Source organism: Escherichia sp. 93.1518 (assembly GCF_013368915.2).
In the GTDB taxonomy this organism is placed as follows: domain Bacteria; phylum Pseudomonadota; class Gammaproteobacteria; order Enterobacterales; family Enterobacteriaceae; genus Escherichia; species Escherichia ruysiae.
Map to the genome: position 1 here is coordinate 1 of NZ_JABWMT020000005.1, position 197,021 is coordinate 197,021.

General features: G+C 51.6%; 187 protein-coding genes and 1 pseudogene. 114 read left to right on the top strand and 74 right to left on the bottom strand.

All coding sequences use genetic code 11. The annotated features are described in order from the left end of the window. The 3 genes from HEN21_RS22965 to gadW all read left to right on the top strand — a co-directional run. Positions 1–80 (top strand): hypothetical protein (locus HEN21_RS22965; protein WP_286135164.1); only part of this gene is annotated, 80 nt, incomplete at its 5' end. A 367-nt stretch (positions 81–447) separates the two neighbouring features. Then, positions 448–1,248, top strand: a complete 801-nt coding sequence (gadX, locus tag HEN21_RS05015) for a DNA-binding transcriptional regulator GadX (protein WP_176251711.1) — start codon at positions 448–450, stop codon at positions 1,246–1,248. Between the two features lie 382 nt (positions 1,249–1,630). Beyond that, a complete protein-coding gene (gene gadW / locus HEN21_RS05020) occupies positions 1,631–2,359 on the top strand; it encodes an acid resistance transcriptional activator GadW (RefSeq protein WP_000951546.1) in 729 nt (242 codons plus the stop codon). A gap of 353 nt (positions 2,360–2,712) precedes the next feature. Here the strand turns inward: gadW and mdtF are convergent, their stop codons facing one another. The 4 genes from mdtF to hdeD all read right to left on the bottom strand — a co-directional run bounded on the left by mdtF (position 2,713) and on the right by hdeD (position 9,201). After that, positions 2,713–5,826, bottom strand: a complete 3,114-nt coding sequence (mdtF, locus tag HEN21_RS05025) for a multidrug efflux pump RND permease MdtF (protein WP_105285992.1) — start codon at positions 5,824–5,826, stop codon at positions 2,713–2,715. 24 nt (positions 5,827–5,850) lie between these two features. Beyond that, positions 5,851–6,960 (bottom strand): multidrug transporter subunit MdtE, encoded by a 1,110-nt coding sequence (gene mdtE, locus HEN21_RS05030; protein ID WP_309246982.1) that lies wholly within the window; start codon positions 6,958–6,960, stop codon positions 5,851–5,853. 411 nt (positions 6,961–7,371) lie between these two features. Continuing rightward, positions 7,372–7,899, bottom strand: a complete 528-nt coding sequence (gene gadE, locus HEN21_RS05035; protein WP_000576683.1) for an acid resistance transcriptional activator GadE — start codon at positions 7,897–7,899, stop codon at positions 7,372–7,374. Positions 7,900–8,631: 732 nt separating this feature from the next. Next, positions 8,632–9,201, bottom strand: coding sequence for an acid-resistance protein HdeD (gene hdeD, locus HEN21_RS05040; RefSeq protein ID WP_000965661.1), 570 nt, complete (start codon positions 9,199–9,201; stop codon positions 8,632–8,634). A 254-nt stretch (positions 9,202–9,455) separates the two neighbouring features. Here hdeD and hdeA point away from each other — a divergent pair, with 254 nt between their 5' ends. The 3 genes from hdeA to HEN21_RS05055 all read left to right on the top strand — a co-directional run bounded on the left by hdeA (position 9,456) and on the right by HEN21_RS05055 (position 10,942). Continuing rightward, positions 9,456–9,788 carry an acid-activated periplasmic chaperone HdeA gene (hdeA, locus tag HEN21_RS05045; RefSeq protein ID WP_000756548.1) on the top strand — a complete coding sequence of 111 codons (333 nt, stop codon included), beginning with the start codon at positions 9,456–9,458 and terminating at the stop codon, positions 9,786–9,788. Between the two features lie 116 nt (positions 9,789–9,904). After that, on the top strand, positions 9,905–10,231 hold the full coding sequence (gene hdeB / locus HEN21_RS05050) for an acid-activated periplasmic chaperone HdeB (RefSeq protein WP_016158878.1): 327 nt from the start codon (positions 9,905–9,907) through the stop codon (positions 10,229–10,231). Positions 10,232–10,294: 63 nt separating this feature from the next. Then, a complete protein-coding gene (locus HEN21_RS05055) occupies positions 10,295–10,942 on the top strand; it encodes an MgtC/SapB family protein (RefSeq protein ID WP_016231541.1) in 648 nt (215 codons plus the stop codon). A gap of 52 nt (positions 10,943–10,994) precedes the next feature. Here the strand turns inward: HEN21_RS05055 and HEN21_RS05060 are convergent, their stop codons facing one another. The 6 genes from HEN21_RS05060 to shuT are packed head-to-tail and all read right to left on the bottom strand — an operon-like array spanning position 10,995 to position 16,216. Beyond that, complete coding sequence (locus tag HEN21_RS05060) at positions 10,995–11,765, bottom strand: heme ABC transporter ATP-binding protein (protein WP_000622219.1); 771 nt, start codon at positions 11,763–11,765, stop codon at positions 10,995–10,997. Continuing rightward, positions 11,762–12,754 carry a heme ABC transporter permease ShuU/ChuU gene (gene shuU, locus HEN21_RS05065; RefSeq protein WP_000910395.1) on the bottom strand — a complete coding sequence of 331 codons (993 nt, stop codon included), beginning with the start codon at positions 12,752–12,754 and terminating at the stop codon, positions 11,762–11,764. Before shuU ends, HEN21_RS05060 begins: the two co-directional genes overlap by 4 nt. A gap of 51 nt (positions 12,755–12,805) precedes the next feature. Continuing rightward, positions 12,806–13,429, bottom strand: coding sequence for an anaerobilin reductase (gene chuY / locus HEN21_RS05070; RefSeq protein WP_000189340.1), 624 nt, complete (start codon positions 13,427–13,429; stop codon positions 12,806–12,808). Next, on the bottom strand, positions 13,429–13,923 hold the full coding sequence (gene hutX / locus HEN21_RS05075) for a heme utilization cystosolic carrier protein HutX (RefSeq protein WP_000020032.1): 495 nt from the start codon (positions 13,921–13,923) through the stop codon (positions 13,429–13,431). Before hutX ends, chuY begins: the two co-directional genes overlap by 1 nt. A gap of 12 nt (positions 13,924–13,935) precedes the next feature. Further along, the gene (gene hutW / locus HEN21_RS05080; RefSeq protein ID WP_001056418.1) at positions 13,936–15,273 is read right to left on the bottom strand and encodes a heme anaerobic degradation radical SAM methyltransferase ChuW/HutW; all 1,338 of its coding nucleotides are present in this window, start codon (positions 15,271–15,273) and stop codon (positions 13,936–13,938) included. A gap of 19 nt (positions 15,274–15,292) precedes the next feature. Next, entirely contained in the window at positions 15,293–16,216 is a 924-nt protein-coding gene (gene shuT, locus HEN21_RS05085) for a heme ABC transporter substrate-binding protein ShuT (protein ID WP_024191052.1), read from the bottom strand. Positions 16,217–16,991: 775 nt separating this feature from the next. Between shuT and chuA the strand changes: the two genes are divergently transcribed. Next, on the top strand, positions 16,992–18,881 hold the full coding sequence (chuA, locus tag HEN21_RS05090) for a TonB-dependent heme/hemoglobin receptor ChuA/ShuA (protein WP_309245441.1): 1,890 nt from the start codon (positions 16,992–16,994) through the stop codon (positions 18,879–18,881). Positions 18,882–18,929: 48 nt separating this feature from the next. After that, complete coding sequence (gene chuS / locus HEN21_RS05095; RefSeq protein WP_176251713.1) at positions 18,930–19,958, top strand: hematinate-forming heme oxygenase ChuS; 1,029 nt, start codon at positions 18,930–18,932, stop codon at positions 19,956–19,958. A gap of 61 nt (positions 19,959–20,019) precedes the next feature. Here the strand turns inward: chuS and HEN21_RS05100 are convergent, their stop codons facing one another. The 5 genes from HEN21_RS05100 to arsR all read right to left on the bottom strand — a co-directional run bounded on the left by HEN21_RS05100 (position 20,020) and on the right by arsR (position 23,780). After that, positions 20,020–20,550 (bottom strand): helix-turn-helix domain-containing protein, encoded by a 531-nt coding sequence (locus tag HEN21_RS05100; protein ID WP_000478613.1) that lies wholly within the window; start codon positions 20,548–20,550, stop codon positions 20,020–20,022. Between the two features lie 141 nt (positions 20,551–20,691). Continuing rightward, positions 20,692–21,258, bottom strand: a complete 567-nt coding sequence (gene slp, locus HEN21_RS05105) for an outer membrane lipoprotein Slp (protein ID WP_001044202.1) — start codon at positions 21,256–21,258, stop codon at positions 20,692–20,694. A 386-nt stretch (positions 21,259–21,644) separates the two neighbouring features. Next, positions 21,645–22,070 (bottom strand): glutaredoxin-dependent arsenate reductase, encoded by a 426-nt coding sequence (gene arsC / locus HEN21_RS05110; protein ID WP_000065770.1) that lies wholly within the window; start codon positions 22,068–22,070, stop codon positions 21,645–21,647. Positions 22,071–22,082: 12 nt separating this feature from the next. Further along, positions 22,083–23,372, bottom strand: coding sequence for an arsenite/antimonite:H(+) antiporter ArsB (arsB, locus tag HEN21_RS05115; RefSeq protein ID WP_176251714.1), 1,290 nt, complete (start codon positions 23,370–23,372; stop codon positions 22,083–22,085). A 54-nt stretch (positions 23,373–23,426) separates the two neighbouring features. Further along, positions 23,427–23,780 (bottom strand): As(III)-sensing metalloregulatory transcriptional repressor ArsR, encoded by a 354-nt coding sequence (gene arsR / locus HEN21_RS05120; protein WP_000008959.1) that lies wholly within the window; start codon positions 23,778–23,780, stop codon positions 23,427–23,429. Between the two features lie 743 nt (positions 23,781–24,523). Between arsR and dinQ the strand changes: the two genes are divergently transcribed. Next, on the top strand, positions 24,524–24,607 hold the full coding sequence (gene dinQ / locus HEN21_RS05125; protein ID WP_001295215.1) for a damage-inducible type I toxin DinQ: 84 nt from the start codon (positions 24,524–24,526) through the stop codon (positions 24,605–24,607). 53 nt (positions 24,608–24,660) lie between these two features. Here dinQ and gorA read toward each other — a convergent pair whose 3' ends face one another. Together gorA and rlmJ are read right to left on the bottom strand one after the other, a co-directional pair. Then, positions 24,661–26,013 (bottom strand): glutathione-disulfide reductase, encoded by a 1,353-nt coding sequence (gorA, locus tag HEN21_RS05130; RefSeq protein ID WP_000160819.1) that lies wholly within the window; start codon positions 26,011–26,013, stop codon positions 24,661–24,663. 71 nt (positions 26,014–26,084) lie between these two features. Then, positions 26,085–26,927: a 23S rRNA (adenine(2030)-N(6))-methyltransferase gene (gene rlmJ / locus HEN21_RS05135; RefSeq protein WP_010349921.1), complete on the bottom strand. Its 843-nt coding sequence runs from the start codon at positions 26,925–26,927 to the stop codon at positions 26,085–26,087. Between the two features lie 262 nt (positions 26,928–27,189). Between rlmJ and prlC the strand changes: the two genes are divergently transcribed. Further along, positions 27,190–29,232, top strand: a complete 2,043-nt coding sequence (gene prlC / locus HEN21_RS05140) for an oligopeptidase A (protein WP_176251715.1) — start codon at positions 27,190–27,192, stop codon at positions 29,230–29,232. Positions 29,233–29,239: 7 nt separating this feature from the next. After that, entirely contained in the window at positions 29,240–29,992 is a 753-nt protein-coding gene (gene rsmJ, locus HEN21_RS05145; protein ID WP_000686600.1) for a 16S rRNA (guanine(1516)-N(2))-methyltransferase RsmJ, read from the top strand. Between the two features lie 46 nt (positions 29,993–30,038). On the opposite strand, the gene dtpB is transcribed toward rsmJ, so the two are convergent. Both dtpB and uspA read right to left on the bottom strand, forming a co-directional pair. Beyond that, entirely contained in the window at positions 30,039–31,508 is a 1,470-nt protein-coding gene (gene dtpB / locus HEN21_RS05150) for a dipeptide/tripeptide permease DtpB (RefSeq protein ID WP_176251716.1), read from the bottom strand. 299 nt (positions 31,509–31,807) lie between these two features. Next, entirely contained in the window at positions 31,808–32,242 is a 435-nt protein-coding gene (gene uspA / locus HEN21_RS05155; protein ID WP_000323571.1) for a universal stress protein UspA, read from the bottom strand. Positions 32,243–32,632: 390 nt separating this feature from the next. On the opposite strand from uspA, the gene uspB reads away from it, so the two are divergent. Then, entirely contained in the window at positions 32,633–32,968 is a 336-nt protein-coding gene (gene uspB / locus HEN21_RS05160) for a universal stress protein UspB (protein WP_000626187.1), read from the top strand. 67 nt (positions 32,969–33,035) lie between these two features. Here uspB and pitA read toward each other — a convergent pair whose 3' ends face one another. Beyond that, a complete protein-coding gene (pitA, locus tag HEN21_RS05165; protein ID WP_000902772.1) occupies positions 33,036–34,535 on the bottom strand; it encodes an inorganic phosphate transporter PitA in 1,500 nt (499 codons plus the stop codon). Between the two features lie 230 nt (positions 34,536–34,765). On the opposite strand from pitA, the gene HEN21_RS05170 reads away from it, so the two are divergent. Continuing rightward, on the top strand, positions 34,766–35,965 hold the full coding sequence (locus tag HEN21_RS05170) for a BaiN/RdsA family NAD(P)/FAD-dependent oxidoreductase (protein ID WP_021550039.1): 1,200 nt from the start codon (positions 34,766–34,768) through the stop codon (positions 35,963–35,965). A 67-nt stretch (positions 35,966–36,032) separates the two neighbouring features. On the opposite strand, the gene HEN21_RS05175 is transcribed toward HEN21_RS05170, so the two are convergent. Then, positions 36,033–36,920 carry a LysR substrate-binding domain-containing protein gene (locus tag HEN21_RS05175; RefSeq protein WP_000566329.1) on the bottom strand — a complete coding sequence of 296 codons (888 nt, stop codon included), beginning with the start codon at positions 36,918–36,920 and terminating at the stop codon, positions 36,033–36,035. A gap of 133 nt (positions 36,921–37,053) precedes the next feature. Between HEN21_RS05175 and HEN21_RS05180 the strand changes: the two genes are divergently transcribed. From HEN21_RS05180 to HEN21_RS05200, 5 genes are all read left to right on the top strand, one after another. Beyond that, positions 37,054–38,064 (top strand): aldo/keto reductase, encoded by a 1,011-nt coding sequence (locus HEN21_RS05180; protein WP_000023622.1) that lies wholly within the window; start codon positions 37,054–37,056, stop codon positions 38,062–38,064. Between the two features lie 19 nt (positions 38,065–38,083). Continuing rightward, positions 38,084–38,881, top strand: a complete 798-nt coding sequence (locus HEN21_RS05185) for an SDR family NAD(P)-dependent oxidoreductase (RefSeq protein ID WP_176251717.1) — start codon at positions 38,084–38,086, stop codon at positions 38,879–38,881. Between the two features lie 25 nt (positions 38,882–38,906). Further along, positions 38,907–39,323, top strand: coding sequence for an SRPBCC family protein (locus HEN21_RS05190; protein ID WP_001140838.1), 417 nt, complete (start codon positions 38,907–38,909; stop codon positions 39,321–39,323). Between the two features lie 157 nt (positions 39,324–39,480). Further along, a complete protein-coding gene (locus tag HEN21_RS05195) occupies positions 39,481–39,693 on the top strand; it encodes a YdgH/BhsA/McbA family protein (RefSeq protein ID WP_000848792.1) in 213 nt (70 codons plus the stop codon). Positions 39,694–39,711: 18 nt separating this feature from the next. Beyond that, a complete protein-coding gene (locus tag HEN21_RS05200) occupies positions 39,712–40,809 on the top strand; it encodes an alkene reductase (RefSeq protein ID WP_105285998.1) in 1,098 nt (365 codons plus the stop codon). A 103-nt stretch (positions 40,810–40,912) separates the two neighbouring features. Here the strand turns inward: HEN21_RS05200 and HEN21_RS05205 are convergent, their stop codons facing one another. Continuing rightward, positions 40,913–41,911: a permease gene (locus tag HEN21_RS05205; RefSeq protein ID WP_176251718.1), complete on the bottom strand. Its 999-nt coding sequence runs from the start codon at positions 41,909–41,911 to the stop codon at positions 40,913–40,915. A gap of 105 nt (positions 41,912–42,016) precedes the next feature. On the opposite strand from HEN21_RS05205, the gene HEN21_RS05210 reads away from it, so the two are divergent. Then, positions 42,017–42,313 carry an ArsR/SmtB family transcription factor gene (locus tag HEN21_RS05210; RefSeq protein WP_000418114.1) on the top strand — a complete coding sequence of 99 codons (297 nt, stop codon included), beginning with the start codon at positions 42,017–42,019 and terminating at the stop codon, positions 42,311–42,313. A 42-nt stretch (positions 42,314–42,355) separates the two neighbouring features. On the opposite strand, the gene HEN21_RS05215 is transcribed toward HEN21_RS05210, so the two are convergent. Next, positions 42,356–43,408: a DUF2776 family protein gene (locus tag HEN21_RS05215; RefSeq protein WP_176251761.1), complete on the bottom strand. Its 1,053-nt coding sequence runs from the start codon at positions 43,406–43,408 to the stop codon at positions 42,356–42,358. A 495-nt stretch (positions 43,409–43,903) separates the two neighbouring features. Here HEN21_RS05215 and HEN21_RS22970 point away from each other — a divergent pair, with 495 nt between their 5' ends. From HEN21_RS22970 to HEN21_RS05230, 4 genes are all read left to right on the top strand, one after another. Continuing rightward, positions 43,904–44,017, top strand: a complete 114-nt coding sequence (locus HEN21_RS22970) for a hypothetical protein (protein WP_212976463.1) — start codon at positions 43,904–43,906, stop codon at positions 44,015–44,017. A 62-nt stretch (positions 44,018–44,079) separates the two neighbouring features. Continuing rightward, positions 44,080–45,147: an HlyD family secretion protein gene (locus tag HEN21_RS05220; RefSeq protein ID WP_000357900.1), complete on the top strand. Its 1,068-nt coding sequence runs from the start codon at positions 44,080–44,082 to the stop codon at positions 45,145–45,147. Beyond that, entirely contained in the window at positions 45,144–47,879 is a 2,736-nt protein-coding gene (gene rbbA / locus HEN21_RS05225; RefSeq protein WP_000149102.1) for a ribosome-associated ATPase/putative transporter RbbA, read from the top strand. The genes HEN21_RS05220 and rbbA overlap by 4 nt, the downstream gene beginning before the upstream one ends. Further along, the gene (locus tag HEN21_RS05230; protein WP_105285314.1) at positions 47,879–49,003 is read left to right on the top strand and encodes an ABC transporter permease; all 1,125 of its coding nucleotides are present in this window, start codon (positions 47,879–47,881) and stop codon (positions 49,001–49,003) included. The genes rbbA and HEN21_RS05230 overlap by 1 nt, the downstream gene beginning before the upstream one ends. Positions 49,004–49,011: 8 nt before the next feature. Here HEN21_RS05230 and nikR read toward each other — a convergent pair whose 3' ends face one another. The 8 genes from nikR to HEN21_RS05270 all read right to left on the bottom strand — a co-directional run bounded on the left by nikR (position 49,012) and on the right by HEN21_RS05270 (position 56,136). After that, positions 49,012–49,413 (bottom strand): nickel-responsive transcriptional regulator NikR, encoded by a 402-nt coding sequence (gene nikR / locus HEN21_RS05235; RefSeq protein ID WP_001190062.1) that lies wholly within the window; start codon positions 49,411–49,413, stop codon positions 49,012–49,014. A 5-nt stretch (positions 49,414–49,418) separates the two neighbouring features. Further along, positions 49,419–50,225 (bottom strand): nickel import ATP-binding protein NikE, encoded by an 807-nt coding sequence (gene nikE, locus HEN21_RS05240; RefSeq protein ID WP_176251719.1) that lies wholly within the window; start codon positions 50,223–50,225, stop codon positions 49,419–49,421. Next, on the bottom strand, positions 50,222–50,986 hold the full coding sequence (nikD, locus tag HEN21_RS05245) for a nickel import ATP-binding protein NikD (RefSeq protein WP_105285316.1): 765 nt from the start codon (positions 50,984–50,986) through the stop codon (positions 50,222–50,224). The genes nikE and nikD overlap by 4 nt, the downstream gene beginning before the upstream one ends. Next, positions 50,986–51,819 carry a nickel ABC transporter permease subunit NikC gene (gene nikC / locus HEN21_RS05250; RefSeq protein WP_136752917.1) on the bottom strand — a complete coding sequence of 278 codons (834 nt, stop codon included), beginning with the start codon at positions 51,817–51,819 and terminating at the stop codon, positions 50,986–50,988. Before nikC ends, nikD begins: the two co-directional genes overlap by 1 nt. Next, entirely contained in the window at positions 51,816–52,760 is a 945-nt protein-coding gene (gene nikB, locus HEN21_RS05255; protein WP_000947068.1) for a nickel ABC transporter permease subunit NikB, read from the bottom strand. The genes nikC and nikB overlap by 4 nt, the downstream gene beginning before the upstream one ends. Beyond that, positions 52,760–54,334, bottom strand: coding sequence for a nickel ABC transporter substrate-binding protein (gene nikA / locus HEN21_RS05260; protein WP_176251720.1), 1,575 nt, complete (start codon positions 54,332–54,334; stop codon positions 52,760–52,762). Before nikA ends, nikB begins: the two co-directional genes overlap by 1 nt. 110 nt (positions 54,335–54,444) lie before the next feature. Further along, the gene (acpT, locus tag HEN21_RS05265; protein WP_176251721.1) at positions 54,445–55,032 is read right to left on the bottom strand and encodes a 4'-phosphopantetheinyl transferase AcpT; all 588 of its coding nucleotides are present in this window, start codon (positions 55,030–55,032) and stop codon (positions 54,445–54,447) included. A 54-nt stretch (positions 55,033–55,086) separates the two neighbouring features. After that, on the bottom strand, positions 55,087–56,136 hold the full coding sequence (locus tag HEN21_RS05270; RefSeq protein WP_016158904.1) for an AI-2E family transporter: 1,050 nt from the start codon (positions 56,134–56,136) through the stop codon (positions 55,087–55,089). A 98-nt stretch (positions 56,137–56,234) separates the two neighbouring features. Between HEN21_RS05270 and HEN21_RS05275 the strand changes: the two genes are divergently transcribed. Then, positions 56,235–57,473: an MFS transporter gene (locus tag HEN21_RS05275; protein ID WP_105285319.1), complete on the top strand. Its 1,239-nt coding sequence runs from the start codon at positions 56,235–56,237 to the stop codon at positions 57,471–57,473. 3 nt (positions 57,474–57,476) lie between these two features. Here HEN21_RS05275 and dcrB read toward each other — a convergent pair whose 3' ends face one another. Further along, positions 57,477–58,034 carry a phage sensitivity protein DcrB gene (gene dcrB, locus HEN21_RS05280; RefSeq protein ID WP_001245301.1) on the bottom strand — a complete coding sequence of 186 codons (558 nt, stop codon included), beginning with the start codon at positions 58,032–58,034 and terminating at the stop codon, positions 57,477–57,479. 72 nt (positions 58,035–58,106) lie between these two features. Further along, positions 58,107–58,772, bottom strand: a complete 666-nt coding sequence (locus HEN21_RS05285) for a 7-cyano-7-deazaguanine/7-aminomethyl-7-deazaguanine transporter (RefSeq protein WP_000991080.1) — start codon at positions 58,770–58,772, stop codon at positions 58,107–58,109. Between the two features lie 221 nt (positions 58,773–58,993). On the opposite strand from HEN21_RS05285, the gene tusA reads away from it, so the two are divergent. Then, positions 58,994–59,239, top strand: a complete 246-nt coding sequence (gene tusA / locus HEN21_RS05290) for a sulfurtransferase TusA (protein WP_000130621.1) — start codon at positions 58,994–58,996, stop codon at positions 59,237–59,239. Between the two features lie 197 nt (positions 59,240–59,436). Continuing rightward, positions 59,437–59,745: a hypothetical protein gene (locus tag HEN21_RS05295; RefSeq protein ID WP_000323736.1), complete on the top strand. Its 309-nt coding sequence runs from the start codon at positions 59,437–59,439 to the stop codon at positions 59,743–59,745. Between the two features lie 32 nt (positions 59,746–59,777). On the opposite strand, the gene zntA is transcribed toward HEN21_RS05295, so the two are convergent. Then, positions 59,778–61,976, bottom strand: coding sequence for a Zn(II)/Cd(II)/Pb(II) translocating P-type ATPase ZntA (zntA, locus tag HEN21_RS05300; RefSeq protein ID WP_176251722.1), 2,199 nt, complete (start codon positions 61,974–61,976; stop codon positions 59,778–59,780). 73 nt (positions 61,977–62,049) lie between these two features. Next, the gene (locus tag HEN21_RS05305; RefSeq protein WP_105285322.1) at positions 62,050–62,676 is read right to left on the bottom strand and encodes a lysoplasmalogenase; all 627 of its coding nucleotides are present in this window, start codon (positions 62,674–62,676) and stop codon (positions 62,050–62,052) included. 141 nt (positions 62,677–62,817) lie between these two features. Between HEN21_RS05305 and HEN21_RS05310 the strand changes: the two genes are divergently transcribed. Continuing rightward, positions 62,818–63,177 carry a DUF2500 domain-containing protein gene (locus HEN21_RS05310; protein ID WP_105287192.1) on the top strand — a complete coding sequence of 120 codons (360 nt, stop codon included), beginning with the start codon at positions 62,818–62,820 and terminating at the stop codon, positions 63,175–63,177. A 2-nt stretch (positions 63,178–63,179) separates the two neighbouring features. Here the strand turns inward: HEN21_RS05310 and HEN21_RS05315 are convergent, their stop codons facing one another. Both HEN21_RS05315 and rsmD read right to left on the bottom strand, forming a co-directional pair. Then, entirely contained in the window at positions 63,180–63,449 is a 270-nt protein-coding gene (locus HEN21_RS05315) for a DUF1145 family protein (protein ID WP_010353117.1), read from the bottom strand. Further along, on the bottom strand, positions 63,439–64,035 hold the full coding sequence (gene rsmD, locus HEN21_RS05320) for a 16S rRNA (guanine(966)-N(2))-methyltransferase (protein WP_105285324.1): 597 nt from the start codon (positions 64,033–64,035) through the stop codon (positions 63,439–63,441). Before rsmD ends, HEN21_RS05315 begins: the two co-directional genes overlap by 11 nt. Before the next feature lie 149 nt (positions 64,036–64,184). On the opposite strand from rsmD, the gene ftsY reads away from it, so the two are divergent. The 7 genes from ftsY (at position 64,185) to HEN21_RS05355 (ending at position 70,854) form a co-directional block, all read left to right on the top strand. After that, entirely contained in the window at positions 64,185–65,723 is a 1,539-nt protein-coding gene (ftsY, locus tag HEN21_RS05325; RefSeq protein ID WP_176251723.1) for a signal recognition particle-docking protein FtsY, read from the top strand. Between the two features lie 2 nt (positions 65,724–65,725). Beyond that, positions 65,726–66,394 (top strand): cell division ATP-binding protein FtsE, encoded by a 669-nt coding sequence (gene ftsE, locus HEN21_RS05330; protein ID WP_000617723.1) that lies wholly within the window; start codon positions 65,726–65,728, stop codon positions 66,392–66,394. Continuing rightward, positions 66,387–67,445, top strand: a complete 1,059-nt coding sequence (gene ftsX / locus HEN21_RS05335; protein WP_176251724.1) for a permease-like cell division protein FtsX — start codon at positions 66,387–66,389, stop codon at positions 67,443–67,445. Before ftsE ends, ftsX begins: the two co-directional genes overlap by 8 nt. Before the next feature lie 244 nt (positions 67,446–67,689). Continuing rightward, complete coding sequence (gene rpoH / locus HEN21_RS05340) at positions 67,690–68,544, top strand: RNA polymerase sigma factor RpoH (protein ID WP_000130222.1); 855 nt, start codon at positions 67,690–67,692, stop codon at positions 68,542–68,544. A 270-nt stretch (positions 68,545–68,814) separates the two neighbouring features. Continuing rightward, positions 68,815–69,918: a branched chain amino acid ABC transporter substrate-binding protein LivJ gene (livJ, locus tag HEN21_RS05345; protein WP_010350765.1), complete on the top strand. Its 1,104-nt coding sequence runs from the start codon at positions 68,815–68,817 to the stop codon at positions 69,916–69,918. Between the two features lie 150 nt (positions 69,919–70,068). Then, on the top strand, positions 70,069–70,335 hold the full coding sequence (ataR, locus tag HEN21_RS05350; protein ID WP_001277103.1) for a type II toxin-antitoxin system antitoxin AtaR: 267 nt from the start codon (positions 70,069–70,071) through the stop codon (positions 70,333–70,335). A gap of 6 nt (positions 70,336–70,341) precedes the next feature. Beyond that, positions 70,342–70,854 carry a GNAT family N-acetyltransferase gene (locus HEN21_RS05355; RefSeq protein ID WP_176251725.1) on the top strand — a complete coding sequence of 171 codons (513 nt, stop codon included), beginning with the start codon at positions 70,342–70,344 and terminating at the stop codon, positions 70,852–70,854. On the opposite strand, the gene panM is transcribed toward HEN21_RS05355, so the two are convergent. Next, the gene (panM, locus tag HEN21_RS05360; protein ID WP_000778812.1) at positions 70,851–71,234 is read right to left on the bottom strand and encodes an aspartate 1-decarboxylase autocleavage activator PanM; all 384 of its coding nucleotides are present in this window, start codon (positions 71,232–71,234) and stop codon (positions 70,851–70,853) included. The genes HEN21_RS05355 and panM overlap by 4 nt on opposite strands. A gap of 423 nt (positions 71,235–71,657) precedes the next feature. Between panM and livK the strand changes: the two genes are divergently transcribed. The 10 genes from livK (at position 71,658) to ugpQ (ending at position 81,899) form a co-directional block, all read left to right on the top strand. Continuing rightward, complete coding sequence (gene livK / locus HEN21_RS05365) at positions 71,658–72,767, top strand: high-affinity branched-chain amino acid ABC transporter substrate-binding protein LivK (protein ID WP_105287195.1); 1,110 nt, start codon at positions 71,658–71,660, stop codon at positions 72,765–72,767. 47 nt (positions 72,768–72,814) lie between these two features. Next, a complete protein-coding gene (gene livH, locus HEN21_RS05370) occupies positions 72,815–73,741 on the top strand; it encodes a high-affinity branched-chain amino acid ABC transporter permease LivH (RefSeq protein WP_001295111.1) in 927 nt (308 codons plus the stop codon). Further along, positions 73,738–75,015, top strand: coding sequence for a branched chain amino acid ABC transporter permease LivM (livM, locus tag HEN21_RS05375; RefSeq protein ID WP_000803775.1), 1,278 nt, complete (start codon positions 73,738–73,740; stop codon positions 75,013–75,015). The genes livH and livM overlap by 4 nt, the downstream gene beginning before the upstream one ends. Further along, complete coding sequence (gene livG / locus HEN21_RS05380; protein WP_001075510.1) at positions 75,012–75,779, top strand: high-affinity branched-chain amino acid ABC transporter ATP-binding protein LivG; 768 nt, start codon at positions 75,012–75,014, stop codon at positions 75,777–75,779. Before livM ends, livG begins: the two co-directional genes overlap by 4 nt. Position 75,780: 1 nt before the next feature. After that, complete coding sequence (gene livF, locus HEN21_RS05385; protein ID WP_000416895.1) at positions 75,781–76,494, top strand: high-affinity branched-chain amino acid ABC transporter ATP-binding protein LivF; 714 nt, start codon at positions 75,781–75,783, stop codon at positions 76,492–76,494. Between the two features lie 407 nt (positions 76,495–76,901). Then, the gene (gene ugpB, locus HEN21_RS05390) at positions 76,902–78,218 is read left to right on the top strand and encodes a sn-glycerol-3-phosphate ABC transporter substrate-binding protein UgpB (RefSeq protein WP_000803191.1); all 1,317 of its coding nucleotides are present in this window, start codon (positions 76,902–76,904) and stop codon (positions 78,216–78,218) included. 139 nt (positions 78,219–78,357) lie between these two features. Then, a complete protein-coding gene (gene ugpA / locus HEN21_RS05395) occupies positions 78,358–79,245 on the top strand; it encodes a sn-glycerol-3-phosphate ABC transporter permease UgpA (RefSeq protein WP_000099289.1) in 888 nt (295 codons plus the stop codon). Further along, positions 79,242–80,087, top strand: coding sequence for a sn-glycerol-3-phosphate ABC transporter permease UgpE (gene ugpE / locus HEN21_RS05400; RefSeq protein WP_000572164.1), 846 nt, complete (start codon positions 79,242–79,244; stop codon positions 80,085–80,087). Before ugpA ends, ugpE begins: the two co-directional genes overlap by 4 nt. Before the next feature lies 1 nt (position 80,088). Beyond that, on the top strand, positions 80,089–81,159 hold the full coding sequence (ugpC, locus tag HEN21_RS05405; protein WP_176251726.1) for a sn-glycerol 3-phosphate ABC transporter ATP binding protein UgpC: 1,071 nt from the start codon (positions 80,089–80,091) through the stop codon (positions 81,157–81,159). Continuing rightward, the gene (gene ugpQ, locus HEN21_RS05410; RefSeq protein ID WP_176251727.1) at positions 81,156–81,899 is read left to right on the top strand and encodes a glycerophosphodiester phosphodiesterase; all 744 of its coding nucleotides are present in this window, start codon (positions 81,156–81,158) and stop codon (positions 81,897–81,899) included. The genes ugpC and ugpQ overlap by 4 nt, the downstream gene beginning before the upstream one ends. Here the strand turns inward: ugpQ and HEN21_RS05415 are convergent. Beyond that, the gene (locus HEN21_RS05415) at positions 81,886–82,326 is read right to left on the bottom strand and encodes a DUF2756 family protein (RefSeq protein WP_176251728.1); all 441 of its coding nucleotides are present in this window, start codon (positions 82,324–82,326) and stop codon (positions 81,886–81,888) included. The genes ugpQ and HEN21_RS05415 overlap by 14 nt on opposite strands. A gap of 120 nt (positions 82,327–82,446) precedes the next feature. On the opposite strand from HEN21_RS05415, the gene ggt reads away from it, so the two are divergent. Next, positions 82,447–84,192 carry a gamma-glutamyltransferase gene (gene ggt, locus HEN21_RS05420; RefSeq protein WP_176251729.1) on the top strand — a complete coding sequence of 582 codons (1,746 nt, stop codon included), beginning with the start codon at positions 82,447–82,449 and terminating at the stop codon, positions 84,190–84,192. A gap of 60 nt (positions 84,193–84,252) precedes the next feature. Here ggt and yhhY read toward each other — a convergent pair whose 3' ends face one another. Beyond that, positions 84,253–84,741 carry an N-acetyltransferase gene (gene yhhY, locus HEN21_RS05425; RefSeq protein WP_010349190.1) on the bottom strand — a complete coding sequence of 163 codons (489 nt, stop codon included), beginning with the start codon at positions 84,739–84,741 and terminating at the stop codon, positions 84,253–84,255. A gap of 457 nt (positions 84,742–85,198) precedes the next feature. On the opposite strand from yhhY, the gene HEN21_RS05430 reads away from it, so the two are divergent. The 7 genes from HEN21_RS05430 (at position 85,199) to HEN21_RS05460 (ending at position 93,592) form a co-directional block, all read left to right on the top strand. Then, positions 85,199–86,236, top strand: coding sequence for an oxidoreductase (locus tag HEN21_RS05430; RefSeq protein ID WP_000996651.1), 1,038 nt, complete (start codon positions 85,199–85,201; stop codon positions 86,234–86,236). 122 nt (positions 86,237–86,358) lie between these two features. Further along, positions 86,359–87,054, top strand: a complete 696-nt coding sequence (gene yhhW / locus HEN21_RS05435) for a quercetin 2,3-dioxygenase (RefSeq protein WP_000639809.1) — start codon at positions 86,359–86,361, stop codon at positions 87,052–87,054. Positions 87,055–87,147: 93 nt separating this feature from the next. Then, positions 87,148–88,143 carry a gluconate operon transcriptional repressor GntR gene (gene gntR / locus HEN21_RS05440; protein ID WP_000730250.1) on the top strand — a complete coding sequence of 332 codons (996 nt, stop codon included), beginning with the start codon at positions 87,148–87,150 and terminating at the stop codon, positions 88,141–88,143. A 138-nt stretch (positions 88,144–88,281) separates the two neighbouring features. After that, complete coding sequence (gene gntK, locus HEN21_RS05445) at positions 88,282–88,809, top strand: gluconokinase (protein ID WP_000108328.1); 528 nt, start codon at positions 88,282–88,284, stop codon at positions 88,807–88,809. A gap of 3 nt (positions 88,810–88,812) precedes the next feature. Next, on the top strand, positions 88,813–90,153 hold the full coding sequence (gntU, locus tag HEN21_RS05450) for a gluconate transporter (protein WP_000105942.1): 1,341 nt from the start codon (positions 88,813–88,815) through the stop codon (positions 90,151–90,153). Between the two features lie 140 nt (positions 90,154–90,293). After that, positions 90,294–92,390, top strand: coding sequence for a RecQ family ATP-dependent DNA helicase (locus tag HEN21_RS05455; protein ID WP_105287198.1), 2,097 nt, complete (start codon positions 90,294–90,296; stop codon positions 92,388–92,390). Then, positions 92,297–93,592 (top strand): DNA-processing protein DprA, encoded by a 1,296-nt coding sequence (locus tag HEN21_RS05460; protein ID WP_176251730.1) that lies wholly within the window; start codon positions 92,297–92,299, stop codon positions 93,590–93,592. Before HEN21_RS05455 ends, HEN21_RS05460 begins: the two co-directional genes overlap by 94 nt. 45 nt (positions 93,593–93,637) lie before the next feature. Here HEN21_RS05460 and yhgN read toward each other — a convergent pair whose 3' ends face one another. Further along, positions 93,638–94,231: an NAAT family transporter YhgN gene (gene yhgN, locus HEN21_RS05465; RefSeq protein ID WP_176251731.1), complete on the bottom strand. Its 594-nt coding sequence runs from the start codon at positions 94,229–94,231 to the stop codon at positions 93,638–93,640. Between the two features lie 192 nt (positions 94,232–94,423). Here yhgN and asd point away from each other — a divergent pair, with 192 nt between their 5' ends. From asd to HEN21_RS05515, 10 genes and pseudogenes are all read left to right on the top strand, one after another. Further along, positions 94,424–95,527, top strand: coding sequence for an aspartate-semialdehyde dehydrogenase (gene asd, locus HEN21_RS05470; protein WP_000799967.1), 1,104 nt, complete (start codon positions 94,424–94,426; stop codon positions 95,525–95,527). Positions 95,528–95,798: 271 nt separating this feature from the next. Next, positions 95,799–97,982 carry a 1,4-alpha-glucan branching enzyme gene (gene glgB / locus HEN21_RS05475; protein WP_000116223.1) on the top strand — a complete coding sequence of 728 codons (2,184 nt, stop codon included), beginning with the start codon at positions 95,799–95,801 and terminating at the stop codon, positions 97,980–97,982. Further along, positions 97,982–99,955, top strand: coding sequence for a glycogen debranching protein GlgX (gene glgX, locus HEN21_RS05480; RefSeq protein WP_000192584.1), 1,974 nt, complete (start codon positions 97,982–97,984; stop codon positions 99,953–99,955). Before glgB ends, glgX begins: the two co-directional genes overlap by 1 nt. A gap of 17 nt (positions 99,956–99,972) precedes the next feature. Next, on the top strand, positions 99,973–101,268 hold the full coding sequence (gene glgC / locus HEN21_RS05485) for a glucose-1-phosphate adenylyltransferase (RefSeq protein WP_000624234.1): 1,296 nt from the start codon (positions 99,973–99,975) through the stop codon (positions 101,266–101,268). Then, a complete protein-coding gene (gene glgA / locus HEN21_RS05490; RefSeq protein ID WP_001197629.1) occupies positions 101,268–102,701 on the top strand; it encodes a glycogen synthase GlgA in 1,434 nt (477 codons plus the stop codon). Before glgC ends, glgA begins: the two co-directional genes overlap by 1 nt. A gap of 18 nt (positions 102,702–102,719) precedes the next feature. Next, entirely contained in the window at positions 102,720–105,167 is a 2,448-nt protein-coding gene (gene glgP / locus HEN21_RS05495) for a glycogen phosphorylase (RefSeq protein ID WP_000993436.1), read from the top strand. A 230-nt stretch (positions 105,168–105,397) separates the two neighbouring features. Then, positions 105,398–105,973, top strand: a pseudogene (locus HEN21_RS05500) (PstS family phosphate ABC transporter substrate-binding protein); the annotation flags it as partial. A 14-nt stretch (positions 105,974–105,987) separates the two neighbouring features. Next, positions 105,988–106,698, top strand: a complete 711-nt coding sequence (locus tag HEN21_RS05505) for a hypothetical protein (protein ID WP_176251732.1) — start codon at positions 105,988–105,990, stop codon at positions 106,696–106,698. Between the two features lie 2 nt (positions 106,699–106,700). Further along, complete coding sequence (locus HEN21_RS05510) at positions 106,701–107,477, top strand: hypothetical protein (RefSeq protein WP_176251733.1); 777 nt, start codon at positions 106,701–106,703, stop codon at positions 107,475–107,477. Positions 107,478–107,479: 2 nt separating this feature from the next. After that, positions 107,480–108,079, top strand: coding sequence for a hypothetical protein (locus HEN21_RS05515; protein ID WP_176251734.1), 600 nt, complete (start codon positions 107,480–107,482; stop codon positions 108,077–108,079). A gap of 231 nt (positions 108,080–108,310) precedes the next feature. Here HEN21_RS05515 and glpD read toward each other — a convergent pair whose 3' ends face one another. Further along, a complete protein-coding gene (gene glpD / locus HEN21_RS05520) occupies positions 108,311–109,816 on the bottom strand; it encodes a glycerol-3-phosphate dehydrogenase (RefSeq protein WP_176251735.1) in 1,506 nt (501 codons plus the stop codon). 189 nt (positions 109,817–110,005) lie between these two features. Between glpD and glpE the strand changes: the two genes are divergently transcribed. From glpE to HEN21_RS05535, 3 genes are read left to right on the top strand one after another with little or no spacing between them, the layout of a single operon-like run. Next, positions 110,006–110,332 carry a thiosulfate sulfurtransferase GlpE gene (gene glpE / locus HEN21_RS05525; RefSeq protein ID WP_000371926.1) on the top strand — a complete coding sequence of 109 codons (327 nt, stop codon included), beginning with the start codon at positions 110,006–110,008 and terminating at the stop codon, positions 110,330–110,332. Between the two features lie 44 nt (positions 110,333–110,376). Continuing rightward, positions 110,377–111,207 carry a rhomboid family intramembrane serine protease GlpG gene (gene glpG, locus HEN21_RS05530; RefSeq protein ID WP_021550070.1) on the top strand — a complete coding sequence of 277 codons (831 nt, stop codon included), beginning with the start codon at positions 110,377–110,379 and terminating at the stop codon, positions 111,205–111,207. A gap of 16 nt (positions 111,208–111,223) precedes the next feature. Continuing rightward, positions 111,224–111,982, top strand: a complete 759-nt coding sequence (locus HEN21_RS05535) for a DeoR/GlpR family transcriptional regulator (RefSeq protein ID WP_000815097.1) — start codon at positions 111,224–111,226, stop codon at positions 111,980–111,982. Here HEN21_RS05535 and rtcR read toward each other — a convergent pair. Beyond that, positions 111,964–113,562 carry a DNA-binding transcriptional regulator RtcR gene (gene rtcR / locus HEN21_RS05540; protein WP_176251736.1) on the bottom strand — a complete coding sequence of 533 codons (1,599 nt, stop codon included), beginning with the start codon at positions 113,560–113,562 and terminating at the stop codon, positions 111,964–111,966. The genes HEN21_RS05535 and rtcR overlap by 19 nt on opposite strands. Positions 113,563–113,748: 186 nt before the next feature. On the opposite strand from rtcR, the gene rtcB reads away from it, so the two are divergent. Further along, positions 113,749–114,975, top strand: coding sequence for an RNA-splicing ligase RtcB (gene rtcB / locus HEN21_RS05545; protein WP_176251737.1), 1,227 nt, complete (start codon positions 113,749–113,751; stop codon positions 114,973–114,975). Between the two features lie 3 nt (positions 114,976–114,978). Continuing rightward, positions 114,979–115,995, top strand: a complete 1,017-nt coding sequence (gene rtcA, locus HEN21_RS05550) for an RNA 3'-terminal phosphate cyclase (protein ID WP_176251738.1) — start codon at positions 114,979–114,981, stop codon at positions 115,993–115,995. A gap of 42 nt (positions 115,996–116,037) precedes the next feature. Here rtcA and malT read toward each other — a convergent pair whose 3' ends face one another. After that, entirely contained in the window at positions 116,038–118,743 is a 2,706-nt protein-coding gene (malT, locus tag HEN21_RS05555) for an HTH-type transcriptional regulator MalT (RefSeq protein ID WP_176251739.1), read from the bottom strand. Positions 118,744–119,366: 623 nt separating this feature from the next. Between malT and malP the strand changes: the two genes are divergently transcribed. Genes malP through HEN21_RS05570 form a run of 3 tightly spaced genes read left to right on the top strand, consistent with a single transcriptional unit; the run spans position 119,367 to position 124,257 of the window. Beyond that, positions 119,367–121,760 carry a maltodextrin phosphorylase gene (gene malP, locus HEN21_RS05560; protein ID WP_176251740.1) on the top strand — a complete coding sequence of 798 codons (2,394 nt, stop codon included), beginning with the start codon at positions 119,367–119,369 and terminating at the stop codon, positions 121,758–121,760. Between the two features lie 9 nt (positions 121,761–121,769). Next, positions 121,770–123,851 (top strand): 4-alpha-glucanotransferase, encoded by a 2,082-nt coding sequence (gene malQ / locus HEN21_RS05565; protein ID WP_176251741.1) that lies wholly within the window; start codon positions 121,770–121,772, stop codon positions 123,849–123,851. 52 nt (positions 123,852–123,903) lie between these two features. After that, positions 123,904–124,257, top strand: coding sequence for a hypothetical protein (locus HEN21_RS05570; RefSeq protein ID WP_000367402.1), 354 nt, complete (start codon positions 123,904–123,906; stop codon positions 124,255–124,257). Between the two features lie 75 nt (positions 124,258–124,332). Here HEN21_RS05570 and gntT read toward each other — a convergent pair whose 3' ends face one another. The 3 genes from gntT to gntX form a co-directional block, all read right to left on the bottom strand. Beyond that, positions 124,333–125,649 carry a gluconate transporter gene (gene gntT / locus HEN21_RS05575; RefSeq protein WP_001131743.1) on the bottom strand — a complete coding sequence of 439 codons (1,317 nt, stop codon included), beginning with the start codon at positions 125,647–125,649 and terminating at the stop codon, positions 124,333–124,335. A 343-nt stretch (positions 125,650–125,992) separates the two neighbouring features. Further along, positions 125,993–126,568 carry a Fe-S biogenesis protein NfuA gene (nfuA, locus tag HEN21_RS05580; RefSeq protein ID WP_000619389.1) on the bottom strand — a complete coding sequence of 192 codons (576 nt, stop codon included), beginning with the start codon at positions 126,566–126,568 and terminating at the stop codon, positions 125,993–125,995. A gap of 58 nt (positions 126,569–126,626) precedes the next feature. After that, positions 126,627–127,310 carry a DNA utilization protein GntX gene (gene gntX, locus HEN21_RS05585; protein ID WP_010352788.1) on the bottom strand — a complete coding sequence of 228 codons (684 nt, stop codon included), beginning with the start codon at positions 127,308–127,310 and terminating at the stop codon, positions 126,627–126,629. 37 nt (positions 127,311–127,347) lie between these two features. Between gntX and bioH the strand changes: the two genes are divergently transcribed. Beyond that, entirely contained in the window at positions 127,348–128,118 is a 771-nt protein-coding gene (gene bioH / locus HEN21_RS05590) for a pimeloyl-ACP methyl ester esterase BioH (RefSeq protein WP_176251742.1), read from the top strand. A gap of 219 nt (positions 128,119–128,337) precedes the next feature. Here bioH and rpnA read toward each other — a convergent pair whose 3' ends face one another. From rpnA to greB, 6 genes are all read right to left on the bottom strand, one after another. Continuing rightward, positions 128,338–129,219, bottom strand: a complete 882-nt coding sequence (gene rpnA / locus HEN21_RS05595) for a recombination-promoting nuclease RpnA (protein WP_176251743.1) — start codon at positions 129,217–129,219, stop codon at positions 128,338–128,340. A gap of 203 nt (positions 129,220–129,422) precedes the next feature. Continuing rightward, positions 129,423–129,659 carry a [Fe-S]-dependent transcriptional repressor FeoC gene (gene feoC, locus HEN21_RS05600; protein WP_000157593.1) on the bottom strand — a complete coding sequence of 79 codons (237 nt, stop codon included), beginning with the start codon at positions 129,657–129,659 and terminating at the stop codon, positions 129,423–129,425. A 10-nt stretch (positions 129,660–129,669) separates the two neighbouring features. Beyond that, complete coding sequence (feoB, locus tag HEN21_RS05605) at positions 129,670–131,991, bottom strand: Fe(2+) transporter permease subunit FeoB (protein ID WP_000737001.1); 2,322 nt, start codon at positions 131,989–131,991, stop codon at positions 129,670–129,672. Between the two features lie 16 nt (positions 131,992–132,007). Further along, complete coding sequence (feoA, locus tag HEN21_RS05610) at positions 132,008–132,235, bottom strand: ferrous iron transporter A (protein WP_001200455.1); 228 nt, start codon at positions 132,233–132,235, stop codon at positions 132,008–132,010. A gap of 464 nt (positions 132,236–132,699) precedes the next feature. After that, positions 132,700–135,021 (bottom strand): Tex family protein, encoded by a 2,322-nt coding sequence (locus HEN21_RS05615; RefSeq protein ID WP_176251744.1) that lies wholly within the window; start codon positions 135,019–135,021, stop codon positions 132,700–132,702. A gap of 96 nt (positions 135,022–135,117) precedes the next feature. Continuing rightward, a complete protein-coding gene (gene greB / locus HEN21_RS05620) occupies positions 135,118–135,594 on the bottom strand; it encodes a transcription elongation factor GreB (RefSeq protein ID WP_000856744.1) in 477 nt (158 codons plus the stop codon). A gap of 227 nt (positions 135,595–135,821) precedes the next feature. Here greB and ompR point away from each other — a divergent pair, with 227 nt between their 5' ends. After that, positions 135,822–136,541: an osmolarity response regulator transcription factor OmpR gene (ompR, locus tag HEN21_RS05625; RefSeq protein WP_001157751.1), complete on the top strand. Its 720-nt coding sequence runs from the start codon at positions 135,822–135,824 to the stop codon at positions 136,539–136,541. Continuing rightward, positions 136,538–137,890, top strand: a complete 1,353-nt coding sequence (gene envZ, locus HEN21_RS05630; RefSeq protein WP_001253710.1) for a two-component system sensor histidine kinase EnvZ — start codon at positions 136,538–136,540, stop codon at positions 137,888–137,890. The genes ompR and envZ overlap by 4 nt, the downstream gene beginning before the upstream one ends. 92 nt (positions 137,891–137,982) lie before the next feature. Here the strand turns inward: envZ and HEN21_RS05635 are convergent, their stop codons facing one another. Both HEN21_RS05635 and pckA read right to left on the bottom strand, forming a co-directional pair. Further along, a complete protein-coding gene (locus tag HEN21_RS05635; RefSeq protein ID WP_286192433.1) occupies positions 137,983–138,189 on the bottom strand; it encodes a hypothetical protein in 207 nt (68 codons plus the stop codon). 182 nt (positions 138,190–138,371) lie between these two features. Next, on the bottom strand, positions 138,372–139,994 hold the full coding sequence (gene pckA / locus HEN21_RS05640) for a phosphoenolpyruvate carboxykinase (ATP) (protein WP_001309803.1): 1,623 nt from the start codon (positions 139,992–139,994) through the stop codon (positions 138,372–138,374). A gap of 376 nt (positions 139,995–140,370) precedes the next feature. Here pckA and HEN21_RS05645 point away from each other — a divergent pair, with 376 nt between their 5' ends. Further along, positions 140,371–142,092 carry a DUF4153 domain-containing protein gene (locus tag HEN21_RS05645; protein ID WP_176251745.1) on the top strand — a complete coding sequence of 574 codons (1,722 nt, stop codon included), beginning with the start codon at positions 140,371–140,373 and terminating at the stop codon, positions 142,090–142,092. A gap of 143 nt (positions 142,093–142,235) precedes the next feature. Here the strand turns inward: HEN21_RS05645 and hslO are convergent, their stop codons facing one another. The 4 genes from hslO to igaA all read right to left on the bottom strand — a co-directional run bounded on the left by hslO (position 142,236) and on the right by igaA (position 146,419). Continuing rightward, the gene (hslO, locus tag HEN21_RS05650) at positions 142,236–143,114 is read right to left on the bottom strand and encodes an Hsp33 family molecular chaperone HslO (protein WP_096944142.1); all 879 of its coding nucleotides are present in this window, start codon (positions 143,112–143,114) and stop codon (positions 142,236–142,238) included. A gap of 24 nt (positions 143,115–143,138) precedes the next feature. Beyond that, positions 143,139–143,540 (bottom strand): ribosome-associated heat shock protein Hsp15, encoded by a 402-nt coding sequence (gene hslR / locus HEN21_RS05655; protein ID WP_000660491.1) that lies wholly within the window; start codon positions 143,538–143,540, stop codon positions 143,139–143,141. Between the two features lie 10 nt (positions 143,541–143,550). Continuing rightward, entirely contained in the window at positions 143,551–144,219 is a 669-nt protein-coding gene (yrfG, locus tag HEN21_RS05660) for a GMP/IMP nucleotidase (protein WP_010351080.1), read from the bottom strand. 64 nt (positions 144,220–144,283) lie between these two features. Next, a complete protein-coding gene (igaA, locus tag HEN21_RS05665; protein ID WP_016159536.1) occupies positions 144,284–146,419 on the bottom strand; it encodes an intracellular growth attenuator protein IgaA in 2,136 nt (711 codons plus the stop codon). 321 nt (positions 146,420–146,740) lie between these two features. On the opposite strand from igaA, the gene nudE reads away from it, so the two are divergent. Then, complete coding sequence (gene nudE, locus HEN21_RS05670; protein WP_176251746.1) at positions 146,741–147,301, top strand: ADP compounds hydrolase NudE; 561 nt, start codon at positions 146,741–146,743, stop codon at positions 147,299–147,301. 9 nt (positions 147,302–147,310) lie between these two features. On the opposite strand, the gene HEN21_RS05675 is transcribed toward nudE, so the two are convergent. Both HEN21_RS05675 and mrcA read right to left on the bottom strand, forming a co-directional pair. Next, positions 147,311–147,961 (bottom strand): hypothetical protein, encoded by a 651-nt coding sequence (locus HEN21_RS05675; protein ID WP_000781536.1) that lies wholly within the window; start codon positions 147,959–147,961, stop codon positions 147,311–147,313. Positions 147,962–148,014: 53 nt separating this feature from the next. Further along, entirely contained in the window at positions 148,015–150,567 is a 2,553-nt protein-coding gene (mrcA, locus tag HEN21_RS05680) for a peptidoglycan glycosyltransferase/peptidoglycan DD-transpeptidase MrcA (protein ID WP_016159535.1), read from the bottom strand. A gap of 119 nt (positions 150,568–150,686) precedes the next feature. On the opposite strand from mrcA, the gene hofM reads away from it, so the two are divergent. The 20 genes from hofM to HEN21_RS05780 all read left to right on the top strand — a co-directional run bounded on the left by hofM (position 150,687) and on the right by HEN21_RS05780 (position 168,388). Continuing rightward, positions 150,687–151,466, top strand: coding sequence for a DNA utilization protein HofM (hofM, locus tag HEN21_RS05685; protein WP_176251747.1), 780 nt, complete (start codon positions 150,687–150,689; stop codon positions 151,464–151,466). Continuing rightward, positions 151,466–152,005 carry a PilN domain-containing protein gene (locus HEN21_RS05690; protein WP_176251748.1) on the top strand — a complete coding sequence of 180 codons (540 nt, stop codon included), beginning with the start codon at positions 151,466–151,468 and terminating at the stop codon, positions 152,003–152,005. Before hofM ends, HEN21_RS05690 begins: the two co-directional genes overlap by 1 nt. Next, on the top strand, positions 151,989–152,429 hold the full coding sequence (gene hofO / locus HEN21_RS05695; RefSeq protein ID WP_176251749.1) for a DNA utilization protein HofO: 441 nt from the start codon (positions 151,989–151,991) through the stop codon (positions 152,427–152,429). The genes HEN21_RS05690 and hofO overlap by 17 nt, the downstream gene beginning before the upstream one ends. Further along, entirely contained in the window at positions 152,419–152,823 is a 405-nt protein-coding gene (locus tag HEN21_RS05700) for a DUF2531 family protein (RefSeq protein ID WP_176251750.1), read from the top strand. Before hofO ends, HEN21_RS05700 begins: the two co-directional genes overlap by 11 nt. Continuing rightward, entirely contained in the window at positions 152,735–153,973 is a 1,239-nt protein-coding gene (gene hofQ / locus HEN21_RS05705) for a DNA uptake porin HofQ (protein WP_071599064.1), read from the top strand. The genes HEN21_RS05700 and hofQ overlap by 89 nt, the downstream gene beginning before the upstream one ends. A gap of 400 nt (positions 153,974–154,373) precedes the next feature. Further along, entirely contained in the window at positions 154,374–154,895 is a 522-nt protein-coding gene (aroK, locus tag HEN21_RS05710) for a shikimate kinase AroK (protein ID WP_000818618.1), read from the top strand. Positions 154,896–154,951: 56 nt separating this feature from the next. Continuing rightward, positions 154,952–156,040, top strand: coding sequence for a 3-dehydroquinate synthase (aroB, locus tag HEN21_RS05715; RefSeq protein WP_016159530.1), 1,089 nt, complete (start codon positions 154,952–154,954; stop codon positions 156,038–156,040). Positions 156,041–156,131: 91 nt separating this feature from the next. Continuing rightward, positions 156,132–157,430, top strand: a complete 1,299-nt coding sequence (gene damX, locus HEN21_RS05720; protein ID WP_000343127.1) for a cell division protein DamX — start codon at positions 156,132–156,134, stop codon at positions 157,428–157,430. A 106-nt stretch (positions 157,431–157,536) separates the two neighbouring features. Next, positions 157,537–158,373, top strand: a complete 837-nt coding sequence (gene dam, locus HEN21_RS05725; protein ID WP_000742146.1) for an adenine-specific DNA-methyltransferase — start codon at positions 157,537–157,539, stop codon at positions 158,371–158,373. 17 nt (positions 158,374–158,390) lie between these two features. Then, entirely contained in the window at positions 158,391–159,068 is a 678-nt protein-coding gene (gene rpe, locus HEN21_RS05730; RefSeq protein ID WP_000816280.1) for a ribulose-phosphate 3-epimerase, read from the top strand. Then, a complete protein-coding gene (gene gph, locus HEN21_RS05735) occupies positions 159,061–159,819 on the top strand; it encodes a phosphoglycolate phosphatase (RefSeq protein WP_176251751.1) in 759 nt (252 codons plus the stop codon). Before rpe ends, gph begins: the two co-directional genes overlap by 8 nt. Beyond that, the gene (trpS, locus tag HEN21_RS05740) at positions 159,812–160,816 is read left to right on the top strand and encodes a tryptophan--tRNA ligase (protein WP_000165546.1); all 1,005 of its coding nucleotides are present in this window, start codon (positions 159,812–159,814) and stop codon (positions 160,814–160,816) included. Before gph ends, trpS begins: the two co-directional genes overlap by 8 nt. Before the next feature lie 161 nt (positions 160,817–160,977). Beyond that, on the top strand, positions 160,978–161,883 hold the full coding sequence (gene yhfZ, locus HEN21_RS05745; RefSeq protein WP_001254800.1) for a GntR family transcriptional regulator YhfZ: 906 nt from the start codon (positions 160,978–160,980) through the stop codon (positions 161,881–161,883). Between the two features lie 16 nt (positions 161,884–161,899). Then, on the top strand, positions 161,900–162,262 hold the full coding sequence (locus HEN21_RS05750) for a hypothetical protein (RefSeq protein ID WP_010349551.1): 363 nt from the start codon (positions 161,900–161,902) through the stop codon (positions 162,260–162,262). 83 nt (positions 162,263–162,345) lie between these two features. Continuing rightward, positions 162,346–163,509, top strand: coding sequence for a YhfX family PLP-dependent enzyme (locus HEN21_RS05755; RefSeq protein WP_176251752.1), 1,164 nt, complete (start codon positions 162,346–162,348; stop codon positions 163,507–163,509). Beyond that, complete coding sequence (locus HEN21_RS05760) at positions 163,510–164,736, top strand: phosphopentomutase (RefSeq protein WP_000090585.1); 1,227 nt, start codon at positions 163,510–163,512, stop codon at positions 164,734–164,736. Beyond that, a complete protein-coding gene (locus tag HEN21_RS05765; protein ID WP_176251753.1) occupies positions 164,733–165,611 on the top strand; it encodes a phosphotriesterase-related protein in 879 nt (292 codons plus the stop codon). The genes HEN21_RS05760 and HEN21_RS05765 overlap by 4 nt, the downstream gene beginning before the upstream one ends. A gap of 10 nt (positions 165,612–165,621) precedes the next feature. After that, positions 165,622–165,975 (top strand): DUF2620 domain-containing protein, encoded by a 354-nt coding sequence (locus HEN21_RS05770; protein ID WP_010349555.1) that lies wholly within the window; start codon positions 165,622–165,624, stop codon positions 165,973–165,975. 11 nt (positions 165,976–165,986) lie between these two features. Continuing rightward, on the top strand, positions 165,987–167,291 hold the full coding sequence (locus HEN21_RS05775; RefSeq protein ID WP_105287215.1) for a YhfT family protein: 1,305 nt from the start codon (positions 165,987–165,989) through the stop codon (positions 167,289–167,291). An 11-nt stretch (positions 167,292–167,302) separates the two neighbouring features. Further along, positions 167,303–168,388 carry an aminotransferase class I/II-fold pyridoxal phosphate-dependent enzyme gene (locus HEN21_RS05780; protein ID WP_176251754.1) on the top strand — a complete coding sequence of 362 codons (1,086 nt, stop codon included), beginning with the start codon at positions 167,303–167,305 and terminating at the stop codon, positions 168,386–168,388. A gap of 107 nt (positions 168,389–168,495) precedes the next feature. Here HEN21_RS05780 and HEN21_RS05785 read toward each other — a convergent pair whose 3' ends face one another. From HEN21_RS05785 to tsgA, 6 genes are all read right to left on the bottom strand, one after another. Further along, the gene (locus HEN21_RS05785) at positions 168,496–168,663 is read right to left on the bottom strand and encodes a YhfL family protein (RefSeq protein ID WP_176251755.1); all 168 of its coding nucleotides are present in this window, start codon (positions 168,661–168,663) and stop codon (positions 168,496–168,498) included. Positions 168,664–168,942: 279 nt separating this feature from the next. After that, on the bottom strand, positions 168,943–170,316 hold the full coding sequence (gene cysG / locus HEN21_RS05790; RefSeq protein WP_176251756.1) for a siroheme synthase CysG: 1,374 nt from the start codon (positions 170,314–170,316) through the stop codon (positions 168,943–168,945). A gap of 18 nt (positions 170,317–170,334) precedes the next feature. Then, positions 170,335–171,141 (bottom strand): nitrite transporter NirC, encoded by an 807-nt coding sequence (nirC, locus tag HEN21_RS05795; protein WP_176251757.1) that lies wholly within the window; start codon positions 171,139–171,141, stop codon positions 170,335–170,337. Between the two features lie 125 nt (positions 171,142–171,266). Continuing rightward, positions 171,267–171,593, bottom strand: coding sequence for a nitrite reductase small subunit NirD (gene nirD / locus HEN21_RS05800; protein ID WP_000084764.1), 327 nt, complete (start codon positions 171,591–171,593; stop codon positions 171,267–171,269). Then, positions 171,590–174,133: an NADPH-nitrite reductase large subunit gene (gene nirB / locus HEN21_RS05805; RefSeq protein ID WP_000049233.1), complete on the bottom strand. Its 2,544-nt coding sequence runs from the start codon at positions 174,131–174,133 to the stop codon at positions 171,590–171,592. The genes nirD and nirB overlap by 4 nt, the downstream gene beginning before the upstream one ends. A gap of 260 nt (positions 174,134–174,393) precedes the next feature. Further along, positions 174,394–175,575 carry an MFS transporter TsgA gene (gene tsgA, locus HEN21_RS05810; protein ID WP_000185241.1) on the bottom strand — a complete coding sequence of 394 codons (1,182 nt, stop codon included), beginning with the start codon at positions 175,573–175,575 and terminating at the stop codon, positions 174,394–174,396. A 264-nt stretch (positions 175,576–175,839) separates the two neighbouring features. On the opposite strand from tsgA, the gene ppiA reads away from it, so the two are divergent. From ppiA to argD, 5 genes are all read left to right on the top strand, one after another. Continuing rightward, the gene (ppiA, locus tag HEN21_RS05815) at positions 175,840–176,412 is read left to right on the top strand and encodes a peptidylprolyl isomerase A (protein ID WP_000477213.1); all 573 of its coding nucleotides are present in this window, start codon (positions 175,840–175,842) and stop codon (positions 176,410–176,412) included. 104 nt (positions 176,413–176,516) lie between these two features. Beyond that, entirely contained in the window at positions 176,517–176,684 is a 168-nt protein-coding gene (locus HEN21_RS05820; protein ID WP_000736855.1) for a YhfG family protein, read from the top strand. Then, positions 176,674–177,276: a putative adenosine monophosphate-protein transferase Fic gene (locus tag HEN21_RS05825; protein WP_001280620.1), complete on the top strand. Its 603-nt coding sequence runs from the start codon at positions 176,674–176,676 to the stop codon at positions 177,274–177,276. Before HEN21_RS05820 ends, HEN21_RS05825 begins: the two co-directional genes overlap by 11 nt. 31 nt (positions 177,277–177,307) lie before the next feature. Further along, the gene (gene pabA, locus HEN21_RS05830; RefSeq protein ID WP_176251758.1) at positions 177,308–177,871 is read left to right on the top strand and encodes an aminodeoxychorismate synthase component 2; all 564 of its coding nucleotides are present in this window, start codon (positions 177,308–177,310) and stop codon (positions 177,869–177,871) included. 85 nt (positions 177,872–177,956) lie between these two features. After that, positions 177,957–179,177: a bifunctional acetylornithine/succinyldiaminopimelate transaminase gene (gene argD / locus HEN21_RS05835; RefSeq protein ID WP_176251759.1), complete on the top strand. Its 1,221-nt coding sequence runs from the start codon at positions 177,957–177,959 to the stop codon at positions 179,175–179,177. Between the two features lie 91 nt (positions 179,178–179,268). Here the strand turns inward: argD and HEN21_RS05840 are convergent, their stop codons facing one another. Continuing rightward, positions 179,269–181,359, bottom strand: coding sequence for a YccS/YhfK family putative transporter (locus HEN21_RS05840; protein ID WP_123058464.1), 2,091 nt, complete (start codon positions 181,357–181,359; stop codon positions 179,269–179,271). Between the two features lie 50 nt (positions 181,360–181,409). Beyond that, entirely contained in the window at positions 181,410–182,042 is a 633-nt protein-coding gene (gene crp / locus HEN21_RS05845) for a cAMP-activated global transcriptional regulator CRP (RefSeq protein ID WP_000242755.1), read from the bottom strand. A 301-nt stretch (positions 182,043–182,343) separates the two neighbouring features. On the opposite strand from crp, the gene HEN21_RS05850 reads away from it, so the two are divergent. Next, positions 182,344–182,748 (top strand): OsmC family protein, encoded by a 405-nt coding sequence (locus HEN21_RS05850; protein WP_001590807.1) that lies wholly within the window; start codon positions 182,344–182,346, stop codon positions 182,746–182,748. Positions 182,749–182,802: 54 nt separating this feature from the next. Here HEN21_RS05850 and HEN21_RS05855 read toward each other — a convergent pair whose 3' ends face one another. The 4 genes from HEN21_RS05855 to HEN21_RS05870 are packed head-to-tail and all read right to left on the bottom strand — an operon-like array spanning position 182,803 to position 186,873. Next, entirely contained in the window at positions 182,803–183,672 is an 870-nt protein-coding gene (locus HEN21_RS05855) for a phosphoribulokinase (RefSeq protein WP_001274700.1), read from the bottom strand. Positions 183,673–183,725: 53 nt separating this feature from the next. Further along, positions 183,726–183,944: a YheU family protein gene (locus HEN21_RS05860; RefSeq protein WP_000907085.1), complete on the bottom strand. Its 219-nt coding sequence runs from the start codon at positions 183,942–183,944 to the stop codon at positions 183,726–183,728. Further along, positions 183,938–184,960: a hydrolase gene (locus HEN21_RS05865; protein WP_105285368.1), complete on the bottom strand. Its 1,023-nt coding sequence runs from the start codon at positions 184,958–184,960 to the stop codon at positions 183,938–183,940. Before HEN21_RS05865 ends, HEN21_RS05860 begins: the two co-directional genes overlap by 7 nt. Beyond that, positions 184,960–186,873: an ABC transporter ATP-binding protein gene (locus tag HEN21_RS05870; RefSeq protein WP_137659741.1), complete on the bottom strand. Its 1,914-nt coding sequence runs from the start codon at positions 186,871–186,873 to the stop codon at positions 184,960–184,962. The genes HEN21_RS05865 and HEN21_RS05870 overlap by 1 nt, the downstream gene beginning before the upstream one ends. 130 nt (positions 186,874–187,003) lie before the next feature. Between HEN21_RS05870 and kefG the strand changes: the two genes are divergently transcribed. The 4 genes from kefG (at position 187,004) to slyD (ending at position 190,255) form a co-directional block, all read left to right on the top strand. Continuing rightward, entirely contained in the window at positions 187,004–187,555 is a 552-nt protein-coding gene (kefG, locus tag HEN21_RS05875; protein ID WP_010357561.1) for a glutathione-regulated potassium-efflux system ancillary protein KefG, read from the top strand. Then, on the top strand, positions 187,555–189,360 hold the full coding sequence (gene kefB, locus HEN21_RS05880; protein WP_000399149.1) for a glutathione-regulated potassium-efflux system protein KefB: 1,806 nt from the start codon (positions 187,555–187,557) through the stop codon (positions 189,358–189,360). The genes kefG and kefB overlap by 1 nt, the downstream gene beginning before the upstream one ends. Positions 189,361–189,369: 9 nt before the next feature. Beyond that, positions 189,370–189,570, top strand: a complete 201-nt coding sequence (locus HEN21_RS05885; RefSeq protein ID WP_001007730.1) for a YheV family putative zinc ribbon protein — start codon at positions 189,370–189,372, stop codon at positions 189,568–189,570. Positions 189,571–189,664: 94 nt separating this feature from the next. Next, positions 189,665–190,255 (top strand): peptidylprolyl isomerase, encoded by a 591-nt coding sequence (gene slyD / locus HEN21_RS05890; protein WP_000861334.1) that lies wholly within the window; start codon positions 189,665–189,667, stop codon positions 190,253–190,255. Positions 190,256–190,303: 48 nt separating this feature from the next. Here slyD and HEN21_RS05895 read toward each other — a convergent pair whose 3' ends face one another. Beyond that, entirely contained in the window at positions 190,304–190,522 is a 219-nt protein-coding gene (locus HEN21_RS05895) for a protein SlyX (protein WP_001153620.1), read from the bottom strand. Between the two features lie 219 nt (positions 190,523–190,741). On the opposite strand from HEN21_RS05895, the gene fkpA reads away from it, so the two are divergent. From fkpA to HEN21_RS05940, 9 genes are all read left to right on the top strand, one after another. After that, the gene (gene fkpA / locus HEN21_RS05900; RefSeq protein WP_000838278.1) at positions 190,742–191,554 is read left to right on the top strand and encodes an FKBP-type peptidyl-prolyl cis-trans isomerase; all 813 of its coding nucleotides are present in this window, start codon (positions 190,742–190,744) and stop codon (positions 191,552–191,554) included. A gap of 166 nt (positions 191,555–191,720) precedes the next feature. Then, positions 191,721–192,443 (top strand): helix-turn-helix transcriptional regulator, encoded by a 723-nt coding sequence (locus HEN21_RS05905; RefSeq protein WP_010357572.1) that lies wholly within the window; start codon positions 191,721–191,723, stop codon positions 192,441–192,443. Continuing rightward, positions 192,443–192,829: a sulfurtransferase complex subunit TusD gene (gene tusD, locus HEN21_RS05910; RefSeq protein WP_001209682.1), complete on the top strand. Its 387-nt coding sequence runs from the start codon at positions 192,443–192,445 to the stop codon at positions 192,827–192,829. Before HEN21_RS05905 ends, tusD begins: the two co-directional genes overlap by 1 nt. Continuing rightward, complete coding sequence (tusC, locus tag HEN21_RS05915) at positions 192,829–193,188, top strand: sulfurtransferase complex subunit TusC (RefSeq protein ID WP_000820726.1); 360 nt, start codon at positions 192,829–192,831, stop codon at positions 193,186–193,188. The genes tusD and tusC overlap by 1 nt, the downstream gene beginning before the upstream one ends. Positions 193,189–193,195: 7 nt before the next feature. After that, positions 193,196–193,483, top strand: coding sequence for a sulfurtransferase complex subunit TusB (tusB, locus tag HEN21_RS05920; protein ID WP_176251760.1), 288 nt, complete (start codon positions 193,196–193,198; stop codon positions 193,481–193,483). A gap of 125 nt (positions 193,484–193,608) precedes the next feature. Next, positions 193,609–193,983, top strand: coding sequence for a 30S ribosomal protein S12 (gene rpsL, locus HEN21_RS05925; RefSeq protein WP_000246815.1), 375 nt, complete (start codon positions 193,609–193,611; stop codon positions 193,981–193,983). Between the two features lie 96 nt (positions 193,984–194,079). Beyond that, a complete protein-coding gene (rpsG, locus tag HEN21_RS05930) occupies positions 194,080–194,550 on the top strand; it encodes a 30S ribosomal protein S7 (protein WP_001138043.1) in 471 nt (156 codons plus the stop codon). Positions 194,551–194,646: 96 nt separating this feature from the next. Then, a complete protein-coding gene (fusA, locus tag HEN21_RS05935; RefSeq protein WP_000124700.1) occupies positions 194,647–196,761 on the top strand; it encodes an elongation factor G in 2,115 nt (704 codons plus the stop codon). 70 nt (positions 196,762–196,831) lie between these two features. Further along, on the top strand, positions 196,832–197,021 hold a 190-nt coding region (locus HEN21_RS05940), incomplete at its 3' end, for a GTP-binding protein (RefSeq protein ID WP_021498352.1).

Genomic DNA, 197,021 nt, shown 5'->3' on the forward strand with positions numbered 1-197,021 from the left:
ACAAAGCCTCCCTGAAATATCTCAGCGATCACCCGAAATTGCAGGGTATTGCTCATCAAAATAGCTTTAAACATACCTGATAACAGGATGCTATAAGGGACCTCAGCCCCGGCTGGCAAGTCGGGGCTGAGAGTTCGCCCAGAAAATAACCCGGAAATATTGGTTTATATTCATATTGTTATTAAGTTGTATAAAGTATGAATGTTTATAAATTATAATGGTATAAGTGAAATATCACCTTAAGGTATTATTCGCCTGGTATTCATTATCTTGCATTTTTATCTATGCATTTTTGTATTATAAATACCATAATACTGCGCAATTTATTCCACTCATTATCCTTTTTCTTACCGCTTCGTTTAAATTTATACGCCAGTAAATTTGACTTAGATATAATGCGTGCTACATTAATAAACAGTAATATGTTTATGTTATATTAAGTCAACTATGCAATCACAACATGGCACTTGTCTCATTGCGTACGCAACACATAAATATATTCTCACCGTGGCTAATGGTGAATATCGCTATTTGAATGGCGGTGATTTGGTCTGCGCGGATGCAAGTCAGGTTTTAGTTTCTAACTCCTTAGAAAATTTGGTATTTGTCACGAAGGAAACGCTTTCATTATTTCTCCAGATGCTCAAGGAGGAGGCATTAATTTTCCATACTCATAAAAAAGCACCTTCGTTAATTATTCACCACTGCGCCAAAGAAATTCCAGTTTTTCAGGAAGTTGCACAACTCTCGCAGCAACATAATCTCCGCTATGGTGAGGTATTGCGCAAAAGAGCATTAATATTTGCATTATTGTCAGTTTTTCTTGAGGATGAGCAGTTTATACCGCTACTTGTGAACATATTACATCCCAATATGCGCACGCGAGTTTGTACAGTTATCAACAATAATATCGCTCATCAATGGACATTATCACAGATCGCCAACGAGTTACTGATGAGTCAGAGTCTGTTAAAGAAAAAATTGCGTGAAGAAGATACGTCTTATTCACAACTGCTCACCGAATGTAGAATGCAGCGTGCATTACAACTTGTTGTAATGCCTGGTATTCCAATAAAACGTGTAGCAATGTCCTGTGGCTATAACAGCATGTCATATTTTATTTACGTTTTTCGAAATTATTATGGGATGACACCCACAGAGTATCAGGAACAAATAGCACAAGGAAGGTTCAATGGCGACTCAATGACAAGGCTTGTTACAGAGGAAAATTTTATAGTTCGGCTGTAAGAATAAGATTACAAAGTCTGCCCGAACATAAAAAAAACCCGGCATAGGGAACCGGGAAGAGGATAGTCTGCCGTCTCCAGACTAATAAACCGTTATAACACTCCCTGTTGGCACGGGAAACTTTTGTGCTCTCAGTAAGTTAAATATAACGTTTGCTGGAGATAAGATCAGCCAAATTTTTATAAACATAGGCTATACGATTTTTAAAAATATAGTTTTATTGTATTTACTTACTTCCAATTAACTGTTATGCAAATTTGCGTAATAGGTAAATTATGATCCTACTAAATATGGCAGTTTTAGCCCTGAGGAACAGTCAGGCATCATTTCATCAGTATACTGAAATTGAAATAATCGCAGTAATGGAATATAAGGGATAGTCATGGCTCATGTTTGCTCGGTGATCCTCGCCTGCCGTTCGTTCGATATTTATCATGAACAGCAAAAAATATCGTTGAACAAAGAGAGTATTCTACTACTCGAGAAAAATTTGGCAGACGATTTTTCGTTTTGTTCACATGATACGCGACGTCTGGATATCGATGAGCTGACGGTTTGTCATTACTTACAAAATATTCGTCAGGCACCACATAATTTGGGGCTACATAACAAAAATCGTTTATTAATTAACCCAGAGCCGCCCATGCCTCTGGTGATAGCGATTTTTGATAGTTTTGCTAAATCCGCTGTAAATTCTCCGATATTGAGCAATATGCTCTATCTTTCCTGCTTATCAATGTTTTCTCATAAGAAAGAGCTTATACCTTTACTTTTTAACAGTATCAGCACTGTCTCGGGGAAAGTTGAACGTATTATTAGCTTTGATATAGCCAGGCGTTGGTATCTGCGTGATATCGCAGAAACAATGTATACCAGTGAGAGCTTAATCAAAAAAAAGTTGCAGGAAGAAAATACTTGCTTCAGTAAAATATTACTCGCCTCGAGGATGTCGATGGCCAGAAGACTACTTGAGTTACGGCAAGTTCCTCTACATACCATTGCTGAAAAATGTGGGTATAGCAGTACGTCGTACTTTATAAATACATTTCGACAATATTATGGTATCACACCACATCAGTTTGCACAGCATTCGCCGGGAACCTTCTCCTGATTTTGGGTATTGGTCAGGATCTCACACTCGCTGCATGTAAAACTCTTTCCTGATTATCTCTGCCGGAACCAACGGCAAGTTCTCTTTGGCAGTTCGCAAACGGGTATTAGTATTTTCAGGAGGAAAAGACGCAGCATGTTTGGGATTATTAAGCTAACAATTCATATAATTACGGGAATGCTGGTCTGTATTGTGCTGTTCAAATTGATGACCAATGGCTGGAGTGGTTTCTACTTTCACTGCTGTTTGTTAAGTCTGGTATTCCTCACGATTAGCTGGTTGTTGAGTAGTGAGTGGTTGCGAGGAAAGAGTAAGGCCGAACGCTCATGTTCAACCTTACTCTCATTCATACGTTACACTTTTTTAATGCGGGCAAAGAGATGTTCCACAACGACAAAAAAGACGGGAACGAAGTAAATTGCCAGCACAGTTGCTGCAAACATCCCCCCCATAACGCCTGTACCTACCGCGTTTTGTGCGCCGGAACCTGCGCCATGACTGATAACCAGCGGCAGCACGCCAAGAATAAAGGCCAGAGAGGTCATGAGGATTGGGCGTAAACGCATCCGCGCCGCTTCGATAATCGCTTCTACCGGCGTCTTCCCTTCTTTCTGCATCATCTCAACCGCAAATTCGACGATCAGGATGGCGTTCTTGGCGGAAAGCCCGATGGTGGTCAGCAACCCGACCTGGAAGTAGACGTCATTGCTTAATCCGCGCAGGTCAGTTGCCAGTAATGCACCAATGACACCCAACGGTACAACTAACATCACCGAGAACGGAATTGACCAGCTTTCATAAAGCGCGGCGAGGGCGAGGAACACCACGACCAGTGAAATGGCATACAGTGCGGGAGCCTGGTTGGATGATAACGCTTCCTGATATGACAGCCCGGTCCAGGAGTAGCCGACGCCCGCCGGAAGTTTAGCAACCAGATCCGCCATAAATTTCATCGCGTCACCGGTACTTTTCCCGGCAGCGGCTTCCCCTAAAATCTCCATCGACGGAATGCCGTTGTAACGTTCCAGTCGCGGCGAACCGTAGGTCCATTCTGTTGAAGAATATGCAGAAAGCGGAGCCATCGTGCCAGAGGCGTTGCGTACATACCATTGGTTGATGTTGTCTGGCAGCATACGGAAGGGCGTTCCAGCCTGGACATACACTTTTTTCACACGCCCCTGATTGAGGAAGTCGTTGACGTAGCTACTGCCGAAGGCGGTAGAGAGGGTCTGGTTGATATCAGACAGTTCCACGCCCATCGCTTCGGCTTTCGCGGCGTTGACGTTCACTTTGAACATCGGCGTATCTTCCAGGCCGTTCGGGCGAACCGCTGTTACCTGATCGGGTGATTGTGCTGCCAGCGACAACAACTCGTTTCTCGCCTGGGTCAGCTTTTCGTGCCCCAGGTTGCCGTTGTCCAGTAGTTCCATATCAAAACCTGATGCTGTACCCAGCTCCGCTACCGCAGGTAAGTTGAACGGGAAAATCATCGCTTTATTGATACTGCTCAGAGCCACCATTGCCCGCTGAATGATTGCGGTCACCGAGTTTTCTTCGCCGACGCGTTCAGACCACGGCTTGAGGCTGATAAACGCCAGACCGTTGTTTTGCCCCTGACCGCTGAAGCCAAAGCCGCCAACGGTAAACACCGACTGGACATTATTTTTCTCTTTGGTCAGATAGTAATCAGTCACCTGTTGCAGCACTTTCGTGGTGTTAACCATGGTGGAACCTGACGGTAACTGCGCGGTGGTCATAAAGACCCCCTGATCCTCTTCCGGTAAGAAAGAGGTCGGTGTCCGCAGGAACAGTACCGCCATCCCGGCACAAATCAGTAGGTAAACCACCATATAGCGACCAGTGCAACGCAGCAGTGAGCGGGTGCTGTCGGTATAGTGCTGAGTCGATTTTTCAAACAGATGGTTGAAGCGTTCGAACAAGGCGTTCGGTTTGTGACCACCTTCCGGTGCGGCTTTCAGAATGGTGGCGCAAAGTGCCGGGGTCAGGCTCATCGCCACAAACACCGAAAGCAACATGGAGGAAATCAGCGTAATGGAGAACTGGCGATAAATTTCCCCGGTCGCGCCGCTCATAAAGGCCATTGGCATAAACACGGCGGACAGAACAACGGCAATCCCGACCAACGCACGCTGGATTTGCCCCATCGATTTATGCGTCGCTTCCTGCGGCGGCAGTTTATCTTCCGCTATCACGCGCTCGACGTTTTCCACCACCACGATGGCGTCATCCACCAGAAGCCCTATAGCTAACACCATCCCGAACATGGTGAGGGTGTTGATGGTAAAACCGACCGCCGACAAAATCGCGAACGTACCGAGAATAACCACCGGCACGGCGATAGTCGGGATAATCGTAGCGCGAATGTTTTGTAAAAACAGATACATGACCAGGAAGACGAGGATGATCGCCTCAACCAGCGTTTTGAAAACTTCCTGAATTGAAATTTGGATAAACGGCGTAGTGTCGTAAGGATAAACCGTCTTCAGGCTGGCGGGGAAATAGGCTGATAAGCGGTTGAGTTCTGCTTTTACTGCCCGCGAGGTATCGAGCGCGTTTGCCCCGGTAGCCAGTTTGATGGCGATACCGGCGGCAGGTTTGCCGTTATAGCGCGCCACGGTGGAATAATCTTCCGCCCCCAGCTCGACGCGAGCAACGTCGCGCAGCAATACTTGCGAACCATCTTGCTGAACTTTCAGCAGGATTTTGCCAAATTCTTCCGGCGTTTGTAGGCGCGTCTGCACAATGATTGAGGCATTCAGTTGCTGGTCTGCCGCCTGTGGCATTCCCCCCAGTTGACCGCCGGAAATCTGGTTGTTTTGTACTTTGATTTGGGAAATAACATCAGAAGGAACGAGATTGTATTTATTGAGTTTTTGCGGGTCCAGCCAGATACGCATGGCGTACTCTGAACCAAAGAGCTGTACGCTACCGACACCTGCGGTACGGCTGAGTGGATCTTTAATATTAGAAGCCACATAGTCCGCGATGTCGTACTGGTTGAGGCTGCCGTTATCAGAGATAAACGCCGCCACCATCAGGATATTGCTGCTCGATTTATTGACGCTAATTCCTTGTTGCTGTACCGCTTCGGGGAGCGATGGCATGGCGAGTTGCAGTTTATTTTGTACCTGAACCTGCGCGATATCGGGCGATGTTCCCGTCTCAAAGGTCAGGGTAATGGATGCATTACCTGCTGCATCGCTGGTTGATGACATATACATCAGGCCATCAAGCCCATTCATATTTTGCTCAATCACCTGAGTGACTGAGTCTTCTACCGTTTGCGCATCAGCGCCCGGATAGGTGGCGCTGACGGTGATGGTCGGCGGCGCAATCTGCGGATACTGCGCAACCGGTAAGTTCATGATCGCCAGACCGCCTGCGAGCATCAAAATAATGGCAAGTACCCAGGCAAAAACCGGGCGATCAATAAAATAGTTAGCCATGAAAGTCCCCTTAAGCCTGCAACGTTATTGTTTCGATTCGGTGCTGGCGTTTTCCTGGCTGGAGGAAATTGCGCGTGCCTTGATACCCGGATGTATGCGTTGCAAACCGGAAACGATCACCCGATCGCCAGCCTGCAAACCAGAGGTAACAACCCACTGGTTTCCGATAGCTTTGGTCGCGTCAATTTCACGTAACTGCACGACATCGTCTTTATCCAGAATGAGCGCCGTCGCTTTACCCTGAGCGTTGTGGGTAACACCTTCCTGCGGCACCAGTAACACATTCTGGCGGCTACCTTCATCCACTAATGCTGTGACGTACATGCCTGGCAGTAAGTCACCATTTGGATTGGGGAAAATCGCACGCAACGTGACGGAACCCGTGGTTTCATCTACCGTCGGGTCGGAAAATTTCAGCGTGCCGGTCTGGCTGTAACGTTTGCCATTTTCCAGATTAAGCTGCACAGGCGTACTGCCCTGAACCTGTTTGATCTGCCCACTGGCGACTTCCTCTTTCATGCGCAAAAAGTCTTGCACTGACTGGGTGAGATCGACATAAATCGGGTCAAGACGCTGCACGGTAACCAGGGAATCAGCTTGATTAGCGGTAACTAATGCGCCGACGGTCACCGACGATTTTCCGCTGACGCCCGTAATCGGCGAGGTGACATTTGCGTATTGCAGATTGATCGTCGCCTGCTCAACAGCCGCTTTGGCGACGGTGACGTTGGCTTCTGCTTCATTCAGTTGGGTGCGCGCGGTGTCGTAATCCTGACGGCTAACGTAGTTGGTCTTCAGCAACGATGCCTGGCGGTTAAAGGTGATGCGGGCATTGCTGGCGGTGGAGAGAGCTTTCGCCAGCGAACCTTTGGCGGAGTTCAGCTCTGCCTGTAAAGGTGCAGGATCAATCTGATACAGCGAGTCGCCCTGGTTAACTTTATCGCCTTCGATAAAGTTGCGTTTAATGATAATGCCGCCTACCTGGGGGCGTATCTCAGCAACTTCATAAGGAACAGTTCTGCCGGGCAGTTCGCTCATCACATTGACCGAACCGGGAGAGAGTGTCACCACACCCACTTCAGGTGTCATCGCGGCGGCATTTTCCGTCGATTTGTCATCGCAGGCGGTGAGTATCGAGCCGCAGAATAACAACGGTATTAACAGTATTCTTTTTCTGTTCATTTTAGTCCCTGAAAACTCGTGAGAAATAACGGTTCTTTGAATTGCGTGCGGGGAGAGGTATGAGGGATTTACAGACCAGCGGCATAATGCAAGTCATGAGCTTGTAAGCCTGTGAGAGAGCATGTAGGCAGAGCGACCAATATCGTGATGTTAATGGCAAAAAAAATGTTGCCGTTCTGCCGACAGTCTCTGTCTGCATCCGGGCAACGAAGGTTTCTACTGGTGGATACACAAACCAGGGGAATAAATTCGTTTTCGCTTCTCCTTGGGTTATCACCGGGAGTAATGGAGTCAGCATTTGCATCCCTCGTCATGCCAGCCATTAATTTCAAACAATTATCGCTGGGTCACTTCGGCGCCTTATTAAAAATAAGAAGAAATTCCCAGAGTCACGATGTCGCTCATACGTCTCAGTTTCAGCTTGTACATGATATTGAATTTCTGGATCTTTAACGTTTGCTGCGAAATATTTAGTGTTGATGTGATATTACTTTCATTTTTGTTTTTCAGAATCAGTTGCATAATTTTGAATTGATTATGCGAGAAACATAATTGAGAATTCTTATGGGGTAAGTGTTTTCCATAAGTAATATCAATCAGGTTTTTAATACTTTCTTTGCGGCTGATAAAATAAATAGGCGACTGACTTTTCAGTTTACTGATGTGATAAGGTGCCAGAACAATGATTCTTTCGGCATCTAATTTCTCAAGAAACTTAATAGCTTCTTCATCAAGGATATGATTATGATAGGTATCAATGATCACCTTGAATGGTTTGTTGCCTATGCTTTTGAGCTCTGACAGGGAATTGATTTTTATCATTTCGTGATTATCTTTCAACTGCAAAAAGCCCTGTAAAAGAAAAGAATCCTTCGTCATGAGAAAAATCATAACTTGCTCCTTAGCCGTTATCGTTTCGAACATGCTGTCCTTTTCATTATTTACATCCATGTCCGAATATGGTGTTCAATATAGTAAACGCCTATAAGAACCTTGCCCTTCGTGAACTAATACGTCTATTAACACTAATCAAAACTTCAGATTTAGCCATCATCTGGTCCATATATTGATCCTAGGTAAGATTCCTGGTTGTTATTGATTTGTAATTAATAAACAAAACATTAACACGCTGCGGACTTCTACCCAAGAATAAGTTATAAATAATCCATTTGTGATCTCTGAAGAATATTACTAAAGTTAAAGCGTAATCCGATTTAAATATTGAGTCTCCTTGTTTCTATTTAAGCTGGCAATTGGATTGCCAGCTTTCTTTTAGTGCATTGATAGTGAAAAAATAAACTCTGTAATATTTGTTTATCTACCTATAGCATCGATGTTTATGGAACCTTCAGTTCACTTTCTCACAGCACTTCTAAAACATTAAACCTGACAACGAAAAATATCAGCCATGATAATGTTTGAAATGGCTAATTCGCCGTGAAATAAATAAAAAATACAAAAATTTCAGATAGTTGATTTAATCGCTGTGCGCGATTTATTTCAACGATAGTACGTGTTTTATCAAAGTAGCTATGCGGTGGTGTGGGTATTAGCCACCTCATAATCATTGTGCGTGACTATGAGGCAGGCTAAAAAATAGAGCGGAGATACGTCGGCTAGTTATTATTTTTTAACGAACAAACTAGCAAAACTGAACAGGCTGGCGGCGCTAAATATGAGTTCGATCCCTACCAGGGTAGATACCAATGTCACAGAAACCATCGGTGTTGCGCCAAGGAATATCCAGGCAATGACGATATCCAGCACACCAATAACGAGTTGTAGCCAGCTACCTTTCATTGAACGCTGACGATACCAGCTCATCAGGCGAATAACCCCTGCGACGCAGAACAGACCCGCAATAAACGCTGCAATAGCGAAAATCCCTAGCTCCGGTGCGCGGATAAAGAAATAGCCGATCAATAAATAGGCTACTGCCACGAGGAACCCCGATAATACAGGCCAGAAATTATGACTGCGGTTGCTGAATAATCCAACAATAAGTGCAATGCCCGAGCAGATTAATAATACGCCAACTACCGTGCTTAGAATATCACCAGAAACAAACGGGAAACTGATACACAGTAAACCGACGATGAACAGCAGTACTGCAATAAACTGGATCGCTCTGCGATGCTTCTTAAGCATATCCAGATCAAACTTCAAAATTGTTGCCTTATCTATATATAACATAGAACCACCCTATAAATTTAAGAAGGAAAACCCCTGCTATCAATCTATGCCAAAAATGCATCTGAGAATGCAGTTGATTTAATAAAAATTTCCTAATTACCGTGCTTGATGACCGTGTAACTTGTTGTATTAGAATAAAAATATCTGATTTTGATATTTTGTCTCAACATGACATACCCAGAAAACCAGGTTATAACCTCAATGTCGAAATTGATTCGTGACGGCTCTTTCACTTTATAGTTGAGGATATTACGATGAAAAAAGTATTAGGCGTTATTCTTGGTGGGCTGCTTCTTCTACCTGTAGTGAGCAATGCAGCAGATGCGCAAAAAGCAGCTGACAATAAAAAACCTGTCAACTCCTGGACCTGTGAAGACTTCCTGGCTGTAGACGAATCCTTCCAGCCGACTGCTGTCGGTTTTGCTGAAGCTCTGAATAATAAAGACAAACCGGAAGATGCGGTTTTAGATGTTCAGGGTATTGCAACCGTAACCCCTGCGATCGTTCAGGCTTGTACCCAGGATAAAAAAGCCAGCTTTAAAGATAAAGTTAAAGGCGAATGGGACAAAATTAAGAAAGATATGTAATTACGGGAATGCGTTACATCGTATTTCCTTAAATATTGAACAGGCCGGAATATCTTGCTTATAAAGCAGGTAATCCTCCTGTTCATATATCAATTATTTATTGAATGGGTTGTAAAATGAATATTGCATCTCTACGTAAAGCCATTGTTTTCGTTGGCGCTGTAGCGGCACTGTCACTGGTTAATGCGCAATCTGCACTGGCAGCTAATGAATCGGCTAAAGATATGACTTGTCAGGAATTTATTGACCTGAATCCGAAAGCGATGACACCTGTTGCATGGTGGATGCTGCATGAAGAAACGGTTTATAAAGGTGGCGATACTGTAACCTTAAATGAAACCGACCTGACTCAGATTCCTAAAGTGATTGAATATTGTAAGAAAAATCCGCAGAAAAATTTGTATACCTTTAAAGATAAATTGGCAAATGTCCTGCCGAATTAACAGGAATAAAGTAAAAAGGAGTAGCAAGCCGAGCCATCTTGCTGCTCCTTTTTGCGTTTTTATATGACTACCGAATTTATTATTCGTTTGATCCTGGCCGCAATTGTTTGTGGTGCTATTGGCATAGAAAGGCAAATACGCGGCAAGGGTGCTGGTTTACGTACTCATGTCTTGATTGGCATGGGCAGTGCGCTGTTCATGATTGTGTCGAAATATGGTTTTGCTGATGTGCTGGCGTTGGATCATGTCGGGCTTGATCCCAGCCGTATTGCCGCTCAGGTCGTCACTGGCGTCGGATTTATCGGTGCGGGGAACATCCTCGTTCGCAATCAAAATATTGTCGGTTTAACGACCGCTGCGGATATTTGGGTAACGGCAGCCATTGGTATGGTGATTGGTAGCGGCATGTATGAACTGGGGATTTACGGTTCCGTGATGACCTTGCTGGTGCTGGAAGTCTTCCATCAATTAACCTTCCGCCTGATGAACAAAAATTACCATTTACAGCTGACGTTAGTGAACGGTAATACGGTATCAATGCTCGACTGGTTTAAGCAGCAGAAAATAAAAACAGATTTAGTTTCGTTGCAGGAAAATGAAGATCATGACGTGGTTTCCATTGATATCCAGCTTCATGCCACGACGTCGATAGAAGACCTGTTGCGATTATTAAAAGGCATGGCAGGGGTGAAAGGCGTTTCAATTAGCTAATCTGTATCGTTATTTATTCGGCAGGAGTACCAGAGCGGTACTCCTGTTGGTTTTAATGATCGAGGACGATCAGTGGTGAGTGGTTGGCAGGATCTTTTAACACGGTAATATCCGCGCCATAGAGCATTGTCAGCGCCTGTTGTGTCAATACGTCCTGCGGTTTGCCATTTGCGACAACCTTTCCTTTTTGCATCAAAACAACACGGTCAGCATAACGGGCTGCAAGATTAAGATCGTGCAATACGCAGCAGACGTTAAATTGCCGTTCGCGAACTAACTGGCGTAATAAACGAAACAGATGTTGTTGATGGTGAATATCCAGCGCCGACGTCGGTTCATCAAGAAATAACCATTTCGGTGAGGGGACAGGTTCCCAGAGTTGCACCAGCAGGCGAGCCAATTGCACACGCTGTTGTTCACCGCCGGATAATTGCCGGTAGTCGCGGTTAGCGAGTGCCTGACAGTCGCATAACGCCATAATCTGCACCGTTTCACCACTCTGATGGCCGGTACGATGCGGATGCCGCCCCATCTGGATAACTTCCTGTACGCTGAATGGAAATGCCATGTGGCTATTTTGACGCATCACGGCCCGGTGTTTCGCCAGTTCGGTGATTGACCATTCATTTAATGGCTTATTAAACAACCGGCATTCGCCGCTATCAGGTTGAAGGTAGCCGGTTAGCTGGCGAAGCAGCGTGGATTTTCCCGCGCCATTAGGGCCGAGAATGGCAACAATTTCTCCGCCGGGAAAAGTCAGCGAGACATTATCAGTCAGACGCCGTCCATGAAGGCTATAAACCAGGTTTTTGGCGCTGATCATGTGATCCTCCGGTTACGCAGAATCAACCACATAAAATAAGGGCCGCCAAGCAGACTGGTTAATAATCCCACGGGCATTTCTGCTGGCTGTACCAGCGTACGGGCAAGCGTGTCTGCCATCAGCAATAAACAGGCGCCGGCGAGGGCAGAGCAAGGGATTAACCAGCGGTGATTTGCCCCGGTCGTCATGCGAATCAGATGCGGGATCACCAGGCCAATAAAGCCGATAATGCCGCTTACCGATACGGCAGCGCCAACCAGCAGTGAGCTAATCAACAGTAATTGCTGGCGTTTACGCTTTACGTTGACGCCGAGGTAATGGGCTTCTTCATCACCAAGCTGGAGTAAATTTAGCGTTCCGGCGAGACAGGTTGTTGCCATAATGGCTGGCAGAATGAATGAACTGGCGACCAATAACGTCGGCCATTGCGCCTGACCGAGATTACCCATCATCCATAATGTCAGTTGTCGTAGCTGCTGTTCATCGCCGATATAGCTCAGTATGCCGATCGCCGCACCGCACAGGGCATTGATGGCGATCCCGGCTAGTAACAATTGCATCATGCTGCCATCGCGATGGCGCTGTGTGATGAGAAAAATGACGGTACAGACCACTAAACTGCCGGCGATGGCAAACACCATTTGCTCATAGAGCACCAGCACCACTGGGAAGGAGAAGGGCAGCACAATAGCAACGCCAACCATTAATGCAGAACCGCTACTGACGCCAAGTAATCCAGGGTCAGCCATTGGGTTGCGAAAAAGCCCCTGCATAATCACCCCGGCGGTTGCCAACGCTGCGCCTACCAGCACTGCCAGTAAAACGCGAGGCAGGCGAATATTCAGCCAGATATCGCGGTATTCCTCATCAAAAAGGGCATCAAAACTGATCTTTAACGCTCCCTGACTGGCACCGAACAGCACCAGAGCAAGCAATAATAGTGATAGCCCCATAAAGACACTGGCGGAAGAAAATGAATCCTTGAGCACGCAAAACTCCATTACGACATTACGGCGCGGATATTCCGCGCCGGGAGGGGATTACGCTGGTTTCAGATCTGGTTCAATCAGACTGTAGATCTGCTTGTTGAGTGTCGGCTGACTGGCCAGTTCAGCAATATGTGCAGCGACATCGGCACGGCGGACAAAACCATGGCATTCCTGATTTTGTATCCGTAACGCTTTACCCGTTGCTGCGCCATCAAGCAGACCGCCTGGACGGAGAATGGCGTAATCCAGTTGGCTGGTTTGCAGCCAGCTTTCCGCCAGCGTTTTTTCCCGTACCGCCTGACCAAACGCGGCTTTGGCGCGATCCGATAAAAACGGCCAGCTATCGCCGCATCCCAAAGAGGTCACCAGAATCATGCGCTTGATACCGGCCTTTTCGGCCTCATCAATCACTGTTCTGTGCGCCAGATAATCCTGTGCGCCACCCATTGTTGAGATTACAAGCGCATCCGGGCCAGCCGCGCGGCAGGCCGCTGCGACCACGCTGGCATCACAGGCGTCGCCTGTAAAAACCTGCACACCTTGTTGTGCCAGTTTAGCCGCAGCGTCTGTACGGCGAACGACAGCAACGACCGGACGTTGTTCCGCCAGCGCCAGTGCAAGCGTTCTGGCTCCAACTCCCTTTCCGCCTGCGCCAAAGAGTAGCCACGGCGTCATCAGGCATGTTCCTTCAGAGATGCCGCCAGAGCATGGAAGGCGCTGACTTGTTCGCTCAGGAGTTGACGATGGTCATCCCTGCCGAGGAAGATTTTCAGCATGGCGCTGCCTTCCTTATTGAAAAAGAGAATAGAGGCGGTGTCCATGCCCATGAATTTACGTTCGATTAAGGCAATATGTGTGCAGTTTTCTGCTTTGATATGCCCGGACATGCCGTGCTTTCCGCGTAGGTTGAAATAGCCGTGACGATGGAAACCCGAAGGCAGTTCTCCGCTAAATTCAAGGATCACATCGGCAGTATGCACCAGCGTGGTGACGTTGCCCCATTCGCAGACGGTATCCCAGACAGTATCGAATTTATCGCCTGACACGACCGTCGGAGAGGGCAGATTTTTCACTACCTCCAGCAGTGTGGTGTTGTATTGTTCGGCGATCGCTTCCAGCGTACCGTCTGGCTCCGTTTTCAAAAATTCCTGTAACGAGACATGGCTCATAAATCACTCCTGTTATGGTTTTCCAAGCGCAATCGCTGGCGCATTAAGTACCTGAATCAGTTCATTAAGAGACTGCAAAATATTGCTTGCCCAGAAACGACCTTCATTGGTCAGCCGCAGGCAAGTTGAAGCATCGCGGCTTAAGCCTTTTTGGTGCCACTGAGCCAGTAACGGCGCGAGTTTTTCGGCATGTGGCGTAAGTTCGTCCAGTGGTACACGCGCCGTTTCAATGCCCGACTGCAAGGTATGACGCCACTGCGCGTTACGTTCGGCGTTACGCATGATCATCATCAGCGGTTTTTTGCCTGCCGCGACGGATTCATGCCAGGTCTGAAGATTACGTTCGTTCATCCAGGAGTAACCATTAACCGAACCGCCAGCACCGGAACCAAAGGCCAGACAATCGGCACCCTGTTTAATCAGCAGGTTATAGAGATTACGTTCGCGTGTGGTGCGACCCCAGTGGCTGTTACTGATGCAGCGCCAACCGGCATCGTCCATGAAGTCACACCCTTGCAGATAGAGATCGCGACGTTCTGCCGGAGAGGGCACGGTAGTGCGCCCGTTTTCCACGGCTTTGCCCAGCGGCGTGTTGGGCAGGACATTGAGCGCATAGAGATCGACACCATCGAGACCGATATCGCGGGCAATAGCCAGATCTTCTCCCCAGGTTTGCGCATCCTGACCTGGCAGGCCGAACAGCAGGTCGCACACCACCGCAGCCCGGTCGCGTTTGACCAGGCTTTCCATAAACGCAATGGCGGTCGGACCATCAGAGGTGCGTGCCATTTTCTTGCGGATTTTGCTGTTAAATGACTGAATACCAATCGAGAAACGATTTGCTCCTGCGTCAAGGCAAGCATCGATTCGATCAGCATCAAAATTCAGTACCCGGCCTTCAATGGTGATTTCACAATCGGGTGCCAGCGGTAATTTCTCTCGTAGTGTGGTGATGATTCTGGACAAATCGCGCGCCGAGAGCGCGGAAGGTGTGCCGCCACCGAAATAGACCGCGTGGATGGGTGCGGACTGATGCAATACGCTGTCTGCCTCCAGCTCGATTTCTCGAATCAGGGCATCGGTGTAACGAGCGCACGCATCTTCGTTAAAACGATTCTGATAAAAACCACAAAACGTGCAGTGTGTCGCGCAAAAAGGAATATGCAGATAAACCAGTCGTTTACGAGGTGAAGTCGTTTGACCAATCATCTCTTGCCAGGTTTGTGCCAGTTGTTCTTTGGCGACCGGAATGGCCCCACGAAACGGCATCATGGCGCGCCTGTCTTTAAATGGCTGGTCTCCGTCTAAAGCAAAATGTGGCGTGAGATCCAGGGTATTTTTCATGTTCATACGTCTGATTTAAATCCGTTTATTGCGGCCAAAGCTGCTGGTGTAAAGATTCAACGACATCAGCAATACGCGGGCCCATTCCCAGAATCAGGTTTTGATCAACGGTGATAATGCGCTGGTTCTTCCAGGCGGCGGTGTGGGTAATTCCGGCAATAGAACGCAGCCGATTAATATCGCCATCGACCATTTGTGAGGTGACGACAATCACTTCAGGGTTAGCCGCAATCAGCGATTCCGCGCTGTAGCTTTTGTACTGCTGGTGGGTAGCGACGTTTTCTGCACCGGCAAGCGACAGAATGGCGTCTGCGACGCTGCCTTTACCGGCAACCTGTGGCGCACTGCCGCCTGCGGAGAGAATAAACATCGCTTTAACTGGAGCTTTTTTGGCCGCCACGCTTTGCTGTACCCGCTCCAGGCGTTGGTTGATCTGTGTCACCAGCGCGTCGCCTTGTTCAGGAACCTGTAACGTTTTCGCCAGTTGGCGAATGTTGGCGTACATCTGCTCAAGGGTGGCGGGCACACGCGGTAGGGTGACGACGTTGACCTTCTGCGCCCGTAGCTGGTCGAGCACAATTTGCGGCCCGGCATCCTGCCAGGTAATTACGCTATCCGGGCGAAGTGACAAAATGCCTTCACTGCTCAGTTGCTTCCAGTAGCCAATATGCGGCAGTTTGGCGGTTTCTGGTGGATAAGATGTCGTTTCATCGACACCAACCACGCGGTTGCCAGCACCCATCGCGTAGATCAGTTCCGTCAGTGACCCTCCAGCAACCACGATACGTTCGGTCGCCGTTGCGCTAAAAGCCCAGCTAAGAGCCAGTACTGCCGTAAACAGTTTTTTCATGGGGATATGATTTACCGTGGTCTTCGCGGCAGAGGCCACGGCTGAAATACATAACGTTAGTGGGGAAAAAAGACACGGCCTGGTGGTGATCCTTGGCATCATATGAGAACTCTTATCAAATTGAGAATGATCATGATTATCATTTGAGTTATATATGAAATACCACCATCGATTCAATACGCAAGGCGTTACAAGCGTATTTATTTTTGATTTTTATCAAGATGATTCGTCAGCTAACGTTCTTTGCAACGGCTGAATTTCGGGGCGAGAAAAAGGTGCAACTCCAGCAATGTCGCGGGTTGTAGGGCAAAAAAATAGAAAAATTATTGCAGTTAACGACAAAGATTCGTTACGGCACGGTGGGGCGAATTGTGACAAGGAGGCTGTGGTTGATGAGACATAAACAGATTTTATAACCCCCTGTTTAGTGTGTTAATAGCGGTTAAAAAAAGCTTGATCATAAAAAATTGATCGATAATAATTCTCATTATCAAGTTGGTATTTAACAACACATGATCATATGGATAATGAAACTATAACTTTTGTAAGGGATAACGCACTGCACTCTTCACTCCAGACGTGGTGTACCACCAGACCTGATAAAGAGGGCGTGTATTTGCGCAATTGTCAGAAATACCAGGTAATTTCACGGGATATAAACGCCAATTAACTCACCTGGCTAATACTATCGCCTTGAATCGTAAATAAATTTATTTTCGCCAGCCACCCCGGTTTTTACCCAGGCAGCCAGCATTTTTTATTTTCCTCATGGAGAATCGCTATGTCACGTCCGCAATTTACCTCGTTGCGCTTGAGTTTGTTGGCTTTGGCTGTTTCCGCCAGCTTGCCGACGATTGCTTTTGCTACTGAAACCATGACTGTTACTGCAACGGGGAATGCCCGCAGTTCCTTCGAAGCGCCAATGATGGTCAGCGTTATCGACACTTCCGCCCCTGAAAACCAAACGGCCACTTCAGCCACCGATCTGCTGCGCCATGTTCCTGGGATTACTCTTGATGGTACGGGACGCACAAATGGTCAGGATGTGAATATGCGTGGCTATGATCATCGCGGCGTGCTGGTTCTTGTCGATGGTGTTCGTCAGGGAACTGATACCGGACACCTGAATGGTACTTTTCTCGATCCGGCGCTGATCAAACGTGTTGAGATTGTCCGTGGGCCTTCGGCATTACTGTATGGCAGTGGCGCGCTGGGAGGGGTTATCTCCTACGATACGGTCGATGCAAAAGATTTATTGCAGGAAGGACAAAGCAGTGGTTTTCGTGTCTTTGGCACTGGCGGCACGGGAGACCATAGCCTGGGGCTGGGCGCCAGTGCTTTTGGGCGAACTGAAAATCTGGATGGTATTGTGGCCTGGTCCAGTCGCGATCGTGGTGATTTACGCCAGAGCAATGGTGAAACCGCGCCGAATGACGAGGCTATCAACAACATGCTGGCGAAAGGAACCTGGCAAATTGATTCTGCCCAGTCTCTGAGCGGGTTAGTGCGTTATTACAATAACGACGCGCGTGAACCCAAAAATCCGCAGACCGTTGAGGCTTCTGATAGCAGCAACCCGATGGTTGATCGCTCAACGATTCAACGTGATGCGCAGCTTGCTTATAAACTCGCTCCGTTGGGCAACGACTGGTTAAATGCCGATGCAAAAGTTTACTGGTCGGAAGTTCGTATTAATGCGCAGAACACGGGGAGTTCCGGCGAGTATCGTGAACAGACAACAAAAGGTGCCAAACTGGAGAACCGTTCCACTCTGTTTGCCGACAGTTTTGCCTCTCATCTGCTGACATATGGCGGTGAGTATTATCGTCAGGAACAACATCCTGGCGGTGCGACGACGGGCTTCCCGCAAGCGAAAATCGATTTCAGCTCTGGCTGGCTGCAAGATGAGATAACCTTACGCGATCTGCCGATTACCTTGCTTGGCGGAACCCGCTATGACAGCTATCGCGGTAGCAGCGACGGCTACAAAGATGTGGATGCCGACAAATGGTCGTCTCGTGCAGGTATGACTATCAACCCGACCAACTGGCTAATGTTATTTGGCTCGTATGCGCAGGCATTCCGCGCCCCGACGATGGGCGAAATGTATAACGATTCTAAGCACTTCTCGATTGGTCGCTTCTATACCAACTATTGGGTGCCGAACCCGAATTTGCGTCCGGAAACCAACGAAACTCAGGAGTACGGCTTTGGGCTGCGTTTTGATGACCTGATGTTGTCCAATGATGCCCTGGAATTTAAAGCCAGCTACTTTGATACCAAAGCGAAGGACTACATCTCCACCACCGTCGATTTCGCAGCGGCGACGACCATGTCGTATAACGTCCCGAACGCCAAAATCTGGGGTTGGGATGTGATGACGAAATATACCACTGATTTGTTTAGCCTTGATGTGGCCTATAACCGTACCCGTGGCAAAGACACTGATACCGGTGAATATATCTCCAGCATTAACCCGGATACTGTTACCAGCACCCTGAATATTCCCATTGCCCACAGCGGCTTCTCTGTCGGTTGGGTCGGTACGTTTGCCGATCGCTCAACACATGTCAGCAGCAGTTACAGTAAACAACCGGGCTACGGCGTGAATGATTTCTACGTTAGTTATCAAGGACAGCAGGCGCTCAAAGGCATGACCACCACTCTGGTACTGGGCAACGCCTTCGATAAAGAGTACTGGTCGCCGCAGGGTATCCCGCAGGATGGTCGTAACGGAAAAATTTTCGTGAGTTATCAATGGTAATCATCTGCCCCGATATTTCGGGGCGTTTATCTGGAAGGAAGAGAGACAATGAACCACTACACACGCTGGCTTGAGTTAAAAGAACAAAATCCCGGAAAGTACGCGCGTGACATCGTAGGTTTAATGAATATTAGCGAAGCAGAGCTGGCATTTGCCCGTGTCACGCACGATGCGTGGCGGATGCGTGGCAATATTCGTGAAATTCTGGCGGCACTGGAAAGCGTTGGCGAAACCAAATGTATTTGCCGGAACGAGTATGCTGTTCATGAGCAGATTGGTGCTTTCACGAACCAGCATTTGAACGGTCATGCCGGATTAATACTCAACCCGCGCGCGCTGGATTTGCGACTGTTTCTCAATCAGTGGGACAGTGTTTTCCATATAAAAGAAACCACGGCTCGCGGCGAACGCCAGAGTATTCAGTTCTTTGATCATCAGGGCGATGCGTTACTGAAAGTTTATGCCACCGACAATACTGACATGGCGGCATGGAACGAGCTTCTGGGGCGTTTTATCGTCGAAGAGAATACGCAGCTTGAGTTAAAAGCCGCTGATGCGACTGCCGCACAAACCGACGTAGATGCCAGTGTGGTCGAGCAAGAGTGGCGGGCGATGACCGACGTTCATCAGTTTTTTACGTTGCTCAAGCGCCACAACCTGACTCGTCAGCAGGCGTTTAATCTGGTGGCAGACGATTTGGCCTGCAAAGTGCCCAACAGTGCGCTGGCGCAGATACTGGAATCCGCCCAGCAAGACGCTAATGAGATCATGGTATTTGTTGGCAACCGTGGTTGCGTACAGATCTTCACCGGTGTGGTTGAAAAAGTTGTGCCGATGAAAGGCTGGCTGAATATTTTCAACCCAACGTTTACTCTTCACCTTTTAGAGGAGTGCATTGCTGAAACCTGGGTTACTCGTAAACCCGCCAGTGACGGTTATGTGACCAGTCTGGAATTGTTTGCCCATGATGGTACGCAGATTGCGCAGCTCTATGGTCAACGTACAGAAGGCGAACAGGAGCAAGCGCAATGGCGTAAACAGATTGCGGCATTGACGCAGGAAGGTGTTACTGCGTAAAGCGTAATTGTGCGGAGGTCTGGCGGTCGCCGGGTCTCTTTATAAATATCAGCTGGCGAGTTCAGACCAGATAATCAATATGTTGATGACGTACCAGTTCGTTGATCCGCTTAAGGTTAAGAATCATCATAATATTGTGTTTATGGCAATAGAATGTTTTCAGCGAAATTTTTAATTTCCCCAGAATATCTTCCGTCGTCATTTGATTAGCAATGCAGGTCAGAACCTGATGTTGTTTGCATGAGAGTGACACATCCGCTTCTGGCACAGAACAGTAACTGCCATTAAGCAGCGCGACAAAGTCAATAATCGTAATATTTCTCTGGACAAAGGTTACCGGGACTTTTCCCAGACAACGTTTAATATTAAACGGTGAGAAAACAATGACATGAACAGGCTTCAGATGTTCAATTTTGTTGAGTATTGAAGAATGAAAGACATTATTCATTAACGTGTCAATAATCACTAAGGCATTCTGATGCAATGTTAAGTCGATCTCTTCTTCGTTCTGTATATGAACGACATTACCCTTACTTAAAATATTTTTCATGGCGGTGAAAAACATTGTATCCCTGGTAATTATAAGAAACATAACCGACTCCTGTTGCGGACATTAACTTTATAATCAGGTGCCAAAGGTAATAAATAGAGAGGATATTATAATTATAGTTATATATAAATATTCATACTAAAGATGCAGATATTTGAAAAATATCTGCATCTTTAAACTAAATCATTTCACCAGTTCTGGTGTTACCTGGCTAACCGCATTAGTGTAGTAAGGTGCGCCCCAGCCTGGTTCAGGCCAGAATGCGCCGTAGCCGTAATCCCACAGGTTGTAGGTGGTGTTGACCACTTCTCTCAAATGCCACACCTGAATACCTTGTACATTCACGTCAACGAAGTTATACGGGACTTTATTGATAAATCCAGGTTGTTCGCCCTGAATTGTGCCGAGAACGGTAACAAAGTGATTGCGGTAGTTCACTGGGTCAAGGAAGCCATTTTGTCTGGCGAGCAGGCGACCCTGATAGTTGGCTTCAATTTCAGGTTTGGCATAGCTATCCAGCGGTAATACGGCGATTTCTAACAACGTATCTGTTTTGCCGTTAATAACGTTGATAACCTTACCGCCAAAGCGTGCCTGTTGACCAACATACAAATTTGGTTGGTTATGAACAGCAACAAAACTTTTTTGAATATCAGGTTGGTTATTGCCTTTGATATTTTGCGGAATCGAACTACATGCGGCAAGAAAAAATGAAAGGCTGAAGATGAGTGCACCTTTTGTCTTGTTCATGTTACTATCCTTATCAACAAATGTTAAAACCATAATAGATATTTCTTTATAGTTTTCATCCGATTCTTAGGCGATATGCCTGATAGTAACGTAAACCTGTCTGATATTTATATCCTTGAACATTAGTCCCGGATAGCATTGACATATGAAGTTATTATCCGCCTCCTTGTAATATTAGTTCTTTATTTAATTATTATAATGAGTTTATTTTTTCTCTCATGTTACATGGAGTACTAATTATTAGCATTATGGTGATAACCATTTATTAAAATGGAAACTATTTATCCGCGAGGGCAGGAAGCGCAATTTACTGAAATTGCGCGATCATGCATCCGGTAAGAAATGATACGCGTTCGTCAGAGATTGGGGGCACAGCCCCCCTTTGTTTATTTTAATCGTTTACCCGAATCATCAACCACTTTCTCGCCATCTTCCTTGCTGAACGCGCCTTTTTGCGCATCTGGCAGGATCTCCAGCACCACTTCCGAAGGACGGCAAAGACGGGTTCCCAGCCGCGTTACCACGATTGGACGGTTAATCAGAATCGGGTGTTGCAACATAAAGTCGATTAACCGATCGTCAGTAAATTTATCTTCTGCCAGACCCAGTTCCTCATACGGTTCAACGTTTTTACGCAGCAGAGCGCGAACAGAAATCCCCATATCAGCAATGAGTTTTACCAGCTCATCACGAGTCGGCGGGGTTTCCAGATAGTGGATAATGGTCGGTTCTGTACCGCTGTTGCGGATCATCTCCAGCGTGTTACGCGACGTGCCGCAGGCCGGGTTGTGATAAATGGTAATGTTGCTCATATCAGTATCTCATTACAAAGTGAAAGAGAGGCGTAGCGCCAGCGCCACCAGCGTTACAAACAGTACCGGCAGGGTCATGATAATTCCTGTGCGGAAGTAATATCCCCAGGTAATCGTCATATTCTTCTGCGAAAGTACGTGCAGCCAGAGCAGCGTTGCCAGGCTACCAATAGGTGTAATTTTCGGCCCCAGATCGCAGCCAATAACGTTGGCGTAAACCATCGCTTCTTTGATCACACCAGACGCCGTGCTGCTATCAATAGACAACGCACCAACCAGTACCGTAGGCATATTGTTCATGATCGAAGAGAGGAAGGCGGTGAGGAATCCGGTGCCCAGCGTCGCCGCCCACAGACCGTTATCTGCCAGTACGTTGAGTACGCCAGAAAGGTAATCTGTCAGTCCCGCATTGCGCAGGCCATAAACCACCAGATACATACCGAGCGAGAAGATGACAATCTGCCAGGGCGCACTGCGCAGCACTTTACCCGTATTGATAGCATGACCGCGTTTAGCGACGACAAACAAAATCAGCGCACCCACCGCCGCAATGGCGCTTACCGGAATGCCGAGTGGTTCCAGGACGAAAAATCCCACCAGCAGAAGCAGTAAAACAACCCAGCCAGTTTTGAAGGTGGCAGGATCTTTAATCGCTTCTGCCGGTTCTTTCAGCAGTGCCATATCGTAGTTCAGCGGAATATCTTTGCGGAAATAGAGATGCAGCATCACCAGCGTGGCCAGTATCGCGGCGATATCCACCGGCACCATCACCGAAGCATATTCGCGAAAGCCAAGACCAAAGAAATCTGCCGAAACGATATTCACCAGGTTCGAGACGATAAGCGGCAGGCTGGCGGTATCGGCAATGAACCCCGCCGCCATAACGAACGCCAGCGTAGTGCCTTTACTGAACCCTAATGCCAGCAGCATGGCGATGACAATCGGTGTCAAAATAAGCGCCGCGCCATCATTGGCAAACAGAGCTGCAACGGCGGCGCCGAGCAGGACAATCCAGGTAAACAACAGGCGACCACGACCATTGCCCCAGCGTGAAACGTGCAGCGCCGCCCATTCGAAAAAGCCGGACTCATCCAGCAGCAGACTGATGATAATAACGGCAATAAATGCGGCAGTTGCATTCCAGACGATATTCCACACTACAGGAATATCGCCAGGATGAACCACACCTGTAACTAACGCCAGCATTGCGCCCAGCGTTGCACTCCAGCCGATGCCTAAACCTTTCGGTTGCCAGATAACCAATACGATGGTCAGGACAAAGATAGCGCCTGCCAGTAACATAATGCCTCCAGGATAAAACACATACGAAAATCCATATGTGTTTAGCTAAAATTTTTAACTGCAAATGTTCTTACTGTCTACGGAACAATTTTGTCGAGCCAGGTTGCGGACAATCGCCTGAACCTTTTCCTGTTCACATCGCCAGGCCTCATCAATAATTTTCGCCGCCCATGCTGGAATATGCGGCGATAGGCGGTAATGAACCCACTTACCTTGCTTGCGGTCCAGCAATAGCCCGCTTTCACGCAGCAATGCCAGATGGCGGGATATCTTGGGCTGCGACTGATCGAGGGCAGTGCAGAGATCGCAGACGCATAACTCTCCCAGTTCGCTAAGCAGTAAAACGATGCCCAGACGGGTTTCATCAGCAAGAATTTTGAACAATTGGATGGGTAACAGAAATGACATATTGCGCTCCTGATTGTTGCAGGTAGTGTCTCTCTTCGAAGCGGATAAGTCAAAAACATATATGACTTAACGAATGTGTAAGTGCAGAAGATGGTAATAGGTGTGAATTTTGAGTTGGCTATTCATTTGAAAGGAGGTCTGAATCAGGACGTAAAAAAACCGACTTTGCGTCGGTTTTTTACTTTCCAGCCCTGAGTTGGTGGCTCTGGCCGGAGTGAGAATGCCCACATCTAACGGTTCAATACTATTAGCCAGTGGCTAACATTGCAAGCGTTAGCGATTTCTTCAGCTGGCGAAGGGACAGTTTGCTATACATGTTGGTGAAAGAGGATTTATATACTTTCATCGGGTCGCTGCCGTACCAAGCCTTGTCCGAAGCCGGACGTAAAAAAACCGACTTCGCGTCGGTTTTTTTACTTTGCAGCCCAGAGTTGGTGGCTCTGGCTGGAGTGAGAATGCCATCATCTAACGCATCAATGCTAATACCATACTGAAACTATTGCAAGGACATGCTGGTTTTATAACCTGCATGTACTGTATGATTATCCAGTTAGTTCTGAGGCATTTTCACTCTGGTAATGCGCATAAACGCTTTCAAAGTCCTGGTCAGAAGTACGGGTGGTGCCGTTAACTGATGCTCTGGCCGGAGTGAGAATGCCCACATCTAACAATGGGACATGCGCCGTGACAGGCAGTGGATGAGTAAGCGGATGCATTCTCACTCCATCGCATGGAGAAAACGGGTGATTGATAAAGCAATCATCGTTCTTGGGGCGTTAATTGCGCTGCTGGAACTGATCCGCTTTCTGCTTCAGCTTCTGAACTGATAGCGGAAACGTAGCTAAGGGCAAAGAGCACACTACTCTTTGCCCTTTAACATTTAACGCATGGTCACGAACTCTTCTGCCGCCGTCGGGTGAATGGCAACCGTGTTGTCGAAGTCTTTTTTGGTTGCGCCCATCTTCAGCGCCACCGCGAAGCCCTGCAACATTTCGTCCATGCCAAAACCAATGCCGTGAATACCGACAATTTTCTCTTCCGGTCCAACGCACACCAGCTTCATGCGGCACGGCTGGCGGTGAGTGGTGACGGCGGTATACATCGCGGTGAAAGACGATTTATACACTTTCACCTGATCATCGCCGTACTGCTCACGCGCCTGCGGTTCCGTTAAACCAACAGTACCAATCGGCGGATGGCTGAAGACCACGGTCGGAATGTTGCTGTAATCCAGATGCTCATCCGGCTTGTTGTTAAACAGCCGTTCAGAGAGACGGCGACCCGCCGCCACCGCGACCGGCGTCAGTTCCACTGCACCTGTGTTATCGCCCACCGCGTAAATACCTTCAACGTTAGTATTTTGATATTTATCGACGACGATATAGCCTTTTTCGTTGGTTTTAACGCCAGCGGCTTCGAGGTTGATGTTGTCATTGGCAGGTTCACGTCCAATCGCCCAAATCAGGCAATCCACCGTTTCACTGCGACCATCTTCCAGCTCCAGCGTCAGGCTGCCATCGGCATTTTTCACCACCGCTTTCGGGATTGCATTGGTGTGCAGCTGCGGGCCTTCAGCGTTCATCACTTCGACCAGTGTTTCAGTGATCATCGGGTCAAAGCTGCGCAGCGGCGCGTGTTTACGCACAAACAGATGCGTCTTCGCGCCGAGGCCGTTAATAACGCCAGCCAGTTCAACGGCGATGTAACCCGCACCAACAACTGCCACGCGCTCTGGCAAAGCGGGTAGGGCAAAGAAACCATCGGAATCAATGCCATATTCCACGCCCGGAATATCCGGGTGGCTTGGACGACCACCGGTGGCGATCAGAATATGATCGGCCGTAATGGTTTCACCGTTTACCTCCAGCGTTTTGGCATCAACGAAGCGGGCAAAGCCCTTGATTACATCAACGTTATTTTTACCGAGCACGTTTTCATAGGAAGTATGAATACGGTCGATATAGGCGGTACGGCTGGCGATCAACGTTTCCCAGTTGAACTTATTTATGGTGGTATCAAAGCCATAATCCGGGCCGTACATGTGGATCGCTTCGCGGATTTGCGCCGCGTGCCACATCACTTTTTTCGGCACGCAGCCAACATTCACGCAGGTGCCGCCCAGTTCTTTGGCTTCAATCAGCGCGCATTTCTGACCGTACATAGCCGCGCGGTTGATGGAGGCGATACCGCCGCTGCCGCCGCCGATGGCGATGTAATCATAGTGTTTAGTCATGACATATTGTCCTTATCGTTGATTACCGCGATTGTAGCGCGAGACGTAATAGGTGCCAGCGATGGTTGCAATTACTCCGGCACGATCCAGCTTACGGTGGCGTGCCCGGTGCCTGCCGGAACCAGTTTGCTGTGCAGCCACGGCAGCACGTTGTTCATTTGCTGCTCCAGCTTCCAAGGTGGATTAATCACAATCATGCCGGAAGCGGTCATACCACGGCGGTCGCTGTCTGGCAGCACCGCTAGTTCAATTTGCAGAATTTTGCGAATGCCGGTCGCTTCCAGGTCGTGGATCATGCGCTTGATCTGCTGGCGCAGCACCACCGGATACCATAATGCGTAAGTGCCGGTAGCGAAACGTTTGTAGCCTTCTGCTATTCCGCTGACCACCGCCTGATAGTCGGTTTTCATTTCATACGGTGGGTCGATAAGTATCAAACCACGGCGGGAAACTGGCGGCAGTTTTGCTTTCAGTTGCAGGAAACCGTCGGCTTTTTCTACGCGCGCACGGCTGTCTTTCTGAAATTCAGAACGCAGCAACGGGTAATCGCTCGGGTGTAGCTCGGTCAGTTGCAGGCTGTCTTGTTCACGCAGTAACTGACGGGCAATCAACGGCGAACCGGGGTAGTAACGCAACTGTCCGCTACGGTTGAAGTGTTTTACCACATTGATGTACGGCTCCAGTTCTGCGGGCAAATCGTCCTGCTGCCAGATACGGGCGATGCCTTCGAGATATTCGCCAGTACGCTCGGCATGTTCGCTGCTTAACTGATAACGCCCGGCACCCGCATGGGTATCGAGATAGAGAAACGGTTTATCTTTCTCTTTCAGCGACTCGATGATCAGGCTCTGAACGGTGTGTTTAAGGACGTCGGCGTGGTTGCCAGCGTGAAAGCTGTGGCGATAACTGAGCATGGGTAAAGGTGTTCCGGTAAGTAAAAATCGGCCCGTATTCGGGGCGCACAAAAGCATATCAGGACAGTATACCGAAAAGAGGACGTCGCCGCGAAAGCGTAACGTTTCTCATTGAAATTCACTACACTTAACCCCATGCTATTACCCATTACGCGTCGGATGGCATCGGCCTATTAACGTAGGCCGGATAAGACGTCAGCGTCGCCTCCGGCGAAAGCGCCTGTGAGCGTTTCGTTCCCTCTATTTAACCAGGACTGTACCTATGACGAATCCGTTACTGACTCCCTTTGAATTGCCTCCGTTTTCTAAAATTCTCCCGGAACATGTCGTTCCTGCTGTCACTAAGGCGCTGAACGACTGCCGCGAAAATGTGGAGCGCGTGGTAGCGCAGGGGGCACCGTACACCTGGGAAAATCTCTGCCAACCGCTGGCGGAAGTGGACGATGTGCTGGGACGTATTTTCTCCCCGGTCAGCCACCTGAACTCGGTGAAAAATAGCCCGGAGCTGCGCGAAGCCTACGAACAAACGCTGCCGCTGCTGTCGGAATACAGCACCTGGGTAGGGCAACACGAAGGGCTGTACAAAGCGTACCGCGATCTGCGCGATGGCGATTACTACGCCACGCTGAACACGGCACAGAAGAAAGCGGTTGATAACGCACTGCGTGATTTTGAACTCTCTGGCATCGGTCTGCCGAAAGAGAAACAGCAGCGTTACGGCGAAATTGCCACCCGTCTTTCTGAGCTGGGCAACCAGTACAGCAACAACGTCCTCGATGCGACGATGGGCTGGACCAAACTCGTCACCGACGAAGCGGAGCTGGCGGGGATGCCAGAAAGCGCGCTGGCTGCAGCAAAAGCCCAGGCCGAAGCGAAAGAACTGGAAGGCTATCTGCTGACGCTGGATATCCCAAGCTACCTGCCGGTAATGACTTACTGCGACAACCAGTCTCTGCGCGAAGAGATGTATCGCGCTTACAGCACCCGCGCCTCCGATCAAGGCCCGAACGCCGGTAAGTGGGACAACAGCAAGGTGATGGAAGAGATCCTCACCCTGCGTCACGAACTGGCGCAACTGCTGGGCTTTGAAAACTACGCCTTTAAATCCCTTGCCACTAAAATGGCAGAAAACCCGCAGCAGGTGCTTGATTTCTTAACCGATCTGGCAAAACGCGCGCGTCCGCAAGGTGAAAAAGAGCTGGCGCAGCTGCGCGCCTTCGCCAAAGCCGAATTTGGCGTCGATGAGTTGCAGCCGTGGGATATCGCTTACTACAGCGAAAAACAGAAACAGCACCTCTACAGCATCAGCGACGAACAACTGCGTCCGTACTTCCCGGAAAACAAAGCGGTTAACGGGCTGTTTGAAGTTGTGAAACGTATTTACGGCATCACCGCGAAAGAGCGTAAAGATGTTGATGTCTGGCACCCGGATGTACGTTTCTTCGAACTGTATGACGAGAACAACGAACTGCGCGGCAGCTTCTACCTCGACCTGTATGCCCGTGAAAACAAGCGCGGCGGGGCGTGGATGGATGACTGCGTAGGCCAGATGCGTAAAGCCGACGGTTCGTTGCAAAAACCGGTCGCTTATCTGACCTGTAACTTCAACCGCCCGGTGAACGGTAAACCGGCACTGTTTACCCATGACGAAGTGATCACCCTGTTCCACGAGTTCGGTCACGGTCTGCATCATATGCTGACCCGCATCGAAACTGCCGGTGTTTCCGGGATCAGCGGGGTGCCGTGGGATGCGGTCGAACTGCCGAGCCAGTTTATGGAAAACTGGTGCTGGGAGCCGGAGGCGCTGGCGTTTATCTCCGGTCACTATGAAACCGGCGAACCGCTGCCGAAAGAGCTGCTGGATAAAATGCTGGCGGCGAAGAACTACCAGGCGGCGCTGTTTATTCTGCGCCAATTAGAGTTCGGTCTGTTCGATTTCCGCCTCCACGCAGAGTTCCGCCCGGATCAGGGAGCGAAAATCCTCGAAACCCTGGCAGAAATCAAGAAACTGGTTGCTGTGGTGCCGTCTCCGTCATGGGGTCGTTTCCCACATGCATTTAGCCATATCTTTGCCGGTGGTTATGCAGCAGGTTACTACAGCTACCTGTGGGCTGATGTGCTGGCGGCGGATGCCTTTTCGCGCTTTGAGGAAGAGGGGATTTTCAACCGTGATACTGGACAGTCGTTCCTCGACAACATTCTGAGCCGTGGCGGTTCAGAAGAGCCGATGGAGCTGTTCAAACGTTTCCGTGGTCGTGAACCGCAACTGGATGCGATGCTGGAGCATTACGGCATTAAGGGCTGATCATTCAGTGAAAATCTGCTTAATTGATGAATCGGGCGCCGGAGACGGCGCCTTATCTGTTCTGGCGACCCGCTGGGGGCTGGAACATGATGAAGACAACCTGATGGCGCTGGTATTAACGCCGGAGCATCTGGAACTGCGTAAGCGTGATGAGCCGAAACTTGGCGGCATTTTCGTTGATTTTGTCGGCGGGGCAATGGCGCACCGACGCAAATTCGGCGGTGGTCGCGGTGAGGCGGTAGCAAAAGCGGTGGGCATTAAAGGCGATTATCTGCCGGATGTCGTCGACGCCACCGCAGGGCTGGGGCGCGATGCCTTTGTGCTGGCTTCGGTCGGCTGCCGCGTGCGGATGCTGGAACGTAATCCAGTGGTTGCCGCATTGCTCGATGACGGCCTGGCGCGTGGCTATGCCGATGCGGAAATCGGCGGCTGGTTGCAGGAGCGTTTGCAGTTAATTCACGCCTCCAGCCTGACGGCGCTGACCGATATTACTCCGCGCCCGCAGGTGGTCTATCTTGACCCGATGTTCCCACATAAGCAGAAAAGCGCGCTGGTGAAAAAAGAGATGCGTGTGTTTCAGTCGCTGGTGGGGCCGGATCTCGATGCCGATGGGTTGCTGGAGCCTGCGCGGTTGCTGGCGACCAAACGCGTGGTGGTGAAGCGCCCGGACTATGCGCCGCCGCTGGCGAATGTCGCCACACCGAACGCGGTTGTTACCAAAGGGCATCGCTTTGATATTTATGCGGGTACGCCGGAGTAAAAGTAAAACGGGTAGCGTTATAGCTACCCGTTTTTCTGCAAAAAAATTAATGGCTTTCCGGTGTCTCAATCATTCGTTTCAGCCAGGGCACCATCATCAACATCACTACTGCAACGCCCAGCGTGACCAGACCAATCTTACCAAACACGTTGGTGTAGACAGGTAACGTCTCAAGCGGATCGGTAATATTGTCTGGCACTGCGGTAAATGTTGCCACATAGCCGCCGAGCAAGAACGCGGCAGCCTGCGTCAGAAACCACATCCCCAGAATAAAACCCATCAAATGCTGCGGCACCAGAGCAGCAACCATTGCCAGCCCCAGGGCGCTAATAAACAGTTCACCCAGGCTCTGGAACAAGTAAACCAGCACGATAAACCACGGTGATGTCAGCCCCTGCGCATCAGCAAACCACATCCCCGCAGCAGCGGCAGTCAGAAAACCCAGCGAGCACATAAACATGCCGAGAGTAAATTTCATCGGCATCGAGAGGTCTTTGCCTTTGTTACCCAGATGAGTGTAAATGCCCGCCAGTATTGGGCTGGCGAGTACCACCCAGAACGGGTTAAGCGCCTGGAAGCTGACCGGGTTGATGGAAAAACCGAGAATTTCATGATGCACGTTGTTGATGGCAAAGAAGTTCAGCGACGTTGGCATCTGGGCGTAGAGGATGTAAAACACCACCGCTTCGAGCATCAGCACAAAGGCGACAAACATTTTATTGCGCCCGGTTTTATCCAGCTTGAATGCCTGGCGGAAGAAGATAATGGTGACAACGATGGAGAGGACGATCAGTACCAGATTGGCGACTTCTACGTTGTGCATCAGCCATGCACAGACGAAGATCATCACTACGCTGCCAATCAACACGTACAACAGTTTGCCGAAGTTCAGTGGTCGGAAGTCTGGATCTGAACCAATATTTTGCACCATCCCGCGACAGGCGATGTAGACCAGTAGCGCGATAATCAAACCTACCCCGCACAGGTTATAGGTAACGGAATAACCAAATCTATCGGCAATCACTGGTGCCAGCGACAGCGCCACCAATGAACCAATATTGATCGACATGTAAAACAGAGTGAAAGCACCATCCAGACGCGGGTCTTTCGGTGGATAGCATTTAGAAAGCAGGCTTGCCGGGTTGGCTTTAAACAAGCCGTTGCCGACGGCAATAGTGCCCAGGGCGATGAAAATCAGATCAGGCTTAAGTAGCGACATTCCGGTCATGAAGTAACCAATCGCCAGCACAATAGCCCCAAGAACAATGGTGCGTTTAGTCCCAAGTAGGTGGTCGCCGACATAGCCACCAATGGAGATAAGTCCATAGACTAGCGCAGCAAAAGCGCCAAAGGTGACAAAGGCCTGCTCTTGTGAGAATCCGAGCTGTTTAACGAAGAAAACTGCCAGCACGCCTTGCACGCCGTAGTAGCCGAATCGCTCCCATAATTCGACAAAAAAGATCATGAAAAATGGGCGAGGTTGTTGCAGCATCCCGGTGGGTGTTGTTGTATTCATATTTATTAACCTTCCAATACCATCCTGAAAAGTATGAATGCGTAATTGATTGCGCGCGAAAGATTTTACAGATGTCTAAGATTTTTAATATTGATGTGGTAAATAGTTATATGCACTATTTCTACAGAAAATAACCAGCTAATCATGCTGGTTGTTTGAAGTAAGGTGGTTTTAGATTCTGATTTTTGAGGTGCTGAAAATTTGGATAGCTCTATGTATCTATGAGCCTGCAGGCCAGGAGTGCGCAAAAGCAGAACGCCCGCATAAGCGGGCGTCGGGAGCAAGTCGGGAGGGGATGATTATTCTTCTTCGTCGCGCAGCGGAACAATCAGCATATCAACGTGAACGGTGTTGATCAGTTGACGCGCGGAAGACATCAGTTTGCTCCAGAAGTCCTGGTGATGACCACAAACAACCAGATCCATATCGTATTTCTTGATTGCATCCACCAGAACCTGACCCAGATCGCCGCTGCCGCTTAGGGTTTCAGTGATTGGGTAACCTGCGTTGGTGGAGAGCTCGGTCAGCGCGTGATGAGTCTCTTCGGAGATGCGTTTCTGCATATCACCCAGATTCACATCAATAAGCCCGGTGTATAGGTCAGAGTAGTTTACATCTACGTGGATCAGAGAAACCTTCGCATTGTAGGGGCGAGCCATAGAGACTGCTTTCTCTACCAGAACTTTGCTTTCCGGGGAGAGATCGACCGCGATGAGAATGTGTTTATAAGCCATAGTGTTACTCCTTCCATAAAGTTGTCGATGACTGGCCAGCTAGCGTTTCTTGTGCCGTTACGTCACCCGCGTCCTGCGAACTACGTGCGCGGGGCTAACCCAGCCGTAAAGATTCAGTGTTAAGACCATCCTTACCTTATAGCGACCCGGATGATCCGTCAATCCGCCTTGCTTACCAATCAGATAATCAAATTTTCGAGATGAATATATTGATAGTGGTTAACCTTATGGAAAAAAAACAAGCTGATCTCCTACACTATCTATAGAGCCGCTCGGATGTGCGTCACGACAAAAGCGGTTTCTCCAGGACCTGGTGTTAACTGATTGGCAGCGTATCGGGAGCGGTAGCCCCGGAGTGGAACTCCGTGGGCCGGTCGCCGGGGAGGAGGTATGATAAGCACCGTCGCATTATTTTGGGCTTTATGTGTCGTTTGCATTGTTAACATGGCGCGCTATTTCTCATCACTACGCGCGTTGTTAGTGGTACTGCGTAATTGCGATCCATTGCTCTATCAATATGTAGATGGAGGGGGCTTTTTTACCTCACATGGCCAACCTAACAAACAGGTGCGTCTCGTTTGGTATATCTATGCTCAGAGGTATCGCGATCATCACGATGATGAGTTTATTCGTCGCTGCGAGCGTGTGCGTCGGCAGTTTATTCTGACCAGCGCCTTGTGTGGTCTGGTCGTGGTAAGCCTGATTGCATTGATGATCTGGCATTAAGTACCACAGCAATAACGCATAAAAAAAGCGGGTCAGAAAACTGACCCGCTCATTTTTATGCGTGCGATTACAGGAACTGCAAGGAGATCCAGTACAGCCCGCCGGAGAGCAGTATCGCAGCCGGGAGAGTAAACACCCACGCCATCAGAATGCTGGTTACTGTTTTACGCTGTAAGCCGCCACCATCAACAACCATCGTCCCCGCTACGGAAGAGGAGAGTACGTGAGTGGTGGAAACCGGCATCCCGGTATAACTCGCCAGGCCGATAGACACCGCAGCCGTCATCTGGGCAGACATCCCCTGAGCGTAGGTCATGCCTTTCTTACCGATTTTCTCACCGATAGTCGTTGCCACGCGACGCCAGCCAATCATCGTACCGATACCTAACGCCAGCGCGACCGCCATGATGATCCACACCGGAGCGTACTCGATGGTACTCAGCATATCGGACTTCAGTTTCTTCAATAGACGCTGATCATCTGCTGTGACGCCAGGCATTTTCACCACTTTGTCGATGGTGTCAGAAACGCACAGCATAATGCGGCGCATCTGGCTACGTTGGTCAAGCGACAGCTTGTCGTAGCTTTCCACGTCAGCAGTCAACATGCCTTTCAGGCGATTGAGCGCGTTAATGGTATTCGACGGATGGCAATGGAACTCCGCAGGTTGTGTTGCGCCTGCTTCCGGAGTCGGTACTAACTGATCATCACCGGTCGCCTGTTTCAGCAGTGCAGGGTGTTGCTCAAAATAAGCTTCCACGTTGTTGATTGCATCACGGGTACGAGTGATTTCGTAGCCAGAGGCATTCATATTAACCACGAAGCCCGCTGGTGCGACGCCAATCAGCACCAGCATAACCAGACCAATGCCTTTCTGACCATCGTTCGCACCGTGAGAAAACGCCACGCCGACAGCGGAAAGGATCAGCGCGATACGCGTCCAGAACGGCGGCTTTTTCTTGCCGTCTTTCTTTTCACGCTCCGCTGGGGTCAGGTGGATACGGGCGCGTTTCTTAGTGCCGCTCCAGTAGCGACGCAGCAAGAAAATCAGACCGCCAGCAAACACCAGGCCGACAATAGGGGAAACGATCAGAGATGCGAAAATACTTAATACTTTCGGGATATTGAGTGCATCCACCACTGACGTACCGGTCATCAACGCATTGGTTAAACCAATACCGATGATTGCGCCGATCAGCGTATGAGAGCTGGATGCAGGCAAACCAAAGTACCAGGTACCCAGGTTCCAGATAATCGCTGCCAGCAACATAGAGAACACCATGGCGAGACCATGGGACGATCCCATATTAAGCAGCAAGTCTGTCGGTAGCATATGCACAATGGCATAGGCAACACTAAGACCACCCAGCAAAACACCCAGGAAGTTGAACACTGCCGCCATAACCACTGCGAGCTGAGAACGCATCGCGCGGGTATAGATGACAGTTGCCACAGCGTTGGCTGTGTCATGGAAACCATTAATGGCTTCGTAGAACAGCACAAAAGCCAGTGCAAGCAATAATAACAGCCCGGTATGCAAATCCAGGCCAGCAAACAAATGTAGCATAGGACGTTACGCCATTTTGAGGACATGAACGCGGCGCATTATCAGTGACTTTCGCGGCGCGGGCAAAGTGAAATATAGATTTTTTTGATTTGCCTCCTGTATGATTTTTACCCAAAAAATAATTATCTTATATAATTCAGGTAAATACTTCCCCTAAGTAATATTGATGCTGGTGCGACCACTGAGGAATCTTTACAATTCACGCCCGTTTTTTCTAAGAGGAGCGCAACGTGGAAAGGTTTGATGCCATTATTATAGGCGCTGGTGCGGCTGGTATGTTCTGTTCTGCGCTGGCAGGTCAGGCGGGACGCAGAGTTTTGCTGATTGATAATGGTAAAAAACCGGGGCGCAAAATCCTCATGTCTGGCGGTGGGCGCTGCAACTTTACCAACCTTTATGTCGAACCTGGCGCCTATCTGAGCCAGAATCCGCATTTTTGTAAGTCAGCTCTCGCCCGCTTTACCCAGTGGGATTTCATTGATCTGGTCAATAAACACGGCATCGCCTGGCACGAGAAAACGTTAGGACAACTCTTCTGTGATGACTCTGCACAGCAGATTGTCGACATGCTGGTGGATGAGTGTGAAAAGGGTAATGTGACCTTCCGATTGCGCAGCGAAGTGCTGAGTGTGGCAAAGGATGAAACGGGGTTTACGCTTGAACTGAACGGTATGACCGTCGGCTGCGATAAACTGGTCATTGCCACCGGAGGCCTCTCGATGCCTGGTCTGGGCGCATCGCCGTTCGGTTATAAAATTGCCGAACAATTTGGCCTCAACGTGTTGCCAACCCGCGCTGGCCTGGTGCCATTCACCCTGCATAAACCGTTGCTGGAAGAGTTACAGGTGCTGGCGGGCGTGGCGGTGCCTTCGGTGATCACCGCTGAAAACGGCACCGTATTTCGCGAGAACTTACTCTTCACTCATCGTGGCTTATCCGGCCCTGCGGTATTACAGATTTCCAGCTACTGGCAGCCGGGCGAATTTGTCAGCATCAATCTGCTACCGGATGTGGATCTCGAAACCTTCCTTAATGAGCAGCGTAACGCACATCCAAACCAGAGCCTGAAGAACACCCTGGCGGTTCATCTGCCGAAACGGTTGGTTGAACGGTTACAACAACTGGGGCAAATCCCGGATGTCTCGCTAAAACAGCTCAACGTGCGTGATCAACAGGCGCTGATTACCACATTGACCGAATGGCGTGTGCAGCCCAACGGCACCGAAGGCTATCGCACCGCCGAAGTGACGCTCGGCGGTGTGGACACCAACGAACTCTCTTCACGGACAATGGAAGCGCGCAAAGTGCCGGGGCTGTACTTCATCGGTGAAGTGATGGACGTCACCGGCTGGCTGGGGGGCTATAACTTCCAGTGGGCGTGGTCGAGCGCATGGGCTTGTGCACAGGATTTGGCGGCTGTGAATAAATAATAAAAATTCGGCGCCGTTATCAACATCAAGGCCGGGAAGCGGGAACTAATGGTTCCCGCTTAACGTTTTATTCACCGCGCAAAATCTGGCGGAAATGGGAAACCAGCGGACGTTGGTTGGCTTTATGCCATGCTGCCCATAATTGCGTTGAATAATTCATCCACGGCAATTCACGTAATACCACCCCTTCCGGCGCATTATGACGCAGACTATGTTGAATTAAGGCCAGACCTAATCCCGCAGCGACCAGACCTAATGCCGTGAGTGGTTCACCCGCTTCCAGGCGAATATCAGGATTAAACCCAGCGTTAACACAGGCGGCGACAAAATGATCGCGAGAATGCGCATCGTCGTTATGAATCACCGCAATCCACTGCTCATCGCCAAGTTGTGACGCAACAAGGTTTTCCTCCTGCGCCAGAGGATGATTTTGCGGTAAGGCCAACAACATTCGATCATCCAGAACCTGAATATATTCCAGATCCTGCTCGCTGTCGGCGGGCGGCGTATCGACCAGAGAAAAATCGAGACTGCGCTGGCGCAGGCCTTCAATCTGAGTGGCTGGTGGTTGGCTGTAAAGTGCGATATGCACATTCGGACGCGATACACGTAACGTACGTAGCGCCGTAGAAAGCACACCGGAATGCATGGCGTTTTCAATATAGCCAATACACAAGCCACCATCTTCCCCCCGTCCCAGGCGTTTGCCTAACGACTCCAGACGGTTGGCGTGTGTCAGCAACGAACGTGTTTCGGCAAGGAATGTCTGTCCATCAGCGGTCAGGCGAATGCGCTGCTGATTACGCTCAAACAGCATCAGCCCCAGCCGTTCTTCCAGTTGTGCAATCTGGCGGCTCAGCGGTGATTGCGAGATATGTAATCGCTCGGCTGCGCGTCCCACGTGCTCTTCTTCTGCGACCACCACGAAGTACTTCAGTTGGCGTAAATCAATCATGTTAGACCTCAAAGGACTTAAGTCAGACGAATTATGTCCTATCAAGTCACAACCTCGCAAGGTAATGTGATCCACGTCACAGGGCGATAGCAAAAAAACGCCCGAACCCAAACCGAATAATTGAGGACATCTTATGAGTATCAAAAATTTACTTCCCGGCAAAATTGGCTTAGGCGGCGCACCGCTCGGCAACATGTTCCGTGCCATTCCGGAAGAAGAGGCCCACGCCACCGTGAGCGAAGCCTGGAACCTGGGCGTGCGTTACTTCGATACCGCGCCGCTGTACGGCTCTGGCCTTTCTGAAATCCGCATGGGTGAAGCGCTGTCTCAGTATCCACGCGATGAATACGTTCTGAGCAGCAAAGTCGGCCGCATCATGCTGGACGAAATGGAAGATCCGGCAAAACGTGATTTCGGTGAAAAAGGTGGCCTGTTCGAACACGGCCTGAAAAACAAAATTCTGAATGACTACTCTGCTGACGCCACGCTGCGCTCGATTGAAGACAGCCTGAAACGCCTGAAAACAGACCGTCTGGATATTGTCTGGATCCACGACCCGGCGCAGGACTTCTACGGTGACAGCTGGCTGGAGCAGTTCAACATTGCTCGTACCGGTGCGTTTCGTGCGCTGACGCGTTTGCGTGACGAAGGTGTGATTAAAGCCTGGGGACTGGGTGTGAACCGCGTCGAACCTTGCGAACTGACGCTGGCGCTGGACGAACCGAAGCCAGATGCGTTCCTGCTGGCGGGGCGTTATTCCCTGCTGGATCACGAACGTGCGCTGCAACGCCTGATGCCAGAAGCACTGGAACAGAATGTGGATATCGTTGTCGGTGGTCCGTACAGCTCTGGCGTACTGGCAGGCGGCGAGCACTTTGAATATCAGAAAGCCTCTGCGGCCATCCAGCAGAAAGTGGCGCAAATTAACGCCATTGCCACACGTTTCAATGTGAACGTTAAAGCAGCTGCGCTGCAGTTTGCGCTGGCAAACCCGGCCGTTGCGGCGGTTATTCCTGGCTCCAGCCGTCCTGGCCGTATGGCAGAAGATCTGGCTGCACTGAATGCGCCTGTTCCGGCTGAATTCTGGGCAGAAATGCGCCGTCAAAATCTGGTTGCGGAAAACGCTCCGCTGCCGACCCGTTAAGCAACCTGGTGAGAAAACGATGAAACTGGATCTGACAGGTAAAGTCGCGGTGGTCAGCGGCTCAACCTCCGGCATTGGGCAGGGTATCGCCGCCGGACTGGCAAAAGCAGGCGCAACGGTGGTTGTCGTCGGCCGTAAACAGAGCGGCGTTGATGACGCCATGGCTGCGATTGCGGCACAAACTCCCACAGCGTCACTGCGCGGCGTGGTGGCCGATCTCAGCACCGAAGACGGCGTGGCTGCGCTGATCGCTGCAGTCCCAACGGCTGATGTGCTGGTCAATAATCTGGGTATTTTCAACGATAAAGATTTCTTTAGCGTGCCGGATGATGAGTGGATGCACTTCTATAACGTCAACGTCCTCTCCGGCGTTCGTCTGGCGCGTCACTATGCGCCAGGCATGACGGAACAGGGCTGGGGGCGGATTATCTTTGTCTCGTCTGAATCCGGCGTGGCAATCCCTGGCGACATGATCAACTACGGCGTCACCAAAGCCGCGAATCTGGCGGTCTCTCATGGTCTGGCGAAACGACTGGCGGGGACCGGTGTGACCGTCAACGCCATTCTGCCAGGGCCAACCTTTACCGATGGCCTGAAAGAGATGCTGGCGAATGCCGCTGCACAGTCGGGACGCAGTGCGCGTGAACAGGCCGATGAGTTTGTTAAAACCTCGCGTCCGAGCTCCATCATCCAGCGTGCGGCGGATGTGGAAGAAGTGGCGAATCTGGCGGTTTATCTCGCGTCACCGCTTTCCTCGGCAACCACAGGGGCAGCCCTGCGCGTCGATGGCGGCGTCGTCGACACCCTGACTATGTAACCCTATAAATTAAGAGAAAATTATCATGGCTAAAACAACTGTATCAATCGAAATCCCGGCTTCTGCCGACGCCGTATGGCAATTGATGGGCGGCTTTGATGCGCTGCCAGACTGGCTGCCATTCATCCCGAAAAGTGTGGTGACAGAAGGTGGTCGCGTTCGTTCGCTGACAACCTCTGACGGTGGCACTGTGGTTGAACGTCTGGAAGCGTTTGATAACCGTCAACGCAGTTATACCTATTCCATTATTCAGGCACCGTTCCCGGTGGTGGATTACCTCTCCACCATTACCGTTCATGAAACCGCCGACAGCCAGGTTTCCCGTGTGGAATGGTTCGGTGAATTCACCCCGGTGAATGTGACGAACGAAGAGGCCGAGGCGCTGTTTACCGGCATCTATCGGGATGGTCTCAAGGCGCTGAAGGACAACTTTGTTGCCTGATGCGATCGACAGGCGTCGGAATGTCCGGCGTCTGATTATTAACAAAAACAGAATAGTCTATTGTCATTTGTATCATTTATGTTATCAGACGGCAGGCGTATTCTCTCCCCATCGCGTTAATAAATGCCAAACAATCAAGACACTCTGGAATATAAACATGAAAACGATCATCGCAATTTTTACGGCTTCTCTTTTCTCTGTCGCGGCGTTTAACGCATCGGCGCAAAGCGTGACAGCAACCGGTACAACACTGGATTCTGCGGAAGCGGTTATTGCGCAGAAAGCGAAAGAGATGAACGCCTCTGAATACAAAATTACCAGCGCTCGCATGGGCAATACCGTCACCATGAGTGCCGAACTGTATAAATAATCGCGCGAGGAACCCATTATGTTATTTGCTAAATATGCGCTGAATGCGTTGCCATTAAAAAACCGTATTGTAATGCCACCGATGACGCGTTCCCGCGCCGGTGCGGGTGACGTTGCGACTGACATGATGGCGGACTATTACGCGCAGCGTGCCAGTGCTGGACTTATCATCAGCGAAGGTACGCAAATCAGCCAGCAGGGGCAGGGTTATGCCTGGACGCCGGGTATTTATTCTGAGGCGCAGATTGCTGGCTGGAAAAAAGTGACCGATGCGGTACATCACGCAGGTGGTAAAATTTTTGCTCAGCTGTGGCACGTCGGTCGCGTGTCTCATACCGTGCTGCAACCGAACGGCGCCGCACCGGTGTCCTCTTCGGCGATTCAGGCCGAAGGGGTAAAAGTGTTTGTCGATGTGGAAGGCCGTGGTCCGGAGAACGGCGTTGGCGAGATGGTTCAGCATGACATGCCACGTGCACTGACGCTGGAAGAGATCCCGTCAATCGTTGATGACTATGCACAGGCGGCGCGTAATGCGATTGCCGCTGGCTTTGACGGTATTGAGTTGCACGGCGCGAACGGCTATCTCATTAACCAGTTCATTGACTCGCAGGCCAACCTGCGTGATGACGAATACGGCGGCTCGCTGCAAAATCGTCTGCGCTTTATGAAAGAGGTGGTGGAAGCTGTCTCTTCGGCGATTGGTAAAGAGCGTGTAGGAATTCGTCTCGCGCCGCTGACTACGCTGATGGGCTCCAGAGACGATACGCCGGAAGCGACCTACCTCGCGGCGGCAAGCGTACTGAACGAGCTGGGGATTGCCTATATCCATATTGCCGAAGCCGACTGGGAAGATGCGCCGGTGATGCCTGCGGCCTTTAAAGAAGCGCTGCGCATAATTTTCCACGGCACGCTGATTTACTCCGGTAAATACACCAAAGCGCGCGCCGAAGAGGCGCTGGCTAACGGCTGGGCTGATCTGATTGGTTTTGGTCGTCCGTTTATTGCCAACCCGGATCTTCCGCATCGTCTGGAAAACGATTTACCGCTGAATGCGCCCATCAAAGAGAAATTCTTTGGCGGCGGTAAAGATGGATATCTGGATTATCCGGTTCTCTGAATTTGTTTTTTGTCACATGTAGATATCGTTACATATCAATTTGTTGTGTTTTTAGTGGCATTATTTTCATGTCAAATATTGAAACTTTTTTAACGCTACAGCCTCAGAATAACGCTTGCGTTACATATCCCATGACCACTGCCATTCCTAAAATTACCATCAGAAAGGCAATAATCATCGGCGTGCGAAATATCGATTTCAGCAAAATAACTTCTGTTAAGCTGGCACCCGCGCTACCGATGATGAGTGCCATTACAGCTCCCATCCCCATGCCTTTGGTCATTAATACCGAGGCGAGGGGAATTACGGCCTCTGCACGTATATAGAGCGGGATACCTATAACCGCGCTCAAGGGGATGGCCAGTGGATTATCCGTTCCGGCATGTGCTGCAATCCATTGCGCTGGAATAAAGCCGTAAATAAATGAGCCAATTAGCACCCCAATTAACAGATAGGGTAGCACTTCTTTAAATTGCAGCCATGCATCCTTTATTGCCTGATTCAGCAGGCTGGGGGGAGCCGTTTTGGCTGCACTACAGCAATTAACAGCAGGTTTTGCGGTACAGCAAGATGTGGTTTGCGGCGTAAACGTCGAGGAGCGCAAGTTAATAACGGGTTTATCGGACACCGGTTTGCAGCAGCTCGCGTTGCTCCCCTTCGCCGGTATGACGTATCGTTCGAAGCCAACAAAATCCAGTAACAAACTGGCGCTCAGCGAAACACCGCACGCAATAACGGCGTACAGCAACGTTACCTTCCAGCCAAATGTTGCCCACATTAGCCCGACGATAATCGGGTTGAGTAATGGTGAAACAAACAAAAAGGTGAGCGTTGGGCCAAATCCCGCTTTTGCAGAAAGAAGACCGCGAAGCATGGGAATGGTTGAGCAACTGCAAAACGGAGTCACTGCACCTAACATTGCTGCCAGCAAATAACCGCGCCCTTTACGCGCACCCATCATTTTCTGGATCTTATGATCCGGGATTTTCTGACGGATTACGCTGACACCAGCACTGATAAGAAGAAAAAGTAACGATAGCTCTACGGCTAAGAACAGGAACATCCCGGCGGCGTCGCGCAGCCCTGGTAACCATTCAAACATTTTATACCCTCTATAAAACTATATTTCTAAAATTATCGAAATAATGAGCGATGAGCAAGATATTTCTGGTATTATCGAAATATCAATTAACCGGAGAAACTACTTATGGAACTGGAAGATGTCGCTAAGGCACTGAAAGAATTAGGTCATCCGACCCGTTTGTTTATTTTTCGTCATCTGGTCAAAGCGGGAGAGCGCGGGATGCCGGTAGGCGAGTTACAGAAGGAACTTGCGATCCCCGCATCGACCTTAAGCCACCATATCTCGGCGCTGGTATCCGTTGGTCTGGTTAAGCAAAACCGCGAAAGTCGCACGTTGATGTGTGTCTCGCAATATGATGTTCTGGAAGGAATTATTAGTTTTCTGCGTGAAGAGTGCTGCGTGAATAACGGGAAGTATTAATATTCGCCGGGCTGTAGCATAACCACAACCCGGCGAGAGCCATTATTTTTTCGCAGAACCCGCTTCTAATATAGAAACGATTGAAAACAGCGTAAAACATACTGCACCCAAGCCTACCAGAACCCGCGAGGGAATAAAGTAAGCCATATCGATTTGCGCAATTTCAGCAAGGAACGCCGCGAGGAACAGGCAAAACAGACAGGTAAATACCGGTATCATTGGTATTCTGTTGGTTAACGAACAGGTGCGTCTCCAGACCAACGCCAGCAACCACACTTTGGAGAAAATACTGTAGCAGATCATTCCCAGACAAATGAGAATAATGCCGGGTGCCAGACGGGCGCTTGCATCTGAACTGATTAATACGTAGATGCCCTGAATAACGGTAAGTGAGCCGAGCAAAATAACCCAATAACACCAGAGCCAATGTTCTTTCTCTGAGAATGTATTCCGCGTTTGATGAACAATGGTGGCGACCAGACCAATAAGACAAGCGCAAATTGCCGTTAGCCCCAGGAGTACATGGCCTGCAACATAATGCGCTGTAATATCTGCACTACGCAAAAGAGTAACTGACCAGAGGAAACCAAAGAGAGTCAGAAGTAGTGGCACGGCAATTAAGCAATTACCAATAAACGAAGAATAAGCCTGAAGCGGAGTTCCATCGCTTTTACTACCTGCTGAGTTTTTCGGGATGAGCAGAAAATGCCCGGAAGATGCCGCGACGGTTGATACGCAGGCGGCAATCATCCCAACACCAAAAATAACGTGCCCGGCTACAAATTCATCCGCCATCACATTATCGCTTGCCAGCAGAGACCATCCCCAAATCATCGTTGCAACGGAACCTGCATAACCAATAATAGGAAATAGCGTGTTGTAGAATTTATTCACACCATGATTTAACTGAGAGATGATAATAAATGCTGTAGTGAACAACGCCAGGCATATTGCAGAAAGAGAAATTAAAACATGTCCTGCAACGAAATATTCACTTTGCCCTGAACCTGCTAATACAAAATCACCTAACGCGATGCATATTATACCCATTATCAAAGGGATTAATTTAAACAACCATCCGATATATATGTTCATTTCAATCTCCATATACGTTTCCGCTAATGTCAGAAAGCGTGTAAGTAGTATTTTTAGTCACTTAAATATAACAATGAGATACCACTAATTGTAAAAAGTAACTTTACTATAACCGGATTTATTGTTCTGAGTATTGAATTTTATAGGCGAGTTAATGCTGGCAAATAAATATTTATCCTACAGCTAATTCTGAATTAATATCTTTTCCTTATTTTTCATCGTCGCTTAAAATGCTGCTTTTTCTCATCCACCCTCTTTTCGCAAAAATACCCTATTACCTTTCGTTAAGATATTTGTACACAAGAGAATAATAACGCTGTGTGATAGTCACCGTTCCTGTTAAGGATATTTTGGGTTAAAAACGTAATCTAAATGTAGAACATCGTGATGTATCACAAGCTGATTGTAATCAAATAGACAACATGAATATAACTGTTAGTATTTAATTGATTTCAATTATGAGTATGCGTGTTTCATTTACGGCCAGGAATGCTGATGATGACAACATTACTACCCGTTTTCACTAAGCCTTCCCCGTTGGCGCTCATCTTGCGGCGCCCTGGTCGTATATGCCGTTTCCTTCTCATCCCGGATGGAAGAATTCGCTGAACATCGTTCGGCGGCTGCTGTAACACGCGTCGTTTAATTACAGGGATTATGGCGGGTCGATTATGGATAAGATTAAGCGCCATCTGGCGTGGTGGGTTGTCGGGTTACTGGCGGTTGCGGCCGTCCTGGCGTGGTGGTTATTGCGTCCGGCAGGTGTACCGGAGGGCTTTGCCGTCAGTAATGGTCGCATTGAAGCGACGGAAGTGGATATCGCCAGTAAAATCGCCGGGCGTATCGACACCATTCTGGTGAAAGAGGGGCAGTTTGTCCGCGAAGGCGAAGTGCTGGCGAAGATGGACACTCGTGTGTTGCAGGAGCAGCGACTGGAAGCCATCGCGCAAATCAAAGAGGCGCAAAGTGCCGTTGCCGCCGCGCAGGCTTTGCTGGAACAGCGGCAAAGTGAAACTCGTGCCGCACAGTCGCTGGTTAATCAACGCCAGGCTGAACTGGACTCCGTAGCCAAACGTCATACGCGTTCCCGCTCGCTCGCCCATAGTGGGGCTATTTCTGCGCAACAACTGGATGATGACCGCGCCGCCGCTGAAAGCGCCCGTGCTGCGCTGGAATCGGCAAAAGCCCAGGTTTCGGCTTCTAAAGCCGCTATTGAAGCGGCACGTACCAATATCATTCAGGCACAAACTCGTGTAGAAGCTGCGCAAGCCACTGAACGGCGTATTGCGGCAGATATCGACGATAGTGAACTAAAAGCCCCGCGCGATGGACGCGTGCAGTATCGGGTTGCTGAGCCAGGCGAAGTGCTGGCGGCAGGCGGTCGGGTGCTGAATATGGTCGATCTGAGCGACGTTTATATGACCTTCTTCCTGCCAACCGAACAGGCGGGCACGCTGAAACTTGGCGGCGAAGCACGGCTGATCCTCGATGCCGCGCCAGATTTGCGTATTCCTGCGACCATCAGTTTTGTCGCCAGCGTCGCCCAGTTCACGCCAAAAACCGTCGAAACCAGCGATGAACGGCTGAAACTGATGTTCCGTGTCAAAGCGCGTATCCCACCGGAATTACTCCAGCAGCATCTGGAATATGTCAAAACTGGTTTGCCGGGCGTAGCGTGGGTGCGGGTGAATGAAGAACTTCCGTGGCCTGACGACCTCGTGGTGAGGTTGCCGCAATGACGCATCTGGAACTGGTTCCCGTCCCGCCTGTCGCGCAACTGGCGGGCGTGAGCCAGCATTATGGAAAAACCGTTGCGCTGAACAATATTACTCTCGATATTCCGGCCCGTTGCATGGTCGGGCTGATTGGCCCGGACGGCGTCGGGAAGTCGAGCTTGTTGTCATTGATTTCCGGTGCCCGCGTCATTGAGCAGGGCAATGTGATCGTGCTGGGCGGCGATATGCGCGACCCGAAGCATCGCCGCGACGTCTGCCCGCGCATCGCCTGGATGCCGCAGGGGCTGGGCAAAAATCTCTACCACACCTTATCGGTGTATGAAAATGTCGATTTTTTCGCTCGCCTGTTCGGTCACGATAAAGCGGAGCGGGAAGTCCGAATTAATGAGTTGCTGACCAGCACCGGGTTAGCACCGTTTCGCGATCGTCCGGCAGGTAAACTCTCCGGCGGGATGAAGCAAAAACTTGGGCTGTGCTGCGCGTTAATCCACGACCCGGAACTGTTGATCCTTGATGAGCCAACAACGGGGGTTGACCCGCTCTCCCGCGCCCAGTTCTGGGATCTGATCGACAGTATTCGCCAGCGGCAGAGCAATATGAGCGTGCTGGTCGCCACCGCCTACATGGAAGAGGCCGAACGCTTCGACTGGCTGGTAGCGATGAATGCCGGAGAAGTGCTGGCGACCGGTAGCGCCGAAGAACTGCGTCAGCAAACACAAAGCGCCACGCTGGAAGAAGCATTTATTAATCTGTTACCGCAAGCGCAACGCCAGGCGCATCAGGCGGTAGTGATCCCACCGTATCAACCTGAAAACGCAGAGATTGCCATCGAAGCGCGCGATCTGACCATGCGTTTTGGTTCCTTCGTTGCCGTTGATCACGTCAATTTCCGCATTCCACGCGGGGAGATTTTTGGTTTCCTCGGTTCGAACGGCTGCGGTAAATCCACCACTATGAAAATGCTTACCGGACTGCTGCCCGCCAGCGAAGGTGAGGCGTGGCTGTTTGGGCAACCGGTTGATCCAAAAGATATCGATACCCGTCGTCGGGTGGGCTATATGTCGCAGGCGTTTTCGCTCTATAACGAACTCACCGTGCGGCAAAACCTTGAGTTACATGCTCGTTTGTTTCACATCCCGGAAGCGGAAATTCCCGCGCGAGTTGCTGAAATGAGCGAGCGTTTTAAGCTCAACGACGTCGAAGATGTGCTGCCTGAGTCATTGCCGCTCGGCATTCGTCAGCGGCTTTCACTGGCGGTAGCGGTGATTCATCGCCCGGAGATGTTAATCCTCGATGAGCCTACTTCTGGCGTCGATCCGGTGGCGAGGGATATGTTCTGGCAGTTGATGGTCGATCTCTCGCGCCAGGACAAAGTGACTATTTTCATCTCCACCCACTTTATGAACGAAGCGGAACGCTGCGACCGTATCTCACTGATGCACGCCGGAAAAGTGCTCGCCAGCGGCACGCCACAGGAGCTGGTTGAGGAACGTGGAGCCGCCAGTCTGGAAGAGGCATTTATCGCCTGTTTGCAGGAGGCGGCAGGGCAGAGCAACGAAGCCGAAGCGCCGCCCGTGATACACGACACCACCCACGCCCCGCGTCAGGGATTTAGCCTGCGCCGTCTGTTTAGCTACAGCCGCCGCGAAGCACTGGAATTGCGCCGCGATCCGGTGCGTTCGACGCTGGCGCTGATGGGAACAGTGATCCTGATGCTGATAATGGGTTACGGCATCAGTATGGATGTGGAAAACCTGCGCTTTGCGGTGCTCGATCGCGACCAGACCGTCAGTAGCCAGGCGTGGACGCTCAATCTCTCCGGTTCCCGTTACTTTATCGAACAACCACCGCTCACCAGTTATGACGAGCTGGATCGCCGGATGCGTGCGGGCGATATCACGGTGGCAATTGAGATCCCACCCAATTTCGGGCGCGATATCGCGCGTGGTACACCCGTGGAACTCGGTGTCTGGATCGATGGTGCGATGCCGAGCCGCGCCGAAACGGTAAAAGGCTACGTGCAGGCTATGCACCAGAGCTGGTTACAGGATGTAGCGAGCCGACAATCCACGCCCGCCAGCCAAAGCGGGCTGATGAATATTGAGACGCGTTATCGCTATAACCCGGACGTAAAAAGCCTGCCAGCGATTGTTCCGGCGGTGATCCCGCTTCTGCTGATGATGATCCCGTCAATGCTAAGCGCCCTTAGCGTGGTGCGGGAAAAAGAGCTAGGGTCGATTATCAACCTTTACGTGACCCCCACCACCCGTAGCGAGTTTTTGCTTGGCAAACAGCTGCCGTACATCGCGCTGGGGATGCTGAACTTTTTCCTGCTCTGCGCCCTGTCAGTGTTTGTGTTTGGCGTGCCGCATAAAGGCAGCTTCATGACGCTCACCCTGGCGGCGCTGCTGTATATCATCATCGCCACCGGAATGGGGCTGCTGATCTCCACCTTTATGAAAAGCCAGATTGCCGCCATTTTCGGTACGGCGATTATCACGTTGATTCCGGCGACGCAGTTTTCCGGGATGATCGATCCGGTGGCATCGCTGGAAGGGCCGGGGCGTTGGATCGGCGAGGTTTACCCCACCAGTCATTTTCTGACTATCGCGCGCGGGACGTTTTCGAAGGCGCTGGATCTGACGGACTTATGGCAACTTTTTATCCCGTTGCTGATAGCCATACCGCTGGTGATGGGCTTAAGCATCCTGCTGCTGAAAAAACAGGAGGGATGATGCGCCATTTACGCAATATTTTTAATCTGGGTATCAAAGAGTTGCGCAGTCTGCTCGGTGATAAAGCGATGCTGACGCTGATTGTTTTCTCGTTTACGGTGTCGGTGTACTCGTCGGCAACCGTTACGCCAGGATCGTTGAATCTCGCACCGATCGCCATTGCCGATATGGATCAATCGCAGTTGTCGAACCGGATCGTTAACAGCTTCTACCGCCCGTGGTTTTTGCCGCCGGAGATGATCACCTCCGATGAGATGGATGCCGGGCTGGACGCCGGGCGCTATACCTTCGCGATAAATATTCCGCCTAATTTTCAGCGTGATGTCCTCGCCGGACGCCAGCCGGATATTCAGGTGAACGTCGATGCCACGCGCATGAGCCAGGCATTTACCGGCAACGGGTATATCCAGAATATTATCAACAGTGAAGTGAACAGCTTTGTCGCGCGCTACCGTGATAACAGCGAACCGTTGGTATCGTTGGAAACCCGGATGCGCTTTAACCCGAATCTCGATCCCGCGTGGTTTGGCGGGGTGATGGCGATCATCAACAACATTACCATGCTGGCGATTGTGCTGACCGGATCGGCGCTGATCCGCGAGCGTGAACACGGCACGGTGGAACACTTACTGGTGATGCCGATAACGCCGTTTGAGATCATGATGGCAAAGGTCTGGTCGATGGGGCTGGTGGTGCTGGTGGTGTCGGGATTATCGCTGGTGCTGATGGTGAAAGGCGTACTGGGTGTACCGATTGAAGGCTCGATCCCGCTGTTTATGCTGGGCGTGGCGCTCAGTCTGTTTGCCACCACGTCAATCGGCATTTTTATGGGGACGATCGCGCGTTCAATGCCGCAACTGGGGCTGCTGGTGATTCTGGTGCTGCTGCCGCTACAAATGCTTTCCGGTGGTTCCACGCCACGCGAAAGTATGCCGCAGATGGTGCAGGACATTATGTTGACCATGCCGACGACACACTTTGTTAGCCTCGCGCAAGCCATTCTCTACCGTGGTGCCGGATTCGAAATCGTCTGGCCGCAGTTCCTTACGCTGATGGCAATCGGCGGCGCGTTTTTCACCATCGCGCTGCTGCGATTCAGGAAGACGATTGGGACAATGGCGTGATTACGGGGTTAATCTTCCTTCGGCAGGCACTGTAAATGCCCGTGCCGCACGCCGCGCTGGGCGATAACGTCATCGGCAAAATGTTGTACGTCGCCCATGTCTCCTTTCAGAACGGCGATTTCCAGACAGTCGTCGTGATTAATGTGCACATGCAGCGTGGCGACCGAGAGATCGTGGTGATGATGCTGGGTGGAGACAATACGGCTGGCTAAGTCGCGTTTTTCGTGTTCATACACATACGACAGCACCGCGAAACCTTGTGTGCCGTGCTGCTGGGTAGCTTCCTGCGCCAGGGCGCTACGCAGAATATCGCGGATAGCTTCGGAACGGTTGTTATAACCACGACGCTGGCTCAGGCTGTCCAGCGTCTCCAGTAAATCGTCATCAAGCGTGATGGTGACTCGTTGCATTTGCGTTAAACCTTTTCTGTGGTGCGACGGCGCACGGGGAATGCGGGTAATACCGCGTTTTGTAGCACACGTCCGGCGTCAGAGGAAAAGGTTAATTTATCTCCCACCACCTGGGTTTCGACGATTTGTCCGTTGTCCATCACCATCACTCGCTGACAGAAGCGTTCCACCAGGCGTAAGTCGTGGGTGATGAACAGGCAGGCGGTGCCAAACTGTTGTTGTAGCTTTTTCAGCAGGCGAATGACGCCCGCCTGTAATACGAGATCAAGGTTAGAAACCGCTTCATCCAGAATCAGCAGTTTCGGTTCGACCGCCAGCGCGCGAGCCAGGCAGACGCGCTGGAGCTGGCCGCCGCTTAACTGCGGTGGGCGTTTGTCGAGCACGCTGTCATCGAGATCGACCGCCTTCAGCATTTCGCTGGCGCGCGCCAGTTGTTCGGATTTTTTCAGTGATAGCAGGTGGCGCATCGGTTCACGCAGGATCTCGCGCACGGTTTTGCGCGGATTCACGGCGCTGATGGAGTCCTGAAATACCATCTGAATATCGCGGCGGAACGCTTTACGCTGGGCGCGATTGAGTTTCGTCAGCGGTTCGCCGCGCCAGCTAATATTCCCTTGTGAGGGCAATTCTAAGCCTACCAGTAGCCGCGCGAGGGTGCTTTTTCCGCAGCCGCTGCGTCCCAGCAGGGCGACGGTTTCACCGCTTTTCAGGGTCAGGGAAACGTTATTCAGCACCGTCTGATGTTGATGTTTTCCGCTAAATCCACCGTGGGCATAGTGATGGGAAAGGTCGGAGACGTTAAGTAAAGTCATGATGCCAGCTCCATACCGTAGAGGGCGAGATGAGCGGAAACCAGGCTGCGCGTCACCGTATGTTTGGGGGCGTTAAACAGCGTTTCTACATCGCCCTGTTCGACAATCTTACCGTGTGACATCACCGCCACGTCATCTGCCAGACGCGCCACCACGCCCATATCATGGGTGACCAGCAGCATTCCCGGCGCTTGTTTTTGCATAATGCTTTCCAGCAGATCGAGGATGCGTGCCTGTGCTACCACGTCGAGGTCGGTGGTCGGTTCATCGGCGATGATAAACGGTGATTCACACAGCACCGCCATCGCAATCATCATGCGCTGCAACATGCCGCCGCTCATCTCGAACGGGTACAGCTTCAATACACGCGCGGCGTTTTCCAGCCCCACCGCTTCTATGGCAGCGGTAAGCGTGGCGTCATCGGCGGGTTTCCCCAGCGCCAGACAGGTTTCCCGCGCGTGGGTCTGCATGGTGTGTAGCGGATTAAAGGCGCTGCGCGGGTTCTGCATGATGGTGGCAATTTTGATGCCGCGCAGGGCGCAAGGCGAAACCGGTTTGCCATCGGCTAAAATTTCCCCCGCCGTCTGGCGAACGCCAGCGGGCAGAATGCCCAGCGTCGCGGCGCAGGTCAGTGATTTCCCGCTGCCGCTACCGCCGACTAACGCCAGCACACGCCCGCGTTTAAGGGTTAACGATACGCCGTGCACCAGCGGCTGCGCGGCCTGTAGCGCGATATTACGTAGTTCAATCTGTTGCGGCATTAGTGTGCGTGCTCCGTCACCAGATGAGGATCCAGATGATCGCGCAGTGCGTCACCCACCAGGTTAAAGGCCATCACGCTGATAAACAGCGCCAGCCCCGGCCAGAACATTTGCAGCGGCTGAGTCCAGATATACTGACGCGCGTCGTTAATCATCACGCCCCATTCGGCGGTCGGAGCGGTCACGCCGAGGCCGAGGAAGGACATCCCCGCGACGTGCAGCATCATATGGCCGATATCCAGCGTCGCCAGCACCAGCAGCGAGGGGATCACCGCGCCTGCCAGATGATCAACAAACACCCGCACATGGCCCGCGCCAGAAAGCCGTGATGCCAGCACAAACTCGCGCTGGCGCAGCGAAATCACAAGGCTGCGCACCATACGCGCGTACCACGCCCAGTGTGACAGGGCGATGGCGATAATGACGTTGGTCAACCCGGTGCCGAGCACGCCAACCATAAAGAACGACAGAATCGAGGTCGGGAAGGTCATAAACATATCGGCGACGCGCATGGTGGCCTGATCGACACGCCCGCCAATCAGCCCCGCACTACCGCCAATGACCAGCCCTAATGTCAGCACCAGCAGCAGGCAGGCCATTACCGAGCCGAGCGACACGCGGATCGCCGCCATCAGCCGCGAGAAAATATCACGCCCTAAGTGATCGGTGCCCAGCCAGTGCTGCGCATCCGGCGAGAGCAGGCGCGACGGCAGATCAATCGCCTGTGGGTCATACGGCAGCCACCACTGGCTGGTGAGCGCAATCAGCGCCAGCAGGGCGATAATGATCAGCGCCAGGCGTACCGACCAGCGGGAAGAGAGGAAAAAGTTCACGCGTGCGCTCCTTCATGACGACGAATGCGCGGGTCCAGCGCGGCGTTGAGCAAATCGACAATCAAATTACAGACCACAAAAACCACCACCATCATCAGCGTAAAGCATTGAATCACCGGATAGTCACGGTTGAAAATCGCCGATACCGCATAGCGCCCGACGCCCGGCCAGGCAAAGATGTTTTCGATAATCATCGTCCCGCCGATCAGTTCGCCGATGTGCATCCCCACGGCGGTGATCATCGGCAGCGAGGCATTGCGCAGGATGTGACGGCGTTCGGTCTGTTTGTCGTTCAAACCGCGCAGCCGCGCCCAGGTGACGTGACGCTGACCGGCGACGTCCAGCATACTGGCGCGCAGCAGCCGCGCGTTAATCGCCAGCGACATAAAGGCGATGGAAACCGCAGGCAAAATGATGTGCTGCCAGCCGCCGTAACCCATCGCGGGTAGCCATTGCAGATACACCGAAAACGCCATCACCAGTAAAAACGCCAGCCAGAAGTTAGGCATTGAGACGCCAAGAAACGCGATGAAACGTACGGCGAAATCCGGCAGACGGTCGCGATGGCGCGCCGCCCAGATACCGAGCGGTACGGAAGTGAGCAGAATTAACACCAGCGCCGCGCCCGCCAGTTCCAGCGTGGCGGGCAGGAAGTTCAGCATATCGTCGAGTACCGGGCGTTGGCTGGCGAATGAGATACCAAAGTCAAGATGCAGCGCCTTCCACAACCAGGTGCCGTACTGGACGTACAGCGGCTGATCCAGTCCCAGCATGGTGCGGGTAGAGGCCAGCATCTCCGGCGTCGGCGGCAGGTTAGACAGACGCAAATAATCGAGCGCCGGGTCGCCGGTACCGAGGCGCAGCATCAGAAAAATGATCACCGAGGCGGCGAGCACCATCGGGATCAGCAGCAGAAAGCGGCGTAATACGTAACGCAACATTAAGGTTTCACCGGTTTAATCTGTTCGAACGGAATTTCGGTGGCGATCGGCGCGTAGGGGATGTTGCCCAGTTCCGGTTTCGATACCACCATCATTGAGATGTAGCTGATAGGCAGGTAAACCGCCTCGTCATGCAGACGGGTCAGAATGTCGCGATACAGCGCCTGACGTTGCGTTTCGTCATGGGTCGCCAGCACTTCGCCGATCTCTTTATCAATCAGCGGTTTGTCGGCTAATCCTTGCTGTGCCTGGAAGTCAGCGTGTGACGGTACGCGCATTGAACTCAGGAAGGCGTGTGGATCGTAAGGCGCGCCCCAGGTGCGGTGGAAAATCATGCCAAAACGACCATCGCGCTGACGAGCATAGATACTGCTCTCTTCTTCGCCAATCAGCGAGACATCTGCGCCGATCTGGCGCATATCAGCCTGAATGATTTCCGCCATCGATTTACTTAACGCATCGGTGCCGATGAACGAAAGTTCAATGTGCAGCGGCTGGCCATTTTTCTCGCGGATGTCTTTTCCCGCAGGCAACGTCCAACCGGCTTTTTCCAGCAATTCTTTCGCTTTCTGTGGATCGTACTGGCGCGGCTTCAGGCCGAGATTAGCGTAGGGCACGGAAGGGGCAAACAGGGTGTCGGCGACCTGCTGAGTGCCATACAACGCATTATCAATCAGCGATTTTTTGTTTACCGCGTAATTGAGAGCTTCCCGCACTGCCAGCTCGTTGGTGGGGGCTTTGGCAGTATTAAGCGCCAGCATCACGGTTTCGATCGGCTGTGACAGTTGGGTATGGTAAGCCGGATTCTGGCTAAAGCGGGCGAAGGTATCGAGCGGTAATAACCCTTCGTTTCCGTACAGCAGGTCGATATCGCCAGTTTCAAACGCCACCGCGCGGGTAGTCGGGTCCGGGATCACGTTAAAGGTGATCTTTTTAATCGCCGGCTTTTCGCCCCAGTAGTTTTCGTTACGGACGAAGACATCGTACTGATTCAGTTTCGATTCCTGCAAAACCCACGGTCCGGTGCCAATCGGTGCTTTAATTCCGTTCATGGTTTCATGGTTTTTAAACTGCGAGGGGGCGATAAAGCGGAAAGGACGGGGCAGGGCCAGTTCTTGCAGGAAAGGATAGTAGGCGCTTTTCAGGGTGATTTGCAGCTCCGTTTTACTGAGTGCTTTAACATCAACAATCTGGTTTGCCAGCTCCAGCCAGGCGTGACGTTGACGGTTATCGAGCACTACGCGGAAGTTTTCTGCCGCCGCCTCGGCATCGAACGGTTCACCGTTGGAGAATTTCACGTCATCACGCAGGGTGAAGGTCCAGGTTTTACCATCTTCTGAATGAGTCCAGCTTTTTGCCAGCCACGGGATCACCGAACCGTCTGCCTGATATTTCACCAGCGGTTCATAAACCATGCTCTGGGCGAACATCTGGTTAGGCGTGTAAAGGTGCGGGTTTAGTGGCCCGACATTCACCGGCCAGGCGGTGGTGATTTCATCTGGTGCAGCGGCATGGACGATAAAAGACGCACAAGCCAGCAGCGCAAATAGAGTGCGGCGGAGTGTGGAGAGCATGGTAACCCCAATGGATTAAAATAGATGGCGGAAATAAGTATGACGATTTTAAGTATTCGTCATACTGATTACCTGTTCTGGATCAATAGATGGGCAGTCGGGTGGGCGGATCAGTTAACTGAATCGATCCATTGCACACTGTCGGCGGAGAGCGTAAAGGGGGTAGGGGTGCAGATCGCCAGACTTAAATTTTCTAGCTGACAATGGCTGACTGACAGCGAGGAGTGATAGGTGCTGTCTACGCTGACGATTTGCCAGGCGCTGCCACCACGTTGTTTAACGATGGCTTCTTTGCGCGTCCAGATGCGCCAGAACATTTCTAGTTGCTGATCGGGATGCACGGCGTCCATCTCAGCGTGTTCCCCGAGGCTGAACACGGCGTTCGCCAGCCAGCGCCAGTTGGCGCGCGGGCGAATCACTTCGATATCGCAGCCGACTTCGCCTTCATCGCTCAACAGCAGGGCGATATTGTCACCGCTATGGCTTAAGTTGAACCATAGCGGCGTTTCCGGCGCGAATGCCGGTTTGCCTTGTTCGCCATAGATGATCTCCGGTAGCGGGGAAAGCGTGTGCGAAAGCAATGCACGCCCCGCCAGCCAGCGTTCGCGTCGTGGACCTTGCGGTGCTTGCTCGCGTAAAGCCGGTGGCAGTGGAGCTGTGCTTAAGGTCGAAACTTTCCCCAGAACTATCCGATACATATCAGGGCCAACGTTTAATGGAAAAGGAAAGTGCGTATCGTATCACTTGTCGCCTCATCCCGGTAACCGACTTTTCGGTCGTCCCGGTCCCAGTAAAATCGCTAGTTTGCTGCCGCCTTTGGTGGTTTCCATCCAGATTTTACAGACGCTGGTTAATGGCACCGAAAGCAGCATACCAACCGGACCGAGTAACCATCCCCAAACCAACAACGACAGAAACACCACCATGGTGGACATCCCCAGTCGATGCCCCATCATCCGTGGCTCTAAAATATTGCCGATGACCATATGGACAACTAAAAACAGTGCGCCAACCAGAATACATTCGTAAACGCCATTAAACAGCAACACCTGAATCATTGGCGGCACGGCGGAGATCACCGCGCCAATATTGGGAACGTAGTTGAGCAAAAATGCCAGTACCGCCCACATCAGCGCAAACTGTACGCCCATTAGCGCCAGCCCCAGCCAGACGATGACGCCTGTCCATAAACTGAGCAGCGTCTTCAATGCAAGATAGTGCGAAACACCTTTTAAGGCGCGGTGTAGTCCGGCGATGTGAATCTGTGGGTTATTTAGCGCAAAACGCATTTTGTAAGGCACGTGGCGCACTTCAAAAAGCATAAAAACTACGGTCATCACCAGCAAAAGCACGCTCGCCATTGCGCCGGAAAGCCCGGTCATCAGCGCAGTGGTGAAGGCGACAACTTTTTCCGAATCCATCCGCTGGAGCATTCGTTCCGGCGACATATGCAGATTAAGAAACGGTAACATCTCTTGTAATTTAAAGAGCTTACGGGTCAGTTCCTTATTAAATTTCGGCAGCATAGAGATAAATTCGTTAAACGATGCCGCCAGTACGCCGACCAGCGCAGTAAGTGCTATCAGCATCACCACCACTACAATGGTAATGGCAACGGGACGTTGTACTCCACGACGTATAAACCAGGTGACCAGCGGGTTGAGGACGATGGCGAAAAAGAGCGCCAGTAACAGTTGCACAATGATATCTGCCGCTGCGTGAATGCCGGCGAGGATCACCACCAGCGAGGCCAACTTGAGCAGTATATGCATTCCTGTTTTATCCGGTTGAGGGGTTTCCATTGGGGCTTCCTTGTGACTTTTTGTATTAAGTGTAGCGGGAGTCACGCCAGCAATATTCTGATTCTTACTGCTGATTTCCACACCAGCCCGTGGTAAAAATGAAACACTGTTGTAAAAATGTGGTGATCCCCATGCCCGAACCCGCGCTAAATGGATTGCGCCTTAATCTGCGCATTGTCTCCATTGTCATGTTTAACTTCGCCAGCTACCTCACCATCGGGTTGCCGCTCGCCGTATTGCCGGGCTATGTCCATGATGTGATGGGATATAGTGCCTTCTGGGCGGGGCTGGTTATCAGCCTGCAATATTTCGCCACCTTGCTGAGTCGCCCACATGCCGGGCGTTATGCTGATTTGCTGGGGCCAAAAAAGATAGTCGTCTTCGGTTTGTGCGGCTGTTTTTTGAGCGGGCTGGGTTATCTGACCGCAGGATTAACCGCCAGTCTGCCCGTCATCAGCCTGTTATTACTGTGCCTGGGGCGCGTGATCCTCGGCATTGGGCAAAGTTTTGCCGGAACCGGATCGACACTGTGGGGCGTTGGTGTGGTTGGCTCACTGCATATCGGGCGGGTGATTTCGTGGAACGGCATTGTCACTTACGGGGCGATGGCGATGGGCGCGCCGTTGGGCGTGCTGTTTTATCACTGGGGAGGATTGCAGACGCTGGCATTAATCATTATGGGCGTGGCGCTGGTGGCGATTCTGCTGGCGCTCCCGCGTCCGTCGGTGAAAGCCAGCAAAGGCAAGCCACTGCCGTTTCGCGCGGTGCTTGGGCGCGTCTGGCTGTACGGTATGGTGCTGGCACTGGCTTCCGCCGGGTTTGGCGTCATCGCCACCTTTATCACACTGTTTTATGATGCTAAGGGCTGGGACGGCGCGGCTTTCGCGCTGACGCTGTTTAGCTGTGCGTTTGTCGGTACGCGACTGTTATTCCCTAACGGCATTAATCGTATCGGCGGCTTAAACGTGGCGATGATCTGCTTTAGCGTTGAGATAATCGGCCTGCTATTGGTTGGCGTAGCCACCGTACCGTGGATGGCGAAAATCGGCGTCTTGCTGGCTGGCGCTGGGTTTTCGCTGGTGTTTCCGGCACTGGGCGTGGTGGCCGTAAAAGCAGTTCCGCAGCAGAATCAGGGGGCGGCGCTGGCAACATACACTGTGTTTATGGATTTATCGCTGGGCGTGACCGGACCACTGGCTGGGCTGGTGATGAGCTGGGCTGGAGTGCCGGTGATTTATCTGGCAGCGGCGGGGCTGGTAGCAATCGCGTTATTGCTGACGTGGCGATTAAAAAAACGGCCTCCGGTGGAAGTACCGGAGACCGTCTCATCATCTTAAAACTTACTGAATAACCAGCGTATTAATGATGTTTTCTGCGGTGGTTTGCGCTTTTTGCTGATCGTCAGCAGGCAGCGTGATTTGCATGGTCAGCAGTTGATTACCCACGTTACCCAGAATGACGGAAGAGTACGCCGTCTGGCCTTTCGCGGAGATAATGCTGTCTAACTGCTGCATTTTGTGACCTTTCAGCTCAATAGATTTGTTGGTCACCACTTGCAGTTGCGGATCGCGGCTACGTTGCTGATCTTCCAGACGTTTCGCCAGCACAGCCAGATCTTCTTTCGGGTCGTCGCCCATGATGACGATGACTGCTTTCTGCCCGGTGGCGTCGGACCAGACGTGCATGTTATTGGCCTGCGTTCCCAGCTTACCGCTCTGGTCGGTCATATCCGCTGGCAGCGAGAAACTTAACTTGCCATCAAGCAGGTTGACGGGATTCACGGTAGCGTTACTTTCTGCGACCGAACCCTGCGCCGTAGCGTTAGTGTCTTTATCATCACAGGCCGCAAGCCCCATAACCAGCAGGCCAATTCCGACATATTTAACCAGATTGCGCATTGACTTCTTCCTTTCGATAAACGGCCATAACGGCTCATTCGTCCATCTTATCACAACTCTGATAACGAACCTTTAACTGGCCTGCAAAGCGTTGATTTCGGATTTATCTGCCAGTCTTTTCAATAGCATATTGAGTAATACGCCATACATTGGCAGGAAGAAAACGATGCTGATTAACACTTTGAAACAGTAATCAACCAGCGCGATTTCCATCCAGTGCTCAGCCATAAAGGCATCCGGGCTGCGCCAGAAAGCAATGAAGAAGAAGGCCAGCGTATCGCTGACGTTACCAAACAGTGTGGAAGCCGTCGGTGCCAGCCACCAGTGACGACTCTGACGCAAGCGGTTAAAGACATGCACGTCGAGGATCTGCCCCAGCGCGTAGGCCATAAAGCTGGCGGTAGCGATACGGGCGACAAACAGGTTGAAGTGGGCGAGAGCGCCGAATCCCTGCCATGAACCCATATAAAACAGTGATGAGATGACGTAGGAGATCAGCAACGCGGGGATCATTACCGCAAAGATGATGCGACGAGCCAGCGGCGCGCCAAAAATACGCACGGTCAGGTCGGTAGCAAGAAAAATAAACGGAAAGCTAAACGCGCCCCAGGTGGTATGAAAACCAAAAATGGAGACTGGAAGCTGTACCAGATAGTTACTGGAGGTGATCACCAGCAGGTGAAATAACGATAACCAGAACAACGCTTTATAGCGTTGCGTTTGTGAGAAAGCGTTCATATTGTACCTTTTTGATTAGCCATTGGGGTGAGGGAACCCAATACGTACGACACGCTATTTTATAGTGAGATAGTAACGTGCTTACCCTTTTTTCGAGCCGCCGCATGATACTGCTTTATGTTGACAATGCAATGGTTAATTTTCACGCAATCGTTAACCTTGTTTGCTAACGGACGTACAGAGCGTAAACTAGCGCCGTTTTTTTATATGGTGAGAAGAAAATGACCGATCTCTTTTCCAGCCCTGACCACACTCTTGACGCTCTTGGCCTGCGCTGCCCGGAACCAGTAATGATGGTGCGCAAAACAGTGCGCAATATGCAGCCAGGTGAAACGTTGCTGATTATTGCTGATGATCCGGCAACGACCCGCGATATTCCTGGGTTTTGTACCTTTATGGAACACGAACTGGTCGCCAAAGAGACGGATGGGCTGCCTTATCGCTATTTGATTCGTAAAGGTGGTTGATGGGGCTTTTCAGCCTGATGCGACGCTGGCGCATCTTATCAGGCCTACGTTGATACGGTCTGTAACCTTTTTTGCATCGAACGCGCTCAATGTTGTGATCGGCTTGTAGGACGGATAAGGCGTTCACGCCGCATCCGGCATGTGGGCATGTTAAGGGCAATGATTGCCAGCGTTATGGAATGCAAAGGAATGCAAAAATGGCTTATTTAATTCCAGTTTGTCTGGCATTGCTGGGATTACTCGCGATATTCACCCCCAATTGGCTGCTCCCTGTTTTTATCGTTGCGGTGGGATGGCTGGGGTTATTTGGCTGGGGTTGGCTCTGGCTAATGATTTTTTTACCTTTACTTAACGGTGTCGGGTTTGCTTATGCACTGTGGATGATGTTCAAAAGACCATCATTAGCATCCCGCCTGGTTGTTACATTCAGTGTTATCTCCATCATTCTGATGTTGGCGCTATATTACGCTTTCCTGACCATGCCACCGTTCCCGGCCCAGCACTAAGCCTGATAGCCAGAGGCTATCAGGCAACACCGTTACTTCCTGCGCAACAGCCTTAACGCATTCGCCGTCACCAGCACCGTCGCACCTGTATCTGCCAGCACCGCCAGCCACAGGCCGGTCATACCTAACAGCGTGGTGACGAGGAAGATCCCTTTCAGCCCCAGCGCAATGGTGATGTTCTGGCGGATATTAGCGTGAGTCGCGCGTGCCAGCTCAATCATTTGTACCAGACCGCGCAGGTGGTTATGCGTTAACGCCGCGTCGGCGGTTTCCAGCGCCACGTCTGTGCCGCTGCCCATAGCAATCCCGATGGCGGCAGCTTTCATCGCTGGCGCGTCGTTAATGCCGTCGCCGACCATCGCCAGCGGCGCATGTTGATTCAACTCCGTCACCGCTTTGACTTTATCTTCCGGCAGTAATCCTGCTTTAAATTCCAGCCCCAGTTCACCGGCAATGGCTGCCGCTGCACGCGGATTATCGCCGGTGAGGATCACCCCTTTGACGCCCAGGGTGTTCAGTTCACTGATGGCAGTAGCGGCATCGGTGCGCAGGGTATCCTGCAACGCAATGACACCAAGCACTTCATCGTTACGGACTACCAGCACTACCGTTTGTCCGGCGCTTTCCAGTTCATTAATCAAACCAGTAAATGCATCGGCAGGATGTTTCCCGGCAGCGCATATCAGCACCCGCTCTCCGTTGACCTGCGCTTCAATGCCAGAGCCGACCAGCGCCCGCTGTGACTCTGCGGCAGGTATGGCGAGTGCAGCAACCTGCGCTTCACGAACGATGGCTTGCGCCAGTGGATGCGTCGCGCCTTGCTCGACCGCCGCCGCCAGCGCCAGCAGTTCAGATTCGCTAATACCTGTTGCCGGATGAATCGCGGTAACGCGCGGTTTACCGACGGTCAGCGTACCGGTTTTATCAAACGCCACCTGGGTAACGCGACCTAGCTGTTCCAGCGCCGCGCCGCCTTTAATTAACGCTCCACGACGCGCCGCCGCTGCCAGCCCGGAGGTAATCGCCGCAGGCGTGGAGATAACTAACGCACACGGGCAACCAATCAGCAGCAGCGTCAGCCCTTTATAAATCCACTCCTGCCAGCTTGCGGCAAATAGCAGCGGTGGCACCAGCGTCACCAGCAGGGCGACGGCCATAATTGCCGGCGTGTAGATACGGCTGAAACGGTCAATAAAACGCTCAATCGGTGCGCGGCGCTCTTCGGCCTCTTCAATCAGTTTCAGAATACGATCAATGGCGCTGGCACCCGGTTCTGACAACACTTCCAGCGTCACCAGACGGTCAACGCTGGTGGCGCCTGCCGGGACTTTATCGCCTGTCGCGCGTTCCACAGGGATGGATTCGCCGGTCAGGGCGCTTTCATCAAAACTGGCAAACGGCGAGAGCAGTTTACCGTCAGCAGGCAAACGTCCACCCGCCGCAACTTCAATCACATCGCCAGGCCGTAGGCTGTTAATCGCCACCTCTTCCCGCTCACCGTTACGCAGGCGCGTGGCGGTTTCCGGTTTCAGCGCCATTAACGCGCTGACGCCCTGACGTGCGCGGCTGGCGGCCCATCCTTCCAGTCGTTCGCCAATCAGAAACAGCAATAACACCATCGCAGCTTCAGCCGTTGCGCCAATAAACAGTGCGCCAATAGCGGCCACGCTCATTAACGTTTCAATGGCAAAATAACTGCCGGACTTGATCAGCCGTAATGCCTGACGAGCAATCGGGTACAGCCCAACCAGCGTGGTCGCGATAAACGCCAGTTGCCCGAACGGATGATTAAATTGCTCCAGCCCCCAACTGATTGCCATCATCACAATAAGCGTAATCAGCGGCAGGTTTTCTTTCAGGCGTGATGCTTGTGGTTCTTCAGCGGCCTGCTCATCGCGCAGGGAATAGCCCGCTTTTTGCACCGCCGATTCAATTTGCGCACGGATGTCATTGTCGGCATCCACTACCAGTTTTTCGGTAGCGAACAACACCTGTACCTGATTCACGCCTGCAAGCTGACGCACGGCATTTTCTACCTTGCGCGCACAGGCGGCGCAGTCCATGCCGCTGACTTTCCAGCTATAGCGGGTGCCGGAGACGTTTTCAGAGAGTGTTGGCGTGCTGGAACATGCACCGTCGCAGCAACAGTCGTTGGCGTTCTGTGCCGTGGTTAGCGGTTTGAACGCGGCAAATTGAGGGGCTTTTTTGCCGTGATTGTCGGGAGTCGACATGGCATCCTCCGGTTAAGTTTTTTCTCATTAACCGAAGGATACACTCTGGAGTCGACTCCAGAGTCAAGTTTTATCAGAGATACAGCGAGCGGACGATGAGGAAGTGTCCTGCAAAGTAGCAAGCCGCAGCAATGGCGTTATCCGCACGGAAGCGTCGGCGATAGTGGCTACCCAGCCAGACAAAGTTACTGATAAACAGCAGTGCAGCGCCCATAAAGGCAGAGAGTGCCGGAGCAGTCGGGCGGAAGAACCACAGTTCACCTGCCAGCCACACCATCACCAGCGTCATACCGATAAAAGTACAGACAGGCCAACGGAACTCTTCGAGACGCGTCCAGATAATGGCCAGCAATAGCGCGCCCAGAACCAGCAGTACCAGCGGCAACGGCCAGAAAAAGGAGAGCGTCATCTGGCTGGCGAAATAGATGGTATACAGCAAGTGTGAGAGGAAAAACGCACCGATAGCGTACATCAGACGCTGGCGTGGTAACAGGGTTAACGCATCGCCCAGCAGTGAGGCACACAGCCCCGCCAGCACCAGATAGCTAATGGCATCGAACATTGGCGCTTGCCAGGCCAGCAACAGCAGTAGCAGAAGGGTTAACGGTTTAAATACCCAGCGTTGCCAGGTTGGCCCACGGTACGATGCATCCACAGATAGCCATGCGGAAAGACAGACAGCGATAAACGACCAAAGCATCTTAGTTCCTTGAATTCGTTATTTTTTCGTAAGCGGAATGCCTACGGTCTTGCTAATCAGTTTAGTGGCGAGGATGGACGGATGACAACACCATAACTGGCAGGGTATGCTTATTTCCGCATTTTCCGATGAGGGATAAAGATGAGCAAACCACCTCTTTTCTTTATTGTTATCATTGGCTTAATTATCGTCGCCGCATCGTTTCGTTTTATGCAACAACGGCGGGAAAAAGCTGATAATGATATGGCGCCGCTCCAGCAAAAGCTGGTAGTGGTGAGTAGCAAGCGGGAAAAACCGATTAACGATCGTCGTTCGCGCCAGCAGGAAGTGACTCCGGCGGGCACCAGTATGCGTTATGAGGCGAGTTTCAAACCGCAAAGCGGTGGACTGGAGCAGACATTCCGCCTCGACGCTCAACAGTACCATGCCCTGACGGTGGGTGATAAAGGTACGTTGAGCTATAAAGGAACGCGCTTTGTCAGCTTTGTTGGCGAACAATAATGCTACTTTTTGGGGTTAATTTTCTTCTGCCAGACCAACAGTTCAAACACGCCGAAAAGGAAAATACGCACCTTTTCGGCGGTGGTCATCTGCGGGCCATCTTTCGGCAAGGTCGATTTCAACAGCGCCAGCTGCATACCATGCATCAGCACGGTAAAAATCAGCGCCACGTTAACAAAAATATTCAGCGGGCGTGGGAAGGGCTGAAAAAGATTGAGGATCAAAAATCCCCAAACGCAGAGCATTAACAAACGTCCAATATTAATCAGCATCACTTTCTCCTTGTGTTTCACGCTGATACAGCCGATAAGCGACCTGACCAGCCACTTTTTCGCGATATAACGACCAGTTGGCAGGAACGGCGGGCAAGCCATTTTCTACTTCACTTTCAACATATACCCAGGCTTCATCAGCCAGCCAGCCGTTGTTTTCCAGTAAATTAATGGTTTCTTCTAACAAGCCACGGCGGAACGGTGGATCGACGAACACGATATTATGCGGTGTGCCTTTTTGCGCCAGGAATGACATCGCGTTGCTGTTCACGACTCGCGCATTGCCCGCTTTCAGCGTCGCCAGATTCTTGATTAACTGCTGAGATACCGCGCGATCCATCTCAACCAACGTAGCTTCCGCAGCGTAGCGTGACAAGGCTTCCAGCCCCAGCGCACCGCTACCTGCGAAGCAATCCAGGCATTGCGCATCAACAATGACCGGCGCCAGCCAGTTAAACAGCGTTTCGCGCACGCGATCGGTGGTAGGGCGTAGACCTGGGCTATCAGGAACCGGGAGTTTACGGCCTCGCCACTGCCCGCCAATAATGCGGATTTGACCGCTGCCGGAATGATTCGGTTTTTTCATGGTAAATTGCTCAATCCGCCAGATAACACATACTTGCAGGCGGTGATGTGGATTAAGTTAAGTGGTAGACTATTTCATCATTTTTTTAGCTGCTATGTACATAGCGTTAACGCTGTGCCATGAAGCAACAGCGAGGAGTGTAGTCGCAGATGGCGAAAGAAAAAAAACGTGGCTTTTTTTCCTGGCTGGGCTTTGGTCAAAAAGAGCAGACCCCGGAAAAAGAGACAGAAACCCAAAACGAACAACCGGTTGTAGAAGAAACCGTCCAGGCGCAAGAGCCTGAGAAAGTTGCTGAACAACCCGTTGAAGAGCAGCCGCAGGCGCATACTGAAGCTGAGGCGGAAACTTTTGCTGCCGACGTTGTGGAAGTCACTGAACAGGTTGTTGAAAGTGAAAAAACGCAACCTGAAGCGGTTGTCGAGCCGGAAGTTATTGCAGAACCGGAACCGATAGTTGAAGAAACGCCAGCGTCGGTAGTTGAACCTGAAGTTACGCCAGAGCCAGTGGCTATCGAGCGTGAAGAGCTGCCGCTGCCGGAAGACGTTAAAGTCGAAGAAGTTTCGCCAGAAGAGTGGCAGGCCGAAGCGGAAACCGTGGAGATTGTCGAAGCGGCGGAAGAACAAGCAGCGAAAGAAGAAATCACCGACGAAGAGCTGGAAGCACAGGCGCTGGCCGCTGAAGCGGCAGAAGAGGCGGTGATGGTCGTTCCACCAGCAGAAGAAGATCAGCCGGTGGAAGAGGTAGCCCAGGAGCAGGAAAAACCAACCAAAGAAGGTTTCTTCGCGCGCCTGAAACGCAGCCTGCTGAAAACCAAAGAAAACCTCGGTTCCGGATTTATCAGCCTGTTCCGTGGTAAAAAAATCGACGATGATCTGTTTGAAGAGCTGGAAGAGCAATTGCTCATCGCCGATGTGGGCGTGGAAACCACGCGCAAAATCATCACCAATCTGACTGAAGGCGCGACCCGCAAACAGCTTCGCGATGCTGAGGCGCTCTACGGTCTGCTGAAAGAAGAGATGGGTGATATTCTGGCGAAGGTCGATGAACCGCTGAACGTCGAAGGCAAAACACCGTTCGTAATCCTGATGGTAGGCGTCAATGGCGTGGGTAAAACCACGACTATCGGTAAGCTGGCGCGTCAGTTTGAACAGCAAGGTAAATCGGTGATGCTGGCGGCAGGTGATACTTTCCGTGCGGCAGCAGTTGAGCAGCTTCAGGTCTGGGGGCAGCGCAACAATATTCCGGTGATTGCCCAGCATACCGGCGCGGACTCCGCCTCAGTTATCTTCGACGCCATTCAGGCCGCTAAGGCGCGTAATGTTGATGTCCTGATTGCCGATACCGCCGGACGCTTGCAGAACAAATCGCACCTGATGGAAGAGCTGAAGAAAATCGTCCGTGTGATGAAGAAACTCGACGTTGAAGCTCCGCATGAAGTTATGCTGACTATCGATGCCAGCACCGGGCAGAATGCGGTAAGCCAGGCCAAACTGTTCCATGAAGCAGTCGGCTTAACCGGCATCACATTAACGAAACTGGACGGCACGGCGAAAGGCGGAGTAATTTTCTCGGTGGCTGACCAGTTTGGTATTCCTATTCGCTATATTGGTGTCGGCGAGCGTATTGAGGATTTGCGTCCGTTTAAGGCGGACGACTTTATAGAGGCACTTTTTGCCCGAGAGGATTAACAATGATTCGCTTTGAACATGTCAGCAAGGCTTATCTCGGTGGGAGACAGGCGCTGCAGGGCGTTACGTTCCATATGCAGCCGGGTGAGATGGCGTTTCTGACCGGTCATTCCGGTGCAGGGAAAAGTACCCTCCTGAAGCTGATCTGTGGGATTGAGCGGCCCAGCGCCGGGAAAATCTGGTTTAGCGGCCATGACATCACGCGTCTGAAAAACCGTGAAGTTCCGTTTCTGCGCCGCCAGATTGGCATGATTTTCCAGGATCACCATCTACTGATGGATCGTACTGTCTACGATAATGTGGCGATCCCGTTGATTATCGCCGGTGCCAGCGGTGACGATATTCGTCGTCGTGTATCGGCGGCGCTGGATAAAGTCGGGCTACTGGACAAAGCGAAGAACTTTCCGATTCAGCTTTCTGGCGGTGAACAACAACGCGTTGGCATTGCCCGCGCGGTGGTTAACAAACCTGCGGTACTGCTGGCGGACGAACCGACCGGTAACCTTGACGACGCGCTGTCGGAAGGAATTTTACGTCTGTTTGAAGAGTTTAACCGCGTTGGGGTAACGGTATTGATGGCAACGCACGACATCAACCTGATTTCGCGGCGTTCCTATCGTATGCTCACCCTGAGCGATGGTCACTTGCATGGAGGCGTGGGCCATGAATAAGCGCGATGCAATCAATCATATCCGGCAGTTTGGCGGACGTCTGGATCGCTTCCGTAAATCGGTCGGCGGTTCTGGCGACGGTGGTCGTAATGCGCCGAAACGCGCGAAATCCTCGCCAAAACCGGTAAATCGCAAAACCAACGTTTTCAACGAACAGGTGCGTTATGCGTTCCACGGCGCTTTGCAGGATCTCAAAAGTAAACCGTTCGCCACGTTTTTAACGGTGATGGTCATCGCCATCTCCCTGACGCTGCCAAGCGTCTGCTATATGGTGTACAAAAACGTTAACCAGGCGGCGACGCAGTATTATCCCTCACCGCAAATCACCGTTTATCTGCAAAAAACGCTGGACGATGACGCCGCTGCGGGCGTGGTGGCACAGCTACAGGCCGAACAGGGCGTGGAGAAAGTGAACTATCTTTCTCGTGAAGACGCGTTGGGCGAGTTCCGTAACTGGTCTGGTTTTGGCGGCGCGCTAGACATGCTGGAGGAAAACCCGCTTCCGGCAGTGGCGGTGGTGATCCCAAAACTCGATTTCCAGGGTACGGAGTCGCTGAATACGTTGCGTGATCGCATCACGCAAATTAACGGCATCGATGAAGTACGAATGGACGATAGCTGGTTTGCCCGTCTGACCGCACTGACTGGGCTGGTAGGGCGCGTTTCGGCGATGATTGGCGTGCTGATGGTGGCGGCGGTGTTCCTGGTTATCGGCAACAGCGTGCGTCTGAGCATATTTGCCCGTCGTGACTCCATTAACGTGCAGAAACTGATTGGTGCGACGGATGGTTTCATCCTGCGCCCGTTCCTGTACAGTGGCGCACTGCTGGGATTTTCTGGCGCATTGTTGTCATTAATTTTGTCAGAAATTCTGGTGCTGCGATTGTCATCGGCGGTTGCGGAAGTGGCGCAGGTATTTGGAACGAAGTTTGATATCAATGGGTTATCGTTCGATGAATGCTTGTTGTTGCTGCTGGTGTGTTCGATGATTGGCTGGGTGGCAGCATGGCTTGCCACGGTACAACATTTACGGCACTTTACGCCGGAATAATAAAAGCGTGTTATACTCTTTCCCTGCAATGGGTTCCGTAGCAGGGAAAGAGACCCCGTTGTCTCTTCCCGGTATTTCATCTCTATGTCACATTTTGTGCGTAATTTATTCACAAGCCAGCATTGAACTTGTGGATAAAATCACGGTCTGATAAAACTGTGAATGATAATCTCGTTGCTCTTAAGCTCTGGCACAGTTGTTGCTACCACTGAAGCGCCAGAAGATATCGATTGAGAGGATTTGAATGACTGACAAAATGCAAAGTTTAGCTTTAGCCCCAGTTGGCAACCTGGATTCCTACATCCGGGCAGCTAACGCGTGGCCGATGTTGTCGGCTGACGAGGAGCGGGTGCTGGCTGAAAAGCTGCATTACCATGGCGATCTGGAAGCAGCTAAAACGCTGATCCTGTCTCACCTGCGGTTTGTTGTTCATATTGCTCGTAATTATGCGGGCTATGGCCTGCCACAGGCGGATTTGATTCAGGAAGGTAACATCGGCCTGATGAAAGCAGTGCGCCGTTTCAACCCGGAAGTGGGTGTGCGCCTGGTCTCCTTCGCCGTTCACTGGATCAAAGCAGAGATCCACGAATACGTTTTGCGTAACTGGCGTATCGTCAAAGTTGCGACCACCAAAGCGCAGCGCAAGCTGTTCTTTAACCTGCGTAAAACCAAGCAGCGTCTGGGCTGGTTTAACCAGGATGAAGTCGAAATGGTGGCTCGCGAACTGGGCGTAACCAGCAAAGACGTCCGTGAGATGGAATCGCGTATGGCGGCACAGGACATGACTTTTGACATGTCTTCCGACGACGATTCCGACAGCCAGCCGATGGCTCCGGTGCTTTATTTGCAGGATAAATCATCTAACTTTGCCGACGGCATTGAAGACGATAACTGGGAAGAGCAGGCGGCAAACCGACTGACCGATGCGATGCAGGGGCTGGACGAGCGTAGCCAGGACATCATCCGCGCGCGCTGGCTGGACGAAGACAACAAATCTACGTTGCAGGAACTGGCCGACCGTTACGGTGTTTCCGCTGAACGTGTGCGTCAGCTTGAAAAGAATGCGATGAAAAAACTTCGCGCTGCTATTGAAGCGTAATTTCCGCTGTTAAACAGAGAACCCTGGATGAGAGTCCGGGGTTTTTGTTTTTTGAGCCTCTGCAATAATCAATTTTCCCTTCTGGCAAAAGCCAATCCACGCGCAGTTTGTTAATAAACTGTCAAAATATCTATTCCAATATCATAAAAATGGGGTATGTTTTAGCAGAGTATGCTGCTAAAGCACGGGTAGTCATGCATAAAACGAAATAAAGTGCTGAACAACAACATCACAACACACGTAATAACCAGAAGAATGGGGATTCTCAGGATGAATATAAAGGGTAAAGCGTTACTGGCAGGATGTATCGCGCTGGCATTCAGCAATATGGCTCTGGCAGAAGATATTAAAGTCGCGGTCGTGGGCGCAATGTCCGGTCCGGTGGCTCAGTACGGTGACCAGGAGTTTACTGGCGCAGAACAGGCGGTTGCGGATATCAACGCCAAAGGCGGCGTTAAAGGCAACAAACTGCAAATCGTAAAATATGACGATGCCTGTGACCCGAAACAAGCGGTTGCGGTGGCAAACAAAGTGGTTAACGACGGCATTAAATATGTCATTGGTCACCTCTGTTCTTCTTCTACACAGCCAGCGTCTGACATTTATGAAGACGAAGGCATTTTAATGATCACCCCAGCGGCAACCGCGCCAGAGCTGACTGCCCGTGGCTATAACTTGATTATGCGCACCACCGGTCTGGACTCCGACCAGGGGCCGACGGCGGCAAAATATATTCTTGAGAAAGTGAAACCGCAGCGTATTGCTATCGTCCACGACAAACAACAGTACGGCGAAGGTCTGGCGCGTGCGGTGCAGGACGGCCTGAAGAAAGGCAATGCTAACGTGGTGTTCTTTGATGGCATCACCGCCGGGGAAAAAGATTTCTCTACCCTGGTGGCACGCCTGAAGAAAGAGAATATTGACTTCGTTTACTACGGCGGTTATCACCCGGAAATGGGGCAGATCCTGCGTCAGGCGCGCGCGGCGGGGCTGAAAACTCAGTTTATGGGGCCGGAAGGTGTGGCTAACGTTTCGCTGTCTAATATCGCGGGCGAGTCAGCGGAAGGACTGCTGGTGACCAAGCCGAAGAATTATGATCAGGTTCCGGCGAACAAACCAATTGTTGATGCGATCAAAGCGAAAAAACAGGATCCAAGCGGCGCGTTCGTCTGGACCACCTACGCGGCGCTGCAATCTTTGCAGGCGGGGCTGAATCAGTCTGACGATCCGGCGGAGATCGCTAAATACCTGAAAGCGAACTCGGTTGATACGGTGATGGGGCCACTGACCTGGGATGAGAAAGGTGACCTGAAAGGCTTTGAGTTCGGTGTGTTTGACTGGCACGCCAACGGCACGGCGACCGATGCGAAGTAACAGATAGATAAATGAAAATGCCCGATGAGCTGAACCGCCATCGGGTTTTTTTGTGTTTGTCGAAATGGTTGTAGAAAGATTAAACAATCCAGGATATGCTTAATGTACGGTAGAATTCCGTACATATTTATAAGTAGCAGGAGAGTTTACATGTCTGCTGTTAAAAAGCAGCGTATCGATCTGCGTTTAACTGACGATGACAAAAGTCTAATTGAGGAAGCGGCGGCGATATCTAATCAGTCCGTCAGCCAATTTATGTTGAATAGTGCCTCGCAGCGGGCTGCAGAAGTGATTGAACAGCATCGGCGAGTGATCCTTAATGAGGAGTCCTGGACGCGGGTGATGGATGCGCTGAGTAATCCGCCGTCACCAGGTGAAAAGCTAAAACGTGCGGCAAAACGTCTTCAGGGAATGTAATAATTTATGGATGAGCTGACGATAGAGATTCTGACTAATGATGCAGATTATGATCTACTGCGATTCGACTGCGGCGAGGAAGCCTTAAATCTCTTTCTGACGACACATCTGGTTCGTCAACATCGCAATAAAATTCTGCGAGCGTACATTCTTCGTACCAACACCCCTGAACGTCAAATACTGGGATATTACACATTATCCGGCAGTTGTTTTGAACGAGCCGCATTGCCCTCGAAATCGAAACAGAAAAATATTCCCAGCGTCACTCTTGGGCGTCTGGCAATTGATCGTTCAATACAGGGGCAGGGATGGGGAGCAACACTAGTTGCTCATGCCATGAAAGTCGTCTGGTCAGCCTCTTTAGCGGTAGGTATTCACGGTCTTTTTGTCGAGGCGCTGAATGAAAAAGCCCATACGTTTTATCAGTCGCTGGGCTTTATCCCGTTGGTCGGAGAAAACGAAAATGCGTTATTTTTCCCAACCAAATCCATAGAACTGCTTTTTACACAGAGCGATTAACGCTTCTCCCAGCCGCTCTGCTGTGCCGTAAACCCCTGTGCTTGCATAAACGCTGTCATCACACCGCGATCTTCCACGCCTGCATCCGCCATCCACCAGCATGAAACGCCAGGATTGTTACGCAGCACCTCTTCCAGCAGATATTGCCCTACGCCGCGCCGCCGGGTGACTTCCCGCACTCGCAGGGAATCCATCGCTCCCTCGGTGCCGCTTAAGGTTACTCGCACGGCAGCGAGCAGGCGCTCGTTAAAACGCGCGGCGTAAATACGGTGGGAATCGTCAACCTGTAAAGAGGAAGGAGAATACTCCGGCCAGATCTTTTGCAGGTCAATCCGATCCTGGTCGCTAAAGTTTTCTAATCGAATGATGGTCAGCTTCATGGGGAACCCGTACAAATCACAAAAGTGGAACCAGTGTAGCGAAATAATTTAATCGGAGGCTTTCTCTTTTTTATTTCTTTTGGCAGGTGATTAATTTTTTTTCAGCAATAATTACAAATTAAAAACATTATAGAATGAAAATTGTCCAGCATAATCCCCTGAATGGTAGTGAATTATTCCGCCCTTTGTACCGTTATTTTATGCTGACAACTGCGCTTTTTTCTGTTTATCTATCAATTAATTCAGAATATTATCTGTTCTTAATCGACTGAAAAATAGGGATTTTAATCGATATCATCACAAAAAACTGCGCTAAACCCTTAATCGGACAGGCAAAAACAGCGCAGTATAAAAAAGAACAGTCTGATTTGTTAACACATAAAAAACAAAGCAACACAACATTACGAGTGGGGATTTTTGACTATGAAACGGAATGCGAAAACTATCATCGCAGGGATGATTGCACTGGCAATTTCACACACTGCTTTAGCCGACGATATTAAAGTTGCCGTTGTCGGCGCGATGTCCGGCCCGATTGCCCAGTGGGGCGATATGGAATTTAACGGCGCGCGTCAGGCGATTAAAGACATTAATGCTAAAGGGGGAATTAAAGGCGATAAGCTGGTTGGCGTGGAATATGACGACGCCTGCGACCCAAAACAAGCCGTTGCGGTCGCCAACAAAATCGTTAACGACGGCATTAAATACGTTATTGGGCATCTGTGTTCCTCTTCTACCCAACCTGCGTCGGATATCTACGAAGACGAAGGTATCCTGATGATCTCGCCGGGAGCGACCAACCCGGAGCTGACTCAGCGCGGTTATCAACACATCATGCGTACTGCCGGGCTGGACTCTTCCCAGGGGCCAACGGCAGCAAAATACATTCTTGAGACGGTGAAGCCCCAGCGCATCGCCATCATTCATGACAAACAACAATATGGCGAAGGGCTGGCGCGTTCGGTGCAGGACGGGCTGAAAGCGGCTAACGCTAACGTCGTCTTTTTCGACGGCATTACCGCTGGTGAGAAAGATTTCTCCGCGCTGATTGCCCGCCTGAAAAAAGAAAACATCGACTTCGTTTACTACGGCGGTTACTACCCGGAAATGGGGCAGATGCTGCGCCAGGCGCGTTCCGTTGGCCTGAAAACTCAGTTTATGGGGCCGGAAGGTGTCGGTAATGCGTCGCTTTCGAATATTGCTGGCGATGCTGCCGAAGGTATGTTGGTCACTATGCCAAAACGCTATGACCAGGATCCGGCAAACCAGGGCGTCGTTGATGCGCTGAAAGCAGACAAGAAAGATCCGTCCGGGCCTTATGTCTGGATCACTTACGCGGCGGTGCAATCTCTGGCGACTGCCCTTGAGCGTACCGGCAGCGATGAGCCGCTGGCGCTGGTGAAAGATTTAAAAGCTAACGGTGCAAACACCGTGATTGGGCCGCTGAACTGGGATGAAAAAGGCGATCTGAAGGGATTTGATTTTGGTGTCTTCCAGTGGCACGCCGACGGTTCATCCACGGCAGCCAAGTGAAAATCCCACCGCCCGTGAAATGCGGGCGGGTTTAGAAAGGTTACCTTATGTCTGAGCAGTTTTTGTATTTCTTGCAGCAGATGTTTAACGGCGTCACGCTGGGCAGTACTTACGCGCTGATAGCCATCGGCTACACCATGGTTTACGGCATTATCGGCATGATCAACTTCGCCCATGGCGAGGTTTACATGATTGGCAGCTACGTCTCCTTTATGATCATCGCTGCGCTGATGATGATGGGCATTGATACCGGCTGGCTGCTGGTGGCGGCGGGATTTGTCGGCGCAATCGTCATTGCCAGCGCCTACGGCTGGAGTATCGAACGGGTGGCCTATCGCCCGGTACGTAACTCTAAGCGCCTGATTGCGCTCATCTCGGCAATCGGCATGTCCATCTTCCTGCAAAACTACGTCAGCCTGACCGAAGGTTCGCGCGATGTGGCGCTGCCCAGCCTGTTTAACGGTCAGTGGGTGGTGGGTCATAGCGAAAACTTCTCTGCGTCTATTACCACCATGCAGGCGGTGATCTGGATTGTCACCTTCCTCGCCATGCTGGCGCTGACGATTTTCATCCGTTATTCGCGCATGGGGCGCGCCTGTCGTGCCTGCGCCGAAGACCTGAAAATGGCGAGCCTGCTTGGCATCAACACTGACCGAGTGATTGCGCTGACCTTTGTGATTGGCGCGGCGATGGCGGCGGTGGCGGGCGTTCTGCTCGGTCAGTTCTACGGTGTGATTAACCCCTACATCGGCTTTATGGCCGGGATGAAAGCCTTTACCGCAGCGGTGCTCGGTGGGATTGGCAGTATTCCGGGGGCGATGATTGGCGGGTTGATTCTGGGGATTGCGGAGGCGCTCTCTTCTGCCTATCTGAGTACGGAATATAAAGATGTGGTCTCATTTGCCCTGCTGATTCTGGTTCTGCTGGTGATGCCGACCGGTATTCTGGGTCGCCCGGAGGTAGAGAAAGTATGAAACCGATGCATATTGCAATGGCGCTGCTCTCTGCTGCGATGTTCTTTGTTCTGGCGGGCGTCTTTATGGGCGTGCAACTGGAGCTGGATGGCACCAAACTGGTGGTCGACAGTGCTTCAGATATCCGTTGGCAGTGGGTATTTATCGGTACGGCGGTGGTCTTTTTCTTCCAGCTTGTGCGACCTGCTTTCCAGAAGGGGTTGAAAAGCGTTTCCGGGCCGAAGTTTATTTTGCCTGCGATTGATGGCTCCACGGTGAAGCAGAAACTGTTCCTCGTGGCGTTGCTGGTGCTTGCGGTGGCGTGGCCGTTTATGGTCTCACGCGGGACGGTGGATATCGCCACCCTGACCATGATCTACATTATCCTCGGCCTCGGGCTAAACGTGGTGGTGGGGCTGTCTGGCCTGCTAGTGCTGGGTTACGGCGGTTTTTACGCCATCGGCGCTTACACCTTTGCGCTGCTCAATCACTATTACGGTCTGGGCTTCTGGACCTGCCTGCCAATTGCCGGGTTAATGGCAGCGGCGGCGGGCTTCCTGCTCGGTTTTCCGGTGCTGCGTCTGCGTGGTGATTATCTGGCGATCGTTACCCTCGGTTTCGGCGAAATTGTGCGCATATTGCTGCTCAATAACACCGAAATTACCGGCGGTCCGAACGGCATCAGTCAGATCCCGAAACCCACTTTCTTCGGCCTTGAGTTCAGCCGTACCGCCCGCGAAGGTGGCTGGGATACGTTCAGTAATTTCTTTGGCCTGAAATACGATCCGTCCGATCGCGTCATCTTCCTCTACCTGGTGGCGTTGCTGCTGGTAGTGTTAAGCCTGTTTGTCATTAACCGCTTACTGCGGATGCCGCTGGGGCGTGCGTGGGAAGCGTTGCGTGAAGACGAGATCGCCTGCCGTTCGCTGGGCTTAAGCCCGCGCCGTATCAAGTTGACCGCCTTTACCATCAGCGCCGCGTTTGCGGGTTTTGCCGGAACGCTGTTTGCGGCGCGTCAGGGCTTTGTCAGCCCGGAATCCTTCACCTTTGCCGAATCAGCCTTTGTACTGGCGATAGTGGTGCTCGGTGGCATGGGGTCGCAGTTCGCGGTGATTCTGGCGGCAATTTTGCTGGTGGTATCGCGCGAGTTGATGCGTGATTTCAACGAATACAGCATGTTAATGCTCGGTGGCTTGATGGTGCTGATGATGATCTGGCGTCCGCAGGGCTTGCTGCCCATGACGCGCCCGCAACTCAAGCTGAAGAACGGCGCAGCGAAAGGAGAGCAGGCATGAATCAGCCCTTATTATCTGTTAACGGCCTGATGATGCGCTTCGGCGGCCTGCTGGCGGTGAACAACGTCAATCTCGAACTGTACCCGCAGGAGATCGTCTCGTTAATCGGCCCTAACGGAGCCGGAAAAACCACGGTCTTTAACTGCCTGACCGGATTCTACAAACCCACCGGCGGCACCATTTTACTGCGCGATCAGCATCTGGAAGGTTTGCCGGGTCAGCAAATTGCCCGCATGGGCGTGGTGCGCACCTTCCAGCATGTGCGTCTGTTCCGTGAAATGACGGTGATTGAAAACCTGCTGGTGGCGCAGCATCAGCAACTGAAAACCGGGCTGTTCTCCGGCCTGTTGAAAACGCCTTCTTTCCGTCGCGCCCAGAGTGAGGCGCTCGACCGAGCCGCAACCTGGCTGGAACGCATTGGTTTGCTGGAACACGCTAACCGTCAGGCGAGCAACCTGGCTTATGGCGACCAGCGCCGTCTGGAGATCGCCCGCTGCATGGTGACGCAGCCGGAGATTTTAATGCTCGATGAACCTGCGGCAGGTCTTAACCCGAAAGAGACCAAAGAGCTGGATGAGCTGATTGCCGAGCTTCGTAACCATCACAACACCACTATCTTGTTGATTGAACACGATATGAAGCTGGTGATGGGTATTTCAGACAGAATTTACGTGGTCAATCAGGGGACGCCACTGGCAAACGGCACGCCGGAACAGATCCGTAATAACCCGGACGTGATCCGTGCCTATTTAGGTGAGGCATAAGATGGAAAAAGTCATGTTGTCCTTTGACAAAGTCAGCGCCCACTACGGCAAAATCCAGGCGCTGCATGAGGTGAGCCTGCATATCAATCAGGGCGAGATTGTCACCCTGATAGGTGCGAACGGTGCGGGGAAAACTACCTTACTCGGCACATTATGCGGCGACCCGCGCGCCACCAGCGGGCGAATTGTGTTTGATGATAAAGACATTACCGACTGGCAGACGGCGAAAATCATGCGTGAAGCGGTAGCGATTGTCCCGGAAGGACGTCGCGTCTTCTCGCGGATGACGGTGGAAGAGAACCTGGCGATGGGTGGCTTTTTTGCTGAACGCGACCAGTTTCAGGAGCGCATAAAGTGGGTGTATGAGCTGTTTCCGCGTCTGCATGAGCGCCGTGTTCAGCGGGCGGGCACCATGTCCGGTGGTGAGCAGCAGATGCTGGCGATAGGTCGCGCGCTGATGAGCAACCCGCGTTTGCTACTGCTTGATGAGCCATCGCTCGGACTGGCGCCGATTATCATCCAGCAAATTTTCGACACCATCGAACAACTGCGCGAGCAGGGGATGACCATCTTCCTCGTCGAGCAGAACGCTAACCAGGCGCTAAAGCTGGCGGATCGCGGCTACGTGCTGGAAAACGGCCATGTGGTGCTCTCCGATACTGGTGATGCACTACTGGCGAATGAAGCGGTGAGAAGTGCGTATTTAGGCGGGTAATAACACGTTGATTGATAGGGAGTCAAAAGACTCCTTTGAGACAGGTGACAAATGTAAAATTGCCTGATGCGCTGCGCTTATCAGGCCTACTGGGTGAGTTGCAATATATTGAATTTGCACGATCTTGTAGGCCAGATAAGGCGTTTACGCCGCATCCAGCATGAAACGATGAGCATGTTATCTACAATCTGTAGAGTTTGACACAGGACTTCTATTTTTCCGCTTATCCGTGTCCCATCTCCCATTTTCCCTCACCCGCGCCGTCACTGCCTTGTCATCTTTCTGACACCTTACTATCTTACAAATGTAACAAAAAAGTTATTTTTCTGTAATTCGAGCATGTCATGTTACCCCGCGAGCATAAAACGCGTGAATTCGCGCATTCGGTACAACAAGAGAGATAAACGATGAAACCGTTACATTATACAGCTTCAGCACTGGCGCTCGGACTGGCGTTAATGGGGAATGCACAGGCAGTGACGACCATTCCGTTCTGGCATTCTATGGAAGGGGAACTGGGTAAAGAGGTGGATTCTCTGGCTCAACGTTTTAACGCCGAAAACCCGGATTACAAAATTGTACCGACCTATAAAGGCAACTACGAACAGAATTTAAGTGCGGGGATTGCCGCATTCCGTACCGGCAACGCTCCGGCTATTTTGCAGGTTTATGAAGTTGGCACCGCTACCATGATGGCGTCGAAAGCCATTAAACCGGTATATGACGTGTTTAAAGAGGCGGGGATTCAATTCGATGAATCGCAGTTTGTGCCGACGGTTTCCGGTTACTACTCCGACAGCAAAACGGGCCACTTACTCTCCCAGCCGTTCAACAGCTCGACCCCCGTACTCTATTACAACAAAGACGCCTTCAAGAAAGCAGGATTAGACCCGGAACAGCCGCCGAAAACCTGGCAGGATCTGGCGGACTATGCCGCAAAACTGAAAGCCTCCGGTATGAAGTGCGGCTACGCCAGCGGCTGGCAGGGCTGGATCCAACTGGAAAACTTTAGCGCCTGGAACGGTCTGCCGTTTGCCAGCAAAAACAACGGTTTTGACGGCACGGACGCGGTGCTGGAGTTCAACAAGCCGGAGCAGGTGAAACACATTGCCATGCTCGAGGAGATGAACAAGAAGGGCGACTTCAGCTACGTCGGTCGTAAGGATGAATCCACCGAGAAGTTCTATAACGGTGATTGCGCGATGACCACCGCCTCTTCCGGTTCGCTTGCCAACATTCGCGAGTACGCCAAATTCAACTACGGCGTAGGCATGATGCCTTACGACGCTGATGCGAAAGATGCGCCACAAAACGCCATTATCGGCGGGGCCAGCCTGTGGGTGATGCAGGGCAAAGATAAAGAAACTTATACAGGTGTGGCGAAGTTCCTCGACTTCCTCGCGAAGCCAGAAAACGCTGCTGAGTGGCATCAGAAAACCGGTTATCTGCCGATCACCAAAGCGGCGTATGACCTGACCCGTGAGCAGGGCTTTTACGAGAAAAACCCTGGGGCGGATACCGCGACGCGTCAGATGCTGAACAAGCCGCCGTTGCCGTTCACCAAAGGGCTGCGTCTGGGCAACATGCCGCAGATCCGCGTGATTGTGGATGAAGAGCTGGAGAGCGTGTGGACCGGCAAGAAGACGCCACAGCAGGCGCTGGATACCGCCGTTGAGCGTGGGAATCAGTTACTGCGCCGCTTTGAGCAGTCTACGAAGTCTTAATTCTCTTACCCTCACCCTAACCCTCTCCCAAAGGGAGAGGGGACCGATCGGCGTGGTGGAAAAGTATGCACCGCCTTTCTCCCTCGCCCCTCTGGGGAGAGGGCCGGGGTGAGGGGAACACAACACGAAGAGTTTATTTATGTCATCATCCCGTCCGGTGTTCCGCTCGCGCTGGCTGCCCTATTTGCTGGTCGCGCCGCAGCTCATCATCACCGTTATCTTTTTTATCTGGCCTGCGGGCGAAGCGTTGTGGTACTCGCTGCAAAGCGTCGATCCGTTTGGTTTCTCCAGCCAGTTTGTCGGCCTGGATAACTTCGTCACGCTGTTTCATGACAGCTACTATCTCGACTCCTTCTGGACGACGATAAAATTCAGCACCTTTGTCACCGTCAGCGGTTTGCTGGTGTCGCTGTTCTTCGCGGCGCTGGTGGAGTACATCGTGCGCGGCAGCCGTTTCTATCAAACCTTAATGCTGCTGCCTTACGCTGTGGCACCCGCCGTTGCCGCCGTATTGTGGATCTTCCTGTTTAACCCCGGCCGTGGGCTGATCACTCATTTTCTCGCTGAGTTCGGCTACGACTGGAACCACGCGCAAAACAGCGGTCAGGCGATGTTCCTGGTGGTGTTTGCCTCGGTGTGGAAGCAAATCAGCTACAACTTTCTGTTCTTCTATGCCGCGCTGCAATCCATTCCCCGTTCGTTGATTGAAGCCGCAGCCATCGACGGTGCAGGGCCGATTCGCCGCTTCTTTAAGATCGCGCTGCCGCTTATCGCCCCGGTGAGTTTCTTCCTGCTGGTGGTGAACCTGGTCTACGCCTTCTTCGATACCTTCCCGGTAATCGACGCCGCCACGTCCGGTGGGCCAGTACAGGCCACCACGACGCTGATTTATAAGATTTACCGCGAAGGCTTTACCGGACTGGATCTGGCTTCGTCTGCCGCGCAGTCGGTGGTGTTGATGTTCCTCGTCATCGTGCTGACGGTGGTGCAGTTCCGCTATGTTGAAAGCAAGGTGCGTTACCAATGATTGAGAACCGTCCGTGGCTGACGATATTCAGCCATACCATGCTGATCCTCGGGATCGCGGTGATCCTCTTCCCGCTGTACGTGGCGTTTGTCGCGGCGACGCTGGATAAACAGGCCGTCTACGCCGCGCCGATGACGCTAATCCCCGGCACACATCTGCTGGAAAACATCCACAACATCTGGGTGAACGGAGTAGGCACGAATAGTGCGCCGTTCTGGCGGATGTTGCTTAACAGCTTTGTGATGGCGTTCAGCATTACGCTCGGCAAAATTACCGTCTCGATGCTCTCGGCATTTGCCATTGTCTGGTTTCGTTTTCCGCTGCGTAACCTCTTCTTCTGGATGATTTTTATCACCCTGATGCTGCCGGTTGAAGTGCGTATCTTCCCGACGGTTGAAGTGATCGCCAATCTGAAGATGCTCGACAGCTACGCAGGTTTAACGCTGCCGCTGATGGCCTCGGCGACCGCCACCTTCCTGTTCCGTCAGTTCTTTATGACCCTACCGGATGAACTGGTGGAAGCGGCGCGGATCGACGGCGCGTCGCCAATGCGTTTCTTTTGCGACATTGTTTTTCCGTTGTCGAAAACCAATCTGGCGGCGCTGTTTGTGATCACCTTTATTTACGGCTGGAACCAGTATCTATGGCCGTTGTTGATTATTACCGACGTTGATCTCGGCACCACCGTGGCAGGGATTAAAGGGATGATCGCTACTGGCGAAGGCACAACGGAATGGAACTCGGTGATGGCGGCGATGTTGTTAACCCTGATCCCACCAGTAGTGATTGTTTTAGTGATGCAGCGTGCCTTCGTGCGCGGCCTGGTCGATAGTGAGAAATAAGATGGCAGGACTGAAATTACAGGCAGTAACCAAAAGCTGGGATGGCAAAACCCAGGTCATTAAACCGCTGACCCTTGATGTGGCGGATGGTGAATTTATCGTGATGGTCGGGCCTTCTGGCTGCGGGAAATCGACGCTGCTGCGCATGGTTGCCGGGCTGGAGCGGGTGACGGAAGGCGATATCTGGATCAACAATGAGCGTGTGACCGAAATGGAGCCGAAAGATCGCGGGATTGCGATGGTGTTCCAGAACTACGCGCTTTATCCGCATATGAGCGTCGAAGAAAACATGGCGTGGGGGCTGAAAATTCGCGGCATGGGCAAGCAGCAAATTGCCGAGCGCGTTCAAGAAGCGGCGCGTATTCTGGAGCTGGACGGCCTGCTCAAGCGCCGCCCGCGTGAGCTTTCCGGCGGTCAGCGCCAGCGTGTGGCGATGGGGCGCGCGATTGTGCGCGATCCGGCGGTATTTTTGTTTGATGAGCCGCTCTCTAACCTTGATGCCAAGCTGCGCGTGCAGATGCGCCTTGAGTTGCAGCAATTGCACCGTCGCCTGAAAACAACTTCACTCTACGTTACTCACGATCAGGTTGAGGCGATGACGCTCGCCCAGCGGGTGATGGTGATGAACGGCGGCGTTGCTGAACAGATTGGCACACCGGTGGAAGTGTACGAAAAGCCCGCCAGCCTGTTTGTGGCGAGTTTTATCGGCAGTCCGGCGATGAACCTGCTGACAGGACGTGTGAATAACGAAGGCACACATTTCGAACTGGACGGCGGTATCGCGCTGCCGCTAAACGGTGGCTGCCGTCAGTATGCAGGACGTAAAATGACCCTCGGTATTCGCCCGGAACATATTGCGTTAAGCTCACAAACAGAAGGCGGCGTACCGCTGGTGATGGACACGCTGGAGATCCTCGGCGCTGATAACCTGGCGCACGGACGCTGGGGCGAACAGAAGCTGGTGGTAAGACTGGCGCATCAGGAGCGCCCGACGGCAGGCAGCACGCTGTGGCTGCATCTGCCGGAAAATCAGCTACATCTTTTTGATGGTGAAACAGGACAACGAGTATGAGTAACTGGCCTTATCCCCGCATCGTCGCCCATCGTGGCGGCGGTAAGCTGGCCCCCGAAAACACCCTGGCGGCAATCGACGTCGGGGCAAAATACGGTCATAAGATGATCGAATTTGACGCGAAGTTATCGAAAGATGGCGAGATCTTCCTGCTCCATGACGACAATCTCGAACGTACCAGCAACGGCTGGGGCGTCGCGGGTGAACTGAACTGGCAGGATTTACTGCGCGTGGATGCAGGCAGTTGGTACAGCAAAGCGTTTAAAGGCGAGCCGTTGCCTTTGCTTTCGCAAGTAGCAGAACGCTGCCGCGAACACGGGATGATGGCGAATATCGAAATCAAACCCACCACTGGCACTGGGCCATTAACGGGCAAAATGGTGGCGCTGGCGGCGCGCGAGCTTTGGGCAGGTATGACGCCGCCGCTGCTGTCATCGTTTGAGATTGATGCTTTAGAAGCTGCGCAACAGGCTGCACCGGAACTGCCGCGCGGTTTGTTGCTTGATGAGTGGCGCGACGACTGGCGCGAACTGACCACGCGGCTGGGCTGTGTCTCTATTCATCTCAATCATAAGTTGCTCGATAAAGCGCGAGTGAGGCAGTTGAAAGACGCTGGATTACGGATTCTGGTGTATACCGTCAACAGACCCCAGCGAGCGGCAGAGTTGCTGCGCTGGGGCGTGGATTGCATCTGTACCGATGCGATTGATGTGATTGGTCCGAACTTTACGGCCCAATAGTTTTCAACGGAATATCAGGCTGCGGCGTGCTGGGGGGATTCAGCATGTCGCCGTTTCTCCTCTCTTGCAGCATATGCTGCTGATTCAACGAACTATCCATATTACGGTTGCCGTTTAACATCCCGCCGTTGGTGTTGGGCAGCATTTGCTGCCGGGCGGGATTTAGCTCCCCCGGCTGCGACTGCAATACCCGCTGCGAGTTACTGTTAATCTGATTTTCTAAATGCTGCTGCTGTAATTGCGTCTGAGTTTTCAGTTGCTGATTCAACATCCCTTTTTGCTGGATTTGCTGCGTTTGCATTTGAGTTTGCATCCGCTGCTGACTGGGGATCTGATACCCCGGCTGGTTAGGGTTGTTCAGAGTATTAATGGGCTGTGCAAAGCCGACAAACGGCAGGAGTGCCGTCAAAAGCAGAAGTCGTTTCATCGCGTATCCTCCTCTGAAGATATTCTTTAAGTTTACTCGCTTCCCGGCAAAACGATGATTAATTCAGAGTTATATACCAGGCTTAGCTGGGGTTGCCCCACACATAACTGGAGAATAACGATGATAAAACCGACGTTTTTACGCCGGGCGGCGATTACAGCTTTGCTTTCAGGATGTTGTTTTAGTGTTGTTGCCGCGCCACCTGCGCCGCCGCCTGTCTCGTATGGCGTGGAGGAAGATGTCTTTCATCCGGTACGCGCGAAGCAGGGGATGGTGGCGTCTGTGGATGCTACTGCCACTCAGGTGGGGGTGGATATCCTTAAAGAAGGTGGTAATGCCGTTGATGCCGCCGTGGCGGTGGGATATGCGCTGGCGGTAACGCATCCGCAGGCGGGGAATCTGGGCGGCGGCGGTTTTATGCTGATCCGCACTAAAGATGGCAATACGACTTCTATTGATTTCCGTGAGATGGCACCCGCCAAAGCAACCCGCGATATGTTCCTCGATGATCAGGGCAACCCGGACAGCAAAAAATCACTCACTTCGCATTTGGCCTCAGGAACGCCTGGCACGGTCGCAGGCTTCTCGCTGGCGCTGGAGAAGTACGGCACCATGCCGCTGAACAAAGTGGTGCAACCGGCGTTTAAACTGGCGCGCGATGGTTTTATCGTTAACGACGCGCTGGCCGACGATCTCAAAACTTACGGCAGTGAAGTGCTGCCGAATCACGAAAACAGCAAGGCTATCTTCTGGAAAGAGGGCGAACCGCTGAAAAAGGGCGACAAACTGGTGCAGGCGAACCTGGCAAAGAGCCTGGAGATGATTGCCGAAAACGGCCCGGACGAATTCTACAAAGGCACGATAGCTGAGCAGATCGCCCAGGAGATGCAGAAAAACGGCGGCCTGGTAAGCAAAGAAGATTTAGCGGCGTATAAAGCGGTGGAACGCACACCGATTAGCGGCGATTATCGCGGGTATCAGGTTTACTCCATGCCACCGCCATCCTCCGGCGGGATTCATATCGTGCAGATTCTGAATATCCTGGAAAACTTCGATATGAAGAAATATGGCTTTGGCAGCGCCGATGCGATGCAAATCATGGCAGAAGCTGAGAAATACGCCTACGCCGACCGCTCGGAATATCTTGGCGACCCGGATTTTGTCAAAGTGCCGTGGCAGGCGCTGACCAATAAAGCCTATGCCAAATCCATTGCCGATCAAATTGATATCAATAAAGCGAAGCCGTCCAGCGAAATTCGCCCAGGCAAACTTGCGCCTTATGAGAGTAATCAAACAACCCATTACTCAGTGGTGGATAAAGACGGTAACGCGGTGGCGGTGACCTATACGCTGAATACCACTTTCGGTACGGGGATTGTCGCGGGTGAGAGCGGTATTCTGCTTAACAATCAGATGGATGATTTCTCAGCCAAACCAGGTGTACCGAACGTTTACGGGCTGGTGGGCGGTGATGCTAACGCCGTCGGGCCGAACAAACGTCCGCTGTCGTCAATGTCGCCGACCATTGTGGTGAAAGACGGTAAAACCTGGCTGGTTACCGGTAGCCCAGGCGGGAGTCGGATTATCACCACCGTGCTGCAAATGGTAGTAAACAGCATCGATTATGGCATGAACGTCGCCGAAGCGACCAATGCGCCGCGTTTCCATCATCAGTGGTTGCCGGACGAGCTGCGCGTCGAAAAAGGGTTTAGCCCGGATACGCTCAAGCTGCTGGAAGCAAAAGGTCAGAAAGTGGCGCTGAAAGAGGCGATGGGCAGTACGCAAAGCATTATGGTTGGGCCGGAGGGTGAGTTATACGGCGCATCCGACCCGCGCTCGGTGGATGATTTAACAGCGGGGTATTAATATCTTAAGCCCTCTCCCGGTAGGTGAGGGCTTAAATGACAAACTTAGATTGCAAATTCTTTATTTCACCCGCGCCATAAAATACGCATCGACATATTCGCCATTTCGCAACGCGTACTTTTTACCAGTTCCTTCAATCTCAAAACCGTATTTTTTATAGACCTTAATTGCTGGGGCGTTATCGACAAATACGGTTAGTTCAATGCGATCTACCCGCAACCAGTTGTCGCACATCTCAATCATCTCTCGCATCAAGGCGCTGGCGACGCCGCGATTGTGCCAGCGGGAGTCGACGCAAATACCAAAATCGGCAACATGACTGCGGCGCGGGCGTTGCTGCACGTCAATGGTGAGATGACCCACGACGGTTCCATCAATACAGGCGACTAACTGTTTAATGCCGGGACGATCGGCGAGTCGCTCCTGCCACAGATGATCGGAAGGATGAGGCACCTGTAGTGTGTTGTAATACACCTCCGGCTGGGCGTGAATTTGCCGAATGGCCTCGTAATCGCGCGTTTCAGCGTGGCGTATCACTATCTCACTCATTCCTCTGTCCTCTTTGGGGTAAATGTCCCTTTCAACATCATTGACTTTCAAATACGAGTCAAATGCATTTTTTTGCAAAAAGTGTTGGACAAGTGCGAATGAGAATGATTATTATTGTCTCGCGATCAGGAAGACCCTCGCGGAGAACCTGAAAGCACGACATTGCTCACATTGCTTCCAGTATTACTTAGCCAGCCGGGTGCTGGCTTTTTTTTGCTTGTCATTTTGTCCAAGGGGAATGTTCCTCGTGTTGAGACAAATGCAAAATTGTCTGATGCGCTACGCTTATCAGCCTACAAACCTGTGCCCGAACCGTAGGTCGGATAAGGCGTTCACGCCGCATCCGGCATGATCAAAGTGCACTTTGCCAACAATCTGACGTACTGAAGCACAGGCATAGGAACCACGTCCGCTTTGCGTTAAGGTGTAACTAACCACCTTAAAAAAGGACGAAATCATGGCCATCAACTGCGCCTTTATTGGCTTCGGCAAAAGCACCACCCGTTACCATCTGCCGTATGTACTTAACCGCAAGGATAGCTGGCATGTCGCGCATATTTTCCGCCGCCATGCGAAGCCGGAAGAACAGGCTCCTGTCTACTCGCATATCCATTTCACCAGCGATCTCGACGAAGTATTAAACGATCCTGACGTTAAGCTGGTTATCGTCTGCACTCACGCTGACAGCCACTTCGAGTACGCGAAGCGTGCGCTGGAAGCCGGGAAAAATGTGCTGGTCGAAAAACCGTTCACCCCGACGCTTGCGCAGGCGAAAGAGCTGTTTGCGCTGGCAAAAAGCAAAGGGCTGACCGTCACGCCGTATCAGAATCGCCGCTTTGACTCCTGCTTCCTGACGGCGAAAAAAGCGATTGAAAGCGGCAAGCTGGGAGAGATTGTCGAAGTGGAAAGCCATTTTGACTATTACCGTCCGGTGGCAGAAACCAAACCTGGACTGCCGCAGGATGGCGCATTTTATGGCCTTGGCGTGCATACCCTCGACCAGATTATCTCGCTGTTCGGTCGCCCGGATCATGTGGCTTACGACATTCGCAGTCTGCGTAATAAAGCCAACCCGGATGACACCTTCGAAGCGCAGCTGTTTTATGGTGATTTGAAAGCCATCGTCAAAACCAGCCATCTGGTGAAAATCGATTATCCGAAATTTATCGTTCACGGTAAGAAAGGTACATTTATTAAATACGGTATCGACCAGCAGGAAACCAGCCTGAAGGCTAATATTATGCCGGGCGAACCGGGATTCGCAGCGGATGATTCGGTCGGTGTGCTGGAGTATGTCAATGACGAGGGCGTGACGGTAAGAGAAGAGATGAAGCCGGAGGTGGGCGACTACGGACGCGTATATGATGCGCTGTATCAAACCATCACCACCGGTGCTCCAAATTACGTCAAGGAATCTGAAGTTCTTACTAATCTGGAAATCCTTGAACGCGGTTTTGAACAAGCTTCTCCCTCTACAGTGACTCTCGCGAAGTAAGTTTGATGGCTCCTCGAATAGTTCAATTTTTTTGAACAGAGGGGTCAATTTTCACCCTCTATCATCCCAGGCGGATCGGGTCCACACTAAGCCCATCGAAAACATTCAGGGGGTGAATACAAATGATCTACTTACGCAAAGCAAATGAACGTGGTCATGCGAATCATGGCTGGCTGGACTCCTGGCACACTTTCTCTTTTGCCAACTATTACGACCCGAACTTTATGGGCTTCTCCGCGCTGCGTGTCATTAACGACGACGTGATTGAAGCAGGGCAGGGTTTCGGCACTCACCCACATAAAGATATGGAAATTTTAACCTACGTGCTGGAAGGTACTGTTGAGCATCAGGACAGCATGGGTAATAAAGAGCAGGTTCCGGCGGGCGAGTTTCAGATTATGAGTGCGGGTACGGGTATTCGTCACTCAGAGTACAACCCCAGCAGCACCGAGCGTCTGCATCTGTATCAGATCTGGATCATGCCAGAAGAAAACGGCATTACACCGCGTTATGAACAGCGTCGCTTTGATGCCGTGCAGGGCAAACAACTGGTGCTCTCGCCGGATGCGCGTGATGGTTCGTTGAAAGTGCATCAGGATATGGAACTGTATCGCTGGGCGCTGCTGAAAGATGAACAGTCGGTGCATCAGATTGCCGCTGAACGCCGCGTCTGGATCCAGGTAGTGAAAGGCAATGTCACCATTAACGGTGTGAAAGCCTCGACCAGTGATGGTCTGGCAATCTGGGATGAGCAGGCAATCTCCATCCACGCCGATAGCGACAGTGAAATTCTGCTGTTCGATTTGCCGCCAGTCTAAATTTATCTCACAAACCTTCCTGAGGAATCAGGAAGGTTGTGATGCGTCCGTGGTAAACTAAAGGAATCTATCCCTTTTGTACCCTTCAGGACGATGAAAAAGAAAAGACCCGTACTTCAGGATGTGGCTGACCGTGTAGGCGTGACCAAAATGACGGTCAGCCGTTTTTTACGCAACCCGGAGCAGGTCTCCGTCGCCTTACGTGGCAAGATTGCCGCCGCTCTTGATGAACTGGGTTATATTCCCAACCGCGCGCCCGATATCCTCTCAAATGCTACCAGCCGGGCAATTGGCGTCCTGTTACCTTCTCTCACCAACCAGGTTTTCGCGGAAGTATTACGCGGTATCGAAAGCGTTACCGACGCGCACGGTTATCAGACTATGCTGGCGCACTACGGTTATAAACCGGAAATGGAACAAGAGCGCCTCGAATCAATGCTTTCATGGAATATTGACGGGCTGATCCTCACCGAACGAACCCACACGCCGCGCACCTTAAAGATGATTGAAGTGGCAGGTATTCCAGTGGTGGAGCTGATGGACAGTAAATCTCCGTGCCTCGATATCGCCGTCGGCTTTGATAACTTCGAAGCGGCACGTCAGATGACCACCGCCATTATTGCTCGCGGGCATCGGCACATTGCCTATCTCGGCGCACGTCTCGACGAACGTACAATCATCAAACAGAAGGGATACGAACAGGCGATGCTGGATGCCGGCCTGGTGCCATATAGCGTGATGGTTGAACAATCTTCTTCTTACTCTTCAGGTATTGAACTGATTCGCCAGGCGCGGAGGGAATATCCGCAGTTAGATGGCGTATTCTGTACCAACGATGACCTGGCTGTCGGCGCGGCGTTTGAATGTCAGCGTCTGGGGCTGAAAATCCCTGACGATATGGCAATTGCCGGTTTCCACGGCCACGATATTGGTCAGGTGATGGAGCCACGGCTGGCGAGCGTGCTGACGCCGCGTGAGCGGATGGGCAGCATTGGCGCTGAACGCCTGCTGGCGCGTATTCGTGGCGAAGCAGTGACACCGAAAATGTTAGATTTAGGTTTCACCTTGTCACCGGGCGGATCTATTTAAGCTCACAAATTTGAAGTAGCTCACACTTATACACTTAAGGCACGGATGGATATTGCTTCTGATTTTGTCCGGCTGGACAATGTTACCGATAACAGTTACCCGTAACATTTTTAATTCTTGTATTGTGGGGGCACCACTTTGAGCACGACTAACCATGATCACCACATTTACGTCTTGATGGGCGTATCGGGCAGCGGCAAATCTGCGGTCGCCAGTGAAGTGGCGCATCAACTTCATGCCGCGTTTCTTGATGGCGATTTCCTCCATCCGCGTCGCAATATCGAAAAAATGGCGTCCGGTGAACCGCTGAATGATGACGATCGCAAACCGTGGTTACAGGCGCTGAACGACGCCGCGTTTGCCATGCAGCGTACCAATAAAGTGTCGCTGATCGTCTGTTCCGCACTGAAAAAGCACTATCGCGACCTGCTGCGCGCGGGTAATCCGAATCTCTCTTTCATCTACCTGAAAGGCGATTTTGATGTAATTGAAAGCCGTCTGAAAGCGCGTAAAGGCCATTTCTTTAAAACCCAAATGCTGGTGACGCAGTTTGAAACGCTGCAAGAACCGGGTGCGGACGAAACCGATGTACTGGTGGTGGATATCGATCAACCGCTGGAAGGTGTTGTGGCAAGCACCATTGAGGTTATTAAAAAAGGCAAATAAGTAGTGAGTACATTAACGCTTGTTTTAACAGCAGTAGGGTCTGTTTTACTGCTGCTGTTTTTAGTCATGAAAGCGCGTATGCACGCTTTCCTGGCTTTGATGGTGGTGTCTATGGGGGCTGGCCTTTTTTCCGGTATGCCGCTCGATAAAATCGCAGCGACGATGGAAAAAGGGATGGGAGGCACCCTCGGCTTCCTGGCGGTGGTTGTCGCTCTGGGAGCCATGTTTGGCAAGATCTTACATGAAACCGGCGCAGTCGATCAGATTGCCGTCAAAATGCTCAAATCCTTCGGTCACAGCCGCGCGCATTATGCCATTGGCCTTGCGGGGTTGGTTTGTGCGCTACCGCTGTTCTTTGAAGTGGCGATTGTTCTGCTGATTAGCGTTGCTTTCTCAATGGCGCGCCATACCGGCACGAACCTGGTGAAACTGGTTATCCCGTTATTCGCCGGCGTGGCGGCAGCGGCGGCGTTCTTATTGCCGGGGCCAGCGCCAATGCTGCTGGCATCGCAGATGAACGCCGACTTTGGCTGGATGATCCTGATCGGTCTGTGTGCGGCAATTCCGGGAATGATTATTGCCGGGCCGCTGTGGGGTAATTTCATAAGCCGCTACGTGGAACTGCATATTCCTGACGACATCAGCGAACCACATCTCGGCGAAGGCAAAATGCCATCTTTCGGATTCAGCCTGTCGCTGATCCTGTTGCCGCTGGTGCTGGTAGGTCTTAAAACCATTGCCGCGCGTTTTGTGCCGGAAGGCTCTACCGCTTACGAATGGTTCGAGTTTATCGGTCATCCGTTTACCGCGATTCTGGTTGCTTGTCTGGTGGCGATTTATGGTCTGGCGATGCGTCAGGGTATGCCGAAAGACAAAGTGATGGAGATTTGCGGTCACGCGCTGCAACCGGCGGGGATCATTCTGCTGGTAATTGGTGCGGGTGGCGTGTTCAAACAGGTGCTGGTTGACTCTGGCGTAGGTCCGGCACTGGGCGAAGCGTTAACCGGGATGGGGCTGCCGATTGCGATTACCTGCTTCGTGCTGGCCGCTGCAGTGCGCATCATTCAGGGTTCTGCAACGGTTGCCTGCTTAACGGCGGTGGGGCTGGTGATGCCGGTTATTGAACAACTGAACTACTCTGGTGCGCAAATGGCGGCGCTGTCGATTTGTATCGCTGGTGGTTCGATTGTTGTCAGCCACGTTAACGACGCCGGTTTCTGGTTGTTCGGTAAATTTACCGGCGCGACCGAAGCCGAAACGCTGAAAACCTGGACCATGATGGAAACCATCCTCGGCACTGTCGGTGCTATCGTCGGGATGATTGCGTTCCAGCTGTTGAGTTAATTACCGCGACAAATTACTGCGAGCTTGCTCGCAGTAATTCATTTCTCTTTTTTCCTCTCTTCATCTTTTTGATCTCTCTCGCAAAAATACTGGCTCATTATCCGTTCTAATCACTGCGTTAACGGACGCAGGAGAAGAAGATGGAGAAACACGGAGCTGAATTGCTGTTACAGCGGATGTTAAGTAACACCACCGCTACCTTCAGGGAAGGGCAATGGGAAGCTATAGATGCGGTGGTTAATCAGCGGCGAAAACTGCTGGTTGTACAGCGCACTGGCTGGGGGAAAAGCGCCGTGTACTTCATCGCCAGTAAAATCTTCCGCGATCGCGGCGCTGGCCCGACAATTATCATCTCTCCTTTGCTTGCCCTGATGCGTAACCAGGTTGCCGCCGCTGAACGGTTAGGTATTACGGCTGAAACGTTGAATTCTACAAACAGGGAAGAATGGCAGCGCATTAGCGATAATTTGCTGCAAGGTGAGGTCGATTGCTTGCTGGTTTCCCCGGAACGTTTGGCAAACCAGGACTTTATCGAAACGGTTTTATATCCTATAGCCGATCGTATTGGCTTGCTTGTGGTCGACGAGGCGCACTGCATCTCTGATTGGGGCCACGATTTTCGCCCGGATTACCGACGTATATTAGATATTTTGCGCCAGTTGCCTGCGAATACCCCTGTTCTGGGTACAACCGCGACAGCGAATAACCGTGTCGTTGAGGATATCCGTCAGCAATTGGGTGACATTGTGATTCAGCGTGGAACGCTGGCTCGCGAAAGTTTGGCGCTTGATGCCTTAGTCTTAGGTGAACAGTCATCCCGTCTGGCATGGTTAGCGACGGTTATCCCTCAGTTTTCCAAATCGGGAATTGTTTATACCCTGACTACGCGCGATGCCGAACTTGTCGCCGAGTGGTTAAGGAAAAATGGTATCAGTGCATTTGCGTACTACAGCGGCGTGACTTGTGAAGGCGCGAAAGATTCTAATACTGCCAGGGAATATCTGGAGCAGGCACTGCTGGCAAATAAAATCAAAGTGCTGGTCGCGACGACGGCGTTAGGTATGGGGTTTGATAAACCTGATTTAGGTTTCGTCATTCATTATCAGATGCCGGGGTCGATTGTTGGTTACTACCAACAGGTGGGGCGTGCCGGGCGTGCTATAGATTCCGCAGTTGGCATATTGCTTTGTGGTGGCGAAGACCGCGCTATTCATCAATTCTTCCGTGAAAGCGCCTTTCCTGCGGAGGCACAAATTCATGAAATACTCAACGTACTTAGCGAGAATGACGGTCTTACTCTACGAGGCATTGAACAACGGACGAATCTCCGTTATGGGCAAATAGAAAAAGCACTGAAATTATTGGTAGCTGAAAATCCATCGCCTGTGGTGTATACCGAGAAATTATGGCGCAGAACTATCGTCAGTTTTTCTCCTGACCATGAACGAATTAACCATTTGATGAATCAGAGAAAAAGTGAACTGGCAGACGTTGAAAGCTATATAACGACTAAGGAGTGCAAAATGCAATTTCTGCGCCGCGCACTCGATGAGCCAAGTGCCGAACGTTGTGGTAAATGTAGCAGTTGTCTTCAGCATCCGTTGTTGTCGCCCGACATTGATAGCGGCTTACTCCATGCAGCAAATTTATTTATTAAACACGCTGACCTGCCATTAAATCTCAATAAACAGGTGGCATCTGGGGCTTTTACGCAATACGGATTTAAAGGGAACTTGCCTGCGGATTTACAAGGATCTACGGGGCGAATCCTTTCTCGTTGGGGGGATTCCGGGTGGGGAAAGCAGGTCGCACAGGAGAAAAAAATGGGGCGCTTCAGTGATGAGCTGGTGGAGGCATGTGCGGAAATGGTTCGCCAACGCTGGAATCCGCATCCTGAACCAACCTGGGTATGCTGCGTTCCTTCATTAAGGCACCTCGACCTGGTTCCTGATTTTGCCCGGCGACTGGCGGCGAAACTTGGCTTACCTTTTATTGATGCCATTGGAAAAGTCGTGGACAATCCACCACAGAAAATGCAGCAAAACCGTTTTCACCAGTGTCAAAATCTCGACGGGGCGTTTGTGATTACCCCTCCTTTGATGCCAGGTCCGGCGTTGCTGGTTGACGATATCGTGGATTCTGCATGGACGCTGACAGTTCTGACAGCACTGTTACGCCAGGCAGGTTGCCCGACGGTTTATCCTCTTGCCCTTGCTTCTACCTCGGTAAAAAATTGATGAATCTTTCAGCCAATGCACAAGCGACTCTCCTGCTAACCAGCGATTTTTCTCGCGCGGCGGCGAGTGAGCATAAACCTCTTAGCAATAGTGAATGGGGGAAGTTTGCATTATGGCTGAAGCACCAACGTATCAGTCCCGCCGATCTTCTGGTGTCGCAACCGCAAGAGAAACTTACAGGCTGGAGCGATACGCGTATTTCTCAGGAGCGTATTCTTGGCTTGCTGGCGCGCGGTCATAGTCTGGCGTTGGCGGTAGATAAGTGGCAACGCGCTGGTTTATGGATCTTAACCCGAGGCGATGCCGATTATCCCGTTCGCTTGAAAAACCGATTGCGAACGGATGCCCCTCCCGTTTTATTTGGCTGCGGGAATAAAGCATTACTGCAAGCGGAAGGTATGGCGATTGTTGGCTCGCGAGATGCTCCGACTGCCGATTTGCGCTATACCCAACAACTGGCAGCGAAACTGGCTCAACAGAGGATTTGCGTTATCTCTGGTGGTGCGCGAGGTATTGATGAATGTGCAATGACGTCGGCACTAGAGGCAGGGGGAACGGCCGTTGGCGTATTAGCTGATAGCTTGTTAAAAACGAGCACGTTAGTGAAATGGCGTGAAGGGCTTATAGCAGGCAATCTGGTGTTGATTTCGCCGTTTTACCCAGAAGTACGTTTCACCGTCGGCAATGCGATGGCGCGGAATAAATATATTTATTGCCTTGCTGAAAGCGCAATGGTTGTGCGTGCGGGAATGACCGGTGGAACGATAACTGGGGCGATGGAGGCATTAAAACATCAGTGGCTGCCTGTTCTGGTTAAACCAAATCAGGATGAGCAATCAGCCAATTCACGATTAGTAGAAAATGGGGCGTCATGGAGTGCTGAACGGGCTGAAAATGTGACGATCAGACTGCCAGACGTTCCTGGGCTGATGTATGACAGAGTACGCCGTAACGCTCAACCAGAACTGTTTTCACTGCATGAAGATGACGCAAATTACGCAGGAATGCCCGCGCATACGCCTGTCGATTTTTATCAACTCTTTGTAGCGGAACTGGCGATCCTTGCAAAGGAATCGATAAGTATTGAAAGGCTGGCGTCTTGTACTGGTTTAACCATCGAACAAGCTAGTGTATGGCTGAATCGCGCAGAAGAAGAGGGAAGAGTTATCCGATTGGGCGAAGGTCATTATCAGTTCAGGTAATAAAACAGGTGCCGCGTCAGGTTGTGTGCAGCACCTGTTTGAACCTTACCCCTTTATCCACATACGAACGCCGTCGAGGAACATCTGGGTTGCCATCATCACCAGAATCAATCCCATCAGGCGTTCCAGCGCATTCACCCCTTTCTCGCCCAACAGACGTAAAAACAGCGATGACTGTAGCAGGATGACAAATGTGCCGCCCCAGGCCAGCAGCAGGGCAATCACCAGATGCCCCATCTGATTCGGGTACTGATGAGACAGCAACATCAGCGTGGCGAGAATCGTCGGCCCGGCGACCAGCGGAATGGCTAATGGCACGATAAACGGCTCTTCACCAGCCGGAAGCCCACTGCTGTTTCCCGAGGCGCTGGGGAAAATCATCTTAATGGCGATCAGAAACAGAATGATGCCGCCAGAAATGGAGACGGTTTCCGCCCGCAGGCTAAGAAATGCCAGAATTTTCTCACCCGCAAACAGGAACACCAGCATCACCAGGAGAGCAATAAGCAACTCTCGCACCATGATTGCCCGACGTCTTTTCGGTTCAGTATGTTTCAGTACGGACATAAAAATAGGTAGGTTTCCGAGCGGATCCATAATCAAGATCAATAAAACTGCTGCAGAAATGATTTCATTCATAACTCAAGTTCCCTGATAATTGCGTTGGACTTTCTGCGTGCTATGAAAGCAGGATAAGTCGCATTACTGATTGCTTCGCTATCATTGATTAATTTCACTTGCGACTTTGGCTGCTTTTTGTATGGTGAAAGATGTGCCACGAGGACACCGGCACATATATACAGCACACATCTTTGCAGGAAAAAAACGCTTATGAAAAATGTTGGTTTTATCGGCTGGCGCGGTATGGTCGGCTCCGTTCTCATGCAACGCATGGTTGAAGAGCGCGACTTCGACGCCATTCGCCCTGTCTTCTTTTCGACTTCCCAGCCTGGTCAGGCTGCACCGTCCTTTGGCGGTACTACCGGCACACTTCAGGATGCCTTTGATCTGGAGGCGCTGCAGGCCCTCGATATCATCGTAACCTGTCAGGGCGGCGATTATACCAACGAAATCTATCCAAAGCTCCGTGAGAACGGGTGGCAAGGTTACTGGATTGACGCAGCATCGTCTCTGCGCATGAAAGACGACGCCATCATTATCCTTGACCCGGTCAATCAGGACGTCATTACTGACGGATTAAATAAAGGCATCAGGACTTTTGTTGGCGGTAACTGTACCGTAAGCCTGATGTTGATGTCGTTAGGCGGTTTATTCGCCAATGATCTTGTTGATTGGGTTTCCGTTGCAACCTACCAGGCGGCTTCCGGCGGTGGTGCGCGACATATGCGGGAGTTGTTAACCCAGATGGGCCAACTGTATGGCCATGTGGCGGATGAACTCGCAACCCCGTCCTCTGCTATTCTCAATATTGAACGCAAAGTCACGACCTTAACCCGCAGCGGCGAGTTGCCGGTGGATAACTTTGGTGTTCCGCTGGCGGGTAGCCTGATTCCGTGGATCGACAAACAGCTTGATAACGGTCAGAGCCGCGAAGAATGGAAAGGGCAGGCGGAAACCAACAAGATCCTCAACACATCTTCTGTGATTCCGGTAGATGGTTTATGCGTGCGCGTCGGGGCATTGCGCTGCCATAGTCAGGCATTCACCATCAAATTGAAAAAAGATGTATCTATTCCGACCGTGGAAGAACTGCTGGCGGCTCACAACCCGTGGGCGAAAGTCGTACCAAACGATCGGGAAATCACTATGCGTGAGCTAACCCCAGCAGCCGTTACTGGCACGCTGACCACGCCGGTAGGCCGCCTGCGTAAGCTGAATATGGGACCAGAATTTCTGTCAGCCTTTACCGTAGGTGACCAGTTGCTGTGGGGCGCAGCGGAGCCGCTGCGCCGGATGCTTCGTCAACTGGCGTAATCTTTATTCATTAAATCTGGGGCGCAATGCCGCCCCTTTTAGTGCGTAATACAGGAGTAAGCGCAGATGTTTCATGATTTACCGGGAGTTAGATAGAGCATTGGCTATTCTTTAAGGGTGGCAGAATACATGAGTATTCACTGCCTTACCTGAAGGGAGGACGACGCAGAGAGGATGCACAGAGTGCTGCGCCGTTCAGGTCAAAAAAATGTCACAACCAGATGTCAAAAATCAGTTGGATGGGGTGACACAATAAAACAGGAAGACAAGCATGTCCGTTCGTATCGATAGAGACGTGATAAACGCGCTAATTGCAGGCCATTTTGCAGACCCATTTTCCGTACTGGGAATGCATAAAACTACAGCAGGACTGGAAGTCCGCGCCCTTTTACCTGACGCCACCGATGTGTGGGTGATTGAACCAAAAACCGGACGCAAAGTCGCTAAACTGGAGTGTCTCGACTCTCGTGGATTCTTCAGCGGCGTCATTCCACGACGTAAGAATTTTTTCCGCTATCAGTTGGCTGTTGTCTGGCACGGTCAGCAGAATCTGATTGATGACCCTTACCGTTTTGGCCCTTTAATCCAGGAAATGGATGCCTGGCTGTTATCTGAAGGTACTCACCTGCGCCCGTACGAAACCTTAGGCGCACACGCAGATACCATGGATGGCGTTACCGGCACGCGTTTTTCTGTCTGGGCACCCAATGCCCGCCGAGTCTCGGTTGTTGGGCAATTCAACTACTGGGATGGTCGTCGTCATCCGATGCGCCTGCGTAAAGAGAGCGGCATCTGGGAACTGTTTATCCCTGGCGCGCATAACGGTCAGCTCTATAAATACGAAATGATTGATGCCAATGGTAATCTGCGTTTGAAGTCTGATCCTTATGCCTTTGAAGCACAGATGCGTCCGGAAACCGCTTCCCTTATTTGCGGACTGCCTGAAAAGGTCGTGCAGACCGAAGAGCGCAAAAAAGCGAATCAGTTTGATGCGCCAATCTCTATCTATGAAGTTCACCTGGGTTCCTGGCGTCGTCACACCGACAACAACTTCTGGTTAAGCTACCGCGAGCTGGCTGATCAACTGGTGCCTTACGCTAAATGGATGGGCTTTACCCACCTCGAACTGCTGCCAATTAACGAACATCCATTCGATGGTAGTTGGGGCTATCAACCGACGGGTCTGTACGCGCCAACTCGCCGTTTTGGTACTCGCGATGACTTCCGCTATTTCATTGATGCCGCACATGCAGCCGGTTTGAACGTCATTCTTGACTGGGTGCCGGGGCACTTCCCGACTGATGACTTTGCGCTTGCCGAATTTGACGGAACAAATCTGTATGAACACAGCGATCCCCGTGAAGGCTACCATCAGGACTGGAATACCCTGATTTACAACTATGGGCGTCGTGAAGTCAGTAATTTCCTCGTTGGCAACGCGCTGTACTGGATTGAACGTTTTGGTATTGATGCGCTGCGTGTCGATGCGGTGGCTTCGATGATTTATCGCGACTACAGCCGTAAAGAGGGCGAGTGGATCCCCAACGAGTTTGGTGGGCGCGAGAATCTGGAAGCGATTGAATTTTTACGCAATACCAACCGTATTATCGGTGAGCAAGTTCCTGGCGCGGTAACAATGGCGGAGGAGTCTACCGACTTCCCTGGTGTTTCTCGTCCGCAGGATATCGGCGGCCTCGGCTTCTGGTACAAGTGGAACCTCGGCTGGATGCACGACACCCTGGACTACATGAAGCTCGACCCGGTTTATCGTCAATACCATCACGATAAACTCACCTTCGGGATGCTCTACAACTACACTGAAAACTTCGTCCTGCCGTTGTCGCACGACGAAGTGGTGCACGGCAAAAAATCGATTCTCGACAGAATGCCGGGCGATGCATGGCAGAAGTTTGCCAATCTGCGAGCCTACTATGCCTGGATGTGGGCGTTTCCGGGCAAAAAACTGCTGTTCATGGGTAATGAATTTGCACAGGGGCGCGAGTGGAACCACGACGCCAGCCTTGACTGGCACCTACTGGAAGGCGGCGACAACTGGCACCACGGTGTCCAGCGTCTGGTGCGCGATCTGAACCACACTTATCGCTATCACAAGGCATTGCACGAGCTGGATTTTGACGCGTATGGCTTTGAATGGCTGGTGGTGGATGACCATGAACGTTCGGTGCTGATTTTTGTTCGCCGTGATAAAGAGGGTAATGAAATTATCGTTGCCAGTAACTTTACGCCGGTGCCGCGCCATGATTATCGCTTTGGCATTAATCAGCCGGGTAAATGGCGTGAAATCCTCAATACTGATTCCATGCACTATCACGGTAGCAATACCGGTAATGGCGGCGCGGTACACAGTGATGAGATCGCCAGCCACGGTCGCCAGCATTCATTAAGCCTTACGCTACCGCCGCTGGCCACTATCTGGCTGGTTCGGGAGGGATAATGACACAACTTGCCATTGGCAATCCCGCTCCTCTTGGCGCGCATTACGACGGTCAGGGCGTTAACTTCACGCTCTTCTCCGCTCATGCCGAACGGGTAGAGCTGTGTGTGTTTGACGCTCAGGGCATCGAACATCGGTATGATTTGCCAGGACGAAGTGGTGACATCTGGCACGGTTATCTGCCGGATGCGCGCCCGGGTTTGCGTTATGGTTACCGCGTTCATGGCCCATGGCAACCCGCCATGGGGCATCGCTTTAACCCGGCGAAGTTGTTGATTGATCCTTGCGCGCGGCAAATTGTCGGGGAATTTAAAGATAACCCGCTGCTGCACGCCGGGCATAGTGATCCTGACTATCGCGACAACGCTGCTATTGCGCCGAAATGCGTAGTGGTCGTGGATCACTATGATTGGGAAGATGATGCCCCGCCGCGTACGTCGTGGGGCAGTACCATCATTTATGAAGCCCATGTCAAAGGCTTAACCTACTTGCACCCGGAGATCCCGGTCGAGATCCGTGGAACCTATAAAGCCCTGGGGCATCCGGTGATGATCAACTATTTAAAACAGTTGGGCATTACCGCACTGGAACTGCTGCCGATCGCGCAATTTGCCAGTGAGCCACGCTTGCAACGTATGGGGTTGAGTAACTACTGGGGTTACAACCCGGTGGCGCTGTTTGCACTGCATCCGGCGTATGCATGCTCGCCCGACACGGCGTTGGATGAGTTCCGCGATGCAGTCAAAGCCCTGCACAAAGCGGGCATTGAGGTCATTCTCGACATCGTTCTCAACCACAGTGCGGAACTGGATCTCGACGGCCCGTTATTCTCCCTGCGCGGGATCGATAACCGTAGCTATTATTGGATAAGAGAAGACGGCGATTATCACAACTGGACCGGTTGCGGCAATACGCTCAATTTGAGCCATCCAGCTGTGGTGGAGTACGCCAGCGCCTGTCTACGCTATTGGGTGGAAACTTGTCATGTTGATGGCTTCCGCTTCGATCTCGCTACAGTCATGGGGCGAACGCCGGAGTTTCGTCAGGATGCGCCTCTGTTTACGGCTATTCAGAATTGCCCGGTACTTTCGCAAGTGAAGCTGATTGCCGAACCGTGGGATATCGCGCCCGGTGGCTATCAGGTGGGGAATTTCCCGCCGCTGTTTGCCGAGTGGAACGATCATTTCCGCGATGCTGCCCGGCGCTTCTGGCTGCACTATAACCTGTCGCTGGGGGAGTTTGCCGGACGCTTTGCCGCTTCCAGTGATGTTTTTAAACGTAATGGCCGTCTGCCGAGTGCTGCGATTAATCTGGTCACGGCGCATGACGGTTTTACGCTTCGCGACTGCGTTTGTTTTAACCATAAACACAATGAAGCAAACGGAGAAGAAAATCGCGACGGAACCAACAACAATTACAGTAACAATCATGGTAAAGAAGGGTTAGGCGGTACTCTTGATCTGGTTGAACGGCGGCGCGACAGCATTCACGCCCTGTTAACAACGTTGTTGCTCTCCCAGGGTACGCCGATGTTACTGGCCGGTGACGAACACGGTCACAGCCAGCATGGCAATAACAATGCTTACTGTCAGGATAACCAACTAACGTGGTTGGACTGGTCGCAAGCAAGCAGTGGCTTAACCGCGTTTACCGCCGCGTTAATCCATCTGCGCAAGCGCATTCCTGCTTTGGCAGAGGATCGCTGGTGGGAAGAAGGCGACGGCAATGTCCGTTGGCTGAATCGATATGCTCAATCTTTAAGCTCGGATGAGTGGCAGAACGGGCCAAAGCAGCTGCAAATTTTGCTTTCGGATCGTTTCTTGATCGCAATAAACGCCACGCTTGAGGTAACAGAGATTGTTTTACCTGCTGGGGAGTGGCGTGCCATTCCCCCATTCGCTGGAGAGGATAACCCAGTGATTACGGCTGTCTGGCCGGGACCTGCACACGGACTGTGTGTGTTCCAGAGATGATAAAAAAGGAGTTAGTCATGATTAGTTTAGAGAAGAACGATCACTTAATGTTGGCGCGCCAGCTGCCATTGAAGTCTGTTGCCCTGATTCTGGCGGGGGGACGCGGTACTCGCCTGAAGGATTTAACCAATAAACGAGCAAAGCCTGCCGTACACTTCGGCGGCAAGTTCCGTATTATCGACTTTGCACTGTCCAACTGTATCAACTCCGGGATCCGTCGTATGGGCGTGATCACCCAGTACCAGTCTCACACTCTGGTACAGCATATTCAGCGCGGCTGGTCGTTCTTCAATGAAGAAATGAACGAGTTTGTCGATCTGCTGCCAGCGCAGCAGAGAATGAAAGGGGAGAACTGGTATCGCGGTACGGCAGATGCCGTTACCCAAAACCTCGACATTATTCGCCGTTATAAAGCGGAGTACGTAGTGATCCTGGCGGGTGACCATATCTACAAGCAAGACTACTCGCGTATGCTTATCGACCACGTCGAAAAAGGCGCACGTTGCACCGTTGCTTGTATGCCTGTACCGATTGAAGAAGCCTCTGCATTTGGCGTTATGGCGGTTGATGGAAACGATAAAATTATCGAATTTGTTGAAAAACCGGCTAACCCGCCGTCAATGCCAAACGATCCGAGCAAATCTTTAGCGAGTATGGGGATCTACGTCTTTGATGCAGAGTACCTGTATGAATTGCTGGAAGAAGACGATCGTGATGAAAACTCCAGCCACGACTTTGGTAAGGATTTGATTCCAAAAATTACCGAAGCAGGCCTCGCCTATGCGCATCCATTCCCGCTCTCTTGTGTACAGTCCGACCCGGACGCCGAGCCGTACTGGCGTGATGTTGGGACACTGGAGGCTTACTGGAAAGCGAACCTGGATCTGGCTTCTGTCGTGCCGGAACTGGATATGTACGATCGCAACTGGCCGATTCGCACCTACAATGAATCATTGCCGCCAGCGAAATTCGTTCAGGATCGCTCCGGTAGCCATGGGATGACCCTTAACTCACTGGTTTCCGGCGGTTGTGTGATCTCTGGTTCGGTGGTGGTGCAGTCCGTTCTGTTCTCACGCGTTCGCGTGAATTCATTCTGCAACATTGATTCCGCCGTATTGCTGCCGGAAGTATGGGTAGGTCGCTCGTGCCGTCTGCGTCGCTGCGTCATTGACCGCGCTTGTGTCATTCCGGAAGGAATGGTGATTGGTGAGGATGCAGAAGAGGATGCACGTCGTTTCTATCGTTCAGAAGAAGGCATTGTGCTGGTTACGCGCGAAATGCTACGGAAGTTAGGGTATAAACAGGAGCGATAATGCAGGTTTTACATGTATGTTCAGAGATGTTCCCGCTGCTTAAAACCGGCGGTCTGGCTGATGTTATTGGGGCATTACCCGCAGCACAAATCGCAGACGGCGTTGACGCTCGCGTACTGTTGCCTGCATTTCCCGATATTCGCCGTGGCGTGACCGATGCGAAGGTGGTATCTCGCCGCGATACCTTCGCCGGACATTTCACGCTGCTGTTTGGGCATTACAACGGGGTTGGCATTTACCTGATTGATGCACCGCATCTCTACGATCGTCCCGGAAGCCCGTATCACGATACCAACTTATTTGCTTACACCGACAACGTATTGCGTTTTGCACTGCTCGGGTGGGTTGGAGCGGAGATGGCAAGCGGCCTTGACCCATTCTGGCGCCCCGATGTTGTGCACGCGCACGACTGGCATGCGGGTCTTGCGCCTGCGTATCTGGCGGCACACGGGCGTCCGGCGAAGTCGGTGTTTACTGTGCACAACCTGGCCTATCAAGGCATGTTTTATGCACATCACATGAATGACATCCAATTGCCATGGTCATTCTTTAATGTTCACGGGCTGGAATTCAACGGGCAAATCTCTTTCCTGAAGGCCGGATTGTATTACGCCGACCACATTACAGCGGTTAGTCCGACCTACGCTCGTGAGATTACTGAACCACAGTTTGCCTACGGTATGGAAGGTTTACTCCAGCAGCGTCATCGTGAAGGGCGACTTTCCGGCGTACTGAACGGCGTGGACGAGAAAATATGGAGTCCAGAGACGGACTTACTTTTAGCCTCGCGTTACACCCGCGATTCATTGGAGGATAAAGCGGAGAATAAGCGCCAGTTGCAAATCGCAATGGGGCTTAAGGTTGACGATAAAGTGCCGCTTTTTGCAGTGGTGAGCCGTCTGACCAGCCAGAAAGGACTGGATTTGGTGCTGGAAGCCTTACCGGGTCTTCTGGAACAGGGCGGACAACTGGCACTGCTCGGTGCGGGTGATCCGGTATTGCAGGAAGGTTTTCTTGCTGCAGCGGCGGAGCATCCCGGCAAGGTTGGTGTACAGATTGGTTATCACGAAGCATTTTCGCATCGCATTATGGGCGGCGCGGACGTCATTCTGGTTCCCAGTCGTTTTGAACCGTGCGGCTTAACGCAACTTTATGGATTGAAGTACGGCACGCTGCCGCTGGTGCGGCGTACCGGTGGGCTTGCTGATACGGTTTCTGACTGTTCTCTTGAGAACCTTGCAGATGGCGTCGCCAGTGGGTTTGTCTTTGAAGATAGTAATGCCTGGTCGCTGTTACGGGCTATTCGACGCGCTTTTGTTCTGTGGTCTCGCCCTTCACTGTGGCGGTTTGTGCAACGTCAGGCTATGGCAATGGATTTTAGCTGGCAGGTCGCGGCGAAGTCGTACCGTGAGCTTTACTATCGCTTGAAATAGTTTTCAGGAAACGCCTATATGAATGCTCCGTTTACATATTCATCGCCCACGCTAAGCGTAGAAGCTCTTAAGCACTCTATCGCTTACAAGCTGATGTTTACGATTGGAAAGGATCCGGTCGTCGCCAATAAACATGAATGGCTGAACGCAACGTTATTTGCTGTGCGCGATCGTCTCGTGGAGCGCTGGTTACGCTCGAATCGTGCTCAGCTGTCGCAAGAAACTCGCCAGGTTTACTACCTGTCGATGGAATTTTTGATTGGCCGTACTCTCTCCAACGCCATGCTGTCGTTAGGTATTTATGACGATGTCCAGGGTGCGCTGGAGTCGATGGGATTAAATCTCGAAGAGTTGATTGATGAAGAAAATGACCCAGGTCTCGGTAATGGTGGCCTGGGGCGTCTGGCGGCCTGCTTCCTGGATTCGCTGGCGACTTTAGGATTGCCAGGGCGTGGTTACGGCATCCGTTATGACTACGGTATGTTCAAACAGAACATCGTTAACGGCAGTCAGAAAGAGTCTCCGGACTACTGGCTGGAGTACGGCAATCCGTGGGAATTTAAACGCCACAATACGCGCTACAAAGTGCGTTTTGGCGGACGTATTCAGCAAGAAGGTAAGAAAACGCGCTGGATTGAAACCGAAGAAATTCTGGCCGTAGCTTACGACCAAATCATCCCAGGTTATGATACTGACGCGACCAACACTTTGCGTCTGTGGAGTGCACAAGCCAGTAGCGAAATTAATCTTGGTAAATTTAACCAGGGTGACTACTTTGCGGCAGTGGAAGATAAAAACCACTCTGAGAACGTATCCCGCGTACTGTACCCGGATGACTCCACCTATTCCGGACGTGAACTGCGTTTGCGTCAGGAATACTTCCTGGTATCTTCGACCATTCAGGACATTTTAAGTCGCCATTATCAGTTGCATAAAACCTACGATAATCTGGCGGATAAAATCGCGATTCACCTCAACGACACCCATCCGGTGCTGTCGATTCCTGAGCTGATGCGTCTGCTGATCGATGAGCACAAATTTAGCTGGGACGACGCTTTTGAAGTGTGCTGCGAGGTCTTCTCCTACACCAACCACACGCTGATGAGCGAGGCGCTGGAAACCTGGCCGGTCGATATGCTGGGTAAAATTCTGCCGCGCCATTTGCAGATTATCTTTGAAATCAACGACTATTTCCTGAAAACCTTGCAGGAGCAGTATCCGAACGATACCGACCTGCTGGGACGGGCGTCGATCATTGATGAATCGAATGGGCGTCGTGTGCGCATGGCCTGGCTGGCTGTTGTGGTCAGCCACAAAGTTAACGGCGTATCGGAGCTGCACTCTAATCTGATGGTGCAATCGCTGTTTGCTGACTTTGCGAAGATCTTCCCTGGACGTTTCACCAACGTTACCAACGGTGTGACCCCGCGTCGCTGGCTGGCGGTGGCGAATCCGTCGCTTTCAGGCGTGCTGGATCAACACCTCGGTCGTAACTGGCGTACCGATCTGAGTCAATTAAACGAGTTGCAACAGCATTGTGATTTTCCGATGGTCAATCATGCTGTTCATCAGGCGAAACTGGAGAACAAAAAGCGTCTGGCGGAGTACATCGCCCAACAATTGAATGTGGTGGTGAATCCGAAGGCGCTGTTTGATGTGCAAATCAAACGTATTCACGAATACAAACGTCAATTGATGAATGTGTTGCACGTGATCACCCGCTATAACCGCATCAAGGCCGATCCAGATGCGAAGTGGGTTCCACGAGTGAATATCTTTGGCGGTAAGGCGGCTTCGGCCTATTACATGGCGAAGCACATTATCCATTTGATCAATGACGTAGCGAAAGTGATCAACAACGATCCACAGATTGGCGATAAGCTGAAAGTGGTGTTTATCCCGAACTACAGCGTCAGCCTGGCGCAGCTGATCATTCCGGCAGCCGATCTTTCCGAACAAATATCGCTGGCGGGTACGGAAGCCTCCGGCACCAGCAACATGAAGTTTGCACTTAACGGCGCACTGACTATCGGTACGCTGGACGGTGCGAATGTCGAGATGCTGGATCATGTCGGTGCGGACAATATCTTTATCTTTGGTAACACTGCGGAAGAAGTGGAAGAGCTGCGTCGTCAGGGCTACAAACCGCGTGAATACTACGAGAAAGATGAAGAGCTGCATCAGGTGCTGACGCAAATCGGCAGCGGTGTGTTTAGTCCGGAAGAGCCGGGTCGCTACCGCGATCTGGTTGATTCGCTGATCAACTTTGGCGATCACTACCAGGTGCTGGCGGATTATCGCAGCTATGTCGATTGTCAGGATAAAGTTGACGAACTGTACGAGCGTCCAGAAGAGTGGACAGCCAAAGCGATGCTGAACATCGCAAATATGGGCTATTTCTCTTCTGACCGGACTATCAAAGAGTACGCCGATCTTATCTGGCATATTGATCCGGTGAGATTGTAATTTCGCCAAAAATAGAACGGGGCCAAAAGGTCCCGTTTTTTTTCGCCTTTATTTCGGAAAAGTGTCCAGCGGGGGCGAGGATACTGGAGGAGTATAATTTCGCCATTCAGAAAGAATGGACAGAATGATGCAAAACAGAAAATGGATTTTGACCTCGCTGGTAATGACTTTTTTCGGTATTCCCATACTGGCGCAATTTTTGGCAGCGGTTATTGCCATGCTGGGTGCCGGGCGTCACTTTGATATACGCCCCCTTTGCCCGCGAAGCATTTGTTTTTATCGTCAATGCTGATAATCCAGTCAATTCCCTGACAGAGCAACAAGTGCGTGACATCTTTAGTGGCGCTATTACCAACTGGCGTACTGTTGGCGGTAATGATCAAGAGATCCAGACCTGGCAACGCCCGGAAGACTCAGGCAGTCAGACGGTGATGCAATCACTGGTGATGAAAGATGTCCGCATGATCTCGCCGCAGGAAACCGAAGTGGCAAGCGTGATGGAAGGCATGATTAAAGTCGTTGCTGAATATCGTAATACAAACAACTCCATTGGCTATACCTTCCGCTATTACGCGACGCAAATGAATGCCGATAAGAATATCAAGTTGTTAGCGATTAACGGTATTACACCGACTGCGGAAAACATTCGCAATGGCAAATATCCCTATATCGTCGATGCCTTTATGGTAACGCGGGAAAATATGACGTCAGAAACACAAAAACTGGTTGAATGGTTTTTAACGCCGCAGGGGCAGAGTTTGGTAGAAGACGTGGGTTATGTGCCGATGTATAAAACGTTGCATTAAGGCGGGTAATAAAAATGGAAATAGTTAATACATTATTTGCAAGCCTCGCTGGTACTGATCCTTTCACAGGCGTGGATATTACGATTGCCAACTGCAAATCGGCATACTGGGATGAAGGCATTGTCCAGCAACTCATTAATCAGGTCCTGGATGAAGGGGAAAAATTCGTCGGTGCTGACGGTCTTGAGGGATTGCTTCGATATAATGTCACATTAAATATTGGCTTAACCTCCAGCAATGTATGGCCGGGATTTTCCCTCGATACCGCCACGATCGGTCGTCTTTGTGCCTGTGGTGCTGATTTTGGATTTGACCCCTATATCAGTGATGTACCAGATGTTCAATGTGACCTGAATACGACAAATGACTTCACCGTTCATTTTACGGCAATGCTCAACCCGGATGAGCGGGTGATCATAGCAAAGCGCCCGCTTAAAAAATGTGACTACTGGATTGAGGATGTTTATATCTTTCAGGTGTTTAAAGAAGCATGGAAATTCCATACCGATAACAGCTTACGCGGTTTTCGGGATAAGCAGGCTGAACTGAAACTCTACGCGCGTCATTACTCAGTGGAAAATTGCACAGAGGAAAGCTGTCGGGATTGTAATTATTGCATTCGGCCCAGCTTTTCCCTCTCTCGTAGTTCCATTATTCGCCTGAATGCGGCGAATGCTCGTTTTGTTTATCAACCGTTTACACGCGACCAGCGGAAGAGGGGGTAATTATGCAACCCAGCCCCGCCATGCAGGCATTAATTGAGCAGGTTTATCATATTTTTCGTCGTTATCCGGTGCCGCAGCAATTTGTGGTTTGTTGTGAATATTGCCTGAGTCAGCAGGAACAAAAGGCATTACGGAATACATCGTTACGAGCGATCCCGTATTCCTTAATCAATGCCTGGAATAGTAGTCCAGGACCCGATCCGCAAAACAGCGATGAGGTTCGTTATTTTCTTCCTCGTTTACTGGAGTTTGTTGCGCAGAGGCAATTTGACAATATTCACGAAGTATTTTCTCTACGGCGTATCAACCTTGCCAGTAAAGAAAACTGGCGTGAGGATGAACGGGCAATATTGCAGCGATTTGCCTGCCAGTATATGGCTGATTGGGTATCTGGCGATGAGGCTGTCGAATTACAGTATATGCTGGAAATGTTTTCCCGTGCCGATATCGCTCTTTCGCCATTGCTTGATGCCGTCATCTCTGTACCCGGTTACCAACCCACAGTATCGATGGCATGTTTGCTGTGGCATAACAGGGAAGAGAATATTCAGAATAGTCGTTTTGAGCAGGATGATGACGATAAAGCCATTACCGCCCAAATCAATGCCTGGGCCTTCAACAATCAATCCATCCTGAAAGAACGCGCGCGGCAGGCGATTGAGAACCCGCTTAAGCAGCCCGAACAGGGCACACAGTATCAGATTTGGGAAGACGACTGGATGATTGATGAGTGTTTATGCGCGATGTATGACGCATCACCCGAATCATCAGGACAATAAAGATGAATAAAATCAGACTTTATATTTCTCCGCTATTTCTCGGCTTTGTTATTGTGCCGTTGTTGGTATGGCCGACGGTGGTTGCGCTGGCGGCTTTTAGTATCACATTGAGTTTTCTGGGGGATATACTGTTCTCAATCCCGCTCATGATTCGGCGTATTTCACTTCTGGAATTACAATTTTGGTTATTGGCTGAATATACGCTTTTTTTCTGTGTAATGTGTTGCGTCGGTTGGCAATTTGCTTGCAGAACGCCATCAGAACTAAAAAACAGACCTCACTGCTGGCTGGTATTCACACCGGTCTATTTCTGGCTAATTCTCTGCAATATTATTTTTTATATTGCGCCAGAGAAATCAGCTGTGCTGGAAAATATCCGCAATTTCTTTTTGAGAGTTGTCTGGTTACCCCTGAATTTTTCGCCATTTTGGCCTCAGCCGTGGACTGACTTTGTCGGTCCGATAAGCGCACAGCTTGGTTTTGCGTTGGGATATTATTGCCAGTGGCGCAGCCAAAATAGCAGCCAGATACGGAAGTGGAGTGAGTGGGGAACGTGCCTGAGTTTTGTTACGTTGGGTATGATTGTGTGGGCTTTGCGGTAATTCCCTGAATCCAAAAGTTATTCAGATTGAAATTTGACCTCCGATTGTTGGCAAAGTGCGCTTTGTTCATGCCGGATGCGGCGTGAACGCCTATCCGGCCTACAAAACCATGCAAATTCAATATATTGCATAAACCACGTAGGCCTGATAAGCGTAGCGCATCAGGCTGTTTTTGTGTTTGTCATCAGTCTCAGGTCAGATCGAAATCTGACCCAGCCAGCTTACGTTAAATCACGACGCCAGCGACAACTTCTGCTGCGTATACTCCACCAGCCACTGACTCACACGAGATTGTTGATCCGCATTCAGCCACATTCCTTGTTTTGTGCGACGCCACAGGGCATCGTCGGCGCGGCGGACCCATTCGTGATCCACCAGGTATTTCAGCTCCGCTTCGTAGAACTCATGACCGAAATCTTCCCCGAGATCGCTTACCGTCCCCGCATTGCCGAGCAGCAGCTCGCTGTTGCTGCCGTAAGTGCGTGCGTAATGACGCGCCAGCGATTCGGTCAGGAACGGGTAACGGCGGCGCAGGCGGGCGGCATAATCGTCGCGGTCGCCTTCAATGGCACCACCCGGCAGCACGCTCTCTTTCGTCCACGCCGGGCCAATACCCTGATAATACGGCGTCAGTTTTTCCAGCGCATGTTCCGCCAGTTTGCGGTAGGTGGTCAGCTTACCGCCGAATACCGACAGCAGCGGCGCTTTGCCATTTTCATCATGGATATCGAGCGTGTAATCACGGGTGATAGCCTGCGGCGAGTCGGACTCATCATCACACAGCGGGCGCACGCCGGAGTAGGTCCAGACGATATCGTCCCGGCTTAACTGTTTTTTAAAGTGCGCGTTATACACTTTCAGCAGGTAATTGATTTCACTCTCTTCAATCTTCACTGCTTTTGGATCGCCTTTGTATTCCACATCGGTGGTGCCGATGATGGAAAACTCGTCCATCCACGGGATCACGAACACAATACGTTTATCTTCGTTTTGCAGAATGTAGGCTTGCTTCTGGGTATGCACACGCGGCACCACAATATGGCTGCCTTTGATCAGGCGAATGCCATAAGGCGAAGGCAGATGCATCCCGTCGTCGAAGAACTGTTTCACCCACGGGCCGGTAGCATTAACCAGGCCGCGCGCCTGCCAGGTGTATTTTTTGCCGGTATCGATATCTTCCGCTTCCACAATCCACAGGCCGTTTTCGCGGCGAGCAGAAGTAGCACGAGTACGAGTAAGCACTTCGCCGCCTTTACGCACCACCATCTGGGCGTTGGCGAGTACCAGACGGGCGTCGTCTACCCAACAGTCGGAATATTCGAATCCGCGCTTAATTTCCGGTTTTAACACTGAATTTGCGCCAAAACGCAAACCGGTTGATCCCGGCAGGCTGGTGCGTTTACCCAGATGATCGTACATGAACAGACCAATACGAATCATCCACGCCGGGCGCAGATGTGGGCGATGCGGCAGGCGAAAACGCATCGGGAAGGCGATATGCGGCGCCATTTTCAGCAGCACTTCACGTTCAGCCAGCGCCTCGCTGACCAGGCGGAATTCATAGTGCTCAAGGTAGCGCAGGCCGCCGTGAATGAGTTTTGAACTGGCGGAAGAGGTCGCGCAAGCGAGATCCTGGGCTTCCAGCATCAGCACGGATAAACCGCGTCCAGCGGCGTCTGCCGCGATACCAGCACCATTGATGCCGCCACCTATCACAATCAGATCTTTGGTTTCCATGCTGCCCTCGTTCACTTTCGTTAAAGCTCATAAATGTTCGTTATCGAACATATTAGCAAAGAATCGCGCTTTGGGTAACATTGAAAAAACATTTTAGAGTGATATGTATAACATTATGGCGTTTATCTGCCGCTTCAACGTAAACTGTGCGGTAAATTTGCCCACTTGTTTGTAAAGAAAGAGAGACGCATGGATCAGTTCGAATGTATTAACGTTGCCGACGCGCACCAGAAGTTGCAGGAAAAAGAGGCGGTGCTGGTCGATATTCGCGATCCACAAAGTTTCGCTATGGGTCATGCAACACAGGCTTTCCATTTGACTAATGACACGCTGGGCGCGTTTATGCGTGATAATGACTTCGATACGCCGGTCATGGTGATGTGTTACCACGGTAATAGCAGCAAAGGCGCGGCGCAGTATCTGCTGCAACAGGGCTACGATGTGGTCTATAGCATTGACGGCGGCTTTGAAGCCTGGCAGCGTCAGTTTCCCGCAGAGGTGGCGTACGGCGCGTAACGCTTTATACTGTCCCCTTTTGTGTGGAATAAGCGACAGCAACGATGTTGATGATTACCTCTTTTGCTAACCCCCGCGTGGCGCAGGCGTTTGTTGATTACATGGCGACGCAGGGCGTTATCCTCACTATTCAACAACATAACCAAAGCGATGTCTGGCTGGCGGATGAATCCCAGGCCGAACGCGTGCGGGCGGAGCTGGCGCGTTTTCTCGAAAACCCGGCAGATCCGCGTTATCTCGCCGCCAGCTGGCAGTCAGGCCATACCGATAGTGGTCTGCATTATCGCCGTTTTCCTTTCTTTGCCACCTTGCGTGAACGCGCGGGGCCGGTGACCTGGGTGATGATGATCGCCTGCGTGGTGGTGTTTATCGCCATGCAAATTATCGGCGATCAAGAAGTGATGTTATGGCTGGCCTGGCCATTCGATCCGACGCTGAAATTTGAGTTCTGGCGTTACTTCACCCATGCGTTGATGCACTTCTCGCTGATGCATATCCTCTTTAACCTGCTCTGGTGGTGGTATCTCGGCGGTGCGGTAGAAAAACGTCTCGGTAGCGGTAAGCTAATTGTCATTACTCTCATTAGCGCCCTGTTAAGCGGCTATGTGCAGCAAAAATTCAGCGGGCCGTGGTTTGGCGGGCTTTCTGGCGTGGTGTATGCGCTGATGGGCTATGTCTGGCTACGCGGCGAGCGCGATCCGCAAAGTGGCATTTACCTGCAACGTGGGTTAATTATCTTTGCGCTGATCTGGATTGTCGCCGGATGGTTTGATTTGTTTGGGATGTCGATGGCGAACGGAGCACACATCGCCGGGTTAGCCGTGGGGTTAGCGATGGCTTTTGTTGATTCGCTCAATGCGCGAAAACGAAAATGATTCCAGGGATTTATAAATGAAACAAACACAACGTCACAACGGTATTATCGAACTGGTTAAACAGCAGGGTTATGTCAGTACCGAAGAGCTGGTAGAGCATTTCTCCGTCAGCCCGCAAACTATTCGCCGCGATCTCAATGAACTGGCGGAGCAGAATCTGATCCTGCGCCATCATGGCGGCGCGGCGCTGCCTTCCAGTTCCGTTAACACGCCGTGGCACGATCGTAAGGCCACCCAGACCGAAGAAAAAGAGCGTATTGCCCGCAAAGTGGCGGAGCAAATCCCTAACGGCTCGACGCTTTTTATCGATATCGGCACCACGCCGGAAGCGGTGGCTCACGCGCTGCTCAATCACAGCAATTTGCGCATTGTCACCAACAACCTTAACGTCGCTAACACGCTGATGGTGAAAGAGGATTTCCGTATTATCCTCGCCGGTGGCGAATTACGCAGCCGCGATGGAGGGATCATTGGCGAAGCAACGCTCGATTTTATCTCCCAGTTCCGCCTCGACTTCGGCATTCTGGGGATCAGCGGCATTGACAGCGACGGCTCGCTGCTGGAGTTCGATTACCACGAAGTTCGCACCAAACGCGCTATTATTGAGAACTCGCGCCACGTCATGCTGGTTGTCGATCACTCGAAATTTGGCCGTAACGCGATGGTCAATATGGGCAGTATCAGCATGGTCGATGCCGTCTACACCGACGCCCCGCCGCCTGCGGGCGTGATGCAGGTGCTGACGGACCACCATATTCAACTGGAACTGTGCTGATCCTGCACTGATTCCCACGTCAGACCAAAACGCGCCAGATATTTGCGTAGCCGATCCGCGTCGTTGACGCTGGTTTTGCCCTGGCGCGAAACATCAAAAAGCTGACGTCCGGCAGCAGAAAGTGACTTTGCCTGACGGCAGACAGCAATAACGTTTTCCAGTTGTATGCGGTCAAAGAGATCGATGTTTTCCACCTCCGCGCCCAGCAACGCCGTAAGCGCCGAAGGGCGGCTCTCCTGCCAGTTATAGCGCAGACGGTTTATCTCATCTTCCACCGCATCCAGAGTAATGCGCCCGCTATCGGCAAACGTCGCCATGCGCGTAACGCTGGCAGAAAGTTCGCGAAAATTACCGCGCCATGTCGCCTGGGGCGATGTCGCAAAGGCCAGCCAGGCACGCCGCGCTTCGGTGTTAAACCGTACGTGGTCGCCGGTGAGTGAGGCGTGGCGCTCCACTTCATAATCCAGGTTAGGCTCGATATCCTCCTGACGCTGGCGTAGCCCCGGCAGGGTGAAGGTCCAGAGATTGATCCGCGCGTACAGGTCTTCGCGAAATTTGCCTTCGGTAACTAACTGGCGCAAATCGCGCACCGTTCCGGCGATAAGCTGAAAATCACTGCTCACCTGGCGATCGCTGCCAAACGGGTAAAAGGTTTTCTCTTCAATGGCTTTCAGCAACATCGCCTGTTCATCTGCGCCCAGTTCGCCTATCTCATCGAGAAATAACATGCCGCCGTTGGCGCTGCGTAATAAACCTTCCCGCGATTCCCGTGCCCCGGTAAATGCGCCTTTCACATGACCAAACAGCGCCGACATCGCGGTATCACCGCGCAGGGTGGCGCAGTTCACTTCCACAAACGCGCCGCTAAACTGATGTCGCGCCTGTTTTAATTCGAAAATGCGTCGCGCCAGAAATGACTTACCCGCACCGGTCGGGCCGTTAAGCAGGATCGGTGCGCGGGATTTAATCGCCACTTTTTCGATCTGCTCAATCATGCGGTTGAAGTGCGGGTTACGCGTGGCGATGCCTGATTTGAGGAAATCGAGCGTTTGCTGGCGTTCCTCGGCAAAGCGGCTGGCAATGGCGTTATAACGGCTTAAATCGAGATCGATAATCGCCACCGCGCCTGGGCTATCGGGCTGTTCTTTTTTGCGCGGTGGTGAAGTTTGCGCCAGACGGGCGGGCAGGTAACGTGCTTCAGCCAGCAGAAACCAGCAAATTTGCGCGACGTGGGTGCCAGTGGTGATGTGAATTAAATAGTCTTCGCACTCTGGCTGAAAAGCGTAACCTCGGGCGAAATCATGCAGGCAGGCGTAGACCTCTTCGAAATCCCACGGGTTATGCAGTTCAATCTCAACGCTCACCACTTCTGTTTCTGGCGAAACGCTGGCGATATCGCGTTTAAGCGTTTCAAACAGCGAGCGTGAGCGGGCGTCATGCAACAATTCCAGCCGGTCGATGACCAACGATTCTTGCTGACATAAACAGAGCGTCGGGCGCCATTTTGACCAGCGTTGGCTGCCGCGTCCGGCATAATCCAGTACGGTTCCGACAAAGCCAAAAGCCACTGTTTTACGCATCTTAGATATCCTTATAAAAGACGATATTTCATTATCGGGTAAGTGACTTTATAGAAAATCTCCGTTTACGGACTTTGTGCCTTTAATTAAATAAAAACAATTAATTATAAGTTTAATTTGCTGATTTAATTTTTTGGCACGACGGTTGCAATTATCAGGACATACCAACGAAAAGAGAAAAGCAAAATGAATTATGAATTACTGACCACTGAAAATGCCCCGGTAAAAATGTGGACCAAAGGCGTGCCGGTAGAAGCCGATGCGCGTCAGCAACTTATTAATACGGCGAAGATGCCGTTCATTTTCAAACATATTGCGGTAATGCCCGACGTGCACCTGGGGAAAGGTTCTACTATTGGTAGCGTGATCCCGACCAAAGGGGCGATTATTCCGGCGGCGGTAGGTGTGGATATCGGCTGTGGAATGAACGCGCTGCGTACCGCCTTAACGGCGGCGGACCTGCCTGAAAACCTGGCGGAGTTACGTCAGGCGATTGAAACTGCCGTGCCGCACGGGCGTTCCAATAATCGTAGCCGTCGTGATAAAGGCGCGTGGGAAAATCCGCCGACTAACGTCGATGATAAATGGGCCGAGCTTGAAGCAGGTTACCAGTGGTTAACGCAAAAATATCCACGTTTCCTGAACACCAATAATTACAAACACTTGGGAACACTGGGAACGGGTAACCACTTTATTGAAATCTGCCTTGATGAGTCGGATCAGGTGTGGATTATGTTGCACTCCGGTTCACGCGGAATCGGTAACGCCATCGGAACTTACTTTATCGATCTGGCGCAAAAAGAGATGCAGGAACAGCTTGAGATGTTGCCGTCGCGTGATCTGGCGTACTTTATGGAAGGTACGGAATACTTTGATGATTACCTGAAAGCCGTGGCCTGGGCGCAGCTTTTTGCCAGCCTTAACCGCGATGCGATGATGGAAAACGTGGTAACGGCGTTGCAGAGTATTACGCAGAAAACGGTAAGACTGCCGCAAACGCTGGCGATGGAAGAGATCAACTGCCACCACAACTATGTGCAAAAAGAACAGCACTTTGGCGAAGAGATCTATGTGACGCGTAAAGGCGCGGTGTCTGCGCGCGCTGGTCAATATGGAATTATTCCCGGGTCGATGGGGGCGAAAAGCTTTATCGTCCGTGGGCTGGGAAATGAAGAATCTTTCTGTTCATGCAGCCACGGTGCCGGGCGGGTAATGAGCCGTACAAAAGCAAAAAAACTGTTTAGCGTGGAAGATCAGATTCGTGCCACCGCGCATGTGGAATGCCGTAAAGATGCCGAAGTCATCGACGAAATCCCGATGGCGTATAAAGATATTGATGCGGTGATGGCGGCACAAAGCGATCTGGTGGAAGTGGTTTATACCCTGCGTCAGGTAGTGTGCGTAAAAGGATAAATAATGAAAAGGATGATTGCGCTGGATGGCGCACAGGGTGAAGGCGGCGGGCAGATCCTGCGTTCGGCGCTGAGCCTGTCGATGATAACCGGCCAGCCATTTACCATCATCGGCATTCGTGCCGGGCGTGCGAAACCTGGGCTGTTGCGCCAGCATTTGACGGCGGTAAAGGCAGCGACGGAAATTTGCGGAGCGACGGTGGAGGGCGCGGAGTTGGGGTCGCAGCGCCTGGTCTTCCGGCCTGGCATCGTGCGCGGCGGCGATTACCGCTTCGCCATCGGTAGCGCAGGTAGCTGCATGTTGGTGCTGCAAACGGTATTGCCCGCGCTGTGGTTTGCTGACGGGTCTTCGCGTGTTGAAGTCAGCGGTGGCACCGATAACCAGTCTGCACCGCCTGCGGATTTTATCCGCCGTGTGCTGGAACCGTTGCTGGCGCGGATGGGGATTCAGCAGCAAACAACGCTGTTGCGCCATGGTTTTTACCCTGCTGGCGGCGGTGTGGTGACAACAGAAGTCTCGCCTGTGGCATCACTTAACGCATTAGCGTTGAATGAGCGGGGCAACATTGTGCGACTGTGCGGTGAAGTGTTACTGGCTGGAGTGCCTCATCATGTTGGCGAAAGAGAGATGTCCGTACTGGCTGCCAGCTTTTCCCTGAATGAGCGGAATATTCAAAGTCTGCCGCGCGAGCAGGGGCCAGGAAATACCGCTTCGCTTGAAGTCGTCAGCGAACACATCACCGAGCGTTTTTTTGCTGTTGGTGAAAAGCGTGTCAGTGCCGAAGTGGTTGCCGCCCAACTGGTGAAAGAGGTTAAACGCTACCTGGCAAGTTCGGCTGCGGTAGGGGAATATCTCGCAGACCAGTTAGTGTTGCCGATGGCTCTGGTAGGCGCGGGGGAATTTACGGTTGCTCATCCCTCATGCCATCTGCTGACCAATATCGCGGTGGTAGAGCGTTTCTTGCCAGTGCGGTTTACTCTGGCTGAAACAGATGGCGTAACGCGAGTTAGCGTTGAATGATGCAGAGAAGCAAATCGGATCAGGTGTGTTATCCGACCAAACTCACACCCCATATCCCATCATTTTCAGCAGTTTCTGCGCGTGCTGTACCGCAGCCTGACGGTGGGCAACGCCGAGTTTTTGATACAGATTGCGGATATGCGTTTTGATGGTGGTCGCTGCTACTTCCAGTTCGCCCGCAATTTGTTCGTTACTGTAACCGGAGTAAATCAGCCCCAGCACCTGCCATTCGCGTTGGGTCAATGGGCTGGTGCGGATCAGTTCCGGCACTTCCGGGTGATTTAGCAGACGTTCGACAAAGCTCTCGTCAAAGTGAGCGAACTTGTGTCGGTGATGTTGATTGATTTCCCGCAGGATACGCTGCGCGCGGTGCTGTTCCAGTTCCGGCAGCGTATTGAGCTGAATCAGCTGGCGTAACTGCTGCGCCATCGCTTCGCCTTCGATGACAAAATGACTGATAAATCCGGTGCGATTCGCCAGTTTTAATGCGTCCAGCAGCACGCGCTGAGCGTCGCTTTTACGTCCGGCCTGCCAGTACAACTGATTGAGCAACAGCAGGTTGCGGTTCAGGTCGCTCATTAACCGCAGACTGCGGGCATTTTCGTTGAGTTCTTCGAGGACAATTTCCGCAGGTTCAAACTCGCCGAGTAAAATTTGTGCACGGGCAATGTTGCGCCATTGGCCTTGCAGGAAGTGGTTGTTCGCAAACTCCGGTTTGGCCGTGTGACGCAACCAGTTGGCAGCGGCGGCTTTGTCGCCGGTCATTTGCCAGTAAATCACCCGTACTTTGTTGGCGTTAGAGATCCAGTCGCTGTGATATTTGCCATTCCCCAGCAGGTTTTCCAGGCGGTTAAGTTGGCTGCGGGCGTTATCCAGATCGCCACGAGCCAGCGAGCATTGAATTAACATTGCCAGGCACTGAAGCTGTTGCTGAGGCTGATAAGAAGATAAAACTTCGATCCCGCTACGCGCCGAGGCTTCGGCTTCATCCAGCCGTGCCCATGCCCATAACAGTTGCGCACGGATGCGTACCAGAAACTCATGCATCGGCAACTGTTCCAGATGCTGTTCGTTAATCAACTGGAACGCTTTTTCCTGCGTTTCCCACGCAGTTTGCAGGAACCCCTGGGCAAACAGAATTTCGCTTTGCTGGATTAAACTCCACAAGGCGTAGTGCCAGACATCATGCTGGCGCGCCATTTGCTCGGTTTGCTGCATAAGCGCCAGCGAGCGGGTAAGTTCACCTTTACAGTGCAACACTTCGCCAAGTACAGAGGTTGCGACAATGCGACTGTAGAACCAGCCCGGAGGCAGTTCTTCCAGTGCCTGTTTTGCCAGTCGTTCGGCTTCTTCCGGATTACCGTCGTTAATGGCTACCTGGGCGCGCAGAGCGTTAAATTCTGCGTGCATGGTGCCTTCCCTGATGCCCTGGATCTCGTGTTCGGCTCGTGCCAGCAGGGTATTTACTTCGCCGTAGCGATGTTGGCTTTGCATCAGCCACGCCTGCAATAACACCAACTGCGGATTTTCCAGCAGGCTGTCCCACGGCAGGGCCTTAAGCGACTCTTCCAGTAGCGACAGTTCGCTGTGGTTGAACAAACTCCAGGCGTGATTCAGCAGAATATCGCGCAGCATCAAAGCGTCGCCTGCCGCCAGCGCATGATGAATGGCTTCGCTGGGAAAACCTTGCTCCATCCAGCTTTCTGCGGCGGCACGGTGGATTTCCGGCAGTTCCGCCGCCAGTTCCCACTGGCAGCGTTGGCGCAGGAAGTTGCCAAACAGCGGGTGATAGCAGAACCACTCGCCAGTATCATCCATCCGTTGCAAAAACAGCCCCTGACGCTCAATCTCCTCAAGACGCATTTGCCCGTTTTCTTCGCCGGTCACGCGGGTGATTAGCGCATCATTCATCGAGCGCAAAATGGCGCTTTTTAGCAGGAAATGACGAGTGGTCAGATCAACGTTATCTAACACCTCATCGACCAGATAATCAGAAAGATGACTGGCATTGATGCCCGACAGACGACGCGCTGATTTATGTGCCGAGTGGGTATTTTGCCTTGCTGAAAGCGCGATTAGCTGCAACGCCGTCGCCCAGCCGGACACGTCATCGCAAATCCGACTGCTTTCTGCGGCTTCAATCGGCGATGACAGACGGCAATCAAAAAACTGCTTCGCTTCCTGATGGGTAAATGTCAGTTGCTGGCTGCCAATTTCCAATAGTTGGTCACGCACGCGCAGATTGGCAATGCCCAACTGCGGAAGGTTGCGTGACAGCACCACCAGAGTGAGATTTTCTGGTTGATGGCGAATGAAGAAGCGCATTGATTCGTGGATCACCGGATTGGTGATCAAATGGTAATCGTCGATCACCAGGTAAAGTGGGCTATGCCATTCCGCCAGTTCGATGAAAAGCTGGGCAAACAGTGACGTCAGACTGGCATATTGCCGTTTTTGCGTCATTGTTTCACTGATGGCGCAGTGCCCGCTGGTTGCCTGTTGCACGGCGGCGATCAGATAGCTGGCGAAACGTTCTTGCTGGTTATCGCCTTCATCAAGCGAGTACCAGCCCAAATCGTTTTTTCCTGCCGCCCATTGGGATATGAGCGTTGTCTTCCCGTAACCCGCAGGACTTGTGATTAGCACCAGCCTGAAGTTGTTCGCGCCGGAAAGTTTAGCCAACAGGCGCTCACGAACCACAGTATGGTCGAGTCGAACCGGACGACTTAATTTTGACGGAATCAGCATAGTTAATCACTTCACTGTGGAAATTGAGGAAATATTATTTTTTTTGCGCTTCGTAATTAATAGTTATAAGTTCGGTCAGAAACCTGTGCAATGCAAGCGATGACGATTTTTTATGTGTCTGAATTTGCACTCTGTCACAATTCCAAATCTTTATTAATACTTCATCTTAAAACAAGGCAAATGCAGCGTGGATACTGGATTTTAGGGTGTTTTCTTTCAGTTCAAAAGCCTTATTAAAGCAACGATACCGCCTTAATTCCTGATGAAAGGTCTATCTAAAAAGTTGATCTTAATAAATCTATTAACAGTGAGATGACCCTCAATGGATATTTCATTACTGAAACTATTTCGCCGCTTTACTTAATTTATAGAGTTGCTTTCCGCTTTTTGATAATACGCAACGACCATTTCTTACTGTTAATAGCAGGTTTTCTGCGCTCTCTGGCATTGAGCTGATGCTTTTGCAGTTGATTGCACTACCTTTAAGTGGTCGTGATCACATTTTCTTGCTCATCCCCGTCACTCCTCCCCGCCTAATCCCCCGTAGGATGAGGAAGGTCAACATGGAGCCTGGCAAACTAACGATAACGTTGTGTTTAATATCTAAGAAAACTGGAACTCCTATGTCACAACCCATTTTTAATGAAAAGCAATTTCAGGAAGCCCTGTCACGCCAGTGGCAGCGTTATGGTTTAACTTCTGCGGCTGAGATGACCCCTCGCCAGTGGTGGTTGGCAGTGAGTGAAGCCCTGGCGGAAATGCTGCGAGCCCAGCCTTTCGTTAAACCGGCGGCGAATCAGCGCCATGTTAACTACATCTCAATGGAGTTTTTGATTGGGCGTCTGACGGGCAACAACCTGTTAAATCTCGGCTGGTATCAGGCTGTTCAGGATTCACTGAAGTCTTATGACATCAACCTGACTGACCTGTTGGAAGAAGAGATTGATCCGGCGCTGGGTAACGGTGGCCTGGGGCGTCTGGCTGCGTGTTTCCTCGACTCAATGGCGACTGTCGGGCAGTCTGCCACTGGCTATGGTCTTAACTATCAGTATGGTTTGTTCCGTCAATCCTTTGTCGATGGTAAACAGTCTGAAGCGCCAGACGACTGGCATCGCGGCAACTACCCGTGGTTTAGCCATAACGAAGCTCTGGATGTGCAGGTGGGCATCGGCGGCAAAGTGACGAAAGAGGGGCGCTGGGAACCGGAATTTACCATTACCGGGCAAGCGTGGGATCTTCCAGTGTTGGGCTACCACAACGGTGTGGCACAACCGCTGCGTTTATGGCAGGCGACTCATGCTCATCCGTTCAATCTCACCAAATTTAATGACGGTGACTTCCTGCGTGCCGAACAACAAGGCATCAATGCTGAAAAACTGACCAAAGTTCTCTATCCAAACGATAACCACACTGCGGGTAAAAAGCTGCGCCTGATGCAGCAATACTTCCAGTGTGCCTGTTCGGTGGCGGATATTCTGCGTCGCCATCATCTGGCGGGGCGTAAACTGCACGAACTGGCAGATTACGAAGTCATTCAACTGAACGATACCCACCCGACTATCGCTATTCCAGAACTGCTGCGCGTGCTGATCGATGAGCACCAGATGAGCTGGGATGACGCCTGGGCAATCACCAGCAAAACTTTCGCTTACACCAACCATACTTTGATGCCAGAAGCTCTGGAGTGCTGGGATGAGAAACTGGTAAAAGCCCTGCTGCCGCGCCATATGCAGATAATCAATGAAATCAACAACCGTTTTAAGAAACTGGTGGAAAAAACCTGGCCGGGTGATAAAGCGGTGTGGGCAAAGCTGGCGGTTGTGCATGACAAACAGGTTCGCATGGCCAATATGTGTGTGGTAAGCGGCTTTGCGGTGAACGGTGTGGCGGCGTTGCACTCGGATCTGGTGGTGAAAGACTTGTTCCCGGAATATCACCAGCTGTGGCCGAACAAATTCCATAACGTCACTAACGGCATTACCCCACGTCGCTGGATCAAACAGTGCAACCCGGCACTGGCGGCGCTGCTGGATAAATCACTGAAGAAAGAGTGGGTTAACGATCTGGATCAACTGATCCATCTGGAAAAATTTGCCGATGACGCGAAATTCCGTCAGCAATATCGCGAGATCAAACAGGCGAATAAAGTCCGTCTGGCAGAGTTTGTGAAAGCCCGTACCGGTATTGAGATCAATCCGCAGGCGATTTTCGATATTCAGATCAAACGTCTGCATGAGTACAAACGCCAGCACCTGAATCTGCTGCATATTCTGGCGCTGTATAAAGAAATTCGCGAGAACCCGCAGGCCGACCGAGTACCGCGCGTCTTCCTCTTCGGCGCGAAAGCGGCGCCTGGCTACTACCTGGCGAAGAATATTATCTTTGCGATCAATAAAGTGGCTGACGTGATCAACAACGATCCGCAAGTTGGCGACAAACTGAAGGTGGTGTTCCTGCCGGATTATTGCGTTTCGGCGGCGGAAAAACTGATCCCGGCGGCGGATATCTCCGAGCAGATCTCCACTGCAGGGAAAGAGGCTTCTGGTACTGGCAACATGAAACTGGCGCTCAACGGCGCGTTAACCGTGGGTACGCTGGATGGCGCGAACGTTGAAATTGCCGAAAAAGTCGGTGAAGAAAACATCTTTATTTTTGGTCATACCGTGGAACAAGTGAAGGCAATTCTGGCCAAAGGCTACGACCCGGTGAAATGGCGGAAGAAAGATAAGGTTCTGGACGCCGTGTTGAAAGAGCTGGAAAGCGGTAAATACAGCGATGGTGATAAACATGTCTTCGACCAGATGCTGCACAGTATAGGCAAACAAGGCGGCGATCCGTATCTGGTGATGGCGGATTTCGCAGCCTATGTAGAGGCACAAAAGCAGGTGGATGTGCTGTACCGCGACCAGGAGGCCTGGACTCGCGCGGCGATCCTCAATACCGCCCGCTGCGGTATGTTTAGCTCGGATCGCTCTATTCGCGATTATCAGGCTCGTATCTGGCAGGCAAAACGCTAAGGAAGCTCGATGGAAAGCAAACGTCTGGATAATGCCGCGCTGGCGGCGGGGATCAGCCCCAATTACATCAATGCCCACGGTAAACCGCAGTCGATTAGCGCCGAAACCAAACGGCGTTTGCTTGACGCGATGCATCAACGTACCGCCACGAAAGTGGCGGTAACGCCAGTCCCGAATGTCATGGTTTATACCAGCGGCAAAAAAATGCCGATGGCGGTAGAAGGCAGCGGCGAATATAGCTGGCTGCTGACCACCGAAGAAGGTACTCAGTACAAAGGGCACGTGAGCGGTGGTAAAGCGTTCAATCTACCGACGAAGCTGCCGGAAGGTTATCACACGCTGACGCTTACCCAGGACGAACAGCGCGTGCATTGCCGGGTGATTGTCGCCCCGAAACGTTGTTACGAACCGCAGGCGTTGCTGAATAAACAAAAGCTGTGGGGGGCCTGCGTTCAGCTTTATACGCTGCGCTCGGAAAAAAACTGGGGCATTGGTGATTTTGGCGATCTCAAAGCGATGCTGGTGGATGTGGCAAAACGAGGCGGGTCGTTCATCGGTTTGAACCCGATTCATGCGCTCTATCCGGCAAACCCGGAAAGCGCCAGCCCGTATAGCCCGTCTTCTCGCCGCTGGCTGAATGTGGTTTATATCGACGTTAACGCCGTCGAAGATTTCCATCTTAGCGAAGAGGCACAGGTCTGGTGGCAGATGCCGACCACACAACAGACGCTGCAACAGGCGCGGGATGCCGACTGGGTCGATTACTCCACGGTTACCGCCCTAAAAATGACAGCATTGCGGATGGCGTGGAAAGGTTTCGCGCAACGTGATGATGAACAGATGGCAGCGTTTCGCCAGTTTGTTGCAGAGCAGGGCGATAGCTTGTTCTGGCAGGCAGCGTTTGACGCGCTACATGCACAACAAGTGAAAGAGGACGAAATGCGCTGGGGTTGGCCAGCATGGCCGCAGGCGTACCAGAATGTGGATTCACCAGAAGTGCGTCAGTTCTGCGAAGAACATCGTGATGACGTCGATTTTTATCTCTGGTTGCAGTGGCTGGCTTACAGCCAGTTTGCCGCCTGCTGGGAGATAAGCCAGGGCTATGAAATGCCGATTGGTTTGTACCGTGACCTGGCAGTTGGCGTAGCGGAAGGCGGCGCGGAAACCTGGTGCGACCGCGAGTTATATTGCCTGAAAGCATCGGTTGGCGCGCCGCCGGATATCCTCGGCCCGTTAGGGCAGAACTGGGGATTGCCACCGATGGATCCGCATATCATCACTGCGCGCGCTTATGAACCGTTTATCGAGCTGTTGCGTGCCAATATGCAAAACTGCGGCGCGTTGCGAATTGACCATGTAATGTCGATGCTGCGTTTGTGGTGGATACCGTATGGCGAAACGGCGGATCAGGGGGCATATGTTCACTATCCGGTGGATGATCTGCTCGCTATTCTGGCGCTGGAAAGTAAACGCCATCGCTGCATGGTGATTGGCGAAGATCTTGGCACGGTGCCAGTAGAGATTGTCGGTAAGCTGCGCAGTAGTGGGGTTTACTCCTACAAAGTGCTCTATTTCGAAAGCGATCACGAGAAGACGTTCCGCGCACCAAAAGCGTATCCGGAGCAGTCGATGGCGGTCGCGGCAACACACGATCTGCCTACGCTGCGTGGTTACTGGGAGAGCGGGGATTTAACGCTGGGCAAAACGCTGGGGCTGTACCCGGATGAAGTGGTGCTGCGCGGTTTGTATCAGGATCGCGAACTGGCGAAGCAAGGGCTGCTGGATGCGCTGCATAAATATGGCTGTCTGCCAAAACGTGCCGGGCATAAGGCATCACTGATGGCGATGACGCCGACGCTTAATCGTGGCTTGCAACGCTATATTGCCGACAGTAATAGTGCCCTGTTAGGGCTACAGCCAGAAGACTGGCTGGATATGGCGGAACCTGTAAATATTCCTGGCACCAGTTACCAGTATAAAAACTGGCGACGTAAGCTTTCCGCAACACTTGAGTCGATGTTTGCTGATGATGAGGTGAACAAGTTGATTAAGGATCTGGACAGGCGGCGCAGAGCGGCAGCGAAGAAATAATTTAGGAAGTGCCTGGTACACGTTACCAGGCTTTTTTTCAAGGAAAAATGATATGGACATGTTAGTCAAGGCAGACCTTGAAGATAAGATAAAAGAAAAATATACGATTGGTGACTATGAATTTGATGAAGTAAATAAATGCTTTTGGGGTGATACAGAAATCGAATTGTATCTCTATGAAGTAGATACAGATATCTGGCGAAGCTGCGATGTATGGTACTTTGATGGCTATGAAAATGGATTATCCGATCATGAGACTGAAGACCTTGTTTTCTTTGGTGATAAGGCTTCTGTAAAGAGTAAAGCCATTAAAAAATTTAATGAAAATCCCCCGGAGTTTATGGGATACAAGATATTTTATAGAAATATAGCCATTGTCTTCGAAACGCGAAGGCATCTGTTATAAGCGGCACAGAGCGGCAGCGAAGAAGAAGTAGAGTGCGGTTGATGCCGGATGCGATGCATCCGGCCATCAGTATTATCAAATCACCATATTCAGCAGCAGGCAGCCTACCAGACCACACACTGAGATAATGGTTTCCAGCATCGACCAGGATTTGATGGTCTCGCCGATAGTCAGGTTAAAGTACTCTTTGAACAGCCAGAAGCCCGGATCGTTCACGTGAGAGAAAATCACACTACCGGAACCAACCGCAATAACCATCAGCTCCGGGCTAACACCTGTCGTTGCAATCAGCGGCGCAGCGATACCACCCGCAGTGATTGCCGCAACGGTTGCAGAACCCAGCGCGATACGCAGCACAGCGGCAATAGACCACGCCATCAGCAGCGGAGAAATGTTGGTTTCATGCATCATGGAAGCAATGTATTTGTCCACGCCGCTGTCTACCAGCACCTGCTTGAACGCACCGCCACCACCGATGATCAACAGCATCATCGCGATGATTTTGATGGAAGAAACCAGCGTGTCGTTAATCTGATCCATCGAACGACCACGGTTCAGACCAAAGGTGAACATCGCAATCAGCACGGCAATCAATGTCGCCATCACCGGGTCACCGAGGAACTCTGCTACCGGCAGGAAAGCGTGACCTTTCGGCAGGATCATTTCAGCGATGGCACGCATCGCCATCAGTACAACCGGCACCAGAGAAGTCCAGACGCTGACGCCAAAGCTCGGCATCTCTTCTTCGCTAAAGGTTTTCGCACTGTACAGACCTTCCGGGATCGGCTTATCAATGCCTTTCAGCACGCGAGCGTAAACCGGACCCGCGAGAATCACGGTCGGGATCGCCAGAATAGTACCGTACAGCAGGGTTTTACCCATATCGGCATTGAAAATGGTGGCAATCGCAGTCGGGCCCGGATGCGGCGGCAGGAAGCCGTGGGTCACAGACAGTGCAGCCGCCATTGGTACACCAACATACAGCAGCGGGATATTGGCAGCAGCAGCGATGGTGAATACCAGCGGCAGCATCAGCACGAAGCCTACTTCATAGAACAGGGCAAAACCGACGGTAAAACCGGTCAATACCACTGCCCACTGGATGTGTTTTTTACCAAATTTGGCAATCAGCGTGGTGGCGATACGTTGCGCGCCGCCACAGTCTGCCAGCATTTTGCCCAGCATTGCGCCAAAGCCCATGATCAGGGCAAGGCTACCGAGCGTCCCGCCGACACCGGCTTTGATAGAGCCAATAACTTTATCCAGCGGCATCCCTTGCATTAATCCAACAGCAAGCGCCACCAGGACGAGAGCGATGAAGCCGTTCATTTTGAAGCGGATCATCAGGAGTAATAACAAGATAACACCGATAGCAACAATGACTAATGGCATGATTTACCTGGCCTTTAATTTGTTATGGGTAACGTCAGGTTTCTGACGACAAATCCTGGTTGTCCCAACTGGGAACAGAGATATAACGGCACCACGGCTGATGACCCCTAAAACGTATTAGTGTAGTCAGATGTTATGAGTGTGTTTGGTGCCCATGAGAATGATACGGGTAACATAATGCGCTTGAGAATCACCAGAGCGGGGTAAATTTAAATTATGAGAGGTTGGTCATATTATCGTGGGGAAACGAAGGGGGACGGAGTAAAGCTGCGCCATAAGAACAACGAAAGCCCGATAAGACACTTTAGCGTCGCATCGGGCAATCTACAAAAGAGGGGATAACTTAGTAGTAAGAGTGTTCGCCGCGCTGGTGTTCGGTGAGATCGCGCACACCTTTCAGTTCCGGGAATTCGTTCAGCAGCTGCTTTTCGATCCCTTCTTTCAGCGTTACGTCGACCATGGAACAGCCGTTACAGCCGCCGCCAAATTGCAGAATGGCGTAACCGTCTTCGGTGATTTCCATCAGCGAAACGCGACCACCGTGACCGGCAAGCTGCGGGTTAATCTGCGATTGCAGCATATACTCGACGCGCTCCATTAGCGGCGCATCGTCAGCCACTTTACGCATTTTGGCGTTCGGTGCTTTCAGCGTTAGCTGGGAACCCAACTGGTCGGTAACAAAGTCGATCTCTGCATCTTCCAGGTATGGTGCGCTTAACTCATCAACATACGCGGTCAGCAGGTCAAATTTCAGGGCGGTGTCGGTGGCTTCCACAGCGTCCGGCGGACAATAAGAAACGCCGCATTCAGCGTTAGGTGTGCCAGGGTTAATCACAAATACGCGGATTTGTGTCCCTTCTTCCTGGTTTGCCAGCAGTTTGGCAAAGTGCGCTTGTGCAGCATCGGAAATACGGATCATAGTAATGGCCTAATAGTTGACTATTTTAGTTGGTTATAATACGCCCATCATCGAGGCTCTACAAGGTTCGACAAAGGCACCAGACCTGGACAGTCGCCGCACCATTGCGTAAAAGCAACTGCGCAATCTCTGCGACGGTACTTCCGGTGGTAACGACATCATCCACAATCACCATATGGAGACCTTGCACGGGCAATTCAAGGCGAAAGGCATTTTTCAGGTTGCGCTTGCGCAGACGGGCGTTGAGAAAATGCTGGGTTGCAGTGGCTCTTGTTCGTGTGACGGCTTCGCTATCCCATTGGCAGTGCAACCAGCGTGATAACGGCTGACACAGCAAATCGCTCTGATTAAATCCCCGACGCCAGTGGCGATGCCGCCATAACGGGACACTGACGATACGATCCGGCAGATGTAATTCGCTGGTGCGACGGGCGTGTAAGACTTCCAATAGTAACAAACGTGCTAGCGCACTGGCGATTTCACTGCGCCGGGAAAACTTAAGCTGGTGGATGAGCGGACTTAAGGGCGGCGCATAGTTGGCAACAGTGAGCAGTCTTTGCCACGGCGGCGGTTTTTGCAGACAGCGACCACAGGGAAGATGTGAGTGTGTAGAGGGTAATCCACATTGCGGGCATAGCATTTTATCTGTACGTGCGGCGCGGGAGCAGACCGAGCAAATCCCCCAATGACCTAGCGCCAGCGGCATTCGGCATAGCCAGCATAATCCCGGTACTGTTAGCATATGTTCATCCTTGTGAGTCAAAAGAGAACAATAGAGGATGAATAACATCTGGTGGCAGACCAAAGGTCAGGGGAATGTTCATCTTGTGCTGCTGCACGGATGGGGACTGAATGCCGAAGTGTGGCGTTGCATTGACGAGGAACTTAGCTCGCATTTTACGTTACATCTTGTTGATCTGCCTGGTTTCGGGCGCAGTCAGGGATTTGGTGCGATGTCGCTTGCTGACATGGCTGAAGTCGTGCTGCAACAGGCACCGGATAAAGCCATTTGGTTAGGCTGGAGCCTGGGCGGGCTGGTGGCAAGTCAGATTGCATTAGCCTATCCCGAGCGTGTTCAGGCGCTGGTCACCGTGGCGTCGTCACCTTGTTTTAGTGCCCGCGATGGGTGGCCGGGGATAAAACCGGACGTGCTGGCGGGTTTCCAGCAGCAACTCAGTGATGATTTTCAGCGTACAGTGGAGCGGTTCCTGGCGTTACAAACCATGGGTACTGAAACGGCGCGCCAGGATGCGCGGGCGCTGAAGAAAACCGTTCTGGCATTACCGATGCCGGAGGTTGAGGTGCTCAATGGTGGGCTGGAAATCCTGAAAACGGTCGATCTTCGTCAGCCGCTGCAGAACGTACCAATGCCGTTTTTGCGATTGTATGGTTATCTCGACGGTCTGGTGCCGCGCAAAGTAGTGCCGATGCTGGATGAACTCTGGCCGCACAGCGAATCATATATCTTCGCCAAAGCGGCCCATGCGCCGTTTATTTCACATCCAGACGAGTTTTGTCAGCAGCTGGTAGCGTTGAAGCAGAGGGTGTAGGTGGCTTTAGAAATGGCGAGACAGAACTTTCCTGACTCGCCGCAGCCAACTCTTCTTCTGACACCCCGGTAAAGCGCATGATATCTGCAAGAGGGACTCCGGATTACAGCATTCTTTTGGCGGTATCCAGGGCTTCCAGGCGTCGACCCAATAAATAACCAATCAGGTAACTAATAAGATATTCTCTTTCTGCATCTGTCATTAAAACCATCCTTTACGTTATTGATGATTTATTTCAGCAAGGTCTTCAACCGTCAGGCTGGTAAATCGCAGAACGTCCTCAAGAGAGACTCCGGCATCCAGCATGGTTTTGGCAATATTTAGGGCGTTGGTACGTATACCTTTCTGAAACCCTTCCTGCCGCAATCTTTCCGCAATAGTCATTAAACTCTCCTTGTGTTTCGGTGAACGTTCGGCAACGCCGTCGATAAAATCGTTAAAACGTACCGCGTCGCCTGTTTGCAGTATGTAATTAAACAGTCCTTTGATTTGTCTGTCATTAGCGTACCCACTACTTAATAAGCAAGCCATTTGCTCTACCAGCCCCATCAGGTCGCGTTGACGAATATGTTTTTGAATTAACTCCAGCAGCGCCATGCGTCGGTGCTGCATGATTTCATCATCAGGCATGACGGTGACATCAATCAGCGGAAATGCAGAGGCATAAAGCTGCCTTGCCAGTTTGGGATCGGCGAAACAATCCAGCCAACACAGCGAATAGGGATAGGGGCTTTCAATGCCGTGGTAAAACAACAACGGTACGACCATCGGCAACGTTTTGTATCCTGCATCAAGGTGGTTTTGCATTGCGGCAATGGCATAACGCATCATGCGAAATGCGATCAATTTGTTTGAGGTGCTTTGATGTTCAATCAGGCAATAGATGTATCCTGGCCCTTGCTCCGTTTTCACCGACCACAGCACGTCGGAATAGCTTTCACGCAGATCGTCATTCGACTCCAGCTTGAGGGTTTTCATATCACAGAGCGCGTGAATGGGGGCCGGTAAATGGAACGCAAGGAAATCACGTGCCGTGTCCGGTTGGCGTAAAAAGAGTTTGAACAGCGCATCGTGTAGGGTGGAACTCTGCTTTTTGCTCATGGCGTTCCTTCACCTGTTTTTTTGAATGCCGTGACTTTACGCGCCACTCCACGGCTATGCATTAGCGAGTTTTCATCCTTGCGAGACACTTTCAGAGGAACTTACGCCACTCTGCAAGAGTTGCATTTTTATGGAAAGCCGCACGCAAAAAAGCCCGGTAGCTAATGCATACCGGGCTTTTCAAAACGAACGATGGAACAAGGTTAACGCAACATCCACCACTCACGCAGACAGGCTTTTCCTTCCGGGCAGCTTTTACAACTGCCAGAGAGGCAGCCATCAGGTTCTTCCTGAATCCGTACCGCTTTGCCCATATTTTCCAGCTGTTGCAGCATAGCGTTAATCATCGGCTGCGGGGTGTTCAGCGTCTGGCTGATCTGGGTCGCTTCCATACGACCCCGTAACGCCAGCAAATCACGCACCTGAATGAGCGAAGCCATTGCCGTGTCCTTAGTGGCAATCGCCAGTGGTGCTGGCTGCGCAGCAACTGCTTACCGTTTTGCGGCTTGCCAGTAGTTCGATATCGACCCGACTACGCGCGCGGCGCAGCAGACCGATAACCACGATGTTAAACAGGACAACCGCCAGAATGCACACCAGGCTGTAAGTTGGGTGCTGGCTGTAGCTGGCGACCTGATAGAACAATGTTGCCAGCGAGTAAGCGATATTTAGCCCCCACAGGATGGAGAAGCCCATCCAGCCACGGCTTGATTCACGGGCAATGGCACCCATCACCGAAATACACGGTACATACAGCAGGACGAATATCAGATAGCTGTAAGCTGCCGCCGCGCTACCGAATTTCTCATCCATCACGCCCATTGCCCCAGTACCCATTTCGCCGTCGCCTTTGCTGGCTTCAATTGGGTTCATCAGTACGCTAAGACTGAAGGTGTCTTTCAGGCTCTGCCAGGTTTCATCTACTGCGCTGAACAGCTCTTCACCAAGGTTAAATTCCGCCGGATTGAACTCTTCGTCCTGAATGTTTTCTGCGGTATAGAGAGTGTTGAGCGTACCGACCACCACTTCTTTCGCCATTGCGCCAGTAAACAGTCCAACCGTTGCCTGCCAGTTATCTTCATGCACGCCAATCGGCTTGAAGACTGGAGTGATCACACGGCTGACAGAGGCCAGCGCCGAGTCGTTGATGTTATCGACGATTTTCCCACTCAGCGAGAAGCTGTTGAAGGCGCTCAGGAAAATGCTAACGATGATAATCACTTTACCGGCGCGCAGGACGAAGCCTTTCAAACGCTGCCAGGTCTGGATAATCAGGCTCTTAATGTGTGGTACGTGATAGACCGGCAGCTCCATGACAAACGGCGTCGCTTCACCGCGCATAATGGTGTATTTGAGCATCAGTCCCGTCAGTACCGCCATCACAATACCGATGACATACAGCGAGAACACAGCCAGTGCGCCATTCTGCCCGAAGAACGCGGCAGCAAATACTGCGAAGATTGCCAGACGAGCACCGCAGGACATAAACGGTGCCATCATGATGGTCATCAGGCGTTCACGTGGTGCATCAAGGGTTCGTGCGCCCATTACCGACGGTACGTTACAACCAAAACCGACGATCAACGGCACAAAGGATTTACCCGGCAAGCCTAACGCCTGCATCAGACGATCCATCACAAATGCCGCACGCGCCATATACCCGGAGTCCTCGAGGAAGGAGAGGAACAGGTACATCATGCCGATCTGCGGCACCAGTGGCAGAACGGTGTTAATACCGCCACCCAGGCCCTGGGCGAGGAAGATAGTTAGCCAGTCCGGGAAGTGGAGCGTGTAGCCAATCCACTGAATACCATGCACAAAGAGTGCCACGGAACCGACGTCAAACAGCGGCTGTAGCGCCCCGCCGATGTTGATAGCCAGCAGGAACATCAGATACATCACAAAGAGGAAAATCGGCAGACCAAGGAATCGGTTGAGCACGATTTTATCCACTGCCGTGGTGAAACGGCTGGGTTCTGCCGTCAGGGTATTGCTTACCACATCGCAGATGGCAGCAATACACTGGTAACGTGCATCGGCAATGTGCAGCGCCGGATCGTCCATCTCATTACGCAGACGGGCGAGGGCAGCATCCAGATGCTGCGACGCTTCACCGGCGTAGGCGCGGCTGTAGATATCGCCTTCCAGCATTTGCAGACCCAGCCAGCGGCGATGTTTCAGCGGGATGTCCGACGGCATCACTTTCGCCAGCGCATCGGCTTCATTGATTAGCGGCTGCGCGTAATGCACCAGTTCCACATTCTCGTTGGCTTTATAGCGGTCAATCGCCAGTTTCAGAGCTTCAATACCGCGACCACGCGTGGAAACCAGCGGGATCACCGGGCAGCCAAGACGCGCCGACAGCGCATCAATTTCAATGCGAATATTTTGCTTCTCGGCAATGTCGAGCATGTTCAGCGCCACGATGCAGGGAATGCCGAGTTCCAGCAGTTGCAGTGTCAGGTACAGGTTACGCTCAAGGTTAGACGCATCCACCACGTTAATCAGCAGATCGGCGTCGCCACTCAAAATGTAGTGACAAGCGATTTGCTCATCCAGCGAAGTTTGCGATGAGATGGTCGTCAGAGAATAAGTACCAGGCAGGTCAACCAGAGTGACCTGATGATCGGTGGTGGAGAACTGACCCTCTTTACGTTCGACGGTAACGCCAGCCCAGTTCCCTACACGCTGGCGTGCACCGGTGAGCTGGTTAAATAAAGTTGTCTTGCCAGAATTTGGATTACCAATTAAGCCAATGGTTAATTTTTTCATTGTTATTCTTACCGTATTAACAGGAAACCGCTTCCACTTCTAATAAGGCCAGATCTTTTTTGCGTAATACCAGGCTCACACGACGGGTTTCGATATGAATGGGATCGCCGAGTGGAGCGACGCGCACCACATTAAAAGAGGAGCCAGGTAACATGCCAAGAGAAAGCAGTTTTTGGCGATATGCCGGGCTGATTTCACGGGAAAAGCCAGTGATTTTCCACGCAGTATCTGGAGTGTATTGCATAAGGGCCTACTTGTTTCTCATTAACTGGATAACTACCTCATGGGGCGTTTGACAGCGACATGAGACCAGATGATTTGCCAACGAAGGAGAGATTAAATAATCAACAATACAATGATAATGAGAATGGTTTCTATCAGCAATACTTAAAATGTGTGCGAATGTTGGTTTAGATAATAATCTGACTCAATGTTGATGTGGCTCAAGGTTATATCGGAGCAAAAATATAACTCGAATGGCGAATTATTAGGGCTGGTTAATGTTTAATTAAGGTTTTAATTGTTAATGCAGTGATAAATATTAGCAAAAATATATTGTGGATTTAGCTGTGGAATAAAAATGCCGGAGATAATTTCCGGCATTTTTATGTCAGGCAAGGTGCTCGTTGTGAGTTGCCAGATGCGGCGTGAACGCCTTATCTGGCCTACGATTTCGTGCAAATTCGAACCGTAGGCCAACCAGGATGTTTAACGTTTTTTGCCCATTGCCGCCGCCAGCGCATCCATCATCGCGCTATTACCGGCAGGCTGCGCTTCACGACCGCGCGGTTTGGCTGCCGGGCGGTTGTTTTGCGGGCGATCGTTACCGCCGCTGCGACGGGCGTTGGTTTCACCTGGCTGCTCATCCAGACGCATGGTCAGGGCGATACGTTTACGCTGAAGATCCACTTCCAGCACTTTCACCTTCACAATGTCACCCGCTTTCACCACGGTGTGCGGATCTTCCACAAACTTGTTCGACAAAGAAGAGATGTGAACCAGGCCATCCTGATGCACGCCGATATCGACAAACGCGCCAAAGTTGGTGACGTTGGTGACAGCACCTTCGAGGATCATACCCGGTTGCAGGTCGTTCATTGTCTCGACGCCATCGGCAAACTGAGCGGTTTTAAATTCTGGACGCGGATCGCGACCCGGTTTTTCCAGCTCTTTGATGATGTCGGTTACCGTCGGCACACCGAATTTCTCATCGGTAAAGTCAGAGGCTTTCAGGTTACGCAGCTCGCTGCTGTTACCCATCAGATCTTTCAGCGCCTGCTGCGTTGCCGCCAGAATGCGTTCCACCACTGGATAGGCTTCCGGGTGAACGGTAGAAGCGTCAAGCGGGTTATCACCGTGGTTAATACGCAGGAAGCCCGCGCACTGCTCAAAGGCTTTTGGCCCCAGGCGGCTCACTTTTAACAGTTGCTGACGGTTCTGGAACTGACCGTTCTCGTCACGCCAGGCAACAATGTTTTGCGCCATCATGCGCGTCAGGCCCGCCACGCGAGTTAACAGCGGAACAGAAGCAGTGTTGAGATCGACGCCAACGGCGTTTACGCAGTCTTCTACTACTGCGTCCAGTTTGCGGGCCAGTTGCGTCTGGCTGACGTCATGCTGATACTGACCCACGCCGATAGATTTCGGATCGATTTTCACCAGCTCTGCCAGCGGATCCTGCAAACGACGGGCAATAGATACCGCGCCACGCAGAGAAACATCCAGATCCGGGAATTCCTGCGCTGCCAGTTCGGAAGCGGAGTAAACGGATGCGCCTGCTTCGCTGACGATCACTTTCTGCGCAGTCACTTGCGGGAACTGCTTCTGCACGTCGAGATAGAAACGCTCGGTTTCGCGGGAAGCCGTACCGTTACCAATTGCCACCAGCTCAACGTTATGTTTTTCACACAAAGCGGCAACGGTCATCGCCGCTTTTGCGGCTTGTCCGGTGTGCGGATAAATGGTGTCGGTCGCTACCAGTTTGCCGGTTGCATCGACCACCGCAACTTTTACCCCGGTACGCAGACCCGGATCGAGCCCCATCGTCGCACGCAGTCCTGCTGGGGCTGCCATCAACAGATCGTGCAGGTTACGGGCAAATACGTTGATTGCTTCATCTTCCGCACGTTCGCGCACGGTGCCCATCAGTTCTGTTTCCAGGTGCATCAGTACCTTGATGCGCCACGTCCAGCTCACCACGCCTTTGCGCCAGCTATCCGCCGGGGCATTGTTCAGGCGCAGGCCAAGGTGATCCATGATGATTTGCTCGCAGTAGCTCTCTTTGGGCGGCTCATCGAACTGTGGATCGGCATTCAGCGAAAGCTGAAGTACGCCTTCGTTACGCCCACGGAACATCGCCAGCGCGCGGTGAGAAGGCACCGTGGACAGCGGTTCGTGATGATCGAAATAGTCGCGGAATTTCGCCCCTTCCTCTTCTTTACCGCTCACCACCGTAGAAACCAAATGCGCGTTCTTCCACAGATAATCACGCACTTTTGCCAGCAGCGCGGCATCTTCGGCAAACCGTTCCATCAGGATATAGCGCGCGCCGTCCAGCGCAGCTTTGGTATCTGCCACGCCTTTATCGGCATCAACATATTGTGCAGCGGCGACTTCTGGCGTGTGTGACGGATCGTTCCACAGCAGGTCGGCCAACGGCTCAAGACCTGCTTCAATGGCGATTTGCCCACGGGTACGACGTTTGGGTTTGTAGGGCAGGTAGAGGTCTTCGAGTTCGGTTTTGCTTAAGGTGGCGTTGATGGCATTCGCCAGCTCATCGGTGAGTTTACCTTGCTCAGAAATAGACTTGAGGATCGCCTGACGTCTCTCTTCCAGTTCACGCAGGTAGCTCAGACGCGTTTCCAGATTACGCAACTGCGTGTCATCCAGACCGCCGGTGATTTCCTTACGATAACGTGCGATAAACGGCACGGTATTCCCTTCGTCAAGCAGGCGAACGGCGGCTTCAACCTGTTCCGGGCGCGCCTGAATTTCACCCGCAATAATGCGGCAGAACGAATCATTCATCATGGTTTGAGTTCATCTTTTCGGATCAAAAATCAGGGGATAGTTATACGGACTGGCTGGCAAAAATGCCAGCCAAAGGCTGGAGGTTAAGACTCTTCCTTACGGTTTCACGTACTCGATGGCATTAACATACCAGCTCGCTTCCCCGGCAGGCGTATTCACTACTGCCAGATCGCCGACTTCTTTTTTCAGCAATGCGCGAGCCATCGGGGAATCGATAGAGATGTAATCTTTACGACCAAAAATTTCATCATAGCCGACAATTCGAAAACGGTGAGTCACGCCATCGTCGTTTTCAATCTCCACCCACGCGCCAAAAAAGACTTTGCCTTCCTGCTGCGGGGAATAATCGACGATTTTGAGATTTTCCATGCATTTAGTGAGATAGCGCACGCGACGGTCGATTTCACGCAGGCGCTTTTTATTATACTGATAGTCAGCATTTTCACTGCGGTCGCCCAGACTTGCGGCCCAGGTCACCTTTTTTGTGACCTCCGGGCGTTCTTCACGCCAGAGATAATTTAGCTCTTGTTTGAGTTTTTCATACCCTTCCCGGGTAACCAGGGGCGTTTTCATCTCGTTGATTCCCTTTGTCTGTTTGATAATGCGCACATTGGGTATAACGTGATCATATCAACAGAATCAATAATGTTTCGCCGAATAAATTGTATACTTAAGCTGCTGTTTAATATGCTTTGTAACAATTTAGGCTGAAATTCATACCAGATTTTGCTGGTGACGAACGTAAGCTTTTTTAAGAATACACGCTTACAAATTGTTGCGAACCTTTGGGAGTACAAAGAATGCAAGAGAACTACAAGATTCTGGTGGTCGATGACGACATGCGCCTGCGCGCGCTGCTGGAGCGTTATCTCACCGAACAAGGCTTCCAGGTTCGAAGCGTCGCTAATGCAGAACAGATGGATCGCCTGCTGACTCGTGAATCTTTCCATCTTATGGTACTGGATTTGATGTTACCTGGTGAAGATGGCTTGTCGATTTGCCGACGTCTTCGTAGCCAGAGTAACCCGATGCCGATCATTATGGTGACGGCGAAAGGGGAAGAAGTAGACCGTATCGTTGGCCTGGAGATTGGCGCTGACGACTATATTCCAAAACCGTTTAACCCGCGTGAACTGCTGGCTCGTATTCGTGCAGTGTTGCGCCGTCAGGCGAACGAACTGCCGGGCGCGCCGTCACAGGAAGAAGCAGTAATTGCTTTTGGTAAGTTCAAACTTAACCTCGGTACGCGCGAAATGTTCCGTGAAGATGAGCCGATGCCGCTCACCAGCGGTGAATTTGCGGTACTGAAGGCGCTGGTCAGCCATCCGCGTGAGCCACTCTCTCGCGATAAGCTAATGAACCTTGCCCGTGGTCGTGAATATTCCGCAATGGAACGCTCCATCGACGTGCAGATCTCACGTCTGCGCCGCATGGTGGAAGAAGATCCGGCGCATCCGCGTTACATTCAGACCGTCTGGGGTCTGGGCTATGTTTTCGTGCCGGACGGTTCTAAAGCATGAGGCGATTGCGCTTCTCGCCACGAAGTTCATTTGCCCGCACGTTATTGCTCATCGTCACCTTGCTGTTCGTCAGCCTGGTGACGACTTATCTGGTGGTGCTGAACTTCGCGATTTTGCCGAGCCTCCAGCAGTTTAATAAAGTCCTCGCGTACGAAGTGCGTATGTTGATGACTGACAAACTGCAACTGGAGGACGGTACGCAGTTAGTTGTGCCTCCCGCTTTTCGTCGGGAGATCTACCGTGAGCTGGGGATCTCTCTCTACTCCAATGAAGCCGCCGAAGAGGCCGGGCTGCGTTGGGCGCAACACTATGAATTCTTAAGCCATCAGATGGCGCAGCAGCTCGGCGGCCCGACGGAAGTTCGCGTCGAGGTCAACAAAAGCTCGCCTGTCGTCTGGCTGAAAACCTGGCTGTCGCCCAATATTTGGGTGCGTGTGCCGCTAACCGAAATTCATCAGGGCGATTTTTCCCCGCTGTTCCGCTATACGCTGGCGATAATGCTGTTAGCGATAGGTGGTGCGTGGCTGTTTATTCGTATTCAGAACCGACCGTTGGTCGATCTCGAACATGCTGCTTTGCAGGTCGGTAAAGGGATTATTCCGCCGCCGCTGCGTGAATATGGCGCTTCGGAGGTGCGTTCGGTTACCCGCGCCTTTAACCATATGGCGGCTGGTGTTAAGCAACTGGCGGATGACCGCACGCTGCTGATGGCGGGGGTAAGCCATGACCTGCGCACGCCGCTGACGCGTATTCGCCTGGCGACCGAGATGATGAGCGAGCAGGATAGCTATCTGGCAGAATCGATCAATAAAGATATCGAAGAGTGCAACGCCATCATTGAGCAGTTTATCGACTACCTGCGCACCGGGCAGGAGATGCCGATGGAGTTGGCGGATCTTAACGCTGTGCTTGGTGAGGTGATTGCCGCCGAAAGTGGCTATGAGCGGGAAATTGATACCGCGCTTGAGCCGGGCAGCATTGAAGTGAAAATGCACCCGCTGTCAATCAAACGCGCGGTGGCGAATATGGTGGTGAACGCCGCCCGTTACGGCAATGGCTGGATCAAAGTCAGCAGCGGCACAGAGCCGAATCGCGCCTGGTTCCAGGTGGAAGATGACGGCCCAGGTATTGAACCGGAGCAACGTAAGCACCTATTCCAGCCGTTTGTCCGTGGTGACAGCGCGCGCACTATCAGCGGTACTGGCTTAGGGCTGGCGATTGTGCAGCGGATTATCGATAACCATAACGGGATGCTGGAACTTGGCACCAGCGAGCGAGGCGGGCTTTCCATTCGCGCCTGGCTGCCATTGCCGGTAACGCGGGCGCAGGGTGCGACAAAAGAAGGGTAAATAAAATGGGAGGCGAAGGTGCCTCCCGTTTTTTACCCTTCTAATACATTATGCTCACAACACGAGAATATAGACTCATCGTGTTGATAAGATTATTCAACTTCCATATTGCTACTTACATTGCAAAAACCAACTTGATGAAGGTGAGCTATTTCACGAACTTTTTTTAATGCGTCATCTGCTACAGACCAGCTGAATGCCATGCCATATAGATAATATTTTTTCCAATTGAATAGTCGGTCAAATAAAATATCTAATCCTGACTCCTCCAGCTTACAGCTTATCGAACTGTTCGTCATCGGGGGCATCCGGCCCATTTAAATTAGGGAAGGTTTGAATCAGAGTTGAGTAAAAATTTCGAAGGGCGGGGCTGCACTACGTTCAAACACCATTAAATCGTAGCTCATTGATGCTTCCTTTCTACTATAAAGAATCCCCCGCATCTCGCGAAACGGGGGATTTCGTCACTTAACTTAACCGATTACAGCTTCGGACCAGCCGCTACCAGCGCAGCACCCGCAGGGGTGTCGGTATATTTATCGAAGTTGTCGATAAACAGTTTCGCCAGCGTTTCAGCTTTTTCCTGCCACTGTTCCGGAGAAGCGTAGGTATTACGCGGATCGAGGATTTTCGTGTCAACGCCTGGCAGTTCGGTCGGGATCGCCAGGTTAAACATTGGCAGAGTGAAGGTTTCTGCGTTATCCAGCGAACCATTCAGAATAGCGTCGATAATGGCGCGGGTATCTTTAATCGAGATACGTTTGCCAGTGCCGTTCCAGCCGGTGTTAACCAGATACGCCTGCGCGCCCGCTGCCTGCATACGTTTCACCAGCACTTCTGCGTACTGCGTCGGGTGCAGCGACAGGAACGCCGCGCCGAAGCAGGCGGAGAAGGTTGGCGTCGGTTCGGTGATGCCGCGTTCAGTACCGGCCAGTTTGGCGGTGAAGCCAGAGAGGAAGTGGTACTGGGTTTGATCGGCAGTCAGACGAGAAACCGGCGGCAGCACACCAAAGGCGTCTGCGGTCAGGAAGATAACTTTAGTTGCGTGGCCTGCTTTGGAGACCGGCTTAACGATATTTTCGATGTGATAGATCGGATAAGAAACGCGAGTGTTCTCGGTTTTTGAACCATCATCAAAGTCGATAGTACCATCTTCACGCACGGTGACGTTTTCCAGCAGCGCATCGCGACGGATGGCGTTGTAGATTTCAGGTTCTGCTTCTTTTGACAGCTTGATGGTTTTCGCGTAGCAGCCGCCTTCGAAGTTAAACACGCCGTCATCATCCCAGCCGTGCTCGTCATCGCCAATCAGGCGACGTTTCGGGTCGGTGGAAAGGGTGGTTTTACCCGTGCCGGAAAGGCCGAAGAACACCGCAACATCACCTTTCTCGCCAACGTTGGCGGAGCAGTGCATGGAGGCAATGCCTTTCAGCGGCAGCAGGTAGTTCATCATCGAGAACATCCCTTTCTTCATTTCGCCGCCGTACCAGGTGCCGCCAATCAGCTGCATACGTTCAGTCAGGTTAAACGCGACGAAGTTTTCAGAGTTCAGGCCCTGTTCTTTCCACTGCGGGTTGGTGCACTTCGCGCCGTTCATGACGATAAAGTCTGGTTTGAAACCTGCCAGCTCTTCATCGCTTGGGCGAATAAACATGTTTTTGACGAAATGCGCCTGCCAGGCCACTTCGGTGATGAACCGGACGGAAAGACGCGTGTCCGGGTTAGCACCACAGAAAGCGTCAACGACAAACAGACGTTTGCCGGAAAGCTGTTTGGTCACCAGGCCTTTCAGATGCTGCCAGGTTTCAGGGGAGAGAGGTTTGTTGTCGTTCTTACCTTTGCCTTTGTCTGCCCACCAGAAGGTATCGCGAGTGGTATCGTCACGGACGATATACTTATCTTTTGGTGAACGACCGGTGAAGATTCCGGTATCGACGGCAACGGCGCCCAGATTAGTTAACACCCCGCGCTCATAACCGGTCAGGCTCGGATCGAGCTCTTCCTGATACAGCAGGTCGTAGCTTGGGTTGTAAACGATATCATGTACGTCACTGATACCATAAGCCTCGAGTTCTTGCGGGGTCAAACCATTGTTAACGCGCATTTCACTGCTCCTTAGCCAATATGTATTGCCTGAATAGTAAAGTCTTTTTGGGGGTGTTAACCGCGACAAGGCTCATAGATTTACGTATCTGGAGAAATTCATATTTGACAAAACTCCGTGATTCCTGTCACGAAACGGTTGGTATTATCGCAGAAATAGCATTTTAGGTGTGGAAAATGTTCCTAAAAGGTTAAAACTTAGTTTATATGGCGAGAATGTTGTGAGTGTAATCGCATTCCTGAGTGAAATTGATGCAAATTCAATGAGTAAAGTATCGATTCACCACACTAACTTTTTTTGATTACTTTCTGAAAAAAGCAAATTAGTCCTGCCTGGATGCGATAATTACCTCTCCTTTTGATTCTGGATAACCAACATGGAAAACGTTGAGCTTTCACCCGCGACACGCAGGGGAATGGTTGCTACCGGATTACTCCAGGGATTAGTTTGCTACCTGCTGATCTCCTGGCTTGCCAGTAAAAATAACAGTTGGATAGTTTATGGCGTACCTGCGACCGTGGCGCTTTCATCCGTTTTGTTATTTTCTGTAGTGTCCTTCAAACAGAAGCGACTTTGGGGATGGCTGGCGATAGTGTTGATTGCCACTCTCGGGATGAGCGGCTGGCTGAAGTGGCAAATTGATGGCATGAGTCCCTGGAGAGCGGAAAAGGCGCTTTGGGATTTTGGGTGTTATCTGCTGCTGATGGGAATGATGTTGCTGCCGTGGATACAACAGAGTCTGCGTGAGCGTAATGACAATACCCGCTATAGCTATTTTTACCAGTCGGTATGGCATAACGTACTTATATTATTGGTGATTTTTATCGCCAATGGCCTGACGTGGCTGGTGCTTTTACTGTGGAGTGAGTTATTTAAACTCGTTGGCATCACGTTTTTTAAAACGCTCTTTTTTACAACCGACTGGTTTATTTATCTTACGTCAGGTCTGGTTACCGCACTGGCGGTGATCCTTGCGCGGACACAGTCTCGTTTAATCGACTCCATTCAAAAGTTGTCCACGTTAATCGCCACGGGGTTGCTGCCGTTAGTATCATTGCTAACCCTGATGTTTATTATCACCCTGCCGTTTACGGGCCTGAGCGCGATTTCTCGCCACATCTCCGCTGCCGGGTTGCTTTTGACGCTGGCCTTTTTGCAATTGCTCTTAATGACCATTGTCCGCGATCCGCAAAAAGCGTCACTTCCCTGGACTGGTCCGTTGCGTTGCCTGATTAAAACCGCTCTGCTGGTCGCCCCATTGTATGTGTTAGTCGCCGCCTGGGCGTTATGGCTGCGGGTCGCTCAGTACGGCTGGACTACGGAACGCTTGCATGGTGTGTTGGTTGTGGTGGTGTTACTGGTTTGGTCGCTGGGATATTTTGTCAGTATTGTCTGGCGTAAAGGGCAAAATCCCCTTGTTTTTCAGAGCAAAGTGAACCTTACGGTTTCGTTATTGGTGCTGGCGATACTGGTGCTTCTTAATTCGCCGGTGCTGGACAGTATGCGTATTAGCGTGAACAGTCATATGGCGCGTTATCAGAGCGGCAAAAACACGCCAGACCAGGTAAGTATCTACATGCTCGAGCAGAGCGGTCGCTATGGACGTGCTGCGCTTGAGTCGCTGAAAAGCGATGCCAGGTATATGAAAGACCCGAAACGCGCGCGGGATCTGCTAATGGCGTTTGATGGGGAGCAACATCTTCAGCAGGTATCGGAAAAAGCATTAGCCGATAATGTGTTAATTGCCCCAGGTTCAGGTAAACCGGATGCGACATTCTGGTCGGCCTTAATCAAAGAACGCTATAACGTGATGACCTGTATTGAAAAAGACGCCTGCGTACTGGTCGAGCAAGATCTGAATAGTGATGGCAGGGCAGAGAGGATCCTTTTCGCTTTTAATGATGAAAGATATGTTGTTTATGGCTTTGATCCTGACAAGAAAGAATGGCAAGAGCTTGCGATGAGTTTACTTCCGCGTGAAATAACGAAAGAGAAATTACTCACTGCCGCGAAGGAAGGAAAACTGGGGACGAAGCCTAAAACGTGGCGCAATCTTACGGTGGATGGTGAAACGCTGGATTTGAATCTGAATGAATGACAACGCGTATCTAATTTTTGCCGGATGCGGCGCTTTAGCTGACCTACAATAACTTGCGATTTATACCGTCGGCCTGATAAGCGCAACGCATCAGGCAATTGCGTCATGAAATCCGGCAGAGTTATCTCCGCCGGAAAAACTAATTAATGCACCTGCGGATCTGCCGGAGACGCGTTGTTGCGGATCTCGGCAATATCCATCGCATTGAACAGATAGTGGTTACCGCAGTAATCACAATGCATGTCAATTTCGCCATCTTCCGCCAGGATGCTATCCACTTCTTCATCCGGCAGCGTTTTCAGCGCATCGGCGCAACGTTCACGCGAGCAGGTGCATTTGAACTCAACATCCTGCGGATCGTAAACCGTCACCTCTTCTTCGTGATACAAACGCCACAACACTTCGTTTGCCGGTAAGGTCAGCAGTTCTTCGGTTTTGATGGTTTCGGTTAGCGTCGCCAGATGGTCGAAGTCGTCCTGCTGGGCATTTTGCGCAGGCATTACCTGCAACAACATACCGCCCGCAGCCGGTTTGCCATCTACGTCGCCGGTGCGAATAAACAGGCGCGTCGGCAGCTGTTCAGAACGTATAAAGTAATCTTCCAGGCAGGCCGCCAGGGTATCACCTTCCAGACCAACCACGCCCTGATAGCGTTCACCTTCGCTTGGAGTAATTGTGATCACCACGTAACCATTGCCAACCAGCGTTTTCAGGTCAGCATTTTCCGGAATTTCGCCCTGTACGCGCGCCACGCCACGCATCTGCTGGTTGTTGTTACCGTTAATAACCGCCAGATTCATCGGGCCGTCGCCTTGCAGCTGTACGGTGATATCACCATCAAACTTCAGCGTAGCGGTTAACAGGCTGGTCGCAACCAGCAGTTCTGCCAGCACGTTTTTAACGGGCTGCGGGTAATCGTGATTCTCAAGGATCTGTTGCAGGGTTTCCGAAACGGTTACCAGTTCGCCGCGAACGGCAAAGTTTTCAAACAGATAACGATGTAATTGGTCATGTTGCGGCATAATCATCTCTCTTGCAGGTGACAGTTATTCACTGTCGCCGTGTTTAAATCGTAACAGGTCGCGGCGCTCTTTTTTGTCCGGGCGTCGGTCCGGATGCGGCATGGTTAAGGCATTAAGTTTACGTGCCAGCGCCATTTTTTCGCGTTTCTCTACACTTTGTGCAGTCTCTTCATACAGCAAGGCTGCCTCGCTGGCGGGGCGACGCTGTTCAGTAATCGCCTTCACGATTACCGTTCGCTCGTCATTTCCCTGGCGTAGAGTGAGCGTGGCATTCAGTTCGACGACTTTACTCGGCTTACTGCGCTGCCCGTTGTAATGCACCTTACCGCCTTCGATCATTTCACGAGCCAGCGCGCGGGTTTTGTAAAAACGGGCGGCCCATAGCCATTTATCCAGTCGAACCTCAACAGCAGGTTTTTCTTTCATGGCGTCTCCTTCACATTAGCGAGGGGATCAGGCGGCGGTAGTCATTCAGTGACGGATGGCGCTGATACTGTTTTTCAGCAATCCCTGAGTCGGGATTAGTGACGCCGAGGCAGTAACGAATACCAAATTGCGCGGCAGCATCGAGAATCGCTTCGCTGTCATCGATAAACAGCGTTCTTTCAGCTTTCAGACCCGTAGCTTCGGCCACCGCATTCCATAACCGCTGATCCTCTTTCGGATAACCAAATGTGTGGGTGGAAAGTAATAAATCAAGGTGCGCGTCGAGACCGGTATGCTCAAGTTTTACCGCCAGGTTATGCGGATGCGCGTTGGTGAGCAAAATTCGCTGCTTACCGCTGGCTTTAAGTGCCTCAAGAAACGGAATGGTATCTTCACGCAGTACGGCGCGCGGTCCCATCTCGGTGGTCATCGCACAGATATCCAGACCCAGTTGCTCACTCCAGTAATCAAGACAGTACCAGTTTAGCGTATGCTGCACGTCGTGATATTGCTGGCGCATATATTCCATCGCTTCCTGTGGCGTGACCCCGTTTTTCGCGCCCCAGGTTTCAGGCACCAGCGTTTGCCAGAAATAGTTATCGAAGGCGAGGTCGAGCAACGTGCCGTCCATATCCAGCAGAACGGTATCTACGTCCTGCCAGGCAATGTTGATATGCATGAGGGAAATCTCCAGAGTGAAGCAATTTGCGCGACAGGGTAGCATAACCTGCCGCGCAAACGTGTTATTCGATAAGGCTTTCTGAAGGGGTGATCAGTTGTGGATTCAGGCAGCTTTCATAATAGGCCTGAATTTCCATCATGCGAGTACGATGACGGTGATAACGACGCCAGGCCTGTACGCCATTATAGATGGCACTGCCCAGCATCGTCAGCAACAGCAATGTCGTGCCCAGATAGCGCCACAGGCCGGAGCGATCCGGGATGGGGTGCAAGCCGATATGCTGCGTACCGTTGGCATCGGTAAAAATATTGGTGACGATACCTTCGGCGTTAAACGGCGTATGCATCAGCATTTGCGCCAGTTTCTGGAAAGCGTTCCACTGTTCTTGCGGCGGGTAGTCGTAAAGTGATGCCGAAGGCCAGGGCTGATCAACAAAATCGCTGCCTTCGTCGCTGACAATCAGGAATCCTCCCGGTGCCGGGCTATTCAGTGATTGCGCCGCTCGCGCCGTTTCATGAGTAATGAATGGTGCTGTGGAGGTTTCCACCAGGTTATCGAGTGATTCTGCGCTCACCGGGCGGAGTAACACATTCACGCCGTCGAGTTTTCCAGCGTTAGCGCGTTTTACCAGTGCGTCCCAGTCCTTACTGTTGCCGAGATTCACCAGCGCATTTTTCAACCGAACACAATCATCTTTGGCGGCACAGAGATCGGCGGTTTTCAGCACGATGTCGCCAAAGTCATCGAGCAGTACCATGCCGGATTTCTGAATTGCTGAACGCAATGTGGCGCTGACGCGAGATTCATCATCCGGTTTCGGGTGCAACTGGCGGTTTACTGCCTCGGTCAGTGCCGTGGCCTTGTTGACCAGCTCAGATTCTGGTAATGGCAATGAACGGGCGTCATTCCAGATGATCTGCGAGCAGTCAAATGGTAAAAACGGTGAATTGGTTTTCGCGCTCCAGGTGCCTGACGTGCGGATATTACACATCCCTGTACCGCTAAGACGTAAGGTATCGCCTACACGTACTCCGGCATCTGCCAGTTGTTTAACGCTGGTGGCTTCAATGGTCTGCGCACCTTTCATCCACGAGAGGGTGAATTTCAGCGGCATATCCAGTGGAACCCAGAACAGCAGCATAAACAGCACCAGCAGCGAACCCACTGCGATAATCGTACTGCGTAGCCAGTGTTGCAGCGGGAAGTTTTTAACTTCGTCATGCAGTGAAAGATAGCGTCCCTGACGTACCACGTGCCGATCAAGATAGATATCGATATCCGTTTGCTGCCCCAGATCCTGCGCAATATAAGGCTGCCAGTGTGCGGGATAGACCAGGTCGATAATACCGAGCGAAATATTGTTGATCTGTTCCTGATCGTTTTCGCCAAACAATCCCCAACGACGCGGCGTACCACGCAGACAGTGGATCTCCCGCAGGGATGATTTTGCTGGTGGCGCAAATAGCCCCCACAGACCAGCTCCCAGCAGCAGTAACGCGCCGCCAGCCAGCCACGGGACAAATACATCCGGGGTAATCAGGCAGAAAAAGAACATCAGGAAAGAGGCGACAATCAGCAACGCTTCGCGTAGCCCACGCGGGCGACTAAGCGCATACTCTTCATGCGTTTCTTTGCGAATATTGAGCAGTTCGATTTGCTCGCTTTCTTCACCGCGAATCGACGCCTGCGTTGACGGGACAGGCTGTAACGCATAGCCGCGAGTTTCCTGCATGTACTCTTGCAGCGTATGACCGTTGAGAGAAATAACCAGCGGCAGCGAATCGGTATGGATCAGTTCAACGCTATTTTCATCGTTGATGTACTGCTCCCAGAACGGGGGCAGGTGGACTTCCACCGAATCGAGATAATAACGCCATTTGTTAGGATCGTCGGTCGAAATGCCATAACGCGTGATGGCGTGTGTCAGCATCATGACGTTGTTGCTTTCAGCGTTCAGCGTCAGTGAAACGGGGGCTGCGCTGGCACCCGTCGGGCCAGGAACCTGCAAAACCTGCGTCAGGCTGTCGAGATAATTTTCAACGGCGCTACGTTCTTCAGGCATGAGTTTGCGCGTTTGCGCATCAGCGAAGGCGTTAGTCCAGGGCAGTTGACGCCGTCTGGAGCGCACCTTTATCAGCCATCCCGCAAGTAGTGAGCAGGCCAGCAAAGCAGCTAAAAAAATCACAATGGTGCTCATGCTTTCCCCATCTTACTTAATTTGTCAGGTGTGATTAGTCGCATCCTGGACACAATATAGGATTCTGCGGTTGGCTATCGGCAAGCGTGGAGTTGAACTTGAGCATCATTAAGCGCATCCCAGTGACCGGTGATCATAGCAAACCCTCTGAGGGCGGAATATCAGCAAATTCCTGGAGTTATTTCAACCTATTGACTTTTAATTTGATTTGAGAATGATTATTTATTAAGTTACGTAAATGTAAATAACATGCAATTCACATTGCCGAATGCGTGTCCGATATCGCACAATAACTGCTGATTTCACAGCATAGATTCCACGATGAGCAAATCATTACAAAAACCCACCATTCTGAATGTTGAAACTGTAGCCCGTTCCCGATTGTTTACCATCGAAAGCGTGGATCTGGAGTTCAGCAACGGCGTGCGGCGTGTTTATGAACGAATGCGTCCAACCAACCGGGAAGCCGTGATGATTGTGCCAATTGTGGACGATCACCTGATTTTGATCCGCGAATACGCGGTGGGAACCGAATCCTACGAGTTAGGATTTTCGAAAGGGTTAATTGACCCCGGTGAAAGTGTCTATGAAGCGGCAAACCGCGAACTCAAAGAAGAAGTGGGATTTGGCGCAAGGGATCTGACTTTTTTGAAGAAACTCAGCATGGCACCGTCTTACTTCTCCAGCAAAATGAATATCGTGGTGGCGCAGGATCTTTACCCTGAATCGCTGGAAGGCGACGAACCAGAGCCACTACCGCAGGTTCGCTGGCCGCTGGCGCATATGATGGATTTGCTCGAAGAGCCTGACTTCAATGAAGCGCGCAATGTCAGTGCGCTGTTCCTCGTGCGCGAGTGGTTGAAGGGGCAGGGGCGGTTGTAAAGCCCCTGGTTATGCAGGCTGGCGTGACTGGGCGAGTTTTTCGTGAATAAACGCCAGTGCTTCCTCTTCTTTATCACTCAGCCATATAAAACTTGACTTGTTCATAACCAATACAAATATATCTTTATAGGGGATAAGGTCATTTATCTCTGACCAGACACAAAAGCTGTGGGTGCCAGATTTTTTCCAGCATTTAACACCAGTCTCATCGATTTGAAAGTTCAATCCTTCCGTTATTGCGTTTTGATTGTAGATATCAGACTGTGCTTTTTTCTGCTTATACCTTGTCCAGTAGGTCTTTACTGAAAAAAACATACCATGTAGCCAAAATACGATAACTAATACTTTGTTTTTATTGAGGATAAACAGAAGGTCATCGGTGACGTTATTCCAGACTGATAATTCAATTTCTATATTAAATATCCCTAAAATCACGAGAGATGCAGGGAATAGCAAGAAAAACGTGACAGCAATGATGTCATAGAGAGCCGCTTTGTGTAGGCGTGGCACTTTATCGGGATGATACCTTCGTAAAACAAGGCCGTAGATGGTTAGAAAATCAGTCTGGTTAAGGCTGAATGGGGCATATTGCCGGGTGAACTGACGATTACTTTCGCTGCAATTCTCCGAAGGAGAAGGAGAGTGACTTTCCATTTTCATCGACATCTTCCATAGTAAAAGCCCGGCAACATTAACGCTGCCGGGCGTCGTTTTTAGAACAATTCCTGTGCCTCACCATTATCGATAATGGTCGTTCCCACCTCGCGCACCGCCTGCTGTGTAGGCTGTGTACCTTCAATGAAGTACTCTTCGCGGCTGTTGCCGCCGTTGGCCAGTTGCCCGGTGCTGCGATCAATATTCACCGTCACAATACCTGGCGGCGGCGTCAGCGGTTGTTCCGGTACACCTTCCAGAACGGCTTTCATATAAGCGTCCCATGCTGGTTGGGCGCTCTTCGCACCGCCTTCGTAACCGGAGATTTGATCTTTAATCGCCCCGGAAGCCGTGGTGTGACCGAGATTACGACGGTGATCGTCAAAGCCAATCCATACCGAGGTCACAACGCCCGGACCGTAACCCGAAAACCACGCATCTTTCGAACTGTTAGTCGTCCCGGTTTTCCCGCCGATATCATGACGTTGCAAATCACGACCTGCGCGCCAGCCGGTGCCTTGCCAGCCTGGTTCACCAAAAATATTGGTGTTCAGGGCGCTCTTAATCAGGAATGCCAGCGGTGTGCTGATGACGTGTGGAGCGTATTCTGGCGCGCCAGTCTTCGCCACTAATGCCTGATTTGCCTGCTCAAGCTGCGGCATCGGAACAGAAACATTCTGCTGTTCGCGAGAGATAGCCACGTCTTCAACGTCGCTGTTTTCCAGCACGTTCGATTTTTGCGTATCGCCGTAAATCACCGGAATATCACATTCCGGGCAGGCTACTTTCGGTTTCGCTTCGAAAATCACGCCGCCCTGGTCGTTTTCAATTTTGCTGATAAACCAGGGGTCGACCAGGAAGCCACCATTAGCCATCACTGCGTACCCGCGCGCCACCTGCAACGGCGTGAAGGAAGCGGAACCCAGTGCCAGCGATTCAGTGTGGACAATGTTTTGTGCCGGGAAGCCGAAGCGTTGCAAATACTCTGCGGCATAGTCCACGCCCATCGCTCGCATCGCACGTACCATTACCACGTTTTTCGACTGACCCAGCCCCTGACGTAAACGGATTGGACCGGCGTACTGCGGCGGTGAGTTTTTCGGCTGCCAGTCAGAACCCGCGCCTGCGTCCCAGCGGGAAATCGGCACATCGTTCAACATACTTGCCAGCGTCAGACCTTTATCCATCGCAGCGGTGTAGAGGAACGGCTTGATATTCGAACCAACCTGACGCAGTGCCTGGGTAGCGCGGTTAAATTTGCTTTGGTTGAAGTCAAAGCCACCGACTAACGCCATAACCGCGCCGTTTTGTGGATTGATCGATACCAGCGCCGAGTTTACTTCCGGCACCTGTGCCAGCCACCAGGCATCGCCCACCTGGCGAACCCAGATTTGCTGGCCTGTTTGCACAACATCGGTCACTTTACGCGGCGTCGGTCCCTGCTGAGTATCGGAACGATAAGGCCGTGCCCAGCGAATCCCTTCCATACGCAGCGTCACAGATGTTCCGTCCGCCAGCATTGCTGTCGCTTCCTGCGGGTTGGCGCGGGTGACAGCGGCAGGTAGCAGCGGACCATAGGTTGGCAGCGCCTTCAGCGTATCGGTAATCTTTTTGTCATCCCACGCTGATTCACCTACTTTCCACAGCACATTGGCCGGGCCGCGATAGCCGTGACGCATGTCGTAGTCCAGTACGTTATTACGCACGGCTTGCTGTGCGGCCTGCTGCACTTTGCGGGTAATGGTCGTGTAAATGCGATAGCCGTCTTCATAAGCGTTTTCGCCGTAACGGTTATACATCTCCTGACGTACCATTTCGGTGAGATACGGCGCTGAGAAAGCGATCTCCGGTGCGTGATAGTTGGCGTTAATCGCTTCGGTGCGAGTCTCATCAAGCTGCTGTTGGGTGATATACCCTTCGTCCAGCATTCGCGACAGCACGACGTTACGCCGCGCGACGGCTCGATCCATTGAATAGAGCGGGTTGAAGGTGGAAGGGGCTTTAGGCAGCCCGGCAATCACCGCCATTTCGTTCAACGTCAATTGATCGACGGTTTTACCGAAATAGACTTGTGCCGCAGCACCGACACCATAGGCGCGGTAACCGAGATAAATCTTGTTCAGATAAAGCTCGAGGATCTCGTCTTTCGTCAGCAACTGTTCAATACGAATCGCGAGGAAGACTTCCTTAATTTTACGCATTAGCGTGCGTTCTGGACTCAGGAAGAAGTTTCTCGCCAGTTGTTGGGTGATGGTGCTCGCCCCTTGCGATGCGTGACCGGAGAACAGCGCCACGCTTGCCGCACGGAAGATCCCCACAGGGTCAACTCCGTGATGCTCGTAGAAGCGGCTATCTTCCGTCGCAATAAAGGCTTTCACCATTTCCGGCGGGATTTGATCCAACGTAACCGGAATACGACGTTTTTCACCGTATTGAGCAATTAGCTCGCCATCGGCGCTGTAAATCTGCATCGGAATTTGCAGGCGTACATCTTTTAATGTCGCCACATCCGGCAGTTGTGGCTCGATGTAGCGGTAGAGGCCATAAATCGAGCCTGCTCCCAGCAGAATGCAACAGACTGCAAGGATCAATAAATACTTTACGAACTTCACTGGAAATTTCCCATTTAGTTTCATTTGGGCAGTTTATAAACAAACGCGCGGTAGTATAAAGGCAAGCCAGACGCATTGATATACCCGTCAGAGTGACGGGGGATAAGGAGATCATCACAATGGCATTTAAGACCTGGCAAATTGGTTTGCATTTACAACAGCAAGAAGCGGTGGCGGTTGCTATCGTGCGTGGCGCGAAAGAATGCTTTTTGCAACGCTGGTGGCGTTTGCCGCTGGCGACCGACATTATCAAAGATGGGCGCATTATTGACGCGGAACGGCTGACTAAAACGTTGTTACCGTGGAGTCGTGAACTGCCACACCGTCATCACATTATGTTGGCATTTCCCGCTAGCCGAACGTTACAAAGGGCATTTCCGCGTCCGGCAATGTCCCTGGGCGAACGAGAGCAAATGGCCTGGTTGACAGGCACGATGGCTCGCGAGCTGGATATGGAACCGGACTCCCTGCGCTTTGATTACAGCGAAGATTCGCTAAGTCCCGCCTATAACGTGACCGCTGCGCAAAGCAAAGAGCTGGCAACGCTGCTTAGCCTGGCAGAAAGATTGCGTATTCACGTTAGTGCGATTACCCCAGACGCCTGCGCTTTGCAGCGATTCCTGCCTTTTTTACCTTCTCATCAGCAATGTCTGGCCTGGCGTGATAACGAACAGTGGCTATGGGCGACACGTTATAGCTGGGGGCGCAAACTGGCGGCAGGGATGACAAGCGCGAATGAACTGGCCGCGACGTTAGCCATTAATTCTGAAAGTCTCGCGATATGCGGTGAAGGCGGATTTGACCCCTGGAATGCGGTTTCTGTGCGTCAGCCGCCGCTACCGCCGCCAGGTGGAGATTTCGCTATCGCGCTGGGGCTGGCGCTTGGGGAGGGGGGCTGATGAATCCGCCAATCAATTTTTTGCCATGGCGAGAGCAACGCCGGACGGCCTTTCTTCGCTTCTGGTTGCTGATGTTCGTTGCTCCTCTGCTGCTGGTTGTCGGGATAACGCTAATGCTGCGTTTGACAACCAACGCTGAAGTACGCGTTGACGCTGTTTTGCTTCAGGCGGAACAACAACGCGCCAGCACCCTACAAACCAGTAAACCCCGTTTGCTGGAACGCCAACAATTACGCGAACAGCGTTTGCAACGTCAGCGCCAGCGACAATTTACCCGCGACTGGCAATCTGCGCTGGAGTCACTGGCGGCACTTTTTCCCGAACAGGCCTGGCTGACAACGATAAGCTGGCAGCAAGGAACGTTGGAGGTAAAGGGACTTGCGACGAACATTACTGCGTTAAATGCACTGGAAAAAGCACTCCGCCAGGATACTTCTTTTCAGCTCAATCAGCGTGGAGCCACGCAGCAGGATGCTCAAGGTCGCTGGCAATTTGAGTATCAGTTAACAAGGACGGTTAGTGATGAACACTCTCTTTGACTGGTGGTTCGCCACATCATCCCATATCCGCCAGTTTTGCTGGGCAGTCTGGTTGCTGATGTTAGCTACGCTCATTTTTCTTTCATCGACACACCATGAAGAGAGTGACGCATTAATTCGACTGCGGGCAAGTAATCACCAGCAATGGACTGCACTGTATCGCCTGGTAGACACCACTCCCATCATTGAAGAAAAGACGTTGCCCTTTTCGCCACTGGATTTTCAGTTGCCCGGCGCGCAACTGCTTTACTGGCATCCATCCGCTCAGGGAGGCGAGTTGGCGTTGAAAACGTTCTGGGAAGCTGTGCCGTCGGCATTTACACGACTGGCAGAGCGCAACGTCAGCGTGAGCCGTTTTTTGTTAAGCGTGGAAGGTGGCGATCTTTTGTTCACGCTACAACTGGAGATGCCGCATGAGGGTTAAACGCTGGTTGTTGGTAGGCATTGCCTTGTGTCTTTTAACCGGTATGCGCGACCCTTTTAAGCCGCCGGAGGATCTATGCCGGGTAAGCGAACTTAGCCAGTGGCGTTATCAGGGGATGGTAGGGCGAGGCGAGCGCGTTATTGGCGTAATAAAAGATGGGCAAAAAAAATGGCGACGGGTGGAGCAAAACGATGTGCTGGAGAATGGCTGGACAATTTTACAACTGACGCCAGAAACATTAACGCTGGGAACCGGAAAAAACTGCGAACCGCCACAGTGGTTGTGGCAACGGCAAGGAGATAAAAATGAAGCAATGGATAGCCGCACTACTGTTGATGATGATACCCAGCGTACAGGCGGCAAAGCCGCAAAAAGTGACGCTGATGGTGGATGACGTTCCGGTGGCTCAGGTGTTACAGGCGCTGGCTGAACAGGAGAAGTTAAACCTGGTGGTTTCGCCAGACGTCAACGGTACGGTGTCGTTACATCTCACTGACGTTCCCTGGAAACAGGCATTACAAACCGTAGTGAAAAGCGCCGGGCTGATAACGCGCCAGGAAGGCAACATTCTTTCAGTGCATTCTGTTGCCTGGCAGAATGACAATATCGCCCGTCAGGAGGCTGAACAGGCGCGGGTGCAGGCAAATCTGCCGCTGGAAAATCGCAATATTACTCTGCAATACGCCGACGCCGGAGAGCTGGCGAAAGCTGGGGAGAAGCTACTTAGCGCCAAAGGCAGCATGACTGTCGATAAACGCACTAATCGCCTTTTGCTGCGTGATAACAAAACGGCGTTAAGTGCGCTGGAACAATGGGTAGCGCAAATGGATTTGCCGGTCGGGCAGGTTGAACTTTCGGCGCACATTGTCACCATTAATGAAAAAAGTTTGCGGGAATTGGGGGTGAAATGGACGCTGGCCGATGCGCAACAAACTGGCGGCGTTGGGCAAGTGACCACGCTCGGTAGCGATCTCTCCGTAGCGACGGCGACAACGCATGTCGGTTTTAACATTGGGCGCATCAGCGGGCGTTTACTGGATCTGGAGCTTTCCGCGCTCGAACAAAAACAGCAACTGGATATTATCGCCAGCCCGCGTCTGCTGGCCTCACATCTCCAGCCTGCCAGCATTAAACAGGGGAGCGAGATCCCGTATCAGGTTTCCAGTGGTGAAAGCGGCGCGACGTCGGTGGAATTTAAAGAGGCCGTGCTGGGAATGGAGGTCACGCCCACGGTATTACAAAAAGGTCGCATCCGACTGAAATTACACATCAGCCAGAACGTTCCGGGGCAGGTGCTACAACAAGCTGATGGCGAAGTGCTGGCGATTGATAAGCAGGAGATCGAAACGCAAGTTGAGGTAAAAAGCGGAGAAACGCTGGCACTGGGTGGCATTTTTACCCGTAAAAATAAATCGGGTCAGGATAGCGTACCGCTGTTGGGCGACATCCCCTGGTTCGGGCAATTATTTCGTCATGACGGAAAAGAAGATGAACGACGCGAGTTAGTGGTATTTATCACGCCACGGTTGGTTTCCAGTGAGTAAACTACCGCGAAAACGGCGATGTTTTCATGCTGAACATGTTTCATCTATTTGACGCGCGCAGGTATTTAGCATACAAGGAGTACCGATTTGAGAGTTGGTGCTCTTTGTTACCTGCGTTTTATGATGGTGATTTATCTTTCACGCGGCATTTTGCTGTCTTTTTTAGGCTAATCTTACCCGGTGATTTATCGCCAGAGCGGTGATAGCAAGGCAGTGCACCTGCAGCGACCAGATATGCAGAGGGATGGGCAATTTATTCAGTTGCCAAACCCGCTGGAGTATTGAGATAATTTTCAGTCTGACTCTCGCAATATCTTATGAGGTTTCAGTTCATGTCCTGCGGCGCTCTCTGAGCGAAGCGGGTTTATCATTAACGAATAGTCTTAGTAGTACCGAAAAAATGGCAGAGAAACGCAATATCTTTCTGGTTGGGCCTATGGGTGCCGGAAAAAGCACTATTGGGCGCCAGTTAGCTCAACAACTCAATATGGAATTTTACGATTCCGATCAAGAGATTGAGAAACGAACCGGAGCTGATGTGGGCTGGGTTTTCGATTTAGAAGGCGAAGAAGGCTTCCGCGATCGCGAAGAAAAGGTCATCAATGAGTTGACCGAGAAACAGGGTATTGTGCTGGCTACTGGCGGCGGCTCTGTGAAATCCCGCGAAACGCGTAACCGTCTTTCCGCACGTGGCGTTGTCGTTTATCTTGAAACGACCATCGAAAAGCAACTTGCGCGCACGCAGCGTGATAAAAAACGCCCGTTGCTGCACGTTGAAACACCGCCGCGTGAAGTTCTGGAAGCATTGGCTAATGAACGCAATCCGCTGTATGAAGAGATTGCCGACGTGACCATTCGTACTGATGATCAAAGCGCCAAAGTGGTCGCAAACCAGATTATTCACATGCTGGAAAGCAACTAATTCTGGCTTTATATACACTCGTCTGCGGGTACAGTAATTAAGGTGGATGTCGCGTTATGGAGAGGATAGTCGTCACTCTCGGGGAACGTAGTTACCCAATTACCATCGCATCTGGTTTGTTTAACGAACCAGCTTCATTCTTACCGCTGAAATCGGGTGAGCAGGTGATGTTGGTCACCAACGAAACCCTGGCTCCTCTGTATCTCGATAAGGTTCGCGGCGTACTTGAACAGGCGGGTGTTAACGTTGATAGCGTTATCCTTCCTGACGGCGAGCAGTATAAAAGCCTGGCAGTACTCGACACCGTTTTTACGGCGTTGTTGCAAAAGCCGCACGGTCGCGATACGACGCTGGTGGCGCTTGGCGGCGGCGTAGTAGGCGATCTTACCGGTTTTGCAGCGGCGAGCTATCAGCGCGGCGTTCGCTTCATTCAAGTCCCGACGACATTGCTGTCACAGGTAGACTCTTCCGTTGGCGGCAAAACCGCAGTCAACCATCCCCTCGGTAAAAATATGATTGGCGCTTTTTATCAGCCAGCATCAGTGGTGGTGGATCTCGACTGTCTGAAAACGCTTCCCCCGAGAGAGTTAGCTTCGGGGCTGGCGGAAGTCATCAAATACGGCATTATTCTTGACGGTGAGTTTTTCAACTGGCTGGAAGATAATCTGGATGCGCTGCTCAGTCTGGATGGTACGGCAATGGCGTACTGTATTCGTCGTTGTTGTGAGCTGAAAGCAGAAGTTGTTGCCGCTGACGAGCGCGAATCCGGCTTACGTGCTTTACTGAATCTGGGACATACCTTTGGTCATGCTATTGAAGCGGAAATGGGGTATGGCAATTGGTTGCACGGTGAAGCGGTCGCGGCGGGTATGGTGATGGCAGCGCGGACGTCGGAACGTCTCGGGCAGTTTAGTTCTGCCGAAACGCAGCGTATTATTACCCTGCTTACGCGGGCTGGATTACCGGTTAATGGGCCGCGCGAAATGTCCGCGCAGGCGTATTTACCGCATATGCTGCGTGACAAGAAAGTCCTTGCGGGAGAGATGCGCTTAATTCTTCCGCTGGCAATTGGTAAGAGTGAAGTTCGCGGCGGTGTATCGCACGAGCTTGTTCTTAACGCTATTGCCGATTGTCAATCAGCGTAACAACAAGAAAGGTCAGGCCGCTTATCAAGTGGTCTATTAGCTTCAGGTTAATTGCAACGTAGTAAGCATTAACCTTTTAGTGGGGTGTTAAATGGATGAATTCAAACCAGAAGACGAGCTGAAACCCGATCCCAGCGATCGTCGTACTGGTCGTTCTCGTCAACCTTCTGAGCGTTCAGAACGTACTGAACGTGGCGAACCGCAGATCAATTTTGATGATATCGAACTTGATGAAACTGACGATCGCCGTCCGACTCGTGCGCAAAAAGAGCGCAATGAGGAACCGGAAATCGAAGAAGAAATTGATGATTCCGAAGATGAAGCTGTGGATGACGAGCGCGTAGAGCGTCGTCCGCGTAAGCGCAAAAAAGCAGCCAGCAAACCGGCTTCTCGTCAGTATATGATGATGGGCGTCGGTATTCTGGTTCTGCTGCTGTTGATCATCGGTATCGGTTCTGCGCTAAAAGCCCCCTCGACCTCTTCCAGCGATCAAACCGCGTCTGGCGAGAAGAGTATTGATCTTGCTGGCAATGCGGCCGATCAGGCGAATGGTGTGCAACCAGCGCCGGGAACCACGTCTGCGGAAAATACCCAGCAGGATGTTTCTCTGCCGCCGATTTCTTCTACGCCGACTCAGGGGCAAACCCCGGCGGCAACGGATGGTCAACAACGTGTTGAAGTGCAGGGTGACCTGAATAACGCGCTGACCCAGCCGCAAAATCAGCAACAGCTGAACAATGTGGCGGTGAACTCTACGCTGCCGACTGAACCCGCGACTGTAGCGCCAGTTCGTAATGGCAACGCATCGCGTGATACGGCGAAAGCGCAAACCGCTGAACGTCCGACCACCACGCGTCCAGCACGTCAGCAGGCGGTGATTGAGCCGAAAAAACCACAAGCAACTGTGAAAACGGAACCGAAGCCGGTAGCACAGACGCCGAAACGTACTGAACCGGCTGCACCTGTGGCGAGCACGAAGGCACCGGCTGCGACTTCTACGCCAGCCGCAACGCCAGCACCAAAAGAGACGGCGACTACGGCTCCAGTACAGACGGCATCCCCGGCGCAAACCACGGCAACACCAGCCGCTGGAGCGAAGACCGCAGGTAATGTTGGTTCGTTGAAATCGGCACCGTCCAGCCATTACACTCTGCAGCTGAGCAGTTCTTCTAACTACGACAACCTGAACGGTTGGGCGAAGAAAGAGAATCTGAAAAACTACGTTGTCTATGAAACGACGCGTAATGGTCAGCCGTGGTATGTACTGGTTTCTGGCGTGTACGCTTCGAAAGAAGAAGCGAAAAAAGCGGTATCTACATTGCCAGCCGATGTTCAGGCCAAAAACCCGTGGGCGAAACCGCTGCGTCAGGTACAGGCCGATCTGAAGTAATCAAGGTTATCTCCCGCAATGGTTTATCGTTGCGGGAGTTGCCTGAAGCGCTGGATGCTGTCGGAGCTTTCTCCACAGCCGGAGAAGGTGTAATTAGTTAGTCAGCATGAAGAAAAATCGCGCTTTTTTGAAGTGGGCAGGGGGCAAATATCCCCTGCTTGATGATATTAAACGGCATTTGCCTAAGGGTGAATGTCTGGTTGAACCTTTTGTGGGTGCCGGGTCGGTGTTTCTCAACACCGACTTTTCTCGTTATATCCTTGCCGATATCAATAGCGACCTGATCAGTCTCTACAACATTGTGAAGATGCGTACTGATGAGTACGTGCAGGCTGCCCGCGAGCTGTTTGTTCCTGAGACAAATTGCGCCGAGGTTTACTATCAGTTCCGCGAAGAGTTCAATAAAAGCCAGGATCCGTTCCGCCGGGCGGTACTGTTTTTATATTTGAACCGCTACGGTTACAACGGTCTGTGTCGTTACAATCTGCGCGGCGAGTTTAACGTGCCGTTTGGTCGCTACAAAAAACCCTATTTCCCGGAAGCTGAGTTGTATCACTTTGCTGAAAAAGCGCAGAATGCCTTTTTCTATTGTGAGTCTTACGCCGATAGCATGGCGCGCGCAGATGATGCATCCGTCGTCTATTGCGATCCGCCTTATGCACCGCTATCCGCGACCGCCAACTTTACGGCGTATCACACAAACAGTTTTACTCTTGAACAACAAGCGCATCTGGCGGAGATCGCCGAAGGTCTGGTTAACCGTCAGATCCCGGTACTGATTTCTAACCATGATACGGCGCTAACGCGCGAGTGGTATCAGCGCGCAAAATTGCATGTCGTCAAAGTTCGACGCAGTATAAGCAGCAACGGCGGCACACGTAAAAAGGTGGACGAACTGCTGGCTTTGTACAAACCAGGAGTCGTTTCACCCGCAAAAAAATAATTCTCAAGGAGAAGCGGATGAAACAGTATTTGATTGCCCCCTCAATTCTGTCGGCTGATTTTGCCCGCCTGGGTGAAGATACCGCAAAGGCCCTGGCAGCTGGCGCTGATGTCGTGCATTTTGACGTCATGGATAACCACTATGTTCCCAACCTGACGATTGGACCAATGGTGCTGAAATCCTTGCGTAATTACGGCATTACCGCCCCTATCGACGTACATCTGATGGTGAAACCCGTCGATCGCATTGTGCCGGATTTCGCTGCCGCAGGTGCCAGCATCATTACCTTTCATCCTGAAGCCTCCGAGCATGTTGACCGCACGCTGCAACTGATTAAAGAAAATGGCTGTAAAGCGGGGCTGGTATTTAACCCGGCAACACCGCTGAGCTATCTGGATTACGTGATGGATAAGCTGGATGTGATCCTGCTGATGTCCGTCAATCCTGGTTTCGGCGGTCAGTCTTTCATTCCTCAAACACTGGATAAACTGCGCGAAGTACGTCGTCGTATCGACGAGTCTGGCTTCGACATTCGACTGGAAGTGGACGGTGGCGTGAAGGTGAACAACATTGGCGAAATCGCTGCGGCGGGCGCGGATATGTTCGTCGCCGGTTCGGCAATCTTCGACCAGCCAGACTACAAAAAAGTCATTGATGAAATGCGCAGTGAACTGGCAAAGGTAAGTCATGAATAAGTTTGAAGATATTCGCGGCGTCGCTTTTGATCTTGATGGTACGCTGGTCGACAGTGCTCCTGGTCTTGCTGCTGCGGTAGATATGGCGCTGTATGCGCTGGAGTTGCCCGTCGCAGGTGAAGAACGCGTTATTACCTGGATTGGTAACGGCGCAGATGTTCTGATGGAGCGCGCATTGACCTGGGCGCGTCAGGAACGTGCGACTCAGCGTAAAACAATGGGTAAACCGCCCGTTGATGACGACATTCCGGCAGAAGAACAGGTACGTATTCTGCGTAAACTGTTCGATCGCTACTATGGCGAGGTTGCCGAAGAGGGGACGTTTTTGTTCCCACACGTTGCCGATACGTTGGGCGCGTTGCAGGCTAAAGGCCTGCCGCTAGGCCTGGTCACCAACAAACCAACGCCGTTCGTCGCGCCGCTGCTGGAAGCCTTAGATATCGCAAAATACTTTAGCGTGGTTATCGGCGGTGATGATGTGCAAAACAAAAAACCACACCCGGACCCGCTGCTACTGGTGGCTGAACGGATGGGGATTGCCCCGCAACAGATGCTATTTGTCGGCGATTCTCGCAATGATATTCAGGCAGCAAAAGCAGCCGGTTGCCCTTCAGTTGGCTTAACCTACGGATATAACTACGGCGAGGCTATCGATCTCAGCCAGCCTGATGTAATTTATCACTCTATAAATGACCTTCTGCCCGCATTAGGGCTTCCGCAAAGCGAAAATCAGGAATCGAAAAATGACTAAGCCCATCGTTTTTAGTGGCGCACAGCCTTCAGGTGAATTGACCATTGGTAACTACATGGGTGCGCTGCGTCAGTGGGTAAACATGCAGGATGATTACCATTGTATTTACTGCATCGTTGACCAACACGCCATCACCGTACGCCAGGATGCGCAGAAGCTGCGTAAAGCAACGCTGGATACACTGGCGTTGTACCTGGCTTGCGGTATCGATCCTGAGAAAAGCACTATTTTTGTTCAGTCCCACGTGCCGGAACATGCGCAGTTAGGCTGGGCACTGAACTGCTATACCTACTTCGGCGAACTGAGCCGCATGACGCAGTTTAAAGATAAATCTGCGCGTTATGCCGAGAACATTAACGCTGGTCTGTTTGACTATCCGGTGCTGATGGCTGCGGACATCCTGCTGTATCAAACCAATCTGGTGCCGGTCGGCGAAGACCAGAAACAGCACCTGGAACTGAGCCGCGATATCGCCCAGCGTTTCAACGCGCTGTATGGCGATATCTTTAAAGTACCGGAGCCGTTTATTCCGAAATCTGGCGCGCGCGTAATGTCGCTGCTGGAGCCGACCAAGAAGATGTCCAAGTCTGACGATAACCGCAATAACGTTATCGGTCTGCTGGAAGATCCGAAATCGGTAGTGAAGAAAATCAAACGTGCGGTCACTGACTCCGACGAGCCGCCGGTAGTTCGCTACGACGTGCAGAACAAGGCGGGCGTTTCTAACCTGCTGGATATCCTTTCTGCGGTAACGGGTCAAAGCATCCCGGAACTGGAAAAACAGTTCGAAGGCAAGATGTATGGTCACCTGAAAGGCGAAGTAGCTGAAGCGGTTTCCGGTATGCTGACTGAATTGCAGGAACGCTATCACCGTTTCCGCAATGACGAAGCCTTCCTGCAACAGGTGATGAAAGACGGCGCAGAAAAAGCCAGCGCACACGCTTCCCGTACACTGAAAGCGGTTTACGAAGCGATTGGTTTTGTGGCGAAGCCGTAATTCACTATTGATACCAAAAACCGGGGAAACCCGGTTTTTTTACGTCCTTATTTGCAATAACCCCAAAAAATGTGAAGCATCTCGCCGTTTCCACATCTCTTTGTTGCGCCTTATCTTCATTTTCATGAAGATATAAATATTCATTTTATTGAAAATTTATTATGCGTCGAACGTTTATCAAAAAAGAAGGCGTCGTCATCACGACGCTGGCTCGTTATTTGTTAGGTGAAAAGTGTGGTAATCGCCTGAAAACCATAGATGAACTGGCAACTGAATGCCGTTCGTCCGTCGGCCTGACGCAGGCCGCGTTAAAAAATCTGGAGTCAAGCGGCGCGATTCGGATTGAACGTCGCGGGCGCAATGGCAGTTATCTGGTAGAGATGGATAACAAAGCACTGTTGACCCATGTTGATATCAATAATGTGGTATGTGCGATGCCCTTGCCCTATACCCGCTTGTACGAAGGTTTAGCGAGCGGGTTAAAAGCTCAGTTTGATGGCATTCCTTTTTACTATGCGCATATGCGTGGTGCGGATATTCGCGTGGAGTGTTTGCTTAACGGTGTCTATGACATGGCCGTAGTTTCGCGACTGGCGGCGGAAAGTTATCTCACGCAAAAAGGCTTATGTCTTGCGCTGGAGTTGGGGCCGCATACCTACGTTGGCGAGCACCAGTTGATTTGCCGTAAAGGGGAGTCAGGTAACGTGAAGCGCGTGGGGCTGGATAACCGTTCGGCAGATCAGAAGATCATGACCGATGTCTTTTTTGGCAGTAGCGATGTGGAGCGAGTCGATCTCTCTTATCACGAGAGTTTACAACGCATTGTTAAAGGCGATGTCGATGCGGTTATCTGGAATGTGGTAGCGGAAAGCGAACTGGCCATGCAGGGATTAGAAGCGACGCCGCTAACAGACGATCCGCGATTTTTACAGGCTACTGAAGCCGTGGTTTTGACGCGAGCCGATGATTACCCGATGCAACAATTGCTGCGTGCGGTTGTTGATAAACACGCCCTGCTTGCCCATCAACAGCGAGTGGTCAGTGGGGAACAGGAACCCAGTTATTAAACGAAAGGCATCTAAAATGGAAACCAGACTCAACCTGCTTTGCGATGCAGGGGTCATCGATAAGGACATCTGCAAAGGCATGATGCAGGTCGTCAAAGTACTGGAAACAGAATGCCATCTACCAGTGCGCAGTGAGCAGGGGATGATGGCAATGATACATATGGCGAGTGCGCTGATGCGCAGTCGTCGCGGCGAACAGATCCAGCCACTGGATGACGAATTGCTGGCTGAACTGGCGCAATGTAGCCACTGGCCAGCGATCATGCAGTTGCACCAGGTGTTATTGCAGGGATTCGCGCTGGAAGTTAACCCGTGTGAAGAAGGCTATTTGCTGGCCAACCTTTATGGATTATGGATGGCCGCTAACGAAGAGGTCTGAAGCCCACAACAAATCCACGTCGCATAACTTAAATATTCAAAAAAATGAATATTTGATTCAAGGTACAGAGGTGAGGCAACAAGATGTTTGTAGAAGCATTGAAACGCCAGAACCCGGCACTGATTTCTGCCGCACTAAACCTGTGGCAGCAGGGCAAGATAGCCCCGGACAGTTGGGTTGTCGACGTGGATCAGGTACTGGAAAACGGTAAGCGGCTGATTGAGACGGCGCGGCTTTACGGTATTGAGCTGTATCTGATGACCAAACAGTTCGGTCGCAATCCGTGGCTGGCGGAAAAACTGCTGGCGCTGGGCTACAGCGGCATTGTGGCGGTGGATTACAAAGAGGCGCGAGTGATGCGCCGCGCAGGTTTGCCGGTGGCGCATCAGGGGCATCTGGTGCAAATCCCTTGTCACCAGATCGCTGATGCCGTTGAACAGGGCACCGACGTCATCACCGTGTTTACCCTTACCAAAGCACAGGAGGTTTCTGCGGCAGCGGTGAAAGCGGGGCGGATTCAGTCTGTGCTGCTCAAAGTTTATAGCGACGATGATTTTCTTTATCCGGGGCAGGAGAGCGGTTTTGCTCAACATTCGTTGCAGGAAATTGTCGCTGAAATCCAAAAACTGCCAGGAGTCCATTTAGCGGGACTTACCCATTTCCCTTGCCTGCTATGGAATGAGGGCGTTGGGAAAGTTTTGCCGACGCCGAACCTCCAGACGTTGGTCAATGCCCGCAACCAACTGGCGGAATCTGGTGTTGCTGTTGAGCAATTAAACGCGCCTTCAGCGACCAGCTGTACTTCGCTGCCATTGCTGGCGGAATACGGTGTTACTCATGCCGAACCCGGTCATGCGCTGACGGGCACTATTCCGGCAAACCAACAGGGCGACCAGCCTGAACGCGTAGCCATGCTCTGGTTAAGCGAAATATCCCATCATTTTCGTGGTGATAGCTATTGCTACGGCGGCGGCTATTACCGTCGTGGTCATGCGCAACATGCGCTGGTGTTTACACCAGAAAATCAAAGTATTACTGAAACATATCTCAAAACTGTGGATGACAGCAGCATCGACTACACCTTGCCTTTGGCGGGAGAGTTTCCGGTGAGTAGCGCGGTGGTGCTCTGTTTTCGTACACAAATTTTTGTTACCCGCAGTGATGTCGTGCTGGTGTCCGGTATTCAGCACAGAGCGCCGGAAATCGTAGGCCGTTATGACAGCCTCGGCAACCTTCTGGAGGCGTAAATGGCGCGATTTGTGGTGTTAGTGATTGATAGCTTCGGCGTGGGAGCAATGAAGGATGTCACGTTGGTGCGTCCGCAGGATGCCGGGGCGAATACCTGTGGTCACATCCTGAGCCAGCTGCCGCATTTGCAGCTACCAATGCTGGAGAAAATGGGGCTAATCAACGCATTAGGTTATGCGCCGGGAGATATGCAGCCGTCAGACTCCGCAACCTGGGGCGTGGCAGAGCTGCAACATGAAGGTGGCGATACCTTTATGGGGCATCAGGAAATTTTAGGCACGCGCCCGTTACCGCCGCTGCGGATGCCCTTTCGCGATGTGATTGACCGTGTTGAGCAGGCATTAGTATCCGCCGGTTGGCAGGTGGAGCGCCGTGGCGATGATCTGCAATTTCTGTGGGTCAATCAGGCGGTTGCGATTGGCGATAATCTCGAGGCGGATTTAGGCCAGGTCTATAACATCACCGCCAACCTCTCTGTGATCTCTTTTGACGACGCAATCAAAATTGGTCGTATCGTGCGTGAGCAGGTACAGGTCGGTCGGGTCATTACATTTGGCGGCCTGTTAACCGACAGTCAACGCATTATCGATGCCGCAGAAAGCAAAGAAGGGCGCTTTATTGGTATCAATGCGCCGCGCTCTGGCGCTTATGACAACGGCTTCCAGGTCGTGCATATGGGCTACGGCGTCGATGAGAAAGTACAAGTGCCGCAAAAACTGTATGAAGCGGGCGTGCCAACCGTGCTGGTGGGTAAGGTGGCAGATATCGTCAGCAATCCTTATGGCGTGAGCTGGCAAAACCTGGTGGATAGCCAGCGGATTATGGATATCACCCTCGACGAATTTAACACGCATCCGACGGCGTTTATTTGCACCAATATCCAGGAAACCGACCTCGCTGGTCATGCAGAAGACGTCGCACGTTATGCCGAACGTTTGCAGGTCGTTGACCGTAACCTTGCCCGGCTTATTGAGGCGATGCAGCCAGATGATTGCCTGGTCGTAATGGCGGATCACGGTAACGATCCGACCATTGGTCACAGCCACCATACCCGTGAAGTGGTGCCAGTGCTGGTTTATCAGCAAGGGCTGGTCCACACGCAACTCGGTGTGCGCACCACGCTTTCTGATGTGGGGGCTACCGTGTGTGAATTTTTCCGTGCGCCACCGCCACAAAATGGTCGCTCTTTTCTTTCCTCCCTCCGGTTTGCAGGAGACACCCTATGAGTTTTGATCCGACGGGTTACACCCTGGCCCATGAGCATCTGCATATTGATCTATCCGGCTTTAAAAACAACCTGGATTGCCGCCTTGATCAGTATGGGTTCATTTGTCAGGAGATGAACGACCTGATGGCGCAAGGTGTGCGTAATGTGATTGAGATGACCAACCGTTACATGGGGCGCAATGCGCAATTTATGCTCGATGTAATGCGCGAGACGGGGATCAACGTGGTGGCCTGTACCGGTTATTACCAGGACGCGTTTTTCCCGGAACATGTGGCGACCCGCAGCGTGCAGGAACTGGCGCAGGAGATGGTCGATGAAATTGAGCAGGGTATCGATGGCACGGAGCTGAAAGCCGGGATCATCGCGGAGATTGGTTCCAGCGAAGGAAAGATTACGCCGCTGGAAGAGAAAGTGTTTATTGCCGCCGCGTTGGCACATAACCAGACCGGATGCCCGATCTCCACGCATACGTCATTTAGCACGATGGGGCTGGAACAACTGGCTCTGCTGCAAGCCCACGGAGTTGATCTTTCGCGCGTTACTGTCGGGCACTGCGATCTGAAAGACAACCTCGACAATATTTTGAAGATGATCGAACTCGGCGCGTATGTGCAGTTCGACACCATTGGTAAGAACAGTTACTACCCGGACGAAAAGCGCATTGCGATGCTTCATGCACTACGCGACCGTGGATTACTGAACTGCGTCATGCTGTCGATGGATATTACGCGTCGCTCCCATTTAAAAGCCAACGGTGGTTATGGCTATGACTATTTATTTACCACCTTTATTCCACAACTGCGCCAGTCAGGATTCAGCCAGGCCGATGTGGATGTGATGTTACGTGAAAATCCCTCTCAATTTTTCCAATAAGGACAGACTCATGAAAAAGATTGGCGTTGCAGGCTTACAGCGTGAGCAGATTAAAAAAACCATTGAAACGACGGCTCCAGGCTGTTTTGAAGTTTTCATTCACAACGACATGGAAGCAGCGATGAAAGTGAAATCCGGGCAACTGGATTACTACATCGGTGCGTGTAATACCGGTGCAGGTGCGGCATTGTCGATTGCCATTGCGGTGATTGGTTATAACAAAAGCTGCACTATTGCCAAGCCGGGCATCAAAGCGAAAGACGAGCATATCGCTAAAATGATCGCCGAAGGAAAGGTGGCGTTTGGCCTTTCCGTTGAGCACGTCGAACATGCGATTCCGATGCTGATTAACCATCTGAAATAAAAGGCACGACTATGGATCTGTATATCCAGATTATCCTGGTGGCGTGCCTGACCGGTATGACATCGCTTCTGGCGCATCGCTCGGCGGCTGTTTTTCATGACGGCATCCGCCCGATCCTGCCGCAACTGATTGAAGGCTATATGAACCGTCGCGAGGCGGGGAGTATCGCTTTCGGTCTGAGCATCGGTTTTGTGGCCTCGGTGGGGATCTCTTTTACCCTGAAAACCGGCCTGCTCAATGCATGGCTGCTTTTTCTTCCTACCGATATCCTCGGTGTACTGGCGATAAACAGCCTGATGGCGTTTGGTCTTGGCGCGATCTGGGGCGTACTGATCCTCACCTGCCTGTTGCCGGTAAACCAGTTGCTGACCGCACTGCCGGTGGATGTATTAGGCAGTCTGGGGGAATTAAGCTCGCCGGTGGTTTCAGCTTTTGCACTGTTCCCTCTGGTGGCGATTTTCTACCAGTTTGGCTGGAAGCAAAGCCTGATCGCCGCCGTGGTTGTGCTGATGACCCGTGTGGTGGTAGTGCGCTATTTCCCGCATCTCAATCCGGAATCCATCGAAATCTTTATTGGCATGGTGATGCTGCTGGGGATCGCGATAACTCACGACCTGCGTCATCGTGATGAAAATGACATCGATGCCAGCGGGCTTTCGGTGTTTGAAGAACGCACGTCGCGGATTATCAAAAACTTACCGTATATCGCCATCGTGGGAGCATTGATTGCCGCCGTTGCCAGTATGAAGATTTTCGCCGGCAGTGAAGTGTCGATCTTCACTCTGGAGAAAGCATATTCCGCAGGCGTGACGCCGGAACAATCGCAAACGCTGATCAACCAGGCGGCACTGGCAGAATTTATGCGCGGACTGGGTTTTGTACCGTTGATTGCCACCACGGCGTTAGCAACGGGTGTGTATGCAGTTGCGGGCTTTACCTTTGTTTATGCGGTGGGCTATCTCTCGCCGAATCCGATGATTGCGGCGGTATTAGGCGCCGTGGTTATTTCGGCGGAAGTCCTGTTACTTCGTTCGATCGGCAAATGGCTGGGACGCTACCCGTCAGTGCGTAATGCGTCGGATAACATCCGTAACGCCATGAATATGCTGATGGAAGTGGCGCTGCTGGTCGGCTCGATTTTCGCGGCAATAAAAATGGCAGGCTATACCGGATTCTCCATTGCGGTTGCCATTTACTTCCTCAACGAATCTCTCGGTCGTCCGGTACAAAAAATGGCGGCGCCGGTCGTGGCAGTAATGATCACCGGTATCCTGCTGAATGTTCTTTACTGGCTTGGCTTGTTTGTTCCGGCTTAAGGAAGGCACTTATGAAGACGTTTCCTCTGAAAAGTCTGACCATTGCTGAAGCGCAGCAGAAGCAGTTTGCGCTGGTGGATAGCATTTGTCGCCATTTTCCTGGTAGCGAATTTCTTACCTGCGGTGATTTGGGATTAACGCCGGGGCTGAATCAGCCCCGCATTACCCAGCGTGTGGAGCTGGTGCTGGCTGATGCGTTTCACGCGCCAGCGGCGGTGCTGGTGCAAGGCGCTGGCACAGGAGCGATTCGTGCCGGGCTGGCGGCTTTGCTTAAACCAGGGCAGCGTCTTCTGGTGCATGATGCGCCCGTTTATCCGACGACACGCGTCATCATTGAACAGATGGGGCTGACGCTTATTACTGTTGATTTCAATGATCTGTCGGCACTTAAGCAGGTCGTAGACGAGCAACAACCTGATGTGGCGCTGGTGCAGCATACGCGCCAGCAGCCGCAGGATCGCTACATTCTGGCGGATGTGCTGGCAACGTTGCGCTCGGCTGGCGTTCCTGCGTTAACCGATGATAACTATGCGGTAATGAAGGTAGCGCGAATCGGGTGCGAATGCGGGGCGAATGTCTCGACATTTTCCTGCTTCAAGCTGTTTGGGCCAGAGGGTGTTGGCGCGGTGGTAGGCGATGCCGACGTTATTAACCGTATTCGCGCCACGCTTTACTCCGGTGGCAGCCAGATTCAGGGCGCTCAGGCGCTGGAAGTCTTGCGTGGGCTGGTTTTCGCGCCGGTGATGCATGCGGTGCAGGCGGGGGTATCTGAACGGTTGCTGGCTTTACTTAACGGCGGCGCGGTGCCGGAAGTTAAAAGTGCCGTCATTGCCAATGCGCAGTCGAAAGTGTTGATTGTGGAGTTTCATCAGCCAATTGCCACCAGAGTGCTGGAAGAAGCGCAGAAACGCGGTGCGTTGCCTTACCCGGTGGGCGCGGAGTCGAAATATGAGATCCCGCCGCTCTTTTATCGCCTTTCCGGAACGTTTCGCCAGGCGAATCCGCAATTAGAACATTGTGCGATTCGCATTAATCCGAATCGTAGTGGTGAAGAGACGGTGCTGCGGATTTTGCGTGAGAGTATTGCCAGCGTTTAATGTTGTGAACGATATTTTCAAAGGCAAGGTAAAAACAAATACGCCCTCTGATGAAAACAGAGGGCGTCAGACAATTAAACCGGTATTAACCGATTTATGTTAAGAGATTACTGTGCAGTCGGACCGCAGCCACCAATGATTTTAGAAATAGAAATTGCCGGGTGCAGCAGGTAATCGTAAGAGCAGTTCTTGTTACGGTTTTCAATATGACCAGTACATGCAGTTAATGTAGCCAGTACTGCACCTACCAGTGTTACTTTAATAAATTTATTCATTTTCATTCCCTATGTAAAATATATCGAGTAATATTCATTAATTATGTGAATATAAGCAAGCTGCTCGTTAGAAACAATACAGGAATATCTATTACACGTCAGTGTGTGGACTATTAATATTTCGATTATATTTGTAAGCCACTGTAACTGTGGGTGGTTGTTAAAAAACAAATTGGTTAAAAAGTTGTTTTATGTCTGCTGAAGATAAAAATTAATATGATGATTATTGTGAATAAAAAAAGGTCGGAAATATCCGACCTTGATTAAAATTTTATTTAATTAATGGTTTGAGAACCAGTTTAATTTGTCGCGCAGACCAACGACCCGGCCAATAATAATCAAAGACGGACTGTTCATTTGCTGCGCCAACTCGCCCAACTGTGCGAGCGTACCGTCAATCACGCGTTGCGTTACTGCCGTACCGTTTTCGACAATCGCTACTGGTATTTCGCCTGGCATTCCGTGTTCAATCAATTTTTGCTGAATAGTCGCAGCCTGATTCAGCCCCATATAGAACACCAGCGTCTGTTTTTCTGCTGCCAGGTTTTCCCAGTCCAGCTCACCACCGGTTTTTAAGTGTCCGGTAATTAAGCGTACACTCTGAGCATAATCGCGATGCGTAAGTGGAATACCCGAATAGGCAGAGCAACCGGAAGCTGCGGTAATACCCGGAACCACCGAGAACGGAATGCCCGCGTTGCACAGTGTTTCCAGCTCTTCGCCACCACGTCCGAAAATAAACGGATCGCCGCCTTTCAGACGCACCACGCGTTTGCCTTTTTGCGCTTCCCGTAACAGGATCTGGTTAATCTCTTCTTGCGGTACGCAGTGGTATCCCGCGCGTTTGCCAACGAAAACACGGTCAGCATCGCGGCGTACCAGATTCATAATATCGTCAGAAACCAGACGGTCGTAGACCACCACATCAGCCTGCTGAATTTGTTGCAGACCTTTCAGCGTCAGTAGCCCGGCATCGCCAGGGCCGGCGCCAACCAGCACCACTTCACCGCGATGGTCGAGCGGCTCGTTGATTAACTGTTCGGTCGTTTCAGTAATGGCTTTCTGATCGTTATTCGCCAGCGACTGCGCCAGGCGGTCGTTAACGAACAATTTTTCCCAGAAACGGCGACGCTCGCCCATCGTGGCGAACTTTTGTTTTACCCGACCGCGTAACTGCCCGGCATATTTCGCTACCTGGCCCAGATGCAACGGCAGCAGTGATTCGAGTTTTTCACGCAGCAGGCGCGCCAGAACCGGAGATGTGCCGCCAGAGGAGACCGCTACCATTAGCGGTGAGCGGTCAATAATCGACGGCATAATGAAGCTGGCTGCTTTTGGCGCATCGACCACGTTACAGAAGATGCGGCGAGATTCAGCGGCTTCGCTGACGCGCTGGTTAAGCGCGTCATCATCCGTCGCGGCAATCGCCAGCCAGCAGGTGTCGAGAAGGCTTTCATCAAATGGCCCTTCGACGAGGGTTAACATGCCTGCATCTGCCCATGCGGTGAACTGTGGAATAAACGCCAATGCATTCACCGTTAAGCGAGCGCCTGCGTCTAACAGCAACCTTGCTTTGCGTTCCGCAACATCACCACCGCCGACAATCAGACAGTCGCGATCGCGTAATTGGCAAAATATAGGCAAATGATCCACGTAAAAACCCCTTACTGATTAACCTGCAGCCGTTTCAGTTTGATTAAATTTGTCCGCAACCGGACGATTCGCTTTCGGCGTAGCATACCAATAACCCAATCCCATGAATACGGCGCCCGATAAAGTATTACCCAGCGTCACCCACAGCAGGTTATGACCAATACCCGCCAGCGTGTAGGCTTCGCTGTGGTTGCCGAACCAGGAGAGCGCGAACAGCGTCATGTTAGCGATGGAGTGCTCATAGCCGGACGCGATAAATGCCAGCAGACACCACCAGATAGCGATAAATTTCGCCGCACCTTCAGTGCGCAGCGCCATCCAGATTGCAAGGCAAACCAGCCAGTTACACAATGCGCCTTTGAAGAACAGTACCATTGCCGGTGCAGTGGTTTTAGCCAGCGCGACGGAGTGAACGATGCTGGTATCTACCGGCAGCAGGCTACCGCCGCCCCAGCTATAAAGCATGGCAACAAAGACGGAACCGGCCAGGTTACCCAGCCAGGTTTGCGGCAGGATTGCCCACATTTGCCCGTGGCTGATAGTGCCCGCTTTCACCCCAAAGGTGAGGAACATGGTGTGTCCGGTGAACAGTTCAGAACCGGCGATAATCACCAGCGTTAAGGCGATACCAAAGGTCGCGCCCATCACCAGAGGACGTATGGACGGATCGAGCAAATTACCGAGCGTGAAAATCAGGATGATCCCAAGACCCACATACGCGCCCGCCATTGCGGAGCTGACCCAGAAGCCGAGCGGGTTATTTGCCGACAGGCGTGCAATGCGCGCAGCGTTAGCCGCACACTTATTAATAGTGTCTGTAAACATTTGATTATCCTTTAAAAAATAAAAACAAAAAATAAAACAAAAAGTTTAAAAAATGTCCTGCAATATACCGAAGGTTATTACAGGACCATGCAAAAAGGGGAGGCATTGCGCCTCCCGTTAAAACATTAACCGCGCAGTTGTACCACGCCGTCTTTCACTCGCGCTTCGTAATGCTTGACGGAAAACTGTTCGTCTTCCATGCACAAACCGTCGCTTAAGCGAAAACGCTGTTTTTTCAGTGGACTGGCAACCCACAGCTCGCCCTGGTGTTCCGCAATCAGCCCGCGTGACAGCACGCTGGATTCGAAGAACGGATCGATGTTGCTGATCGCAAACACCTGGTCGCTGTGATACGGGCGGAAAATGGCTACCTGCTCGTCACCTAACAGCGCGCAGACGCCGGTTTCAGGCAGGATGTCATCGATTTTGCAGATGTCTTTCCACTGGCTCATGCGTTGTCCTCCACCAGAGTTACCGGGATACGTTCATACGGCGTTGCCGGACGGTGCTGTTCGCGCTCTGGCACCATCTGCACGTTCGGGTCACGCTTATCGCTGTTGATGAAGTGTTTGAAGCGAGTCTGCGCAGACGGCGTATTGACCGTTTCAGTCCACTCACACACTACCGCTTCACGCAGGCGCGCCATCTCTTCTTCCAGATGTGCATTCAGCCCCAGTTTGTCGTCAATGATCACCGCTTTCAGGTAATCAATACCGCCTTCGAGGTTTTCTAACCACGGCGCGGTACGCGTCAGTTTGTCGGCGGTGCGGATGTAGAACATCATGAAACGGTCGAGATATTTGATCAGCGTTTCGCGATCGATATCCGCCGCCAGCAGATCCGCATGACGCGGTTTCATGCCGCCGTTACCGCAAACGTACAGGTTCCAGCCTTTTTCGGTGGCGATGATACCCACGTCTTTACCCTGAGCTTCTGAACATTCACGGGTACAGCCAGAGACACCGAACTTCATTTTGTGCGGAGTACGGATGCCTTTGTAGCGGTTTTCCAGTTCCACGCCGAGACCCACGCTGTCGCCAACGCCGTAGCGGCACCAGGTGCTACCCACGCAGGTTTTCGCCATACGCAGTGCTTTCGCATAGGCATGACCGGTTTCGAAGCCTGCTTCAATCAGCTGACGCCAGATCTCTGGCAGATCGTCTTTCTGTGCGCCAAACATTGCCAGACGCTGGGAGCCGGTGATTTTGGTGTAGAGATTAAATTCACGCGCGATACGACCCACTGCCATCAGTCCTTCCGGGGTGATTTCACCGCCCGGAGAACGCGGGATCACCGAGTAGGTGCCGTCTTTCTGGATGTTAGCGAGGAAGTTGTCGTTAGAATCCTGCAGCGGAGTATGTTCCGGCTTCAGAATGTATTCGTTCCAGCAGGAGGCCAGCAGCGAACCGACGGTCGGTTTACAAACTTCACAACCGTAGCCTTTGCCGTGTTTAGCCAGCAGTTCTTCGAAGGTTTTGATGCCTTCAACGCGGATCAAATGGAACAGTTCCTGACGCGAATAAGCAAAGTGTTCGCACAGGTTGTTGTTAACTTCGATACCCTGTTTCGCCAGTTCCGCGTTCAGTACCTGAGTGACCAGTGGGATACAGCCGCCGCAGCCAGTACCGGCTTTGGTTTCAGCTTTCAACGCCGCAACGGTGTGGCAGCCTTTGTTGATGGCAGCAATCAAATCGCCTTTGGTGACGTCGAAGCAGGAACAGATTTGCGCGCTGTCCGGCAGTTTATCAACACCGATAGACGGCTTACCGCTACCAGAGTGCGCTGGCAGGATCAGGGAGTCTGGGTTTTCTGGCAGTTCGATAGCGTTCAGCACCAGTTGTAGCAGGTTACCGTAGTCGCTGGTATCGCCCACCAGTACCGCACCGAGCAGGGTTTTGTTGTCTTCGCTGACAACCAGGCGTTTGTAGATCTCTTTGCTTTCGTCGAGGTAAACATAGCTACGAGCGCCTGGTGTACGACCATGCGCATCGCCAATACCGCCAACGTCCACGCCCAGCAGTTTCAGCTTGGCGCTAAGGTCAGCGCCTTCAAAGGCGTTTTCGCTACCGAGAATGTGGTCGACGGCGACCTGCGCCATTTTGTAGCCTGGTGCGACCAGACCAAATACACGGTTGTTCCAGCTTGCGCATTCACCGATGGCGTAGATATCCGGATCGGAAGTCTGGCAGGAATCATTGATTACGATACCCCCACGCGGAGCAACGTCCAGACCACACTGAGTTGCCAGTTTATCGCGCGGACGGATACCGGTAGAGAAGACGATAAAGTCAACTTCCAGCTCGCTACCGTCGGCAAAACGCATAGTTTTACGCGCTTCAACACCTTCCTGCACAATCTCAAGGGTATTTTTGCTGGTGTGAACGCGCACGCCCATGCTTTCGATTTTGCGACGTAGCTGCTCGCCGCCCATCTGATCAAGCTGTTCCGCCATCAGCATCGGGGCAAATTCGATAACGTGGGTTTCAATGCCTAAGTTTTTCAGTGCGCCAGCGGCTTCCAGACCTAACAGGCCTCCGCCAACAACGGCACCGCGCTTGCTGCGACGGGCGCAGGATTCAATCGCGTTGAGGTCTTCAATGGTGCGATAAACAAAGCAGTCCTGAGTATCAGAACCTTTGATCGGCGGGATCCACGGGTAGGAACCGGTCGCCATGATCAGCTTGTCATAATAAACGGTACGCCCGGCGCTGGAGTGGATCACCTTTTCCTGACGGTTGATGGTGATAGCGCGTTCGCCGACCAGAACTTTGATGCCGTGTTTCTCGTAAAAGCCTTCGCGCACCAGCGACAGCTCTTCGGCGGTGTGGTGAGAGAAGTAAGACGAGAGGTGTACGCGGTCATAAGCGATGCGCGGTTCTTCACAGAAAACGGTAATATCAAAGTTGGCCGCATCAGATTTATCAAGAAGATCTTCGATAAAGCGATGGCCGACCATACCGTTACCGATAATTGCGAGTCTGACTTTGCTCATTTTTGCCTCGATTTCTTTTCTATTACCGCCTACCTTAACGATTCAGCAACCCCACTTATTGATGCAAATCAAATTCACCTTTATATACTCCTTAAGAGGTATATTGCTGATTTGTATAAATATTCTTAAGTCACGGAATTGTCTGACATTTCATGTTTGTGCAAAAAACAGACAAAATGAAAGCGTTTATAGAGATGAAGGCACGTTGCGGGAGATGAGAGGAAAAGCCGGACGACGAAAGTGCCGCCCGGCATTGGTAATTAATGAGAGGTCAGGGTGTTGTGCTGACGGTGACGGCTGACAAAGCCTAACAGGAAGCACATCACGAATACCACAGCGTACAGACCGTTTGCAGTGAGCAGCGCCGCCTGTGGACCGCTATGCTCTACGATCGGACCAGTAACCACAAAGGTCAGCATGGTGCCGATTGTTCCACAGGTGAGTACGAAGTTAACCAGTTTTGGCGACGGTACTTTTGTCTGCTGGGAACCCAGAGTGATGATGGTGGTATAGATTGCGCTGGAGAAGAAGCCCAGAGCAAGAATAGACCACGCCATATGCGCTGGTGTTCCGGTGTTAAAGACATACATCAGAATCGCAGCCAGGCCTGCCAGCACGGTCAGAATACGTTGCAGGTCAAAGAAACGCAGAATAAAGCTGAACGCCCACATGCCGACCATGTACGACATCCAGAAGTTGCTCACCAGCGTACCCGCATCGTTCAGGCTCATGCCCAGACCTTTGGCGTACTCTGGCACCCAGGAGATAAAACCTAACTGACCGAGGATGTAGCACAGCGCAGCAATCGAGAGAAACAGCACGCCGATCCCCCACTTTTCTTTCGCTACCGGAGCGTCAGCTTTTGGCGCATGTTTGCCCAGCGCCGGGAACTCACAGCCGAAGGTCAGAATAAAAATAGCGACGTACACAAGCCCGATGCAGGCATAAACCCAGTACCACTCAATGCTGCGCGCCAGCAGAAATGCGGCGATCATCGGGAAAATCATCCCTGCCATACTGAAGAAGGAGTCGGTAAACAGCAGACGGGAACCGCGCTGGCGCCCTTCATACATTTGCGTTACCAGGAATGTACCAATCGACATGGTGATGCCGCTGACCACCCCAAGGATGAACATCGCCGCCGAGAACAGCGCCAGGCTGTGGCTGAACATCAAACCGGCAACCGCCAGCACCATCAGGAGAAAGCCAAAACGTAACTGCGTTTTCAGCGGGACAATTTCCATCAGCCAGGCGTTGAGGAAGATAGAGATTAAAATGCCGGCATTGAGGAAGGTGAAGGTGTTACTCATACTGGAAACAGGCAGATTGAAATAATCGGCGATATTTCCCATCACCATCCCGGTGACAATAACCAACGCACCGGTCAGTGCGTAGGAAAGAAAGCTAATCCATGTGAGCTTGATGCGATTGCTGTTAGTCATGATTGGCCTGCGTTAAAAGATAAAATGGCATAGTGGATATGCTGCGAGCGGGGGATTTTAGGTGATCTTGTGATCTGATTAAATATTTAATTGCAAACGGTTGCTAATTTGCAATATTTAAAGTGATTCTGATCACAAAATAAAAGTGATCATCAGGTTACATATATTTCAAGTACGTAAAATTAGGTAAAGGAATGGCCTTGTCATTGAAGGCTATTTAGAATCTCTCCACTTGCTTTTTTTCTGCTCTGTTAAGGAAATCTCATGTTCAAATCGACCCTGGCAGCTTTCGTAGCTGTTTTCGCTCTTTCTGCTCTCTCACCCGTAGCAATGGCAGCGAAAGGGGACCCGCACGTATTGTTAACAACCTCTGCTGGTAATATCGAACTGGAGCTGGATAGCCAGAAAGCACCGGTATCAGTGCAAAACTTTGTCGATTATGTGAACAGTGGTTTTTATAACAACACCACCTTTCACCGCGTTATCCCTGGCTTTATGATTCAGGGCGGTGGATTTACCGAGCAGATGCAGCAGAAAAAACCAAATCCGCCAATCAAAAATGAAGCTGATAACGGTCTGCGCAATACGCGCGGCACTATTGCTATGGCGCGTACTGCGGACAAAGACAGCGCAACCAGTCAGTTCTTTATCAACGTGGCCGACAATGCCTTCCTCGACCACGGTCAGCGTGATTTCGGCTACGCCGTCTTTGGTAAAGTGGTGAAAGGTATGGACGTTGCCGATAAGATTTCCCAGGTGCCGACTCATGACGTTGGTCCATACCAGAATGTGCCGTCAAAGCCAGTAGTTATCCTTTCTGCTAAAGTCCTGCCGTAACGATTTCTCGCGCGGGCAATCTTGCCCGCGCATCTGCTCTTCCGGCGTAACCCGGATTTGCCGCTTATACTTGTGGCAAACGGACACGTTCAGGGAGGCATTAAGTGAAGAAACTCACCGATAAGCAAAAGTCCCGCCTCTGGGAGCTTCAGCGTAATCGTAATTTTCAGGCCAGCCGTCGTCTCGAAGGTGTTGAGATCCCTTTGGTGACACTGACTGCCGCTGAGGCTTTGGTGCGCCTTGAAGAGCTAAGGAGGCACTATGAGCGATAAATTCGGCGAAGGGCGCGACCCGTATCTCTATCCTGGCCTCGATATCATGCGTAATCGGCTGGATATCCGCCAACAGCAGCGGCTGGAGCAGGCGGCTTACGAAATGACGGCGCTGCGTGCCGCGACCATTGAACTTGGTCCATTGGTGCGTGGTTTACCGCATTTGCGTGCTATTCATCGCCAGCTGTATCAGGATATTTTCGACTGGGCGGGGCAACTGCGTGAAGTCGATATTTATCAGGGGGATACACCGTTCTGCCACTTTGCCTATATTGAAAAAGAGGGCAATGCCCTGATGCAGGATCTGGAGGAAGAAGGTTATCTGGTCGGTCTTGAGAAAGCGAAGTTCGTCGAGCGGCTGGCGCACTACTATTGTGAAATCAATGTCCTGCATCCCTTCCGTGCAGGAAGTGGTCTGGCACAGCGGATCTTCTTCGAGCAACTGGCGATTCATGCGGGTTATCAACTGAGCTGGCAGGGTATCGAAAAAGAGACCTGGAATCAGGCTAATCAGAGTGGGGCTATGGGCGATCTCTCTGCGCTGCAGACGATATTTAGCAAAGTGGTAAGCGAAGCCGGGGAATCTGAGTAAAATAGCGCGGTTCTTTCGTACCGGAGCCGCCATGATCCTGCTTATTGATAACTACGATTCTTTCACCTGGAACCTCTACCAGTACTTTTGTGAACTGGGGGCGGATGTGCTGGTTAAGCGCAACGATGCGTTGACGCTGGCGGATATCGACGCCCTAAAGCCGCAGAAAATTGTCATCTCGCCAGGCCCCTGTACGCCCGATGAAGCTGGGATCTCCCTTGAGGCTATTCGCCACTACGCCGGGCGCTTGCCGATTCTTGGCGTCTGCCTCGGTCATCAGGCAATGGCACAGGCATTTGGCGGCAAAGTTGTGCGCGCCGCAAAGGTTATGCACGGCAAAACCTCGCCGATTACACATAACGGTGAGGGCGTATTTCGGGGGCTGGCAAATCCACTTACCGTGACACGCTACCATTCGCTGGTGGTGGAACCTGGCTCATTACCAGCGTGTTTTGAAGTGACTGCCAGGAGTGAAACCCGCGAGATTATGGGGATTCGCCATCGCCAGTGGGATCTGGAAGGGGTGCAGTTCCATCCGGAAAGTATTCTCAGCGAACAAGGGCATCAACTGCTGGCTAATTTCCTGCATCGCTGATTTCTGATTGCCATTTAGTGATTTTTTATGCATATTTTGTGATTATAATTTCACATTAGTTTATGCGTAACAGGGTGATCATGAGATGGCAACTGAACAAACAGCAATTACACGCGCGACTTTCGATGAAGTGATCCTGCCGATTTATGCACCGGCAGAGTTTATTCCGGTAAAAGGTCAGGGCAGCCGAGTCTGGGATCAACAGGGCAAGGAGTACGTCGATTTCGCGGGTGGCATTGCGGTTACGGCATTAGGCCATTGCCATCCGGCGCTGGTGGAAGCGTTAAAAACCCAGGGGGAAACGCTATGGCATATCAGCAATGTTTTCACCAATGAACCGGCGCTGCGTCTCGGGCGTAAGCTGATCGAGGCAACCTTTGCCGAACGCGTGGTGTTTATGAACTCCGGGACGGAAGCCAACGAAACCGCCTTTAAACTGGCGCGGCATTACGCCTGCGTGCGCCATAGCCCCTTCAAAACCAAAATTATTGCCTTCCATAACGCCTTTCATGGACGCTCGCTGTTTACCGTCTCGGTGGGCGGGCAGCCGAAATATTCCGACGGCTTTGGGCCAAAACCGGCAGACATCATTCACGTTCCCTTTAACGATCTCCACGCAGTGAAAGCAGTGATGGATGATCACACCTGCGCGGTAGTGGTTGAGCCGATTCAGGGCGAGGGCGGCGTGACGGCGGCGACGCCAGAGTTTTTGCGGGGCTTGCGTGAGCTGTGCGATCAGCATCAGGCATTATTGGTGTTTGATGAAGTGCAGTGCGGGATGGGGCGCACCGGCGATCTGTTTGCCTATATGCACTACGGCGTGACGCCGGATATTTTGACCTCAGCGAAAGCGTTAGGCGGCGGCTTCCCGATTAGCGCCATGCTGACCACGGCGGAGATTGCTTCTGCGTTTCATCCTGGTTCTCACGGTTCCACTTACGGCGGTAACCCACTGGCCTGTGCGGTTGCGGGCGCGGCCTTTGATATCATCAATACCTCTGAAGTGCTGGAAGGCATTCAGGCGAAACGCCAGCGTTTTGTTGATCATTTGCAGAAGATAGATCAGCAGTACGATGTGTTTGGCGATATTCGCGGTATGGGGTTGTTGATTGGCGCCGAGCTTAAGTCACAGTATAAAGGTCGGGCGCGCGATTTCCTTTATGCGGGCGCAGAGGCTGGCGTAATGGTGCTGAACGCCGGGACAGATGTGATGCGTTTTGCACCATCGCTGGTGGTGGAAGATGCGGATATCGATGAAGGGATGCAGCGTTTTGCCCGCGCGGTGGCGAAGGTGGTTGGGGCGTAATAAGACGTGTCATCGTCGCATCAGGCAAAGCATGTCGGATGCGGCGTAAACGCCTTATCCGACCTACAGTTTGCTTCTGGCAATGATGATATTACGCCTTCGAATCCCGCAACTTGCGACTCAGCCAAATCCCGTGATGCGGTCGCTGCCGCCATGCCATCGACGAAATGGTGTGCATTGTATTCAGATGGCCAATAACGCGTTGTAAATGCTGCTCCAGCGTGCCAGACGCGCCTTCGTGTGGCAGCATCTCTGGCGAGTCTATGATATTGGCGTCACCAGAACTACCCGGTTCATCATATTCCAGGCGCTGCTGACAGCGTTGAATAGCGATTTCACAAGACTGCAAATATTCCTGCGCCAGTTCCGGCGGTAATGTCCGGTGCTCCCGCGCCAGCGTGGTCATGGCATTAATATGCTCAACAATAAACTGACTATGCGTTACCCACAGTTTCATATCTGCCAGATAATGGCTGTTAAACGCCGGTTCCTGCATCGCCTGGTTCAATGAGTTATACAAGGTGTTATGCGCCTGATTAACCCGCATTCGTTGCCAGGCTAGTGGCGTAGGTTGCGGATCTTTACTGAGGATCAGACGAATGGCCTCCTGGTAAGTTTCTAAGGCATCATGGGCGTTCTTGCGCAATAAGCCGCTCTGCCACTGCGGCCACAGCCAAACTGTGCCGCCGAAGGCAATCAGACAGCCGATGATAGTATCGATAAGACGGGGGATGATGTACTGCTCACCATTCAGCCATAACAGTTGCAGGGTATATACAGCGGTAATGGTAAAACCGACCGTCGCCCAGCCGTAGTTTTTGCGCAATATCAGGTAACTGGCGAGCGTGGTGAAAAGCATCAGCGTCAGGGTGTAACCCTCAGGGATTTTAAAGTGCAGCGCAACGCCTGCAATAATTAATCCAACCACGGTTCCCACAGAACGATTCACAATCCGCAGGCGAGTCGCGCCGTAGCCATTTTGCGTCACCAGCAATACCGTCATTAGTATCCAATAGGATTTCGGCAGATGCAGCGCGGTGCCCATCAGACTGGCAATGCTTAACATCACACTCAGTCGTCCGGCATTACGCAGTGCTGGCGATTTCAGGGAAAGATAGCTTTTCAGCGCCGGGAGTAACGGCATTCGGCGCTGTTTATCTGCCAGTAAGTCACGGGCATAGAGTGGTTTTTGCGTTCGCAGCACTCGGGCGATGCGGCTGAAATGCCAGTAGCAGAATTGCCCCACAGGGTTATCCGGATGTTGGCGGGCGATTTTTTCCAGTGCGCCAATTTGCTTTTCCATCGTAAAACGCGTCGGCAGGCGATGATAAAGAATGTCATCAGCCAGCACGCGCAGGCGAGCGGCGACGGTTTGCGCATTCCAGCGGATAACTTCCTCCGCATGGCTACGTTCGACCAGCTTTTGCACCTCTTCCGGCTGATGCAAACTGACCGAAATGTGTTCCTGTAAATCCAGCGCCTCCTGGAAAATGCGCAGCATCCGCTTGTAATCGGTATTATTTTGCGCGGAAAGCATATGCATTTGCTGATAGCACTGGGTAATTAAATCGACCGCTTTTTGCTGGCGTTCCAGCAGCGGTGGCAACGCTTTCTCAGGATCGGTGTGCTGGGTAAGCAGGCTGTATTTGGCTTCGCAATAATCTGCCAGTTCACGGTACAGCAGGCTAAGGGACTCACGTAGCGGTTGTTCGCGCCAGAGCCAGAACCAAAACCAGTTAAACAGCCCATACCAGAGTGTACCTAACGCATAGATGAGCAACGGTTCCCAGACGGGCATGTATCCCGCCAGACTTAAGGTAAAAATAGCTGCCAGCAGCGATGCGGGAAGTAATTTTGCGTGTAATGGCCCTAACTCGGCAGTAACGCCAAGTATCAACGTTAACCCCGTCAGCAGAAATGGCAGGGGGATATCTTTTTCCAGCAGCAGTTGTGTTAGCAAGCTGCAGGTGGCAAACAGCGACGCACCAATAATTAAACGCTTGAAAAAACGTTTATGGGGAGTATCAAGCCCCGCAATATTGCAACAGGCGGGGACGAGGGAAAAGAGCAGCCCGAGTCTTAATTCGCCAAGCAATAGACCAACGGCCACGGGCAAACATAGCACCAGCGTTTGTCGTAGTGCATAGTTGATATCGGGATGATAAATCAGTCTGCGCCACATCGGGTTAAACAAAATGGCGCGCTACTCAGTAACGCGCCACTCCGACGGGATTAACGAGTGCCGTAAACGACGATGGTTTTACCGTGTGCGGAGATCAGGTTCTGATCTTCCAGCATCTTCAGAATGCGCCCCACGGTTTCACGAGAACAGCCGACAATCTGACCGATTTCCTGACGGGTAATTTTGATTTGCATACCGTCAGGGTGAGTCATGGCATCCGGTTGTTTTGCCAGGTTCAGCAGAGTCTGTGCAATGCGGCCCGTTACATCGAGGAACGCCAGGTTACCCACTTTCTCTGAAGTGACTTGCAGACGACGCGCCATCTGTGCGGAGAGACGCATCAGAATATCCGGGTTTACCTGAATTAATTGGCGGAATTTTTTGTAGGAAATTTCAGCCACTTCACAGGCGGTTTTCGCACGTACCCATGCGCTACGTTCCTGGCCTTCTTCAAACAGGCCCAGTTCGCCAATGAAATCACCCTGATTCAGATAAGAGAGGATCATTTCTTTACCCTCCTCGTCTTTGATCAGCACTGCCACAGAGCCTTTAACGATGTAGTACAGCGTTTCCGCTTTTTCACCCTGGTGAATAAGCGTGCTCTTGGATGGGTACTTATGAATGTGGCAATGAGACAAGAACCATTCGAGAGTCGGGTCTGTTTGCGGTTTGCCAAGCACCATGCGCGGTTATCCTCTGTTATAAGCTTTCTCCAGAGCCAGAAAACGCCGCTGTCTCTGGATTGCCGAAATGTGCTTCCCGCTACCTGGGAAGGGGCTATCAACTGAACTGCACGGTAATGTGACGTCCTTTACATACATGCAGTACATCAATGTATTACTGTAGCATCCTGACTGTTTTAGCATAGCTTTCGCGTTGTGTCTCCTGGTGTCTCGCTTCAGCATGACCCAGGTCGCCTTCCGTTGCGCGATTTGGTCAGTACGCGTACTCTGTCAGGAAAATTGACGCAATGGAGTTTCGATTATGCAAGCGCGTGTGAAGTGGGTCGAAGGGTTAACCTTTCTGGGCGAGTCCGCCTCTGGTCACCAGATTTTAATGGATGGCAACTCTGGCGATAAAGCGCCAAGTCCGATGGAAATGGTGTTGATGGCGGCAGGTGGCTGTAGCGCAATTGATGTGGTTTCTATCCTGCAAAAAGGGCGTCAGGATGTGGTCGATTGTGAAGTAAAATTGACCTCTGAACGCCGCGAAGAGGCACCACGCCTGTTTACGCACATTAATCTGCATTTTATCGTCACCGGTCGTGGCCTGAAAGACGCAGCGGTTGCGCGTGCGGTCGATCTCTCAGCCGAGAAGTATTGCTCAGTCGCGTTGATGCTAGAAAAAGCGGTGAATATTACTCACTCGTATGAAGTGGTTGCCGCGTAATTTAACTATCCCGTTGTGAAGCCGGAGAGTATTTTATCCGGCTTAATAGCAGAGTTACTCGATTTTCTTCCCTTCCATCAGTCGTTGCACCAGCGGCAGCATAATTAACTCCATTGCCAGACCCATTTTGCCGCCCGGCACCACTAATGTATTGATGTGGGAAATGAACGAGCCTTGCAGCATCGCCAGCAGCCAGGGGAAATCGATTCCCTCCAGATTACGAAAATGGATTACCACAAAGCTTTCATCCAGCGATGGGATGCCTTTTGCGGCGAAGGGGTTTGAGGTGTCAACGGTGGGGACGCGCTGGAAGTTAATATGGGTGCGAGAAAACTGCGGTGTGATGTAGTTGATATAGTCTTCCATTGAGCGAACTACCGAGTCCATCACCGCTTCTCGCGAGTGCCCGCGCTCGCCGGTATCGCGAATGAGTTTTTGAATCCACTCCAGGTTAACGATAGGCACTACACCAACCAGTAAATCCACATGCTGCGCGACGTTATGTTGTGGTGTGACCACGCCGCCGTGCAAACCTTCATAAAACAGCACATCGGTGGGTTCTGGCAGCGCCTGCCACGGGGTAAACGTACCAGGCACCTGATTCCACGGTACGGCTTCGTCGTAGGTATGCAGATATTTGCGAGATTTCCCTTTGCCGCTCTGGCCGTATTCAATGAAGGTTTGTTCCAGCAGGCCGAAGTCGTTAGCTTCGGGGCCGAAGTAGCTGATATGCCGTCCTGCATCGCGCGCCTTGCGGATCGCCATGTCCATTTCCGGGCGGGTGTAGCGGTGAAAGCTGTCGCCTTCTACCTCGGCTGAGCGCAGATTTAACTGCGCGAATATTTTACGAAACGCGAGGCTGGTGGTGGTGGTTCCCGCGCCGCTGGACCCTGTTACTGCAATGACCGGATGTTTGGCAGACATAGTAACTCCATGACTTAGCTATCATTATTATCTCGTCCGCCGACGGTTGCAGGCTATTCGCGAAACTGACTGCGCGGCATAATATTGACCGTTTCGTGCAGCTCCGACCATACCAGCACCGCTTCTCCGCACTGTAGCTGGCGTTTGACGTCGGCGACTTTCTGTTCAAGTGTACGCTCATGTTCACCATAATCGGTGCCTTCACGTAACACAAAGCTTTCAATTAAATTTTCCAGCGTTTCGGGGGAGAGGTCTTGCCACGGAATCAACATGATTTCGCCTCCAGATACGTTGTTAACCAGTCAGGAATGCGTGACTCCAGCCACATTTGCGGATGAAGTAATGTACCGCCAATAAAGCCAACATGACCGCCATGTTCCGTCAGTTGATACTCCACCTGCGGGGGGAGACTTTCTGGTTTCGGGATCACCTGATGATCCATAAACGGATCGTCTTTGGCGTGAATAATCAGCGTGGGTTTGGCGATCCGGTTCAGCATCGGCATGGCGCTACACTGACGATAATAGTCGATAGCGTCAGCGTAGCCGTGAATTCTGGCGGTGATTAGATCGTCAAATTCACGGATGCGACGTACCGATTTTAACTGCGCGAGATTAATCGGCAGTGTTCCGGGGTAGGCTGCCAGCTTACGCGCAGCATTGGCTTTTAACAGGTTCAGCAAGTAACGCTGATAAACGCGGGAAAAGCCCTTTTCCATATGATAGCTACAGGCTTCCAGCATAAACGGCGCAGAGACAATCACCGCCGCATCAACCGGGAGATCATTGCCTTCTTTTGCCAGCAAACAGGCCAGCATATTACCGCCGAGCGAATAGCCGACGGCAGCCGTTGGCGCGTGACCAAACTCGCGTTGCAGCCAGCGTAAAAACCAACTGGCGTCTTCGGTTTCGCCCGAATGGTAAATGCGGTGCATCCGGTTTGGTTCACCGCTGCAACCGCGAAAATGCATCACCACGCCCAGCCAGCCGCGCTTTTGCGCTGCCTCGATCAGACCATGCGCATAAGGGCTATTGAGGCTGCCTTCGAGACCGTGGAAGACCACCAGACGTGGTTTATGCTGCGCCTGTGCGGGATCTTCACTCCACGCGAGATCGACAAAATCACCGTCGGGCAACTCCAGTCGCTGCCAGTGCGGGGTGAATTTCACCTGACGACGAAACAGACGCGGCAGCATGGTTTGGAGATGGCAATTGCTGAAACCGCGCATAGGGGTGAATTCAGCACTGCTGCTGAATTCATTGGCATCGGTCGTCGTTATCTGCGCCATCAGTTGCTTTGGCCTTCCAGCAGCATCTGCTCAAGCTGCTCCTGGGCTTCCAGCCATGCCATTTCGCACTCTTCCAGGCCGGATTTGGCGCTGGCTTGCTGTTGCAGGCAGGCGGTCAACTCCGCTTTACGGCTCTGGTCATACAGTTCGCTGTCGCCGAGTTTCTCTTCCGCCTGCGCCAGTTGCGCGTTCAGCTTCTCCATCTCTTTTTCCAGACGGACAATCTCTTTACGCAGTGGCTGGGTTTGCGCACGCAGCTCCGCTTCCCGACGCTTCTGATCTTTACGTGCCTGGGCGCTGTTCGCATTCTCTTTTGGCGCTTCGTCGGTCTGGTTTTCCTGCTTTTGTACGTCGCTCAACCACTGTTGATAATCTTCCAGATCGCCGTCGAACGGTTCGACTTTACGATCGTGAACCAGGTAGAGGTCGTCAGTGGTGGAACGCAGCAAATGACGGTCGTGCGAGACGACAACCAGCGCGCCTTCAAACTCGATTAATGCTTCGGTGAGTGCCTGACGCATGTCGAGGTCAAGGTGGTTAGTCGGTTCGTCGAGCAGCAGCAGATTCGGACGCTGCCAGACAATTAATGCCAGCACCAGGCGGGCTTTTTCCCCACCTGAGAAGCGGCGCGTTTCTTCGGTTACTTTATCGCCCTGGAAACCAAAGCCGCCGAGGTAGTCACGCAGTTTTTGTTCCAGCTCCTGCGGCGCTAAACGTGCCAGATGTTGAATAGGTGATTCGTCGGCGCGCAGGTATTCAAGTTGATGCTGGGCGAAGTAGCCGAGCTTGATCCCTTTCGCCAGACCAATTTCACCGCTGACTGGCGCAAGTTCACCGGCTAACAGTTTGATTAATGTCGATTTACCCGCGCCGTTGCGGCCTAACAGACCAATGCGCGAGCCGGGCACCAGGTTCAGTTTAATCGAGTCGAGAATAATGCGATCGCCATAGCCCGCGCTGACTTTTTCCATCTTCAGTAACGGATTTGGCAGGCTTTCCGGCGCGCGGAAGCTAAAGCGGAACGGGTTGTCGACGTGCGCGGGGGCAATCAGCTCCATACGCTCGAGCATCTTAATGCGGCTCTGGGCCTGCTTCGCTTTGGTGGCTTTGGCACGGAAACGGTCGATATAACTTTGCAGATGCGCTACGCGTTCCTGCTGGCTTTCGTACATCGCTTGTTGCTGCGCCAGACGGGTGGCGCGCTGTACTTCAAACGAACTGTAGTTGCCGGTGTACTCGAACATGCTTTGTTGTTCGATATGAATAATTTTATCAACGATCGGATCGAGGAAGTCGCGGTCGTGAGAGATCAGGATCAGCGTGCCTTGATAGCTCTTCAACCATTTTTCCAGCCAGATAACGGCATCGAGATCGAGGTGGTTAGTCGGTTCGTCGAGCAGCAGCAAGTCTGAACGGCAAATCAGCGCCTGGGCAAGGTTAAGACGCATACGCCAGCCACCGGAGAAATCACTTACCGGGCGCTCCAGTTGTTCATTGCTGAAACCGAGGCCGTGCAGCAGGCTGGCGGCACGGGAGCGAATACTCCATGCGTCAATAGCATCCAGCTTGCCATGAATGGTCGCAATGGCGTGCCCGTCGTTACGTTCGTTGGCGTCGTGCAGCTGCGCTTCCAGTTGACGATATTCACGGTCGCCGTCAATGACATATTCCAGCGCCGCTTGCGGTAACGCTGGCGTTTCCTGATTCACCCACGCCAGTTGCCAGCTTCCCGGAAAGGTGTAGCTGCCGCCGTCGGCGCTGATTTCATTTTTCAGCAATGCCAGCAGGGTAGATTTACCACAGCCGTTTTTACCCACCAGGCCGACTTTCTGCCCGGGGTTGATGGTGGCGGTGGCATTATCCAGCAGGACGCGCACGCCGCGACGAATTTGTAACGAGGAGAAAACAATCATAAGGCGCCGTATGTTCAGACTATGTTAACTTATCATTATGATAATGTAATGTATGGGCGAGCTGCCGCACCGGGCGCAATGGTAGCCCAAAACAGCGACTATACACAAAAACCATACCGGGAGGGGGATGATGTCTCAGCCAGCGAAAGTTTTGCTGCTGTATGCCCATCCGGAATCTCAGGACTCGGTGGCAAACCGGGTACTGCTTAAACCGGCCACGCAGCTCAGCAATGTTACCGTGCACGATCTTTACGCGCACTATCCCGACTTTTTTATTGATATCCCCCGTGAGCAGGCATTACTGCGCGGGCACGAGGTGATTGTTTTTCAGCATCCTCTTTATACCTATAGCTGCCCGGCGCTACTGAAAGAGTGGCTGGACCGGGTATTAAGCCGTGGTTTTGCCAGTGGGCCGGGAGGAAATCAACTGGCGGGAAAGTACTGGCGCAGCGTGATCACCACCGGTGAGCCGGAAAGTGCTTACCGTTATGACGCACTGAATCGCTACCCGATGAGCGATGTTCTACGCCCCTTTGAACTGGCGGCGGGCATGTGCCGGATGCATTGGTTAAGCCCCATCATTATTTACTGGGCGAGACGGCAAAGCGCACAGGAGCTGGCGAGTCACGCCAGAGCCTACGGTGACTGGCTGGCAAATCCGCTGCCCCCAGGAGGCCGCTGATGGAAGGTTCCGATTTTTTACTCGCAGGAGTGCTGTTTCTCTTCGCGGCGGTGGCTGCGGTGCCGCTGGCATCGCGGCTGGGTATTGGCGCTGTGTTGGGATATTTGCTGGCAGGGATTGCGATTGGCCCGTGGGGGCTTGGGTTTATTAGCGACGTCGATGAGATCCTCCACTTTTCGGAACTCGGCGTGGTATTCCTGATGTTTATCATCGGGCTTGAGTTGAACCCCTCCAAGCTCTGGCAATTGCGGCGCTCGATTTTTGGCGTAGGCGCGGCGCAGGTGCTGTTAAGTGCGGCGTTGCTGGCGGGATTATTGATGCTGACGGATTTCGCCTGGCAGGCGGCGGTGGTCGGTGGCATTGGGCTTGCGATGTCATCAACTGCAATGGCGTTGCAATTGATGCGTGAAAAAGGGATGAATCGTAGTGAATCCGGGCAGCTCGGGTTTTCGGTTCTGCTGTTTCAGGATCTGGCGGTGATCCCTGCGCTGGCGTTAGTGCCGCTGCTGGCGGGATCGGCAGACGAACATTTCGACTGGATGAAGGTCGGCATGAAGGTGCTGGCATTTGTCGGCATGTTGATTGGTGGGCGCTATTTGCTGCGTCCGGTATTCCGCTTTATTGCGGCTTCTGGCGTTCGGGAAGTGTTCACCGCCGCGACGCTGCTGCTGGTGCTGGGTTCTGCGTTGTTTATGGATGCGCTGGGGCTGTCTATGGCGCTCGGTACGTTTATTGCGGGCGTGCTGCTGGCGGAAAGCGAATATCGCCATGAACTGGAAACGGCTATCGATCCGTTTAAAGGCTTGTTGCTCGGGCTATTTTTTATCTCCGTCGGGATGTCGCTTAACCTCGGGGTGCTTTATACCCATCTGCTGTGGGTAGTGATAAGCGTGGTCGTGCTGGTGGCGGTGAAAATTCTCGTGCTGTATCTGTTAGCGCGCCTGTATGGCGTGCGCAGTTCTGAGCGGATGCAGTTTGCTGGCGTGCTGAGTCAGGGCGGTGAGTTTGCCTTTGTGCTCTTTTCTACCGCTTCTTCACAACGCTTATTTCAGGGCGACCAGATGGCGCTGTTACTGGTGACGGTAACGCTTTCCATGATGACCACGCCGCTGCTGATGAAGCTGGTGGATAAATGGCTATCCCGCCAGTTTAACGGAACGGAAGAAGAAGATGAAAAACCGTGGGTCAACGATGATAAACCGCAGGTCATTGTCGTGGGCTTTGGGCGTTTTGGTCAGGTGATTGGTCGTTTACTGATGGCGAATAAAATGCGCATTACCGTGCTGGAGCGGGATATCAGCGCCGTTAACCTGATGCGCAAATATGGCTACAAAGTTTATTACGGCGACGCCACACAGGTTGACCTGTTGCGCTCCGCAGGTGCAGAGGCCGCAGAGTCTATCGTCATCACCTGTAACGAGCCTGAAGATACCATGAAGCTGGTGGAAATATGCCAGCAGCACTTCCCGCATTTGCATATTCTTGCGCGAGCGCGCGGACGTGTCGAAGCACATGAGTTATTACAAGCAGGGGTGACACAGTTTTCCCGTGAAACATTCTCCAGTGCGTTAGAGCTGGGGCGCAAGACGTTAGTGTCGCTAGGTATGCATCCACATCAGGCGCAGCGGGCACAACTGCATTTTCGTCGCCTGGATATGCGAATGCTGCGGGAACTCATCCCGATGCACGCTGATACCGTACAAATTTCTCGCGCCAGGGAAGCCCGACGCGAACTGGAAGAGATTTTCCAGCGTGAAATGCAACAAGAACGACGCCAAATGGATGGCTGGGATGAATTTGAGTAGAGGGTGAAGATGGCAATCCGAAAACGTTTTATTGCTGGCGCGAAATGTCCAGCCTGTCAGGCGCAAGACTCAATGGCGATGTGGCGCGAAAATAATATTGATATTGTTGAATGTGTTAAGTGTGGGCATCAGATGCGTGAAGCCGATAAAGAAGCCCGCGATCACGTTCGCAAAGATGAGCAAGTGATTGGGATTTTTCATCCGGACTAGCGATATGCGCCGAGTTTTTTTAAGCTAGTGAGTACACGGCAGCAGAATTCCGATACAATCTGCGCCACTATTCTTCCCATGCTCAGGAGATATCATGAAAGTAGCAAAAGACCTGGTGGTCAGCCTGGCCTATCAGGTACGTACAGAAGACGGTGTGTTGGTTGATGAGTCTCCGGTGAGTGCGCCGCTGGACTACCTGCATGGTCACGGTTCCCTGATCTCTGGCCTGGAAACGGCGCTGGAAGGTCATGAAGTTGGCGACAAATTTGATGTAGCTGTTGGCGCGAACGACGCTTACGGTCAATACGACGAAAACCTGGTGCAGCGCGTTCCTAAAGACGTATTTATGGGCGTTGATGAACTGCAGGTAGGTATGCGTTTCCTGGCTGAAACCGACCAGGGCCCGGTGCCGGTTGAGATCACTGCGGTTGAAGACGATCACGTTGTGGTTGACGGTAACCACATGCTGGCGGGTCAGAACCTGAAATTCAACGTTGAAGTTGTGGCGATTCGCGAAGCGACTGAAGAAGAACTGGCTCATGGTCACGTTCATGGCGCGCACGATCATCACCACGATCACGACCATGATGGTTGCTGCGGTGGTCATGGCCACGATCACGGTCATGAACACGGTGGCGAAGGCTGCTGTGGTGGTAAAGGTAACGGCGGTTGCGGTTGCCACTAATACCGTAAAGGTATCAAAAAAGCGGGACTTACCCGCTTTTTTTTCGCCTTAATAATGCGGCGGTGGCGTTTCTTCAGCCTGCGATGCGATGTTCGACGGCTGGCTGGCTTTTAACTTCTCGGTCAGCAGACGCAGATGATCGCGCAGTTTTGCCATCTCCATTTCATGAGCGGTCACCGTGACGTTCAGTTCTTCAATGGTGATTTCCTGAAAAGCCAGTCGGCTCTCCAGCTCTGCCAGGCGTGCTTCCATTGATAAATCCTGCATGGTTCACCTCTTTGGTCGAATGATCGCTGCGGATTCTACTTAACTTTGCTGCCAGAGACAGCACTCATTTCGCGACATCGAAACTAATTTAAACAAAAAGAGTCTGAAAATAGATGATAATAGGGCGTGTCTGTATGTAGATTTATCCGACAACGCTTTATAGTACCTTTCTGATAATAGTTAACCCTGGGGTGAGATGCCCCGATCCTGGAGATATGGATGAAATCACTGTTTAAAGTAACGCTGCTGGCGACCACAATGGCCGTTGCCCTGCATACACCAATTACTTTTGCTGCCGAAGCGGCGAAACCTGCTACAACTGCTGACAGCAAAGCAGCGTTCAAAAATGACGATCAGAAATCAGCTTACGCACTGGGTGCTTCGCTGGGTCGTTACATGGAAAATTCTCTGCAAGAACAAGAAAAGTTGGGCATTAAGCTGGATAAAGATCAGCTGATCGCTGGTGTCCAGGATGCGTTTGCTGATAAGAGCAAACTTTCCGATCAAGAGATCGAACAGACTCTGCAAGCATTTGAAGCTCGTGTGAAGTCTTCTGCCCAGGCGAAGATGGAAAAAGACGCGGCTGATAACGAAGCTAAAGGTAAAGAGTACCGCGAGAAATTTGCCAAAGAGAAAGGTGTGAAAACCTCTTCGACTGGCCTGGTTTATCAGGTAGTAGAAGCCGGTAAAGGCGAAGCACCGAAAGACAGCGATACTGTTGTAGTGAACTACAAGGGTACGCTGATCGACGGTAAAGAGTTCGATAACTCTTACACCCGTGGTGAACCGCTCTCTTTCCGTCTGGACGGCGTGATCCCAGGCTGGACCGAAGGCCTGAAGAACATCAAGAAAGGTGGCAAGATCAAATTGGTTATTCCACCAGAGCTGGCTTACGGTAAAGCGGGCGTTCCGGGGATCCCACCAAACTCTACTCTGGTATTTGACGTAGAGTTGCTGGATGTGAAACCAGCGCCGAAGGCTGATGCGAAGCCAGAAGCCGATGCGAAAGCCGCAGATTCTGCTAAAAAATAAGCATTAAGAACCGCCGCCTGACCAGGCGGCGGTTTTTTTATTACAGGCCGGATATAATTAGTGCTGGAAAGCGGAACCTCCGCTGTATTAATTTAGTTACCCGCATCATTAATGAGCCTGCCCTGAAAAGTTAACGACAGGCTCCTGAAAAGGAGTGTTTTTTTTCATGTCCAGGTCGCTTTTAACCAACGAAACCAGTGAGTTGGATTTACTGGATCAACGTCCTTTCGACCAGACCGATTTTGATATTCTGAAATCCTACGAAGCTGTGGTGGACGGGTTAGCGATGCTCATTGGCTCCCACTGTGAAATCGTTTTGCACTCTTTGCAGGATTTAAAATGTTCAGCCATTCGTATTGCCAACGGTGAACATACAGGCCGGAAGATTGGTTCGCCGATTACCGATCTGGCGCTGCGTATGCTGCACGATATGACGGGGGCGGATAGCAGCGTTTCTAAATGCTATTTTACTCGCGCCAAAAGCGGTGTATTAATGAAGTCCCTGACTATCGCCATTCGTAACCGCGAACAGCGTGTAATTGGTCTGCTGTGCATCAATATGAATCTTGATGTTCCCTTCTCGCAGATCATGAGTACCTTTGTGCCGCCAGAAACCCCGGACGTCGGTTCAAGCGTCAACTTTGCGTCTTCTGTTGAAGATCTGGTCACCCAAACGCTGGAGTTCACCATTGAAGAAGTGAATGCCGATCGCAATGTTGCCAATAACGCTAAAAATCGCCAGATCGTGCTGAATCTTTACGAGAAAGGGATCTTCGATATTAAAGACGCGATCAACCAGGTGGCTGACCGTCTGAACATCTCCAAACACACTGTCTATCTCTACATCCGCCAGTTCAAGAGCGGTGATTTCCAGGGGCAAGATAAGTAATGCGTTTTGCCATCGTGGTGACCGGGCCAGCATACGGTACGCAACAGGCGAGTAGTGCCTTTCAGTTTGCGCAGGCGCTGATAGCAGAAGGCCATGAGTTAAACAGCGTCTTTTTCTATCGGGAAGGGGTCTATAACGCTAACCAATTGACCTCTCCGGCAAGTGATGAATTTGACCTTGTGCGCGGCTGGCAACAACTGAATACACAACATGGCGTGGCGCTGAATATTTGCGTGGCGGCAGCATTGCGTCGCGGTATCGTCGATGAAACTGAAGCTGGAAGACTCGGTCTGGCATCTGCAAATCTCCAGCCGGGCTTTACCTTAAGTGGCCTTGGCGCTCTGGCTGAAGCCTCGCTGACCTGTGACAGGGTGGTACAGTTCTGATGAAACGAATTGCGTTTGTTTTTTCTACTGCACCTCATGGTACAGCTGCTGGTCGTGAAGGATTGGATGCTTTATTGGCGACTTCCGCATTAACTGACGAACTCGCCGTCTTCTTTATTGCCGATGGCGTTTTTCAGCTTCTGCCAGGGCAAAAGCCCGATGTGGTGTTGGCGCGTGATTATATCGCAACCTTTAAACTGCTGGGGCTGTATGACATTGAACAGTGCTGGGTTTGTGCGGCTTCACTGCGTGAACGTGGGTTAGATCCCCAGACACCCTTTGTTGTAGAAGTCACTCCGCTCGAAGCAGAAGCATTGCGTCGGGAACTCGGCAACTACGATGTTATTTTGAGATTTTGAGGCGTACATGCTGCATACATTACATCGCTCACCCTGGCTGACGGATTTGCCTGCGCTGCTGCGTCTGCTCAGCGATGGGGATGAACTGCTGTTATTGCAGGATGGCGTCACTGCCGCAGCTGATGGTAACCGCTACCTTGAAAGTTTGCGTAATGCCCCCATTAAGGTCTATGCCCTGAACGAAGACCTCATCGCTCGTGGTTTGGTTGGTCGAATTTCGAACGATATCACTCCCATTGACTATACTGATTTCGTCAGACTTACGGTTAAGCACACCAGCCAGGTCGCCTGGTAACGGTGGGATCGTTGTATATTTCTTGACACCTTTTCGGCATCGCCCTAAAATTCGGCGTCCTCATATTGTGTGAGGACGTTTTATTACGTGTTTACGAAGCAAAAGCTAAAACCAGGAGCTATTTAATGGCAACAGTTAACCAGCTGGTACGCAAACCACGTGCTCGCAAAGTTGCGAAAAGCAACGTGCCTGCGCTGGAAGCATGCCCGCAAAAACGTGGCGTATGTACTCGTGTATATACTACCACTCCAAAAAAACCGAACTCCGCACTGCGTAAAGTATGCCGTGTTCGTCTGACTAACGGTTTCGAAGTGACTTCCTACATCGGTGGTGAAGGTCACAACCTGCAGGAACACTCCGTGATCCTGATCCGTGGCGGTCGTGTTAAAGACCTCCCGGGTGTTCGTTACCACACCGTACGTGGTGCGCTTGACTGCTCCGGCGTTAAAGACCGTAAGCAGGCTCGTTCCAAGTATGGCGTGAAGCGTCCTAAGGCTTAATGGTTCTCCGTTAAGTAAGGCCAAACGTTTTAACTTAAATGTCAAACTAAACTCGTAGAGTTTTGGACAATCCTGAATTAACAACGGAGTATTTCCATGCCACGTCGTCGCGTCATTGGTCAGCGTAAAATTCTGCCGGATCCGAAGTTCGGATCAGAACTGCTGGCTAAATTTGTAAATATCCTGATGGTAGATGGTAAAAAATCTACTGCCGAATCTATCGTATACAGCGCGCTGGAGACCCTGGCTCAGCGTTCTGGTAAATCTGAACTGGAAGCATTCGAAGTAGCTCTCGAAAACGTGCGCCCGACTGTCGAAGTTAAGTCTCGCCGCGTTGGTGGTTCTACTTATCAGGTACCAGTTGAAGTCCGTCCGGTTCGTCGTAATGCTCTGGCAATGCGTTGGATCGTTGAAGCTGCTCGTAAACGCGGTGATAAATCCATGGCTCTGCGCCTGGCGAACGAACTTTCCGATGCTGCAGAAAACAAAGGTACTGCAGTTAAGAAACGTGAAGACGTTCACCGTATGGCCGAAGCCAACAAGGCGTTCGCACACTACCGTTGGTAATCCCTTCGGAGTTTTAGTCACCAGGCGGGCGCTTCCAGTAAGCAGCCCGCTTTGGGCTACTTAAATTGAACGCCTAAAAGATAAACGAGGAAACAAATGGCTCGTACAACACCCATCGCACGCTACCGTAACATCGGTATCAGTGCGCACATCGACGCCGGTAAAACCACTACTACCGAACGTATTCTGTTCTACACCGGTGTAAACCATAAAATCGGTGAAGTTCATGACGGCGCTGCAACCATGGACTGGATGGAGCAGGAGCAGGAACGTGGTATTACTATCACTTCCGCTGCGACTACTGCATTCTGGTCTGGTATGGCTAAGCAGTATGAGCCGCATCGCATCAACATCATCGACACCCCGGGGCACGTTGACTTCACAATCGAAGTAGAACGTTCCATGCGTGTTCTCGATGGTGCGGTAATGGTTTACTGCGCAGTTGGTGGTGTTCAGCCGCAGTCTGAAACCGTATGGCGTCAGGCAAACAAATATAAAGTTCCGCGCATTGCGTTCGTTAACAAAATGGACCGCATGGGTGCGAACTTCCTGAAAGTTGTTAACCAGATCAAAACCCGTCTGGGCGCGAACCCGGTTCCGCTGCAGCTGGCGATTGGTGCTGAAGAACATTTCACCGGTGTTGTTGACCTGGTGAAAATGAAAGCTATCAACTGGAACGACGCTGACCAGGGCGTAACCTTCGAATACGAAGATATCCCGGCAGACATGGTTGAACTGGCTAACGAATGGCACCAGAACCTGATCGAATCCGCAGCTGAAGCTTCTGAAGAGCTGATGGAGAAATACCTGGGTGGTGAAGAACTGACTGAAGCAGAAATCAAAGGTGCTCTGCGTCAGCGCGTTCTGAACAACGAAATCATCCTGGTAACCTGTGGTTCTGCGTTTAAGAACAAAGGTGTTCAGGCGATGCTGGATGCGGTAATTGATTACCTGCCATCCCCGGTTGACGTACCTGCGATCAACGGTATCCTGGACGACGGTAAAGACACTCCGGCTGAGCGTCACGCAAGTGATGACGAGCCGTTCTCTGCACTGGCGTTCAAAATCGCTACCGACCCGTTTGTTGGTAACCTGACCTTCTTCCGTGTGTACTCCGGTGTGGTTAACTCTGGTGATACCGTACTGAACTCCGTGAAAGCTGCACGTGAGCGTTTCGGTCGTATCGTTCAGATGCACGCTAACAAACGTGAAGAGATCAAAGAAGTTCGCGCGGGCGACATCGCTGCTGCAATCGGTCTGAAAGACGTAACCACTGGTGACACCCTGTGTGACCCGGATGCGCCGATCATTCTGGAACGTATGGAATTCCCTGAGCCGGTAATCTCCATCGCAGTTGAACCGAAAACCAAAGCTGACCAGGAAAAAATGGGTCTGGCTCTGGGTCGTCTGGCTAAAGAAGACCCGTCTTTCCGTGTATGGACTGACGAAGAATCTAACCAGACCATTATCGCGGGTATGGGCGAGCTGCACCTCGACATCATCGTTGACCGTATGAAGCGTGAATTCAACGTTGAAGCGAACGTAGGTAAACCGCAGGTTGCTTACCGTGAAACTATCCGCCAGAAAGTTACCGATGTTGAAGGTAAACACGCGAAACAGTCTGGTGGTCGTGGTCAGTATGGTCATGTTGTTATCGACATGTACCCGCTGGAGCCGGGTTCTAACCCGAAAGGCTACGAGTTCATCAACGACATTAAAGGTGGTGTAATCCCTGGCGAATACATCCCGGCCGTTGATAAAGGTATCCAGGAACAGCTGAAAGCAGGCCCGCTGGCAGGCTACCCGGTAGTAGACATGGGTATTCGTCTGCACTTCGGTTCTTACCATGACGTTGACTCCTCTGAACTGGCGTTTAAACTGGCTGCTTCTATCGCCTTTAAAGAAGGCTTTAAGAAAGCGAAACCAGTTCTGCTTGAGCCGATCATGAAGGTTGAAGTAGAAACTCCGGAAGAGAACACCGGTGACGTTATCGGTGACTTGAGCCGTCGTCGTGGTATGCTCAAAGGTCAGGAATCTGAAGTTACTGGCGTTAAGATCCACGCTGAAGTACCGCTGTCTGAAATGTTCGGATATGCAACTCAGCTGCGTTCTCTGACCAAAGGTCGCGCATCATACACTATGGAATTCCTGAAGTATGATGAAGCGCCGAGTAACGTTGCTCAGGCCGTAATTGAAGCCCGTGGTAAATAAGCCTCAGGGTTAATACCAAAGTCCCGTGCTCTCTCCTGAAGGGGAGAGCACTATAGTAAGGAATATAGCCGTGTCTAAAGAAAAATTTGAACGTACAAAACCGCACGTTAACGTTGGTACTATCGGCCACGTTGACCACGGTAAAACTACTCTGACCGCTGCAATCACCACCGTACTGGCTAAAACCTACGGCGGTGCTGCTCGTGCATTCGACCAGATCGATAACGCGCCGGAAGAAAAAGCTCGTGGTATCACCATCA

Bases quoted from the DNA above. Each gene is read 5' to 3' on its own strand.
- gadX (WP_176251711.1), top strand. From the start codon at position 448: ATGCAATCACAACATGGCACTTGTCTCATTGCGTACGCAACACATAAA.
- gadW (WP_000951546.1), top strand. From the start codon at position 1,631: ATGGCTCATGTTTGCTCGGTGATCCTCGCCTGCCGTTCGTTCGATATT.
- mdtF (WP_105285992.1), bottom strand. From the start codon at position 5,826: ATGGCTAACTATTTTATTGATCGCCCGGTTTTTGCCTGGGTACTTGCC.
- gadE (WP_000576683.1), bottom strand. From the start codon at position 7,899: ATGATTTTTCTCATGACGAAGGATTCTTTTCTTTTACAGGGCTTTTTG.
- hdeD (WP_000965661.1), bottom strand. From the start codon at position 9,201: ATGTTATATATAGATAAGGCAACAATTTTGAAGTTTGATCTGGATATG.
- hdeA (WP_000756548.1), top strand. From the start codon at position 9,456: ATGAAAAAAGTATTAGGCGTTATTCTTGGTGGGCTGCTTCTTCTACCT.
- hdeB (WP_016158878.1), top strand. From the start codon at position 9,905: ATGAATATTGCATCTCTACGTAAAGCCATTGTTTTCGTTGGCGCTGTA.
- HEN21_RS05055 (WP_016231541.1), top strand. From the start codon at position 10,295: ATGACTACCGAATTTATTATTCGTTTGATCCTGGCCGCAATTGTTTGT.
- HEN21_RS05060 (WP_000622219.1), bottom strand. From the start codon at position 11,765: ATGATCAGCGCCAAAAACCTGGTTTATAGCCTTCATGGACGGCGTCTG.
- chuY (WP_000189340.1), bottom strand. From the start codon at position 13,429: ATGACGCCGTGGCTACTCTTTGGCGCAGGCGGAAAGGGAGTTGGAGCC.
- hutX (WP_000020032.1), bottom strand. From the start codon at position 13,923: ATGAGCCATGTCTCGTTACAGGAATTTTTGAAAACGGAGCCAGACGGT.
- hutW (WP_001056418.1), bottom strand. From the start codon at position 15,273: ATGAACATGAAAAATACCCTGGATCTCACGCCACATTTTGCTTTAGAC.
- shuT (WP_024191052.1), bottom strand. From the start codon at position 16,216: ATGCCAAGGATCACCACCAGGCCGTGTCTTTTTTCCCCACTAACGTTA.
- chuA (WP_309245441.1), top strand. From the start codon at position 16,992: ATGACTGTTACTGCAACGGGGAATGCCCGCAGTTCCTTCGAAGCGCCA.
- chuS (WP_176251713.1), top strand. From the start codon at position 18,930: ATGAACCACTACACACGCTGGCTTGAGTTAAAAGAACAAAATCCCGGA.
- HEN21_RS05100 (WP_000478613.1), bottom strand. From the start codon at position 20,550: ATGTTTCTTATAATTACCAGGGATACAATGTTTTTCACCGCCATGAAA.
- slp (WP_001044202.1), bottom strand. From the start codon at position 21,258: ATGAACAAGACAAAAGGTGCACTCATCTTCAGCCTTTCATTTTTTCTT.
- arsC (WP_000065770.1), bottom strand. From the start codon at position 22,070: ATGAGCAACATTACCATTTATCACAACCCGGCCTGCGGCACGTCGCGT.
- arsB (WP_176251714.1), bottom strand. From the start codon at position 23,372: ATGTTACTGGCAGGCGCTATCTTTGTCCTGACCATCGTATTGGTTATC.
- arsR (WP_000008959.1), bottom strand. From the start codon at position 23,780: ATGTCATTTCTGTTACCCATCCAATTGTTCAAAATTCTTGCTGATGAA.
- gorA (WP_000160819.1), bottom strand. From the start codon at position 26,013: ATGACTAAACACTATGATTACATCGCCATCGGCGGCGGCAGCGGCGGT.
- rlmJ (WP_010349921.1), bottom strand. From the start codon at position 26,927: ATGCTCAGTTATCGCCACAGCTTTCACGCTGGCAACCACGCCGACGTC.
- prlC (WP_176251715.1), top strand. From the start codon at position 27,190: ATGACGAATCCGTTACTGACTCCCTTTGAATTGCCTCCGTTTTCTAAA.
- dtpB (WP_176251716.1), bottom strand. From the start codon at position 31,508: ATGAATACAACAACACCCACCGGGATGCTGCAACAACCTCGCCCATTT.
- uspA (WP_000323571.1), bottom strand. From the start codon at position 32,242: ATGGCTTATAAACACATTCTCATCGCGGTCGATCTCTCCCCGGAAAGC.
- uspB (WP_000626187.1), top strand. From the start codon at position 32,633: ATGATAAGCACCGTCGCATTATTTTGGGCTTTATGTGTCGTTTGCATT.
- pitA (WP_000902772.1), bottom strand. From the start codon at position 34,535: ATGCTACATTTGTTTGCTGGCCTGGATTTGCATACCGGGCTGTTATTA.
- HEN21_RS05175 (WP_000566329.1), bottom strand. From the start codon at position 36,920: ATGATTGATTTACGCCAACTGAAGTACTTCGTGGTGGTCGCAGAAGAA.
- HEN21_RS05180 (WP_000023622.1), top strand. From the start codon at position 37,054: ATGAGTATCAAAAATTTACTTCCCGGCAAAATTGGCTTAGGCGGCGCA.
- HEN21_RS05185 (WP_176251717.1), top strand. From the start codon at position 38,084: ATGAAACTGGATCTGACAGGTAAAGTCGCGGTGGTCAGCGGCTCAACC.
- HEN21_RS05190 (WP_001140838.1), top strand. From the start codon at position 38,907: ATGGCTAAAACAACTGTATCAATCGAAATCCCGGCTTCTGCCGACGCC.
- HEN21_RS05195 (WP_000848792.1), top strand. From the start codon at position 39,481: ATGAAAACGATCATCGCAATTTTTACGGCTTCTCTTTTCTCTGTCGCG.
- HEN21_RS05200 (WP_105285998.1), top strand. From the start codon at position 39,712: ATGTTATTTGCTAAATATGCGCTGAATGCGTTGCCATTAAAAAACCGT.
- HEN21_RS05205 (WP_176251718.1), bottom strand. From the start codon at position 41,911: ATGTTTGAATGGTTACCAGGGCTGCGCGACGCCGCCGGGATGTTCCTG.
- HEN21_RS05210 (WP_000418114.1), top strand. From the start codon at position 42,017: ATGGAACTGGAAGATGTCGCTAAGGCACTGAAAGAATTAGGTCATCCG.
- HEN21_RS05215 (WP_176251761.1), bottom strand. From the start codon at position 43,408: ATGAACATATATATCGGATGGTTGTTTAAATTAATCCCTTTGATAATG.
- HEN21_RS22970 (WP_212976463.1), top strand. From the start codon at position 43,904: ATGATGACAACATTACTACCCGTTTTCACTAAGCCTTCCCCGTTGGCG.
- HEN21_RS05220 (WP_000357900.1), top strand. From the start codon at position 44,080: ATGGATAAGATTAAGCGCCATCTGGCGTGGTGGGTTGTCGGGTTACTG.
- rbbA (WP_000149102.1), top strand. From the start codon at position 45,144: ATGACGCATCTGGAACTGGTTCCCGTCCCGCCTGTCGCGCAACTGGCG.
- HEN21_RS05230 (WP_105285314.1), top strand. From the start codon at position 47,879: ATGCGCCATTTACGCAATATTTTTAATCTGGGTATCAAAGAGTTGCGC.
- nikR (WP_001190062.1), bottom strand. From the start codon at position 49,413: ATGCAACGAGTCACCATCACGCTTGATGACGATTTACTGGAGACGCTG.
- nikE (WP_176251719.1), bottom strand. From the start codon at position 50,225: ATGACTTTACTTAACGTCTCCGACCTTTCCCATCACTATGCCCACGGT.
- nikD (WP_105285316.1), bottom strand. From the start codon at position 50,986: ATGCCGCAACAGATTGAACTACGTAATATCGCGCTACAGGCCGCGCAG.
- nikB (WP_000947068.1), bottom strand. From the start codon at position 52,760: ATGTTGCGTTACGTATTACGCCGCTTTCTGCTGCTGATCCCGATGGTG.
- nikA (WP_176251720.1), bottom strand. From the start codon at position 54,334: ATGCTCTCCACACTCCGCCGCACTCTATTTGCGCTGCTGGCTTGTGCG.
- acpT (WP_176251721.1), bottom strand. From the start codon at position 55,032: ATGTATCGGATAGTTCTGGGGAAAGTTTCGACCTTAAGCACAGCTCCA.
- HEN21_RS05270 (WP_016158904.1), bottom strand. From the start codon at position 56,136: ATGGAAACCCCTCAACCGGATAAAACAGGAATGCATATACTGCTCAAG.
- HEN21_RS05275 (WP_105285319.1), top strand. From the start codon at position 56,235: ATGAAACACTGTTGTAAAAATGTGGTGATCCCCATGCCCGAACCCGCG.
- dcrB (WP_001245301.1), bottom strand. From the start codon at position 58,034: ATGCGCAATCTGGTTAAATATGTCGGAATTGGCCTGCTGGTTATGGGG.
- HEN21_RS05285 (WP_000991080.1), bottom strand. From the start codon at position 58,772: ATGAACGCTTTCTCACAAACGCAACGCTATAAAGCGTTGTTCTGGTTA.
- tusA (WP_000130621.1), top strand. From the start codon at position 58,994: ATGACCGATCTCTTTTCCAGCCCTGACCACACTCTTGACGCTCTTGGC.
- HEN21_RS05295 (WP_000323736.1), top strand. From the start codon at position 59,437: ATGGCTTATTTAATTCCAGTTTGTCTGGCATTGCTGGGATTACTCGCG.
- zntA (WP_176251722.1), bottom strand. From the start codon at position 61,976: ATGTCGACTCCCGACAATCACGGCAAAAAAGCCCCTCAATTTGCCGCG.
- HEN21_RS05305 (WP_105285322.1), bottom strand. From the start codon at position 62,676: ATGCTTTGGTCGTTTATCGCTGTCTGTCTTTCCGCATGGCTATCTGTG.
- HEN21_RS05310 (WP_105287192.1), top strand. From the start codon at position 62,818: ATGAGCAAACCACCTCTTTTCTTTATTGTTATCATTGGCTTAATTATC.
- HEN21_RS05315 (WP_010353117.1), bottom strand. From the start codon at position 63,449: ATGCTGATTAATATTGGACGTTTGTTAATGCTCTGCGTTTGGGGATTT.
- rsmD (WP_105285324.1), bottom strand. From the start codon at position 64,035: ATGAAAAAACCGAATCATTCCGGCAGCGGTCAAATCCGCATTATTGGC.
- ftsY (WP_176251723.1), top strand. From the start codon at position 64,185: ATGGCGAAAGAAAAAAAACGTGGCTTTTTTTCCTGGCTGGGCTTTGGT.
- ftsE (WP_000617723.1), top strand. From the start codon at position 65,726: ATGATTCGCTTTGAACATGTCAGCAAGGCTTATCTCGGTGGGAGACAG.
- ftsX (WP_176251724.1), top strand. From the start codon at position 66,387: ATGAATAAGCGCGATGCAATCAATCATATCCGGCAGTTTGGCGGACGT.
- rpoH (WP_000130222.1), top strand. From the start codon at position 67,690: ATGACTGACAAAATGCAAAGTTTAGCTTTAGCCCCAGTTGGCAACCTG.
- livJ (WP_010350765.1), top strand. From the start codon at position 68,815: ATGAATATAAAGGGTAAAGCGTTACTGGCAGGATGTATCGCGCTGGCA.
- ataR (WP_001277103.1), top strand. From the start codon at position 70,069: ATGTCTGCTGTTAAAAAGCAGCGTATCGATCTGCGTTTAACTGACGAT.
- HEN21_RS05355 (WP_176251725.1), top strand. From the start codon at position 70,342: ATGGATGAGCTGACGATAGAGATTCTGACTAATGATGCAGATTATGAT.
- panM (WP_000778812.1), bottom strand. From the start codon at position 71,234: ATGAAGCTGACCATCATTCGATTAGAAAACTTTAGCGACCAGGATCGG.
- livK (WP_105287195.1), top strand. From the start codon at position 71,658: ATGAAACGGAATGCGAAAACTATCATCGCAGGGATGATTGCACTGGCA.
- livH (WP_001295111.1), top strand. From the start codon at position 72,815: ATGTCTGAGCAGTTTTTGTATTTCTTGCAGCAGATGTTTAACGGCGTC.
- livM (WP_000803775.1), top strand. From the start codon at position 73,738: ATGAAACCGATGCATATTGCAATGGCGCTGCTCTCTGCTGCGATGTTC.
- livG (WP_001075510.1), top strand. From the start codon at position 75,012: ATGAATCAGCCCTTATTATCTGTTAACGGCCTGATGATGCGCTTCGGC.
- livF (WP_000416895.1), top strand. From the start codon at position 75,781: ATGGAAAAAGTCATGTTGTCCTTTGACAAAGTCAGCGCCCACTACGGC.
- ugpB (WP_000803191.1), top strand. From the start codon at position 76,902: ATGAAACCGTTACATTATACAGCTTCAGCACTGGCGCTCGGACTGGCG.
- ugpA (WP_000099289.1), top strand. From the start codon at position 78,358: ATGTCATCATCCCGTCCGGTGTTCCGCTCGCGCTGGCTGCCCTATTTG.
- ugpE (WP_000572164.1), top strand. From the start codon at position 79,242: ATGATTGAGAACCGTCCGTGGCTGACGATATTCAGCCATACCATGCTG.
- ugpC (WP_176251726.1), top strand. From the start codon at position 80,089: ATGGCAGGACTGAAATTACAGGCAGTAACCAAAAGCTGGGATGGCAAA.
- ugpQ (WP_176251727.1), top strand. From the start codon at position 81,156: ATGAGTAACTGGCCTTATCCCCGCATCGTCGCCCATCGTGGCGGCGGT.
- HEN21_RS05415 (WP_176251728.1), bottom strand. From the start codon at position 82,326: ATGAAACGACTTCTGCTTTTGACGGCACTCCTGCCGTTTGTCGGCTTT.
- ggt (WP_176251729.1), top strand. From the start codon at position 82,447: ATGATAAAACCGACGTTTTTACGCCGGGCGGCGATTACAGCTTTGCTT.
- yhhY (WP_010349190.1), bottom strand. From the start codon at position 84,741: ATGAGTGAGATAGTGATACGCCACGCTGAAACGCGCGATTACGAGGCC.
- HEN21_RS05430 (WP_000996651.1), top strand. From the start codon at position 85,199: ATGGCCATCAACTGCGCCTTTATTGGCTTCGGCAAAAGCACCACCCGT.
- yhhW (WP_000639809.1), top strand. From the start codon at position 86,359: ATGATCTACTTACGCAAAGCAAATGAACGTGGTCATGCGAATCATGGC.
- gntR (WP_000730250.1), top strand. From the start codon at position 87,148: ATGAAAAAGAAAAGACCCGTACTTCAGGATGTGGCTGACCGTGTAGGC.
- HEN21_RS05455 (WP_105287198.1), top strand. From the start codon at position 90,294: ATGGAGAAACACGGAGCTGAATTGCTGTTACAGCGGATGTTAAGTAAC.
- HEN21_RS05460 (WP_176251730.1), top strand. From the start codon at position 92,297: ATGGACGCTGACAGTTCTGACAGCACTGTTACGCCAGGCAGGTTGCCC.
- yhgN (WP_176251731.1), bottom strand. From the start codon at position 94,231: ATGAATGAAATCATTTCTGCAGCAGTTTTATTGATCTTGATTATGGAT.
- asd (WP_000799967.1), top strand. From the start codon at position 94,424: ATGAAAAATGTTGGTTTTATCGGCTGGCGCGGTATGGTCGGCTCCGTT.
- glgB (WP_000116223.1), top strand. From the start codon at position 95,799: ATGTCCGTTCGTATCGATAGAGACGTGATAAACGCGCTAATTGCAGGC.
- glgX (WP_000192584.1), top strand. From the start codon at position 97,982: ATGACACAACTTGCCATTGGCAATCCCGCTCCTCTTGGCGCGCATTAC.
- glgC (WP_000624234.1), top strand. From the start codon at position 99,973: ATGATTAGTTTAGAGAAGAACGATCACTTAATGTTGGCGCGCCAGCTG.
- glgA (WP_001197629.1), top strand. From the start codon at position 101,268: ATGCAGGTTTTACATGTATGTTCAGAGATGTTCCCGCTGCTTAAAACC.
- glgP (WP_000993436.1), top strand. From the start codon at position 102,720: ATGAATGCTCCGTTTACATATTCATCGCCCACGCTAAGCGTAGAAGCT.
- HEN21_RS05505 (WP_176251732.1), top strand. From the start codon at position 105,988: ATGGAAATAGTTAATACATTATTTGCAAGCCTCGCTGGTACTGATCCT.
- HEN21_RS05510 (WP_176251733.1), top strand. From the start codon at position 106,701: ATGCAACCCAGCCCCGCCATGCAGGCATTAATTGAGCAGGTTTATCAT.
- HEN21_RS05515 (WP_176251734.1), top strand. From the start codon at position 107,480: ATGAATAAAATCAGACTTTATATTTCTCCGCTATTTCTCGGCTTTGTT.
- glpD (WP_176251735.1), bottom strand. From the start codon at position 109,816: ATGGAAACCAAAGATCTGATTGTGATAGGTGGCGGCATCAATGGTGCT.
- glpE (WP_000371926.1), top strand. From the start codon at position 110,006: ATGGATCAGTTCGAATGTATTAACGTTGCCGACGCGCACCAGAAGTTG.
- glpG (WP_021550070.1), top strand. From the start codon at position 110,377: ATGTTGATGATTACCTCTTTTGCTAACCCCCGCGTGGCGCAGGCGTTT.
- HEN21_RS05535 (WP_000815097.1), top strand. From the start codon at position 111,224: ATGAAACAAACACAACGTCACAACGGTATTATCGAACTGGTTAAACAG.
- rtcR (WP_176251736.1), bottom strand. From the start codon at position 113,562: ATGCGTAAAACAGTGGCTTTTGGCTTTGTCGGAACCGTACTGGATTAT.
- rtcB (WP_176251737.1), top strand. From the start codon at position 113,749: ATGAATTATGAATTACTGACCACTGAAAATGCCCCGGTAAAAATGTGG.
- rtcA (WP_176251738.1), top strand. From the start codon at position 114,979: ATGAAAAGGATGATTGCGCTGGATGGCGCACAGGGTGAAGGCGGCGGG.
- malT (WP_176251739.1), bottom strand. From the start codon at position 118,743: ATGCTGATTCCGTCAAAATTAAGTCGTCCGGTTCGACTCGACCATACT.
- malP (WP_176251740.1), top strand. From the start codon at position 119,367: ATGTCACAACCCATTTTTAATGAAAAGCAATTTCAGGAAGCCCTGTCA.
- malQ (WP_176251741.1), top strand. From the start codon at position 121,770: ATGGAAAGCAAACGTCTGGATAATGCCGCGCTGGCGGCGGGGATCAGC.
- HEN21_RS05570 (WP_000367402.1), top strand. From the start codon at position 123,904: ATGGACATGTTAGTCAAGGCAGACCTTGAAGATAAGATAAAAGAAAAA.
- gntT (WP_001131743.1), bottom strand. From the start codon at position 125,649: ATGCCATTAGTCATTGTTGCTATCGGTGTTATCTTGTTATTACTCCTG.
- nfuA (WP_000619389.1), bottom strand. From the start codon at position 126,568: ATGATCCGTATTTCCGATGCTGCACAAGCGCACTTTGCCAAACTGCTG.
- gntX (WP_010352788.1), bottom strand. From the start codon at position 127,310: ATGCTAACAGTACCGGGATTATGCTGGCTATGCCGAATGCCGCTGGCG.
- bioH (WP_176251742.1), top strand. From the start codon at position 127,348: ATGAATAACATCTGGTGGCAGACCAAAGGTCAGGGGAATGTTCATCTT.
- rpnA (WP_176251743.1), bottom strand. From the start codon at position 129,219: ATGAGCAAAAAGCAGAGTTCCACCCTACACGATGCGCTGTTCAAACTC.
- feoC (WP_000157593.1), bottom strand. From the start codon at position 129,659: ATGGCTTCGCTCATTCAGGTGCGTGATTTGCTGGCGTTACGGGGTCGT.
- feoB (WP_000737001.1), bottom strand. From the start codon at position 131,991: ATGAAAAAATTAACCATTGGCTTAATTGGTAATCCAAATTCTGGCAAG.
- feoA (WP_001200455.1), bottom strand. From the start codon at position 132,235: ATGCAATACACTCCAGATACTGCGTGGAAAATCACTGGCTTTTCCCGT.
- HEN21_RS05615 (WP_176251744.1), bottom strand. From the start codon at position 135,021: ATGATGAATGATTCGTTCTGCCGCATTATTGCGGGTGAAATTCAGGCG.
- greB (WP_000856744.1), bottom strand. From the start codon at position 135,594: ATGAAAACGCCCCTGGTTACCCGGGAAGGGTATGAAAAACTCAAACAA.
- ompR (WP_001157751.1), top strand. From the start codon at position 135,822: ATGCAAGAGAACTACAAGATTCTGGTGGTCGATGACGACATGCGCCTG.
- envZ (WP_001253710.1), top strand. From the start codon at position 136,538: ATGAGGCGATTGCGCTTCTCGCCACGAAGTTCATTTGCCCGCACGTTA.
- HEN21_RS05635 (WP_286192433.1), bottom strand. From the start codon at position 138,189: ATGACGAACAGTTCGATAAGCTGTAAGCTGGAGGAGTCAGGATTAGAT.
- pckA (WP_001309803.1), bottom strand. From the start codon at position 139,994: ATGCGCGTTAACAATGGTTTGACCCCGCAAGAACTCGAGGCTTATGGT.
- HEN21_RS05645 (WP_176251745.1), top strand. From the start codon at position 140,371: ATGGAAAACGTTGAGCTTTCACCCGCGACACGCAGGGGAATGGTTGCT.
- hslO (WP_096944142.1), bottom strand. From the start codon at position 143,114: ATGCCGCAACATGACCAATTACATCGTTATCTGTTTGAAAACTTTGCC.
- hslR (WP_000660491.1), bottom strand. From the start codon at position 143,540: ATGAAAGAAAAACCTGCTGTTGAGGTTCGACTGGATAAATGGCTATGG.
- yrfG (WP_010351080.1), bottom strand. From the start codon at position 144,219: ATGCATATCAACATTGCCTGGCAGGACGTAGATACCGTTCTGCTGGAT.
- igaA (WP_016159536.1), bottom strand. From the start codon at position 146,419: ATGAGCACCATTGTGATTTTTTTAGCTGCTTTGCTGGCCTGCTCACTA.
- nudE (WP_176251746.1), top strand. From the start codon at position 146,741: ATGAGCAAATCATTACAAAAACCCACCATTCTGAATGTTGAAACTGTA.
- HEN21_RS05675 (WP_000781536.1), bottom strand. From the start codon at position 147,961: ATGAAAATGGAAAGTCACTCTCCTTCTCCTTCGGAGAATTGCAGCGAA.
- hofM (WP_176251747.1), top strand. From the start codon at position 150,687: ATGGCATTTAAGACCTGGCAAATTGGTTTGCATTTACAACAGCAAGAA.
- HEN21_RS05690 (WP_176251748.1), top strand. From the start codon at position 151,466: ATGAATCCGCCAATCAATTTTTTGCCATGGCGAGAGCAACGCCGGACG.
- hofO (WP_176251749.1), top strand. From the start codon at position 151,989: ATGAACACTCTCTTTGACTGGTGGTTCGCCACATCATCCCATATCCGC.
- HEN21_RS05700 (WP_176251750.1), top strand. From the start codon at position 152,419: ATGAGGGTTAAACGCTGGTTGTTGGTAGGCATTGCCTTGTGTCTTTTA.
- hofQ (WP_071599064.1), top strand. From the start codon at position 152,735: ATGAAGCAATGGATAGCCGCACTACTGTTGATGATGATACCCAGCGTA.
- aroK (WP_000818618.1), top strand. From the start codon at position 154,374: ATGGCAGAGAAACGCAATATCTTTCTGGTTGGGCCTATGGGTGCCGGA.
- aroB (WP_016159530.1), top strand. From the start codon at position 154,952: ATGGAGAGGATAGTCGTCACTCTCGGGGAACGTAGTTACCCAATTACC.
- damX (WP_000343127.1), top strand. From the start codon at position 156,132: ATGGATGAATTCAAACCAGAAGACGAGCTGAAACCCGATCCCAGCGAT.
- dam (WP_000742146.1), top strand. From the start codon at position 157,537: ATGAAGAAAAATCGCGCTTTTTTGAAGTGGGCAGGGGGCAAATATCCC.
- rpe (WP_000816280.1), top strand. From the start codon at position 158,391: ATGAAACAGTATTTGATTGCCCCCTCAATTCTGTCGGCTGATTTTGCC.
- gph (WP_176251751.1), top strand. From the start codon at position 159,061: ATGAATAAGTTTGAAGATATTCGCGGCGTCGCTTTTGATCTTGATGGT.
- trpS (WP_000165546.1), top strand. From the start codon at position 159,812: ATGACTAAGCCCATCGTTTTTAGTGGCGCACAGCCTTCAGGTGAATTG.
- yhfZ (WP_001254800.1), top strand. From the start codon at position 160,978: ATGCGTCGAACGTTTATCAAAAAAGAAGGCGTCGTCATCACGACGCTG.
- HEN21_RS05750 (WP_010349551.1), top strand. From the start codon at position 161,900: ATGGAAACCAGACTCAACCTGCTTTGCGATGCAGGGGTCATCGATAAG.
- HEN21_RS05755 (WP_176251752.1), top strand. From the start codon at position 162,346: ATGTTTGTAGAAGCATTGAAACGCCAGAACCCGGCACTGATTTCTGCC.
- HEN21_RS05760 (WP_000090585.1), top strand. From the start codon at position 163,510: ATGGCGCGATTTGTGGTGTTAGTGATTGATAGCTTCGGCGTGGGAGCA.
- HEN21_RS05765 (WP_176251753.1), top strand. From the start codon at position 164,733: ATGAGTTTTGATCCGACGGGTTACACCCTGGCCCATGAGCATCTGCAT.
- HEN21_RS05770 (WP_010349555.1), top strand. From the start codon at position 165,622: ATGAAAAAGATTGGCGTTGCAGGCTTACAGCGTGAGCAGATTAAAAAA.
- HEN21_RS05775 (WP_105287215.1), top strand. From the start codon at position 165,987: ATGGATCTGTATATCCAGATTATCCTGGTGGCGTGCCTGACCGGTATG.
- HEN21_RS05780 (WP_176251754.1), top strand. From the start codon at position 167,303: ATGAAGACGTTTCCTCTGAAAAGTCTGACCATTGCTGAAGCGCAGCAG.
- HEN21_RS05785 (WP_176251755.1), bottom strand. From the start codon at position 168,663: ATGAATAAATTTATTAAAGTAACACTGGTAGGTGCAGTACTGGCTACA.
- nirC (WP_176251757.1), bottom strand. From the start codon at position 171,141: ATGTTTACAGACACTATTAATAAGTGTGCGGCTAACGCTGCGCGCATT.
- nirD (WP_000084764.1), bottom strand. From the start codon at position 171,593: ATGAGCCAGTGGAAAGACATCTGCAAAATCGATGACATCCTGCCTGAA.
- nirB (WP_000049233.1), bottom strand. From the start codon at position 174,133: ATGAGCAAAGTCAGACTCGCAATTATCGGTAACGGTATGGTCGGCCAT.
- tsgA (WP_000185241.1), bottom strand. From the start codon at position 175,575: ATGACTAACAGCAATCGCATCAAGCTCACATGGATTAGCTTTCTTTCC.
- ppiA (WP_000477213.1), top strand. From the start codon at position 175,840: ATGTTCAAATCGACCCTGGCAGCTTTCGTAGCTGTTTTCGCTCTTTCT.
- HEN21_RS05825 (WP_001280620.1), top strand. From the start codon at position 176,674: ATGAGCGATAAATTCGGCGAAGGGCGCGACCCGTATCTCTATCCTGGC.
- pabA (WP_176251758.1), top strand. From the start codon at position 177,308: ATGATCCTGCTTATTGATAACTACGATTCTTTCACCTGGAACCTCTAC.
- argD (WP_176251759.1), top strand. From the start codon at position 177,957: ATGGCAACTGAACAAACAGCAATTACACGCGCGACTTTCGATGAAGTG.
- HEN21_RS05840 (WP_123058464.1), bottom strand. From the start codon at position 181,359: ATGTGGCGCAGACTGATTTATCATCCCGATATCAACTATGCACTACGA.
- crp (WP_000242755.1), bottom strand. From the start codon at position 182,042: ATGGTGCTTGGCAAACCGCAAACAGACCCGACTCTCGAATGGTTCTTG.
- HEN21_RS05850 (WP_001590807.1), top strand. From the start codon at position 182,344: ATGCAAGCGCGTGTGAAGTGGGTCGAAGGGTTAACCTTTCTGGGCGAG.
- HEN21_RS05855 (WP_001274700.1), bottom strand. From the start codon at position 183,672: ATGTCTGCCAAACATCCGGTCATTGCAGTAACAGGGTCCAGCGGCGCG.
- HEN21_RS05860 (WP_000907085.1), bottom strand. From the start codon at position 183,944: ATGTTGATTCCGTGGCAAGACCTCTCCCCCGAAACGCTGGAAAATTTA.
- HEN21_RS05865 (WP_105285368.1), bottom strand. From the start codon at position 184,960: ATGGCGCAGATAACGACGACCGATGCCAATGAATTCAGCAGCAGTGCT.
- HEN21_RS05870 (WP_137659741.1), bottom strand. From the start codon at position 186,873: ATGATTGTTTTCTCCTCGTTACAAATTCGTCGCGGCGTGCGCGTCCTG.
- kefG (WP_010357561.1), top strand. From the start codon at position 187,004: ATGTCTCAGCCAGCGAAAGTTTTGCTGCTGTATGCCCATCCGGAATCT.
- kefB (WP_000399149.1), top strand. From the start codon at position 187,555: ATGGAAGGTTCCGATTTTTTACTCGCAGGAGTGCTGTTTCTCTTCGCG.
- HEN21_RS05885 (WP_001007730.1), top strand. From the start codon at position 189,370: ATGGCAATCCGAAAACGTTTTATTGCTGGCGCGAAATGTCCAGCCTGT.
- slyD (WP_000861334.1), top strand. From the start codon at position 189,665: ATGAAAGTAGCAAAAGACCTGGTGGTCAGCCTGGCCTATCAGGTACGT.
- HEN21_RS05895 (WP_001153620.1), bottom strand. From the start codon at position 190,522: ATGCAGGATTTATCAATGGAAGCACGCCTGGCAGAGCTGGAGAGCCGA.
- fkpA (WP_000838278.1), top strand. From the start codon at position 190,742: ATGAAATCACTGTTTAAAGTAACGCTGCTGGCGACCACAATGGCCGTT.
- HEN21_RS05905 (WP_010357572.1), top strand. From the start codon at position 191,721: ATGTCCAGGTCGCTTTTAACCAACGAAACCAGTGAGTTGGATTTACTG.
- tusD (WP_001209682.1), top strand. From the start codon at position 192,443: ATGCGTTTTGCCATCGTGGTGACCGGGCCAGCATACGGTACGCAACAG.
- tusC (WP_000820726.1), top strand. From the start codon at position 192,829: ATGAAACGAATTGCGTTTGTTTTTTCTACTGCACCTCATGGTACAGCT.
- tusB (WP_176251760.1), top strand. From the start codon at position 193,196: ATGCTGCATACATTACATCGCTCACCCTGGCTGACGGATTTGCCTGCG.
- rpsL (WP_000246815.1), top strand. From the start codon at position 193,609: ATGGCAACAGTTAACCAGCTGGTACGCAAACCACGTGCTCGCAAAGTT.
- rpsG (WP_001138043.1), top strand. From the start codon at position 194,080: ATGCCACGTCGTCGCGTCATTGGTCAGCGTAAAATTCTGCCGGATCCG.
- fusA (WP_000124700.1), top strand. From the start codon at position 194,647: ATGGCTCGTACAACACCCATCGCACGCTACCGTAACATCGGTATCAGT.